Origin of the sequence: Kribbella sp. NPDC051586, assembly GCF_044453965.1 — a bacterium.
Classification (GTDB): domain Bacteria; phylum Actinomycetota; class Actinomycetes; order Propionibacteriales; family Kribbellaceae; genus Kribbella.
In genome coordinates this window covers 503962-729489 of sequence record NZ_JBITDF010000001.1, presented here as the reverse complement: position 1 = coordinate 729489, position 225528 = coordinate 503962, and the positions used below count along the sequence as shown (strand labels likewise).

Genomic DNA, 225528 nt, shown 5'->3' with positions numbered 1-225528 from the left:
TGCGGGATCTGGCCCAAGTGCAGGAGGAGCTATGAGCGAGAAACTGGACGGCGTGATCGTTGCGACCGCGCTGCCGTACGCCGAGGACGCGTCGGCGCCGGCGGGGTTGCGCCCGGACCTGGACAAGTACGCCGAGCACTGCCGCTGGCTGGTCGACAACGGCTGCCGCGGCGTCGGGCCGAACGGCTCACTCGGTGAGTACTCGTCACTGACCGACGACGAGCGCCGCGCCGTCGCGAGGACAGCGATCGAGGCGGTCGGCGATGACGGTGTCGTCGTGGTCGGAGTGCACGGGGTCGGCTCGCACCAGGCGCGGGCCTGGGCGGAGAAGGCGGCCGAGGACGGGGCGGACGGCGTGCTGTGCCTGCCGCCGACGATGTACCGGGCGAATCGCGGTGAGGTGATCAACCACTTCACCGAGGTAGCGAAGGCCGGCCTGCCGGTGATGGTCTACAACAACCCGCTCGACACCAAGGTCGACCTGACCCCGGACCTGCTCGCCGAGATCGCCGGCATCGAGAACGTCGTCGCGGTGAAGGAGTTCTCCGGTGACGTCCGCCGGATCCTGGAGATCCGTGAACTCGCGCCGGACCTGGCCGTGATCGCGGGCGCCGACGACCTCACGCTCGAGGCGCTGCTGATGGGCGCGACCGGCTGGTTCGCCGGCTTCCCGAACGTGTTCCCGAAGGAATCGGTCCGGTTGTACGACCTGGCCCTGGAGGGCAAGCTGGAAGAGGCCCGCGCGTTGTACGAGCCGCTCGTCGCCGCGTTCCGGTGGGATTCGCGGACCGAGTTCGTCCAGGCGATCAAGTACGGCATGGACTACGTCGGACGGTTCGGTGGACCGTGCCGGCCGCCGCGCGGACCGCTGGTCCCCGAGCACGTCGCGCAACTGGAGCAGGACATGAAGAAAGCTGTGGAATCCCTCCGATGAGGTCGGTCCGGACGATCACCGCGATCGACTCGCACACCGAGGGGATGCCGACCCGCGTCGTCACCGGCGGGGTCGGCGTCGTCCCGGGTGCGACGATGGCCGAGAAGCGCGAGTACTTCATCAAGCACCTGGACGACCTGCGGTTGTTCCTGATGAACGAGCCGCGCGGTCACGCCGCCATGAGCGGTGCGATCCTGCAGCCGCCGACCCGCTCCGACGCGGACTGGGGCGTGCTGTACATCGAGGTCTCCGGCCTGCTGCCGATGTGCGGTCACGGCACGATCGGTGTGGCGACCGTGCTGGTCGAGTCCGGCATGGTCGAGGTGACCGAGCCGGTGACCAAGGTCCGGCTGGACACGCCGGCCGGGCTCGTGGTCGTCGACGTTGCCGTGAGCAACGGTCGGGCGGAGCACGTGACGTTGCGGAACGTCGCGTCGTACTCGCACGCATTGGATGCTTCGGTCGACGTGCCCGGGCTGGGGAAGGTCACGTACGACCTGGCGTACGGCGGGAACTTCTACGCGATCCTGCCGCTGGAGCAGCTCGGGATCCCGTTCGACCGGGCCGTGAAGGACCGCATCCTTCAGGCAGGCCTGGACATCATGGACGCGATCAACGCCACGGACCGTCCGGTGCATCCACTTGACCCGGGCATCAACGGCTGCAAGCACGTCCAGTTCACCGCACCGGGTGAGGACGGCGCGGATTCCCGCAACGCGATGGCGATCCATCCGGGCTGGTTCGACCGGTCGCCTTGCGGCACAGGGACGTCGGCGCGCATGGCCCAGCTCCACGCCCGCGGCGAGCTCGCGCTCGACACCGACTTCGTCAATGAGTCCTTCATCGGCACCCGCTTCACGGGCCGTCTGATCGAGGAAGCCGCCGTCGGCCCGTACCAAGCAGTCATCCCGACCGTGACGGGTCGAGCCTGGATCACCGGCACCGCCAACTACCTGCTGGACCCGGATGACCCGTTCCCGACCGGCTTCGTCCTCTAGACCGTCGGCCAGATCGAAGCGAGCTCGACGACGGTGAGCTCCTCGACCGAGCAGTCGGCTCCGGAGGCGGTCAGCGTCAGCTCGTAGTGACCGGGCTGCACGCACGCCGTCAGCGAGGCCTCTCCGCCATTGGCGAACACCTCAACGGAGGTCGTGTCCACGACGATGTCGAGCTTGCTGACCGAGGTGATCGTGGGCTGCTCGGCCGCGAGTATGGCGATGCTGTCTGATGTCACGTTGATGCGGGTGCCGCAGATGTCGAGGGTCAGCTTGGCGTCCGGGGCGACGGTGACGTCGCAGGTGATGCGGAGCAAGGGCCAGGCCGTGCCGATCTGCCACGGGCTGCCCGGCGACAGCACTCGGGCGGGCCAGCTGTTCCGGGTCCGTTCCAGGCTCTGCAGTTCGGGCACGGGCGTGCGACGCATCCGCAGGCCGTCGGCGGTGCGGTGCAGCGACAGGTCGCAGGGGAGGCTCACTTGTTGGTTGAACGGCATGTTCGGGTAGCGGCCGCCGCGCATCCAGGCGACCTGGACCCGGCGGAGACCGGGACCGGCCGCCCAGCTCTGGGTTGCGTAGAAGTGCGGCCCGCCGTCGACCTGCATCTGTGAGGTCTCCTCGACGAAAGTCCGACCGTCGAAGCTGCCGATCGAGTACCGGCCGTCGCCGCGCACCAGCACCCATCGCGACTCGTCCGTATCGGCCACTGCGAGCTCGAAGAAGTCCGGACACTCGAAGCTGTCCGAGATCGAGCTGTCCAGCGACTCCCAGTGCAGCAGGTCGTCCGAGCGCAGCAACTGGTACCGGTCGTCGCCGTACAGCACCATCACCCACTGCGAACGCCGGTGATCGCGGAACACCATCGGGTCGCGCTCGGGCAGATCCACGATCGGGTTGCCGGCATAGTGCGTCCAGGTCCGGCCGCGATCCAGGCTGTAGGAGACGCACTGCGACCGGTTGTCGTTACGCGACCAGAACGCGACCATCGGCGGGCCGCCGCCGGATTCGCCGAGGCCGGAGGTGTTGTCGACGTCGATGACGCAGCTGCCTGACTGCACGCCGGTGCCGAGAGACTCCTCGAAGAACGCCGGGGCAAGCTCGGTCCAGTGGATCAGATCGTTGCTGACGGCATGGATCCAGCACTTGTTCCAGCGCTGGGCGAACAGGTGGTACTCGCCGTCATGGAAGACCAGTCCGTTGAGGTCGTTGAGCCAGCCCTCCTCGCGCTCGACCGGGTTCAGCCGGTGCATAGCCCATTGCCGGGCGGTGAAGTGGAGCTGCGGGCGCAGAGCTTCCCGATACAGCGGGGGTTTCGCCGTCACGACAGTTGGCGACGAGCTCAGGACGATGTCACTCATCCGGACGTAGCCCCACTCGCCGTCGGCTTCGTCGACGATCTCCAGGCGCGCCTCCTGGCCGAGCCAGTCGGTCAGGTCGAAGGACGCCGCATGTGGGAGCTCCGTCGCCCGGCCTGTCTCGCTACGGACCACTTGGCCGTTCACGACGACGTTCAAGCAGGTCTTGTACTCGTAGTCGCCGCCGCTGATCCGGAAGTTCAGGTACGGCCGGGAGATGACGAACGGCACGGTGAAGTCGCCGACGACGACATCGGCTGACGAATCAGTCACGGTTCTCGCTCAGCGGTGGAGCTTGGACTGCCAGTCCGTGGGGACGTTGCCGCCGGGAACCGATTGGGCTTCCGGGCGGGAGATCGGCGGGGTCAGGTCGGGGCCGTTGTAGTACTCGGACTCGCCGTAGTGCCAGAACCAGTCCTCGCCCGGCTCGAAGCTGCGGACGATGGGATGGCCGGTGTCGGCCGCGTGGTGGGAGGCGTGCTGAGCGGGGGAGGAGTCGCAGCAGCCGATGTGACCGCACTGGGCGCACCGGCGGAGGTGGAACCACCAGCCGTCGGCCTGCAGGCACTCGACGCAGCCGGTGCCGCTCGGAGGGACAGTACTGTCGATGCCCGGGATTCCAGAACTCTCCGTCATACCGCACATCCTCGCCGCTCCCCGTCCCCCTCACAAGCAACGTCCTACTCGGGCCAGGGGGAGTTCTTGATGACGTCGACGAAGTCGGTGTGGTGGAAGCCGGGCAGGAAGTGTTCGAGGACGTCGGACTTGACGTTGCCGAACGTCGTCGCCGGCCGGTCCTGGATTCCCTCGGTGAAGGCCTCGAGGATCCGGCTCTTGAAGTCCGGACGTGGGTGCGCAGAAGTAACGGCGGCACGCTGCGAGTCGGTGATGGTGTCGTACCCGATGCCGAGGACATCGAGTTCGACGCCGCGGGTCACGAGCGCGATCTCGGCCGCCAGATGGAGCGGGATCTCCGGCGTGGTGTGCAGCGCGATCGCGGTCCAGACCCGGTCGGCGCTCTCGCCTGTGACGCCGTGCTGGTGGAGGAACCGCCTGGCCTCGTCGGCGCCGTCGATCTCGAAGCGCTGGTCGACACGGCGGTAGCGCTCGGTCAGGCCGAGGTCGTGGAACATCGCCCCGACGTACAGCAGTTCGGCGTCGAACTCGAGGTCCTGGCCGCGGAGGGCGCCGAACAGGAACACCCGGCGGGAGTGGTCGAACAGCAACGGCGACGCTACGTCGCGGACCAGTTCGGTGGCCTCGCGGGCGAGCGTGCTGTCGGGGATCCGGACCCCGGCGATCTCTTCGGTCATGTGTCCTGCCTTTCTGGGCTAGGACTCCAGGTTCGCGGTAGCGGCTACGCTGTTGCCATGTCCCTATCGACAGATGAACCACAGATTCGGACACGCCGGGTCGCCTTCGTGGTGTACGACGGGGTGACGCTCCTCGACGTGAGTGGGCCGCTCGAAGTGCTGCATCAAGCCAACCGTGACGCCCGGCGCTACGAGACGGTCCTGGTCTCGGCCTCAGGTGGTCAGGTGACGACGGCGTCGGGCGTGGTGCTGGCAGGGGTCCTCACCGCGGCGGAGGCCGGCTCGGTGGACACGGTTGTGGTGGCGGGAGCCGATCAGCTTGTCGACGGTGTTCCGGATGAGCTCCTGCAGGTGACGGAGGCGGTCGCGGCGCAGGCCGGCCGCGTGGCGTCGGTGTGCAGCGGGGCGTTCGTGCTCGCGGCTCTCGGGTTCCTGGACGGACGGCAGGCGACGACGCACTGGCGGCACGCGGCCGCGATGGCGCGGAAGTACCCCAAGGTGAACGTCGAGCCCGACGCGCTGCACATCACCGACGGCCGCTACCTGACTTCAGCAGGCATCAGCGCCGGCATCGACCTTGCGCTGGCGCTCGTCGAGTTCGACTACGGCGCCGAGCTGGCGCGGACAACTGCCCGCGAGCTGGTGGTCTTCCTGCAACGGCCCGGCGGGCAGTCCCAGTTCTCGACTGCGTTGGACACGCCGCCGGCGCGCAGCGATCCGCTGCGCGTGGTGACGGAGGCCGTCGTCGCGGATCCGGCCGGCGACCACGCCCTGCCGAACCTGGCGGCATCCGCGGCCGTCAGCCCGCGGCACCTGACCCGCTTGTTCCGCAGCGAGTTCCACACCACACCAGGCCGTTGGGTCGAGCGAGTGCGACTCGACCGGGCTCAGCAGTTACTGCTCGACGGCCACAGCATCACGAAAGCGGCCCGCCTCAGCGGACTCGGCAGCGACGAGACCCTGCGCCGCGCCTTCGCCAAGCACCTCAGCACCACGCCGACGGAGTACCTCCGTCGCTTCCGGACGACCTGAACAAGACCGTCAGTGTGAGACGAGTCGGACGGGCTGCCCGGGTCTCACCTGCGCGCAGGCGTCCAGGTCCGCGTCGGCGACGTAGGCGATGACGGGGTAGCCGCCGGTGACGGGGTGGTCGGCCAGGAAGATGACCGGGGTGCCGGACGGTGGGATCTGGATCGCGCCGCGGGCCATGCCTTCGCTGGACAGTTCGTCGGTGCGGGCGCGCTCCAGGGGTGAGCCGTCGAGGCGTACGCCGACGCGGTTGCTGTTGCTGCTGACGTGGTACGTCTGCGACCTCAACGCGGACCAGCCGGCGTCGGTGAACCAGTCCCGCCGGGGGCCGGGGGTCACCCGAAGCACGACCTCACCGCCGGCCGGATGTGCCACGGGAGCCAGGTCGACGCCGGGCATCGGTTCGACGGAGCGTCCGACGGGCAGCGTCTGGTTGGCGGTCAAAGGAGCAGGCCCTAGGCCGGACAGCAGGTCGGTCGAGCGCGAGCCGAGGACCGGCGGTACGTCGATCCCGCCGCGGACGGCGACGTACGTGCGCAGACCGGTAGACGGCGTACCGAGGCGAAGCAGCTCACCGGATCGGACGGCGGCGGGCGCGTTCAAAGGCACGCCGGTGCACGGGGCGCCGGTGATCGCGACCACCAGGTCGGCGTCGGCGTGCAGCGCCAGACCGCCGAAGGTCACCTCGAGCGCGGCCGCGCCGGGGAGATTGCCGACCAAGCGGTTGGCCAGCTCGTAGGCGGTCCGGTCGCAGGCCCCCGACGCCGGTACGCCGAGTGCCGCCTGGCCCGCTCGACCCCGGTCCTGGATTGTTGCCAACGGCCCCGGTTCGAGAATGGTCAGGCTGGTCATCCACGATCCGCGTCGACGAACCGGACCCGACGGCCCGGATGGAACAGCGCGGCAGGGTCGCGCTCCTGGTCGAAGATCTTCGCGGTCGTCCGGCCGATCAACTGCCAGCCGCCGGGGGACTCGCGCGGGTAGACGCCGCTGAATTCGCCGGCCACCGCGACCGCGCCCGTCGGGACCTTCGTCCGCGGTGATGACCGGCGAGGGATGTTCCAGTCGCCGGTGGAGGTCAGGTAGCCGAATCCAGGGGCGAAGCCGCAGAAGGCGACCGTCCACTCGTCGGCGGTGTGCCGGGCGATCACGTCGTCCTCACTGCAGCCGAGAAGATCGGCGACGTCGCCCAGGTCGGACCCGTCGTAGATGACCGGGATCTCGATGAGGTCGCCGGTTGTCCGGCGGTCCTGGGTGGGCGTCAGCTCGTGCAGGGTCCGCGACAAGGTGGCGAGGTCGCCGGTTGTGGTGACCAGCACGGTCCGCGCGGCCGGGACGATGTCGACGACGTCGGCAGGGGGATCCGCGGTCAGCGCCGCGTAGTACCCGAGCACCTGGTCGAGGTCGTCGAGCTCGACCAGCAGCGCTCGGTCGCCCGCCGGGAGAAGTCGCATCAGCCGGTGAACGGGCGCAGGGTGACGCCCGCTCCCTCCAACGCGCCACGCACGCGCCGAGCGATGTCGACGGCACCAGGGGTGTCACCGTGAACGCAGATAGACGTCGGGTCGACCACCAGCGAGCCACCAGAGCTGTCCTGGATGGGCTGCCCGGTCGCCATCGCCGTGCACCGGGCCGCGATCTCGTCCGCGTCATGCAGCACGGACCCAGCCTCGCGCCGGGAAACCAGCGTCCCCTCAGGGGTGTACGCGCGGTCCGCAAAGGCCTCGTGTACTGCGGTCAGACCGGCCTCGGCGGCGAGCCGCAACCACGCCGAGCCCGGAAGGCCGAGCACGGGAAGAGTCTTGTCGTACTCCGCGACCGCCTCGACCACCGCGGTCGCCTGCTCCACGTGGTGGCCGATCGTGTTGTACAGCGCGCCGTGCGGCTTCACGTACCGCACCCGGTCGCCCGCGATCCGGGCGAACGCGCCCAGCGCACCGAGCTGGTACACCACCTCGTCGCGCAGCGCGGCCGGCTCGATGTCGAGGAACCTCCGCCCGAAGCCGGGCTTGTCGGCGTACCCGACATGGGCCCCGATCGCGACGCCACGCTCGACCGCCTCGGCGGTCACCCGACGCATGATCGACGGATCGCCGGCGTGGAAGCCGCAGGCCACGTTCGCGCTCGTCACCACCTCGAGCAAGGCCGAGTCGTCACCCATCGACCAGGAACCGAAACCTTCGCCCATGTCCGCGTTGAGGTCCATGCGCCACCTCCCGCGACCGAGCCTAGAGATTGTTCAACAATCCTGCAAGAGGCTTGTTCTACTTTTCCTCGTCCTTGCTGTGCGGGATGATGCGGAGATGAACACGGGTGGGGCCGGGACCGAACGTCAGGCGTGGCTGCGGACCGTCGCCGCGGACGTCGCGCGACTGGATCGGAGCAGCTCCGCGGAGCGCGCCGCCGACATCCTTCGCCGCAGTATCACCGAAGGTGCGTTGCCGCCCGGCGCCCAACTCTCCGAGATCGAGCTGACCGAGGTCCTGGAGGTCAGCCGGAACACGCTGCGCGAGGCCTTCCGGCTGCTGACCCACGAAGGGCTGCTGGTCTACAAGCTGCATCGTGGGGTGTTCGTCCCCGAGTTGGACGAGCAGGACGTGATCGACCTCTACCGTCTCCGGCGGGTCCTCGAGGTGGACGTCGTCCGCGGACTCGCGGACCGCGACCCGGAGCTGCCGGCGAGCCGCCTCGAGCCGTTGCAGGACGACGTCGAGGCAGCCGAGGCCGCTGCCCGCGCGGATCGCTGGCCGGTCGTCGGTACGGCGAACATGCGCTTCCACGAGCACCTGATCGGTCTGGCCGACAGCTCCCGGATGGACGCGATGACCGGCCGTCTGCTCGCGGAGCTGCGGCTCCTTTTCCATGTGATCGCGACCCCGCAAGAGCTGCACGAGCCGTACATCGAGCGGAACCGCAGGCTGTTCGAGCTGCTCGAGGCCCGCAAGTACGACGAGGCAGCCGCCGACCTGCACGAGTACCTGCTGCACTCCGAGCAGGCCATCCTCGCCGCATTCCGGTCCCGCTAGCCGATACGGGCTTGCGCGCGCCCGTCAGTACCTGAGTTGATGGGAGGGCGTGTGGGTGGTCCAGCGCACACGCCCCTGACACCGTCAGCTGCAAAGGGGAGCTCACTCATGTCCGATGACGCCCGGACCGAAGAAACGCCGAAGTCGTACCGCCCCATCGACGCCAAGGGCTTCCGGGACTTCATCTCGCGTGGCTGGGGGCCGGTGGACCGCTCGGTGTCGGTGCCGGAAGGGCTCGCCGAGGCGGCCGCCGAGCACCGGCGGAAGCTCGCGGCGGCGCTGCCGGGACGGCGGATCGCGCTCGCGGCCGGCCGGGCGCCGGTCCGGTCGAACGACACCGACTACCAGTTCCGCGCCGACAGCGACTTCGTCTGGCTGACCGGTTGCCAGGCCGAGGGTGCCGTACTGGTGATCTCCGGCGACGGCGACGCGACGCTGTACCTGCGCGAGACGGCAGGCCCGGACGAGGCGGACTTCTTCGCGAACGCCCGCGACGGTGAGCTGTGGATCGGCCCGGTGCCGGGCCTGAAGGACTGGTCGGACGCGCTGCAGATCGCCTGCCGCCCGCTCGAGGAGCTGCCCGCGGCGGTGCGTGGCGCGGTCCCGTTCATGCTGTCGGTGCCCGGCGTCGAGCCGATGCTGGACGCTTTGGTACGGACCTCGCCGACCGACGGCAACGCGCTGCGACAGACCCTCGCCGAGCTGCGCCGGATCAAGGACGACTGGGAGCTCGACCAGCTGCGGGACGCGGTCGCGGCCAGCGTGCTCGCGTTCGGCGACGTGGCCAGTGAGCTGCCGGAGGCGATCCGCGGCGGCGGTGAGCGCTGGCTGCAGGGCACCTTCGACCGGCGCGCGCGGACCGCGGGCAACGGCGTCGGATACGCGTCGATCGTTGCTGCTGGCAAGCATGCGCCGGTGCTGCACTGGGTCCGCAACGACGGCCCGGTGAACGAGGGCGACGTGATCCTGCTGGACGCGGGCGTCGAGACGCGCACGCTGTACACCGCTGACGTGACGCGGACGTTCCCGGCCACCGGTGAGTACACCGCGGCGCAGCGGCAGGTGCACGACCTGGTGCACAAGGCGCAGCTCGCGTCGCTCGAGGCGGTCAAGGTCGGAGCGCCGTACCGCGCCTTCCAGTACGAGGCGCTGCGGGTGCTGGCAGAGGGGCTGCGGGACTGGGGCCTGCTCGAGGCGTCGATCGACGAGCTGCTCGGCCCGGACGGTCAGCAGCACCGCCGGTACATCGTCTGCGGGACCGGGCACTACATCGGCCTCGACGTACACGACTGCGACGCGTCCCGGCCGGAGGCGTACTTCGCCGGCACCATCGAGGCCGGTATGGCGCTCGCGGTCGAGCCGGGCCTGTACTTCCACCCGAACGACGAGACGGTACCGCCGGAGCTGCGCGGTATCGGCATCCGGATCGAGGACAACGTCGTCGTCCACTCCGACCGGCTGGAGATCCTCACCGAGGACCTCCCGATCACCACCGACGGCCTGGAGCAGTGGACCCGCTCACACCTGAAGTAATCAAGCGATCGCTCAAAATTAAGCGTCACCACCAGTAACACCGGACCGCTCAGCACGATGTACAGAGCGGGGGAGGGTCGAACTCGGCCGGGCGCGTGGCTAGTGGGGGGCCGCGTTCCACGTGCCCGGCCGAGGCGGCCCCGACTGGGGCCAGGGGGGACCCAGCATCCCCGGGTACGGGGAGTAGTCATCATGAATCTACGGGTGCGAGTAGTCCACTACGGCATTCGGCACTGGTACGCCGACATCGACGACGCCGACGATCCGCAGCCCGACGACCCGTTCTGGTTCGTCGACAACTGCCGGACCCAGGCGCAGGCGCTGGAGACCGCCTGCACCGAGCTCCGGTTGATGGCGGGCCGGCTGGTCCGAGGGGACCAGCTCGACCGCGTCCTCGAAGTCACGGGCGTACCGGTCTGAGCTTCACCCGACTGGTGGCACGGCCGCGCAGCTGCTGCCGCGCCTGGGTACGTCGCGCGCGATCAGGTAGTCGTCGATCGTGGTCTGCATGCACGGGCTCGAGTTGTAGCTCCCGTGTCCCCAGCCCTCGTACGTCAGCAGCACGCCGGCTCGGCCGAGCTGACGCTGGACGCTCTGCGCCATGCTGTAGGGCGTAGCAGGGTCATGGATCGCGTTGGCGAGCAGCACCGGCGTCTTGAGCCCACGGACCTTCAGCACGTGCTGCGGGTTGTTCGCGTTCGGTGCACCGAGACAGATCGACACTGCCATCAGCTGACCGGGGTAGCGCATGTCCTGGTTGTTGCGCGCGAGCCGCTGCAGGTGCGCGGCGTACGCGCGGTAGTCCTTCACCGGAAGGTTCCAGTCCTGACAGAACACCGCCAGCGGGTACTGCGCGAGCCCAGTCGGGGCGGCGGCAGCTGACGGGGTCTCCAGGTCCTTCAACGTCTGGGCCAGTGCCCTCCACTGCGGGTCGTAGAGCAGTTTGAACACCTGGAAGCTCAACTTGAACGGATCACTCGACCGCGCCAGCAGTCCGGCCCACAGCGCGCGGATGTCCTGCCCGTGCAGTGCGCAACTCGTCGCGGCGTCGCACCACTTCACGAACTCGTCGAACGAGTCCTGCGCCGCGGCTGCCTGGTCGTCCAGGAAGGTCTTCGTAGTAGGTGAGCCATGGTCGATCACGCTCTCCACCACCATCGCGCGGACCCGGTTCGGGTACGTCTCGGCGTACTGCGCACCGAGCAGCGTCCCGTACGAGCTGCCGTGGAACGAGATCCTGGACTCCCCGAGCGCCCGGCGTATGGCGTCGACGTCGCGCACCGTTTGCCAGGTGTCGATGTGGTCGTAGAGCGGACCGGTGTGCTCGCGGCAGTCCGTGGCGAGCTGCCTGTTGTAGCTGATCGTCGCGGTGAACTCGGTCGTGCTCTTGATGATCGGGGACGGCTGCTTGGCGAGCAGAGCGGCCGAGCACTGCACCGGATTGCTGCGGGCCACGCCGCGCGGGTCGAAGCTGACGATGTCGAAGCGGTCCTGCAGATCTGTGCTGAACCGGCTGATCCCTGTCTTGATGCGGTCGACGCCGGAGTCGCCGGGCCCACCCGGCCCGAACACCAGGACGCCGATCCGGTCGCCCTTCGCGGTCCGGCGGGCGATCGCCAGGTCGAAGGTCGGCCCACTCGGGTTCCGCCAATCGACGGGCAGCTGGAGCGTCGCACACTGCGAGCCCTTCACCACCGCGGGATCGTCGTCACCTTCTGGTTTGCAATCGGCCCAGCGCACCAGGCTGGGACCAGCGGAGGCGGTCGTCGTCAGCCCGGCGGTCGCGACGCCGAGTACTACAGCGCCGGCCAGGGCGCGTCGGATGAACTTCATGCCGACGATCCTTCGGCAATCGCTTGCTGCCGTCATCAGGGACGAACCCCGCGTGACCCCCATCGCGGCATGGGGGCTCACTGGGGTCCGGGCCGGCCGGATTGACGTTGGCGGGCGCACCGCCGTACCGTCCAGACCGTCACTCAATTCAACAGCCGCATGAACCCGTGCGGGAGAGACCCGGGCCTGAACCGGGCGCCGTAGGAGCAACTCTCCCCAAGAATCTCTCAGGCACCTTCACCGCACGGGCGAGGCACCTCTGGAAGGCATCTGCCTGACAGAGCGGGGAGGACACCAACGGTCAACGGCGACCGGAAGGAACCTCCGCACGATGGCGATCAGCGTCTTCGACCTGTTCAGTATCGGGATCGGCCCGTCGAGCTCCCACACCGTGGGACCGATGCGCGCCGCCCGCACCTTCGCACTCGGCCTCGCCGACGACGGCCTGCTCGCCGCGACGACGACCGTCGAGGCCCAGCTCTTCGGTTCGCTCGGGGCGACCGGCCACGGTCACGGCAGCAACAAGGCAGTCCTGCTCGGCCTCGAGGGCGCCGACCCCGAGACGGTCGTCACGCACTCGGTCGACGCCCGGGTCGAGACGATCCGCGAGCGCGGCCGGATCGTGCTGGCCGGCGGCCGCGAGATCGCGTTCGACGAGAACACCGACCTGGTCATGCACCGCCGCAAGGCTCTCCCGTACCACCCGAACGGAATGGTCTTCGTGGCCCGCGACGAGACCGGCGCCGTACTGCGCGAGCGCACCTACTACTCGGTCGGCGGCGGATTCGTCGTCGACGAGAACGCCGCCGCGGGCGACCGGATCGTGCCGGACACGACCCCGCTCAAGTACCCCTTCACCACCGGCGCGGAGCTGCTCGACCGGTGCCGCGAGTCGCAGCTGTCGATCAGCGAGGTGATGCTCGCGAACGAGCTGGCCTGGCGGACCGAGGACGAGATCCGCGATGGCCTGCTGCACATCTGGCAGGTGATGCAGGACTGCGTCCGCGAGGGCTGTGAGACCGAAGGCATCCTCCCGGGCGGCCTCAAGGTGCCGCGCCGGGCGCACGCACTGCACACGAAGCTGACCCAAGATCCGTGGTCGGTGGATCCGCTCAAGGTGATGGACTGGGTCAACCTGTTCGCGCTCGCGGTGAACGAGCAGAACGCCTCCGGCGGCCGGATCGTCACCGCGCCGACGAACGGTGCCGCGGGCATCATTCCCGCCGTGCTCCACTACTACCGCCGCTTCGTGCCCGGTTCGACCGAGGACGGCGCCGTCCGGTTCCTGCTGGCCGCCGGCGCGATCGGCGTGCTCTACAAGGAGAACGCGTCGATCTCCGGCGCCGAGGTCGGCTGCCAGGGCGAGGTCGGGTCCGCCTGCTCGATGGCCGCCGCCGGGCTGTGCGAGGTCCTCGGCGGTACGCCGCAACAGGTCGAGAACGCTGCCGAGATCGCGATGGAGCACAACCTCGGGCTGACCTGCGACCCGGTCGGCGGGCTGGTGCAGATCCCGTGCATCGAGCGGAACGCGATGGCCTCGGTGAAGGCGATCAACGCGGCCCGGATGGCGATGCACGGCGACGGCGTCCACGTCGTCACCCTCGACAAGGTCATCAAGACCATGCGCGAGACCGGTGCCGACATGAAGATCAAGTACAAGGAGACGTCCCGCGGCGGCCTCGCCGTCAACGTCATCGAGTGCTGATCACCAGGCGACGGTGCCGTGCAGGCTCAGGTACTCCGCGGTCGGCCCGGTCTGATCGATCTGCGCCAGCCGCGCGATGATCTCCGCGCCTTCCTCGACGGTCTGGTATCCGCTGTGGCCGTTGAAGTCGGTCGAGGTGTAGCCCGGGTCGACGGTGTTGATCCGCAGGTTCGGCAACTGGTGAGCGTACTGCACCGTCAGCATGTTGAGCGCTGCCTTCGAGGAGCCGTACGCCGGGGCGGGCACCCAGACGGGCACGTTGGTCGCGACGTCCGGATCCACGGCGGTGGCGATCGAGCCGAGGCCGCTGGAGACGTTCACGATCACCGGGTTGTCACTGCGCTCCAGCAACGGCAGGAACCGGCGGATCATCCGCACCGGCCCGTACACGTTCAGGTCGAACACCTCGTGAAAGTCGTCGGCGGTCAGATCCCGGATCTCCTTGTGCGGTCCGGGGATGCCGGCGTTGTTGATCAGCACGTCGAGGGAATCCAGCTGTTCCGCGGCCGCGTCGACCGACTCGTCGCTGGTCACGTCCAACGGCAGGTACTGCGCTCCGAGATCGGCGGCCGCCTGCTTGCCGCGCTGCGGGTCGCGGGCGCCGAGATAGACAGTGTGTCCGGCCGCGATGAGCTGCCGGGCGGTTTCGTAGCCGAGGCCTCTGTTCGCCCCGGTGATGAGTGTCGTGGTCATGAGTCGAGCCTCTCGCCGGCGGTCCGGGCGAGGTAGTACCCACCATGTCCTAAGGAATGGCAGTACCAGGCTGATGTGGAGCGGGCGCGGAATACTGGGGACATGGGTGAGCTCGGCAGGACGCTGCACGCCTGGCGCGACCGGGTGACACCGGAGCAGGCCGGACTGCCGGGCGGCGGCAGGCGGCGGGCGCCGGGGTTGCGGCGCGAGGAACTGGCCCAGCTGGCCGGGTTGTCGGTCGACTACATCGTCCGGCTCGAGCAGGGGCGATCGGACTCGCCGTCCGCGCAGGTGCTGACCGCGCTGGCGCGGGCGCTCCGGCTGTCCGATGCCGAGCGCAACCATCTGTTCGGGCTCGCCGGCGAGGTCGCGCCGTCGCCCGGGCGCATCTCGGCGTACATCCCGCCCGGGGTGCAGCGGATCGTGGATCAGCTGGACGGCGCACCACTGTGCGTGTGCGATGCCGCGTGGACGATGATCACCTGGAACTCGCTGTTCGCTGCCGTGATCGGCGATCCGTCCGAGTGGAGTGGCCGGTGGCGGAACATCGTCTACCGGCATTTCGTGGCGCCGGGCGATCGCGTCGTACAGACAGCGGAACAGCAGCGGGATTTCCGGATCGCGATGGTGACGGATCTGCGGGCGTCGCTCGCGCGGTACCCGCACGACGCCGGCCTGCGGGCGCTGATCGACGAGCTCCGTGCTCGGGACGACGACTTCGCGCAACTGTGGGCCGATCCCGTCGTCGGCTTCCATCGGTCCGAGCGGAAGACCATCCGGCATCCGGAGGTCGGCGAGTTCACCATCGACTGCGACGTCCTCGCGGTCCCGGGCAGCGATCTGCGCATCGTCGTGTACACCGCCGCACCGAACACCGAGGCCGCCGAGAAGCTCCGGCTGCTGTCGGTCATCGGTCTGCAGGCCCTGACCTGAGCAATCAGCTAACGCACTGCATTCCTACGGTCGCGTAGCCGGTCCGGAATTACTGGAATATGAAGTTCTTTCGTGGAATTTCTTCCAAGGGCTGTTTGAATCGACTCTTCGACCGATAATCTGCGGGCCTTGTGAAGCCAATCTCTGCCACGGCATCCCGCCGCCCGCCCTGGCAGAACCCGCGGCATCGTCGGCAGGCCGTTGCCGGCCTCGTCGTCCTGCTGCTCGGCTGCCTTGTGCTCGTCCTGCTCGGGATCTGGGGTCGCGGTCCGGAGCCGGCCAGCCCGGTCGCGGGTCTGCAGCCAGGTCAGCCGACCCAGAACGTACCGGCGATTCCGCGTACGGCGACCCCGACGCCGGGTGCGACGCCCACCGTCCTGCCGACGCAGTTGCCGACAGCAACCACGCCTGGCGGGATCCAGGTCTCGACCGGTCACCCGACGGCGCCGTACTCCACGCTCGCCCCGGCCACGCCGGTCCCGCAGATCGCCGAGACGACCGGGCCGACGACATCGGTGACCCGGCGGCCGCCGACCGTGCCGCCAACCGTGCCGCCGACCGCGCCACCCACCGCACCGACCACCGTGCCGAGCCACCGCCCGACCACCACTCCGAGCGGCCACCCGACAAAGTCCACCCCGACCGAGCCGCCGCCGACCAGCACCACCCCCACCAGCCCGCCCACCACTCCGGACGACCCGGACCACCCGGGTGGCGGCGGATTGGTCGGCCTGCTCGGCTCCCTGCTGGACAAGCTGGGGCTGTAGGTCAGTAGGCCTCGACCTCGGTGGTGTCGGCGTTGCCGCCGGCCGTGGGTCGGAGGTTGACCTGCCAGCCCTGGTTGCGGCCGAAGGTCTGGTCGAACTTCTTGAAGGCGCAGTCCGACCGGAACTTGCGCTGGTCCGGGTCCCAGCTCGAGCCGCTCTTGAAGTAGAGGTGGTAGGCCCCGCCGATCTTGTTCACGGTCGTGGTCCTGGTCGCCTGGATGTAGACCATCACCTGCGGGCTGCTGGGTGGCCGGCCGTCGGTGACGATCGAGACCGCGACGTCCTTCGCCGTGCCGTTGGTGATCTTGAGCTGCCCCGATCCGGTCGGGCCGCGTCGTACCAGGACTTCGCCGCTGTCCGGGCGCACCTGCTCAGGCGCAGGGCCAGGGTTGGGCAGCGTCTTGCCGAACGTCAGCTTGAGGCGCTGCTGCATGACGAGTGCGGGACCGAGGTCGGCGCGCAGTTGACGCTGGACGTTCTGTGAGGTGTACGCGACTCCGCCGCACCGCGCGTCGTCCTCGGTCTCCTCCGCCAGCCCCGACAGTTGCGTTGCCGCCACGCCGATCCGTACCAGCAGCAAATCGTGTACGGCGCTCAGCCGCGGGGTGACCTTGAGCGCGGCCAGTCGCACCGAGATCGTGTTCAGCGATTCCGCCAGCGTGGTCATGGCGTCGCTCAGTCCCTCGGCGGTGCGGACGCGAGCCAGCCGCTGCGCCGGGCCGGCCAGCACCTGGTCGATCCGGGTCAGCTCGGCCTGGTACGCCGCCGTACCCAACGGGCCTGCGACCGGAACCGATGATGCCGGCGCCGGCGCAGCACTACTCGAAGCCGATGCCGTCGCACTCGGCGAACTCTCCGGATTGCCCCCACAACCCGCGAGCAAACACACCCCGGCACATAGCGCAGCCCAGCGCCTCATTCCCCTACCCCCAGGTCGCCCCTCACCCCTCAAGCTGCAAGGGTACCCGTCAGTCCCTAGGTGCGGGCCGGACGAACGGGAATGCCAGGGTGCTGCGGATGTTCTGGCCGGTGAGCATCATCATCACCCGGTCGACGCCGATCCCCAGACCGCCGGTCGGCGGCATCGCGTACTCGAGCGCGGACAGGAAGTCCTCGTCCAGCGACATCGCCTCGGGGTCGCCCGCGGCGGCCTTCAGCGACTGCTCGGTCAGGCGGCGGCGTTGCTCGACCGGGTCGACCAGCTCGGAGTACGCCGTACCGATCTCGGCGCCGAAGGCGACCAGGTCCCAGCGCTCCGCGAGCCGCGGGTCGGCGCGGTGGTTGCGGGTCAGCGGCGAGGTCTCCAGCGGAAAGTCGGTGTAGAACGTCGGGAAGGCGGTGTTCGGCTCGACCAGCTCGTCGTACAGCTCCAGCACCAGCTCGCCGGCCGACATCTCGAACGTCGTGTGCAGGCGGTGCTCCGCGCAGATCTCGCGCAGTCGCTCGACCGGCGTGTTCGAGTCGAGGTCCACGCCGGCCGCCCGGCCGACGGCGTCGTGGACGGTGACGACGGGCCATTCGCCGGAGACGTCGATCTCGCCGTCGGCCCGGCGTACCACCGGCTTGCCGAAGACCGCGGTCGCGGCCTCGACCAGCAGCTCGCGGGTGAGCTCACGCATCACCTGGTAGTCGGCGTACGGCTGGTAGGCCTCGACCGAGGTGAACTCCGGGTTGTGGGTCGCGTCCGCGCCCTCGTTGCGGAAGTTCCGGTTCAGCTCGAAGATCTTGCCCATCCCGCCGACGCTGAGCCGCTTCAGGAACAGCTCCGGCGCGATCCGCAGGAACAGCTCGGTGTCGTAGGCGTTGATGTGGGTGGCGAACGGCCGCGCGTTCGCTCCGCCGTGCACCGCCTGCAGCATCGGCGTCTCCACCTCGATGAAGCCGCGCGCCTCGAAACCGTTGCGCAGGGCCCGTACGGCGGCGCTGCGCTGCTGCATCATCCGCAGCGAGTCCGGGTTCATCACCATGTCGATGTGCCGCTGCCGTACCCGCGCCTCGGGGTCGGTGAACCCCTTCCGCTTGTCCGGCAACGGATGCAGGCACTTCGCCGCCATCACCCACGACGTCGCCGCGATCGACAGCTCACCACGCCGGCTCGTCACCACCTCGCCGGTCACGCTGACGTGATCACCGATGTCGACCAGTCGCCGCCACTGCTCCAGCGGAACGTCGCCGCACGCCTCGGCCGTGAACATCACCTGCAGCTCGATCGCCCCGTCCTGCAGTTGCGCGAACGCGAGGCCGCCGTGGTCGCGCATCCGCATCACCCGGCCGGTCACGGACACCAGGTGGTCGGTGTGATGATCCGGCGGCAGATTCGGATACAGCTCCCGCACGCGCTCCAGCGTCTCGGTCCGGGGCACACTCACCGGGTACGGATCGATGCCCGCGGCAACGAGCTCGAGCAGCTTGGCCCGCCGGATCTGCTCCTGCTCGGTGAGCTTGCGCTCCGGCAACGCCGGCCGCAGCAGCTCGTTCTCCTGCTCGCGTACGGCGGTCGCGAACGCGCGTCCGTCCGCCGCCATGATCGCGTGCCGCTCGGCCGCCTCGACACTGTCGACCCGGGTCCACGGCCGCGGCGCGGGCAGGAAGCCCTCCGCGGTACCGGCAGCGAGCACGACCTGGGCGAGCGAGGCGCCCCGCGAATAGCACATCAGCCGCGGCGACCAGCGGGGCAGGTACTTCTCGTTCGACTGGTAGAGGCTCTCCAGTTGCCAGAAGCGCGAGGCGCCGGTGAGCAGCGCGTTCGTCAGGCGCAGTACCGGGCCGGCGCCGACCCGCTCGGCGTCGCTGAAGATCTCCCGGAACATCGCGAAGTTCAGCGAGATCCGGTGGATGCCGAGGTCGCGGGACGCCTCGATCAGCGAGGTCACCATGAACTCCATCAACCCGTTCGCGGACTCCGGGTCGCGCCGCATCAGGTCCAGCGACACACCTCGGACGCCCCACGGGACGAACGACAGCAGCCCGCGTACGACGCCTTCGGTGTCCCGCGCGATGACCATCACGCACCGCGCGTCGGCCGGATCGCCGAGCCGCCCGAGGGCCATCGAGAACCCGCGCTCGGTCCGCGCGCCCCGCCACCTCTCGGCCAGGTGCACGTACTGCGCCAAGGTCTCCGGCGACAGGTCCCCGGCCCGCACGACTTCCGCGTGGTACCCGGCCCGCTGGACGCGCGTCACCGCCTGCCGGACCGGGCGCATCGTCCGGCCCTCGAGCGTGAAGTCCGCGACGTCGATGATCGCCTCGTCGCCCATCGACAACGCGCGAAGGCCCGCGTCGACATACGCCTGCGCGGCCTCCTCGCTCGCCGACAGGACAGCGGGGGACCAGCCGTACCTCCGCGCTTCGGCGAGCCAGCGATGGATCGCGGCCGGCCAGGCGAGCGGATCGCCGAGCGGATCACCGCTGGCCAGACTGACGCCGTTCACCACCCGGTACGCGATCGCGGCCTCGTTGTCCGGCGAGAACACGACCGCCTTGTCGCGGCGGGTGGCGAAGTACCCGAGGGAGTCCCGCTCGCCGTGCAGCAGCAGGAGCCGCCGTACGCCGAGCTCCTCGGCCTGGGTCAGGTACCGGACGCGTTGGACCGAGCGGAGGAAGATCCAGAACGCGATCACCAGTGACGCCGCCGAGATCGCGCCGACCGCCAGGCCGATCCAGCCGTGTCCTTCGTGGCCGCCGAGCTTGCTGCGGGACTGGCCGAGGGCGGCGATGATCGCCCAGCCGATCTTCTGTCGCTGACCGCTCAGCGTCCGCGGGAAGATCTGAGTGAGGGTGACGCTGACCGCGATCGAGATCAGCATGCCGAACACCAGCGCGCCGACCGCGAGCCGGCGGGTGCCAGGAGCGAGGCGGGCCGGGAAGGCGCCGCGGATCTTCCACAACAGCACGATCAGGGCGGCGACGACGACCCACTGGATGATGGCCCATTCGAGATCTTGCACGGTGGTCCGGTCGAGGTCGGACAGCCACTCCGTGCCGCCCGGACTGCTCAGCCGGACCGTGCTGAACGCGATGTACGCGGTCAGGCCGAGGAGCCACAGCGCTTCGAAGACCCACAGCACCCAGAGGAGCGCGGCGCGCTTGCCGCGGAGTAACGCGCTGCCAACCACTGCGAGGTAGACGGCGGAGAAGAACGTGTGACCCGCCGGGATGCCGACGAAATCGAACGCCATGTCGACGTGCTTGACGAAGATCGGGGCCCCGATGTGCAGCGGGATGGCAAGGAACGACCACACCGAGGCGAGCACAACGACGCGGCCGACCCAGACCGCGGAACGGTGCTGCCACACCGGTGTCACTGCTGATTGTTCCGACCGCACCAGCCGATCATCCCATTAGTTCCGTGAGACTTCGGTCGACCTAGCACTACCCCGACCGTACCCCTGACGCCACAGCCAATACTTTGGTTGTCATGCCACGCTGACGAGGATGGTCGCCGTCCCGTACCGCCTGGTGCGCAACCTGTTGGTTGCCGCCGCCGCGCTCTACTGCAGCCTGCTGCTCGAGGCAGCCGCCGGGTTCCCACTGGACGTCCGCACCTCGTTCCTGAGCGAGCTCGGTGCGCGGGACCAGTCGACCAGCCTGTATGCGCGGGCGATGGACCTGTCGAGCAGTGCATTGACGCTGCTGGCCGTCCTGCTCGCCCGGCACGCCCGAGAGTTTTCGGGGTTGCTGGTCAGCGCCGCGGTCTTCGCCTTCGGGACGATGTTCGACTCGTTCTCGCCGATGGACGTCGTACCGGTCCTGCACGAGGCGACTTCGACGGTCGCAGGCGTCGGCTCTATCGGTATGGCTGTCTGCACGCTCATCGTGCTGCGTCGTTGCGGCTGGACCAGCAAGTTCCTCGCGGCTCTCGCCGGTGGAGTGCTGATCACGCAGGTCTGGCTCGGATGCGTCGTCGCGTACGAGACGCTGAGTGGTGCGGAGGTGGCGGCGCCCGGCATCCTCCAGCGGGCGTCCACGCTCTTGTTCTGCTTATTGCTGGGGACTTTGCTACCTGGTCTGAGGCAAGCTTTGTCTCGATGACAGTGATCTGGATCGTGGTCCCCGGCCTGGCCGAGACTCCGGAGGAGTTCGCCCGGGTCGTCGAGCTGTTGCCGGACGAGGACGTCCGTGTCATCGATCCGTGGCGTACGCCGATCACGTCGGACGTCGACGCGCTCCGCGCGGCTGCCGACGTACCGCCGGACGCGGAGATCGGACTGATCGGGCACTCGATCGGCGGACTCGCCGTACTGCGCTGGGCGCTGACCCGGCCGCTCGAGGTGACCCGGCTGGTGCTCGTGGACACGAGTCTGACCTCGGAGACCGGTTGGCGCCCGTTCTACCCAGGAAGGCGTGGCGATCGGGCGGTCCGGACGCTGGCGCGGTCCCTCGGGCGAGTCGGCCTGCCGAGTGTCATCGGTACGGCGCTGCGGCGATTGAGCGTCCGCGTCGGCAGCAGGTCGAACCACGACCTGTTGTCGAAGGCAACCGCGAGGTCCAGGTACGGCGCGGACACGTCGTGGCTGCTGTTCTGGGACGAACTCGCGGGCAGCTGGGAGCTGGCCGCCGAAGTGTCCAAGCTGATCGCCGGGCCGGTCGGCGCGCTCGCTCCGACCGTGTTGCTGGTCGCGACCGGCGGCAGCTCCCGCTTCACCGCGACCCGCTGGCTCGCGGGTCAGCGCCGGCTGGCCGACGTACTCGGCGGGACGGTCGAGGTGCTGCCGGACTCCGCGCACCTCGTCCATCTGGATCGCCCGGACGCGATCGCCGCCGCCGTCCTGCGGTAAATCCCTTCCGCGGCGCGGGGTGGGTGCCTTACGCTCATTCTACTGAAACAGTCGTGGCAGTGATGATCCGTAGTGGATGTGCACAATGAGCGATCAGATGCGGGTGAGCCGAAGTCTGCGGTGGCGCTGGTTCCTGGATGACGTGCAGGAACACGGGCGCTTGATCTGGCGGCTGTACGCCGACCGCATGTACACGTGGGGCCGGCGATGATCGTCATCACCTGCTCGGTGTGTGACCGGCGCATGCTGCTGCCGATGACGATGGTGAACGGCCTGGACCGCCGGATCGACCTGGCGGGTCAGGTGCTGTACGAGCTCACCTACACGTGCTGGTGCGGTGCACCCGGAGCGAAAGTGGTGAAGGGACCTAGGTAGTGCTGGTCATGGCCGGCGTGGGGAGCTTGCGCTGCCACACCTCGTCCAGCGCCATCCGCATCGCACCGGTCACCACCGCGTCCTCAGCCAGCGCGGACAGCTCCAGCTTCGGGTGGTTGAGCGTCAGCAGTCGGAGCTGGTCGGAAATCGCGTCCAGCAGCACCGCGCCGGCGCGGGCGACACCGCCGCCGATGACCACAGCCGTCGGGTCGAGGACGAGGATGGACGGAGCCAGGGCGCGGGCGAACGCGCGGGCGACCTGCTGCACGACTGCTTGAGCTACTGGATCCCGCTCGGCCGCAGCGGCGAACACGTCCGCGGTGTCCAGCTGGTCGCCGCCCAGCTCGGCCAGGCGCGACTCCGGGTGGTCCAGCGCAGCCTGACGGCCCAGTGCGGCGATCGCCTCCGAGCCGACTGCGCGCTCCAGCGGTCCACGGCTGTCCTCCGGGTTGATCACGTCATCGGGACCAGTGGCGATGAAGCCGATCTCACCGGCCGCTCCGGTGCCGCGGTGCAACCGACCGTCGATGACGATGCCCGCGCCCAGTCGCTCGCCCCACTGGACCGCCAGGAGTGTGCCGGTACCTCCGCGGGCCGCGGCGATCGCCAGTGCGGCGAGGTTGGCGTCGTTGTCCAGCATGACCGGGCAGTCGAGCAGACCGCGGACGTGCTTGATCAGGTCGATCGCCGACCAGCCCGGCACGCTGGGGACCAGCTGGACCCGGCCGGTGTGCTCGTCGACGATGCCGGGGCTCGCTGCGACAGCGGCGGCGACGTCCTCGGCCGGCACCTCGGCCTCCGCGAGCGCCTCCACGATCACCTCACCGATCACGCCGAGCAGCTCTTGAGCGGTCCAGCCGGGGCCGGAGCGGCGTACCAGGGACAGCTTGCGGCCGGCCAGGTCCGAGACGCCGACCGTGACGCGGTGCGGGCCGACATCCAGGCCGAGGACCGGCGCGGCGCGGCCGCGGAGCGACACGCGGATCGCCGGGCGGCCGAGTGACCGATCCGCGGAGTCGGGGCCGTGCTGCTGCAGCCAGCCGGCGTCGAGCAGCTCGTCGACGGCCTGCGCGACGGTCGGTCTGGCCAGACCGGTGCGTTCGACCAGCTCAGCGACGCGCAACGGTGCCGGCGCGGATCGTCGGACCGCATCCAGGACCGAGGCGACATTGATCCGCCGCAGCATCGTCGTACCGCCGCCGCCGACCGTTCCCTTGCTCATGTCCGACCCCTTGCCTGCCACTCGCACAGTATAGAGAGCGAGCGTTCGTAAATACTGTCCAATTGCCGCGCCGGATGGCGGATGCCGATGCGTGAGTCGACAACTATCACCCAACTGGTGTCAGATGTTCCAGCACACGCATCGCTGCCCGGAATCGGGTCAGCATCCGGCCTCAGCCCTGCAGCGCGGTCCGGGCGAAACTGCTCAGTGCCTCCCGGTCCGGTTGCTGGGTCTTGCTCATCAGACTCGCCACGTGCTTCTCCACCGTTCGTGGCGAGATGTGCAACCGGGACGCGATCGACTTGTTCCCGATCCGGTCCACCAGCAGCTGGCAGACCTCGTACTCACGGGTGGTGATCCCGAGTTGTCGCAGATGCGCCGGCACCTGGTCCGACCCGTTCCGGCGCTGTGACACGGTTGCGCCGAGCTGCCGCATCAGACCGCGACAAGCACTCGCCACGGCCGGGATGCCCGCGGTGTGGAAGTAGTCCTCGGCCAGCCGCAGCCACGCGACCGGATCACCCCAGCCGTCTGCGTAGGCAGGCTCGGCAACCAGGCGCAGACCGAGGTGCCGCGCCAGCGGGAACAGCAACGCGGTCTCCGTCGCCTCCTGCACCTTGGCGTTGGCCGCTTCGGCCTGACCGTCCCGGCCGAGCAGTACGGCCTCTGCGAGCTGGACGAACTGCTTGTTCCATCGCATGCCGCTCGCAGCGGTCGCGGTGACCGCCTCGAAGTGGGCCCAGCCGTTGCGTCCGGACAGGACGCCGAGCAGCAGGCCCAGCCCGTTCTTGCCGGTCAGGTGCAGGGTGGTCGGGTTCTGCGCGTCGTACGCGAGCGCCTGCGCCAGGTCGGAGTCGGCCAGCTCGCGGTTCTCCTCCAGCAGCGCGCAGAACGCCCTGGCCAGTCCGTACGAGTACGGCAATTCGTACGACGCTCGCTCGCCGCCCCAGTTCGCGACCTCGGCCAGCGTTGCCTCCATCGCGGCCCGGCGCCCCTGGTGCGCCTCCAGGATCGCCTTGATCGCCAGGAAGTAGGTCGCGGCCCGCCCCATCCGCAGCCGCCGGGTGACCTCCAGACACTCGGCGATGATCTCGGCTGCCCGGGCGTATTCGGACCGCAGGATCGCCTGCTGGCCGAGGATGCCGTCCACCTCGTACATCAACGGGATGGCGCCGATCCGCAGCGCCTGCTGCCGGGCCCGCTCCAGCTCGAGGATGCTGCCGTTCGCGAGGCAGATGGTGCCCGCCTGGAAGAAGTGCGAGCCGACCCGCTGGTAGGTCATCCCGTGGTCCTCGGCGATCTGCCGGGCCCGATGGAAGTAGTCGATCGACCGGTCGAGGTCGTGCTCGCGGGCCAGGATCCCCAGCAGTTGCAGGGCTTCGCAGGCCACCTCGGGCAGCTCGGCGCGTTCGGCCGCCGCGGCCGCGCGGGTGGCCAGCTCGGTCGCGTTCTTGAGCCGGCCGGGGCTCGTGCGGGCCAGCTCGAGGTTGGCCGCGATCGCGTCGACCGGGGCGAGGTCGGCGTCCCCGGCGTCGCTGCCGAGCAGGGACCGGGCGGTCGTGACGTGGGCCAGCCCGGCCGACCAGCGACCGGCCATCATCTCGGTGTTCGCGAGCTGGACGTGCAGCGCGGCCACCTTGCGGCTGTCGAGGTTGCGGTCGGCCAGCTCGTCGACGGTCGCGGCGTGCGCGGCGATGTGCTCGAAGCGGCCGGTCGCGCTCAGCGCGAGCAGCAGCGAGCCGAGGACGTCGGCCCGGTGGCCGATATCGGGATCGGCGACGAGCAGGGTGTTCGCGCGCTCGAGCAGATTGGCCGCCGACCCCGTCGAGCCGTCGTCGAACGACCGCCGCCCGGCGAGCGCGAACAGCCGCCCCGCACGGATGCTGTCGCCGCCGGTGTCGGCGAGCTCCGCGACCATCGGGCACCACTCGCCCGGCAGACCCGGATGCAGCTCCTCGACCGCGTCGGCGCAGCGACTGGCCAGCGCCGAGCGTTCGGTCGGCGTCAGGCCGGCGAGCAGCGATTCGGCGGTCAGCGGATGCCGGAACGCGTACCAGTCCGGCGCCGGCTCGTCCGGACCGACGAGCTGGGCGGCCACACCGGCCCGGAGTGTGGCCAGCAGCAACCGTTCGTCCGTCCCGGTCGCCTTGCGTACGACGCTCAGCGGGAACCGGTGCCCGATCACCGCCGCCAGCACGAGGATGTCCCGCGACTGCGGCCCGAGCTGCGCGGTCCGGCTGCTGATACTGCGCACCACTGCGGGCGGGACGTTCGTGTGCAGGTCGTCGACCACCTGCACGCTGCCGTCCGGCCCGGACACCAGTTGTCCGCTGCGGTTCGCCTCCTGCAGCAGTTCCTCGACGATGAAAGGAACTCCGGCGCTGTCGTTCCACAGCTGGTCGGACAGCTGTTCGGGCACGCCGTCGACCGGAACCTCCAGGCAACCCGCGGCGAGCTCGGCGACCTCACTCCGCCGTAGCGGTTGCAGCTCGATCAGTTCGGCGGTACCTCGTTGCGCCGACAACCGGGCCAGTTCGTACGCCTCGCACATCTCGGACCGCATCGTCGCCACGAGCGCGATCGGCTGGTTGTCCAGGTTGTCGAGCAGGTACTCGATCACGGCCAGCGTCTCCGGGTCGGAGCCGTGCAGGTCCTCGAGGACGAGTAGGCAGCCGCGGTCCCGGCCGACCAGCGTCAGCAGTCGCAGCACTGCCTCCCCGAGTACGACCGGTGACGCAGCGGTGTCGTGGGCGGTGCCGTCGTCCCAGTCCGGAACGAGCCGGCCGAGCACCTGCTGGTACGGCCCGAGGCCTTCGGTCGTGGGCATCTCGCCGCGCCGGATCAACGACAGCAGCGCCTCGGTGAACGGGCGGAAGGCAACCATCGTGCCGATCGCCCCGACCCGTCCGCGTAGCGTCGTCATGCCTGCGTCGAGGGCTTGGGCGGTGGCGGTCGCGGCCAGCCGGCTCTTTCCGATGCCGGGCTCGCCGACCAGGAAGATCGCACCCCCATGACCGCCGTGACCGCCGTGGGCGCCGGCCAGCAGGCGGTGAAGGCTTTCGATCTCCCGGGCTCTGCCGACCACGGTAGGCGAACGGGTCTGCATGATTGCCAACTGTAACGACGAATTGCTGTTGCCGCAGACAGGTCGACCGAGGGCCGGTTGGACCCGGCCCTCGGTCAAACGTTCGCTGCTGTCCGCGGGCAGCTCGTCGGACCTAGATCGTCCCGAACGGGAGGCCGTCGGGGACCATGACGGCGGCCGCTGCCGCGCTCAGGCCGACGACCCCGACGAGGGCCATCGCCCGGGCGCCGACCTTGTGCCGCATGGGCAACGTGATCGGACCGAGCGGATCGGTGTGTTCCGGGACAGTTGACTGGGCGTCGGCCGTGGTCTTGGGCTGAACATCGTGGTGCTGGGCGGTCATGCTGTTTCCCCTTGTCACTGTGTGGGCTCTGGTGCTGTGCCACACCTCGACCCGGTGGTTGGTTCGAGCAACAGCACGGACGGAACCCGTTCGGGGAACGCAAGGCGGAGCACTCCGTACCCGATCCCTGCCAGACCGGTCAGCAGGCCTGGAGACGGTACGGCTCGTGGTGTCCCACACTGCGGTCCGTACTGCTGTACTGCCGCGAGCACCAGCCCCGCACGACGTCGTCGCGCGGCCTCTGCAGCTGGGTACTCGCGTCCGGCGAGCCACATCAGTGACTCCACCGCGCCGAGCTCGCCGTGGCACAGACTCAGGTCGGCGAGCACCGGGCGTTCTGTTGCGGACCTCAGGTAGCTGTCGAGGTCCGCGGGTACTCCGGCCGCCGCCCGGGCCAGCGCGGTCCCGGCGTCGCCCGAGCACCAGCCGTGGCCGACAGGCGTGTTCCGCCGGTCGAGGTCGGCTGCTGTCCGGGCGGCATCCAGGTACCTGTCGCCAGGTACGCCGTACTGTCCGAGCGACCATGCGATTCCCTGGTAGCCGCGAGCGAAGCCGTGATCCGCTGCTACTCGGCCACGGAGTCCGCTCTCGACTCTGGCCACCAGGTGATTCGCGTATCGGTCGGCCAGCCGGTCGGCGGCCGGAAGTCCTGTTATTGCTTGCATCGCGGCCAGTCCGCCGGCCGCGCCTTCGACGTACGACGGGAACTCGGTGGGGTCCGGCACGAGCTGCTCGGTGAGGTCGAGCGAGGCTGCCAGCCAGCTGGTCAGCTCGGCGTCGCCGAGGAGGGTGCGCAGCCGGTCCAGGCCGTAGCTGATGCCGCCGAGCCCGTGGAAGCCCGGTCCGACGAGTTGAGCCGACTCGAGGTCACCGGCCAGCGCTTCGAGCAGCTGCGGGATCGGACGGATCGCGTCGCGGGCCAGCTCGTAGTACTTGCCGGCTCCGGTGAGTGCGCCGACCTGTGCGAGGAACAGTGCCGTACCGGTGTAGCCGTTGGACAGGCCGGCGCCCATGGAACGCACAGCCCAGTGGTGGTCGTCGAGCAGTTCGAGACCGAGCCAGTTGGCCGCGCCGCCGGTTTCGCCGATCACCTGCGCGACGATCTCGTCGGCGATGTCGGTGGCCGCCGCGAGGAGCTGATCGGGATCTGCTTCGGTCGGACCCAGATGTTGCCTGGTCCTCGTACTGACGTGCTTGATCGGCTCCGGACGGGTGGCGAGGGACGCGGAGATCAGCCAGGTCTGCCGATGTTCGTCCACGTCACCGAGGCTTGCGATCTTCGCCTCTACCGCCGCAAGGCCCGTCAGTGCGAGAACATCGGCGATCCGGGTGCCGTCCGACGCCCACACGTCCCGGCTGTCCGGGCGAGCGGTGAACAGCGGTACGTCACCTGCCCACAGATCGGCGAGCTCGTGCGGGACGATCGCGTGCAACGACTCGTCCGCATCCCACAGCAGGTCGAGCAGCTGACTCCGGCCGGCCGCGTCGCGCAGTGCGTCCGGGTGGGTCGACTCGTCGAGCAGACTCTTGTACAGAGCCGTGCTGCGCGGCACGAACCGGAGCTCGTCGGAGTCGCACCGCGCCAGCAACCCGTCCGGTCCGAGGAACTCTTCGCGGTGCCGGGCAATCGCCTCATACGCGGCCCGGAACCCTGTGAGCAGAGCGATCTCGTGCTCGCGTGGCTCGATCATCGCCCCGTCCAGCATCGGGCGGTTCGCGGCGCTCGTCGTCTGTCCGGGACGACGGACCAGATGCATCGAGTCCAGCCCCGCGTCGGCCCAGTCGACCACGCTCATCGGAGCATTCGACTCGTCGTCACCGCCAAGGCCGGACACGTCCGCGACGCCGTACTCACCCGACACGAGCAGCGGAAGCAGCGCGGTGCGGTAGACCGAGCCGAGCAGCGAGCTGTACGCCGGATCGTGGCTCAACGCGGTCACCGGCAGATGACTCGGGTGGAACAGCGTCTCGACGTCCACCAGCACCGGCTGGTCGCCGGCGGCGATCAGGTTCTCGAAGTGCATGTCGGTGCCGTCGAGCACGTACAGGAGGGCGAGCAGAGCGCCTTGCCGGTGGTAGAACCGCCGTACGCCGCCGAAGTCGTCGCACGGCTCGTGGACGACGTACTCCAGCCAGCCGTAGCCGTCGCGGGTGAGCAGGCGGACCGTGCGGATGGCCAGTGCGGTCTTGTCGTTGAGCCAGTCCACGAAGGCGTTGAAGTGCCGGTGGAGCTCCAGCGGACGCGGCTTGTAGACCAGCCGGCGTCCGTCGGCGAAGGTGAGGATCGCGGTGCACCGACCGCCCCGGTGCGGATCGCCGCCGGGGTCGATCGCGGTCAGCGAACCGGGATCACGTCCGCCCAGCAACCCGGCGACGAGTGACTCACGGTCCTCGGCGAGTCGTGCCAGCAGCTCGAGGTGACCCTCGACGCCCTGACGGCACGACTCGCCCAGGACCCGGGCCAGCACCGGGTACGTGGCCAGGAACTCCGCCAGCTCGCTCCCTCCCACGAGCCGGTGGGTGAAGTCCAGGAACCTCGCGGCAGGGGTGTCGCCGGCCAGTTCGCCGCGGTCGCGGGCCCGCGCGAGCTCCAGGACCAGCGTGCGGGCGGCCAGCTTCACCAGGCGGAGTCCCAGCCGCTGCAGGAACTGCTCGGCGAGCACGCCGCTGTGCCCGGCCGCGGCCAGGTCCCGGCGGGCCGAGTCGAGCAGAGGGTGCAGGCAACACATGAGCGCCTGCCGCCAGTCCGTGCCGGACCCATCCGCCGTCGTGGCCGCTCCACCTGACGTGTAGCCGCCAATGACACCGGTCCCTGCAGGGTCTCGACCGGCGGCAGGCGCGCTCGGGGGGAGAGACGTACTGCGCTCCACGTACTCGGCCCAGGCCGGCGCGGAGTGTGTCAACTCGTGCGGCTGCACGCCGGCCGACCACCAGGTGTCACGCTGGCTGATCCGGGCCTTTCCGGCGGTCGCTGAGTTGAGCACGGGCTCAGGCTGCCATCGGGGACAGTGCCCGGGCATGGGTACTCAGCCCCCATATTCTTGGCCGTTCCGCGGCTCGGTAGCTGAGTGTCGACCGGTGTCTGCCGCGGGGTAACGACTGGGGGTTGACGACCCCGCGGCAGCGGACCGGGCCGGCCGGCCCTTGGTGGAAGGCCGGCGGCACGGCGGGAACGATGCCTGTGCCGGACCAGGCTCGGCAAGAGCTCCGAACCCCCATTTTCGGGTCGCGTCCGGGCCGCCGAGGATGGGGGCACACTGGCCGGAACTTGGGTGCGGAATCCCCATGCGTGAACCCGGCCCGCACTGTCACCGTGGGCGCGTGCTCACTGTCGCTCCCGGACTACCTGTCTCAGCTCACTCTGTGCTGGACGTCGTACCGCAGCTGCCCGGTCAGTCGGCTGCGGCCGCGCTCCGGGAAACGGCAGAGGTGGCACTGGCTGCCGACGACCTCGGATACCGCCGCTTCTGGCTGGGAGAGCAGCATGGTGTCCGAGGCGTCGGCGGGGCAGCACCGGCCGTACTCGCGGCGGTGCTCGCCGCGCGGACCGACCGGATCCGCTTGGGCGCCGGCGGGGTTCTGCTGACCAACCATCAGCCGCTGGTCGTGGCGGAGCAGTTCGCCGCACTGGCAGCGGCGTACCCGAGTCGTATCGACCTGGGCGTGGAGGAGCAACGCAGCGTTGCACCCAGTACTGCGGCTGCTCTCGCCGGTGGTGCACGCGCCTCGTTCCCGCAGCGACTGGACGAGCTGTGCGGGTTCTTGCGCGATGGAACGCCCGGCCGGGTGCCGGTAGGCGACGTACGCCTGTCACTGGCCGGACTGCCGCCACCTGTCTTCGTAGTAGCTGATCACCCGGGTACTGCGGTGACTGCCGCCGTACGTGGACTACCTCTCTTTGTGGCGCACCACTGCGCGGCTGCGGTGACATCTGCTGCGGTGGACGCATACCGCAAGCACTTCGAGCCGACCGGACCGAAGGTAGGGCCGTACCTGGCTGTCACGGTCGGAGTGGTGGCAGCTGACTCCGAGGAACAGGCAGTGGTCCGGTTCGCGGAGTACGTGCGCGTGAAGACCCGGCTGGCCTCAGCGGGACCGCGTGTCACGTCCGCCGAGCTGATGGCGCTGCTGGACCCGCCGTTGACCGGACGCGAGCGTGGGCGCGCTGAGCGGCTGATGGACGACCAGGGGTACATCGTCGGCTCCCGGGCGACGGTTGCTGCCGAGCTGGGCGCACTGGTCGCGAGTACGACGGCCGACGAGGTCATGCTCGTCCCACTGGCCTTCGACGGACTGATCCGCTCGGCCATCCTCCGCACCGTCGCCGCCGGCCTGACCCGCATCGTCCGGACGGTCCCCAGCCGCACCCCACCCCTCATAGCCACGGCCTAGTCTGGGTACGGCGAACCCAGACGAGAGGCGGGCTCATGTCAACGGAGCGGGAAGTCGTCGAGGCGTGTCCGACCGAGCTGTTCGTCGGAGGCAAGTGGGTGGCGGCCGAGGGCGGCAAGACCCTCCCCGTCGAGGACCCGGCCACCGGTACGACGCTCTGCGAGGTGGCGGATGCCAGCCCGGCCGACGGCAAGACAGCGCTTGACGCAGCGGTCGCCGCGCAGGCGGAGTGGGCCGCTACGCCGCCACGTGAGCGTGGCGAGATCCTGCGCCGTACCTATGAGCTGATGACCGAGCGGGCCGACGACCTCGCGCTGCTGATGACGCTCGAGATGGGCAAGCCGGTCGCCGAGTCCAAGGGCGAGATCGCCTACGCGGCCGAGTTCTTCCGCTGGTTCGCCGAGGAGGCGGTCCGGATCGAGGGCGGGTACCAGATCGCCCCGAACGGTTCGGGCCGGTTCCTGCTGATGCGTCAGCCGGTCGGGCCGTGCCTGCTGATCACGCCGTGGAACTTCCCGGCAGCGATGGGTGCCCGCAAGATCGGCCCCGCGGTCGCCGCCGGCTGCACGATGGTGATCAAGCCGGCCTCGCAGACACCGCTGTCGATGCTCAAGCTGGCCGAGCTGATGACCGAGGCCGGTCTCCCGGCCGGCGTGCTGAACGTGATCACCACCCACGACTCGGGCGGCGTGATGGAGCCGCTGATCCGCGACGGCCGGGCGCGGAAGCTGTCGTTCACCGGCTCGACCCCGGTCGGCCGCAAGCTGATCGAGCAGGCCGCGGACCAGGTGCTGCGGACGAGCATGGAGCTCGGCGGGAACGCGCCGCTGCTGGTGTTCGAGGACGCCGACCTGGACAAGGCGGTCGAGGGCGCGATGCTCGCGAAGATGCGCAACGGCGGCGAGGCCTGCACGTCGGCCAACCGGATCTACGTGCACTCGTCGGTGATGGAAGAGTTCGCGACTCGCCTGACCGAGCGGATGGCGGCGCTGAAGGTCGGCCGGGGGACCGAGGACGGCGTCAACGTCGGTCCGCTGATCGACGCCAAGCAGCGCGACAAGGTCCGCGACCTGGTCGCGGACGCGATCGCCCAGGGCGCCCGGCCGCTGACCGGCGGCGAAGTTGCTGAGGGCAACGGATACTTCTTCCAGCCGACGGTGCTGGCCGACGTACCGGCGACGGCCCGGCTGCAGAAGGAGGAGATCTTCGGGCCGGTCGCGCCGCTGACCGCGTTCGAGACCGAGGACGAGGCCGTGCGGATGGCGAACGACACGGAGTTCGGCCTGGTCTCCTACCTGTTCACCAAGGACCTCGGCCGGGCGCTGCGGGTCTCCGAGCGCCTCGAGGCCGGGATGATCGGCCTCAACCAGGGCATCGTCTCCAACCCGGCGGCCCCCTTCGGCGGCGTCAAACAGTCCGGCCTCGGCCGCGAAGGCGGCACCGTAGGCATCGACGAGTACCTGGAACTCAAGTACGTCGCCGTCAACATCGACTAGACAGAAGGATCGAGGGCCGGCTTCTAGCTGACCAGCTGGGTCACCGTGACCAGGTGGTAGCCGCGGGCGCGGAGCTCTCGCACGATCGGACCTACGGCCTGGGCGGTGTACGGCGCGTTGTCGCCGCCGTGCATGTGGAGGACAACGATTGAACCGTTCTGCACGTGGTCGAGGACCTGCCTGATGACGGGCTGGGGTGACTTGGCGAAGCCGTCCGCGCCCGGTACGTCCAGTCCGACGGCGGTGACACCGGCCGGCGCCAGCTCGCGCAAGGCGGTGGTGTCGTAGCACCCACCTGGGAACCGGAACCACCTGGTGGCGTGCGGATCCAGCTGGTCGAGCTGCGTGATCGCATGCCGTACGTCGTTCAACATGTCCTGCTTGGGGACAGTGCCCAGCGTGTAGCAATGCTTGGTGAAACCCCGGTGGTCGTAGGTGTGCGTCCCCAGCTCGAACAACGGATCCTTCGCGAGCTGCCGGGTGATGTCGGGGTACTGCTCCATCCACATCCCGGTGAGGAACATGGTCGCCGGCACGTGCATCGCCCGCAGTTCGTCGATCAGCGCCTTGTTGTAGTACGACTTGACCTTCCCGGAGACCAGCCGCTTGCGCATCAACGCAGTCAGGTCCGCGTCGAACGTCAAGGCGATCTGCTTCTTGTCCCGCGGCCCGTGGTCGAGCACCGGCATCAGGGTCGCCCGGGTGGACGCACCTGGCCTGGCCTGGACCGGCGCCATGGTCGGCCGGATCGCCTTCGCAGTACGCACGGGTGCTGACGGAGCCCGGGTCTGGGGCGCTCCGATCGGCTTGGTGTTGCTACAAGCAACAAGAGTCAACAGCAGGACACCGACCGCAGCGTGCTTCCCCCAGTTCACGATGGTCCAGTATGCCTACCGCCAGGGTCGCTGGTCCCAGTCGGTGCGAGTCATTGCCCAGACCTGTACGTCGTGTACTCCGTGGTGCACGAACGCCTGGCGCAGCGTCCCCTCATGGAGCATGCCCAGCCGCTTCGCGGTTGCGATGCTCCGGGCGTTGTCCGCAGTGCAGCGCCACTCCACCCGGTTCAGCCCGCGTACGCCGATGGCCCAGTCGATCATCCGCTGAGCGGCTCGCGTGACCAGTCCGCGGCCCTCGGCCTCCGGTGCGACCCAGGCGCCCAGCTCGGTGATCCCCAGGTCGGTGTCGAAGCCGCGGAACTGCATCCCGCCGACCAGCTCACCGTCCAGCCAGATCCCGTACATCCGGCCCTCGTCGGCCGCCTGCAGGTGCGCATACCTGGCCAGATAGTTCCGTGCCCGCTCCAGGTCGGTGACGACCTCGACCCACGGCGCGTACGGCGCGAGCGCGTCGCGGGCCTTGTCCACGTGAGCAAGGAACTCCGCCGCCTGCCAAGGTTCGAGCGACCGCAACTCACCAGACTCGGTCAGCCGGACAGCAAAGCGCATCCGCTCACTCTACGGTCAGCGTCAGCCTCTGGATCCCCCAGTTGTCGGCGTCTGAGCCAGGCGGGAACCACACGTCGACGATGTCGTCCTTGATCCAGCTGCCGATGTCGGCCGCGTAGCAGTGGCCGTAGCCGGGGACGTAGAGCCGCGTGCCCCACGGGATGATGCGGGCGTCCACGGCGCAGATCCCGGTGCCGGCGTTGTAGCCGAGCGCCGTCTGGGCCACGTCGTTGTACGCCGAGACTCGGTAGTTCAGCGTGGTCCCGGCCGGCATCCGGTACGCCTCCAGCCGGTTGGACGAGTTGAGCCGGTACGACGTACTGATCTGGCCGATCGACGACCCCGACGTGTCCTCGGCCGACATCGCGTACACCTGGTAGTGCGCGCCGTCGCACGGGCTCGCGTCCGTGACCTGCAGTGTCGGCTGACCCCAGTCGCTGATCCACTGCAGCGCCTGCCCGTTCCGGAACGCGCGGTAGGCCTTCGCGCCGGCCACCCGGTTGAAGGTGAATGTGACCCGCCCGTCCACCCCGAGACCACCGTCGATCCCGCTCGGCGCCGGCAGCCGAGTGCTGACGTCGTACGGCGGTGCGGTGGTCCCGTTGCCGTGACCGCCGGAGACCGGACGATCCGGAATCGGTCCGGTGTAGAAGTGCTGACAGACCGGCAATGCGGCCGATGCGGTGGCCGGAGCCACCAGCAGGGACGTAAGGCTCAGCAGGACAACGGCGAAAGAGCGCATAGCAACAAGACCTCCGAGGTGGGGCGGGACCAGGGGGTTTCACCCTCAAGTAGCGGTCCCGCCACACCTTTAGTCAAGGTCTCGACGTAAGTCAGTTCAGCAGGTCGTTCGCCGATCGCAGCACCGGTACGCCGACCCACTCGGGCGCCTTCGCGCCGGTGACGTGGAACGTGTGGCTCTCGCCCGCCGACAGCGTCACCAGACCCGAGTCCACCCGCGCCGCCGGGTCCAGCCGGTCCGGGAAGAAGGCCAGGTCCTTGGCCAGCGCGGTCGCCGTGACGGTGATGTCGTACCCGTCGGGGTTCGAGGTCACCTCGGTGGTGAAGGCGTCGGCGGCCAGCTGCAGCGAGGTGTCCTCGACGAAGTACCAGTACGCCGTGGTGTCGCCGCGGACCTCGAGGTACTCCGCCGCCGGGGTGGACGCGACGGCAACCGACTCGGGCAGGCCGTTGAGCACCGCCGACCGCGCCGGCACCTCGAGCGAGAACGTCTCGCGCGCCAGCACCTCACCTTCGCGTGCGGTGGACCGCCGGGTCACCGTCACCTCGGTGGTCCAGGTCTCGTCGGTGTCGTTGTGTGCGGCAACGACCAGCCCGTCCTCGCGCGGCTGCACGGTCAGCAGCCGGTCGGCGTACACCCGCTTCAGCGCGTACCACAGCGGCTTGCGGATCCCGTGGCCGTCGACGGCCGCCCAGGAGACCACCGGCCAGTTGTCGTTCAGCTGCCACACGACCGCACCGGTGTTCAACGGGAACAGCGACCGGAAGTGTTCGATGCCATAGGCAACGGCCCGCGCCTGGTTCAGCTGCGTGGTCCAGTGCCAGTCGTCGATGTCCTTCCAGGCCGGCAGGTGTTCGCCCAGCCCGCGCTCGAGCTTGAGGTTTCCCTCGAACGCCTTCTGATGCACCAGCATCTGCGAACCGTAGGGATCCAGCGGCGCGTCGTGCACCACCGACGTCAGCGTCGACCAGGCCGGCGGTCCCTGGAAGCCGAACTCCGACACGAACCGCGGCTTGTACTCGCGGTACGTCGTGTAGTCCACTTGGTTCCACACGTCCCAGATGTGCATGGTCCCGTGCCGCTCGTCGTTCGGGTGGATGAACTGGTCGAACGAGTACGGGCTACCGGCGGAGTACGGCGTCCGCGGGTCGAGCTCGGCGACGATCTTGGGCAGCAGTTCGAGGTAGTACCCGGCGCCCCACGGCCGTCCGGCCAGCGGGACCCGCCAGCTCCACTCGACGTACCCCCAGATGTTCTCGTTGTTGCCGTTCCACACGGCGAGGCTGGCGTGCTTGCTCAGCCGGGTGACGGCCTCGCGGGCCTCGGCCTCGACCTCGCTCCGGAGCGGCTCGTCCTCGGAGTACGCCGCACACGCGAACAGGAAGTCCTGCCAGACCAGGATCCCCAGCTCGTCGCAGACGTCGTAGAAGTCCTCGCTCTCGTAGATCCCGCCGCCCCACACCCGCAGCAGGTTCATGCCGGCGTCGACCGAGTCCTGGATGCTGGTCCGGTACGTGTCCGCGTTCAGCCGGGTGACGAACGCGTCGTCCGGGATCCAGTTCGCGCCGCGGATGTAGATCGGCTTGCCGTTGACGGAGATGACGAACGGCGTGCCGTCGTTGTCCGGGGCAACGTTCACGGTGATGTCGCGGAAACCGACCCGCCCGGTCCAGGTGTCGTCGGCCAGCGTCACGACCACGTCGTACAACGGCTGCTCGCCGTGCCCGCGCGGCCACCAAAGGTCCACCGCGGCGACCCTGTTGGTGAGGACGACGGTGTCGGTGCCGGGCTTGACGCTCGCGGACTGCGTCGTACCGCCGACCTCCGCGGTGACCGTGGCGTACTCGGCGGCCGTGTCGGTCCAGACCAGCGAGACATAAGTGTTCAGAACACCGTCGGCGCCCGCGAGCGGTCGGACCGAGTCGATCCGTACGCCGGACCAGGACTCGATCCGGATCGGCCGCCAGATGCCCGCGGTCGCGACGTCGGGTCCCCAGTCCCAGCCGAAGTTCGAGGCCATCTTGCGCAGCTCGTTGTACGGGTGCAGGTTGGTGTGCGGCCAGCTGCCGACCTTCGCCCGCTCCGCCTCGGCCGCCGTCACCGGGCCCTCGAAGTCGATCACCAGCTCGTTGTCGCCGGCAACCAGTACGCCGGTGATGTCGAACCGGTACGAGCGGTGCTGGTTCGCGGTGCGGCCCAGCTCCTGGCCGTTCAGCGTGACGGTCGCGACGGTGTCGAGGCCCGCGGCCACCAGCTCCTGCCGGTCGTTGCCATCGGCAACCCAGCTGAACGTGGTCCGGTAGCTCCAGCTGGTCCGGCCGATCCAGTGCAGCTTCGACTCGTTGTCGCCGTCGAACGGGTCCGGGATCTCGCCGGCCGCGAGCAGGTCGGTGTGCACCTCACCCGGCACCGTCGCGGCGATCGCGCGGCCGGTCAGGCCATCCGGCGCGGGACCTTCGACGGCGTGAACGGTCCAGGCGGCACCGCCGTCGGTGGTGAGATCAAGGGTCTTCAGCGATGTCACAGTCGGGCTCCAGAAAGGTGAACCGGTTTAGTGAAGCCGCTCCTCACCACAGTGCGAGGAGCGGCGGATGTCAGTCGTCCAAGACGTAGCGTCGCCACAGCTCGGCGAGCGCGCGATGTCCGGCCGGGCTCGGGTGCACGCCGTCACCGGCGAGCGTCGCCGGGCCTACGGACGCGGCTTGCTTGGCCAGCTCGATGTCGGTCGGCACCAGAATCGCGCCGTACTCGACGGCCAGCTTCCGGACCACCTCGAGTTTCGGATCCAGGTCCTCCCGCCATTCGTCCTGCCCTTCCTTGACGGGCAGCAGGAACGGCTCCATCAGGACCACGGGACAGTTCAGCGGGTCGAGCAGCGACCGGTACGACGCCTCGAAAGACTCGGCCGTCGTCGGATCGTCCTCGTCGTACCGACGCCAGGTGTCGTTGATCCCGATCAGGATCGAGACCAGCGACGGGTCGTGGGCCAGCACATCGGTGGCCCACCGGCCGGCCAGGTCGGCCGCCCGGTTGCCACTGATGCCGGCGTTGACGATCTTCGGCCGGCGTTCGCCGAGGTCGTCGTACAGGTTGCGGACGTAGCCGCCGCCCAACCCGTCGGGGTCGGTACGGCGGCCGCAGTCGGTGACCGAGTCCCCGGCGAACACGACGGTCCGCCGGGGATCGAGAAAGATGCTGGTCATAGCGTTGCTGAGGTCACGTCCCAGTCGTCGGGCAGGATCGGCGCGACCTCGACCGTGCTGTTCACGTCGACGAACGCGCCGGTGTCGATCGAGTCGGTGATGGAGGCCATCACGTCGACGATGTGGAACGCCAGCGCCCCGGTCGCCCGGTGCGGCCGGTCGGCCCGGATCGCCCGCGCCATCTCCAGCACGCCGGTGCCCCGCTGGGCGACCGCCTTGGTGTCGGCGACGGTCTCCCAGTCGTCGGCGCCACGGCGACGGATCTTGATCTCCCCGTCGAACCCGTTCGGGTCCGGTACGGCGAGGGTCGCGTCCGAGCCGGTGATCTCGACGAACCCGGCCCGCGACAGCGGCGAGTCGAAGCTGAAGATGCTCTGCGACGACTGACCCGACTCGAACTTCGCGATCGCGCTGACGTGCGTCGGCACGGTCACCTCGAAGTCGGTCCCCGCCAGCGGACCGGAGCCGATCGTGCGCTTCTCCTTCGACTTCGACCCGATCCCCGCGACCGCGGCGACCGGACCGAACAGCTGGACCAGCGTGGTGAGGTAGTACGGGCCGATGTCCCACAGCGGGCCCGCACCTTCCTGGAACAGGAACGCCGGGTTCGGGTGCCAGGACTCCGGACCGGGGGACTGCATCAGGGTGAGCGCGGTCAACGGCGTACCGATGTCACCGCGCTCGATGATGCGACGGGACTCCTGCAGACCCGGACCCAGGATGGTGTCGGGTGCGCAGCCCAGCCGCACGCCCGCGTCCTGCGCCGTGGCCAGCAGTTTGAGCCCGCTGTCCTGGTCCAGCGAGAACGGCTTCTCGCTCCAGACATGCTTGCCTGCGGCAACCGCTGCCAGCGCCACCTCGACATGCGCGATCGGGATGGTCAGGTTGACCACGATCTCGACGTCCGGGTGCCCCAGCACAGCCTCGGGGCCACCGTGCGCCTCGATGCCGTACTCCTCGGCCTTCGCCTTCGCCGCCTCCGGCCGGAGGTCGCCGATGGCGAGCACCTTCAGATCCGGGAAGCTCTGCATGCTCTTGATGTAGGCGTCGGAGATGACCCCGGCGCCGATCACACCTACTCCGACAGCTGTCATGCAGGCGCACCCTCTCCGGTGAGGAACGTGTAGCTGCCCTCGACCGCGTCGAAGATCTCGCCGGTGAAGTCGTCCAGCTCGACCACGCGGAGCGCGTTCGGAGCGGCGGCCAGGATGTCCCGGACCGCGATGACGCCGTCGCCGACCGCGACCTGGGCCTTGTTGTCGAGCGTCCCGTCACCGTCCTTGACGTGGATCGCCTTCACCCGGTCGCCGAACTTGCCGAGCAGCGCCGGTACGTCGGCACCGCCGACGGCGGCCCAGTACGTGTCCACCTCGAGGATCACGGCGTCGGACAGGTTGTCGACCAGGATCTCCAGCCCGTGCACACCGCCGATCTTCGACTCGAGCTCGAACTGGTGGTTGTGGTAGCCGACCGTGATGCCGTGGTCGGCGGCCTCGATCGCGGCCTTGTTCAGCCCGTCCGCGATGACCTTGATGTCGTCGGCGTTCTGCCAGCGAGCCGGGTCGGTGTGCGGGTCGATGACCGTGCTGATGCCGAGCCGCTTCGCCGCGGCGTAGATCGGGCCGGCCTCGTCACGCAGCAGGCCGGCGTGGGTGGTGGGGGCCGATAGTCCGTGCTTGGGCAGCGCGTCGGCCAGACGGTCCGCGAAGGCGGTCACACCGAAGGGCTCGACCTTGGTGTAGCCGATCTCCGCGATGCGTGCCAGGGTGCCGTCGAAGTCCTCTTCGAGCTTGCCCCGCACGGTGTACAACTGGAGGGACAGGTGGTCCACTGCGACCATGGTTTCTCCTTGTCGGCGGCGCGTCACCCGCTGCCCTGGGTTTACGCCGACTGATAAGCCGAACCGGTTAAGTAACGACGGCAACCGTATCCCACCGGGCCCCGGCGGCACCACCCTCCGCCCAACGACTGGGCGGTCACGAGCGCTCCGCGTCGGCGGCGCCGAGATTTCTCTCGGATTCCCGAGTTTGATCAAACGGTCACTTTGTGTGCTCAAGTGATGACAGGGCGTGGAACCAGGCGCACACTGAAGGATTCCGGACCGACCGTCAGCGGTCCGGCCGCCCGTGAGGAGTGAATCGTTGTGTCCCGTGTGACCATCAAGGAGATCGCCCGGCGCTGTGGCGTCTCCCAAGGCGCCGTGTCGTATGCCCTGAACAACCAGCCCGGGGTGTCGGAGGCCACCCGGGCGCGGGTGCTGCAGGTCGCCGCGGAACTGGAGTGGGTGCCCAACCGGGCCGCCCGGCAGTTGTCCGCCGCGCGCAGCGAGACGTTCGGGCTCGTCCTCGCGAGGACGGCGCAGACCCTGATCGAGGAGCCGTACTTCATGGGCTTCGTCGGCGGGATCGAGTCGGTCCTCGCGGAGAAGTCGTACGCGTTGGCGCTGCAGGTCGTGGGCGATCTGGACGAGGAGCTGGCGACGTACCGGAAATGGGCCGCCGAGCGCCGGGTCGACGGGGTCATCGTGGTCGACCTCCGGGTCGCCGATCCCCGCCTCCCGGTACTGCGGAAGCTCGGTCTGCCGGCCGTTCTGGTCGGAGACCCGGCGCTCGCGGACGGCATGCCGTGCGTCTGGACGGACGGTGCGGCGGCGATGAACGCGGCCCTCGATCACGTCGCCTCGCTCGGCCATCGGGTCATCGCTCGGGTCGCCGGACCGCCGGAGTACGGCGACGTCTGGATCCGCGACCAGGCGTTCGAGCTGGCCGCGCGCCGGCTGTCGGTCGAGACCCGTCTGCACCACACCGACTACTCCGCGACCGAGGGCGCCGCGGCAACCCGTGAGCTCCTCACGCAGGCCTCGCGTCCCACCGCGATCATCTATGACAACGACCTGATGGCGGTCGCAGGACTAGCTGCCATCCAGGGCCTCGGCCTCCGCGTTCCGCACGACCTCACACTCGTGGCCTGGGACGACTCGGCCTTGTGCCGGATCACCCACCCCACGCTCACGGCGCTCAGCCACAACATCGTCGGCTACGGCGCGGAAGTGACGCAGCGCCTGCTGGCGTTGCTGTCCGGCGCCCAACCCCAGGCCCACCTGTACTCCACGCCGTTGCTGATCATCCGGGAGAGCTCGGCGCCGCCGCCCCACCACACCGCCATTTGAGTGGTTAACCCTCCGAAGTGCCCGTTCGCCGCCCGCATGCGGTGGACTAACGGTCCATTTGAGAGGTTCACCATTCAAATGGACGCGGTGACGGTGACGGGCACCCCGTTGACGGCTGAGGTACCGGCCACGGCGTCGGTCAGTCCGGCGTCGGTCACGTCGTTCGCGCTGGGCCCCTGCACCTGGTTGGCGATGGTCAGGCGGGCACCCGGGCGGTTGTGGCCGAAGCCGTGCGGGAGGCTGACCACGCCGGGCATGATGTCGTTGCTGGAGGCAACTTCCACCGAGATGGACCCGGCCGCGGAGGTGACGGTGACGAGCTGGCCGTCGGTGAGCGCCCGCTCGGCCAGGTCGCCGGGATTCATCAGGAGCTGGTGGCGGGGCCTGCCCTTCACCAACCGCGCCGAGTTGTGCATCCAGGAGTTGTTGTTGCGCAGGTGGCGCCGGCCGATCAGGAGCAGCCGGCCGTCGAGGTCGTTCAGCGAGTCGAGGCGGGGCAGGTCGTCCAGGATCATCCGCTGGGCCAGATCGATCCGTTTCGACTTGTGATGCAGAGCGCCTGGCAGCGCGGGCTGCAGCGGCCCGAGATCGACGCCGCCCGACGACTTCCGGAGCTTCGCCACCGACAGCCGGTACGGCCCGATCCGCAGACCGGTATCTACGATCCGCCGGGGTGACAGTCGTAGTCGTGCAGTCACCTGGACCCGTCGACGGCTCCACGGAGTACGCCGTACCAGGGCCAATCCCAGGTCGCGGAAGATCTCCCAGTCGTGCCGGGCATCGGCCGGCTTGGGCAGTACTGCGTCGTTCCAGCGGGCCGTGTTGCGGACGGCGAGCTGGTGGAAGATCACGTCGTAGTGATCCCGCTCGAGCGGCGGTGCCGGCGGCAGGATCACATCCGCGTGGCGAGTGGTCTCGTTGATGTACGGATCGACCGCGACCATGAACTCCAGCGACCCGAGCGCCTCGTCCAGCTTGCGGCCGTTCGGCGTCGAGAGCACCGGGTTGCCGGCCACGGTCACCATCGCCCGGATCTGTCCGTCGCCCGGCGTCAGGATCTCCTCGGCCATCGTCGACACCGGCAGCTCGCCACCGAACTCCGGCAGGCCGCGCACGCGGCTCTTCCACACGCCGATATGCCCGCGGCCCAGCCCGAGCAACGCGTTCACGGCCGGCCGGGGGAACATCGTGCCGCCCGGCCGATCGAGGTTCCCGGTGATGATGTTCAGCACCTGGATCGCCCACTGGCAGACCGCGCCGAACTGCTGCGTCGACACCCCGACCCGCCCGTAACAGGCTGCCCGGTCGGCCTCGGCGAACTCGCGGGCGACCCGCCTGATCACGTCAGCCGGGATGCCGGTGATTCCCGCCGCCCGCTCCGGCGTCCACGCCTCCACCAGGGCCTCGACCGTCGTCAGCCCGTCGACGTACTCCGCCGGGCGCGCCGCACCCTGGGCGATCACCTCGTGGATCAACGCGAGCAGGAACGCGGCGTCCGTCCCGGGCCGCACGAAGTGGTGCTCGTCGGCGACCGCGGCCGTCTCGGTCCGCCGCGGATCGATGACGACGACCTTCCCGCCGCGCTTGCGCACGTCCTTCAGCCGCCGCCCGAACCCGGGCGCCGTCATCATGCTGCCGTTCGACGCCAGCGGGTTCGCGCCGAGCATCAACAGGTACGACGTGCGGTCGATGTCGGGCACCGCGACCATCAGCTGGTGCCCGTAGAGCAGGTACGACGCGAGCATGTGCGGCAGCTGATCGATCGACGTCGCGCTGAACTTGTTCCGGGTCCGCAGCTGCCGGACCATCGTCGGCATGTGCGTGAGCGCACCCAGGCTGTGCACATTCGGGTTGCCGAGGTACAGGCCGACGGCGTTGCGCCCGTGCTGCTTCTGGATCCCGGTCAGCTTGTCGACGACGAGCTCGTACGCCGCATCCCAGCCGATCTCCTGCCAGCCGTCGGGTGTCCGTCGGACCGGCGTGGTCAACCGGTCCGGGTCCTCCTGGAGATCGCGGAGCGCGACCGCCTTCGGGCAGATGTGACCGCGGGACAGCGGGTCCGATTCGTCGCCGCGGATGTCGGTGACGCGGCCGTCCTCGACGGTCACGAGCACGCCGCAGATCGCTTCACACAGGTTGCACGAGGTCCGCCGTACGGTCATCCACTCAAACTACCCTCGGGTAGGAAGACCCGCCATCAGTCGAAGCCGGCCTCGTCGAGCCGTCCGAGAATCGCGTCGACCGTCTCGCCGACCGACAGGTCGGAGTTGTCCAGCCACAGCCCCCGCCGCGGACTGAACGCGTGCAGCTCGTAGTCGAGCTCGTCGACCAGATGATGCGCCCCGCCGAGCCGGCCGGAGATGACCTCGGGCCGAGGTGTCAGCACGACCAGGTACCGCGGGCGGGTCCGGATACCGTCCAGGAACTCGCGCAGCAACTCGCCGATCACGACGTCCTGGAGAACGACGGTGAAACCCGCTTTCGCGTACTCGTCGGCGGCCAGGCAGGCGAGCCGGTAGCGGAGCTGGAGCTGGCGCTGCGCCTCGAGCACGTCGTCGGCCATCGAGGCCTGTCCGCTGACGATCATCCGGCGAAAAACGTCCCCCCGAAGATGCACGCCGTACTGGAATCTCTCGGCCAGCATCTGGGACACCGACGACTTCCCCGCCGCCATGATTCCACTGACGACGATCACCCCCTCGGACTCCATGCGGTGATCGTGCCACGTGGCGCAAGGTTTTGAACCGGTCGCGGCGATTCTTCTCCGAAAACCCCAGTTTTGTCAGGGGTTCTCGGCCATCAGCGACTCGATTTGGTGGCGCATCAGCTGCCGCAGCCGGGCCGGCGTGGTGCGTTCGGGCTGGATCGCCGCGTGCAGTGCGAGGCCGTCGAGCAGAGCATGGAGTATCTCGACCTCGCGGCGCAGATCGAGACCGTCCTTGAGTACGCCGGCGTCGGCGAGCGAGCGCAGCAGCGTCTCGCACAGTTGGCGCAGTTCGTTGTGCACCTTGTCGAGGAGCTCCTGCAGTGCGCCGGCGCCGGATTCGGCCCGGGCCTGCGCCATGAACGCGAGCCAGACGTCGAACTCGGCACGGCGCTCCGCGTCGATCGGGAGCACCTCGTCGAGATACCGCAGCACGATGGTCTGGGCGTTCCCTTTGGGCTCGATCGCTCCGACCCGGTCGGTCACCCGGCGGGACACCAGGTCCATCGCGAAGCTGAGCAGACCGTCCTGGTCCGGGAAGTAGTAGCGGACCGCGCCGGCGGACCAGCCCGCCTCGGCGGCGATGGTGCGGACCGAGGCGGCCCGGATCCCGTCCCGGCGGACCACCCGCCACAGCGCCTCGGCGATCTCCTCGCGGCGGGCGGTGTGGTCGACGATCTTCGGCATAGGGTCCTTTTTAGCACAGGTGTGTTAGTGTCGTTTTACAACACAGTCGTGCTGAAAAATCTCGGGAGGGTGAACGACGTGCTGGTCGCTGTGATCGCCGCGTGTGAGATCGGGTTCTGGGTGCTGCTGGCCGCAGGCCTGGTCACGCGGTACCTGCTCAAGCTGCCGAAGGCCGGGATGGTCCTGCTGGCCGGCGTACCGCTCGTCGATGTCGTGATGCTGGCCGCGAGCGTGATCGACATCCATCGCGGTGCCGAGCCGGCGTTCAAGCACTCGCTGGCCGCGATCTTCATCGGCGTCAGCGTCGGCTTCGGTCATCAGACGCTGCGGTGGGCGGACAAGTGGGCCGCGCACTACCTCGGCGGTGCGCCGCGTCCGGTGAAGCCGCCGAAGCGTGGTCCCGAGCGGGCTCGCCGCGAGCGGGCCGGCTGGTTCCGGCACCTGCTCGCGTACGTCGTCGGTGTCGGCATCATGATCGGGCTCGGTCTGCTGTCCGGTCGCGGGTACGACGCGGTGCTCGCGCCGGCCGGGACGTGGACGCTCGTGCTGGTGATCGACGCGATCGTGTCGTTCAGCTACTCGTTCGACCGCGAGCGCGAGAAGCAGTCGGTCTGACGTCCCCGGTCCGGTCGGTTACTCGTCGTACATTTCGTCCATGACGACGGTTGGGCGGGTCTGGGCTGCGGTCACTGCGGCGGTGGTGGTGTGCGGGATCGTCATCCAGCTCTTCGTGACGGCGAGTGGCAGCGAGGGTTTCTTCCCGGACAACCCGGAGCGGGTGTTCAACGTGTTCGCGTACTTCACCATTCAGTCGAACCTGCTGCTCGGCGGGACGGCGCTGGTGCTGGCGCTCCAACCGGACCGGTCGGGCGGCGCGCTGTTCAAGACCCTGCGACTGAACGGCGTGCTGTGCATCGCCGTGACCGGGATTGTCTACCACGCTGTGCTCGCAGGGTCGGACGAGCCGCACGGCTGGGCGTGGGTGGCGAACTTCCTCCTGCACACCATGGCGCCGCTGATCGGCGTACTCGGATGGTTCGGGTTCGGGCCGCGCGGGCTCACCGACTGGCGGATCACCGGCTGGTCGATCGTCTACCCGCTGCTGTGGCTGGTGTTCACGCTGATCCGGGGCGCGTTCGTCGGGTTCTACCCGTACCCGTTCGTGGACGTCGACGAGCACGGATACGGGCGCGTTTTGCTGAACTGTCTGCTGGTGGCGGTACTGTTCCTGGCTCTGGCGGCGGGGGCGACCACCCTCGATCGCCGCTTGCACCGGAAGACAACCGTCGAAAGGTAGACCCGTGCTGGTGACCTCGCGCTCGTATGCCGAGTACGAAGCGATGTTCGACCTGAAGGAACTCCCGGACTCCATCCTCGACTGCTGCGCCGGCGGCGCGAGCTTCACCGCCGAGGCCGCCGAGCGCGGCGTCGACGCGATCGCCGCCGACCCGGCGTACGAGCTGGAGACGCCCGAGCTCGTCGACAGCGTCCGGCGGAGCCTGCCGGCGACGTCGGGAATCGTGGACGAGCACCAGGGGAGCTTCGTCTGGCATTGGTACGGATCGCCGGAGCGGAAGGATCAGTACCGGATCGAGGCGGCCGACCGCTTCCTGCAGGACGTGATGGCCGCACCGGAGCGGTACGTGGCCGCCGGTCTGCCGGACCTGCCCTTCGGCGACCGCCGGTTCGAGCTGGTGCTCTGCTCGCACCTGCTGTTCACCTGGTCGGACAAGTACGACCGGGACTGGCACGAGGCGGCGCTGCGCGAGCTGATCCGGGTCAGCAACTCCGAGGTCCGGATCTTTCCTTTGGTGCAGCAGGGTGCCGGTGATCCGATCCCGTGGCTGCCTGAGCTGCTCGACTCGCTCGAGGGCGTGACCACCCAGATCCGCAAGGTCCCCTACGAGTTCCAGGTCGGGGCCGACCAGATGCTGGTCATCACTCGCAACTGATACTCACAACTCACACTGGCAACTGAGACTGGCGCCGCGGATCTGGTGCTTCCCGCTCATCGCGATCACGGATGAGTTTGCGCCTACCCGCCACGATGAGCGGGAAGCGGTCCAGGGGTGCCGTGCAGGTGGCGGGAGGACGGTCTGCCACCGACCTGCCCGGCTGCCGGAATCAGCGGAGGTACTTGCCGCAGACGGGCCACGGGGAGGCGCCGCGCTGCGCGTAGAGCTTCTTCGCGCGCATCAGCTGCTCGGCCGCGGAGGCCTTCGCCGGGTTGCCGGAGCCACCTACGCTGCGCCAGGTCTGCAGGTCGAACTGGAACAGTCCGTAGTAGCCGGCCGCGTTGACGGCGCGGGGGTTGCCGCTGGACTCGCAGTTCGCGACCTTGGCCCAGGCGCCGCTCAGGTTCGCCTTGCCGCTGGACGCCTTCGGGCGGTCCTCGGACCGGCTCGAGCGGACGTCGCGGTCGGACTTCTTGGTCGTGGACTTCTTGGTCTCGGACTTCTTCACGACCCGCGGCGCCGGGGCGGACTTCTTCGCGCCGTCCAGGGTCAGGGTCTGCCCGATCAGGATGAGGTTCGGGTCCTTCAGGTTGTTGATCCGGGCCAGTTCGTGCCAGTCGGCGCCGTTGGCCTGGGCGATCTCGGAGAGGGTGTCGCCGGCTTTGACCTGGTAGTCGGTCGCGAACGCCGCGCCGGCGCCGGCGGCGGTGATGCCGGCTCCCAGACCGGCGATGGAGAGGGTTCGAGCCACCCGGCGAGTACTTCGCCGGGCGCGCGCATGTCGGGCCTTGGACATCAGGAAGCGCTCCTTGTGAGCTCGGGCATGGTGGGGCACACCAGGCCCTCGTGCAGGGGGAGGGGCAATCGGACACATCCCACAGCAGGTCACAGGACAGCGTCCGAATGGTCACGCCACGGTAACGACGCGACCTGAGTCATCCTGAGCGAGGTTCGGCCGAAACGCAAGTGCAGATGGCGATCTGCCCCGAACTTTTTCCAGGTCCTGACGTACCGAAACCCCAACAACAGAACGGTTTCCGTGCCGACACGCCGATCGGCGGGAACGCGGAACCGATCGGTTTATCACCGCCTGAAATACCGCTCCGGGACCAGTTCCACGGTCAGTTTCCGGACCGTTTCCCGGATGTCGTCCGGCCACGCATCCCAAACCTCACGGGCCCACTTGAGCAGGGCCGACTCAACGTCGTCCACCCCGCCGGCGGTGAGCACGTCGTACGCCGTGAGCTCGCCGACCCGGTCCGGCGGGACAAGCCGCGGCCAGTCGTCGTACGAGTTCGCCATGATGCCGTGGGCTGTCCGCACGTCGATGGTGCCGGAGCCGCGCTCCAAGTACATGTAGAGGCCGTTGAGCGCGAATACCGGGCCGATCCGCGGGGCGTCCGGGTTGACGTGCTGGGCGCCGTACGCGTCGATCCGGAGTTGGTGGAGATACCCGAGGCGGACCGCGTTCTCGACCTCGAAGCCGAGCAGTTCGCCGGCGGCCTCCGCGCACTCGGCCGTGGCGTTGTACTTCGGGGTGGCGGGCCACTCCGACCGCGGAAGTACGGCGCGGCAACCGGGACAAACCGTTGATTCATGCGTGCCATCGGACGAGTTCACTCGTTGATGGAAGCACGGGCACCGCCGTCCGGCAGCTCGCCGCTCGAAATGGCACAGCCGGCGGGGCGCGGTGGCCGGCGGATGAGGCGACGGATGTGATGGGGGCAGTAGGGGTGATCCGAGTGGCTCTCGGCCATCGCGGCACGTTGGTGCGTGGTGCACTGGCCGCGGTGCTGGCAAGGGAGAACGACCTGGACGTGGTGGCCGAGCTCGACCGCTCGGAGGACGTTCTCCAGGTGGCCGGGCGGCGCCCGGACGTCTTCCTGCTCGATCCACAGCTGCCCGGCCGGATCCGGATCGAGGAGCTCTGCCGCAAGCTCGCCGGTCGCGGCGTGCTGGTGCTGATCGACCACGACGCGATCGCGGCCACCAGCCTGGCGCTGGTCAAGCAGGCGCCTCGCATCGGGCTGATCGCGACCGACGCGACGACCGACCAGTTGGTGCAAGCGGTGCGTGATGTTGCGAAGGGTCTGCCGGTCGTCGACGTACGGCTCGCTGTCGCCGCGCTGAAGGCGGGCGACAATCCGCTCACCGATCGCGAGTGCGAAGTGCTGCGCCAAGTCACCACCGGAGCGACCGCGCAGGAGGTCGCACGCACCCTCAGCCTGAGCGCCGGCACGGTGCGGAACTATCTGTCCCGGATCCTCGCCAAGACCGGCTCCCGCAGCCGGATCGAGGCGATCCGCAAAGCTCAGGACGCGGGCTGGATCTGAGACGCCTTCTGATTGGCTGGCGTCCAGCTGCCGTGCAGGTCGCGGTAGAGGCGGGACGTGCGCATCAGGCCGGCGTGGGTGCCGACCGCGGCCTTGTTGCCGTCGAGGACGAGGATGCGGCGGGCGCGGAGGGCGGAGCTGATTCGGTGGGCGATGACGATCAGCGTCCCGTTGCGCTTGGCAAACGCCTCTTCGGCCTGCCGCTCGGCCTCCGGGTCGAGGAAACAGGTCGCCTCGTCGAGGACGACGAGCGGAGCCGGTGACAGGTACGCACGGACCAGCGCGATCAGCTGCTTCTCGCCGGCGGACAGCTCACCGGGTTTCACTTCATCCAGGCGCTCGATCAGTTGCGTGGCGCCGATTGCCTTCACCGCCTGGGCGACCTGCTCGCTGGTTGCATCAGGCAACAAGTAGGTGAGGTTGTCGTGCACGGTCCCGCTGAAGACGTACGCCTCCTGTGGGATCAGCACCCTGGTCTGCGCCAGCCGCTCAGTCGTCACGTCTGTCGGTGGCACGCCGCCGAGCAGCAGGCGGCCGCTCGTCGGGGTGAGCATGCCGCAGACCAGCCCGGCCAGCGTGGACTTGCCGATGCCGCTCGGTCCGACCACGGCGAGGTGCTCGCCTTCGGGGATGGTCAGCTCGAGCTTGTCGAGGACCGGTTCGGCGTTCGGCCCGTACGCGAAGGTCAGCCCGCGCAGCCGGATCTGGTACCCCGACAGTTCGTCGACCGGTCGCGGCTGCGGCGCCGGAGTCGACGTGTCGAGGATCCGGCCGAGCGTGATCACGTACCGCAGGCCGCTGTCGCCGAGCGCGTTCATCACCGTGTTCAGAGCGGGCTGCAATCCGATCAGCACGTACGTGAGCCCACCCAGCAACGTGCCTGTGCTGACGCCGCGCCCGACCAGCCAGGGCCCGGTCGCGAGCAGGATCAACAGCGGCAGCCATCCGCCGACCGCGAAACACAGCGTCCGCAGGGCCGCCACCTTCGCGAGCGCTCGCTCGGCCGCTGCGTGTGCCTCGATCGGTTGGCCGACCAGCCACTCGGCGTACTCCTCGGTCCCGGCGGCGGTGACGTCGCGCACCCCGCCGAACACCATGCCCGCCGAGGCTGCGAGCTCCTCGTCAGCTGTCAACGATGCGCGGACCCGATCCGCTGCCATCCCCAGCACCGCAAGCGACAGCGCGAATCCCACCAGGAACGGCGGTACGACGAACGCTGCGACGAGCGGTGCCAGCGACAGCAGCCCGGTCAGTACGCCGAACAGCGTGACCGCGAAACTTCGCAGTACCAGGACCAGGCCGGCGAACGTGTCGCGGACGATCTCCACCTGCCTGTTCAGTCGCGCGACCGCGCCGTCGTCCCCCGAGCGGAGTGCGCCGCCGACTACACGGCGTACCAGATCGTCGCGGAGCGGCTCGACCAGCTCACCGAGCCGCCCGTACACCTGCCGCGCCCCGGCCGCACCGAGACCGGCCGTCACGACCAGTCCACCCAGCCAGGCGAGTCCCTGCCACGCGTGCCCGGCCAGGAAGCTGTCCGTCGCGCGCGCCACCGCGATCCCGTACACCGCAGTCGGCAGAATCTCCGGAACCGACCAAGCGATCAACTTGCCCGTGGCCCGCTTCCGCAGCGCAGCAGCGCCGTACGACAGCTCTCGCTTCATCCGAACACGGCTCGGTACGACGTGTTGTGCCAGAGGTCGGCGTGTGGGGCGATGGCTCGGATCTGGCCGTGGTCGAGCCAGATGACCAGGTCGGCGCGGGCGGCGGTGGCGGGGCGATGGGTGACGATCAGGCGGGTGCGGTGGTGCCGGTCCTCGGTCAGGGTGCGGGTGATCTGGCGCTCGGTGGCCGTGTCGAGGCTCGATGTGGCGTCGTCGAGCACCAGCAGGCGACGGGCGGACCAGGCGCGGGCCAGGCCGAGGCGCTGGCGTTCACCGCCGGACATAGGTGCCTTACGCAACGAAGTGAGGTAGCCGTCGGGCAGTCGGCTGACGAAGTCGTGGGCGTGGGTGGCGCGGGCCGCGGCCAGCGCGCGGACCGGGCTGACCGCATGCGGATCGATCGCCTCGCCGACGGTCCGTCCGACCAGTTGCGGGCGCTCGAAGGCGCACCCGACCGCGCTGCGAAGCTCGTGCCGGCTGATGGCCTGCAGCGGTACGCCGTCCAGCGACACCTGCCCGGTCGACGGGTCCCGCAGCCGCGCCGCAACCGCCGCGAGGACGGACTTGCCTGCGCCGCTCGGGCCGACGACCGCGACCGTGAGGCCGCCCGGGAGGTCGAGATTCACGTTGTCCAGCAGGACATTCCCGTCGGCGATCACACTGACACCGTCGAAGCTGAGCTGCCCCGGTCCGGGCGGGACAGTCAGCGTGCCGTGGGCGACGGTGTCGATCGCGATCACCTCCGCGGACCGGCGGACGCCGGCCTTCGCGCGGGCGAGCTCACCGAGGACACCGGTCAGGTTGCCTAGGCCGGCGCCGAGGACGGCGTACTGCGACGCGGCGAACAGCTCGCCGGCGGTGATGTTGCCGGAGACGAGTTGCAGGCCGCCGACCGCGAGTACGGCGACGAGGACGAGCGGGCCGACGACCGCGGCCTGGGCGCCGGAGCGGGCCAGGATCCGCCAGGTCACCACGCCGTTGCGGTGGAGCTCGGGAAGGAGGCCGAGGATGCGGCGCTCCTCGCGCTCCATCGAACCGGCGGCGGTGATCGTGCGGATGCCGGTGAGCGACTCGGACAGCAGAGCGGCGATGCGTCCCTGGGTCTCCTGGTAGTTGAGGCTGACGTCGGCGGTCCGCTTGGCGAACGTCCACAGGACCAGGATCACGAGCAGGACGCCGCCGAAGAAGGCGGCGGCGAGCCACGGGTCGATCATCGCTAGGAGCACGAGACTGCCTAGTGGGGGCGCGATCGCGGCGATGGCCGTGACCGCGGCCGGACCAGCCTGGGCGGCGTCGGTCGCGTTCGCCGAGACCCGGGTGACGAGGTCACCGGTCTCGAAATCGCGCGTCCCGGCAGGGCCGCCGCGGACGACGTGCCGGACCAGGCGATGGCGCAGCCACGCGGTGGTCTCGGCGACACAGGCCGCGCCGGCGAACGCGTCGACGATGCTCGCCGCGATCCCCAGCGCGATCAGCGCGGCCGCGGCGACCAGCCAGCGGGTGCAGCCGGTGCCGGCCACGATCGCGTCGACCGAACGGCCGAGGACGGTCGGCAGCGCGAGCGTCACCCCGCTGCCGATCAACGCGTTCAGCCCGATCAGCGGCAACCAGCCGCGACCACGTTGCGCCACCTCCTTGAAGGTGATCATTGGTCGAGGCCTGTCTCGGTGGCGAGGAACGCGAGCATGTCGGCGGCCAGGTTGATGCCGCCGGTGGTGTGGCCCGCGTCCGGCTCGAATCTCAGCAGGACGGGGCGTTGGCTTGCGGTCGCGTGCTGGAGCGCCGCGCACATCTTCCTAGCGTGCAGGGGATCGACGCGGGTGTCGTTCCCGAAGGCGGTCAGCAAGACGGCCGGGTACTTCACGCCGTCGGCGACGCGGTGGTACGGCGAGTAGCTCAGCAAGTTCCCGAAGTCGGCGGGGTCCTTGGCGGTGCCGTATTCCGCGGTCCAGCGGTCGCCGAGACCTGAGAGCTCGTAGCGGGTCATGTCGGTCAGCGGCGCGGACGAGACCGCGGCGGTGAAGAGCTCGGGCCGTTGGGTGAGCGCGGCCGCGACCAGGAGACCGCCGTTGGACTCACCGCAGATGGCGAGTTGGTCGGCCGTGGTCCAGCCTTCGGCGATCAGGTGCTCGGCCGCGGCGATGAAGTCGTCGATGGTCTGCTGCTTCGTTGCGTCGCGGTGTGCGGCGTCGCCGCGGATGGTCGCGGTCACGAAGGCGCCGCCGGCTTCGACCCAGGCGAGCGCGAAGGCGGAGTAGGTCGGGGTGAGCGATTGCCCGAAGCCGCCGTATCCGTAGAGGATCGTCGGTCCACCCGGCCTGCCGATCACGTGCAGCTCGAGCTCGGTGCCGTCGGGCGCCGGGTAGCTCAGCCGCTGCGTTTCTGCTGCCCGCCTGGTGCTCGCACCCGTTGTTTTGCCGGTGTCTGCGTCGTAGCAGTACACCGTCGGCGGGGTGACGCTGTCCGTGTAGGTGAACCAGGCCCGGTTCTGGTGGGCGCTCAGGGAGCCGACCGATCCGAAGCCTGGCAGGTCGATCGCGCCTTGTCGGTCGCCGGTCTCACGGTCGTGGATGCTGATCTGGTCGGCCGTGCTGACCAGGACGACGTCGTCGAGGATCGCGAGCCCGGTGAGGGTTCCGTCCGGCCGGAGGTAATCGCGCCAGACCGTCGGCTCATCGGGGTCGCCGATGCAGATCCGGCCGGCGGTGACGACGTACAAGCGGTTGTCAGGGCCGACCGACATGATCGTGGTGGTGTCCTGCGGGATGTGCGCGGGAGACTCGTCCGTCGACAGGTCGGCGAACCACAGGTCGTCCGATGTACAGATGGTCAGCCAGCGGCCGTCGGCGCTGAGCTCCAGCCCGTACGACGCCTCGCGGTCGAGGATCGTGATGTCGTCAGGGTCGCCCAGGTGATGGCGTCGCACCTGACGCAAGCGCACGTAGTAGAACGCGTCACCGTCCGGGAGCCAGGCGACGGGGGAGTAGCGGCAGCCGTCGAGCGGGCCGTCGATCAGCTCGCCCGTGGACACGTCGAGGACGCTGAGAGTCGAGCGCTCGTCGCCGCCGCGGGAGACCTGGAACGCGAGCTTGGTGCCGTCCGGTGACGGCTGCCAGGCGTCGAGCGTGGTCAGTCCGGTCGGGTCGAGCCGCTTCGGGTCGATCAGCGGAGTCTCGTCGACGAACAGTACGGCGTGCTGACCGGCTTCGCGCCGCAGCGTGAAACAGCGGCCACCGCGCCAGACCGGGGTGGAGACGCTGCTGACCTCGGACAGCTGTCGCACTCGGTTCTTCCAGCGGAACCGGCTTGTCAGCGTGCCGGCGTACGTCAGCCATAGGTCGTCCTGATCCTGTGACCATTGTCTGGTCGCCGCAGCCGAGGAGTCCTCGAGCCAGCGGTACGGATCCGCGACGGTACGACCGTGCACCTGCTCCACGAGCGACAGGCGCTCGGCGCATGGATAAGACTGCACGGAATCGATCACCTCACTCTCTTCTTCCGTCCCCCACCAACACAACGAGCGCTCGGTCGCTGAGCTACAAGAAGCCGTCCGGCGACCGAGGCGAGTCGGTCACCGGCCGTCGGAGCCGTGCCCTGATGAGGCCCTGGAATGCAGGTCGGCCCTGGGTGGGATTGCCGCCCACCCAGGGCCTCACTACCTGGCAATACAGGTGCCGTATCAGTGGCAGAGCAGCAGGCTCAGGTTGCTCGGGGTCTGCGAAGCGCAGCCCAGCACGGTCAGCGTGGAGCCGCCGTGGTGGTGGCCGTGGTGGCCGTAACCCGGGGTCTCCAGACCCTGAAGGTCGAGAAGTGCCATGTGTTTACACCTCCTTCGGTGTAGATCGTCGGGACACGGACTCGGACCACTGGGGAGGTCCGAGGAACGGGAGGGCGACCGGCGCATCGTGCAGCGCCGCACCCAGGGCCAGCAGTACGCCGGCCGATCCGGTCGCCAGGTCCATCGAGAGACGGAGCAGCTGGTTGCCCGGGTATGCGAGGCCGCCTTCGAACGGCATCGCGTGCCAGCCGAGACCGTGCACCAGGTCGTCGATCGTCGCCTGCTCCTCGCCGAGTGCCGCGGCGGTGAGAAGCAGGCCGGCGCGACCCATGAACAGGCCGGGCTGGACGTAGTAATCGCAGTGCGTGACTCGCTTCAGCTCCTGGAGCGTCGCAGCGAGCTCTTCGGACGGCCGGTGGCGCAGGTAGCGCTCGAGGACCAGAGCAACGCCGGCCGAGCCCTCTTCGAGGTACGGCAGCGTCCGCCAGCCCTGGTTGACCTGGCGCATCCCGTCGTCGGTGAGGACGGTCCGCTTGAGGTCCTGCCGGATCGCGATCTCGGCGAGGTCGAGCAGACCGGTGTCGCCGAGCTGCTCGAACGCGTTGAGGAACAGCAGCGCGGGGCCGGCGGATCCGTACATGAGCCCGGCGCGTGCGTGCTGGCCGCCGCTGATCTCCGGCACGTCGGTCTGGAGCCGATCGGCGACCAGGTCGAGCACGCGCACAGCCTTCGCGCGGAGCGTCGGCTCGGTGTCGAAGTGCAGGAGGCTCAGACCGATGCCGGCCAGACCGGAGTGCAGTCCGAGCTCGCGGGAGGTCCAGTCGTCGGCGAGCGTACGGTCGACGAGGTCGAGTGCGTCCTGCTGATAGCCGAGGTCGTCGAGCACCTGCGCTACGCCGTGCAGACCGTCGTACAGGCCCGGTCCGGCCGCGGTGTCGACGGCGCGCTGGCGCAGCCATTCGTCGTACTGCGGGAAGCGGGAGCCGGTCTTGCTCAGCGCGTACAGCACGCCGGCCGCACCGGTAGCGAGGTCGATGCCGCCACCGTCGCGGAACTGCGCGATGTCGCCGGGGAACAGCCGGTCGGTGCGTTCGGGCGTCGCGCCGGCGACGATGGACTTGGTGAGTGCGTCGCGAACCTCGGTCCACTCGGCCTCGCCCGGCAGCGCCAGGTCGACCATCTCCGGGTCGTGGGACTTGCCGGGCCCGACGATCGTCCGTACGGCGTCGTCGAGGGTGGCCCTCGGCACCGGGAACGTCTCAGCGATCATGTCGGCGAGCTGGAACGCCTTGCCGGGATGCAGATTGAGCAGGATTGTTGCCTGCGGTGCGTAAACGCCGAGCGCGATGCAGGCGAGCGCGTACCGGTCGACGTCGACGCCTTGCCGGTCCTGCGGAGCGGCGTACCCGGGATGGGCGAGCGTCGAGCGGGCCTGGTCCTCGGCCTTGGTCGCGACCTCGAAGTCGATCAGCGTCAGCTTGCCGTCGGCGTCGAGCAGCAGGTTGTCCGGGTGCAGGTCGCAGAACACGACGCCGCGATCGTGCAGCTGACCGACGGCCTCGCCGACCTTCGCGATCATCGCGGTCGCCCACTCGGCGTACTCCGCGCGGTCGGCCTCGGTTGCATCCGGGTGCGTCAGCGGATACCGCCGCACCAGCTCGCGCTGCAGCGACACCGAGTCGATGTGCTCCTGCACGAGGAAGTGGTGCTCGCCTAGTTGCAGGTAGTCGTGCAGGGTCGGCACGGCATCGAGGCCGTCGAGCTGCTCGAGGATGTCGCGCTCGTGGGCGATCCGCGCGACCGCGTCCCGTCCGGCCATGTCGAGACCGGCGTACGGGCGGCCCTCCTTGAGGACGACGCGGTCACCAGTCTCGTTGTGATGGCCGACGTACACGCCGCCGCCGTTGGAGAACTGGATGACGCCGTCGATCGTGTACGCGAGGTCGTTGGTGGTGACCGCGTTGCGGGCGTCGAGATGCGGCTGCAGGAAGTCCGGCAGACCGATCCACGGCGGCGTCACGAAGGTCGGGCCGCGGTGGTCCGGCACAAGGTTGCCCTGGGCATCTTCGATGGCGAGGACGCGCTCACCGGTCGGGGACAGGCAGTGCCGGCTCACGAAGGCGCCGTACCGGACGAAGAGCGGACCTTCGGCGTAGCGCAGATCGCTCAGGATATAAGGGCCTTCGACGCCGGCCAGAATCTCGTTGAGCTCCTTGAGCACGAGCTCCAGCTGCGCGTCGTCGGTCGGGTAGATCGTCACCAGCTTGCCGCTCGACCCGCGGGGAGCAGCCTTGGAGTTGACCATCACCAGGACGGCTTCGTTGCGCAGGAACTTGAACGCGATGCCGCGCGGGACGCAGTACTCCCACACCGCCTCGAGCGTCCGCTCCACATCCTGCAACCGCGCCGAGACGTGGATCTTCCAGCCCTGCTGGGGCAGGTGGAGCCCGTCGGGTGCGTAGTGCATCCACTGCTCACCCGGAACATGCCGCCACCCGTCCGGCACCGCCCGCCCGGCGATGGCGAAATCCGGATGCTGAGCACCGCGATTGGCCGGCGTCTCGTAGAACCGCCGATCCGCAAGGCAGTAGAACTCGTAACTCTCATGCATGACTGTCCGACCCCCTTTCGCGGCGCCCCGCCATATCTTGGGTGGCTTCGCCAGGGTCGGCGTAGTGCACGATGTCATCACTCTCGTATGAAGAATCCACACACTACAAGTGAGTAACTAAACACTCTTCGTTACCGGACTGCGCACGCTGAGCGCGGATGCGCCCGTAACAACATGTCAATCCGTCCCGAACCCATCACGGCCCGTAACTTCGTTCCGCATGTGTCGTGCCGGATGAACGTGGGTGGATCCCTCACACCGGATAGGTGTGGACCTCGGTGGCCTTCAACGTGGCTTGGAGGGGCTGGCCGGGGGTCAGGTGGAGGTCGGCCACGGCTGCCGGGGTTATGTCGGCCAGGAGGTCGGCGGGACCGGCGGGAGAAGCGTTGAGGCGGACTCTGACTGTGTGGGCGTGTTGTTCTATGCCGGTTACTACTGCTGGCCAGGTGTTGCGGGGGCTGCCGGAGGGTGCGGTGGTGTAGAGGCTGACGGCGGCGGGTGGGAAGGCCACGTGGACGGGCCCGGTGGCCGGCTCGGCGAGGGTGATGGTGCCGCCGTCGGTGAGGGTGACAGTGGTGCCGGTGGCGGTGCCGCGGTAGAGGTTCAGGCCTACCAGCTGGGCTACGTAGTTGGTGCGGGGGCGGTGGGCTACCTCGGTGGGTTTGCCTTCTTGGACTACTTGACCGTTCTCGATGATGACCAGGCGGTCGGCCAGGACCATGGCGTCGAGGGGGTCGTGGGTGACCAGCAGGGTGCGGCCTTCGAAGCGACGGAGGTGTTGGCCTAGTTCGGCTCTGACGTGGAGGGTGGTGCCGGCGTCGAGGGCGGCGAGTGGCTCGTCGAGTAGTAACAGTTGGGGGTCGGTGGCCAGGGCGCGGGCGAGAGCTACGCGTTGGGCTTGGCCGCCGGACAAGGCGCGTGGTCGCGTACGGGCGTACTCCGACAACCCAACTGTGTCGAGCCAACGGGCTGCCTCTGTGCGGGCGGTCTGCTTCTCGACGCCGCGGGCTCGCAGGCCGAACGCTACGTTCTCCAGGCAGCTGAGGTGGTTGAACAGCAGGTAGTCCTGGAACACCACGCCGATCGGCCGCCGATCGGGTGTGCGGAACGTACGTGGCGGCTCGTCCCAGACAGAGGAGTCCAGTGCGATGCGTCCGCCGTTCAGAGCGAGCAGACCGGCGATCGCACGGAGCGCGGTGGTCTTGCCGGCGCCGTTAGGGCCGAGGAGCGCGACGACCTCACCTGGCTGGACGGTCAGGTCAAGGGACAGCTCGAACGAACCACGGCGCACCTGCAGGTCGGCGTACAGAGTCATTGCAGCCCACTGATCCAGCGCTCGCGCAGGGACGCCAGTACGACGACTGAGACGAGCAGCAGCACCAGACTCAGTACGACGGCCACATCCGGGTCAGTCTCCAACGCCAGGTAGACAGCCAGCGGCATAGTCGTCGTACGGCCGGGGAAATTGCCCGCGAACGTGATGGTCGCACCGAACTCGCCCAGTGCGCGCGCCCAGCACAGCACCGTCCCCGCAACGATCCCCGGCGCGATCGAGGGCAGGGTCACTCGCCGGAACGTCGTCCATCGGCCCGCACCGAGTGTTGCGGCTGCCTCCTCGTACCGCGGGTCAGCCGCGCGCAGTGCGCCTTCCACGGAGATCACCAGGAACGGCATGGCCACGAACGCCTCCGCCACGATCACGCCGGCCGTTGTGAACGGCAAAGAGACCCCGAACCACGCATCGAGGTATTGACCGATGAGACCGCGTCGCCCCAGCACCAGCAGCAGCGCAACCCCGCCGACCACAGGCGGCAGCACCAAAGGCACTGTCACGAAGGCACGGATCAAGCTCCGCCCCGGCAGGCCGCCTCGCGCCAGCAACCAGGCCAACGGAACGCCCAGCACCAGACACAACGCGGTAGCGGACGTAGCGCAGACCAGAGACAGCTTCAGCGCCTGCCACACGTCCGCGCTGTGCAGCTTGGCGGGGAGCGTCGACCACGGTGCTTTGGCAAGCAGGCCGATCAGTGGGACGAGCAGGAACGCCAGTCCGATCAGAGCAGGCAGCAGGAGTACAAGGGGCAGTCGCCCGCTCGTACTCCTGCCACGACGACTCACGGTGCGGAGAAGCCGGCCGCGGTCAGGGCTGCCTTGCCCTTGTCTGACAGAACGTAGTCGGCGAACGCCTTCGCGCCGTCCGCGTTCGGAGCTTTGGTGAGCGTGGCGATCGGGTACTCGTTGACCGCCTTGCTCGCCTCAGGGAACTCGATGCCCTCGACCTTGTCCTTGGCGGACAGTACGTCGGTCTTGTAGACCAGCGCGGCGTCGACCTCGCCGAGACCGACCTTGGTCAGCGCGGCCTTCACGTCCTGCTCGAGGCTGTCCGGCTGCGCGGTGATCCCGGTTGCCTTGAACACCTTGTCGGCGGCCGCGCCACACGGCACCTGGACGGCGCAGAGGGCGATCTTCTTGTTCTTGTCCGCGAAGTCCTGCAGCCCGGTGATCTTGCCCGGGTTCCCCTTCGGTACGGCGATCTCGAGCGTGTTGCTGACGAAGTTCGTCGGCGTGCCCTTGTCCTTCACGTCGTCCATGTTCTTCGGCGCCGCCGAGGCGAACACGTCCGCGGGTGCACCCTCGTTGATCTGCTTGGCGAGCGCGGAGCTGCCGGCGAAGTTGAAGGTCACCTTCGTGCCGGGGTGCGCGGCCTCGAAGTCCTTGCCCAGCTGGGTGAACGTCCCGGTGAGCGAGGCGGCCGCGAAGACGGTGATGGTGCCGGACAGGGCCGCTGTGCTGCTGCTCGAGTTGCTCGAGTTGCTCGAAGGCGAGGACGACGCAACCGGGCTGTCGTCGCCGCAGCCGGCCATGGTGAGGGCGGCGACTGTGGCGAGGGCGGCGAGCGCGGTACGGCGGAACATCAGGCCTCCGGGATTTCGACGACGACATGAGTGGATTTGATCGACGCGACGGCTAAAACACCGGGCTCCAGCCCGAGCTCGTCGGCGGCCTCACGACTCATCAGCGACACGACGCGGAACGGCCCGGCCTGCATCTCGACCTGGGCCATCACGCCGTCCTTCAGCACGCGGGTGACGATCCCCCGCATCCGGTTGCGCGCCGAGGCGGCGGTTGTGTGGCCGGGCTCCGGGGAGTCGGCCAGCTCCTGGGCGAACGCGGCGAGCGCTTGCCCGTCGACGGCCATCCGGCCGTTCTCCTGCTTCGACGGCAACCGGCCCTGATCGATCCAGCGCCGAACCGTGTCGTCGCTGACCCCCAGAAGCGCAGCCGCCTCACTCACCCGCAAGTTCGGCACGGCACACAGCATACCGCCGCATCTGCGGATTGATGCCAGGTTTTCCACAGTTACGAACCGATGACGGATCGCGGTTGGCAATCCGCATAAGTTAAGGACATGAGCACATCGGGGATGCAGGAGTACCTGGACGGGCCGCACAAGGCGGCGCGGGACGTTGTGCGGGCCAGGTTGGCTGCGCACGGTGAGATGGCGGATCTGGCGGTGCGGCTGCCGCGGGACGAGTACCGGGACAAGGTGCTCGAGTTGTTGCTGGAGTCGGCTGCGGACGGGCTGCCTGCACGTGGGTATCCGAAGGAGTACGGCGGCGAGGGCGATCTCGGCGGGTTCATCGCGGGGTTCGAGACGCTGGCGTTCGGTGACCTGTCGCTGATGGTGAAGGCGGGTGTGCAGTTCGGGCTGTTCGCCGGCGCGATCCTGCATCTCGGGACGGAGAGGCATCACGAGCGCTACCTGGCGGATGCGGTCAGCGGGCGGTTGCTCGGCTGCTTCGCGATGACAGAGACCGGTCACGGGTCGAATGTGCAGGCGCTCGGCACGACAGCGACGTATGACGAAGCAACGGGAGAGTTCGTCGTCCACACACCGACGAAGGAGGCTCGGAAGGACTACATAGGTAACGCGGCGCGGCATGGGCGGATGGCGGCGGTGTTCGCTCAGCTTGTCGTCGGTGGTGAGAGTCACGGCGTGCACTGCCTGTTGGTGCCGATCCGGGCCGCGGACGGTACGGCGCTGCCGGGCGTGACGCTGTCCGACTGCGGACCCAAGCTCGGGCTGAACGGCGTCGACAACGGGCGGATCGTGTTCGACCAGGTCCGGGTGCCGCGCGACGCGCTGCTGGACCGCTATGCCCAAGTCGATGCTGACGGCAACTACACGAGCGCGATCGAGAACCCGGACCGACGTTTCTTCACCATGCTCGGCACCCTGGTGCAGGGCCGGGTTTCCGTCGGCGGCGCGGCGATCAACGCGAGCAAGGTGGCGCTGACGATCGCGATCAGGTACGGCGCTCAGCGGCGGCAGTTCGGTGCGCCGGGCAGCGCCGAGGAAGCGGTGCTGCTCGACTACCGGATGCACCAGCGGCGATTGCTGCCGCTGCTCGCCCGGACCTATGCGTTGCACTTCGCACAGGCCGAGCTGGTCGACGAGTTCGCGCGGGTGTTCAACGACGACCGCGACGAGCACGACCGGCGGGCGTTGGAGGCGCAGGCGGCCGGGACGAAGGCGCTCGGGACGTGGCATGCGACCGAGACGATCCAGATGTGCCGCGAGGCGTGTGGCGGCGCCGGCTACCTGGCGGAGAACAGGTTGGCCACGTTGAAGGCGGACACCGACGTGTTCACGACGTTCGAGGGCGACAACACCGTCCTGCTGCAGCTGGTGGCGAAGGGTTTGCTGACGGACTACCGGGAGTCGTTCGGCAAGCTCGACCCACTTGGTACGGCGCGGTTCATCGCGGCGCAAGCGGTGGAGATCGCGGTCGAGAAGGCCGCACTGCGAGCCGTGATCGAGCGGCTGCGAGACGTCGTACCCAATCGGAATGACGCAGCGGATCCGGACGCGGGGTTGCGTGACGATGCGTACCACTCGGGCCTGCTGCGGTTCCGGGAGGAGCACATGTTGTCGGGGGTGGCGCGGCGGTTGAAGGCCGGGATCGACGCGGGCGACGAGCCGTTCGAGGTGTTCAACCGGTGCCAGGACCACGTCATCGCGGCCGGGCGGGCGCATGTGGATCGCGTCGTCCTGGAGGCGTTCCAGGCCGCGGTGCAGCAGGCGCCCGAGGAGATCCGGCCGCGGCTGCAGGATCTCTACGACCTGCATGCGCTGGCCACGATCGAGGCGGAGCGCGCGTGGTATCTGGAGCACGGGCGCCTGTCGCCGGGCCGGTCGAAGGCGATCACCGCGCTGGTCAACGAGTTGTGCGCGGTTGTCCGGCCGGTGGCGGTGGAGTTGGTCGACGCGTTCGGAGTACCGGGCTCGGCAGTGGAGGTGCCGATGGTTGTACCGTCACAGCATGAGTGAGTCGATCGAACCCGCGTCGGCTGCCGAAGCCGCCCGCGAACTCGCCCGGGTACTGCTTGAGCAAGCCGACGCTCTGGACCTGCACGACCTGCGGGCCACCGGCGCGATCGAGAACGTCCGGGTCCAGGCCCGGGCGCTCGCGGACGCCGTCCACGAACGAGGCTGGGGCGACATCTTCCTCGGGATCGACTCGTACGACCCCGACGAGCTGGACGACCTGCCGCTGGGGCCGGACGACTTCGACGATCCCGCGGACTACCGGGAGATCGTCGAGGGCGGCGGTCTCGACGACCTGGAGGAGCTCGGCGAGCCGCTGATGCCGGAGAACGGTGTCCGGCTCAGCTACCAGGCGCGGTACGACTACGTGGTGACCGACCCGGAGGCCTTCGTGCAGTACGTGCGGAGCCGCGCGGACGAGGCGCAGAACGACGAAGTGATCGACGACATCGAGGACGCGCAATCGGCGTTCGAGCTGCTCTGCTACCTGGACGGGCTGGGCTCGAAGGAGTACGAGTCGTTCGGGCTGATCCCGGGTGGCGGGGAGGAGTCGCACAAGGTCGTCGAGTTCTCCCTCTGGGACCTCGACCCGACCCGGCGCGACGACACCTACCCGTACTAAGCCCTACAGACAGACCCCGGAAACAGAGCTTCCCCGCTGTACTGGTCCCCAGCAGCACCAGTACGGCGAGGAAGTCTCCACAAAGAAACGCCGACCGTGCCGGACGTTGGTCGCCACCTCACTGGCGACCAACGCCCGACCGGCACGGCCGGCGTCCTGCTGTTGCCCCGAGAGGGCAAGTGGCCCGAAGGAGGGTGGGCCCGAAGCTCATTCCGTGGCCGGCAGGGGAGGTACAGTCCGGTCACGGACGGGAGCTCGTCGGAGGCCACCTGGACCCGTTGCCGGCGACCCGTCCGTCGCCGACAAGAGAACGTTGTCATGGGGCGCCGCTACCGGGAATCATCCGGTTCAAACATTTGCATTGCCTTTGAAGTAGACAACGCTCAGTAAAACTTTCCTCACTTTCCGTACAGCTGTTGCCTTCTGCAACAACTAACCACTCGTCAAGACCCGCACTCGCGCACCTGCGTGAGCAAGGGTCGCCGCAGCCCGTGCGCCGTCGACCTCGACCCGGTGCAGTGATCAGGCAAGTTCGAGCGACGGGCGGGCCGGGACCTCGCCGTACGTCGTGGTGCGCTGCCGGGCCGGGCGCCCGGCAGCGGTCGCCATCGCGGTGAGCTCGGCGATCGACTTGCGACTGCCGTGCTTGGAGCCGGCCATCCGGCTGATGGTCTCCTCCATCAACGTGCCGCCGATGTCGTTGACGCCGCCGTTCAGTACGTCGACGCAGCCGTCGACGCCGAGCTTCACCCACGAGCACTGGATGTTGTCGATCCGCCCGTGCAGCATGATCCGCGCCATCGCGTGCACCGCGCGGTTCTCGTCGTACGTCGGGCCCGGGCGGGCGACCCCGGCCAGGTAGATCGGCGAGTTCTGGTGGATGAACGGCAGCAGGACGAACTCGGTGAACCCGCCGGTCTGGTCCTGCACGGCGGCGATCGTGCGCAGGTGCTGGACCCAGTGGTGTGGCGCGTCGACGTGGCCGTACATCATCGTCGAGCTCGACGGCAGTCCGACCTTGTGTGCGGTACTGATCACCTCGATCCAGCTTGCCGTAGGCAACTTTCCCTTGGTGAGGATCCAGCGGACGTCGTCGTCGAGGATCTCGGCCGCGGTACCGGGGACGCTGTCCAGGCCGGCCTCCTTGACCGAGATCAGGAACTCCTCGATCGACAGGCCGGTGCGGACCGAGCCGTTCACGATCTCCATCGGCGAGTACGCGTGGACGTGCATCTCCGGCACCCGGTCCTTGACCGCGCGGACGAGGTCGGCGTACGCCGTGCCGGGGAGGTCGGGGTGGATACCGCCCTGCATACAGACCTCGGTGGCGCCGATCACCCAGGCTTCCTCGGCGCGCTGACCGACCTCGTCCATCGACAGCGAGTAGGCGTCGGCGTCGGTGCGCCGCTGCGCGAACGCGCAGAACCGGCAGCCGGTGTAGCAGACGTTGGTGAAGTTGATGTTCCGGTTCACGACGTACGTGACATCGTCCCCGACCGTTGCCTTGCGCAACTCATCCGCGATCCGCGCAAGCTGGTCCAGCGCCGGCCCGGTCGCAGTCATCAGGGTCAAAGCCTGGGCATCCGAGAGGCCGGCCGGGTCGCGCTCGGCGGCGGCGAGGGCTTCCTTCACATCTCCTTCGATGCGTTCAGGTGCGGACCTGCCGGCGACCTGCTCGCGCAGTACGTCCCAGTCGCCGTACGCCGCGTCGAAGTCGGAGCGGGTCTCGGTACGACGGCCCTCGGTGTCGATCGCGGTGTGCAGATCGGTCCGGCCGACGCTGTCCCAGCCGCCGTCGGGCTCCTGCCACGGGAGGCCGGCGGGCTTGGCGTCCTCGTTGGCCAGACCGGTCGCCGGATCGACCAGAGCCTCGACGTGCGAGATCAACCTCGGGTCGAGCCACGGCTCGCGCAGGTACTCCGGGTGCGCTGTGAGCCGTTCACGCAGTTCGAACCCCGCGTCCGCCGTCACCTTCGCCAGGTCGTCGATCTGAGGCCACGGGCGCTCCGGGTTCACATGGTCGGGCGTCAGCGGCGACACCCCGCCGAAGTCGTCCACTCCGGCGTCGAGCAGCGCGCGGCACTCGGCGAGGTCGACCAGGTTCGGCGGCGCCTGCACCCGGACCCGCGGCCCGAGCACGACCCGCGTGACCGCGATCGCGGCCAGCCACTCGTCCAGCGGTACGTCGGCGTCGTTGCGCATCGCGGTGTCCGGCTTCACCCGGAACCCCTGGATGATGACCTCCTGGATCCCGTTGTACTGCCGGGCAACCCGGCGCAGCGCGAAGATCGAGTCGGCCCGCTCGGGCAACGTCTCGCCGATCCCGATCAGCAGCCCGGTCGTGAACGGCACGTTCGACCGCCCGGCGTCCTCCAGCACCCGCAGCCGAATCGCGGGGTCCTTGTCCGGCGACCCGAAGTGCGGCTGGCCCTTCTCCTCGAACAGCCGCCGCGAGGTGGTCTCCAGCATCATGCCCATGCTCGGCGCGACCGGCTTCAACCGCTGCAGGTCCTGCCACGACATGACGCCCGGGTTCAGGTGGGGCAGCAGGCCCGTCTCCTCGAGGACGCGGATCGCCATCGCCCGTACGTAGTCGAGCGTGCTGTCGTACCCGGCCTCCTCCAGCCACTGCCGCGCCGCATCCCACCGCTCCTCGGGCGCATCGCCCAGCGTGAACAGCGCCTCCTTGCACCCCAGCGCCGCGCCTTGCCGCGCGATCTCCAGCACCTCGTCCGGCGAGAGGTACGGCGCGTGCACGCGACCCGGCGTGGTGGCGAACGTGCAGTAGTGACAGCGATCCCGGCACAGTCGCGTCAGCGGTATGAAGACCTTCTTCGAGTACGTGATGATGCCCGGGCGGCCGGCGTCGACCAGACCCTGGTCGCGGACGCGGGCGGCGGTCGCCATCAGGGCGGTCAGCGCGTCGCCGCTCGCGGCGAGCAGCACCTCCACCTCCGCCGGGTCGAGGGTCTTGCCGTCGTCCGCGCGCTTGAGCGCGCGCCGCATCGCGGTACTCAGATCGTTGGCCACGACATCCGAGCCTAAATCGGGAAAACCGGTCGATCTCGCGATTCCGGGCACCAAAAACAATCCGTACAGACGTCCTGATAGTTTGCTGTTCGTGCAGGTCAGGAGGGTTGCGGACGGTCGGCGACGGCGCGGTGAGCAGCGGCGGAGCGAGCTGCTGCGGGCAACGCTGGCCGTGATCGAACGCGACGGAGTCGCAGGTGTGAGCCACCGTGCGGTGGCTGCCTCGGCCGATGTCTCGGTCGCCTCGATCACCTACCACTTCCCGACGCTGGACGATCTCCTCGTCGCGGCACTCCGCTCAGCCGCCGAGGACCTGGCCGTCGAGCTACATGGTCGGGGCAGCGAGCTGGGTGCTCGCCCGGCCGATGAACTGGCGCGCTTGATCGAGCACAGCGTCGTACGGCGGCGTGGCCGGACGCTGGCGCTCTACGAGCTGTACTTGTACGCCGCGCGCCGGGCGGATCTCCGTGAGTCGGCCGGGGCGTGGTTGGAGCCGTTGACGGAGATAGCCCGGACGTTCATTGCGGATCCGCAGAAGGCGCGGCTACTCGTCGCAGCTCTGGATGGGTTGCTGATGCAGGCACTGATAGGTGCACGTGAGATCGACCGGCAGGATGTCGCTGCACTGATCGACGTGCTGAGGTAGCGCACGGGCTACCTGTGGCCGGGTGCGCAGGCCAGAGCCCGCCCCGGTCGCAGCAGGTTGGCTGGACGCATGCTGAGGTTGTCTGTCGGGGCGCTGCGCACCAGGTGGCAGTTGTTCGCCGGTGCGGTGGTCGCTGTTGCGCTCGGGGTCGGACTGGTGCAGTCCGGGCTGCAGATGCTGGCTGCGACGGATCATCCCGTGCTGCCGGCAGGACTGTCGGCGTACCAGCGTGCGCAGGTGCGGGAGGGGTACGTCGGTGCCGCGACGCTGCTGGGGATGTCGGTGATGCTGGCCGTGTTCCTGAGTGTGTTCATCGTGAGTACGACGTTCGGATTCATGACGGTGCAGCGGCGTCGGGAGTTCGGCTTGCTGCGCCTGGTGGGGGTGCAGCGGGGGTATCTGTGCCTGATGGTGGTGATTGAGGCCGGACTGCTCGGACTGGTGGGCAGTGTGGTCGGGGTGCCTCTCGGTCTGGTCGCTACCTGGGCGCAGTCATGGCTGCTGGTGCGGCTGGGGATGCTGCCGAGCTGGTTCGAGGCGCCGTGGGATCCGGGCGCGGTGTGGGCGGCGATGGTCGTCGGCGTGGGTACGGCCCTGGCCGGAGTACTAGCTGCGGCCTGGCGGGCTTCGCGGATCAGTGCGCTCGAGGCGGTCGTGGAGGGGTCGGCCGCGCGGCGGGTGATGACGGGCTGGCGGTGGTTCTGGGGACTGTCGGCCGCGTTCGGCACGGTGCTGATGGTGATCGTGGCCCAGGCGGCGCGGGATCTCGTTGCCGGGTTGATGATCGGTTTGGTCGTGATGATCAGCGGGTCCGTCGCGCTGAGCCAGCTGAGCCCGGTCGTCGTACCGCTGGTCGCTCGCGTCCCCGCAGTCGTTGTCCGGGGCAACTTGATCGCCGACCTCGCCCGGGCCGGCGTCTTGCACGCGGTACGCCGGAGTGCGGCGACCGCGGCGCCGTTGATCGTGCTCGTCGGGCTGGTCGTCGGACTGTGGGGGACGTTCGGCTCGTTGGCGAAGGCGGTCGGGGTCGAGCAGGAGCGGCTGATGACCGCGGATGTCGTGGTTGATCACGCCGTCGCGCCGGGTCCGGGGATCGTCGCTGCATCGGCGCAGACCGTCGTACCGATCACTGTCACGCGCGGGAAGAACACGGTGTACTCGGAGGCGATCGGGATCGATCCGGCGGCCTACCAGCAGACGCACAAGCTGCGGCCGCGGAAAGGATCGCTGGATCGGCTGACCGGGCGGACGATCGCGATCGGACCGGGGATGGCGGTGGAGGGCTACCAGCTCGGGTCGGTCCTGAAGGTTGCGCTTGGCAACAGACGGATCGCGGTCACGGTCGTCGCGGTCATGCCGGAGACGCTCGACGTCAGCGAGAACTTCTTCATCCCGCGAAGTCTCCTGCCGGCGGGTGGGCGGACCGAGACGCTGGTCCGGCTCGCGCCTGGTACGACCATGGATGGGCAGACGGTCGAGGAATGGGCTGCGGCGCGTGGTGATGTGCAGCAGCGGAGCAACTCGGGTCTGTTCGCTGCGTTGATGGGGCTCGCGGGCATTTTCACCGCCGTCGCGGTCGTCAACGCGGTGGTGATGTCGACGGCTGATCGGCGGCGCGAGTTCCGGCTCGGGCGAATGGCAGGGTTGACGCGTGGGCAGGTTGTCGCTGTTGCCGTGGTGGAGTCCGCGACGGTTGTCGTGGTCGGCGTACTGCTTGGGGCTCTCGTTGCCGCGGCCGCGCTGGCCGGGATCGCCGCGGGGCCTTACGGCCTCGCGGCGCTGGCGATTCCGTGGCGGCTGCTCGGGCTGCTCTTCGCGTCGGCGCTCGTCGTGGTCGGGACGGCGGCCGCGCTCACCGCTTGGCGTGCGTCGTCTCGCCGGCCCGGCACATGCTGAGCATCAGGACGTGGTGGAACGGGCGGATCAGGTTGTAGTAGAACCGCCCCGCCGGGCGCAGGTACTGCACCAGGGTCACCACTTTGAACGTGGCCGGCCGCTCGTTGTCGGTGAAGAACGCGAGGTAGCCGATGAGGTGGTTGTCGGAGATCTTCAGCAGTAGGTAGTGGTCCTCTTCGCCGCGTACGACGGTGAAGAACGCGTCCTTCTCGCCCGGGGTGAAGCTCACCGTCTCGGGGCGCATCCGGCGCGAATCCGGCACGGTCGCCGTCTCGAGGCGCAGTACGAGCGCGACCGCAATCCGGATCGCGAACAGTCCCTTGATCCACAAGGGACTGTGGCTGAGCGCGCCGGCGACGAACTCCCGCAGTGTCACGTCGCCACGCGCCGTCTTCACGTCGACCTCGTCCATGTCGGGCATCAGGTCGTCGAGCTCATGCAGGGTGATCGGCATCGTTCGCTCCCTCTAATCGATCAGGCGGAGAGTGAGGTTGTAGATCTCGCGCACATCAGTGCGTCCGATCGGCGGCAACACCTGCTCGGCCCCGATCAGGATCAGATACAGCAGTTGCGCGAACCGGTCCGGATCGATGTCCGCGCCCAGCCCGCGACACAGCTCCTTCAGGTACGCCGTCCGCGCCTCGTCCACCCGCTGCTGCGCCGCCCGCACGTCGGGATCCTGCAAGGCCCACGCCCGCACAGCGATCTCCAACGCCGCACTGTCCGGATCAGCCAGCACCAGCCGCAGCAGATGCTCCAGCTTCGCCCGCGGCTTCGCGACCTCCGCGTCGATGGTGTCGATCAACCGGGTCGTGTTCAGCGCCTCGAAGTACTCCATCAGCGCCGTCTTGAACCCGCCGGCACTCCCGAAGTGGTGGTAGTACGACCCCTTCGTCACCCCGAGCTGATCGGTCAACCGCTCGATCGTAATCGCCGGCGCCCCCTCGGTCGCCAGCAACTCAAGCCCCGCCTCCAACCACTCAGTCCGCGTCACCATACCCAAAAACATACCATACGGTTTGGTATGGTCAGCCCATCCACCGCTCCGCCCATCCGCCGCTCCGCCCGTCCCGCTCCGCTCAGCCGCGGCCGCTGCCGGTAGGCGGCGTTCGGCCGGCGAGTCGTGAGTTCTGGTTGCTGGCGGGAGCCGCGATTCACGACTCGGCGGCACAGGTGCGAGCCATCTGCCACGACTCGCTGGCCGGGCGAGCCATGCCAGAGACAGCGTCAGCCCGACCCGACCCGGTCCGCGCGGCTGTCCCGCCGTCCACCGCCCCCACTCCGCCGCTCCCTACTCCGCCGCTTCCGCTCAGCCGTTCCCGCTCGGCTCCGCTCAGCCGCGGCCGCTGCCGGTCCGCGGCGTTCGGCCGGCGAGTCGTGAGTTCTGGCTGCTGGCGGGAGCCGCGATTCACGACTCGGCGGCACAGGTGCGAGCCATCTGCCACGACTCGCTGGCCGGGCGAGTGCGCCAGGAGAGCCGAGGCATGTGCCTGCACTCAGCTGCCAGAGACGGCGTTAACCCGACCCGACCGACCCGGTCCGCGCGGCTGGCGCGAGTGCGGCTCCGCTCCGTCGCTCCCGCTCCGCCGCTGCCGGTCCGCCGCTGCCGGTCCGCGGCGTTCGGCCGGTGAGTCGTGAGTTCTGGTTGCTGGCGGGAGCCGCGATTCACGACTCGGCGGCACAGGCGCGAGCCATCTGCCACGACTCGCTGGCCGGGCGAGTGCGCCAGGAGAGCCGAGGCATCTGCCTGCACTCAGCTGCCAGAGACGGCGTTAGCCCGACCCCGACCCCGACCCCGACCCCGACCCGACCGACCCGACCCGACCGACCCGACCCGACCGACCCGACCCGACCCGATCGACCCGACCCGATCGACCCGACCCGACCGACCCGGTCCGCGCGGCTGGCGCGGGGGCGGGGCCGCGATTGTCGGTGCTGGGTCGGTTGCTGGCTGGTTTGCGAGGGTCTGCGTGGTTGCGGGGTGGCCGAGCTGCTGGTCGTCCGTGCAGGGTTCAGCTGCGGCGGGTTCGCGCGGTTTGTGGGTGGGTGGAGGTGGGGTGTGGTTGTCGGCGGGGGTGCCGGTTGGGTCGGTGCGGGTCTGGGGGTTGGTGTGGGTTGGGGCTGTGGATGTGGTGGCGGGATGGATGCCGGCCGGGCTGGCGAAGGTTCGCGCGGTTGGGGTGGGTGCGAGGGTTGGGGTTGTCGGTGCGGGGTTGGTTGTCTGCTGCGCGTCCGGGCGTCCGGGCGTCCGGGCGTCCGGGCGTCCGGCGGCCGGGCGTCTGCGTGTCTGCGTGGGTGTGAGCCGGCGGGGTCGGTGCCGGGGTCAGGTGTCGGTTGGGCTGACGGGGGTGTGGGTGTGGGGCGGCGGTGGTGGTGGTGTCGGTTGCCGGCTGGGCTTCGTGAGTTGGGGTGGGCGCGAGGGTTCGGTTGCTGGTGGTGCAGGTTTCGCTTGTGTGGTTCGCAGGTCGCGGTTTGGGGTCAGGTGTGGTGGAGCGGGATCTCCTCGTCGTGCAGGTAGAGCGACGTGATGTGGGCGTGGCCTCGGCGGGTGGTGAGGGTGCGGGTGGTGGTGTTGAAGGTGCCGAACGCGTTGCCGGTGGACCAGAAGATCTGATGCGTGTCGGGGAGGCGGGGAGCGAAGCGCATGGTGCCGGTCTGGGCGTTGTAGTCGAAGCCGGTGAGGGCGATGACGGCGCCCCAGCTGGCCATGGCCCGGGCGTAGTGGTGGCCGCATTCGGCTTCGTCGTACGGGTTGCGGCGTTCGCCGTCGTACCGCCGACGGATGTTGGCGATGACCTGTAGACCCTCGTCGACCAGGCCCTCGGTGATCAGGCCGACGGCGAGGATGTGTTCGAAGCCCGTCATCACCTCGGTGAAGTACGGGAACGGTCGCTCGGGCCGGTTGCCCCGTGGATAGCTGCACATCAGTACAGCGGACTCGTCGTCGCCGAGGACGTAACTCCGCATGTGGTTGAAATGCCCCGCGAACCCATCGAGCCCGTTGTGCAGAAGAATGCTGCGCAGCGTCGTGGCCACATGGTCCTCGTCGAGCAGCGTGCCCAGTTGTGTCAGCCGAGCGAGGTGTTGCCCGACCAACTGGTCGACAAGGCACCCGTCGCCCAGCTGCAGCACTGGATCCGTCGGAACCTCGGCACCCATCGTCTCGCGCAGCCCGGCGGCCACCTCGTCGACGGACGCCGGCGGGCGGATCTCGTGCCGGTAGTACTCGCCGTTGAACAGCTGCTCGTCCATCCACGTGCTGCCCTGGGCGAACAGCTTCCGGCACTCAACAGCCAGGTCATCGCCGAGGTACGCCGCCATCTCCTCGCACGCCCGCAGCGCCGCCAGGTACCACGACTGCATCTGCGGATTCGGCCCGTAGTACTCGACGTCCATCGTGTTGTGCTGGCAGCCCTCCATCACCCCGTCGCGGTCGGCGTCCCACCCGCCGGGGATCCAGCAGAACTCGAGCGCCCGCCGCGCAGCAGGCCACAACGAGCGGAGCATCTCGTCGTCACCGCTCAGTCGCCAGTCGCGGTACAGCTTCACCAAACACCCGAGCTGGCCGTCCGCGGCCGCGACTCTCCAGTCACGGGCGCTCGACGACAAGGGCAGACCCACACGGAAACTCATCAACCCGGCATCGTCGGTCGCATGTGCGAACTCGACCTCACGCAACGACCGCGCGATCTCGCCGAAGAGGAACGGTGTCGCCTGCTCGTAGTTCCACACATGCGTGCAGTTCCCGAAACAACTGCCGACATGATCCGAGCAGCCTTCCCAGCCGAAGAACCGCCCGTCCGGCGTACGGAAGACCGTCTGCGTCCGCAGCGTGCTCAAGTTGAACAGCGCTGCTTCTCGGACTTCCAAAGGCAGATCACTCGACACGAAGTCATTGACGAAGGCAACGGTCTCACGCTCCAACGCGTCGAGCTGAGGTGCGAACCGGCACAGGGCGGTCCAGGCATCGTCGTGCAGCGTCGTGTAGTAGTTGCCGACGAGGTCGGGCTTCTCCCAGGCGCGCCGGTTCGGGAAGTGCCAGGCGAGAACGAAGGTGAAGCGTGAAGTGGCGCCGGCGGCGATCGTACGACGGTCCGCCACGGACGCGACCGGGGTCGCGGATTCGCTGACGCGTTCGTCAAGGCGCCCGTCCGCGGTGAAGTCGTCCCAGAAGTCCAGCAGACTGTCGCCCCAGGTCCGATCAGCCCATCCAGTACGGCGAGTCACATCGAACCCGTCCAGTACGGCGAGCGCGATCGACCCGAACTGCTCCGCGGCCGGATCCACCCCACGACTGCGCAACAGCACGCCGCGCGCGGATTCCCCGTCCGCAGCCGTGTTGTAGTTGCCCGCAGCAACATCACTCGTCCCGTCCCGGCCGATGAAGTTCTCCAGTGCACCGGCCAGCGACACCTCCATCGACGAAGAGCTTCGGTTCGTGACGACGAAGCGCAGCACCGCCACCGGCCACGAGCTCGCCTCGACATCGGTAGGAATCAAAGGATTGAAGGCCTCCAGCGCAACATCCACCGGTACGTCGTCGTCGTGGAGCTCGAGTCGCGCAAACGGATAGGTGGTCGCGAAGGTCGCCTCCCGGAACCGAGGCAGACCGTGATTCTGCGCGCCGCTCCCATGCGCCCCCTCGTATTCACTCAAGTCCAGCGGACCCTCGACGGCGCGAGCAGAAACAGCGCCGTCTGGCGACTCGGTGCGAAGAGCGAAGAACGCCGTACCCGGGCGGAAGCCCTTCGCCGGCCGGTTCACGATCTCCCAGTCGCGGAGGTTGCCGCGGCCGCCGAGGCTGACCGTGCCGGTGCCGATGCCGCCGAGCGGCAGGGCGATCCGACGGAGGTTGCGTCCGGTGTACGTGCGCAGGATGGGCCACATACTTACCGACCCTAAACGCGAAGACCCGCCGGAGAAATCGATCTCCGGCGGGTCGGGTAGACCAATCAGGCGTCGGCGACGGTGAGCGCCTCGGCCTCGACCTCGGAATGGTTGGTGGGCACCCGCAGGTGCGACAGCGGCTTCCAGCCGGTGGCGAGAACGCCGACCGCGAGCAGCACGGCGAAGGCGCCGACGTAGAACGGCAGCTGGATGTTGAACTCCTCGCCGAGCTTCCCGGCCAGCCACGGGGCGACGGCACCGCCCGAGAAGCGGACGAAGGAGTACGCCGCGGACGCAGTACCGCGCTCGACCGGGGCGGCCGACATGACAGCCTCGGTGATCAGCGTGTTGTTGATGCCCAGGAAGAGACCGGCCACGACCACGCCGATCGCCAGCACCGCCTTGTGGTGGGCGAAGAGACCCATGACCGCGAGGTCTGCGCTGAAGAGCAGCAGCACAGTCATCGCGACCGGCAGCGTGCCGAACCGGCGCTGCAGCCGCGGCGCCACGAACACCGACGTGAACGCGAGGCACAGGCCCCAGCCGAAGAAAATCAGCCCGATCTGCCGCGCCGACATCGCCAACGGGAACGGGGTGAACGCGAGCAGCGTGAAGAAGCCGAAGTTGTACAGCAGCGCGGTGATCGCCACCGTCGCCAGCGACCGGTGCCGCAGTGCCTTCAGCGGCTCGACGATCGACGTACGGCGGGCTTCCGGCGGCGATGCGGGCAGCAGGAACGCGGTCGCGGCGAGCGCGATCGTCATCAGCACGGCGACGCCGAAGAACGGGCCGCGCCAGGAGATCGTGCCGAGCTCACCGCCGACCAGCGGACCGGCCGCGATGCCGACGCCGAGGGCGGCCTCGTACAGGATGATCGCCTCGGCGACCGAGCCGGCGGCCGAGTTCACGATCGTGGCGAGCGCGGTCGCGATGAACAGCGCGTTGCCGAGGCCCCAACCGGCCCGGAAGGCGACGATCATGCCGATGCTGTTGGACATGCCGGCCAGTGCGCTGAACACGACGATGATGGCCAGGCCGATCAGCAGGGTGCGCTTCGCGCCGATCCGGCTCGAGACGGCGCCGGTGATCAGCATCGCGACGCCGATGACTGCCATATAGCTGGTGAACAGCAGCGAGACCTGGGACGGGCTCGCGTGCAACTGCTCGGCGATCGGCTTGAGGATCGGGTCCACCAGGCCGATGCCCATGAAGGCGATCACGCAGGCGAACGCGACCGCCCAGACGGACTTGGGCTGCTTCAGGAACGATGACTTGCTCACCGGGGCGTGTCCTCCAAAGGCTCGAGGGTGAGGAGTTTGCGAATGATGGTGACCGCGGCCTCGAGGGTGGTGAGGTCGGTCGCGGGGAGCTGGCCCAACTGCGACGCCAGCGCGACGCCGGCCTGGTGGCGGGCGCTGCGCAGCTCGGCGAGGCCCGCGTCGGTGAGGCTGATCAGACTGGCGCGGGAGTCGGCCGGGTCCTGGGCGCGGTTCACCCAGCCCTGCTCCTCCAGCCGCTGCACGAGGTTGGACATCGTCGGCTGCGAGCAGCGATCGGCCTTGGCCAGCTCACTGATCCGGGCCTGGCCGAGCTCGTCGAGCCGCCCGAGCACGCGCATCGCGGCGTGCGGCAGCGTGTTCACGTTCCGGGTGGCGAGCCGGGACAGCCGCGTCGACGCGACCACCATGTCTTCGCCGAGCCGAGTCAGGTCTGTTGCGATCACAGCTCCAAATATACATAGGAATGCTATGTATCTCTACCGAAGTGAACCAGATCACTTGTGCCGGCGGCACTGCAACTTCCTGCAATCCGACGGAAAATCGGTCATGACCGGTAGTGATCGACCGGTGACTTGGCTACCGTCGTGACCCGTTGGCCTTGGACCGAACGAGGGGAGTCGCGATGAACGAGAACGTGAAGGCGGTACACGGGGTTGGTGCCGCCCGCGCGGTGAAGTCCGTCCAGGGAGTTGGTGCCGCCCGGGCCGTGAAGTCCGTCCACGGTGTCGGTGCCGCTCGCGCGGTGAAGTCCGTCCACGGTGTTGGTGCCGCCCGGGCTGTCAGGTAGTCGAATCGGTGGGGCCCGGTGGTCGCGTTCGCGACTGCCGGGCCTGCTGACGACCTATATGGAACGCATTCAGGACAAGCGGGCTCAGCAGACCTTCGATCGTTTCGCGCAGCTGTCGGCCGACGCCGGCATCACGCGGATCGGCGACGTGACCGGCCTTGACATCGTCGGGGTCCCGGTCGCTCTGGGGTTCCGCCCGTCGGCCCGCTCCTTGGTGATCGCGATCGGCAAGGGGACGACGCCGGCCGCGGCCCGCGTCGGCGCGCTGATGGAAAGCCTCGAGTGCTGGTACGCCGAGTACGTCGAGCCCGACCTGCTCGACACGCCGTACACGGAGCTGATCGGAGCCGCCGTCGACCCGGAGGCTCTGCCGCCGGCCGTCGACTGCCCGCAGGGTCTCGACCTTCGTAGTCGTCGTACCAGTTGGCTTCGCGGCTTCGGTGCGCTCAGCGGACAGCCGGTGTGGACGCCGTATGAGGTGACCTCGCTGGACTATCGCTCGAAGAGCCTGACGCCGCCGTGGCTGGCGCGCACGTCGAACGGGCTTGCCTCCGGCGCGACCCGGGCTGCGGCAGCGCTGCACGGACTATGTGAGGTGATCGAGCGCGATGCCGAGTGGCGGTGGCGACACAGTGCGGACAGCCGCCGGATCGATCTCGGCACGGTCGACGACGCCGACTGTGTCTTCCTGCTGGAGGCAGCCGACCGGGCCGGCATCAGAGTGGCTGCATGGGATGTGACGAGCGCCGTTGGGGTTCCCTGCGTCGGCGCTGTGACGATGGCGCACCCCGAAGCGGGTGTGTGGGGAGGCGGCGGAGTACACGACGGCTTCTCCTGCCATCCCAGTCCGCAGCGAGCATTCGCGGCGGCGGTCCTCGAGGCGCTGCAGAAACGGCTGACCTACATCTCAGGTAGCCGGGACGATCTCGGCCGGACCGAGATGGCGCACGCGGCGTCGCCGGACCTCGCCGCTGCTGTCTGGGCAGAGACCGATGCCGAGAACCCGACAGTCGCCTGGCCGTCCAGCGTGTCGGACGATGACCCCGAGCGGCTGTTTCCCCAGCTGTGCGTGACGATTCAGGATCGTCTCGGCCAAGAGCCGGTCGTCGTCCCGCTCGCCGAGGGCGAGTCCGTACCCAGCGTGGTGAAGGTCATTGTGCCGGGACTCCACGGCCCGTTCGGGATGTGTGCGCCGCCGAGACTTCTGGCCGATTTCGATGAGTGAGCCCGACACGACGACAACGCTCGGCAGTCGCCGATCGCGCGACTTCCGGTCTCTGTGGTTCGGCGAGTCGGTCAGCCTGCTCGGCGATCAGGTGGCCACCCTGGCGCTGCCGACCGCGGCCATCATCAGCCTCGGCGCCTCCGCGACCCAGGTCGGCGGCCTGAACGCGGTCGGCACCGTCGCCTACCCCGTGCTCGGTCTGTTCGCCGGGGCGCTGATGGACCGGGTCCGTCGCAAGCCGGTGATGATCGCGGCCAACGCCGTACGGATGACGTGCTTCGTCGTCCTGGTCGTCTGCGCGGCGGCCGGATGGGTGTCGTTGCCCTTGCTGTACGTCGTCGCGGCGGTCGTCGGGACGGCGACGATCTTCTTCGACATCGCCTACCAGACCTACCTGCCGTCGTTGCTCATCGGCGACGATCTCGCCCGTGGCAACGTCCGGCTCGAACTGTCGAACTCGGTCTCCCGGCTGGCCGGACCGTCCGTGGGCGGCCTGCTGCTGCAGTTCGGCGGGATCGCGGCCGCCTTCGGTGCGAACGCCGCGTCCTTCGCAGCCTCGATGGCCGGGATCGCCTCGATCCGTACGCCGGAACCTCAGCCGGAGCGCCCGGAACGGCGTACCCATCTGGTCGCGGACATCGCGGCCGGGATCCGCCTGGTCTGGGGTAACCCGATCCTGCGTTCGCTGACGACATCCGCCGCCCTGCGCAACCTCGGGATCAACGCGAACCGCACAGTACTGATCGTCTTCATGTACCGAAGCCTCGACCTGTCGGCGGGCGCCGTCGGTGTCGTGTTCACCGTCGGCGCGGTCGGTGCGATCACCGGCGCCGCGACCACCACCTGGCTGCTCCGCCGCATCGGCGTCGGCCACACCCTCTTGCTGACCGGCCTGGAGGGCATGATCTGGCTGCTGGCGCCCCTCAGTCTGCTGGGCGGCGCTCCGTTGTGGTTGATGGGTCTGATGTTCGTCTCCTCGATGTGGCTGCCGGTCTGGAACGCGACGGTGATCACGCTGCGGCAGCGGATCACCCCGGCCGCGTTCCTCGGTCGCGTCCAGGCGACGGCGCGCACGATCAATCTCAGCACCATCCCTGTCGGGGCCCTGCTGGGCGGCATCTCGGTCGACGCCTTGGCGCCGCTGGGCGAGCGGCGCGGTCCGATCGTTGCCCTGACCCTCTGCTCTGCTGTCGCGGCGCTGTCCCTGAGCCAGTTGTGCCGGCGCCGGATCCGCACCATTCGCGACTTGCCGGAAGGCCCCTCGGCTGCTCCTGCACAGCATCAGGAGGAGACATGAGAGTTGCTGTGTTTGCCGGGCCCACCATCTCCGCTGCCGACGTCACGGCCGCGGCAGTCGTCGAGCACCGGCCGCCCGCGGCCGCAGGCGATGTCGTCCGGGCAGTGGACGAGGGCTTCGGTGCCCTGCTCATCATCGACGGCTACTTCCACAGCGTTCCGAGCGTGCAGCACAAGGAACTGCTCTACGCCCTCGGCGAGGGCGTCGCGGTGTTCGGCTCGTCGAGCATGGGTGCGCTGCGCGCAGCGGAGCTCCTCGGGACGCCGATGGTCGGTATCGGCGCGATCTACCAGGGCTACCGTGACGGCGTCTTCACCGATGACGACGAGGTCGCCGTCGCGCATGCCGCCGAGGAGCACGGCTTTCGGTCGATCTCCGTTCCGATGGTCACGATCCGGCACGGTCTGCGCGACGCCGTCCGGAACGGCGTCCTCGAATCCGGGCTCGCCGATCGGCTGGTGGCCCTGTCCAAGGCGCGTTTCTATGCCGATCGCCACTGGGCGCACGTTTACCGCGATGTCGAACGCTGCGGCCTCCCGTCGTCCGAAGCCCAGGCGCTACGGACGTACGTCGAGAGCACCGGTCCCGATCCGAAGCGGGCAGACGCCGTCGAGGCGCTGGGCGTCGTCCGGGACTGGATCGCGGCGGCCAGCCCGGCGCCGCCGGCGATCTCGTTCGAACCGACCAACGCTTGGGACAACTTCCGCGCCGAGGAATCCGCCGACCACTGAGGGGGCCCACATGTCCGCCATCGACGTCGCCAAAACGCTCGCAGATCTTGCCGTCCGGCAGGCGGCCGAGTTCGTCCGTGCCGACGCCGGCTACGCAAGCCGCCGGCAGGAGGGCGGGCTGTTGTTCGAGCGCCGACTCGATCCGGTCTCGCTGATGCCGCTGTCGCTGAGCGCGGGCGAGGACGCCGCCGTACGCACTGCGGCGAGGGACGTCCTGGGCGTGCTCGACACCGCTGCCGATCTCTACAGGCAGGACGCCGCGGTGCGCGCGCACTTCCCGGCGTACCGGGCGGCGGAAGCGCTGCTGCTCGCCGATCCCGGTATCCGTCCGACCGCAGGGGTCTTCCGCCTCGACGGCGTGCTGACCGAGGCGGGCGACTTCAAGATGATCGAGGCCAGCACCGGCGGGCCGGGCGGCGTCATCAAGGTCGGCGCAGAGCTCCGGCTCTGGGCCGAGTCGATCGCGTCCCTTCTCGACATGGAGGCGCCGTCGTACGGCGATCAGCCGTTCGGCGCCGACCACCTGATGTTCCTCCGCTTCCTGATCGGCGCGCACCGTGAGCAGTTCGGCACCGCACCGGAGGGCGCGGCCGTCGTCGGCCTGGGTGGGGAGTTCGCCAACGAGGTCGCGTTGATGGTCGACGGGTTCGAGCGGCTCGGCGTACCGGCCAGGGAACTCGACGCGACCCAGTTACGCCGCCGCACCACCGGCCGCGGCATGCTCGCCGGGGACTTCGAGGTCTCAGTGACCTACAACAAGCTCGACCAGGTCAAGCTGATCAACCACCCCCCGGCCCGGCCGTACCTCGATGCCATGGTTCGCGGCGAGATCTGCATGCTGCCGAATCTGCTCGCGCACTGCGTACTCGACGACAAGAGCATGCTGGCCTTCCTCACCGATCCCGCGAACTCCGATCTGTTCGGCACCCGGCAACAGGACACCATTGCCAAGCACATCCCGTGGACCCGGGTCGTCGAGGCGGGGCGTACGACGGATCCGGACGGCCGGGTGATCGACCTGGCCGAGTTCGTCGTCGCGCACCGCGAGCGGCTGGTCCTCAAACCGAACGACCGCACCCGCGGCGAAGGGGTCGTGATCGGCGGCGAGACGTCGCCGCAGGCATGGTCGGCCGCGGTCGCGCAGGCTGCCGGCGGCGGGCACGTCGTCCAGGAGTTCGTACCACTGCCGGAAGTGGATGTACCGGTCGTCGACGGGACCTCGGTCGAGTTCCGCCGGCTCAAGCACGGGCTCGACGCCTTCGTCTTCGGCGGCGAGTTCGCCGGCTACATGTGCCGTGCCTCGGTCGACACCATCATCAACGTGGGCGGGCGCGGCCTGATGCTCCCGGTGGCCGTCGAGGACCAGCAGTGACCGCCCGGGACGACGTCTGGTTCCTCGACCGCTTCTCCCAGAGCTGGGAGAACCTCGCACTGTGCGCCGCGCTGGCCGAGCGCGGTCTGCGTGGGCGCATCGTCGACTGGGACGACCTGGCGATGTCAGGTGGGCTCGCCGGTGCGGTCCGCGACGGACAGCCGGTTGCCGCGCCGCGGGTCGCCGTGGTCAAGTCCCGGGTCATCACCCGCCGCTCGGCGGGTGACCTGGCGCTCATCTACGACGAACTCGAGGCACTCGAGGAGGCCGGGACCCGGATCAGCAACCCGGTGGCCGCGATCCGGCGCTGCCGCAACAAGCTGCGGCAGGCGGCGCTCCTGGCCAGGGCAGGTCTGCCTGTCCCGGAAACACGATCTGTCAGCAGCCAGGACGACATCCAGGCCTGCATGAAGGACTGGGGCGAGGTGGTGCTCAAGCCGATCTGGGGACATGCCTCGCTGGATGTCGTTCGGATGCGCCCGGGCGGGCGTGGGATCGAGGAGGGCACGGTGCTGGGGATCCGCGAGGAGATCGCCTCATGGCATCTCCTCGAACACCACAAGACGTTGTGCGCCCAGCCGTTCGTCCCCAATCCCGCGCGTGATCTGCGGGTCGTGGTGATCGGGTCGACCATCGCCGCCGCCGACTACCACGTCAGCACCTCGCCCGACGGTGCCGTCCGGCATTTCCTGTATCCGTTGAAGGTCGAGCGGGCGCCGATCTCACCGGGGCTCGAGGAGATCGTCCTCGGTGCGGTGGTGGCTCTCGGCCTCGACTCGGCGGTGATCGACCTGGTCGAGTCGCCGTCGGGACCGGTGATCATCGAGGTCAACGAGGGTCTCACGGTCTGGCGTACGGTCGAGGGCACCGAGCACGACCGCACTCCGCACGGCTTCACAGCCCTGGTCACCGATCAGTTGGAGGCACTCGCCGCGACCACTGCCTCGAGCAGTGTCCCGGCACCGAAGCGGATCGGATCCGAGACCGGCAGGCCGGACGCAGTCTCGATGCGGTCGACCTCGTGACGGGCCGATGCAGGGTCGAGCCGGCTCGTGTCCAAAGCGATGCCGACGACCCGCGGTGCGCGCTGGGAGCACCAGGTCGCGGCCTGCTCGTGGATGGCAACCAGGTCCGCCAAGGGCGGAAGGGATGCCCCCGGTACTCCGGCGATCTCGGTGGCCCGGGCCCGGTGACACAGGATGAGTGCGTCCGGGTCGGCGCCGTGCAGCAGAGCCAGGGTGCCGTTCGAGTACAGGGGGTGGGTGAGCGCGCCCTGCCCTTCGACGAACACGAGGTCCGCGGCGTGGGCGGCGCTCGAGGTCTCCTCGCAGGCGACGCTCGGCACGAAGTCCGCGACCAGATGGTCCGCCGGAAAGCCGCGGTCCACCAGAAAGAGGCCGGTCTGTCCGGTGGCGACGACGATCGAGGACAGCCCACGCGCCTTCGCGCTTCGATCGAGCTCCAGCGAGGTCGTCATCTTGCCGACGGACGCATCGGAGCCGACGGTCAGCGTCACCCATCCGGCTCCGTCTCGTCGCCGGGTGGGCACGACCTCGAAGTCGTCCCGTGACGGGCGCCGCAGGTCGCGGACGGACCTACCGTGGAAGGCCGCCGCCTTGGCGATCTCGGCGTCCGCGCCCAGTGCGTAGTGCAGGCCCGAGACGACATCGAGACCGCTGGCCAGAGCCGTGAGGACGTCGCGTCGCAGCTCGTCGGGGACCGAGGTACGCAGGAGCGAGATGCCGATCAGCAAGGTGTCCGGGGCGTGTTCGAGGGCTGCCTCGACGTCGGCGACGACGGGCATGTGTGCCATCCGGTCGTCGCCGGTGACGTCGGCGACCGTCCGGCCCGCGTTGGTGGAATCGATGACCGCGACGACCTCGTCCCCGCGGTAGCGCAGCGCCGCCTGGGCGAGTTTGGGTCCGTGGGCGCTGAAGACCCTTTCGGCGTGAATCGCGATGCGCATGTGATCTGCTCGCCTTCCGTCCGGCCGATTTCCGAGGACACGATCACTTACCGACAGGAGAGGTATCACAATGCCGTTCAGTGTGCATTCGTCCGTCCGGGATCTGCCACTTCCTGCAAAACAAGCGATCGCGGCGCAAACGGGTCTGCTCGAATCCGCGGCGTGGTTCAGCTATTGCGAACAGGCGTCCCACGGAAGTCTGCGGTACATGTGCGTTTCCGGCCCGGCCGGCGAATTCGTGGCGCTGGCGCCCTACCACGTCTTCGACGACTCGCCGGCGTTCGCCTTACGACGACCGGAGCTACTGCTCGGTGACGGTTCGGTCGGGACGGAGTTGTATCCGGCGATCGTCGGTGTGCTCGACGGTGTGCACTTCCCGGTGATCGGGCCCGGCGGTCCATCGGACACAGCGTTCCGGGCAGCGGCCGAAGCGCTACGTGAGATCGCGCGGCAGGACGAGGTCAGGACGCTGTCGATGCCGTTCCTGGACAGTGCGGAGTCGGCGACGATCGCCGCAGGTGTTCTTGGAGCTGATCCCGTTCCGCTGACGACGGCAGGAGTCTGTGTCCTGGATGCGAATTGGTCCGACTTCGACGGATACCTCGCGAGTCTGCACCGTGATCGCCGGTCGGCAGCGCGGGCGGAGATCCGGCGGTTCGAGGGGAGCGGCAGCCGGGTGATCGTGACCCACGGCACGGGTGGGCTGGACGAGGCGACCGCCGAGCTGCAAGCGGGGCTGCAGGCTCGGCACGGCACCCGCAGCGGCGCCGAGGTTCTGCTGCGTGGCTACGACCTGTTGCGAAGTACCGTCGACGACGCGGTGCTCACCTTTCGCGGCGAGCTGGACGGTGCGGTGACGGGGATCGTGGTGTGCCTGCGCGATCGCGAGACTCTGTACGTCCGCGCCGTGGGTGTACCGCAAGGCGACCCGAACTTCACCTACTTCAACCTGTTCTTCTACGCACCGATTCGGTGGGGGATTGCGAACGGTATCAGCCGGTTCGTGTTCGGGACCGGCACTTATCTGGCCAAGCGGATCCGCGGCTGCAGGGTCGAACCGAAGTACGGCGTAGTCGCCTGGCCCGAAAGAGAACCGCATCGAGGATTGGCCCGGCACCGCGCAGTCGAGGTCGAGGAGGAACTCAGAAAGGCAGGATTCGCCGGGGATCGGAGCGAACGAAGCGCGTGAGCTGTGGGGGCGGTGCATACTGGGAGGGGGACAATATGCCGATCGGAAAACCTGAGGGAGCTTTGCGGCTCGATGCCGAGACGGCGATCATCCTGCGCGAGGCCTTCCACAAGATCGAGGCGCTGTACCGCAGCGATCACCACGGGCTGTACGACTATGTCCGTGGCGTTGCGTGCAAGCTCGCTCGCGTCGACACGTTCTACGTCGGATTCCTGCAAGGGTCGAACCGGGTGCGCTATCCGTACGGCTACGACGGCGGCAAGTTCGACGATCCGGCGACGCACACCTACGGACCGAACGGTCAGACGGCCTGGTTGCTCAAGCATCGCCAGACCTACCGCTTCGCCTACGACAACGGCGCCGTGCTCAACGCCGGCGTGCCGTGCGGTGACACCAGCAAGCAGTCGGCCGACGCCGTGACCGTGCCGCTCTTCCGGCACGCCGGCCAGTTGCACGGCATGATCTCGATGCAGAGCTACCAGCCGGACAGCTACGACGACAACGCGGTTCGGGCGTTCGAGTGGCTCGCCGAGATGGTCGCCCGGGTGCTGAACCGCGAGGTCGAGGACCGCGACGCGTTGCGCCTGCTCCCGGCCGGCGCCGACACCCCCGACGCACTCACCTCCGATCACGTCATGGAGTACCTCTCGAACCGGATCGCCTCGTTGCGTACGACGGCGGCCGAGGCGCTCGAAGCCGGCGAGATGGCCGAAGCCGTCAGGGTCCACCTGGAAGGCCTGATCCGGTCGGCCGAGCAGACCCAGTCGGAACTGATCGAGATGATGCTCGACGTCGACGAAGGACCGGAGCGCCGCTTCACCGCCCTCACCCGCGCGCAGCAGGGTGTGGCGTTACTGCTGGTCGAGGGTTACGACAACGATCAGCTCGCCACCGAGCTCGGGATCAGCCTCAACACGGTGAAGTCGCACCTCAGCACGATCCTGCGCAAGTACGAGATGGACAGCCGGGTCCAGGTCGCCGACGACGTACGGCGGTATCTGGCCCGCTAGGCCGCGGTGAGGGTGTGGCCGGGGATCGCGGCGATCAGTTGCTTGGTGTACTCCTCGCGCGGGGACCGGAAGATGGTGTCCGGGTCCCCGGACTCGACGACCTGTCCCGCACTCATCACGTAGACGTGGTGGGACACCAGGCGTACGACGGCCAGGTCATGACTGATGAACAGGTACGAGAGTCCTAGCTCGTCCTGCAGTGAGACCATCAGGTCCAGGATCTGCTCCTGGACAAGAACGTCCAGTGCGCTGACGGCCTCGTCCATGACCACCAGCTCCGGGTTCAACGCGAGAGCGCGGGCGATGGCGACGCGTTGCCGCTGACCGCCCGAGAGTTCGTGTGGGTAGCGGTCGGCGAAGGAGGCCGGCAGGGCGACCTGGTCCAGCAGTCCGGTCACCGCCTTCCGGCGGGCCGCGGCGTCGCCGATCTTGTGGACGCGCAAGGGCTCGGCCACGACCTGTCCGATGGTGTACCGCGGGTCGAGCGAACCGTACGGGTTCTGGAACACCGGCTGGACGGAGCGGCGGAACGCCATCAGCTCTTTGCCTCGCAGAGCCGAGACGTCGGTGCCGCGGTAGCGAACGGTGCCGCCGTCGGCGTCCTCGAGCCGCAGCGCGAGACGCGCGGTCGTGGATTTGCCGGAGCCGGACTCGCCGACGATCGCGACGGTCTGTCCACGCGGGATGACCAGGTCGACGTTGTCGACGGCAAGGAACGGGTCGGTGCGGCCACGGATGCGGTACTTCTTGACGGCGCCCGTCATCTCCAACAGGTTCTCCCGCGCTGCCTCGTCGGCGGCAGGACGTACCGAAGCGACCTTCGCACTGGCCATGCCCGGCGCAGCGGCGAGCAGCCGGCGGGTGTACTCGTGCTGCGGATCGGCGATGAGCTCGGTCGCCGGACCGGTCTCGACGATCTCGCCGCGATACATGACCGCGACCCGATCGGCGCGCTCCGCGGCCAGTGCGAGGTCGTGGGTGATCAGCAGTACGGCGGCGCCGAGCTCGGAAGCGAGCTGTCCCATCTGGTCCAGGACGAGGCGTTGCACGGTCACGTCGAGCGCAGAGGTGGGCTCGTCGGCCAGCAGTACTTCGGGCCGGCACGCGAGCGCCATGGCGATCAGCACCCGCTGCCGCATGCCGCCGGAGAACTCGTGCGGGTACTGGTTGAAGCGCGCCTGCGCATCACTGATGCCCGCCTCACCGAGCAGTCGGACGGCTTCGGTGCGAGCGGCCTGTCCTTTGGCCAAGCCGTGTACCTCGAGCGCCTCGACGATCTGTGCGCCGACCTTCATCACCGGGTTCAGGTTCGTCATCGGGTCCTGTGGGACCAGACCGATGCGGTTGCCCCGAATGCCGGTCATGCGCTTCTCGCTCGCGGCGGTGAGGTCAAGATCGTCGAGCATGATCGTGCCGCTCGAGATCCGGCCGTTGTCGGCCAGCAACCGATTCACACACGCGACCAGGGTGGACTTGCCGGAGCCCGACTCGCCGACGATCGCGAGTGTCTCACCAGCGGCGACGTCGAGGCTGACGTTGCGGACGGCTTCCACCTCGCCGCGCGAGGTGGTGAAGGTGACCGACAGTTCGCGGACCTTCAGGACCAGCTCGCGAGCCGGTGCGGGGGTGGTGGTCATCGTTCCTCACTCGCGGTCGCGGAGTCGTGATCCATCAGCTGAACAGCGCCGTCCAGCAGGCAGGCGCTGATCTCGGCGCCGGAAGCCAGGCGGTCCGTTGGGACGACCGATCCCACCGGGCCGAGGGTGCCGTGCAGACGCATGGCGCCACCGGCGATCACCACCGGACGCTCGAGCCCGACAGCGAAGAAGGTGCCGGTGAACCCGCCGTGGTGGAGCAACGTCAGCGGCCCTTGGCCGGTCATGGTCCGCATCCGCCGGAATCCGATCGCCTGCTCAGGCTGAACGGCCGTCGGTCGTGCGAACCGCTCCAGTACTTCGCGGCCGACCAGCTCGCCACTTCGTAGTGCGGCGCCCAGCAGCAGGAGATCGTCGACCGTACCGAAGAGACCGGCGTGCCCGGCGACGCCGCCAAGCGCATGGGCAGCGTTGCCGTCGTTGACCTCGCCGCGAAGGCTCCGGTGGCGCCAGCCCTCGAAGTCCTCCGTGGTGAATGGAACCGCGTACGGCCGGCCAGTAGCGATCATCTGGAACTCGTAGGCATCGCTGTCCGCACTGGTGACAGCTTGCTCGGCGGGGATCGGACCGTAGGAGGCGTTGAGGGAGAGCGGCTCGGCGATCAACTTCTGGAAGGCGTCGGCCTGGCTCAGCGTCGTGATGCGTTCGATGATGTGGCCGACCAGGATCAGCCCGAGGTCGGAGTACGTCCAGGTGGTGCCCGGCGCAGTGGCGAGAGGAATTGTCTGCGCATGGTGCAGGGCATCGTCGCGGTCGCCAGGTTCGCAGTACAGCGGCCACCAAGGTTGTAGTCCGGCTGTGTGGGTCAGCAATTGTTCGACGGTGGCATCGCCGATGAAGTGCGGCAGATACCGCTTGGCCGGTGCCTCGAGGTCCAGCCGGCCCTCGGCGACCAAGCACATGGCGAGCGTGGTCGTCGAGGCAACCTTTGTGACCGAGGCAAGGTCCAAGGCCAGTTGGCGAGTCATCGGGACACCGGCGGTGCCGGGACCCGGAAGGACCGCCCAGCCTCCGGCTTCAACGTGGCTCTGCGAGCCGATCCGTACTCCGATGATCGCGCCGGCCGGCCGGTGGCGCTCGTCGCCGAGCCCGAGCAGCCGGTCGACGATGTCGCCGAGTGCGGTCATCAACGGCCTCCGGACCTGGGGTCGAGGGCGGCGCGGAGGCTGTCCCCGAGGAGGTTGAGGCCGATGACTGCGACGATCAGTGCGATGCCAGGGAACAGCAGCATCCACGGCGCGACGCTGGACAGCGTCTGCGCGTCGTAGACCATGCCACCCAGCGACGCGGCCGGAGGCGGCGTACCGAAGCCGAGGAAGCTCAGCGATGCCTCGGTCAGGATCGCCCACGACAGCGACAAGGTGACCTGCACGACCAGGATGCCGCGCATGTTGGGCAGCACGTGCTCGAACAGGGTCGAGAACCGGCTGCGACCGATCGCGGTCGAGGCCAGCACGTAGTCGGCGGTGCGCAGCGTCAGCACCGGACCGCGAGCCACGCGCGCGAAGATCGGCAGGTAGACGATGGCGATCGAGATGCTGACCGTCACCCAGCTGCGCTTCAGCGTCGCGGCCAGCGCGAGCGCCAGCAGCAGCGACGGGAAGGCGAACAGCACGTTGGTGACGACACCGACGATGCGGTCGACGATCCCTTGGTAGTAGCCGCCGAGCACACCGAGGACGGTCCCGGAGATCGCCGCCGCGGCCACCGAGACGATTGCTATCCGCAACGAGTTCGCCAGGCCGGATGCGACCCGCGAGAAGATGTCACGACCGAACTGGTCGGTGCCGAACCAATGCGCCGAGCTGGGAGACTTGAGCGAGTCCGCGACGTTCTGGTGCGCGGGGTCGTACGGCGTGAGGCCGAACAGCGAGAGCAGTGCGACGACGAGAACGAGCAGCATCAGGATCACCCCGACGATGCCTGCCGGCGTTCGGAAGGCGGCGAGCCAGCCGCGCCTGCGCCGTGTGGCGTCGATCGGGACGTCAGGAACGTTGTTCAGCTCGGTCGCGGCGCTCACCGGACGCGCGCCTTCGGATCGACGAGGCGGTAGACCAGGTCGGTGAGCAGATTCACCAGGACGAACATCGTGGCGATGATCAGCACGGTGCTCTGCACGACGGCGTACTCCTTCTGGGTGAGGCCGAGCAGAACCTGCCGGCCGATCCCCGGGATGGCGAAGATCTGCTCGGCCACCAGCGCGCCCCCCAGCAGGAAGCCGAACTGCAGGCCGGTCATCGTCACCACCGGAATCAGGGCGTTGCGCAGAATGTGCCTGATCTGCAGTCGTCGTTCGGGCACACCTTTGGCCCGGGCCGTGCGGACGTAGTCCTCCGCGCGGATGGACAGGATCGCTGTGCGCGTGGTCTGCAGGACGGGCGGAGCGAGACTGATTCCGAGCACGAGGACAGGCAGGATCATCTGTTCCAGGTTGAGGCCCGGCGCCTGGACGAGCGTACGGAACCCCTCGCCGTTGGGGTACCAACCGAAGGTGTTCGCCAACCAGCTGGCCAGGACGGTGGCCAGCAGGAACGACGGAACGGACAACGCCAGCAGACTGCCCAGCTGGGTGACGTTGTCCCGTGGCTTGCCGGGACGGCTGGCAGCCACCACCCCCAGCGGCACCCCCAGGAGGAGGCCGACCAGGATCGAGAGGATCGCCAGTTCGAGGGTGTTCGGCAACGCTTGGGCGGTCAGCTGCGCCACGCTCACGTGCGAGGTGGTGGAGACGCCCAGGTTGCCGGTCAGGACCCCGCGCAGCCAGTCGAAGTACTGGACCGGCAGTGACTTGTCGAGGCCGTAGAACGCCTCGAGGGACCGGACCTGCTCGGGTGACAGTTCACCGGCGGCAGTGCCGTACGACGCGGTGATCTGGTTGCCGGGCACAACCCGCAGGAGCACGAAGGTCAGAACGGACACGCCCACCAGCGTCAGTACGGCCTCGCCGACCCGTCGGGTGATGGGATGGCGTGCCAGGGCACGGAGGTGTTTCATCAGGACAGCGAGGCCTTCCAGAGCGTCGAGAGGCTGGCGTCGCTGCGCGCCTCGAAGTTCTGGACCTTGGTGTTGACCGCGATGAATTCCTTCGGCGTGAACAGCCACACCCAGGCCGCGTTGTTCACGAGCTGCTCGGACAGCTGCTTGTAGATCGCCTGCCGCTTGTTCGTGTCGGTGGTCGCGATGCCTTCGGCGAACAACTTGTCGAGGTCGGGCGAGCCGTAGCCGGCGACCTTGTTGTAGCTGCCGGTCGACGTGAAGTACCGGGCGTACATGGTGTTCGGGTCGGCGCTGCCGCCGTTCTGCGCGATGGCGGCCTCGAAGTCGCCCGCGAGCCACTTCTGCACGTAGGTGTTCGAGTCCAGCGTCTGCACGTTGACCTTGATGCCGATCTTGCCGAGCTGCGCCTGGACGTTCTGTGCCTCGTTCACCGCGGTGGAGTACAGGCCCTGCGAGGTCATCAGGTTCAGGGCGAATCCGCCGGGCTTGCCCGCCTTGGCCAGGTAGTCCTTCGCCTTCGCGAGATCCTGCGTCGCGCAGGGCTGGGCGTTGGGGTCGGACTTGAACTCGGGGGAGGTGATCGGGCCGGTGATGTCGCCCGCACCGAGCGCGGCGGAGTCGACCACTTCCTTGCGGGAGATCGCACACTGGATCGCCAGCCGGGCGTTCACGTTGGTCAGTGCCGGGGACGTCGCCCGGAGCTGCAGCACGTGGTACTGCAGCGAGGAGACGGTGTCGACCTTGACCTTGTCCGACGTCGCGGTCTTGGCCGTCACGGGGTTGTCGAAGACCGCCACGTCGACCGATCCGGTCTTCAGCGCGGAGACCATCGACTGGTCGTCGGGGATGATGCGGAACTCCAGCTTGGCCGCGCCCGGCTTGCCACCGAAGAAGTCCGGGTTGCGCTGCAGGCTGATCGACTCGTTCGGCGTCCGCTTGACGAACTCGTACGGGCCGGAGCCGACAGGCTTGGTTTCCAGGTTGCCGACCGCGACGTCCGACGGGACGATGCCCGCGTTCACCCCGGTCAGGCCGACGGGGAACGACGCGTCCGGCTTCTTCAGCTTCACCACGACCGTCTGCGGGTCCGGCGCGGTGACGCTCGCGACCGAGGCGAAGTACGACCTCGAGCTGGCCTTGGAATCGGGGTCCATGATCTTGTCGAAGGTGTACTTCACATCGGTCGAGTCGAGCGCGGAGCCGTTGGTGAACTTCAGGCCCTTCTTCAGGGCGAAGGTGTAGGTCATCCCGTCCGCGGAGATCTTCGGGAGCTCCGCGAGGCCGGCGATCGGATTGTGGTCCGCGTCGGTGTCCAGCAGCGTCGAGTAGATCTGCGAGAGCACCTGGATCGACTGTTCGGAGGTGCTGGTCCACGGGACCATCTGGGTCGGATCCGCGGTGATGCCGAAGACCAGCGCGGCGTCGGTGCCGGCCGAACCGGAGCCCGAGGGGGTGCTGCCTGAGCACCCTGCGACCAGCAGGGTGGCGGTGGCAACCGCGGCGCCGGCACTGAACGCGCGACCGCCGGTGCGGCTGACCTTGAACACGGGGGCCTCCTTGGCATCGGGTGGGGTGCTGTTGCGATCGAACGCCCGGGCGACGGCGCCGTGTCGACCCTAGGTCAAAATATTCCCTAATTGATATCCGGTCGGTAAATATTCTTACCCGACTCGAACTCTACGTGCCGATCACCTCACTACCGGTATACCGGTAGTAGTGCGGAAGCGGCTCAGGGGGATCGGACCGCGGTGGAGGATGTGGGGGATGTCGGCCCAGGGGTAGAGCGGCTCGGTGGCGTTGAGGTTGCGGAGCCGGTGGAGGGCCTGCTCGGACGGGGTGGCGAGCGCGGCGGCGGCCTCGGCGGAGTACGGGATGTAGTCCTCGGGCGGTTGCGGGCGCATTTCGGGGTCGTGCCGCTTGAGCAGGATGCAGGTGACGGCCGGATCGAGGAGCTCGGCGTCGAGGGTCCAGTAGTCGATCACGACCGGGCCGATCCGGCCGGACTCCTGCATGGCCTCGAAGATCGGGGCGGGGTGGACCGGTGACAGGAAGACCACGTCGCCCCAGGTGCAGTCCAGCGGATAGACCGGAGTGTTGATGCGGTCCGGGCGAGCGGCGTACTTCGCGGCATGGCGCTCGTACAGATCGGGGTGGTGCACGCGCAGCTGGTTGAGGGGGAGGATGTCGTCACCACGGGTGTCGCCGGCGGCCTTGTAGAGAAGAATCGTCATACAAGAAAGCCTCCGCACACGAGAACCGTGTCGGAGGCTGCCTTTAGATTATAGGGGATTCCGGTGGTCAAAGCGATCCTTGGAAGTGCGGGCGCGTTCGTCGTACTGCGGGCCTTCGTCCGCTTCGTGCGGGAAGGCCGCGGTACGCCGGCCCCGGTCGCGCCGACCGAGGAGCTCGTGGTCGGCGGCGACTACCGCTTCGTCCGCAACCCGATGTACGTCGGCGTGGTCACCGCGATCCTCGGCCAGGCGCTGGTCTTCCTCGACTGGCGGGTCCTCGTGTACGGCCTGGTCGCGTGGGCCATGATGGCGTCCTTCGTCCACTTCTACGAGGAGCCTGTGCTGCGGGAACGCTACGGGCGTCAGTACGAGGACTACTGTCGCGTCGTACCGCCCTGGCTGCCTCGTCTACGCCGAGCCGCGTGACCTGCAACTTTGCCCAGTTGCGGCGCATCGAGCTGAGCAACAACATCCTCGAAGAGGCGGTAACCATGAATCGTTCGGTCCTCGCAGCCTGTGCCGCCCTGGGGATGGCGGCCGCGGCCGTCGTTCCGGGTCAGGCGGTAGCTTCCGGCCGGTCGGCGAGCGCTGCGTGCGTTGTGAAAGTCGGCTCGGTCACCGCGGGCGGCGACGTACTGCGGAAGTTGGTCTGGGCGACCTCGCCGCTGACCGTGACCAACCAGGACGGCAGCTCGGGGGACCTCAACGTCTTCCCGGATGGTCAGGTCCGGCTCAGCGGTTCGATGGTGGTCAGCCCCGACGCACCTGAGGGGTACGGCGGATCGGTGACCGGCTGGCAGATCATGGGCAGCTCGATGTACAACACGGGCTACGACCTCTTCGGATCCGGTGCGGTGGATCCCACGACGGTCCACCACGCCTTGGTCGGCGGCGGGTGGGGTGACTTCACGGCCTTCGACACGACCCGCGCCTACTCGACGGCCGGCGGCGGGAGCGAGACGCGCCATCAGTACGCCCTCCGGTCCGACGGTGTGCTGTTCCGTTGGGAGGCCGGCCGGGCCGGTGAATGGTCGAACAAGCAGTCGGCGCCCGGGTTCTCCTCGGTGAAGTCGATGGCGTTGATCAGTCAGACCACGACGTACGAAACCTTCCTGGCCAACACCCGCGGCGGCGCGCTCTACACGATCCGGGTGCCGCTCAGTCCGCCGCTGAAGCCGATCGTCAAGAAGGTCCGTGCCTCCACCTGGCAGGCCTTCGACTCGCTCGTCACCGGGCAGTGCGGTCAGTACGGCGTGGTTCTGCTCGGCATCGACAAGGACACCCGTTCGGCCTACCTGTACGCCGTTGGTCACGCCAATGGGACCGCCACGGTGATCCAGGGGCTCGGCAAGGTGCCGGCCACGTTCGCGGACCCGGTGTACTTCCGCAGCTCCCTCATCCCGGGCTCGGAGCCGCAGCCGTTCGGCGAGTAGATATTCTGCAGGTCTGCAAAGTTGCAGGGTTAATAGTTTGCAGTGAGTGCAAGAATCAGCCTAGCCTGTTCTGGTGACGGCTGAGGGTGGGTTGCGGGAGCGCAAGAAGCTGCAGACGCGGGCGGCGTTGGCCGATGCCGCGCTGCGGCTGGCGCTGGAGAAGGGGCCGGATCACGTCACGGTCGAGGAGATCGCCGAGGCGGCCGACGTCTCGGTGCGGACCTTCTTCAACTACTTCCCGCACAAGGAGCACGCGATCCTCGGGCGCAACCCCGAGCACCTCGAGCGGGCGCTGGAGCGGATGCGGACCGCGCCCGCCGAGGAGTCCCCGCTGACCACGATGTGGTACGTCGTCCAGGACGTCCTGCGCGACCTGGAGAGCGACGGCCAGCTGTCCCGCCGGGGCGAGCTGATCATGAGCTCCCCGGCCCTGCTGTACCAGCTGATGCTGTCGAGCATCGACGACGAGCGGCAACTCACCGCCGCCCTGTCGGAGCGGATGGGCGAGCCGGCCGGCTCCACCCGCCCGGCGCTGATCGTCAGCGCCGCCGGCGCCGCCTGCCGGGTGGCGATGGAGCTGCACAAGGCCGCTCCCGGCCGGCCGGTCGGCGAGCTCGTCCGCGAAGGCTTCCAACTACTTGCCCAAGGCATTGATACCGCCTTCGGGCCGATCGACGAGAAAGGTCACTCATGACGACGACGTCTTCATCCACGCCGGAGCCGGCGGCGGGTGAGGCCACCGCCACCGTCGCACTCACCCCGCGACAGACCGTGCAGGCGATGTCCGGTCTGATGATGGGGCTGTTCGTGGCCATCCTGGCCGGCACCATCGTGTCGACGGCGCTGCCGCGGATCATCCACGACCTGGGTGCGAGCCAGTCCTCGTACACCTGGGTCGTGACGCTGGAGTTGCTGACGATGACGGCCACGGTGCCGTTGTGGGGCAAGCTGGCCGACCTCTACAACAACAAGCTGCTCGTCCAGCTGTCGCTGAGCTTCTTCGTGGTCGGCTCGCTGGTCGCCGGCTTCGCGCCGAACATCGAAGTACTGCTCGGCAGCCGGGTCCTGCAGGGGCTCGGCGGCGGTGGTCTGACCGCACTGGTGCAGATCGTGATGGCGGCGATCATCCCGCCGCGTGAGCTCGGCAGGTACTCCGGCATCTTCGGCGCGATCTTCGCGTCGGCGACCGTCGGCGGACCGCTGCTCGGTGGCTTCCTGGTCGACTCGCCGCTCGGCTGGCGGGCCTGCTTCCTGGTCGGCGTGCCGTTCGTGCTGGCGGCGATCGTGCTGCTGCAGCGCACGTTGAAGCTGCCGACCGTACGCCGGGAAGTGAAGATCGACTGGTGGGGCGCGGTGCTGATCATGGGCGGCGTGAGCACGCTGCTGGTCTGGTCCTCGTTCGCCGGCAACAAGTTCGAGTGGGTCTCCGGCTGGAGCTTCGGGCTGGTCGGCACGGCGCTGGTCGTGCTGGTGGCCGCGGTGCTGGTCGAGCGCCGGCACCCCGAGCCGATCATCCCGATGGATCTGTTCCGCAACCGCACCGTGACGCTGTCCATCATCGCCAGCGCGCTGGTCGGTGTGTCGATGTTCGGCGGCTCGGTGTTCCTGGCGCAGTACTTCCAGATCGCGCAGGGCTACTCGCCGACCAAGGCGGGTCTGATGAGCCTGCCGCTGATCATCGGCATGATGGTCGCCTCCACGATCGCCGGCGGGCTGATCACGAAGTACGGCAAGTGGAAGATCTTCCTGGTCGTGGGCAGCGTGCTGCTGCCGATCGGCCTGGCGCTGTTCGGCACGATCGACGCGCAGACGTCGAAGTACATGCTGTGGGCGTTCATGCTCGTGCTCGGTGTCGGCATCGGCCTGGTCATGCAGAACCTGGTCCTCGCCGCGCAGAACGACGTACCGGCCCGGGAGCTGGGCGCCGCCACCTCGGCGGTCAGCTTCTTCCGCAGCATGGGCGGCACCATCGGCGTCAGCGTCCTCGGCGCGATCCTGGCCAACAAGGTCACCGAGACGCTCAACCCCGGCGGCGCCTCGTCCGGCGGCGGCAGCGCGGTCCCGAACATCAAGGACCTCCCCGAGCAGGTCCGCACCGTAGTAGAGAACGCCTACGGCGACGCCACGGCCGACCTCTTCATGATGTCGGTCCCCTTCGCCGTCCTCGCGCTGGTCGCCGTCCTGTTCATCAAGGAGAAGGCGCTACTCACCACATCCGGAGCCGAGCGCCGCGCTGCTGAGGAGCCTGACATCCTGGACGCATGATCGTCGCATTCAGCATCAGCCCGTCGGCCGGTGACGAGACCGGGGGTGTGAGCGAGGCGGTGGCCGAGGCCGTCCGCATCGTCCGCGCCTCCGGTCTTCCCAACGAGACCAACGCCATGTTCACCAACCTCGAGGGCGAGTGGGACGAGGTGATGGCTGTTGTGAAGCAGGCCGTCGACGCGGTCGCCGCCGTCTCGCCCCGCGTGAGTTTGGTGCTGAAGGCTGACATCCGGCCCGGGTACACGGGCCAGCTGACGGCGAAGGTGGAGCGGATCGAGCAGGCTTTGGCGGACTGAGCACGCGACAGCTCTTCTCGGAAGAAATTGAAGGAAAGACCAAAGAAGAGAAAGAGATTCAGAGTGGTGACCGGCTCCGGCTGAGCCGCAGGTCGCCTGCGTCATCCAGAACCCCGCCGGGTCGTGGCGAACGGCTCCGACCCCGTACGCCCAGTCGTGGATCACGGCAGATTTTCCGAACCACATTCCACGACTCGGCGGACGCACTCCGAGCCAGTTGCCACGACTCGGCGAACGGGCGGAGTTCGCTGTCGGGTCTGGGAGGTTGGGGCACCCAGACCGTGCCTACCGATCTGGATGGGACCAACCGATCGGTGAGAGTCGCGGATCTACCGAGCAGTCACACCTCCACCCACCAGATTCCCCCGCCGGGCACGAGCCCGGTCTGACCAGCGTGATCGCCGGTCGCGGAAGCCGGCCACCGCTCCGAAACCTTCGGCGGACCGCCCGAGCGAGCCACCACCCATACATGTTCTTCTTTTGTGGTTTTAGTTCTTGTGGGTGTTGCTTGGCGGGTTCAGGGTGTTGAGGACGTTGGTGTAGCGGTTTTCGCGTTCGGCGTGGCGGAGGAAGCGGACCCGGTCGACCAGGATCTCGTCGGCGTCGGGCTGCTGCTCGAGGATGGTCATCGTCTCGTCCAGGTACTCCTGCAGGGGCATTGCGCGGTCGTCGTCTTCCTGGTTCATCAGGGTGGTCTGGACGGCGGGCGGGACGACCTCGATGACCTGGATGCCGGTGTCGGCGAGCTGGATGCGCAGGCTCTGCGTATAGCTGTGGATCGCGGCCTTCGTCGCGCTGTACGTCGGGGTAACCGTCAGCGGCACCGAGGCGAGACCGGAGGAGACGGTCAGGATCGCCGGATCGTGCTGCGTCAGCAGGTACGGCGTGAACGTGGCGATCGCCCGGATCGTGCCGAGCAGGTTGATCTCGATGGTCTGCTCCGCGGTCGGCAGGTGACCGGGGTCGCGGAGGTCCTCGACCTGCATGATGCCCGCCATCGTGACGAGCACGTTGACGTCGTGGCTGCTGGTGACCTTCTCGAACGCGGCCGTGATCGAGGCCGGGTCGGCGACGTCGAGGTAGATGCCTTCGATCCCGTCCTCGGCGGCGATCGTGTCCAGCAGTTCCTGGCGGCGGCCGCTGATGATCACGGTGTTGCCGAGGTCGCGGAACCGGCGGGCGAGCTCGAGGCCGATACCCGACGTACCGCCGGTCATGAAGATCGTGTTCCCTGTGGTTTTCATGTCTCCAGCCTGCGGCCGGATGCCGTCGGCAACCAGGCTGCACTCAACCACTGCTCGGCAAGCAGTGGATAACGCCGGATGCCGTGGACACTGGAGTCATGGAGTACGCCGACCTGTCCGACTTCCTGCGCAAACGCCGGGAGGCCCTGCAACCCGAAGACGTGGGCATGCCCCGCGGGCGCAGGCGCCGTACCCCCGGTCTGCGCCGCGAGGAGGTCGCCGCGCTGGCGTCGATGTCGACCGACTACTACAGCCGGCTCGAGGGCGGACGCGGCCCGCAGCCGTCGGTCGAGATGCTCGGCGCGATCGCCCGCGCGCTCCGGCTGACGCTCGAGGAGCGCGACCACCTGTTCCTGCTGGCCGGTCACGGTACGCCGCCGCGCACGACGCGGGCGTGCCACGTCGATCCAGGCATGCTGCGGATCCTGGACCGGTTGCACGACACCCCCGCGATGCTGCTGAACTGGTGCGGCGAGGTCCTCGCGCAGACGCCGGCGCACGTCGCCTTCGCCGGAGAGCTGACCAACTTCCAGGGCATGGAGCGCAGCGAGGTCTATCGCTGGTTCGTGCATCCGGAGACCCGGGCGCTGTACGCGGAGCCCGAGCTCACCACCCACAGCAAGCTGCTGGTCTCGATGCTGCGCACGACCGCGACCATCGACGGGCCGAAGTCGTACTCCGCCTCGCTGGTGAAGGCGCTGCAGAAGCTGAGCCCGGAGTTCGCGGCGATCTGGAACGCGCACGAGGTCGTCGTCGCGCACAGCCAGACCAAGCGGTTCCACCATCCGGCGGTCGGCGACCTCGAGCTGTACTGCGAGCTGATCGACAACCGGGACCAGCAGCAGACGCTGATCGTGTTCACCGCGGAGCCGGGCAGTGAGAGCGCGGAGAAGCTGCAGTTGCTGGGCGTTCTGGGAAGTCAGGCGATGAACTCTGGACAGGGCTTTGATCGGGAGTTAATTTAAGTCCTGAAATTTCATAAGGTTCTGACGGAAAGGTCCGCCCCCATGCTTTCCGATCGATTTCGCCTGCCCAGATTCCGGTTGTTCGCAGCCCTGCTCGCCCTGGTGCTGCTGGTCACCGGGCTCACCTCCACCGCGGTCGCCAAAGTCGAAGCGACCTTCAACGTGCTCGCGTTCTACAGCGGCACCTACGACGCCGCCCACATCGACTTCGAGAAGGAAGCCAATCAGCGCTTCCCGCAGTTCGGCGCCCAGAACGGGTTCTCGTACACCGCGACCAACAACTGGGACCAGCTCAACAACCTGAGCGCGTCGCAGTACCAGGTCGTCATGTTCCTCGACGACTCGCCGCACAGCGACGCTCAGCGCAACGGATTCAAGAACTACATGGACCATGGCGGCGCGTTCTTCGGCTTCCACGTGTCGGCGTACAACGACGCGAGCGGCGGCTGGCCGTGGTTCAACAACACGCTGCTCGGCACCGGCCGGTTCGAGTCGAACACCTGGGGACCCAGCGCGGTCACCCTGAGGACCGAGAATCGCTCGCACCCGTCGCTGGTGAACACGGGTGCGACGTTCCGCTCGTCGGTGAGCGAGTGGTACAGCTGGCAGAACGACCTGCGGAACAACCCCGACATCCAGGTTCTCGCCTCGATCGACCCGGCGAGCTTCCCGGTCGGCAACCAGCAGGGCAACATCTGGACCTCGGGCTACTACCCGATCATCTGGACCAACAAGAACTACAAGATGATCTACGCGAACTTCGGCCACAACGCGATGAACTACGAGACCAACACCCGGCTGTCGTCCACGTTCGACAGCCCCGCGCAGAACCAGTTCATGATGGACGCGCTGAAGTGGCTGGGCGGTGGCGGTACGACGCCGCCGGTCGACCAGCCGTCGCCGACCGCGTGGTACCAGCTCGCCAACAAGGCCAACGGAAAGTGCGTCGACGCCCGCGCGGCCGGGGTCGCCAACGGCACGGTGATCCAGCAGTACACCTGCAACGGCACGCAGGCGCAGCAGTTCCAGTTCCAGCCGACGTCCGGGGGCTTCACGCGGGTCAACAACCACAACGACGCCACCAAGGTGATCGACGTGACCGGAGTGTCCGCCGCCGACAACGCCGGCCTGCAGTTGTGGACGTACAGCAACGGAAACAACCAGCAGTGGCAGGCCGTGTCCGAAGGCAGCGGCTACTTCCACTTCGTCAGCCGCTTCAGCAACAAGTGCCTGACGGTCCCCGGCGGCTCCACCGCCGACAGCACCCAACTAGTCCAACTCACCTGCAACTCCAGCACCGCGCAGTCCTTCAAGCTGACATGACCTCTGGTTAGATTGCCGCGCATGAGAATCCTGCGTGTGGCCGCTTTGGCGGCAGGAGGTTTGTTGTTGATGTCGTCCCAGGTAATTCCCGCCCAGGCGCACGGCGGGCCGTCGTACCGTTGGGAGCTGACGCCGACCGGGAGTACGGCGCAGTTCCGCGGGCTTGCGGCGGTCAGCAAGGATGTCGCCTGGGTGGGTGGGACCGCGGGGACGGTACTGCGAACCGTCGACGGCGGCAGGCACTGGCAGAACGTCAGCCCGGAGGGTGCGGAGGCGCTGCAGTTCCGCGACGTCGAGGCGTTCGACGCGAAGCGTGCCGTCGCGTTGTCCATCGGGCCCGGTGAGGAGTCCCGGGTCTACCGCACCGCCGACGGCGGCAAGACCTGGACCGAGACGTTCCGGAACACCGACGTGAACGCGTTCTACGACTGCTTCGCCTTCAACGACGACAAGCACGGGCTGGCGATGAGCGACCCGGTGGACGGGAAGTTCCGGATCGCGGCGACGTCGGACGGCGGCAAGTCGTGGAAGGTGCAGTCGAACGCGGGGATGCCGGCGGCGCTCACCGGCGAGTTCGCGTTCGCGGCGAGCGGGACCTGCCTCGTCGCCGGGCCTGGTCGGAGCGCGTGGTTCGCGACCGGCGGCGGCGACCGGCCGCGGGTGTTCCGGACGAACGACGGCGGTCGGAACTGGAAGGTCTCGGACTCGCCGATGGCCAGTGGTCCGGCGGCCGGGATCTTCAGCCTCGCCTTCCGGAACCCGCTGTTCGGCGTCGCGGTCGGCGGTGACTTCGAGAAGCCGACCGAGGCGGTGAAGGCGGCGTCGGTGACGTACGACGGCGGTCGCACCTGGAAGCTCGTGCCCGCGGACAAGGCGCCGAAGGGGTACCGCAGCGGGTCGCACTTCGTCCCGTGGTCGCCGTTCACGGTCGTCGCGGTCGGACCGTCCGGGAGCGACGTGAGCTTCGACGGCGGACGCAGCTGGAAGCAGTTCTACGACGGCAGCTTCGACAGCGTCGAGTGCGCCGGCCACGGCTCCCACGCCGGCTGCTGGGCCTCTGGGGCGAACGGCGCTGTCGGCCGCCTCGTGCACTGACATTCAGACCGGCGACACTCGCTCGTTGTGCGAATGTCGCCGGTTTCCCGGAAGGATGGGTGCATGCGTAAATTACTAACGGTCTTGGTGGGGTTCCTGATGGTGGTGCCGACCGTTGCCGCCGCGAAGCCTGACACCGGACGGCCCCCGCGGCCGTTGACGGTGATGACGTACAACATCCATCACGGCGCGGGGATCGACGGAGTGCTCGATCTCGAGCGGATCGCCGTACTGATCGAGAAGTCCGGGGCCGATGTGATCGGGCTCCAGGAGGTCGACCGGCACTGGGACGTGCGGAGCAACTGGGTGGACCAGCCGGCCTGGTTCGCCAAGCGGCTCAACATGCACTACGCGTACGCCGCCAACCTCGACCTTCCGCCGGTCAACCCGGGCGAGCCGCGCCGCCAGTACGGGACCGCGATCCTGTCGAAGTACCCGATCAAGGACTTCACCAACACGCTTCTGCCGCTCTACCCGACCGGTGAGCAGCGCGGTCTCGCGGTGGCGAAGATCAAGGTCCGTGGGGCCGACCTACGGTTCGCGAACACGCACCTGACCAGCAACAACAACGCCGAGCGGCTGGAGCAGGCGCAGAAGGTGGTCGAGCTGCTGAGCGGTTCGAGTACGCCGACCCTGCTCGTCGGCGACCTGAACGCGACGCCGGACGCGCCGGAGATCAAGACCCTGACCGCCGTGTACGGCGACACCTGGGCCGAGGTCGGCGACGGACCGGGCTACACCATCGAGGCCGGCAACCCGACCAAGCGGATCGACTTCCAGTTGCACAGTGCGGGGTTGAGCCCGGTCAAGGCCGCTGTGCCGGTGACTCCGGCCTCGGACCACCTCCCGGTGGTCGCCACGTTCGCCCTCCGCTGAACACCTGACGCGTCACCTGAACGCCCTCCGGCTCCGGCCGGAGGGCGTTTTCGCGCGCCCACCTGGGACTTCGCGGAATTACAAGCTTGTAGTTTGTCAAGTCGACACACGGGTGAAACAAAGTTACTTGTGTGAAAGCTGTTCCCATTGGGGCTGTAGGCAACTAGTGTCACGTATGTGGTCCAGGAGGACCAAAAGTTCACGAACCCTGGGGAAGGGGTTCGTGACCGGCGGAAGGAACGATCCCGATGCGGACGCCCCCCAGGGCCACGTCCGGCAGGCGGGTCGGGAGCACTGGGAAGACCGGTCGGGCAGGCAAAGCCCTGCTGTCCGGGGTGCTCGCGATCTGCTTGGCCGGCTCGATGGCGATGCCTACGCTCCCGGCCGAGGCTGCCAAGCCGAAGCCGCCGGTGATCCCGTCCAAGGCCGCGGTCGAGCGGGCCAAGCAGGCCGCCGCCTCGAAGGCCGGCCAGGTCGCCGCCATCGAGCGGCAACTCGCCGCGGCGAACGCGAGGCTCGAGCAGCTCGGCATCCAGTCCGGCATCGCCGACGAGGCCTACAACGGTGCCGTCTACCGGCTGCAGCAGGCCCAGGCCGAGGCGACCGCCGCCGCGGCCCGTGCGAAGGAGGCCGAGCAGACGCTCGCCGTCCAGCGGCAGCAGATCGGCCGCTTCGCCGCCGCGTCGTACCAAGGTGGTGGCGACGTCGCGAAGATCGCGCCGCTGTTCACCGCGAACGGTCCGCAGGATCTGCTCGACTCCGCCGGCGCCGCGCGCTCGGTATCGGCCGCGATGCAGGGCTCGTACCTGCGCTTCTCGGCGACCCAGGTGATGACCAACCTCTTCAAGGTGCAGGCCGATCAGGCGGTCGTGAAGGTGAAGAAGGCGGCCGACGAGGCCGCCAAGGCGAAGAAGGCGGCCGAGGCCGCGGAGGCGGCACAGTCCGCGGCCGTGACCGCGATCGGGGTGCAGCGCACGCAGTCGATCGCCCAGCTCGCCGTACTCCAGAACACTTCGGTGAAGGTTGCCGCCCAGCGGCAGCGGGGACTCGAGGAGCTTGCGCGACAACGGGCCGCCGCTCTCGCCGCGAGGAAGGCCGCCGAGCTGAAGCGCCGGATCGCCGCCCGCGAGGCCGCGGAGCGCCGTGCCGAGGCGGCCGAGCGGGCCCGCGAGGAGAAGGAAGCGCGGGAAGAGGCGAAGAAGAACCACGGCAAGAAGCCGCCGAAGCACAAGCCGTCCTCGCCGGGGCGCAACGACGACAACGACAACGGCGGCGGGCACAGCTCGGGCGGAGACGCGCACGACGCGATCAGCTTCGCGCTGAAGCAGCTCGGCGACATGTACCTGTGGGGCGCCACCGGGCCGTCGCGGTGGGACTGCTCGGGCCTGGTGATGGGCGCCTGGGAGCGGGCCGGGGTCCAGCTGCCGCACTACAGCGCCGCGCAGTACGAGCAGATCCAGCACATCGACGAGGACGACCTGCGGCCCGGCGACCTGATCTTCTGGGCCACCAACCCGAACGACCCGGCGACCATCCACCACGTCGCGATGTACATCGGCAACGGGCAGATGATCCACGCGCCGAGGACCGGGAAGCCGGTGCAGATCGCCAGCGTCTACTACTGGATCCCGCCGAACTTCTTCGGGCGTCCCTGACCTGCTTGTCTAGACCAGCCGGTGTCCGCCGTCGGCGTGTAGAACGGTGCCGGTGATGAATCCATTGCGTAGCAGGGCGATGATGGCGGCCGCGATGTCCTGGGTCCGGCCGATCCGGCCGACCGGGAGGCGCGCCGCCATCGCGGCCAAGGTGGCGGGCGCCGCGTCACCGGCGACGTCCTGCCAGATCGGGGTGTCGACCCAGCCGGGGGACACCACGTTGACCCGGATCGGCGCGAGCTCGACCGCGAGCGCCGCGGCGAGCGACGCCAGCGCGCCGTTGAGTGCCGCGAGCAACGATGCGCGTGGTCCGGGGCGGTACGCCGCGATACCCGAGGTGAACACGATCGAGCCCTCCGGTTCGAGCGCCGACGCGCCGTGCTTGGCGAGCAGCAACGGCCCGAGCAACTTGGAGTCGACCGCGGATCGCGCCGCGTCCACGTCGTACTTGCTGATCGGCTGGTAGGCGCCGCCGACGTCCGCGGCGGTGGTGACGATGTGGTTCACCTTGCCCGTGGTGGCGAAGAGCCGCTCGATGTCCGACTCGATTCCGAGGTCCATGGCAACGGTCTGTACGCCGAGCTCCCGGCGTACCGCTTCGAGCTTGTCGGGTGAGCGACCGGCGATCGTGACTTCGCTGCCTTGGGCAACGAGCTCCGCGGCGAGAGCGTGGCCCATGCCGGAGCTGCCGCCGACGATCACTACGTGTTCCTGCACTGAATCTCCTTCGGTGGTTGATGTTTCGAGCCAACCACCGCCGGTGTCAGTCCACCACGACCTGCTGCCTAACGATCGTTAGGCCGGGACTAACGACCATTGCCCGGAGCACTGGGTTGCGCGAGTCGATGCGCCAGACGGCGGCGTACCGGGCGATCAGCGGACGGCCTTCGATCGGTCGCCAGACGACGTCCGCGGTCGCGGCGCGACGGGATCCCAGACTGATGGCCGACCGGCGGACGAGCAGCGCCGAGCGGACTTGCGAGTGGCTCATGCTGATGTCGCTGAGCCGTACGCCGGGGCCGATGGCCCGGAGCGCGTCGTCGTGGAACTCCGGCGCCGCGGCCCGGGGGATCCAGATCAGCTCGAGGCCGGCCAGGTCGTCCAGCGTGAGCTCGGGCCGCGCGGCGAGCGGGTGGGTGGCGGTCAGCAGTACGCCGAGCTCCTCGTCCGCGAGATGTTCGGAAGTGATTGCCGGAGGCAACGTCAGTGGGGTGCGGACCAGGCCGAGGTCGATCTCGCCGGCAGTGAGCATCCGGAGCTGATCGGTGGTCGTGCCGGCCTCGAGGGTGACGGTGCTGTTCGGGAAGCGTTCGGTGGCGAGCTGTTCGAGCGCGGCGGGGAGCCGGCCGGGGACGCCGTTCAGCAGCCCGAGCCGGAGGACCGGTTCGTCCAGGCCGGCGGCCCGGCGCGTGTCCTTCAGCGCCAGGCCGGCCGCCTGGATCGTCTCCCGTGCGCGAGCCAGGAACACCTGGCCGGCCGGGGTGAGTTCGACGCCGCGGCTGTGGCGGATCAGCAGGGTGGCGCCGACCTCGCGTTCGAGCTGCTTGATCTGCTGGCTCAGGGTCGGGGTGGAGATGTACAGGCGTTCGGCGGCCCTGCCGAAATGCAGTTCCTCCGCGACGCCGACGAAGTACCGCATCTGCCGCAGCTCCACCCGTTGATTCTAGAGCGCTCAGGGGACGGCGATGAGTCTCCCGAGGTTGGCGCGGGCGTCGAGGGTCTCGTGGATGCGGGCGACGTCGGTGAGCGGGTGGGTGGCGTGGACGACCGGGCGGAGCTCACCGGACTGCCAGCGGCGGGTGACCTCGGCGATGTCGGCGCGGGCCTCGTCGGGGCGGGCCTGCTGCCAGCCGTAGAGGGAGACGCCGGTGAGGGTCCGCAGTTGCAGGCCGAGCACCGGTACGGCGGGGACCTCGGTGGTGATGGCGCCGTACGAGACCATCGTGCCGAGGGGTTTCACCAGGTCGAGGCCTTGGGTGAAGACCGTGCCACCGACGGCGTCGAGGACCGTGTCGACGCCGTCCGGGGCGAGGGCACTCACCTTCGCCGGCCACTCGGGGTCGGTCAGGTCGACGGGCTCGGCGCCCAGTTCCCGGATGAAGTCGAGCTTCTCCGGGCTGGACGCCGTACCGATGATCGTCTTGGGGTCGTAGAAGCGGGCGAGCTGGGTCGCGAGGTGTCCGATCGTGCCGGCGGCGGACTGGATCAGGACGGTGCCGCCGGCGGGGATGCGCCCGGACTCGAGCACGCGGAGGGCGAGCGGGGCGGTCAGCGACATCATCGTGGCCTCGCCCGGATCGGCGTCGTCGGGAATCGTGGCGAGGAAGCCGGCGTCTGCGACCGCGTAGTCGGCGAAGGCGTCCACGGTCAATGCCGAGACGCGCTGGCCGACGGCCACGCCGGGCGGGGTGTCAGGACCGAGCTTGACGATGCGGCCGACGACGTCGCCGGTGAGGGTGCCGGGGAGCGGGCGGTCCCAGGGCGAGCCGCCGCGGCGGAGTACGCCGTCGATCGCGTTCGCGCCGATCGCCTCGGCCTGGATCAGGACCTGGCCGGTGGCGGGTTCGGGTACGGCGACCTCCTCGAGCCGGAGGACTTCGGGGCCGCCATGGCGGTGGAAGCGCACTGCGCGCATTGTGGGATCTCCATATCGTGGGTTCAATAAATAATGGGTCATTCCCACGATAACGCCAGGCCCGAGGCTTGCCAATAGAGTTGGGGGGTGAAGAAGGCGCCGACGCATCGGCTGGCCGACCGGGTGCTGTGGGCGCTGGGTCGGGCGAGCCAGCAGTCCCAGCGGCTGGTCCGGCAGCACATGACGCAGGCCGGTGTCCGGACGCAGCACTACCACGTGCTGGCCAGCCTCGCCGACGACGGCGAGGCCGCTCAGGCGACCCTTGCCGACCGCATCGGCTTCGATCGCAGCGACCTGGTGACGCTGCTCGACGAGCTCGAGGAGCTGAAGTTCCTGGCCCGGCGGGTCGACCCCGCCGACCGGCGCCGCAAGATCGTGGCCATCACCCCGGCCGGCGAGAAGCAGCTGGACTCGATGGACCAACTCATCTACGCCGCCGAGGCGGACCTCCTGGAGCCCTTGACGGCAACGGAGCGCAAGACCCTGCTGGCGCTCCTGCGCCGGCTGTCAGCCGATCAGTGACCTTCGGTCTTCAGACGCTCGAAGGAAGCGGTGATCTCGGCCTCGGCGTCGGTGCGGCCGACCCAGGTGGCGCCTTCGACCGACTTGCCGGGCTCGAGGTCCTTGTAGACCTCGAAGAAGTGCTGGATCTCCAGCCGGTCGAACTCCGGCACGTGGTGGATGTCGCGCAGGTGCTCCTGACGCGGGTCACCGGCGGGGACGCAGAGCACCTTGTCGTCCGGGCCCTTCTCGTCGGTCATCCGGAACATGCCGATCGCCCGGGCCTTGATCAGGCAGCCGGGGAAGGTCGGCTCGGTGAGCAGGACGAGCGCGTCCAGCGGGTCGCCGTCCTGACCGAGGGTGTCCTCGATGAACCCGTAGTCGGACGGATACTGGGTGGCCGTGAACAGGGTCCGGTCCAGCCGGAGCCGCCCGGTCTTGTGGTCCAGCTCGTACTTGTTACGGGTGCCCTTGGGGATCTCGATGAAGACGTCGAACTCCATACGGCAGATACTGTCACGGTTCCGACCGACCGAATGACAGGAGCAGCCCGGTGGCACGACCTGCCCGTGCGGCATTCGTCACGCTACTCACCACGGCGCTGTGCACGAGCATGTGCGCCGGCCTGGTGAGCAGCGCACGCGCCGTACCCGGATCCGTCCGGACCACCCAGCAGGCACCGGCCGTCCTGGCTCCGGCGACGACCGAAGGGGTCGCGCCGACGACGGCCGGCGTCGGCAAGGCGCTCGCCGCCATCCTCAAGGACCCGTCGCTCGGCCCGCACCACGGTGTCTACGTGTACGACGCCTCGCGCGGCAAGGCGGTGTTCTCGGTCGGAGCGGCCACGCCGTACACACCGGCCTCGACGCTGAAGCTCCTGACCACCGTTTCGGCGCTGTCGACCCTCGGGCCGGACCACACGTTCGCCACGAAGGTCGTGAGCGCCGGCAAGGGCTCGATCGTCCTGGTCGGTGGTGGTGACCCGCTGCTCGCTGTGAAGCAGGCGCCGGACTACCCGGCTCGTGCGACTCTCCAGACGCTCGCTGCGAGTACTGCGAAGGCCTTGAAGGCGCAGAGCGTCACCCGGGTCACCCTCGGGTACGACGCCTCGCTGTTCACCGGTCCGGCGGTCAACGCGAACTGGGAAGCCAACTACGTCCCCGAGGGGATCGCCGCGCCGACCACGGCACTGTGGGTCAACGAGGGCCGGCTCTCGCCGGGAATGGCGAAGCGGTCGACCTCGCCGGCTCAGGCAGCCGCCACCTCGTTCTCGAAGCTGCTGGGCACCTATGGGATCACTGTGGCCCCGACCGTCAAGGCTGCGACGGCTCAGGCGAAGGTCGCCCCGCTGGCGCAGGTGAAGTCGCCGACGCTCGGGCAGATCGTCGAGTACATCAACCAGCACAGCGACAACGACGGCGCCGAGGTGCTGCTGCGGCAGGTCGGCATCGCGACGGGCAATGGCGGCTCGTACGTCGGCGGCGTCAAGGGCGTGCGCGCCACGCTCACCAAACTGGGCCTGGACGTCAGCAAGGCCCGTATCTACGACGGCAGCGGTCTGACCCGGGCTAACAAGGTCCCGCTCGACCTGCTCGCCGGTGCGGTCCGGGTGGCGATCTCCAAGGACCACCCAGAGCTGCGGCATCTCCTCTCCGGACTTCCGGTCGCCGGCTTCAACGGCAGCCTCCGGGAGCGTTTCACCACCGCGGGGACCAGTCCGGGGACCGGACTGGTCCATGCGAAGACCGGGACGCTCACCGGTGTCCACAGCCTGGCCGGGTACGCCCGCGACCGCTCCGGCACGCTGCTGGTGTTCGCGGTCGCGAGCGACAGCGTCCCGGTCCCGAAGACCCTGGATGCCCGCGCTGCGCTGGACCGGACCACCGCCGCCTTGGCCAACTGCGGCTGCTGACCAAGCGGCTGACCAGCAGCGCATGTTGGGACATAGCACTAGGGTCGTTGTATGAGTACGGCTGAAGGCGGGACCGCGACCGAGATGGTCGACTGGCAGCTGGCTACCGGTGTGGCGCGGAAGTTGCTGCGCCCGGGTCCGGCGGTCAGCCGTGCGGAGGCGGACCAGGTGGTTGCCGAGCTGCGGCAGTTCGCGGCCGAGTCCGAGGGGCACGTGCGCGAGTTCACCGGGCTGCAGGCCACGTCGGCCACGGCGCCGGTGGTGATCGTGGACCGGCCCGGCTGGGTGCAGGCGAACGCGGACGGCTTCCGGACCGTGCTGCAGCCGCTGGCGGACAAGCTGCGCGAGAAGGCGGACCGGACTCCCGGTCTGTCCTCGGCGGTCGGCTCACGGGTGACGGGGATCGAGGCCGGCGCGCTGCTCGCGTTCCTGTCGTCCCGGGTGCTCGGTCAGTTCGACCCGTTCTACCCGGCGCAGCCGGACCCGGACAGGCCCAATCTGACCGGTCGGCTGTTGCTCGTGGCGCCGAACGTGATGCACGTGGAGTCCGAGCTCGGCGTCGTACCGCGTGACTTCCGCCTGTGGGTCTGTCTGCACGAGGAGACGCACCGGGTGCAGTTCACCGCCGTTCCGTGGCTGCGGGATCACCTGCGGTCGGAGATCGCCCTGTTCCTCGACCAGGCCGAGCTGGACGCGTCGGCGTACGCGGCGATGTTCCGCGAGGCCGTGCAGCGGCTGGGTCGGTCTGTGCGTGGTGAGGCCGAGCTGAGCCTGGTGGACCTGATGCAGTCGCCGGAGCAGCGTGCGGTGCTGGACCGGCTGACCGCGGTCATGTCGTTGCTGGAGGGCCACGCGGACTTCGTGATGGACGGGGTCGGGCCGTCGGTCATCCCGACGGTGGAGAACATCCGGTCCAAGTTCACGTCGCGGCGGCAGAGCGGCAACCCGGTGGACCAGCTGCTGAAGCGGCTGCTCGGCCTGGACGCGAAGCTGCGGCAGTACAAGGACGGCGCCGCCTTCGTCCGTCGGGTGGTCGACCAGGTCGGCATGGAGGGCTTCAACCGGGTCTGGACCGGCCCGAACACGCTGCCGACCAAGACCGAGATCGCGAACCCCGATGCCTGGGTCACCCGACTCCACGGCTGAGCCGGCCGGGTCGGCTCAGTCGGCTCAGTCGGCCGAGTCGGCTGTGCAGGAGCTGGTCGAGCGCAGGAAGGGAAAGCTGCATCCGGCCATCGCCCGCGCCCGGGAGGCAGTGCGGGCGACGCTGGCCGAACTACCGCAGGGCACGACCGTCCTGGTCGCCTGCTCAGGCGGCACGGACTCGCTCGCCCTGGCCGCCGCTACCGCCTTCGAGGCGCCCAAGCTCGGTCTGCGCGCCGGAGCGGTCGTCGTCGACCACGGTCTGCAGGCTGATTCGAGTCATGTCGCGGAGACGGCCGCGGAGCAGTGCCGGACGCTCGGGCTCGACCCGGTCCAGGTCCGACCGGTGGAGGTCGGCACGGAGGGCGGTCCGGAGGGCGCGGCTCGCACAGCCCGGTACGACGCTCTGCGTGATGCGGCCGACGAGCTGGGAGCAGACGTAGTGCTGCTGGCCCACACCCGTGACGACCAGGCGGAGACGGTCCTGCTTGGTCTTGGGCGTGGGTCCGGGGGTCGATCGCTGGCTGGGATGGCTCCCGCGGTCGGTCGGCTGCGGAGGCCGTTCTTGGAGGTACCACGAGCTACTACGGCGGCAGCGTGCATCGCGTCTGGGCTCCGGCCGTGGCACGACCCGCACAACGACGACCCGCAGTACACGCGGGTCCGGGTCCGGCATGAGGTGCTGCCGGTCCTCGAGGAGGCGCTGGGACCGGGTGTGGTCGAGGCGCTGGCCCGTACGGCGGGACTGCTCCGGGCGGACGCGGATGCGCTCGACCTGCTCGCTGCGGACGTCGCCGAGAGCGCATTGGGTCGTGCCGAGGGCGAGGTGCGCGCGGAGATCGGCGTACTCACCGACGAGCCCGCCGCGATCCGGACCCGGGTGCTGCGCCAGGCCGCACTGGAGGCCGGCTGCCGGGCCACCGACCTGACGGCCGGACACATTGCGTCCGTCGAGGCATTGGTCACCGACTGGCGCGGCCAGCGGTGGATCGACCTGCCCCAGGGCATTCGCGCGATCCGCAAGGGCGGATTCATCATCCTCGGTCCGGATGTGACAGGCTGAGGGCCGTGGACGCGGCGGACATCGAGAAGGACCTGACCAAGATCCATTACACCGAGGACGAGATCCTCGCGAAGCTGCGGGAGCTGGCAGCGCGGATCGAGGCCGACTACGAGGGCAAGGACCTGCTGCTGGTCGGTGTCCTGCGTGGCGCGGTGATGGTGATGGCCGACCTGGCCAGGTCGTTCAGCCGGCACGTGGAGATGGACTGGATGGCCATCTCGTCGTACGGCTCGGGGACCAAGTCGTCGGGCGTGGTGCGGATCCAGAAGGACCTGGACACCGACATCACCAACCGGCACGTGCTGATCGTCGAGGACATCATCGACACCGGGCTCACGCTGAGCTGGCTGGTCAGCAACCTGGAGTCACGGAAACCCGCCTCGCTGGAGCTGTGCACGGCCTTCGTGAAGCCGGACGCCGCGAAGATGCGGGTCCCGGTCAAGTACGTCGGCCTGGAGCTGCCGGACGAGTTCGTGGTCGGTTACGGCCTGGACTACGCGGAAAAGTACCGGAACCTGCGCTGCGTGGCGACGCTGGCCCCGCACGTCTACTCCTGACCGGCTCCCACAAGGCAGACTTGGTGACGGCCTGTACAACGGGTCGTACTGTCCTTTGGTGACCCTCGTGCTGTGTTGTCTTGTGCGACACGAGACACTTGGACTGGTATTACCGTCACAAGCCCGCCATACCCGGGCCTGCCGAGCTAGGAGGGACGGGGCCTAGGCCCCGATCATGGACGTGAAGCGCATCTTCCGCGGACCCCTGTTCTGGATCGTCGTCGCCTTCCTGGGCGTACTGGTGATCGGGCAGCTCCTGACCGGCTCGACCGGATACAAGACCGAGGCGACCGGCCAGGTCGTGCAGCTGATCCAGCAGGCCAAGTCGTCGAGCGACAAGACGATCAAGTCGGTGACGCTGATCGATCCGGACCAGGAGATCCGGGTCGAGAAGACCGACGGCACCAAGCTCCGGGCACACTGGGTCGACGGCCAGGCCGAGACGCTCGGCACCGACCTGCAGAGCCTGTTCCAGGACGGCAAGATCGAGCGGTACGACGTCGAGAACCCGAAGCCGAGCTTCATCGGCCAGGTGTTCTCCACGCTGATCCCGTTCCTGCTGATCGCGGTGGTGTTCATCTTCCTGATGAACTCGATGCAGGGCGGCGGCTCGCGAGTCATGAGCTTCGCCAAGTCGAAGGCCAAGCTGATCACCAAGGACACCCCGAAGACGACGTTCGCCGATGTGGCCGGCGTCGACGAGGCGGTCGAGGAGCTCGGCGAGATCAAGGAGTTCCTGCAGGAGCCGGGCAAGTTCCAGGCGGTCGGGGCGAAGATCCCGAAGGGCGTCCTGCTCTACGGTCCGCCAGGCACCGGCAAGACCCTGCTGGCCCGTGCGGTCGCCGGTGAGGCCGGTGTGCCGTTCTACTCGATCTCCGGCTCGGACTTCGTCGAGATGTTCGTCGGTGTCGGCGCCTCCCGGGTCCGGGACCTGTTCGAGCAGGCCAAGACCAACTCCCCGGCGATCGTGTTCATCGACGAGATCGACGCCGTCGGCCGGCACCGTGGTGCTGGCCTCGGCGGTGGCCACGACGAGCGCGAGCAGACGCTGAACCAGCTCCTGGTCGAGATGGACGGCTTCGACATCCGCGGTGGTGTGATCCTGATCGCGGCCACCAACCGGCCCGATGTGCTCGACCCGGCACTGTTGCGGCCCGGCCGCTTCGACCGGCAGATCGCCGTCGACGCGCCCGACCTGCCCGGCCGGGAGAAGATTCTGAAGGTGCACTCGCGCGGCAAGCCGATGGCGCAGGACGTGGACCTGACCGCGGTGGCCCGCCGGACGCCGGGTATGACCGGCGCCGACCTGGCCAACGTGCTGAACGAGGCGGCCCTGCTGACCGCCCGGTCGAACGCGCAGCTGATCGACAACCGGGGGCTGGACGAGGCCATCGACCGGGTCATCGCCGGCCCGCAGCGCCGCAGCCGGCTGATGTCGGACAAGGAGAAGGTGCTCACCGCGTACCACGAGGGTGGACACGCGCTGGTCGCCGCGGCGCTGCCGCACTCCGACCCGGTGCAGAAGGTGACGATCCTGCCGCGTGGCCGCGCGCTCGGCTACACGATGGTGATGCCGGACGAGGACAAGTACTCGACCACCCGGTCGGAGATGCTCGACAAGCTGGCCTACATGCTCGGTGGCCGCGCCGCCGAGGAGATGGTCTTCCACGACCCGACCACCGGCGCGAGCAACGACATCGAGAAGGCGTCGGCGCTGGCCCGGGCGATGGTCACGCAGTACGGCATGACCGAGCGGCTCGGCGCGATCAAGTTCGGCCAGGACGGCAGCGAGCCGTTCCTGGGCCGCGACTTCGGCAGCCAGCGGAACTACTCCGAGGAGATCGCGGCCGCGGTCGACGAAGAGGTCGGCAAGCTGATCCTGAACGCGCACCAGGAAGCCTTCGACATCCTGGTCGACAACCGCGCGGTCCTGGACCATCTGGTCGAGGAGCTGCTCGAGAAGGAGACGCTGGACAAGCACCAGATCGCCCGGATCTTCGAGCCGGTGATCATGCGGGAGCGTCGGCCGGCCTGGACCGGCTCGTCCACCCGGGTGCCGTCGGACCAGCCGCCGGTGATGCCGACCGGCAGCAACGGCTCGACCCGCGCCGAGCAGAACGGCTCGCTGCACGACGTGCTGCCGGGCGGCTCGGTCGGTCCGGACGAGGCGATCCGGCCGACGGACTACGGCAGCGGACCCACCCCGCCGAACAAGCAGTAACCAGCACGACGCCGCCACCCATCGGGTGGCGGCGTCGCTGTTTGCGGCGCCGAAATTACAGTGGCCGGATGACCTCACCGAAATTCGACCACGCGCGGGCCGAACGGGCCGTGCGCGAGCTGCTGTTCGCGATCGGGGAGGACCCGGACCGCGAGGGGCTGCGGGACACACCGGCCCGGGTGGCCCGCTCGTACGCCGAGATCGCGGCCGGGCTCGGTCAGAACGCCGAGGACGTGCTGACGACCACGTTCGCGCTCGAGCACGACGAGATGGTGCTGGTGAAGGACATCGAGGTCTGGAGCCTGTGTGAGCACCACCTGGTCCCGTTCACCGGCGTCGCGCACGTCGGGTACATCCCGAGCCGCGACGGCCGGATCACCGGCCTGTCGAAGCTGGCCCGACTGGTCGACGTGTACGCGAAAAGGCCGCAGATCCAGGAACGGCTGACCACCCAGATCGCCGAATCGCTGGTCGAGATCCTCGAGCCGCGCGGCGTGATCGTGGTGATCGAGTGCGAACACCTGTGCATGACCATGCGCGGTGTCCGGAAACCGGGCGCGAAGACCATCACTTCCGCGGTGCGCGGCCAACTGCGCAATCCCGTCACCCGCGCGGAGGCGATGAGCCTGATCGTCGGCTGAGCCGTAGCCCCGTGCGCCCTGCCTTCGTTGAAGTTTGAGAGTCCGGCACTATGGACATTCTGTCGCTGAGCGTTTACTTTCCGTAGTGGCACTCGGCCAACGGGGATCAGGTGCCGGTGTGAGGAGGACAGGATGTCGGGGCGTTTTCGGGTCGGCGCCGCATTGGCCGGAGTCGTCGTCCTGACGACCGCCGGGCTGGTTGCGGCGAACTGGGCCACCGCCGACACGCGGAGCAGGACCGGGCAGCCCACCTCGCCCGCCAAGAAGTCCGCCGGGAAGACCACCGAGGATCCGCTCGTCGCGGAGACCCTGGACTCGCAGCTCGGGTCCGACTCGGGCGTGGTCGGCAGCTACTACGACGACACCGGCAAGCTCATCGTGGCCGTGTCCGACCTCGCGACGGCGCAGCTGGTCCGTCAGATCGGCGCGATCCCGCGCCTGGTCCGGTTCACCGCCCACCAGCTCAACGCCGTACAGGGCGAGCTGAACAAGCTGGCCGTCACGTCGAGCGCCGGCAAGGTCCGGTCCTGGTACGTCGATCCCGTCTCGGGCACCGTCGTCGTATCGGTGCCGAAGGGCGCGCACGACTCGATCACCAACCGGTTCCTGTCCCGCGCCGTCGCGAACGGCGAGCGGGTGACGGTCCGCCAGGTGACGGGGACGATCCGGACGACCGCGGACGACTTCAGCCTGCGCGGCGGCGTGCAGGTGGACAAGAACACCGGGTACGTCTGCTCGCTCGGCTTCAACGCCCGGACCCGCAAGGGCACGCGGATCTTCCTGACCGCGGGGCACTGCACGGCGGGCAAGCCGTCGTTCAGCCGGAACGGGTACATCCTCGGCAACACCTACACCTCGAGCTTCCCGGGGAACGACTTCGGCTCGGTCGGCGTGATCGAGGGCTGGGACCAGCAGGGGTACGTCGAGGGCTGGGGTGCCGGCAACGTCGCGGTCAAGGGGCTCGCGGACGCCACGGTCGGATCGACGCTGTGCAAGTCGGGCAAGAGCACCGGGTGGACCTGCGGACGGATCGTCGCGCGCAACGTCACGGTCAACTACGGCAGCAACCGCATCGTCCGTGGGCTGTTCCAGCACACCGCCTGCGTCGAGGCAGGTGACTCCGGCGGCGCGAACATGACCGGGAACTACGCCCAGGGGATCACCAGCGGCGCGGCCCTGATCAACGGCCAGTGCCTGGAGAAGTCCGGCCGGACCAACGAGTCCTACGCCCAGCCGATCGCCGAGGCGCTCCAGTCGACGCAGTCCCGCCTGATCCTCGCCAACTGAGGATCGAGCACCGCCGCTCCACTCCCGCCGCCGGCGAAATGTGCGGCTGGTTGCTGGAGTGGGGGATAGGCCTACTACGGTGTGTGGGTGGGAAACGGATCGCGGGTTCACGTGGACGGGCTGCCGGTGGTGGACCGGTGTCTCGTCATGGGTGTGGTGAACGTGACGCCGGACTCGTTCTCGGACGGCGGTGAGTGGTTCGAGCCGTCCGCGGCGATCAAGCACGGGCGCGAGCTGCTCGCCGAAGGCGCCGATCTGCTCGACGTCGGCGGGGAGTCGACCCGGCCGGGCGCAGTACGGCCGTCGCCCGAAGAGGAGATCCGCCGGGTCCTGCCGGTGATCGAGACCCTCGCGGCCGAGGGCGCGATCATCTCCGTCGACACGATGCGGGCCGGGGTCGCGGAGCTGATGCTCGATGCCGGCGCCACGATGATCAACGACGTGTCCGGCGGCCAGGCCGATCCGGACATGCTCCCGCTGGTCGCGGAGCGCCGGACGCCGTACCTGTGCATGCATTGGCGCGGGCATTCGATCGACATGCAGAACCGGGCCGCGTACGACGACGTGGTGGCCGAGGTCATCGCCGAACTGGGCGAACGGCTCGAGGTGCTGCGCCAGGCCGGTATCGATCTGCACCGGGTCGCGCTCGACCCCGGGCTCGGTTTCGCGAAGAACGCGAACCACAACTGGGAGATCCTGCGCCGGTTGCGGGAATTCGCCGTACTGGAAAGACCGTTGCTGATCGGTGCGTCCCGGAAGACGTTCCTCGGTAGGCTGCTCGCCGACGAGCAGACCGGCGAACCCAGACCGGCCGTACGACGAGACGACGCGAGCGTGGCTGTTACCGCCCTGGCCGCCGCAGCGGGAGCCTGGTGTGTCCGGGCGCACGCGGTGGCGCCGAACGCGGACGCGGTCCGGGTGGCGAAGAGATGGGGAACGGTATGACGGACGGACCGCGGCAGGGCACCGGCGGCGACGGTGCACGCGGTGCGACTGTCGAGGACGTCGTACTGAACGCCAACACGGCGTTCTACAACGCGTTCGAGGCCGGCGACCTGGATCTGATGGCGGCCGTCTGGCTGCCGGAGCCGGATCCGGTCTGCATCCACCCCGGCAACGCGGCGATCTCCGGGTACGCCGAGATGATGCGCGCCTGGGCGATGATCTTCGCGAACACGCCGTACATCCAGTTCTTCCTCACCGACGTGCAGGTGCGGGTGGATGAAGACGTGGCCTACGTCACGTGTACGGAGAATGTCCTGTCGTCGGGCGAGGGTGCCCCCGAGGACGGCTTCGCGGGTGGCAAAGCACTCGCCACGAACGTTTTCCGCCGAACTTCTTCCGGCTGGCGGTTGTGGATCCACCATGCCTCCCCGGTACTGTCGTCGTCTGGGGGCCGACAGGAGGAGGCGGAATGAGCGGTCCCGTGACGATTCCGCCTGATGTGATCGAGATCCGGGGCATCCGCGGTTTCGGGCGCCACGGGGTGTTCGACCACGAGCGGGCCGACGGACAGGAGTTCGTCGTGGACGTCCGGCTGGAGCTGGACACCCGGACCGCCGCGGCCTCCGACGACCTGGCCGACACCGTGAACTACGGGGCGGTGGCCGAGCAGGTGCACCGGGCCATCGAGACCGACCCCGTGGATCTGATCGAGACCCTCGCCCAGCGCATCGCCGATCTCTGTCTCGCCGACAAGCGGGTGACAGCGACGGCGGTCACCATCCACAAACCCTCGGCGCCGATCTCGGTGCCGTTCGACGACGTTGTCCTGACCGTGCAGCGCAGAGCCGGAGAATCCTCGTGACTGAGACCCCTAGTCCACACGTCATCGACGCGGACACCCTGAGCGGTGGCCTCAAGCCGATCCGCCAGGTGATCCTGTCGCTCGGCAGCAATCTCGGCGACCGTGAGGCGAATCTGCAGGGCGCGGTCGACGCACTGCGGGACACCCCGGACGTCGTCGTTGTCGACGTCTCGCCGGTCTACGAGACCCAGCCGATCGGCGGCCCGGACGAGTCCGGCCCGTACCTGAACATCGTCCTGCTCGCGGACTCGACACTGGCCGTCGATCTGCTGCTGGAGCGCGCGCAGGCGATCGAGCAGGCCTTCGGCCGGGAGCGCAGCGTGCCGGGCGCGCCGCGGACCCTCGACGTCGACCTGATCACCTACGGGACGAAGACGATCGAGACCGAGGAGCTGACGCTGCCGCACCCGCGGGCGCACGAGCGCGCGTTCGTGCTGGCGCCTTGGCTCGACATCGAGCGGGACGCGGTCCTGCCGGGCCGCGGCCCGGTCTCGGAGCTGCTGGCCAAGGTCGGGACCGATGGCGTGACCAAGCTCGACATCGAGCTGCAGTAGTGGTGTCCGGCGGTACCGAGCCGGGCCAGGCGCCCGGGGGCGACAAGCCGGAGCCGCCGCGCCCGGGCTCGGTGCGGCCGACATCACGACGGCTGCTGATCGCGATCGCCGTACTCGGGGTCGCGATCGGCGTCACGATGGTGAAGGCGATCGAGTCCGGCGGCGGGGTCGCGCCGGCGGTGTCGTGGCTGACGCTGATCGCCTGGGGGTTCCTGGCCGCGCTGCTGTTCGCCGCCGCCCGCAACACCAACCAGCGCATCCAGGTACGCCGCGAGCGGATGGAACCGTCCCGCGCTGTGTTCCTGTTGATGATCGGGAAGGCGAGCGCGTTCGTCGGCGCGTTGTGCGCCGGTGTTTACGCAGGGTTCGCGTTAAGCTTCCTGCAGGCGATGGGCTCTTCCGGCCCTCGTAACCGTGTGATCATGGCCGGTGCGGCGGCGGTGGTCTCTGTGCTGGTCGTCACGGCCGGATTGTTGCTCGAACGCGCGTGTCGCATTCCCGAGGACCCCGACGAGACCCCCTAACATGTCGGTCCATGGGGTCAAGGGGTAGCCGCCGTCGAACCAGGACCACAGTTCTCACCGTTGCCAACGCATCTCTGATCGTTGTCTGCCTGGGCGTGAGTGTCGCGCTGTTCTCGCAGAATGCCTGGATCCTCCGGGCTGCAGCAGCCGGTGCCGCACTGGTCGCGATCGCCGGCGCTGTCCTGTTCCGTCATCAGTTGCTGGTCGAGCGGCTGGCCCATTCCGACGAGCGCGCTCAGGTCGCGCAGGAGTACTCGCGGATCACCAGCGCGCGGGTGGTCGAGAACGCGGAGTTCGTCGACCTGATGCAGCGCCGGCTGGACAAGATCGACCAGCGCCTCGACAAGATCGACGAGGAGGTCGCCACGGTCGTTGCCGCCGGCGACAAGCACTCCCAGGCCGACGCGCCGACCGTCGTAGACCTGAAGCTGCGAGGCCTGGCCGCGTCCTGAGCCGAGGCCCATACTTCGGTAATGGGGCTGGATGCGAACTACCCGGCTGTGACGATGAACGATCCGAACGGACACGTCACGGTCTACAACGAGGACCATCTGCCGATCGGGCAACTGGGTCCGACGCCGTACGAGTCGCCGTCGGTCAACGTGACGTGCCGGCGGAAGGCGTGGGAGGACCTGTACTGGTACCGCCTGCTGAATCCCGAGGGCTTCCCGTTCCCGGCCGAGGAGGCGTACGTGTCCGCGGAGGAGACGCATGAGCTGAACCCGGGTCAGCCATACCCCATCCCCGACTGCGCCTCCGGCTGCCCGATCAAGCTCGGCCAAGCCGCCGCGGTCGGCGCGCTGGCCATCGGCGGAGCCGCAGCAGCCGCCGCCTGGCGCCGCCGTAGGGCGCTGGGGACCGCCTGACGGACCCGCGGGGCCATTGGAGGGCGGTTCGACGTAGGTTCTGCGTGTGGATCTTGCGGAGTTGGTGAAGGTTGCTGAGGCTGCGGTTGAGCGTGGGCGGGTGGTGACGCAGTCGCGGGCGCCCGGGGAGTTGACGTCCAAGGGCGATCGGGACATGGCCTCCGAGGTGGACTTCGCCGTGGAGCGGGAGGTGCGGGCGTTCCTCGAGCGCGAGACCCCGGAGATCGGGGTGCTCGGCGAGGAGGAGGGCGGCGCGACCGACGGGACGCGCTGGGTGCTCGACCCCGTCGACGGGACGGTGAACTTCATCCACGGCGTACCGCTGTGGGCGATCTCGCTCGGCCTCATCCACGAAGGACGGGCCGTCGCCGGCGTGATCGACCACCCGGCTCTGGGTACGACGTACGTCGCCGCGGAGGGCCTCGGCGCCACCTGCAACGGGAAGGCGATCCGCGGCAGTGAGTGCACCGACCTCACCGAGGCGTTGGTTGCCGTGGGCGACTATGCCGTCGGGCCGAACGCCGACGCGGTGAACGCCGACCGCCTGGCCCTGACCCAGCGGCTGTACCCGCGCGTGCAGCGCCTGCGGATGATCGGTACGGCGGCGACCGCGCTCACCTGGACGGCGAACGGGTACTTCGACGCGCTGATCATGTTCTCCAACAAGCCCTGGGACACGATGGCCGGCGTGGCGATCTGCCGCGAGGCCGGTGTCACCGTCCTGGACCTGGACGGCACCGATCACGCCCCCGAGTCCCGCGGCGTCTTCGCCGTCGCGGACGGCATCCGCGAACCCCTGCAGGAACTGCTCGCAGCGAGAGGTTGACGGCATCCATGGCGACACTCGGAGTCATCGGCAGCGGGAACATCGGGTCCGTGGTGGCGTGGCTCGCCGTCGAGGCGGGCATCGAAGTGGTGATGGCGAACTCCCGCGGCCCGGAGAGCCTGGCGGACAAGGTCCGCGACCTCCGCGTCCGGGCAGGGACCGTCGACGAGGCCGCGCGAGCGGGCGACTGCGTCCTCGTCACCATTCCGCTCGGCCGGTACGCCGAACTCCCGGTGGAGCCGTTCGCGGGCAAGGTCGTGCTGGACACGATGAACTACTACCCGCACCGCGACGGCCGGATCGATCGGCTCGACCGCGAGGACGCGACGACCGCACAGCTGCTGCAGGAACACTTGCCCGAAGCCCACACCGTGAAGGCGTTCAACAACATCAGCGCCCGCAACATCGTCACCCTGGCGAGGCCCGCCGACGCCCCGGATCGCAGCGCGCTGCCGATCGCCGGTGACGACGCGGACGCGAAGGCCGCGGCGACCGTCCTGATCCAGACACTGGGGTTCGACGTGGTCGACGTCGGTCCGCTGAGCGAGAGCTGGCGGTTCGAGCCGGAGACGGCGGCCTACGTGACGCCGTACCTGTCGAAGGCGACCACAGCGAAGGAGCGGGCCGCCGGGCATGCCGATCCGGGCAAGCCGCTGCCGGTGGCCGCGCTCGTCCAGCTGATCGCGGGCGCGCACCGCCCGCCGGTGGCCGGGCGCGAGTTCTGACGCGCTACTTGTCGATGTCGCCGACGACGAAGAACATGCTGCCGAGGATCGCGATCATGTCCGGGATCATCGTGCCGGGCAGCAACGCGGGGAGCGCGGAGATGTTGTTGAAGCTGGCCGAGCGGAGCTTGAGCCGCCACGGCGTCTTGTCGCCGCGGGAGACCAGGTAGTAGCCGTTGATGCCCAGCGGGCTCTCGGTCCAGGCGTACGTCTGGCCCTCGGGCACCTTGAGGATCTTCGGCAGCCGGACGTTCACCGGGCCGGCCGGCAGTGCGGACAACTTGTCGAGGCACGCGTCGACCAGGTCGAGTGAGACCTTCACCTGCTCGAGCAGCACCGAGAAGCGGGCGAAGCAGTCACCCTCGGGGCGGGTGACGACGCGGAGTACGTCCTGCAGGTCGCCGTACGCCAGGTAGGGCTCGTCGCGGCGCAGGTCCGCGTCGACCCCGGAGGCGCGGGCGATCGGGCCGGAGACGCCGTACTGCACGACGAGCTCGGGAGCGAGCTTGCCGACGCCGACCGTCCGGGCCCGGAAGATCTCGTTGCCGAGGATGATCTCCTCGATGTCGGGCAGCCGCTTGCGGACCGCGGCGGAGGCGGCGGACGCGCGGCCGAGCCAGCCGTACGGCAGGTCCTCCTTGAGACCGCCGACCCGGTTGAACATGTAGTGCATCCGGCCGCCGGACAGCTCCTCCATCACCGCCTGGATCGTCTCTCGCTCGCGGAAGGCGTAGAACACCGGCGTGATCGCGCCGAGCTCCAGCGGGTACGAGCCGAGGAACATCAGGTGGTTCAGCACCCGGTTCAGCTCGGCGAGCAGGGTCCGCAGCCAGACCGCTCGGTCCGGCACCTCGAGTCCCATCATCCGCTCGACCGCGATGACGACGCCGAGCTCGTTCGCGAACGCCGACAGCCAGTCGTGCCGGTTCGCCAGCACGATGATCTGCCGGTAGTCGCGGACCTCGAACAGCTTCTCCGCGCCGCGGTGCATGTAGCCGATGATCGGCTCGCAGCTCACGATCCGCTCGCCGTCGAGCGTGAGCCGCAGCCGCAGTACACCGTGGGTCGCCGGGTGCTGCGGACCGATGTTGAGCACCATGTCGGTGGTCGGCAGGTCCGATCCGGCCCCACCACGCTCATAGGCAGGGTCGAATCCCGCAGCTCCGGCCCCGACTCCGACGACTCTTTCGGTGCTCATGCCCTCTATCGTGACAGGCTGGGGCTGTGGATGATCTCTTCGCACCCTCGGATGTCAGTTGGACGCCGGTCTCGCCCAAGCTGGCCACGCTGCGCCGGCTGAACGCGTCGATCGTGGCGGGACTGGTCGCGATCGCGGCGTTGCTGGCGCTCGGACTGACGCTGGGCTGGCTGTACGGCGTGCTCGCGGTGGTCGTGATCGCGCTGGCGCTGGCGTGGGCCTGGGTCCTGATCGGCCGGAACCAGCGGTCCTGGAAGTACGCCGAGCGCGAGGACGAGCTGCTGGTCACCCACGGGATCATGTTCCGCGAGCTGGTCGTCGTACCGTACGGCCGGATGCAGTTCGTCGACGTGACCGCCGGGCCGCTGGAGCGCGCGTACGGGATGGCCACCGTCGAGCTGCACACGGCCACGCCGGCCACCGACGCCAAGATCCCGGGGCTGCACCCCGACGAGGCCGGGCGGCTGCGTGACCGGCTGTCCGCCCTCGGCCAGGCGCAGGCGTGGGGCCTGTGACCGGACAGACTCAGGACACCGCCGAGGTCATCGGGCAGCGGCTCCACCCGCTGACCCCGTTCGTCAAGGGCTGGGGGTACTTCGTCGTCGCGGCCGTCGCACTGGTCAACAACGAGGGCCTGCGGCAGAACCTGACGTTCGCCGGCATCGGTCTGGCCGCGGTCCTCGTCGGAGGCATCCTGCTCGGCACACTGTCCTGGTGGTTCACCAAATGGCAGCTGACCGGCGACGCGATCCGCGTGGACAGCGGGTTCCTGTTCCGGCGGACCCGGATCATCCGGTTCGACCGGATCCAGGCGATCGACGTCGCGCAGCCGTTCGTGGCGCGCCTGTTCGGCATGGCCGAGCTGCGGATGGACGTCGCCGGCGGCGGCAAGAGCGACGGCAAGCTGAGCTACTTCAGGTACGACGAGGCGCAAGAGCTCCGTACGACGCTGCTGGTGCGCGCCAAGGGCCAGCAGGCCGCCGAGCAGCAGGAGAGCGAGCAGCAGGCCGAGGCGGAGGCTCCGCCGCTGCTGACGGTCCCGACCACCCGTCTGCTCGGTGCGACTCTGCTGTCGTCGACCGTCGTCGGTAGTGCCGGCGCACTGATCTGGTTGATCGTCGCGACCATGGTGCTGAACTTCCACATCGGTCTGTTCGCCGGTCTGCCGCTGCTGCTCGGTGTGGTGCAGCCGATCTGGAAGCAGGTCGTCGGCAACCACGGATTCACCCTGTCCGACACCAACCACGGCCTGCGGACCAAGCGCGGGCTGTTCGACGTACAGCGGCAGACGATCCCGCCGGGCCGCGTGCAGGGCCTGCTGATCACCGAGCCGCTGATCTGGCGGCTGATCGGCTGGTCCCGGGTCGAGCTGGACATCGCGGGCGTGGCCGGTCAGAAGGAGGACGGCGACAACGATCACGAGGGTGCACAGCTGCTACCGGTCGGAGAGCGGACCGAGGTGGCCTACGTGCTCTCCCGCGTGCTGCCCGGGTTCGACCTGGCCGGCATCCAGATGCATGTCGCGCCGGAGCAGGCGAAGTGGCTCCGTCCGATCGGCTGGCGCTACCTGACGTACGGCGTCGACGACCAGGTCATGGTCACGACGCGGGGCTGGGTGAGCCGCCGTACGTCGATCGTGCTGCACCACAAGACGCAGTCGGTGCGGATGGAGCAGGGCCCGCTGCAGCGCCGCCTGGGACTGGCCGACGTGCATGTGGACACACCACTCGGGCCGACCGACGCCATCGCGCTGCACCGCGACCAGGTCGAGGCTGCGGCGCTGGTGCAGGCTCAGTCGGACAGGGCGCGCGAAGCACGCCGTACGGTGTCCGCGCCGATCGCTGTCCAGACCCAGCCGAACCCACCGAGCCCGGACGGGTCCAGCAGCTCCGCGGCCTCACCTGCCGAGGACAGCTCGGACAGGTAGCGCATCGGCTCGGTCTGAGCCAGCTCGAGCGGCGGGCGGGTCGCGCTGAGGCCCAGGGCTCGCAGTGCGTCGCGTTGGCTCACGACTGTGCCGCCGAGCGAGTCCAGGGCGACGTGGGCAGTGATGTCGCAGGTGCCGTCGGGTGTGGGCTCGCACTCGCGGCCGGACCGGAAGCCCGTGAGGGTTCCGTACGGCGGCCTGGTCGACGTGGTGTGTCCGTAGTCGATGGCGATCGCGAGACTCCCGCCGGTCAGTCGATCCACGACGGTGGCCCAGGACTGATCACGCGGAGTGCCGATCTCAGCCCGATCTCCTGGGGCGCCGGGCCACCAGCGTTCGAGCCACGCCAGGTCGTTGCCTTTGACAATCGATCCTGGAGTCAGGTCGGCGAGCAGGTAATGCGGAATGCCTCCCTCGTCCCACTCGACCACTTCGCACGGGACGTTGTCGAGCCACTCGTTGGCGATCACCAAACCGCTCAGCCGCTCGGGGAGCTCGTCGTCCAGTTCGATGTCCAGGACGGTCAGACCCTCGGCCCGCAGTACCTTGCCCAGCTCGCCCGAGCCGGCGCCGATGTCGACGACCTGGTCCAGTTCGAGCAGGTGAGCGAGGCGGGCGACGGCCTGTCCGAAGCGGGGCGATGCGTGCACCGACGTACGGAAATGCGCGGACGGGCGCTCCCGCCGGTAGAAGCCGTCGGGGCCGTAGAGCGCTGTCTCCCACGCCTCCCGGAAGGTGGTCATGCTCCCAGCGCGACAGTCGCGAACCGACGCCATACGCCGTCGTCGAGTCCCTCGCGCCACAACCCGAGCTCGGTCAGCTGCACCGTCGGGGCGGGTGTCGCGGCCAGAGCCGCGTTTGCCTCGGCGACGACGGCCGGACCGCCCTGGGTGGACGACGAGATGGTCAGGTGCGGGTGTGCGTCGGGGAACTCACCGCCATACGGCGGGCACTCGGGGAAGGCCGCGAAGACGCGGTGGAGCAGTGACCGGACGGTGTCGAACGGCTCCGGCTTCAGCCAGGCAGTGCCGTTCGGGAACTGACCAGCCGTCGGGAAGCTGAGCTCGAAAGGTTCGATGGACGAGACAGCAGTCCGTAGGCGAGCGATGTCGGCGTCGCTGGGTTCGGCGACCCAGGGGACCAGCACAGTCACGTGCGGTGGGATCAGCTCTGTCAGTGGAACCTGTGGCCGAGCCGTCGACCGTGACACCGAACGCCAACGATCGGTGTACGCCGCCAGCTCGGGCACTGTGATCAGAATCGCGGTCAATCCGCTCCGTGCTGCCCACGCATCGCTCACCCGCACATGGTCTCATCACCTACTCTGGCAAGTAGATCGTCTGGTACCCCGCGCGGGACTGGAACGAGAAGAGAGTGAGTGATGGAACGGATCGGCTTGATCGGAGCCGGCCGGGCCGGGACCGCCGTGGGAGCAGCCTTGGCGGCAGCCGGGCATCGGTTGGTCGGAGTCACTGCGCGTTCGGACGCGTCCAGGGACCGCGCTGCGCGCCTTCTGCCCGCCGTGCCGGTGCTGACCGCCGACGAGGTCACCGCCGGCGCCGACGTCGTACTGGTCGCCGTACCGGACGACCTGATCCAGGACGTCGCGCAGACGCTGCCGTTGACCAGCGCGCAGTACGTCGTGCATCTGTCCGGAGCGCACGGACTGGCCCCGCTGTCCGGGCTGGCCGCGACACCTGTCGCGCTGCATCCCTCGATGACCTTTCCCGGCGGTCTGGTGCCGCTGGACAACGTCATGTTCACGGCGACCGCTCCCGACGCGGCCAGGCCCGTCGTAGAGCGGCTGGTGAAGTCGCTGGGGGCGCAGGTCCAGTGGGTGGCCGACGAGCAGCGAGCGCGGTACCACGCGGGTCTCGCGCACGGTGCCAACCACCTGACCACGTTGATCTCCCAGGCGGTCGGCGTACTGCGGGAGGCCGGCGTGGCGGATCCGGTGGCGACGCTGCAGCCGTTGCTGGCCGCAACCCTCGACAACACGCTGCGATCCGGTCATCATGCGCTCACCGGGCCGATCGCCCGCGGCGATGTCGACACGGTGGCAGCACATCTGACAGCACTACGGGTACTGCGGGACCGCACGGCGACGACGTACGCCGAGCTGGCCCGCGCGACGGTGGAGATGGCGGTGGCGGACGGGCGGCTGGACGCGGAGACAGCAGGTCGCTTCGCCGAAGTGCTGGACGGGCACCGGGCAGGGGTCCCAGGGCAGGATCGGACAGGGGAGACACCGGGATGAGACTCACCCAGACCAAGGCCGAACTGCGAGCGGCGGCCGCGATCCGGCCCCGGGCGGTCGTGATGACGATGGGCGCCCTGCACGAAGGGCATGCCGCGCTGCTGGCCGAGGCCCGCGAGCGGGTCGGACCGGACGGCAGCGTGGTGCTGACGATCTTCGTGAACCCGTTGCAGTTCGGGCCGTCGGAGGACTTCGACCGGTACCCGCGGACGCTGGCCAGCGACCTGGCGATCGCGAAGAACGAGGGCGTCGACCTGGTCTTCAACCCGTCGCGCGACGAGCTGTACCCGAACGAGCCGTCGATCACCGTCCACCCTGGCCCGTTGGCGGACGAGCTCGAGGGGGTGTTCCGCCCGGGCCACTTCTCCGGCGTACTGACCGTGGTGTCGAAGCTGCTGCACCTGACCGCACCGGATCTCGCGCTGTTCGGCGAGAAGGACTACCAGCAGCTGACGCTGATCCGCGAGATGGTGTGCGACCTGGACATGGACGTCGACATCGTGCCGGTGGCGACCGTGCGGGAGCCGGACGGTCTGGCGATGTCCTCACGCAACCGGTACCTGAGCGAGACCGAGCGTGACGAGGCGCTGGTGCTGTACCGCGCGCTGAGCGCCGGTGCGAAGGCGGGGATGAACGGGCCGGACGCGGTGATGACCGCGGCGCAGGCCGAGCTGGAGGCGGTTCCGTCGGTGAAGATCGACTACCTGGCTCTCCGCGCGCCTGATCTGGGTCCGGTGATCGGCCCCGGCGAGGCCCGCATGCTGATCGCGGCCAGGGTCGGCCTGACCCGTCTCATTGACAACATTTCCATCACCCTGCGATGAGATCGGTTGATACGGTCGCCGAATGACAGTGCTGATGCCGCGACTCCGTCGCGGCGGGTCATGGGGCTGTGACTCCCGGCCTTCCCTCGTCGCTCCGGTCGCTTCGCTCCCTGCGCTCCTCAGTCCAGGCCGGGAGGCCCCATGACCGCACCCGCAGTCCCGCAACGTTTGGCCGCCGCCGAGCCTGGCTGGACCGACTCCGTCGACGTGGTGGTGATCGGCTCGGGCGTTGCCGGGCTGTCCGCTGCGTTGAAGGCGCGTGAGCTGGGCTCCGTGCTCGTGGTGACCAAGGACGTTGTCGCGTCCGGCTCCACGCAGTGGGCGCAGGGCGGGATTGCCGCCGCGCTCGACCCGGAGGACTCGCCCGAGGAACACCTGCACGACACGCTGGTCGCGGGCGCCGGTCTCAGCGATCCGGAAGCTGTGCGAGTGCTGGTCACCGAGGGACCGGACGCCGTTCGCGACCTGATGGAGCTGGGTGCGCGGTTCGACACGCTGGCCGACGGGGAGATCTCGCTCGGCCGCGAGGGCGGGCACCACCGCAACCGCATCGCCCACGCCGGCGGCGACGCGACCGGCGCGGAGATCGAGCGGGCGCTGGTCGCCGCGGTCAAGCAGGCCAAGGACATCCGGCTCATCGAGCACGCTCTGGTCCTCGACCTGCTCACGGCCGAGGAGGGCGGGATCGCGGGCGTCACCCTGCACGTCATGGGTGAGGGACAGCTCGACGGTGTCGGCGCGATTCGCACCCGGGCCGTCGTCCTCGCCTCCGGCGGTCTCGGACAGTTGTACGCGGCAACCACCAACCCGAGCGTGTCGACCGGCGACGGCATGGCGCTGGCGTTGCGGGCCGGGGCGAAGGTGCGCGACCTGGAGTTCATCCAGTTCCACCCCACGGTGCTCTGGCTGGGCAAGAGCGCGAAGGGCCAGCAACCGTTGGTGTCCGAGGCGGTCCGCGGCGAGGGCGCGTTCCTGGTCGACCACACCGGCAAGCGGTTCATGCAGGGCCGGCACGAGCTCGCCGATCTCGCACCGCGCGACATCGTGGCGAAGGCGATCATGCGCCAGATGCTTGCCGCTGGCAAGGACCACGTCTACCTGGACGCCCGGCACTTCGGCGACGAGAAGTGGCGGGTCCGGTTCCCGACCATCCTGGCGTCCTGCCGCTCGCACGGTATCGACCCGGTACGCGAGCTGATCCCGGTCGCGCCGGCCTGCCACTACTCGTCCGGCGGCGTGTGGACCGACCTCGACGGTCAGACCTCGGTGCCCGGCCTGTACGCGTGCGGTGAGGTCGCCTGCACCGGCGTACACGGCGCCAACCGCCTCGCGTCGAACTCGTTGCTGGAGGGCCTCGTGTTCGCCCGCCGGATCGCCGCGCACCTCGCGCGCGGCCTGCCCGAGCAGCGCGAGCCGGTCGTCGACCCCCGTACGCCGGGCCTCGTCGACGCGGACGTCGTACCGGAGCTGCAGCAGGCGATGACCGTCGGCGCCGGGGTGATCCGGAGCGCGGCCGGTCTGTCCGAGGCGGGCGCGGCGATCGGCAAGCTGATCGAGCAGCCGGCCGGCGAGCCGGGTACGCCGGGATGGGAGGCGACCAACCTGGTCACGGTGGCGTCCGCGCTGCTGGCCGCCGCGACCGCCCGCGAAGAAAGCCGTGGCGCGCACTGGCGCGAGGACCACCCGGATCGCGATGATCTGCACTGGTCCGGCAGTCTGGACCTGACGCTGCCTGCTTTGGCCGAGCGCGCTGTGCCGCAGGCCACGTTCGTTCCCCACGTTTCCGAGGAGAATCATCGGCATGGATGAGACAGTCGACCGGCAGTGGGTCGTTGACCTCGTGCGGGCCACCATCGAGGAGGACCTGGCCGGGGGAGTCGACGTGACCACCACGTCCACAGTCGACCCGGACCAGATCTCGGTCGCCGAGCTGATCGCGCGGACCGACGGCGTGGTGGCCGGGCTGGAGATCGCGGAGCTGGTGCTGCGGCTGGTTGCCGCCCCGGACGAGCTCGAGATCGAGCACTCCGTTCGCGACGGCGCGTCCGTGCAGGCCGGCGCCGTACTGATGACCGTCCGCGGCAAGACCCGGCAACTGCTCACCGCGGAGCGCACCACGCTCAATCTGCTGTGCCATCTGAGTGGTGTCGCCACCCTGACCCGGCGCTGGGTGGACGCGGTCGCGGGCACCGGCGCGGTCATCCGCGACACCCGCAAGACGATGCCGCTGCTGCGCTCCCTGGAGAAGTACGCCGTCCGCTGCGGCGGCGGCAAGAACCACCGGATGGCGCTGTCCGATGCCGCCCTGATCAAGGACAACCACGTCATCGCGGCCGGCGGGGTCGCGGAGGCGTTCAGGTTGGTGCGCAAGGCGTACCCGGAGATCTCGATCGAGGTGGAGGTCGATTCGGTCGACGACGCGCTGATAGCGGTGGAGGCCGGCGCGGACCTGATCCTGCTGGACAACATGGACGTCCCGCTGCTGCGGGAAGCGGTCGAGAAGGTCGGCGGCCGGGCGCGGCTCGAGGCCTCGGGCGGACTGACGCTCGACAAGGCGCGGGCGGTTGCCGAGACCGGGGTCGACTTCCTCGCGGTCGGCGCGTTGACGCACTCGGCGCCGGTCCTCGATATCGCCCTGGATCTCAGGGAGTCCTGATGTTGCTGGCCGTCGCCGTCGAGAACACCAGGACGCTGGTCGGCCTGGTGTTCGAGGGCACGGTCAAGCGGCATTGGTGGGTGGGCACCGACCCACGGCGTACGGCGGACGAGTGGGCCGTGCTGCTGCAGGGCCTGCTCGCCGGTGAGTCGCCGGTGTCCGGGATCGCGGTCTGCTCCGCCGAGCCGCATGTGCTGCACGAGCTGCGGGACGTCGTCTCGCGCTACTACCAGGACGTGCCGAGCGTCGTGGTCGAGCCGGGCGTGAAGACCGGCCTGCCGGTGCTGGTCGACAACCCGCGTGAGGTCGGCACCGACCGGATCGCGAACGCGCTCGCCGCCGTGCACAGGTACGGCGCGCCCTGCCTGGTCGTCGATGTCGGTACGGCGATCACGATCGACGTGGTCAACCCGGCCGGCGCCTTCATCGGCGGAGTGATTGCCCCAGGCATCGAAACCGCGACCGACGCGCTCGGGTACGCCGCCGCGCAGCTGCGCCGGGTCGAGCTGGTCCGGCCGCGGTCGGTGGTCGCGAAGAACACCGTTGAGGCCCTGCAGTCCGGTGCGATCCACGGCTTCGCCGCGCTGGTCGACGGTCTGGTCGCCCGGATCCGGACCGAGCAGTCTCTGAACGCGGAGAGTCCCGTCGTCCTCACCGGCGCGCTGGCGCCGGTCCTGATCGGCCAGCTGACGACGCCGGTTCGCGACGAACCGTTGCTGACACTGCACGGTCTGTACCAGGCGTACGCCCGGAATCACAGCTGAGACTATTGACCTCTTGTGCCCTTGAGGTGATCTGGATCACGATGAATCCAGCTACTTTGGGGGGAAACCATGAGAGCTGTCTATCGGGTACTCGCAGGTCTGATCGCCATCGGCGTCGTGGTCCAGGCCATGGCCATCGCGGTCGGCTGGTTCACCGCGCTGAAGGACATGGACGACGGTCTGGTCATCGACAAGAACTACGACGGCAACTGGGGCCACAATCTCCACAGCATCGTCGGATCAACGGCCATCCCGTTGCTCGCCTTGCTGTTGCTGATCGTCTCGTTCTTCGCCCACGTCGAGCGTGGCGTGAGGTGGGCCTTGTACGTGTTCGGCCTCGTCGTGCTGCAGATCGCCTTCGCCTTCGCGGCGTTCATCGCGCCGGTGGTCGGCGCGCTGCACGGTGCGAACGCGTTGGCGCTGCTGGCGGTGGCCGGAATTGCCGCCCGTCGCGCCGCCGGTGCTCCCGCGGCGGCTGCCGCACCGGAGTCCACCGAGGCGCCGGCTTAGATGCCTTTGGCAACTGACAGGCGGCGGCCGTGACCCTGCGGCTGCCGCCTCGCCGGGTCCTGATCGGGCTGCTGGCGACGATCGTCGTGCTGACGCCGATCGTCTTCCTCTGGGCGCGCAGCCTGGTTCCGAACGACCTGTCGCCGATGTCGATGGGGTACGCCGACTACGGCGGCGGCCCGGTGCCGGAACATCTCCACCACGGCGAGGATGTCAGCCAGCTGATCGGCCCGCCGACGCAGAAGCCCGACGTGGTGGTGGATCTCGTCGCCCGTAAGGAGCGCTTCGACATCCCCGGCCGCGGCTCGATGGACGGCTTCACGCTGAACCACACCTCGCCCGGCCCGCGGATCGTCGCAAAACAAGGCGATCTGATCCAGGTCACGCTGCACAACGACAACGTGGCGGACGGGATCACGCTGCACTGGCACGGTGTCGACGTACCGAACGGCGAGGACGGTGTCGCGGGCGTCACCCAGGACGCGATCAAGCCCGGGCAGTCGTTCGTGTACCGCTTCATGGCGAAGGACGCCGGCACCTACTGGTACCACTCGCACCAGGTCTCGCACGAGCAGGTGCAGAAGGGGCTGTACGGCGTACTGATCGTCCGGCCGACGCCTGGCGACGTGATCGCCGCCGTGCACACCTACGACAAGGTCCGCACGGTCAACGGCGAGTACGGCGAACGCCGCGTGAAAGCACCGGGTCCGACGGCCCGCGTGCGGTTGATCAACACCGACAACGGACCGATGGCGGCCTGGGTCGACGGAGCGCCGTACAAGGTGGTCGCGGTCGACGGGACCGACGTGAACGCGCCGACCGAGGTGACTGGGAAGAGCGTGCTCGTCACGGCCGGCGGGCGGATCGACCTCGAGGTGCGCACGGACAAACCGGTGCGGATCGGGCTCGGCGGCGGCCCGACCACGCTGGTGATCGGCGACGGCGACGCGCCGACCGGGGCCCAGCCGACGGACCGGGTCGACCTGCTGACGTACGGCGCACCGAAGGCGATCGGGTTCGATCCGGCGAAGGCGACCCGGGTGTTCCAGTACGACATCGGCCGGCGGATCGGGTTCTTCGACGGGAAGCCCGGCCTGCGCTGGTGGACGATCAACGGTCATCAGTACCCGGACGTGCCGATGTTCGTGGTGAGCGAGGGCGACATCGTCCGGATGACGATCAAGAACACCTCGGGTCAGGTCCACCCGATGCACCTGCACGGCCACCACCTCGTCGTACTCAGCCGGAACGGGGTCAAGGCGACCGGGAGCCCGTGGTGGACGGACTCGCTCAACGTCGAGGACGAGGAGACCTACGAGGTGGCCTTCGTCGCGAACAACCCGGGCATCTGGATGGACCACTGCCACAACCTGCCGCACGCGGCGCAGGGCCTGGTCACCCACCTGATGTACACCGGCGTCAGCACGAAGTTCCACCTCGGCGGCGGACCGGACAATCAGCCCGAGTAGATCGGTCGGCCGACGGTGAGCGCCTTGCGGAGCCCGTCCGGCAGGCCGTTGAAGGCCGAGTCGGGCTGGGTGCCGGTGGCGTCCAGGGTCTTGGAGAAGAAGGCCCGCGCCGCGGCGGCCAGGGCGACGTCGAGTACGTCGTCGTCCGTCAGGCCGACCGCCTTCAGGGCGTCGACGTCGGCCTGCGTGACGGTGTCGGCCGCGAGCGCGACCTTTCGGGCGAAGGCCATCACAGCCTGGTCGACCGGGTCGTTCGGCGGCTCGTCGACCAGGGCCACCACCTCTTCGGAGGTGTAGAACTTGTCGGCGAGCACCTGGCCGTGGGCGAGGCAGCAGTAGCTCGACTTCAGCGCGGTCGCGGCGGCCAGCGTGGCCAGCTCGTAGCGGCGCAGGTCCATGGACTCCTTGATCGCGCCGTTCAGCTGCTTCCAGGCGTCGTACACGGCCTGGCGCGCGGCGAAGGTCTTGACGAAGTTGGGCACGTGTCCGGCCGGCGCCCGGTTCGCCTCGAAGAACTCCGGGTCCTTGGGTGTGTCGATGAACGCCATCGTGGTTCCCCCCTTTGTGGCTCCTCTCACGGTAGGAGCGTGATACCGATCCGGCAACGGCGCTGGGAATCGAGCACTCCGGACTGGGTATGGTTCACGGGTTCGGTCGTGACACCTGCGCTGTGAGGCAGCTGAGACGAGGTGGTTCGAGTGCGGCGCGTGCTTGCCGTGGCGCTGGCGGTGGTCGTGGGTGCGACCTCGCTGACCGCGTGTGCCTCGGACCCGGCGCCGACCGATGTCGCGGTCGCCTGGGCGCCCAAGGGCCGGGCGGCGGTGCTGGTGACCTGGAAGGACACGAGCCGGCCGAACCGGATCACCATCGAGGGTGTGCTCAGCGAGAGCCCGTCGTACGTGAAGTACATCCCGGCGGGTGACGCGAACCGCTGGGAGATCCCGACGTCGGCGTTCCCGCCGGACGGGAACTACAAGGTCGCGGTCGCGACCGGGACGTCCCAGGGCGGCGTGACCAGCAAGCTCGCCAAGTCGCCGGTGTTCGACACCGACGGGCCGGTGCAGCCGAGCGCGGCCGCGGTGGCTCCGCAGGGGCGCGGCGTGCTGATCCGGTGGTCGGTGCCGGTGGCGCCGCAGGACTTCACCCCGAACGACCCGCTCGACGTGAAGGGCAAGAAGACCCAGCGGTACGTGCCGATGATCGGGCGGACCGGCCAGATGCTGAAGGCGATCGGCCCGGCGACGACCTCGAACCGGCAGGTGATCAAGAGCATCAAGCCGCCGTACGTCTTCGAGCTCCGCACGCAGAACGAGTGGAGCACGCGGATCGGCGGGCAGGTGCTCGGTCTGACCAGCTCGATCAACGCCGCGGTCCCGCCGCTGGCGCAGTTCAGCGTGCCGATCCGGGTCCGCGGGCGGGTCGTCCTGCACCAGGTCGGGTGCGACCTCGAGACGCCGTGCACGAGTCAGCGAGCGACCCCGGCGGGTGTGCCGGTCGTGGTGCTGACACAGGTCACCCCGGGCGCCCGGTGGACTCCGGCGGCGCGCGGTGCGACGACGGCGGGTGGGTACTACGACGTCGGCGTACCGACCGGCGGGAGCAGGCCGTACAAGATCACCGTGCCGGTGTACTCGAAGGGCGGCATGATCACCGGGACGTCGACCAGCAAACCGGCGTACACGAAGAGTGTCGTCCGGGTCGCTTCGGCCGGGTTCGCGGGCGGGGACACGGCGAAGAAGGCCGGCTCGACGGTGACGATCTCGGCGACGGTCAAGCCGGCGATGAACACGATCGTGATGCTGCAGGCCTGGAACCGGCAGACCCGCACCTGGGCGAACCTCAAGGCGATGGCCATGCGCCAGGGGCAGACCGCGCTGGCGTTCAAGGCCGGGCAGCCGGGCGACTTCGTCTACCGGTTCGTCATCCCCGGCGCGATGATGTTCGGCCGCCCGATGCAGGGCATCACCACGGCCGGCTTGCAGCTACACGTCCGCTGACTCGGCGGGCTTCGGCGTCGACTCGGGCTCCGGTACCTCGTGCTGCTTCGACCGCTTGCGGACCTTGTGGACGACGTACAGCGCGAGCACGACGGCCGCGATCGCGACCAGCGCCCACAGCGACACCCGGCCGAAGATCTTGTCCGCGTTGTCGCCGACCTTGTAGGCGACGATGCCGATGGTGGCCGACCAGGCGATACCGCCGGCGGCGTTGGCGGCCAGGAAGCGCGGGTAGGGCATCCGCAGCATGCCGGCCATCGGGCCCGCGAAGATCCGCAGGAGTGCGACGAAGCGACCGAAGAACACCGTCCAGACGCCGTACTTGTGGAAGTACTTCTCGGCGCGGACGATCCGGTCCTCGGAGAAGTGGTGGAACCGCCGGCCGAGTCGCTCGAACAGCCGGCGACCCGCCTTGCGGCCGATGAAGTACCCGATCGAGTCGCCGATGATCGCGCCGGCGGCCGCCGCCAGGATCACGAACTCGATCCGCAGATGGTGCTGCGAGGCGAGCAACGCGGCCGCCACCAGGGTGGTCTCACCCGGCAGCGGCACGCCCATGCTCTCGACGCCGATGACGAGCCCGACCACCAGGTACGCGAGTACGGCCACTCCGGTCGGAATGGCGATCGCCTGCGCGAGCAACAGAGGTTCCCCCATGCCACCCATAGTGACATCGCCCGCCAACCGATTTGGTGACGGGGCAACTATCCCCGGGAGATTTCAGGGTTGTGACCGTTCTCCGACGGGATCGGCGGCGGAGTGGGGGCTGTTTCACCGGTGAACGCCTTGGTGACGTTCTGCAGTGCGCTGGTGACCTCGGACGGGATGACCCAGAACGTGTTGCCGGGGCCCTTGGCGAGCTCGGGCAGCATCTGCAGGTACTGGTAGGCCAGCAGCTTCGGGTCCGGGTCGTTGCGGTGGATCGCCTCGAACACGGTGTCGATCGCCTTCGCCTGGCCCTCGGCCCGCAGGATCGCGGCCTGCCGGTCGCCCTCGGCGGTCAGGATCCGCGACTGGCGCTGGCCCTCGGCGTTCAGGATCGCGGCCCGCTTCTCCCGCTCGGCCCGCATCTGCTTCTCCATCGACTCCTTGATCGAGGACGGCGGCTCGATCGCCTTCAGCTCGACGCGATTCACCCGGATGCCCCACTTGCCCGAGGCCTCGTCGAGCACTCCGCGCAGGATCGAGTTGATGTGCTCGCGCGAGGTCAGCGTCTTCTCCAGGTCCAGGCTGCCGATGACGTTGCGCAGGGTGGTGACGGTCAGCTGCTCGATCGCCTGGATGTAGTTGAAGATCTCGTACGCCGCCGCGCGCGGATCGGTGACCTGGAAGTACAGCACCGTGTCGATGTGGACGACCAGGTTGTCCTCGGTGATCACCGAGTTCGGCTGGAACGAGACCACCTGCTCGCGCAGGTCGATCAGCGGCCGGGGCCGGTCGACGAACGGGATCACGACGTTCAGGCCGGGCTCCAGCGTGCGCAGGTACCGGCCGAGGCGCTCGACGTTGCTCGCCCGGGCCTGCGGGACGATGCGGACGGTCCGCAGAACCAGCACGACCGCGAGCAGTGCGACGACGATTCCGATGATCAGTTCGGCCATGGCTCCTCCTGGGGATGGACGAGGGCGGTGGCCCCCTCGATGGCGAAGACGTCGACCCGGGTGCCCGCGGGGATGTGCAGGTGGGGGTCGTACGAACGGGCGCTCCACTCCTCGCCGCCGATCCGGACCCGGCCGGCGTCCCGGTCACACGGAGCGAGCACGACGGCCTCCCGTCCGATCAGGGCGGCCACCCCGGTGCGCAGGTGCGGGTGTCCGGTCAGGTGCCGTCGCGCCACCGGCCGGACCAGGACGGCGAGGCTGCCGGCGGTGACGGCGAAGGCGAGCACCTGGAAGCCGATGCCGAGTCCGAGCCCGGCGATCGCGCCCGCGGCGAGCGCGGCCAGGGCGAGCAGGAGCAGGTCGAAGGTCGCTGCCATCAACTCAGCCGTGCCGAGGACGGCGGCGACGATCACCCATAGGACCCAGGACTGCATGACAAGTACCTCTACTTCGAAGGTACTCCTGGATACGTCGTTGTGTAGCTAACGGTTCAGCTGTCTTCCGGCGCCTTCCCGATCGGGACGACGGCGTACAGCGAACTGATCTGGCGGGCCCCGGCCGGGTGGTCGCTCTGGGTGCGCTTCTTCTTGAACCGGTCGACCAGGTCGTTCAGCTCCTTGCCGAACAGGATCGCCTCTTCGTGGGTGAGCCACAGCCGGGACCGGCTGAGCGTGCTGACGTCGTCCCACAGGTCGTCGTCGGGCAGCTCCTGGAACTGCTCGAGCACGCCGGTCATCGCGGTCCGCATGATCGCGTGGCCGGCCAGTCGCCCGGCTCCGCCGGTGTCGGAGTCGATCCGCAGGCTCGCGGCCCGCGCCCGCCACGGCCGCTCCCGGCCGTCCGTGGACTCCTCGGCGCGCTCGATGATGCCCCACTTCTCCAGCGCCCGGAGGTGGTAGCTCATCGCCGACGGCGTCAGGCCGGCGAGCTCCGCACACTCGGTCGCGGTCAGCACCCTGCCGTTGTAGAGCTCGTCGATGACCCGCTGCCGGGCCGGGTGGGCCAGGGCGCGGATCGCCTGCGGATCGGTGATCACCACGGCGGGCTTCTGCTTGGCCACGACGTCAGCGTAGCGAAACCCTTGACGGATCGGAATATGAAGCAGTAACTTCACATCTATGAAGCAAACCCTTCAGACTTCGATCTGGTCGCACCGCGACATCCGGCTGGTTCTGCCGGCCCGTGCGCTGTCCTACGCGGGCGACTCGATCGCCCTGATCGCGTTGATGCTGCGGGTTTCCGACGGTCACGGCCCGGCCGCGGTCACCGCCCTCTTGCTCGCGTTCGCCGTACCGACGGTCGCGATGATCCCGTTCGCCGGGCGGATCGTGGACGGGTTCGACTCCCGCGCCGTCCTGGTCTGGTCGGGTTTGCTGCAGGTCGCCGCCGGTGTCGGCCTGGCCTTCGTGCACGACCTGGTCAACACGCTGGCCCTGGTCTGCGTACTGCAGGTCGGACAGGCCGTCGCCGGACCTGCGTGGGGAGCGCTGATCCCGCGGATCGTCGGCGAGAGCCTGGTCGGCCGGACCACCGGGACCAGCCAGGCGCTGATCGGGGTCGCGACGCTGGCCGGATCGGCGGCCGGTGGCGTCCTGGTCGGGGCGGCCGGCACCCGCGGTGCGCTGCTGGTCGACGCCGCGACGTTCCTGGTCCTGGTGCTGGTGGCGCGGCTGGTTCGGACCCGTCGTCGGCCGGAGGCGGCGAGCGGCGGTGAGCAGGGTGGCGTGATGGCCGGACTGCGGGCGATCTTCGGCGACGACATCCTGCGGATCCTGGTGCCGGCGCTGTGGCTGTTCGTGGTGGTCGGCGAGGCGGTCAACGTCGTCGAGGTCTTCCTGATCACCGGCGAACTCGGCCTCGGGCCGTCCCTGTACGGCGCGGCCGGCGCGGCCACCGGCCTCGGCGCGATCGCCGGCGCCTCGTACTGCGGCCGCCTGCGGGCCGACCTCGGCCGGACCTGGGCCGTTGTCGGCGGGATGGCCGCGATCGGCGGTTCCTGCGTCCTGATGGGCCTGGCCGGGAACTTCGTGACGCTGATGATCGGGGCGACCACGATCGGCGTGGGCAGCGGGATGCTGAACGCGGCGACCAGCGCGCTGGTGGTGACGAGGTCGGCCGAGCACCTCCGGGGCCGGGTGATCGCGGCCCTGAACGGAACGATCCGGTCGTTCAGCATTCTCGCCCTGCTGCTGGGCGGCGCGGCCGGTGCGTTGCTCGGCCCGCGCGGGACGTTCGTGACCTGCGGGATCGCCTGTGCGGTGGCCGCGGCGGCGGCCGGTGCGCTGGTGCTGCGGGTAAAGGATTCGGAGCTGGAGGCGGTCAGTCACTAGCCTTTAGCCATGACTGATACACACGTGGACCCGGTGAACCCCGACAACGGGCAGGACGACCTGCCCGAGCAGATGCGGGTTCGCCGGGAGAAGCGTGACCGCCTGCTGGCGGAAGGCGTCGCGCCGTACCCGATCTCGGTGCCGCGCACGCACCTGCTGAGGGACCTGCGGGCGAAGTACGACAGCCAGGACCTGGAGCCCGACACCCGGACCGGTGAGCAGGTCTCGGTGGTCGGCCGGGTGATCTTCCTGCGCAACACCGGCAAGCTGTGTTTCGTCCGGCTCCGGGAGGGCGACGGGACCGAGCTGCAGGTGATGCTCTCGCTGGCCGACCTGGGCGAGGAGGAGCTGGCCCGGTTCAAGCAACTCGTCGACATCGGCGACCTGCTGGCGGTGCAGGGCGAGGTGATCACCAGCCGCCGTGGTGAGCTGTCCGTGCAGGTGACCGGGTGGCAGATGGCGGCCAAGACGCTGCGCCCGCTGCCGAACGAGCACAAGCCGCTCAGCGAAGAGGCCAGGGTCCGGATGCGGTACGTCGACCTGATCGTCCGGCCGGAGGCCCGCGAGATGGTCCGCGCGAAGGCGGCTGTCCTGAAGGCGCTGCGCGCGACGTACGACGGGCACGGCTTCGTCGAGGTCGAGACGCCGGTGCTGCAGCTGACCAACGGCGGCGCCGCGGCGCGTCCGTTCAGCACGCACCTGAACGCGTTCGACCAGGAGATGAAGCTGCGGATCGCGCTCGAGCTCGATCTCAAGCGGGCCATGATCGGCGGCGTCGACCGGGTCTACGAGATCGGCCGAACGTTCCGCAACGAGGGGCTGGACTCCACCCACTCGGCGGAATTCTCGATGATCGAGGCCTATGAGGCCTACGGCGATTACGACTCGATGGCCGAACTCATCCAGGAGCTGATCCGGAACGCGGGCCGCGCGATCGGCCGTACGACGATCACTGCGCGCGACGGTTCGACCATCGACGTCGAGCAGCCGTTCCGGCACGCGACGCTTTTCGGGCTGCTGTCCGAAGCGGTCGGCGAGAGCGTCGACGTGACCACCGACCTGGCCACTCTGACCAAGTTGGCCGAGCAGCACGACGTCGAGCTGCAGCCGGGCCGGAATGTCGGAGAGATCGCCGTCGACTTGTTCGAGAAGCTGTGCGAGCACACCCTGATCCAGCCCACCTTTGTCCGCGACTATCCGGAGTCGGCGCGGCCGTTGGCGAAGCCGCACCGCGAAATTCCGGGGCTGGTCGAGGCCTGGGACCTGTTCGTGAACGGCGTCGAGCTCGGGGTCGCGTACTCGGAGCTGAACGACCCGGTGATCCAGCGGGATCGCTTGGTGACACAGTCGATGCAGGCCGCCGCCGGTGATCCGGAAGCGATGGAGCTGGACGAGGACTTCCTCCGCGCGATGGAATTCGGGATGCCGCCGGCCGGCGGGATGGGGATGGGCCTGGACCGGTTGGTGATGTTGCTCACCGGGACCGGTATCCGGGAGACGATTCTGTTCCCGTTGCTCCGGCCGGAGTGATTCCCGAATCCCTCGGCAGATCGTTGCATAGCACAACGGACTGCTTCCGCAAATCCGGGGTCGAATTTATTCCGGTCCAGCCGGTTACGGACCGGATGAATACTCAAAGTTACGATGGCTGCGCGGCGTCGATGAATGACATGACCCCGGTTTGTGGGGTACAAATCAGATGCAAACAATTCGGCAGGGGGATTGTGCCCGATGGCGGGCGCGGAAAGGTTGTCATCGATGGCGCAAAGGGTTCAGGTGGTTCTCGAGGACGATCTCGACGGCGGTAAGGCCGACGAGACCGTCACCTTCGGGCTGGACGGAACGACGTACGAGATCGACCTGTCCAAGAAGAACGCCGCAAAACTGCGCGATGCGCTGGCCGCATATGTCGGCTCCGGCCGCCGGGTCTCCGGCCGCCGTGGCGGCGTGGGCCGGGCGCGTGGCCGCGGCCGGTCGGCATCGGACTCCGCCGACATCCGGGCCTGGGCCAAGGAGAACGGCTACGAGGTCAGCGAGCGCGGCCGGATCTCCGCCGAGGTGCGCGCGGCGTACAACGAAGCCAAGTAATTCGCAGTTTGTCGCCGGTCCCGGCCCCCTATGGGTGCCGGGACCGTCCGCATTCCGGTTGTTTCACAGAGTGGGACACGGCGTGTCGGATCCGATGACTGACCTGACAGGTAGTCGGGGAAATTCGCTGGTGGCGAACACGCTGTCTGATCGGGTGCACACGGGAACACGCTGGAGATCCGAGCGGTTGTCCCCTTGTGATGCCGCCCGGGCAGCCGATGCAAGCGTGATCGGCTGTTCGCCGAGAGCGAGCCTGTCGGCGCCGGGGACTAGCATGCATGTACGGGGGTCGGCCAACACGGCACGTCCGACTCCTCTGAGGCAAGGAGCGCTTTGGCGATGTTTGAACGATTTACGGACCGCGCCCGTCGGGTAGTCGTCCTGGCTCAGGAAGAGGCCAGGATGCTCAGCCACAACTACATCGGGACCGAGCACATCCTGCTCGGCCTGATCCACGAGGGTGAAGGGGTCGCCGCCAAGGCTCTCGAGAGCCTGGGTATCTCGCTCGAGGCCGTTCGCTCCCAGGTCGAGGAGATCATCGGCCAGGGACAGCAGGCCCCGAGCGGGCACATCCCGTTCACCCCCCGCGCCAAGAAGGTGCTGGAGCTCTCCCTGCGCGAGGCCCTGCAGTTGGGCCACAACTACATCGGCACCGAGCACATCCTGCTCGGCCTCATCCGCGAGGGTGAGGGTGTCGCCGCGCAGGTCCTGGTCAAGCTCGGCGCGGACCTGAACAAGGTCCGTCAGCAGGTCATCCAGCTGCTGAGCGGTTACCAGGGCAAGGAGACGACCTCTGCCGGCGCGCCCACCGAGGGCGCCCCCAGCAGCTCCCTGGTGCTCGACCAGTTCGGCCGGAACTACACCCAGTCCGCTCGTGAGGCGAAGCTCGACCCGGTGATCGGGCGCGAGACCGAGATCGAGCGGGTCATGCAGGTGCTGTCCCGGCGGACCAAGAACAACCCTGTCCTGATCGGTGAGCCGGGCGTCGGCAAGACCGCCATCGTGGAAGGTCTGGCCCAACAGATCGTCCGTGGTGACGTCCCGGAGACGCTGAAGGACAAGCAGATCTACTCCCTCGACCTGGGCGCCCTGGTAGCCGGTTCGCGCTACCGCGGCGACTTCGAGGAACGCCTGAAGAAGGTGCTCAAGGAGATCCGCACCCGCGGCGACATCGTGCTGTTCATCGACGAGATCCACACCCTCGTCGGGGCCGGCGCGGCCGAGGGCGCGATCGACGCCGCGAGCATCCTGAAGCCGATGCTGGCCCGTGGTGAGCTGCAGACCATCGGCGCGACGACCCTCGACGAGTACCGCAAGTACGTCGAGAAGGACGCCGCGCTGGAGCGCCGGTTCCAGCCGATCCAGGTGGCCGAGCCCTCGATCGCGCACACGATCGAGATCCTCAAGGGCCTCCGCGACCGGTACGAGGCGCACCACCGGGTGACGATCACCGACGCCGCGCTGGTGAACGCCGCCCAGATGGCCGACCGCTACATCTCGGACCGGTTCCTGCCGGACAAGGCGATCGACCTGATCGACGAGGCCGGCGCCCGGTTGCGGATCCGCCGGATGACGGCTCCGCCGGACCTGCGCGAGTTCGACGAGAAGATCGCGACCGTTCGCCGGGAGAAGGAGTCGGCGATCGACGCGCAGGACTTCGAGCGCGCCGCGCGGCTGCGCGACGACGAGAAGAAGCTGATCAACGCGAAGGCCGAGCGGGAGAAGCAGTGGAAGGCCGGCGACATGGACGTGGTCGCCGAGGTCGACGAGGAGCTGATCGCCGAGGTGCTGAGCACCGCGACGGGCATCCCCGTGTTCAAGCTGACCGAGGAAGAGTCGTCCCGGCTGCTCGACATGGAGAAGGAGCTCCACAAGCGCTACATCGGCCAGGAGGACGCGGTCAAGGCGCTGTCCCGTTCGATCCGGCGTACCCGCGCCGGGCTGAAGGACCCGCGTCGCCCGAGTGGCTCGTTCATCTTCGCCGGCCCGTCCGGCGTCGGTAAGACCGAGCTGTCGAAGGCGCTGACCGAGTTCCTGTTCGGCGACGAGAACGCGCTGATCAGTCTCGACATGTCGGAGTACTCGGAGAAGCACACGGCCTCCCGGCTGTTCGGTTCGCCTCCCGGTTACGTCGGCTACGAAGAGGGTGGCCAGCTGACCGAGAAGGTCCGGCGCAAGCCGTTCTCCGTGGTGCTGTTCGACGAGGTGGAGAAGGCCCACCCGGACATCTTCAACTCGCTGCTGCAGATCCTGGACGAAGGTCGCCTGACCGACGCCCAGGGCCGCGTGGTCGACTTCAAGAACACCGTCATCATCATGACCACGAACCTGGGCACCAAGGACATCGCCAAGTCGGTGAGCCTCGGCTTCTCCCAGGCGAACGACGTGGGCGGCTCGTACGAGAAGATGAAGGCGAAGGTCACCGAGGAGCTCAAGCAGCACTTCCGGCCGGAGTTCCTGAACCGGGTCGACGAGATCGTGGTCTTCCACCAGCACACGATGGACGACATCGTCCGGATCGTGGACCTGATGGTGGCCCAGATCGAGCAGCGGCTGAAGGACAAGGACATGGGGATCGAGCTCACCCCGGCGGCGAAGAAGCTGGCCGCCGAGCGTGGCTTCGACCCGGTTCTGGGTGCCCGTCCGTTGCGCCGCGCGCTGCAGCGTGACATCGAGGACGTGCTGGCCGAGAAGATCCTGTTCGGGGAGCTGCGTCCCGGCCAGATCGTCCTGGTCGACGCGATCCCGGAGGGCAAGGTCAACGACGACGGCGTGACCGAGTTCTTCGCCTTCACCGGCGCCGAGAAGTCCTCGGCGTCCGACCTGGAGCTGACCGACCTGACCACCGGCGGCGGCACCGCTCCGGGTTCCGGAGTGCAGGACTCGTAACCCTCAACTGAACACGCACATCCGAGACGCTCGGCGGGCCCGCCCCGCCGAGCGTCTCGCACGTCTCGGCGCCTCGAGGCGCTTCGCCCCCGCCGTCGAGTCGTGAGTACTGGTCCCTCGCGCCCGCCGTCGAGTCGTGAGTACTGGTCCCTCGCGCCCGCCGTCGAGTCGTGAGTACTGGTCCTTCGCGGCAGCCGATTCTCACGACTCGGCGAGGGTGAGGCGCGCCGATCGCCACGATTCGGCGAGGGGCGGTTTGGTCTGTGCCGGAATTGGGGGGAGTTGGGGGAGTACTGCGGGGCGGTGGGGAGTACTGGGGGGACACGCCTGATTTGCGCGAATGCTACTGATTGGTCGTATCGTCCTGCGGAGCGTGACCACTTCGATACGGGAGCCGGTCGCGCCCGCCAACGGATCGATGGGAAGATCGCGCAACTGCTGATGAAGCAGTTACCTACCGCCTGTCTGTCGCGTTGTAACCCTGTGACCACGCTGTTCGGACCCGGACTGTCGGAAAGGGGGCCGGGGATGGAATCATCTCGTCGCATGGACGCTCCGCGTCTGCCCCTGACCCAGGAACCGGTCGCTGACACCGGTTCCTTTGGCGTGCGGCAGGCAGGCGGAGTGCTCGAGCGGGCCCAGCGGATCGCGGACACGCTGCGCGAGCAGGCCGAGCACGAGAACGACGTGGCCCGTGACGAGGCCGACCGGATCCGCGCCGAGAACGAGCGCCTGAAGGCCGAGGCCGAGGCCGCCGCCCGGAAGCTCCGCACCGACGCGATGACGGCCGCCCAGCGGGTCCTGAGCGACGCGGAGCGGGCCGCCGAGCACCTCCGTACCGACTCCGAGGCCGAGGCCGAGCGGGTCCGCTCAGAGGCCGAGGAGGCCGCCGACCGGCTGCGCGCCGAGTCCACCGCCGAAGCCGACCGGGTACGCCGCGAGGCTGCCGCCGCGGCCGACAAGCTGACCTCCGAGGCGACCGCTGAAGCCGACCGGGTCCGGTCGCAGGCGGCCGCCATCGCGGAGCGGCTGAAGACCGAGTCGGAGTCGGCCGCCGAGGAGCTCCGGGCCACCGTCGCCGAAGAGGTCGCGAAGCGCCGGTCGGACTCCGAGGCAGCGGCCGAGCAGTTGCAGATCGAGAGCCAGGCGACCGCCGACCAGCTGCGGGCCGAGTCGCAGGCCGCGGCGCAGCGCCGGATCGCGGCCGCCGAGAGCGAAGCCGCCCGGCTGAAGGAAGAGGCCGACGAGCTGCTCGACGATGCCAGGATGGCTCGCGAGTCGGCGCAGGCCACCGTCGAGCGGGCCGGCAAGGAAGCGCAGCAGCTGGTCTCCGATGCGGGTGAGCAGGCCGCGCTGGTGTCGCAGGCCGCCGTACGCAACGAAGCCGATCTGATCGCCCGGTCCGAGGCCGAGGCGAGCGACCTGCGGGCCGCGGTCGAGCGCGAGGTCGAGGCGGCCCGGGAGAAGTCCCGCCGCGAGATCGGCGAGGCGCACGCCGAGATCGAGCGCCTCCGCGGCGAGAACCGGACCGAGCTGGAGCGCCGGACCGCGGAGCTCGAGGAGACCGAGCGGGCCAAGCTGGCCGCGATCTCGCTGGAGATCGACAAGCTGCGGGCCGAGGCCGTCGCCGAGATCGCCGAGCGCAAGGCCGAGGCCGAAGCCGGCAACGAGCGGCTGATGGCCGACGCGAGGGCGCAGGCCAAGCTGGTCGTGGACTCGATCGAGGCCGACCGCCGGACCGCGTCGGCCGAGGCGCAGCGGATCGTCGAGGACGCCAACAGGGCCGCCGAGGCGGCGCTGGCCGAGGCCGAGAAGCAGACGCTGTGGAGCAAGAAGACCGTCGACGACCTGGTCGGCGCCGCGGAGTCCGAGGCGCAGTCGATCCGCGACCAGGCCGCCGTCGACGCGGCCGAGCTGCTCCGGCAGAAGCGGGCGCACCTGCGCCGCGTGGTCGGCCGCTCGACCAGTCGCCTCAAGCAGACCCAGGACGCGATCGCCAAGGAGAACGCCGAGCTGACCACGCTCGCGGAGACCACGCTGTACGCCGCCGGCGAGCAGGCGGAGGCGACACTGGCAGCCGCCAAGCAGGAGGCCGAGAAGGTCACCGCCCAGGCCCAGGCCCGCGCCGACCGGTTGAAGGGCACGGCCGCGAACGACGCCCGCGAGATCATCGAGCGGGCCAACCGGCGCGAGGCCGAGGCCGAGTCGGCGACCCAGCACCTGCGCGAGCGCGCGGCCAACGATCTGGCCGAGGCGCAACGCCAGTCGCACGAGCTGATCCGCAAGTCCCGCGCCGAAGCCCAGCAGATCGAGGCCCAGGCCCGCGACCATGCCGATACCCTGCGGGCACAGGCACGAAAACTTCTCGCCGACGCCGAGGCGAGGGTCGCGGCATTGAACCAGCGCCGTGATGAGATCACCAAGGAGCTCACCCAGCTTTCGGGTGTGATCGAGGCACTCGCTGTACCGGGGTTCCGCCCAGGTGGTGGAATGTCCTCCAGTGAGGGTTCCACGGGGGAATCAGGATGAGGACGTGACAGTCAGATCCTTGTCAGTGACAATGTGTGATCCACCCACCCATCGAAGTGAGCATCGGAAAACATGAGCAGTGAAAGCCCAACCCCGTTCCGTACCGTTCTGCGAGGCTACGAGCCTGCCCAGGTGGACCAGCACATCCGTGAGCTGACCACCTCGCTGACCGCGCTGCAGCAGCAGTCCGAGCAGCTGCAGCGTCATGTGCAGGAGCTGCAGTCCCGCACGGACGCGGCGGAAGCGGCCGTCATCTCCGCCCAGGAGGACTCCAAGGACCGCACGCCCACCTTCACCGAGTTCGGTGAGCGCGTCGCGAAGATCCTGTCGCTGGCCGACGACGAGGCCCGTGACCTGGTGACCCGCGCCCGCACCGACGCGGAGGCGATCGTCGCCGACGGTGAGGCGCACGCGAAGAAGGTCCGCAAGGAGGCCGAGCAGTACTCCCTGGACTGGAAGAGCGAGGTCGACGCCGAGGCCGCCCGGATCCTCGAGGAGGCCCGGACCCAGGCCGACGACATGCGTGACGAGGCCGAGCGCGACGCCACCGCGCGCCGCAGCGAGGCCCAGGCGCTGTACGAGCAGGAGCGCGCCAAGTCCGCCCAGGCCGCGGCCGCCTTCGAGACCACCCTGGCCGAGCGCCGGGGCAAGGTCGAGCAGGAGTTCGCCGCCCGGACCGCGCTGGCCGAGCAGCAGCTGGCCGCCGTCACCGACCGCGCCGCCCAGGTGCAGCGCGAGGCCGACCGGTCGCGTTCCGAGGCCGAGCGGTTGTCGCAGCAGCAGCTGGCCGACGCCAACCGGCAGGCCCAGGAGATCGTCGCCGCCGCGAAGGACAAGTCCGAGCGGATCCGCGCCGAGTCCGAGCGTGAGCTCGCGGCCGCGACCCAGCGTCGCGACAGCATCAACGCGCAGCTGACCAACGTCCGCCAGATGCTGGCGACGCTGTCCGGCAGCCCGGCGATGCCGCTCGACCTGCTGGCCGACGACGAAGAAGAAGCCGCAGGCAGCAAGAAGAACTGAAGCAGCACCTAAGAGGCCGGCTCGAGTCGTCGAGTCGGCCTCTTGCTATTCGGGTAGCTGGTAGCGAGCGCGGGCCAGCGGCTCAACGAGGCCGTCGGCAACTAATCCGTCCAGCGCGCGCTCGCGTTGCACGGCGTCCGGCCAGGAGGCGTCCAGCTTTGCCTTGGACACCGGCGCCGACGCGGCACGCAGTACGGCGAGGAGGCGGCCGCGGGCCTGGCGGTCGGTGCCCTCGTACGTCTGGCCGCGGCGGGGCGGGCCGTCGTACGGCGGACTGCCGGCGCGGACCCAGGCGCACTCCGAGCGGATCGGGCAGTCGGCGCATCGCGGCGTACGGGCGGTGCAGATGAGGGCGCCGAGCTCCATCGAGGCGACGGCCCAGCGGGCGGCGGTCCGCTCGTCGTGAGGTAGTGCGCTGCCGGCCAGGCGTTGGTCTGCAGCCGTGGGGGAGATGCTCGGCTGGGCGACACCGCTCAGGGCCCGCGCGAGGACGCGGCGGACGTTGGTGTCGACGACGGCATGACGTTGACCGAAGGCGAACGACGCGATCGCGGCGGCCGTGTACGTGCCCACGCCGGGCAGTGCGAGCAGTGCGGCGTGGTCGTCCGGCACCTCGCCGCCGTGGCGCTCCACAATCGCCTGAGCCGCCGCGTGCAGCCGGAGGGCGCGCCTGGGGTACCCGAGCCGGTCCCAGGCCCTTACAGCCTCACCAGGAGCCGCTGCGGCCAGGTCCACCGGCTTCGGCCACCGCTCCAACCAGCTCTGGTACGCCGGCAGCACCCGGTTCACCGGCGTCTGCTGCAGCATGAACTCGCTGACCATCACCGCCCAGGCCCCGGCATCCGGCTCCCGCCACGGAAGCGACCGCGCGTTGGCGTCGTACCAACGCAGCACAGGCTCATGGAGAGCGGCAGCCAACGGCGAGCCTGAGTGGTCCTGCATAGGGCCGATATTAGAGTGCGCTTCATGAGCAGCCTGCTCCGTCCGGTCGGGCACCTGCCCGCCAGCGTGTACTGGTTCCGCCGGGGACTGGTGCTCGCGGTCGTAGTTGTGCTGGTCTTCCTGGTCTCCCGGCTCTTCTCCGGCGACGGCGACGCACAGAACGCCGCCGCGACAGACCCGCAGCCGAACCCGTCCGGCGCCCCACCGGCCTCTGCCCCGAGTACCGGATCGAGCACCGGGCCGAGCTCGACGCCGACGAGAACGCCGACTCCGGAGCCGTCCAAGACCACGCCGCCCGCGGATCTGACCTGCAAGGGCTCCGACGTCCGCATCGATGCGCTGCCGGGCAACCGGAAGATCGTCTCCGGCTCGATGCTGAACTTCGTGGTCCAGCTGACCCCGGCCGGCGACCAGTGCAAGGCCACGATCAGCAACGACAAGCTGACCGTGACCGTCACGTCGGGCCAGGACCTGATCTGGAGCACCACCCAATGCAGCAAGGTGATCCAGACCGCCACGCTGGTCGTTGCCAAGGACAAGCAGGCCGCCGTCACGGTGCCCTGGAACGGGCACCGCTCCGGGCCTGGCTGCCTTCCGGGTCAACCGGTCGCCAAGCCCGGAACGTACGTCGTCAAAGCCGAGTACGACGGCCACCTGTCAAGCGCACAAGCCTTCCAGGTGGTGTAGGGATCAGCCGGCCTCGACCGGCTGCGTCGCGGTGTCCGGCTTCTTCTGCAGGTGGGACGGCGCCACGAACAACAGTGCGGCGACCAATCCGATCAGCAGTACCGCGGCCGGCAGGATCAGCGCCTGCGCCATCGAGTCACTGAACCCTTGCCGCACAGCCTCCGGCAGCTTGCCGGTGAACCCTTCGCCGGCCGACGCGCCACCCGGCATGGCCGGCAGGTTGTGCGCGAGCCGCGACTCCATCAGTACGGCGATGCTCGCACTGCCCAGCACCGCGCCGACCTGACGAGTCGTGTTGTAGACGCCCGCACCGGCACCGGCCTGGTGCATCGGCAGGTTCCGCGTCGCGGTCGTGCCGAGCGGCGCCCACATGAAGCCGTTGGCCACGCCAAGCAGTGCGATCGGCAGCAGCAGCTTCCAGATCGCGACGTCAGGCTCGATCACCTGGCTCATCCAGAACATCGACACCGAGCAGCACAGCAGCCCGAACCCGGCGATGAACCGCGGCGGCGTACGGTCGACCAGCCGGCCGACGAACGGCGCCAGCGCACCGGAGATGACCGCCATCGGCACCAGCAGCAGCGCGGCCCTGGTCGGCGAGAGCCCGCGGACCGCCTGTGCGTACAGCATCAGCGGGAACGCCATCGCGGTGATCGCGAACCCGACCGTGGTGATCGAAACGTTCGCCAGCGAGAAGTTGCGGTCCTTGAACAGGCTTAGCGGCAGCAACGGCTCGCCACGGTTGCGGGACTGCCAGAAGACGAAGATCGCCAGCACGACCAGGCCGGAGATGATCAGCGACCAGACCGAGATCGGGCCCTTGATCTGACCCCAGTCGTACTTCTGCCCCTCCTGGATGCCGAACACCAGCAGGAACAAGCCGACCGCGCTCAACACGACGCCGATCAGGTCGAACTTGTGCTTGTGCGTCGGCAGATCCGGCACGAGGCGCATCGCCAGCACGAAGCCGACCACGCCGACCGGCGCGTTGATGAAGAAGATCCACTGCCAGCCCAGGCCGTCGACGAGCACGCCGCCGAGGATCGGGCCGACCAGCGTCGCCACGCCGGCGGTCGCGCCCCACAGGCTCATCGCCCGCCCGCGCTGGTCCGGCGGGAAGATCCGGGTGATGACGGCCATCGTCTGCGGCGTCATCATCGAGGCGCCGAGGCCCTGGAACACCCGGGCCACGATCAGCAGCTCGATCGTGTTCGTGAGCCCGCACCAGACCGACGCGAGCGTGAACAACGCCAGCCCGGTCAGGTAGATCTTCTTCGGGCCGATCCGGTCGCCGAGGCGGCCGGTGATCAGCAGCGGTACGGCGTACGCGAGCAGGTAGGCGCTCGTCACCCAGACCACGGTGCCGACGTCCGACCCGAGGTCCTCGAGGATCGCGGGCGTCGCGACCGAGACGATGGTCGAGTCGACCAGGATCATGAAGAAGCCGAGCACCAACGCCCACAGTGCGGGCCATGGCCGCACCTCGGGCCTCACTGCGTCTTGTCCGGTTGCCATTCCAGGTCCTTGCTCTCGATACGTTCGATGATGGTGGTGAGCCAGTCGCGTTCGGCCGCGACCTGGGCTCGGACGTAGGTCCCGGCCAGCCAATACGGCTCCGGTACGTCCCGGGCCTTGGCGCTGGCCATCGCCTTGTCCACGTCGGCCAGCCAGAAGTCCATTTCCTCGATCCGGCGGCGGAACCGCAGTACGGCGTCCTCGGCGTCGAGGTTGTGCGCCTCGGCCAGGAACACCGGGAAGACCGGGTACTCGTAGACGAAGGTCTCGATACCGCTCTCGACCCGCCGGACCATCGCCTCGCGGCCGGCCGGGGTCAGTTCGTAGGTCGTCCGCTCCGGCCGGTTGCCGGCCCGTTCGGTGCCGATCGCCCGGACGTACTCCTGGCCGGCCAGCCGCTCGACGGTGTGGTAGAGCGAGCCGGGCCGGACCTTGACGATCCGGTGGTTGTGGCGGCTGACGAGCAGTTGGTACATCTCGTAGGCGTGCATCGGCTTCTCCTCGAGCAACGCCAGCACCGAGATCGCCAGCGGGGTGAGGTCGGCCATGATCCTCCAGATGGATTGTTCCGCGCCAAATGTTCCATGTGGAGTATTAGCCGATCCGCGGCCGAATGCAAGACGCCTCCGGTTCTTTCACGAACCGGAGGCGCCGAGTGACGGTCAGTCGTCAGACGTAGCGTTCCAGGATGCTGGACTCGGCCAGCCGGGACAGGCCCTCGCGGACCGTGCGGGCGCGGTTCTCGCCGACGCCCTCGACCGTCTGCAGGTCGTCGATGCTTGCCGCGAGCAACTTCTGGAGGTGGCCGAAGTGCTCGATCAGCCGGTCGATGACGGCGCCCGGCAGGCGCGGCACCTTGGCCAGCAGCCGGTAGCCGCGCGGCGTGACCGCGGCATCGAGCTGCTCGGCGCCACCGAGCTGCAGGGCGCGGGCGACCTGGCCGATGTCGAGCAGGTCCGTCGGGCTGACCGCGTCCAGCTCGAGCAGTACGTCGTCCGCCGTCTTGGGCCGGCGGCCCGTGGCCGGCGGGAGGTAGTCGCGGACGACCAGCTCGCGTTCGCCGGCGACGCCGGCGACGAGCTCGTTGAGCTGGAGGGTGAGCAGCCGGCCGTCGGTGCCGAGCTCCACGACGTACCCGTCGATCTCGGTGGCGATCCGGCGGACCATCTCCAGCCGCTGTGCGACGGCGGCGACGTCCCGGACCGTGACGAGGTCCTCGATCTCGAGCGCGGACAGCGTGCCGGAGACCTCGTCGAGGCGCAGCTTGTACCGCTCGAGGGTGGCCAGGGCCTGGTTCGCGCGGGACAGGATCGCGCCGGAGTCCTCGAGCACGTACCGCTGGTCGTCGACGTACAGCGCGATGATGTGCATCGACTGCGACACCGAGATCACCGGGAACCCGGTCTGGCGCGCGACCCGGTCGGCGGTCCGGTGCCGGGTGCCGGTCTCCTGGGTGACGATCGCCGGGTCCGGCATCAGGTGTACGGCGGCCTGGATCAGCCGGGTCGCTTCGCGGTCGAGGACGATCGCGCCGTCCATCTTGCTCAGCTCCCGCAACCCGGTCGCGGTGAACTCGACGCCGATCTCGAAGCCGCCGGTGGAGATCGCGTCGACCGCCTTGTCGTGACCGAGCACGATCAGTGCGCCGGTCCGTCCACGCAGGATCCGCTCCAGGCCTTCGCGTAGTTCGGTGCCGGGCGCGACCGCCGCGAGCGTCGCGCGCAGGCGGGCGCCGGTGCTGTTCTTGTCCGAGTTCGGTGCCACGGAACCTGAGTCTATGCGGTTACGCGGACGCAGTTGTCCCGATATCTGCCGCCGGCCCGGACGCACCCGGCGTGACACCGCCCGCAGGTGCGGTTGCGCGTGCACCCGCCCGTGCATCCGGACCGTGCAATGCCGGATTCCTGCGTACTTACGCGCAACCGGGGTACGACGCCTGTCGCGTCAGGGGCAGCGGATGACCTGACCGGCGTACGACAGACCGCCGCCGAATCCGAACAGCAGCACCGGCGCGCCGGACGGAATCTCGCGCTTCTCGACCAGCTTCGACAGGGCGATCGGGATGCTCGCGGCCGAGGTGTTGCCGGACTCCACGACGTCCTTGGCGACCACCGCGTTGACCGCGCCGAGCCGCTTCGCGAGCGGCTCGATGATGCGCAGGTTGGCCTGGTGCAGGACGACGCCGCCGAGGTCCTCCGGCTTCAGTCCGGCCTTCTCGCAGACCCGCTGGGCGATCTCGGGCAGTTGCGTGGTGGCCCAGCGGAAGACGCTCAGGCCGGCCTGCTCGAACGGGCCTTCGCGGCCCTCGATCCGGACCGCGTCCGACATCTCCGGCACCGAGCCCCACACCACCGGGCTGATCTCGGGCTCCTCGCTGGCGACCAGCACCGCGGCCCCGGCTCCGTCGCCGATCAGCACGCAGGTGGTGCGGTCGGTCCAGTCCGTCCAGTCGCTGAGCTTCTCCACACCGATCACCAGTGCCTTGCTCGCGGCGCCGGCGCGGATCGCCTGGTCCGCGGTCGCCATCGCGTAGGCGAAGCCCGAGCAGGCGGTGTTCAGGTCGATGGCCGCCGGGTTGCCGAGGCCGAGGCGGGCGGCCACCCGGGCCGCGATGTTCGGCGAGCGGTCGATGGCGGTGCAGGTCGCGACCACCACGTAGTCGATCTCGGACGAGTCGATGCCGGCGTTCGCGACGGCCTTGTCGGCGGCCCGCCAGGCCATCTCGTCGACGGATTCGTCGGGGGCCGCGATCCGGCGCTCCCGGATACCGACCCGGCTCTGGATCCACTCGTCGTTGGTCTCGACCATGGTGGCGAGCTCGTCGTTGGTGAGCACCCGTTCCGGCTGGTAGTGGCCGAGCGCGACAACTCTGGATCCGGTCATCAGGTGCTCCTGCGGTCATCCGGCGGTGCGCCGGGCGGGGGCCCGGGTGCATCGCTGAACCCGGCGGGGGCGCTCCCAGGGTACGTTCCCGACGTACCCGCTGTGCATCCCCGTCCCACTCAGCGCCACGCTTGTGGCCTGCGCCACACGGGGTCAGGCGAGGCCTGCCGCCATCAGTGCCGAGGGGAGGTCCGGGGCGGCGAAGGTACGCAAGCCGTACTTCTTCTGGATGTCCATCGGCTTGAGGTCCTTGCTCCGGTTGGGGATGTCGGCCGGGACGATCGCCTTGGTGAACCCGAGCCGGGCCGCCTCCGCGAGCCGCTTCTCCAGGCCGCCGACCCGCCGGACCTCGCCGGCCAGCCCGACCTCGCCGATCGCGATCAGCCCGGGGTGGATCGGTTTGTCCATCACCGAGGACGCGACCGCGATGGCGACGGACAGGTCCGCGACCGGCTCGGTGATCTTCACCCCGCCGACGGTCGCGACGTACACCTCCTGGTCGGTCAGCTTCAGCCCGGCCCGGTTCCCGAGCACGGCGAGAACCATCGCGACCCGCGACGACTCCAGCCCGGAGGTGGTCCGGCGCGGTTGCGGCGCCGCGGACGGGCCGACCAGCGCCTGCACCTCGGCCAGCAACGGGCGACGCCCCTCCATCATCACCGTCACGCACGTCCCGGCGACCGGCTCGGCGTGCTCGGAGACGAACAGGCCGGTCGGGTCGGTCACCTCGACGATGCCGGTGTCGACCATGTCGAAGCAGCCGACCTCGTCCGACGGGCCGAACCGGTTCTTCGTCGCGCGCACCATCCGGAACCCGGAATGCCGGTCGCCGTCGAACGCGAGCACGACGTCGACCAGATGCTCGAGCATCCGCGGACCTGCGATCGCGCCGTCCTTGGTCACGTGGCCGACGAGCACGACCGCGATGTGCCGCTCCTTCGCGAGCCGGACCAGCGCGCCGGTCACCTCGCGGACCTGGGTCACGCCGCCGGGTGCGCCGTCGACCTCCGGGTGCGCCATCGTCTGGACCGAGTCGATCACCAGGAACGACGGCTCGACCGCGTCGACCTGACCGACCACCGCGGACAGGTCGGTCTCCGCCGCGAGATACAGCTCGTCGACCAGTGCGTCGGTCCGTCCGGCCCGGAGCCGCACCTGGGCGGCCGACTCCTCACCCGACACGTAAAGGGTCCGCTGGCCGCCGCGGGCCGATTGCGCCGCGACCTCCAGCAGCAGCGTGGATTTGCCGACGCCGGGCTCACCCGCGAGCAGGATGACCGCGCCCGGCACGACGCCACCGCCGAGCACGCGGTCGAGCTCGCCGATGCCGGTCGGACGTGACTCGGCCTCGATCGCGGACACCTTGGCGATCGGCATCGCCGGCGATGTCACCGGGCCGGCGCTGATCCGCGCGGCCTTCGGCGCACCGACCTCGGCGACCGTCCCCCAGGCCTGGCACTCGCCGCACCGCCCGATCCAGCGCGCCGAGGTCCACCCGCACTCCGAGCACGCGTACGCGGGCTTGCCCTTCGCCTGAGTCGCCGCCTTAGCCATGGCACCAACCTATAGAGCACCTCCGACAAATCTCCGCAGCGACCGGAGGAGCCGCTTCAGCCGACCGACCGTGGGGGGTCGATCATCGGCAACGACCGGGAGTTGCGCGGGTTGCCGGGCGACTTCGAGGTACATCGTGAGGATCTGGCTCTCCGACGTACGGAGCATCGCGCTCTGCTCGAGCAGTTCGAGTCCGGCGCTCAGGTGACCGGCGACGACCTCCGCGGAGCCGAGGTGCTGCAGGCAGCGCGCGTGGCCTTCGCGTTCGTCGATCTCGGCGTAGAGGTGGCCGGCGTGCTCCCATCGGCCGACGGCCTCGTGCTGATTGTCCTGCATCCACGCAGCCACGCCCATCAGCTCGAGTGCATGTGCCTGACCGCTGAGATCGTGGGCGGCGATTGCGCGGGCGACGGCGGGTCGCAGTTGGTCCAGCGCGCCTTCGGCGTCCTGCTGGTACAGGTGTACGACGGCGAGGTTGACGGCGATCGCCACATCGGCCGCGAGGTCCGGGCCAGGTCGTTTGAGCCGCGCGTCATCCAGCCTGTCGCGTGCGTTCAGTACTGCCTCGTCGCGGTCGTTCCCGGCCGGTGAGCGGTCTGCGCGGGCCAGAGATAGCAACGCTCGCTCGACCTGCCGTCGGGTCGTCAGCGCGGCCGCAGTACGGCTGTGGGTCGCGATGTTGTCGGAGATGCCTAGCCGGGTGCTGGCCGTGTCCAGGTCGCCCAGCATCCGGTACGCCGTTGCCGCGCGCGCCGCAGCGAGCTCCGCGAGATCACGCCGGGCGCACACCTCGGCCGCAGCGCTCAGCAGGTCACTGAGCTGCAGTAGAGCATCCGGATCGGCACGGCGTACGTACCAGGGCTCGAGGGCGTCGCAGATGCGGGCGAAGTCGTCGATCGTGTCGACATGTGGCTTCTCAGCCATCAGCAGTTCGCGGAGCCACTCCTCGTTCATGGCGTACCACTCGGCGGCTGCCATCCCGCCGGCGTGGGAGCCGAGCGCGATCATCCACTGCTCAGCCTCCTCGGCGGTCGCGTGCAGTTCAGGAGCGCTGTCGCCGCTGTGCTGCCACGATCGCCGGATGGCCGGGCCGTACTGGATGACAGTGATCGCTCCGAGCAGCACCGTCACACCGAGGCCGATCCACTGCACCCAGCCGCCGCTGTCGAGGCTCTGGTTCAGCATCTCCGACGCGAGACCGGTGAGGAGCGCGGACGCCACGGTGCCGATGACGAAACGGAAGCCGCGCGTCTGGTACGGCGACTCCTCCTTGTCCGGCGGCTTCTCTTCCGCTTCGCTCATGGCCGGCTTCCCGTCGTCAGTCCGCGTACCACGGTCCGCCAGAACGACAGCATGAGGACGACTGGTACGACGGACGCGACGACAGCCGCAGCGGCAACCGGTCCGCTCGAGGCGGAGAACTGTCGCGCTTCACCCCACAGCACCAGCGACAACGGCGTCGTACCCGGGCCGCTGATCAGGAACCCGACGATGAAGTCGTTCCACACCAGTGCGAACTCCAGCACGGCAACAGCGATCAGTGCGGGACGGTACGTCCGCTGCACAGTCGCAAGTACTGCGCTCTGCCGCACTGGCCCCTGCAAGGCCTCGGACACCAACGCAGGTGGGGCAGACGCGAAGGCGGATCGCAACAGCAGCACAGCAAACGGGAGACCAGCAGCCGCATGCACCAGCGCCAGCGCGATCCGGGACCCGGCCAGTCCGGCAGCGTCGATCGCGTCCCGCAGCGGCGCGGCGTACATCTGCACGGGCGTCACCGCCAGAACTACGAACACAGCCATCACGGCTCGCCCGACGCGTACCGGTAGACCACCCCACGCGACCAGATAGGCAGTCGGTACTGCGATCACGAGCAGCACAGCCGTAGCGGCGCTGGCGATGATCAGTGTGGACAACAACGCTCGGAACAGCCCGACATTCGCCGCCGCGGCGAACGAGGAGAACCCGAGCCCCGACGCGGACCACCAACCGTGGACGCCGGCCTGCTCCGGCGAGTGCAGCGCGGTGATGACGAGGACCACCGCCGGGAAGATCCACACCAGCGTCACAGCGAACCCGATCAGCCAGCCGTACCGCCGCACCACTCTGCTCGGCTTCGGGCGTCCTAGCGACGGGTCCGGCCGCACTACGGTCACCGGCATCGCCCACCGACGGCGGCGAAGTCCGCGTACGCCGATGAGCCCTACGGCTGCAACGATCGCGAACAGTACGACGCCGAGCGCCGCCGTACGTCCGGTGTCGTCACCAGTGGTGGTCGCCCGCCACCAGTTCAGCCCGAGTACGTCGGCGGACTGCTGCATGGACCCTGGTACGACGATCAGCACCAGGTCGAAGACCCGCACTGCCGCGATCACCACTGTCAGCGTGACCACACCGGTGATCGGCCGCAGTAACGGGATCTCCAACGCACGCAGGCGCCGCCAGCCCCGCACGCCTTCGGCTGTGAGCGTCCTGGTCACGTCGTCCGGTATCGCGTCCAGTCCGGCGCGGAAGAGCGACACGACGTAGCCGAGCCAGGTCCAGCCGAACGCAGAGACCAGCACCAACCAGAACAGACCAGGACCGAGCCACACCGGACTCGACCCGAACAGCTTCGTCCAGACCGCCGTAACCGTCCCGCGCTCTGGCGTGGGGTCGAAGAGCAGCCGGAACGTCGCACCGGACACCAGCACCGACACCGCGAACGGAATCACCAGCGCCGGCTGCAGGAACGTCGTCACCGCGGGCAGCCGATAACTCAACAGCGCAAGGAAGAACCCGACCACCACGATCCCGAAGGCGACCAGCACCCACAGCAGACTGTTGCCCACAGCACGCAATGCGCCCGGGTCGGTCATCACCCCGAAGTTGGCGAACCCGAACCCGCCCGGCGTCCGGAACGCCGCCACCACGGTCACTCCGATCGGCACCAGCAGCAGACAGCTGAGCAGCAGGGCCGGCAAGCCCAGCAGGTACGGTCCGGCCGGCCGGCGTGGTTTGCCGGGGACGGGACGGCCGGTGATCTCGCGGCCGACGACCTCGAGGGACAAGCCGTTGGTCTGCAGCCCCATCAGCTCTCCTCCACCTTGCGCATCTCGTCCATCGCCTCGTCCACTGCCTGCGGTACGGCGGCAGCGCCGCGGCTGCCCACAGCGATCAGGAAGTCGGTCAGCACCCGCCACAGCCCGTTGATGTCGCCGAGCCGACCGAGCTGGTCGGACAGGTCGAAGTGCAACTGCTCACCCCGTTTCGTCAACTGCAGGGCAAGCCGGGTGAGCTCGGGGGTGTACCCGTTGACCCGTCCGTCGACCAGGAACCCGCCTTCCTTGATCCATGGGTCCGGAGCGGTCGGTGCGGACAACCGGCGTACCAGGTCGCGTGCGTCGTCGCCGCTGGGCTTCGGCAACACCATCACGTCGCCACCCACGACCACTGGTGCTGCAGCACCCGGAGCCATCGGCGGGAACGTGAACAGCCCGATGTCGTTGGGATCCGCGGCAAACGAACGGACGACCGGCTCGGCGAAGTCGGATGCCAGCACCATGGCTGCTCTGCGATGCCCGAACACCTCTATCAACGCATCCGGGAACTGCTGGACGAGTGACTCCTTCACTCCGCCCGCCAGCACTCCGGGCGCCGACCACATGGTCCCCAGCAACCGCAGCGCGGCACCGAATTCCGGCTGCTGCGACGGACGCGGATCGCTCGCTGTCGCCAGAGCGCTGTAGACATCGGGTGCTATGCCCAGCAGGACATTCTCCAGGAAGTCGGTGAGCACCCAGCCATCACCCGCGGCCAACGACAGCGGAGTGATGCCTGCCTGCGTCAGCGTCTGGTTCAGCGTCAGCCACTCCGACCACAGCCGGGGCGGTTGTACGCCGTCCTGCTCGAACACCGACGGCCGGTACCAGACCGCGGACTTGTGGGCAGTCTTGAAGGGCACGCCGTACGTCGTTGTGTCATGGGTCAGAAGCTCGTTCCAGAGCCGTACTCGTCCCAGTGGGGCGACGTCGTCGGGGATCGGGTCCAGGTCGTCGAGATGACGTGGGACCAGACCCGGCTGCGGCAGCATGACGATGTCGGGCCGCCGAGTGGAGCGTGCACCGAAGGCGGTGGAGATGTCGTCGCCGAGCGGCACGACCTCAACCGGATAGTCCAGCGTGCCCAGGCCGTCGAGGACCTTGTGGAACGCGCGCAACTCCTGCCCGCTCCAGCTGACGGCCACGCGGACCGCACGCCGAAGTCCCAGCACGTCACTCGAGCAGCCGGCAAGCAGGAGCGTTCCGGCGGCGCCGAGGAACGCTCTGCGGCTACTCGGCATCGTCAAATCCAGTGGTACGCGTCGTGCTGGTCGTGATGAGCAGCAACGCGACCGAGGCGAGATCGGGGTTGGGACGGATCGACAGGAGTGAACCCCACGTCGGCAGGCCGGCTGCGTCCTCCAGCACGATCGCCCGTGGATAGGCACCGAGTGCACGGGCCACACCGGCCAGCCGACGTCGACCCGGTGTGATCTCGTGTGGGTAGCGGTTCTGCACGTCTTCGAGCCCACAGCCGATCACCTTGACCAGGCTCTCGTCCCGGGCTGCCTGTTTGGTGACCGGATGCGTTGTGCGGTGCCCGTGCATCACATTGCCGAGGACGGTCAGGTGGGGGAGCAGTCCGCCTTCAGCCGGCACCAGCCGGACCGGTCCGCCCGCCAGCACGAGCGCGCCGGACGGCGGATCCTCCAGCCCGGTCAGGACGTCTGCCAGCCGACGGCGGTCCGCGGCCTGCGGTGCGACGACCGCACGCTGCTCACCTACGTCGATCCGGAGCCGCTCCGGCAGCCCCGGTACGCGTTCGAGCAGCAGACCGTCCATCCGTGGCTGGCGCCTCCCCAGAAAGCCCGTCGAGTGGTCCGTCAACCCTATGAGTACGGAGGTCACTCTGTAGACCACGGAGTGTCGCTAGAAGGTCTTGCTCCAGAGGTTGATCGCGTAGTCGACCTCGGACCCGACGTGCGAGGCGATGATCCGCTCGGCGTCCTGTGGCGTGAACTCGATCTTCACCACCGCCTCGAGGTCCGCTCGGCTCTCGAACCGCCAGCCCATCTCCAGCGGCGTCCGGCGCCAGCCGCGGTCGGTCCAGAACCGCTCCACCTCGGCCGGCTTGATCATCGGGTACGACTCGGTGAACCAGCGCCCGAACGTCGAGCGACTGCCGTCGTTGTCGATGACGAACGCGGTCCCGCCGTGGCGCATCACCCGGTCCAGCTCGGCCAGCCCAGGTTCACAGCCAGGTCCGAAGAAGTACGCCCAGCGCGCGTGCATCACGTCGATCGACGAGTCCGCCACCGGCAGGCGCTGCGCCGTACCTTGGCGTACTTCGACGTTGGGCAACGCGTGTGTGCGACGCCGAGCGGCGTCGGCCAGCGCGCCGTGCGGCTCCACGCCGATCACCCGGGTAGCTGTCGCGGCGAACGTCGGCAGATGGAATCCGGTGCCGCAGCCGATGTCGAGCACCGTGGCGCCGGTCCAGTCCCGGATCGCCCGCATGGCCGGCTCGATCACGCCGTCCGGGTCCACCGCCCGGTTCTCGATCTCGTACACCTTCGGGTGGTGCCAGATGTTGGGACTCGGGATCCCGCCCTCCGCGATGCTCACGACGCTCGAGCCTAATGCAGTTGAGCCGCCCTCCTGGCCCTGCGAAGCTGCGCTCCGTGCAGATGACCGCGTACGCCGGCCGCGACGGCCTCAGTGACATGCAGGAACTCGTCCAGCGAACCTGGAGCCCGGCGTCGCGTTTGCACCTCGGGGATGTCGCCTGGGAGCGCAGCGTGAACGCCCGCCGGTCGGCCGGCAATTGGCGTACGGCGGTCTGGCGCGACACCGACCGCGTCGTGGCCTGGGGATGGCTCGAGCAGCCCGGTCACCTTCTGATGACTGTCGACCCGGACCGCCCCGAGTTGGCCGCCACGGTCGTCGAGTGGTTCCGCTCGACCGCGGACGGGCCGAAGCTGGCCGCCGGCGTACTGGAGACCGAGAAGCACCTGCTGACCGCCCTGGAGTCGGCCGGCTTCCAGCATGACGTCGACGCGCCGTACTTCACCCACCACTGGATCTCGTTGGACGCGCTGGCCGAACCCGTCGTGCCAGAAGGGCTGACGCTGCGGCACGTGCGGCAGGACGAGGTGTCGAAGCGGGGTGCTGCGCACCGGGCGGCGTGGTCCGACTTGGGACCGTCAAAGGTGAGCGACGACGACATGGCCGAGGTGATGTCGACCTGGCCCTACCGACCCGAGCTGGACTGGGTGGTGGAGAACGAGGCCGGGGAGTTCGTCGCGTCGGCGCTGATCTGGCTGGACGAGCAGCACCAGGTCGGGTTGGTGGAGCCCGTCGGATGCGCCCCGGCGTACCGGCGGCGTGGACTCGGGGCGGCGGTCAACTTGGCCGCACTTCACGCCTTGCGGGAATCAGGTGGGACCAAGGCCGTGGTCTGTCCGCGTGGTGACGACGGGTACCCGCAGGCGCGGGCGCTCTACCAGAGCATCGGGTTCCGGCCGGGGTCACGCACGCTGCATCTCCTGCTTGGTTAGTGCGGCAAGCAGAGCGGCCGGGATGAGAAGAAGGCCGCAGAAGATCGCCAGCCAGTGGAAGCCGAGATAGGCGAGCACCGGGCCGGCAGCTGTGCCCGAAAGGGAAGCCAGGATGCCCATCGTGAGGTCGGACAGACCCTGCGCGGAGGTTCGGATGCCTTCTGGGACAGACCGGGACAGCAGGGTCGAGCCGGCGACCAGGCAGGCCGACCAACCGAGGCCCAGCGTGAACAGGGCGAGCCCGGTCAACGCATGCGCGTCGTCAGGTGCCACAGCTGCCAGTGTCATCGCCACCGCGAGGATGCCGAGGCCGATGCCGATCGTGGGGATGCGGCCGAGCCGGTCGGCCAGCCAGCCGGTCACCGGGGACAGGGCGTACATGCCGGCGACATGTCCGCTGATGACGAAGCCGACGATGGTCAGGGACGCGCCGTGGTGCCGCAGGTGTACTGACGTCATCGACATGACCCCGACCATCACCGCGTGCGCAGTGGCGATGGCCAGCAACCCCACCCGGGCATTCGGGATGGCGATCACCTGCCGGAACGTCACGGCCAGAGGCTGGCGCTCCACCCTCGTGGGTCTCGCTTGGCTTCGCATACCGACCCAGACAGTGGCCGCACTCAGTCCGAATGCCACGACCGAGAAGACGTACGGCCCGGCCAGGGCGAGGATGCCGAGTGACGATCCGATCGATCCGCCGACGCCGGTCAGGTTCGGGCCGACGATCACGCCGATCGTGGTGGCCCAGACAACCAGTCCGAGTGAACGGGCGATGCGGCTGGGCTCGGCCGCGTCGGTGGCGGCGTACCTCGACTGCAGGTTGGATGCGGAGCCGCTGCCGAAGAGGCAGCCGGCGGCCAGGAGCAGGGCCAGCGACCCGATCTGCGCAGCGAGGATCGTGAGCAGGGCGCCGACGAATGCGATCAGATAGCCGAGGCTCAGCGAGACCCGTCGGCCATGGGAGCGAGCCAGACCTGCCAGAGGTACGGCGAGGGCGGCGGCGCCCAGCGTGGTGGAGGTGGCTACCAGGCCGGCCAGCGACGTCGAGCCGGAGACGTTTTCCGCGAGCAGAGCAGCGACCGCGAACCCACTGGCCGTCGCTACTCCACCCAGTGCGTTGCTGGCGACCAGCACGCGCAATGTCGTCCGCTGTCGCTCGCTGGTCACGAGCAAACCCTCTCATGAACCTGACATAGAAGCTGCTTATAGGATCGTCCTGACATAAATCGACGCGCGCCTCCTTGGAGTCCGGATGTCCGACATCGCGATCGTCCCTGCCCCGCGAGAACTCACCGTCGACGAGGGCCGGTGGATCACCGCCGATCCGGTCGGCGACGCCGACCGGGACGTGGTCGGCAACCTCGACGCGAACGAGTACCGCATCGACATCAGCGCCGACGGGGCCCGGCTGACCGCCGGTTCCGAGGATGCGCTCCGGCACGCGGAGACGACGTACGGCCAGCTGGTCGAGGCCGCCGAGCCGGCCGAGGACGGCCAGGTCGCCGTACCGCTGGCCCGGATCGCCGACGCGCCGCGGTTCGCCTGGCGCGGGATGATGCTCGACGTCGCCCGGCACTTCATGCCGAAGGAGTTCGTCCTCAAGATCATCGACGTCCTCGCCCTGCACCGGCTGAACGTGCTGCACTTCCACCTCACCGACGACCAGGGCTGGCGGGTCGAGATCGAGGCGTACCCGAAGCTCACCGAGATCGGCGCCTGGCGGGCCGAGACGATGGTCGGCAAGATGTCGCGCGGCCAGCAGGAGTTCGAGTACGACGGGACGCGGCACGGCGGGTTCTACACCAAGGGCGACCTGCGCGAGATCGTCGCGTACGCCGCCGAGCGCGGGATCACCGTGGTGCCGGAGATCGACCTGCCCGGGCACATGCAGGCCGCGATCACGGCGTACCCGGAGCTGGGGAACCACCCGGACCAGCAGCTGACGGTCCGGCAGTACTGGGGCATCAGCGAGGACGTGCTGAACGTCAACGACGCGACGGTCGAGTTCGTGAGGACCGTGCTGCGGGAGGTGCTGGACATCTTCCCGAGCCCGTACATCCACCTCGGTGGCGACGAGTGCCCCTCGGTGCAGTGGGCCGAGTCGGAGGTGGCGCAGAAGCGGCAGGCCGAGCTGGGGCTGGACGAGCCCGGGCAGTTGCAGGGCTGGTTCACCGCGCAGGTCGCCGAGGTCCTCGCCGAGGAGGGGCGGCGGCTGGTCGGCTGGGACGAGATGGTCGAGACCGACTGCCCGAAGGACGCGGTCATCATGGCGTGGCGGAGCGCGCAGCGCGGCGAGGTCGCGGCGAAGGCCGGCCACGAGGTCGTGATGGCGCCGTGCGAGTCGGTGTACTTCGACTACTACCAGGGCGACCCGGCGACCGAGCCGCTGGCCATCGGCAACTTCATCCCGCTGGAGAAGGTGTACGACTTCGAGGTCGTGCCGCAGGCCTTGACCGACGAGGAGAAGGCGCTGATCGTCGGCACCCAGTGCCAGGTCTGGACCGAGTACATGCCCGATCCGCAGCAGGTCGGTTACATGCTGCTGCCGCGGCTGTCCGCGTTCGCCGAGCGCGCGTGGGGTTCGCCGAAGGTCTCGTACGACGAGTTCCTCGGCCGGCTCCGCCCGCACCTGACCCGGATCGAGAAGATCGGCGTGAACTACCGCCCACTCGACAGCTGAGCGGATAACAAAATCTCCGTTATCCCTGTGAGCAGGGGTAGACGACCCGCCTCCCTCTGACGAACGATGAACCGTCAGAGGGGTCGGGTCGGGAGCGGAGGGACCATGACCGTGGTAGGCCCGCTGGATGCGATGTTCCTTGGCGGCGAGACCCGGGAGCAGCCGATGCATGTCGGTGGGCTGATGTTGTTCGAGCTTCCGGAGGGCGCCGGCCGGGACAACGTGTTCCCGGAGAGTTCCCGCGACTTCGTCTCCCGGCTGTACCAGGAGATGGTCGCCGCGCCGTCGGTCAATCCCTTGTTCGAACGGCGGGTGCGGAACCGCGCGCAGGACATCGGCTACTGGTCCTGGGAGCGAGAGCCGGACATCGACCTCGAGTACCACGTCCGGCTGTCCGCGCTGCCGCGTCCCGGCCGGTACCGCGAACTGTTCGAGCTCACCAGCCGCCTGCACGGAACGCTGCTGGACCGGCACCGCCCGCTGTGGGAGATGCACCTGATCGAAGGCGTCGAGGGCCGTCGCTTCGCGCTCTACAGCAAGATCCACCACTCGATGATCGACGGCGTCACCGCGCTGCGCTGGATGCAGGACACCCTCACCACCGACGCCACTCGCACCGGCATGCCGCCCACCTACGCGCTGCCGCAGTCCCACGAGCCGGCGGAGTCGGGCGCCGGCTGGCTGCCGACCGTTGCGCGGATGCCGGTCGGCGCGGTGAGGACGTTCGCCGACCTGGCCGGTCTTCCGCTCGCCGGGCTGAAGGGGCTGGTGCGGTCGACGATGCCGTTCCAGGCGCCGAAGACGATCTTCAACCAGCCGGTGACCGGGGCCCGGCGGTTCGCGGCGCAGTCGTGGCCGATCGAGCGGCTGGACAAGGTCCGGGCGATCACCGGTGCGACGCTGAACGACGTACTGCTGGCGATGTGTTCAGGGGCCTTGCGCAACTATTTGCTCGAGCTGGACGCCCTGCCGGACAGGGCGTTGACGGCCATGGTCCCGGTTTCCCTGCGGGATCGCGATGGCGCGCCCGGCGGTGGCAACTCGCTCGCCACCTTGATCGCCGACCTTGCCACCGACCTGCCCGATCCCGAGCGCCGGATCCGCCGGATCATGTCCTCGACCACCCACGGCAAGGGGGTCCTGTCCGAGCTCAGCCCGTTGCAGAACCTGATCGTCGGCGCGCTCGGCTTCGGCGTCGCCGGCCCGGCCGCGGTCCTTCCCGGCGTGGCAGGCCGTACGACGCCGCCGTACAACGTGGTCATCTCGAACGTCCCGGGCCCGAGCGAGAGCCCGCTGTACTGGAACCGCTCGCGGCTGCTCGGGATGTACCCGGCGAGCATCGTGCTCAACGGCCAGGCGCTGAACATCAGCGTCACCAGCTACGACCACCAGCTCCACTTCGGCCTGATCGGCGACCGCCGGACCGTCCCGCACCTGCAGCGCATGCTCGGACACCTCGAGACCTCACTCGCCGACCTCGAGAACATCCACTAGCTGCCTGGACATCACAACTAGCCGGCGAGCAGGGCGTCGATCTGCGACATGGCCTGCTGCATGCCCACGTCCATCTGGATGCCGAGCAGCTGATCCATCTGTTCGCGGGTGTCGAACGAGGCGCGCAACTCCATCCGCGTGCCACCGCCGTGCTCCGTCAGCTCCAGATGCGCGGTGTACGGCGGGAGCGCGTCGTCGATGTCCCCGTCGGAATTCGCGAACGAGTCGACGAACTCGAGCGACTTCGGCGGATCCACAGCGATGAACTGCCACAGCCCGTGGAACTTCTCGCCGTCCGGGCCGGTCATGTAGTAGAACACCCGGCCGCCCGGCGTCAGGTCGTGATCGACCATCCTCGCCGGATGCGTCGGCGGCCCCCACCACTGCTCGAGCCTGCGCGGGTCCGCCCACAGCTCCCAGACCCGGTCGGTGGACGCCTCGAAGTCCGCCACCAGGGTCAGGGTCAACGCCTCGAAATCCTTGTCAACTCTGGTCACGCCCATGTCTTCCATCTCCTTCGTCTTCGGCCAGTAGGTCGGACATGCGCTCGATCCGTCCGCGCCAGGTCGCCTCGAGCTGGTCCAGCGCCTCCCGGGCCTGCCGTACGGCGTCGATCTCACTACGCACGAGCTGCTCCCTTCCGCGTCGTTCCTTGCTCACCAGGCCGGCCCGCTCCAGGACGGCGACGTGCTTCTGCACCGCGGCGAAGCTCATCGGATACACGTCGGCCAACCGGGACACCGACGCCGCCTCGCCCAGGCACCGCCGCACGATGTCGCGCCGCGTCGAATCCGCCAACGCGTGCAGCAACCGATCTGCCAGAACCTCATCTACAACCATTTGGTTGTACATTAGGCCGAAGAAAACCCCCGGTCAAGAGCAACCGGGGGCGAAGAGCTAAAGGCGGACGACGCCGCTCGGAGTGTCGAACACGGCCGCGTTGAGACCGGGCTGACCGTTCGGCCCGACCCAGGCGACGTCGAGGTCGTTCAGCAGGTGGTCGGCCGGGTGACCGATCCAGTCGGTGACGCGAACCGGGTCGCCGGCGATCTCGAGCGCGGTCAGCTTGATGCCCTTGCCGCCGACCGAGGGGTGCTCGTCCAGATCGTCCCAGTGGATGAAGAACGGCAGCTGCGGATCCGCGATCAGGCCCTTCACGCCGATCTGCCGCCAGGTCAGGTTCACCCCGTCGGGCCGGTGCCTGTTGCCGGGCACCGCCTGCCGGCCGAGGCGCTTCTCCATCCGCTCCATGTCGCGGACGGCCACCACCCAGCCCAGCCAGCCGCCGCCCAGCTCCTTGCGGGCGCGCACCGCCTGACCGAACGGGGCCTTGTCGGAGGCCGGGTGGTCGAGCACGTCGACCACCTCGATGTAGCGGTCGTTCTCCAACGGGAGGATGTGGTTCACCGTGCCGAAGCGCGGGTGCACACCACCGTCGACGAACTCGGCTCCGAGCAGCGTGGACAACCGCTCGACGGTCGCGCGGCACCCCTCGGGCCCGCACGCGTACGACAGATGATCCAGACGCATGCCAGACATTCTGTCCTCACCCACCGACAGTTGCGGCTCCGGGTGTGTCGTTAGGCTCTACAGCATGCATACGGTCGTCATCGGAGGCACCGGTCATATCGGCACCTACCTGGTCCCGGCGCTCGTCCGCCTGGGCCATCAGGTCACGGTGCTCAGTCGCGGCGAACGTACGCCGTACCAGTCGGACGGAGCCTGGCGGCGGGTCGAGCTGATCCAGGTGGACCGCGCGGCGGACGACGCTGCCGGGACGTTCGGGCAGCGGGTCGCCGAGCTGAGTCCGGACGTGGTGATCGACCTCATCTGCTTCACCGAGGACAGCGCGCGGCAGCTCGCCGACGCGGTGCAGGGGCGGATCCAGCACCTCCTGCACTGCGGCACGATCTGGGTCCACGGCCCGAGCGTGATCGTCCCGACCCGCGAGGACGCCCCGCGCAGGCCGTTCGGCGACTACGGCGTACAGAAGGCGGCGATCGAGGCCTACCTGCTCGGGAAGGCGCGCCGCGACGGACTTCCGGTCACGATCGTCCACCCCGGTCATATCTGCGGCCCCGGGTGGACGCCGGTCAATCCGGCCGGCAACTTCGATCTCGGCGTCTTCGACAAGCTTGCCCAAGGCTCCGATGTGCTGCTGCCGAACTTCGGCCTGGAGACGCTCAACCCGGTCCACGCCGCCGACGTGGCGGGCGTCTTCCTGGCCGCGATCGCGAACCGCTCCACCGCGCTCGGCGAGAGCTTCCACGCGGTCGCAAGCGACGCGGTGACTCTACGCGGGTACGCCGAGACCGTGGCCGGCTGGTTCGGTCAGGAGGCGCGGCTGACGTTCGCGTCCTGGGACGAGTGGCGCCGGACCGTCTCCGACCAGGACGCCGGGGCCACGCGAGACCACATCGAGCACAGCCCGAACTGCTCGATGGACAAGGCGGCGCGCCTGCTCGGCTTCCGGCCGCGCTACTCCGCGGTCGAGGCCGCCCTGGACGCGATCGGATGGCTCGTCGACAACGGCAAGATCACTACTTAGAGGCTGGGTGCGGCAGCAACGGCCGCGCCGCCTCCAGGTGCTGGCGGCACATGCCGGCGAGTACGTCGTACGCCTTGTGGCCCATCAGTGTCTGCAGCTCGACCTTGCTCGACTCGAAGACCGCCTCGACGCCGATGTGCGCCTCGGTGTTGCCGGTGCAGTACCAGTCGAGGTCGTGGCCGCCAGGGCCCCAGCCGCGACGGTCGTACTCGCCGATGCCGACCTCGGTGTACGTCGTGCCGTCGGGGCGCTCGACCTCGCGGAAGGTCCGCCGGATCGGCAGCTGCCAGCAGACGTCCGGCTTGGTCTCGACGAAATGGATGTCACGCTTCAGCGCCAGCCCGTGCAGCGCACAGCCCGCGCCGCCGGGGAAGCCCGGACGGTTCAGGAAGATGCATGCGCCGTCCCAGACCCGGGTCTTGCGCTCGCCCTCGTCGTCGGTCTCGACCCACCCGTTGGCCCGGCCTTCCTTACGGAACTGCCAGTCCTCCTTGCCGAGCTCCTTGACGTACCTCTTCACCCGCTTCTCGTCGTCGGCGTCGGAGAAGTGCGCGCCCAGGGTGCAGCAGCCGTCGTTGGGACGGCCCTTGTAGATCCCCTGGCAGCCACCGCCGAAGATGCAGGACCAGTTGGACGTCAGCCAGGTCAGGTCGCAACGGAAGACCTGGTCGGGGTCGTCGGGGTCGATGAACTCGACCCAGGCACGGGGGAAATCGAGAGAAACCTCAGGCACTCAGAAAGCGTACGCGCCTTCACGTCCCAAGCGTGAACCCCGACTCCCGACCCGCCGTTACTCCAGTAGTCCAGTAGCGTGGGGGGATGCGGCTCGGCGTACTCGACGTGGGATCAAACACCGTCCACCTGCTCGTGGTGGACGCACATCGCGGTGCCGCCCCGCTGCCGGCGTACTCGCACAAGACCGAGCTGCGGCTGGCCGAGCACCTCGACAAGGACGGGAAGATCGACCAGTCCGGGGCCGACGGGTTGATCGCTTTCACCAAGGAAGCCGTCGAGCTGGCCGAGGACAAGGGCTGCGAGTCGGTGCTCGCGTTCGCCACGTCCGCGCTGCGCGAGGCGCCGAACGGCGAGAAGGTGCTGGACCGGGTCCGCTCGGAGACCGGCGTGGACCTCGACGTGCTCAGCGGCGAGGACGAGGCCCGGCTGACGTTCCTCGCCGTACGGCGATGGTTCGGCTGGTCGTCCGGCCGCCTGGCGGTGTTCGACATCGGCGGCGGATCGCTGGAGATCGCGGCCGGGTCCGACGAGCAGCCGACCGTGGCGGTCTCGGTGCAGCTCGGCGCCGGCCGGTTGACCCGCGAGGACCTGATCGCGGACCCGCCGGACAAGGACCAGGTCCGCGCGCTGCGGCGGCGGATCCGGCTGGAGATGGCGGCGGTCGCAGGTCCGGTCCTGCGGGCCGGTAAGCCGCAGCGCTCCGTGGCCACCAGCAAGACGTTCCGGTCGCTGGCCCGGATCTCCGGAGCGGCCCCGTCGGCCGACGGACCGTACGTCCCGCGCACACTGAACCGCGACGACCTGAACGACTGGATCCCGAAGCTGACCAAGATGACGGCCGCCGAGCGGGCGGAGCTGCCCGGCGTATCGGCCGGACGGTCCTCGCAGTTGGTCGCCGGCGCGCTGGTCGCTGACGCCGTGATGGACCTGTTCGACCTGCCCGCGCTCGAGGTCTGCCCGTGGGCACTCCGCGAGGGCGTCATCTTGTCCCGGCTCGACCAGCTGCAACCCCGGTGAACCGATGAATTCCCGCACAACCGCGAAGATCGGTCTGTCCACCGCCTCGGTCTACCCCGAGTCGACCGCGAGCGGCTTCGAGCTCGCCGCCCGGCTCGGGTACGACGGCGTCGAGGTGATGATCGGGATCGATCCGCTGAGCACGCAGATCGACGCGATCCAGCGACTCGTCGACTACCACCAGCTCCCCGTGCTCGCACTGCACGCGCCGACGCTGCTGATCATGCAGCGGGTCTGGGGGACCGACCCGTGGAGCAAGCTCGAGCGCAGCGCCGAGGCCGCGAAGGAGCTCGGTGCGGACGTGGTCGTCGTACACCCTCCGTTCCGCTGGCAGCGGGACTACGCGCGCGGGTTCGTCGAGGGGATCGCGCGGCTCGAGGCCGAGACGGGCGTGACGCTCGCGGTCGAGAACATGTACCCGTGGCGCGCGCCCGGCAGGGACCTGCAGGCGTACGCGCCGAGCTGGGACCCGACCGAGCAGGAGTACGCGCACACCACCCTCGACCTGTCGCACGCCTCGACGGCCGAGCAGGACTGCGTCGAGCTCGCCGCGACGATGGGCAACAGCCTCACCCACGTCCACCTGACCGACGGGACGGGCTCGGCCAAGGACGAGCACCTGGTGCCGGGCCGCGGGACACAGCGCGCCGCCGACCTGCTGGGCGCCCTGGCGAACCAGGACTTCCGCGGCCACATCATCATCGAGATCAACACCCGCCGCGCGACCAGTCGCTCCGAGCGCGAGGTCGACCTCGTCGAGTCGCTGGACTTCACCCGCAAGCACTTCGTCCGGTCCACGTCCCGCCGTACATCGTTCGCGGTCACCCCGGAAGGTGAGATCTCGGAGCTGACTCCGTGACAGCTTCCCGACGTACGCCGGGACGCCGCCCCGGCGGACCGGACACCCGGGGAGAGATCCTGCAGGCGGCCCGGGAATCCTTTGCGGACAAGGGATTCGCGGCCACCTCGCTCCGTGCCGTCGCCCGGCAGGCCGGCGTCGACGCGGCGCTCGTGCACCACTACTTCGACAGCAAGGAAGAGCTGTTCATCGAGACGATGGCGATCCCGGTCGACCCTCGCCAGATCGCCGCGACCATCATCGGTGGTCCGCGCGCGGAGATCGGCCGGCGGATCGCGACGGCGTTCCTCGGGGTCTGGGAGTCGCCGGAGGGCCAGCAGCGGATGAAGGCGCTGTTCCGCAGCGTGGTCAGCAGCGACGAGGTGGCCCGGATGATGCGGGAAGGCATCAGCCAGATGATCATCCAGCCGGTATCGCAGATGCTCGACGTGCCGGACGCGCAGCTGCGGGTCGGCATGGTCGCCACCCAGCTGGTCGGGGTCGCGATCGTCCGCTACCTGGTCGGGCTCGAGCCGGTCGCGTCCATCGACGTCGAGACGCTGATCGATCGGGTGGCGCCCGTCCTCCAGCTGCACCTGACCGGCTGATGCAGATCCCCACGGACGGGGAGATCCGCGCGCTGCATCGGGCGTACGCACCGACCCGGGAGGCGTTCGAGATCGTCTTCGAGCACTGCCGGCTGGTCTGTTCGCTCACCGAGCAGTTCTTCGCCGGGCTCGATGTGGACACCGACCTGGTGCGGGCAGGTGCGCTACTGCACGACATCGGCGTCTATCGGCTCGAGTCGTCCGCGTACGTGCGGCACGGTGTGCTCGGGCACGAGTTGCTGGCGTCTATCGGTTTCCCGGTGGAGATCTGCCGGTTCGCCTCCTGCCACACCGGGGTCGGAATCACCCGGGACGACGTGCTGCGCCAGGCGTTGCCGATCCCGGTCTACGACTACCTGCCGCGGACGGCGGAGGAGGAGCTGGTCCTGTACGCGGACAAGTTCCACAGCAAGCGCACGCCGCCGGTGTTCCTGACCGGGGACACGTACGCCGCGGAGGTCGCGCGGTTCGGTCCGGACAAGGTGCTGAGGTTCGGCGCGCTGCGGGAGCGGTACGGCGATCCGCGGCTTGGCCCGTTGAGCGCCGCCACCGGGTACGCCGTCATCTGACTACTGGTGCAACGTGAGACCCGCACCGGTAACCGGAGACCTGCTATTGCAGGTCCCCGGTCGCCACAGCGGGTCTCCACAGACCACAACCCCGCGCTGGTAGCCGCACCCGGCGTACGGCGGGCACCGCACGATCAAGCCGCCCACACACGAGTCACAAGAGCCGGCTGTTGCCACGGATCGGCGTGCGCGCTAAATTCATCATATGATGAAAAACGCGGTGAGCTGCCGTGACGTTGTCGTCGTCCGCGGCGACCGGGAGGTGCTGCACGGGGTCGGGTTCGACCTGCGGGCCGGCACGGTGACCGGACTGCTCGGGCCGTCCGGCTGTGGCAAGACGACGCTGATCCGCGCGATCGTCGGTCTGCAGGCGCGGGTCACCGGTGACGTGTCCGTGCTCGGGCTGCCGGCTGGCGCGCCGAAGCTGCGCGGCCGGATCGGGTATGTGACCCAGGAGCCCAGTGTGTACGGCGATCTGACCGTCACGGAGAACCTCCGCTTCTTCGCCGCGGTCCTCGGGGTATCGTCCTCCGACGTGGAGCGGGTGGTCGAAGCCGTCGACCTGACGAGCCACGCCGATGCCCGCGTCGACCGGCTCTCCGGCGGCCAGCGGTCCCGCGCCTCCTTGGCGGCCGCGCTCCTCGGCAGCCCCGAGCTGCTGGTGCTGGACGAGCCGACGGTCGGCCTCGATCCCGTGCTGCGCCGCGACCTCTGGGAGCTGTTCCACAAGCTCGCCGACGACGGCGCGACGCTGCTGGTCTCGAGTCACGTGATGGACGAGGCCTCGCGCTGCGACCGGCTCCTGCTGATGCGCGACGGCGAGCTGCTGGCCGACGACACCCCCGACGACCTGCTCGCCGCTGCCGGTACGGCGGACATCGAGCAGGCGTTCCTCACCCTGATCGACCGGAAGGCTGGTGCGCGATGACTCCGCGGGTGACGTTCGCGGTTGCGGCCCGGGTGGTGGCCCAGCTGCGGCGGGACCACCGGACGGTGGCGATGCTGATCGTGCTGCCGGCCTTGCTGGTCAGCTTGATGTGGTGGATGTTCCACGACTCGCCCGGGACGTTCGACCGGATCGGGGGACCGTTGCTGGCGGTCTTCCCGGCGATCATCATGTTCGTCGTCACGTCGGTCGCGACGCTGCGGGAGCGGTCGAGCGGCACGCTCTCACGGCTGTTCACGATGCCGATGGCCAAGCTCGACTTCCTGCTCGGGTACGCGCTCGCGTTCGCGCTGATCGCCGTCGTACAAGCGCTCGTCGTGGTCTCGATCGCCTTGTATCTCCTGGATCTGAACATCCAGGGCGACGCCTGGCAGCTCGGCGTGGTCGCGGTCCTTGACGGCGTCCTCGGTGCGGCGCTGGGCCTGTTCGCGAGTGCCTTCGCGTCGACCGAGTTCCAGGCCGTCCAGATGATGCCGGCCGTGATGATCCCGCAGATCCTGTTGTGCGGACTGCTCGTCCCGCGCGAGGAGTTGCCCACGGTGCTGCGCGCGGTCAGCGACGTACTACCGTTGTCCTACGCGGTCGATGCCGTCATCGGCGTTGCTAAAGGCAACGGTCTCGCCAGTGGCGCCGGTGGCGACGCGCTGGTCGTGGTCGCGTTCGTCCTCGCGGCCCTCGGCCTCGGCGCCGCCACCCTCAAGCGCCGTACCGCCTGAAGTGAACGGAAGGAATGACCGAGCCGTGCCTGATCGTCCTGAGATTGTGTGCATCTGCGGCTCTGCCCGGTTCAGGGACGAGATGCTCGCGGCGAACCGCGACCTGACCGTCGCGGGTGCCATCGTCGTCGCGCCAGGCGTCTTCAGCCGCCCCGGGGATCGCGAGAAGATCACCGACGAGCAGAAGATCGCGCTCGGCACACTCCACCTGCGAAAGATCGACCTGGCCGACCGGGTTCTGGTCGTCAACCCCGGCGGGTATATCGGCGAGTCCACGACCCGGGAGATCGCGTACGCCCATGCCACCGGCAAGCCGGTCTCCTTCACCGATCCTGTCTGACCCCGCGAGCGCTTCGCGGCACGTCCCAGGTCACTCGCCGAACAGCCAGTCCGACTTCACCGGTGGGGCGAAGCGGAAGTAGGCCGGGTCGGCGAAGGTTCCGGTCACCTTGCCGTGGCCGGTGATCGACGTCTTCGCGCCGTTCGCGTGGCCGAAGGTGTAGACGTACGCCGACTTGGTGTCCTTGTCGATGCCGGCGACAACGGTTCCGTAGTTGCCGCACTGGCCGGCGACGAGCGTCTCGAAACCCTGCCAGGTCGCGGCGCGCACCTTGGTGACGACCGGCTTCATCGCGGTGTTCACCGGGATGTGGATGGTGTACAACGCGCCGCCGCGGGTGTTCGCGAGGAACGTGTCGTACGCCGCGGCCTTGCTGATCAGCGTCATCGACTTGACCGACGCGAAGCCCGGTGCCGAGCCGTACGCCTTCCAGGCGCCGGTGTCGCCGACGACCCACCGGAACAGCGTGCCGTCCGACCGCAGCGCGTACTCGTAGGTCCGTGGGTGGGTCGGGTCGTCATTGAACGTCGACGTCTCGTGGTCGACGAACGTGCTCCACCCGCCGCCGATCCGGGCCAGCTGCGACGACGTCACCTTGCCGGCCTTGTCGAGCTCGATCCAGTGCTGGTACATCGCATCCCCGAGTACGACGCGCCCGTACCGGGAGCTGCCGGTCGCGGTCGGTTCGTTGACGAACGACGCGCTCATCCGGACCGCGCCGTCGGCGTACAGATTCGGTACGACGCTCTTCACGCCGGCCGCCGGCGTCGTCGTCAGCCGCTGGAACGTCTGGTCGCCAGCGGCCGTCACCGACCCGAGGTTCAGCCCGCAGGCCGCGGTTGTCGTGGACGTCGCGGCCGGGCTCGCGGTCGCCGTCGTGGCGCCGGCGGCGACCATCCCGGCCGCCGCCGCCACCATCGTCAGGATCGTGTGCAGTCTCCTCATATCTCCCCCTCGGCAGTTCATCGTTGTGCGAAGGGTGAGACCGCGCCCGGATCCCTTTGGTTGATCACGATTCGAAGACTTTGACGACCTTTCCGTTCTTGTCGTACGCCGCGACCTTCGGGTGGTCGTTGATCTTGAACTTCGAGTTCGTGAACCAGGTGTAGGTGAACCAGCCGCCGTGACCGACCGGGACCTCGTACGCCGGGGCGGACCCGATCCGGAGCTTGACCGTGGTCGCGGCCGTCGACTTGACCCGGCCCCAGCCGGTCATTCCGTACGTCGAGCAGATCCCCTTGTCGCAACCCCCGCCGCCACCGCCCCCGGCATACATGTCCGCACGGACGGACCTGTCGGACGGATCCAGCACCGGGTCGCTGCCGCTGAGATTGGTCAGGGTGGTGAACGTCGCGCTCCGCTCCATCTCGGTCAGCGGTCCCTTGGCCGAGGAGAGTTCGCAGTCGACCACCTTGTGTCCGGACGGGGAGACCGCCACCAAGGCTGCCTTCCGGAGCGCCTTCGACTGATCCGATGCGACGACCCGCCAGTCGGTCACGTCGATCCACGCGATCACCGAGCAGTTCCGGAGCTTGTCCGCCATGCTCGCCGGCACCGGATCCTTCGCCGCGGCCGCAACCAGCGCAGCCGAGGGTCTGTCCCCGCCGGGCACTGTGCACTGCGCGTACTTCTCGCCGGTCTTGACCTGGTACATCATCAGGTGACCGGACCGGGCCTTCCCGTCCGTGGCGCCATCCAGCGGTCGCTTCTCGCCCGGGTTCTGCAGGCTGCAGCGGCGGGTGGCCTCGGCCTTGGTGATCCGCTGGTCGGCTCCTGCCTCGCCGCTCGGTACACCGGGCACCGGGCTGAACCCTGCGTTCTGCGTGTGCTCGTTCGCCACCGGCGGTTTGTCGTTCGCCGAGGTCAGGCCGGGCAGCACGGTCGCCGCGACCGCGATCGCGACCACACCGGCGACCGCCCCGCCCACGCCGAGGAGCTTGCGGCGACGACGCCCGCGCTGTCCACGTCGCAGTACCTGGGTGGTGTCGAAGGGATCCAGCGACTCCGACTCAGCGAGTCGGTGGAGTTCGGCGCTGACCTCTTGTACGTCTTCCATCTCGTCCTCCTTCACAGCGCCCGGCTTGTCCGCCGCCGGTCGATGGCTCGTCGGAGAGTGTCGAGACCACGTGCCGCTTGGCTTTTCACAGTGCCGGTCGAACAACCGAGGATCTCCGCGGTCTGCTCGACGGACAGGTCCTCGTAGTACCTCAGCACCACGCAGGCACGCTGCCGCGGCCCGAGCGATCGCAGAGCCTCGAGTACTTCGTCCCGGTCGGCATGGCCGGCCGCGAAGTCGTCGTGCCCGGCCCGATCCGGCACCTGGGCGATCGCCACTTCCCGCCGCCACGGCCGCCGCCCGCCGTCATGCGCGGCGTTGACCACCATCCGGCGGGCGTAAGCGAGCGGATTCCCCACCCGCCGCACCTTCGGCCAGGCAAGGTACAGCTTGTAGAGCGCGTCCTGAACGACGTCATCAGCCCGATGCCGATCCCCCACCACCAGAAACGCCGTCCGCCGCAAGGAAGCACCCGCCCCCTCCACGAACTCGACAAACTCCCGATCCCGCTCCGCCATCCGCCCTCCACTCTCCATCTCCCCCTCAAGACGGAACCCCAGAGCCTCCAGGTTGCACCCTTACCCGGTCCACCCCGAACACCGCCGCCGTGACAGGCACTGGCGAGAGGGGTACTGACAGGGTCTGGCAGGCGCCGAATGGCGACGTAGCGTGAAGCTATGGCCGCTAAGCACGACAAGGAAGACTGAATATGGAGTTCCGACCGCTGGGCCGTACCGGCGTCCAGGTGAGCCCACTATGCCTCGGCGCGATGATGTTCGGCCCCTGGGGCAACGACGATCGCGCCGACTCGACCCGCATCATCCACCGCGCGCTCGACGCCGGCATCAATTTCGTCGACACCGCCGATGTGTACTCCGCCGGCGCGTCCGAGGAAATCGTCGGCAAGGCACTCGACGGCCGGCGCGACGGGGTGTTCCTCGCCACCAAGTTCTTCATGCCGATGAGCCAGGACGACCCCAACATGCGCGGCGGTTCGCGCCGCTGGATCATCCAGGCGGTCGAGAACTCGCTGAGGCGGCTCGGCACCGACTACATCGACCTCTACCAGGTCCACCGCCCAAGCCCCGGCACCGACGTCGAGGAGACCCTCGGCGCCCTGTCCGATCTGGTACGCCAGGGCAAGGTTCGCTACATCGGCTCCTCCTCGTACTCCGGCTCCCAGATCGTCGGCGCGCAGTGGGCAGCCCGGGAGCGGAACCTGCAGCGATTCGTCACCGAGCAGCCGCCGTACTCGCTGCTCGTGCGCGGCATCGAGGAGGACGTTCTTCCGACCGTGCTCCGGTACGGCATGGGCACCCTCACCTACAGCCCTCTTGCGGGCGGCTGGCTCTCCGGCCGCTGGCGCAAAGACTCCGCCGGGGCTCCGACCTCGTCCGCACGCCCGCCGGCCCGGTTCGACATGTCCGCCCCGGCCAACCAGCGCAAGCTCGAGGTCGTCGAGGAGCTGGCGCTGCTCGCCGAGCAATCAGGTCTGACCCTCATCGAGCTGGCGGTCGCGTTCGTCATCAACCACCCCGGCGTCACCTCGGCCATCATCGGCCCGCGCACGATGGAGCAGCTCGAAGCGTTCCTTCCCGCCGCCGACGTCGTACTGACCCAGGACGTGCTCGACCGCATCGACGAGATCGTCGCGCCCGGCGTGACCGTCAACCCCGCGGACAACAGCTACGGCGACCACGAACTCCAGCCCGGCCAACGCCGCCGCTGACCGGCCTCACCAAGCGCTGCGGACCGGGACCCGAAAGCGTGACCCTGGCAAAGTTCGGAAGACCGATTCCCGAAGCCTGACGTTCCTAGTTGAAGGAGCACGAGCCGATGAGTACTTGGACTGCTGAGGAGTTGCAGGGTCTGGAGCGGATCAGCGAGATCCGTGTTGCCGGGCGGCGTCAGGACGGATCGCTGCGTACGCTCACCATCGTGTGGCATGTCGTCGTCGACGGAAGCCTCTACGTGCGCTCGGTGCGCGGTGCCGACGGCAGTTGGTACAAGGGCGTCATCCGTCACCACGAAGGCGCGATCTCCTGGGACGGCAAGACCCGCGAAGTCACCTACATCCCCGACGCGACCGTCGACGATCAGCTCGACGCGGCGTACTACACGAAGTACGGCAACGGCTCAGCCACCCGCGCGATCGTCAATGCCACAGCCCGACCCACCACCCTCCGCGTCGAACCCAGGTGATACGGGCCGACCACAGCTACCCGGACAGGTGCGAGACGTTGTGCCAGGCTGGGTCGGGTTCTGTGGTGAGGGTTACTTTGCCGTGGGGCCAGCCGGTGGTGGCGGCTTGGAGTTGGGCGTCGGCGGGGGTGGTGCCGTCGGTGTAGTAGTGCAGGATGCGGACGCCCGCGGACGTCTCGTGGGCGAGCAGGTTGCCCGAGCCGCCCAGCCGGTCGGTGAGGTGGTCCTCGAAGGCTCGCAGTTCGTCCAGCATCTCCGACTCGGGCAGGCCGTCTTCACGGACGACCGGGTAGTGGATCGACACGGCGACATGCGTATCCAGATGCGGCCGGCGGATCGAGCGCAGTGGGTACTCGGCGGTCGCGATCACCCGCTGCCCGTCGCGCGTGCCCTCGAGCATCTTCCAAGCCGGGCTGCCGTCCTCCAAGGTGTGCTCCGCGGCAAAGCCGGCCACCGCGGGCAGCAGCGAATCGATCGGTACGGCGTCCTCGGGCGGCGCCGGCAGCGTGTCGATCGCGCCGACCCACGTCTCCACCATCTCCTCGCCGAGCACCAGGTCGAGGATCAGGAACGTCACCCGCCGCTGCGCATCCACCGACAAGGAAGCGAAGACCGGATGATGTACGCCGACGTGCACCGACGCGGTGTCCGGCTCGATCGACACCACCGACTCGTCCGTCGCGACCGGAGGCAGGCCGTCGAACTGGATCGTCACCGCCGGCCCCGGCCGGCGCAGGTCGGCGTACTCCCAGGTCTGGTCGGACGGCGGGGCGGCGCGGAGCCACCGCCGGGCGACGGCGCGCTGGGCCGGGTTCCCGGCGGCGGTGACGATCAGGACGTGCGCCGCGTGCAGTCCGGGGCCCAGCTCCCACTCCAGGTCAGGGCTGATCCGGGCGATGCGCTCGTTCAGCTCCTCGTTCACGTCGGTCGGCTGCCGGCGGGCGACCGCGTCCGCGACGGCCGTGGCGCCGGAGGCGGACCACCAGGACCAGAACGCGCCGATCGGGTCGGCCTCCACGGCGTTGCGGCGGCGACGCTTGAAGATGGGCATGAGCGCATCCTCTAACAACCAGGGGTGCGACCATCGCGGCAGGGAGCGAACCAGTGGGCCCGGTGGTGTGGCCCCGGCCACACGATTCCGCAAAGCCTGGTTCAGGCGCGTAACCTGCTGACACCACTGGCAAATGGGTGGGTTGATGAGGAGGAACACGTAGTGCTTCGGCGAGTCCTGCTGGGCATGTCCCGCAGCCCCCAGATCAAGAAGGCCGTGTCGTCGCTGCCGGTGTCCAGCGGCATCGTGGCGCGGTTCGTCGCCGGTGAGACCGCTCCGGAGGCCGTGCTGGCCACCGAGAAGCTGGTCAGCAACGGGCTCAACGTCACCCTCGACCACCTCGGCGAGGACGTCACCGACCTGGCCGCCGCGCAGGCCACCGCCGACGCGTACCTCGACCTGCTGAAGAAGCTGGCCGCCGCCGGCCTGACCAAGAACGCCGAGGTCTCGGTCAAACTGTCCGCGGTCGGCCAGGCGCTGCCCGGTGACGGCGAGAAGATCGCCTTGGAGAACGCCCGGACCATCTGCCTCGCGGCGCGCAACGCCGGTACGACGGTGACGCTGGACATGGAGGACCACACCACCACCGACTCCACGCTCGGCATCCTGCGCGAGCTGCGCCAGGACTTCCCCGAGACCGGCGCGGTCCTGCAGGCGTATCTGCGCCGGACCGAGGCCGACTGCCGCGACCTCGCGCACGCGGGATCCCGCGTCCGCCTCTGCAAGGGCGCGTACAAGGAGCCGGAGTCGGTCGCGTTCCAGGAGAAGCGCCAGGTCGACAAGGCGTACGTCCGCGCGATGAAGGTCCTGATGAACGGCGCCGGCTACCCGATGATCGCCTCGCACGACCCGCGGCTGATCTCGATCGCCGGCGCCCTCGCGGACCGCGCGAACCGTCAGCCGGGCAGCTACGAGTACCAGATGCTCTTCGGCATCCGCCCCGAGGAGCAGCTCCGCCTGGCCGGCCTCGGCCACACCATGCGCATCTACATCCCGTACGGCGAGGACTGGTACGGCTACCTGGTCCGCCGCCTCGCCGAGCGCCCCGCCAACCTGCAGTTCTTCGCCCGCTCCTTGATCAGCAAGAAATAGGGCGGCCCGCTCAGCAGTAACCTGTGCGCATGAGTGCAAAGGTGGCCGTTCTCGGGGCCGGTGTGATGGGAGAGACGTTGCTGTCCGGGCTGATTCGGGCCGGGCGGCGACCGGAGGACCTCCTGATCACCGAGCGCCGGGAGGAGCGCGCCGCCGAGCTTCGGGAGCGGTACGGCGTGGATGTCGTCTCCAATCTCGACGCGGCGAAGCAGGCAGAGACGCTGGTCCTGGTGGTGAAGCCGCAGGACATGCCCGATCTGCTCGCGGAGATCGCCCCGGCGGTCCAGCCGACCCAGACGGTGGTTTCGCTGGCCGCCGGCATCACGACCAAGTTCGTCGAGTCCCGCCTGCCCGAAGGCGTCGCCGTCGTACGCGTCATGCCGAACACGCCCGCCCTGGTCGACGAGGGCATGGCCGCGATCTCCCGCGGCGCGCACTGCGACGAGAGCCATCTCGAGCTGGCCGAGAGTCTGCTGGCCGCGACCGGTCGTGTGGTCCGGGTGCCGGAGAAGCAGCAGGACGCGGTCACCGCGATCTCCGGCTCGGGTCCGGCGTACATCTTCTTCGTGGTCGAGTCGATGATCGAGGCCGGCGTCCACATGGGGCTCCCGCGCGGTACGGCGACCGACCTCGTCGTGCAGACCGTGGTCGGCTCGGCGAAGCTGCTCCGCGAGACCGGCGAGCACCCGACGGTACTGCGGGAGCGCGTGACGTCCCCGGGCGGTACGACGGCTGCCGCGGTACGCGAGCTGGAGGACCACAAGGTCCGTGCGGCGTTCCTGTCCGCGATCGAGGCCGCACGCAACCGTTCCCGCGACCTCGCCGCAGAATAGGCCGCAGAACAGCCGCCGAATAACACCTCTCGCTCTGCTGGCGTTATGGTTGTGCGCCGCAGTTCCTTCCTTGTTCAAGGGTTGAGTCGCTATGGTCCCGCCCATGGGTAATGGTTCGGTCGAGCCGGACACCGCGCCCCCTCAGCAGCAGCACGAGGTCGCGCCGCAAGCTGACGTGCCCCAGTTGCCGTGGCGCATGCCGCTGGATCCGGCGCCGTGGTGGGCCTGGGCGCTGTTCGTGCTGCCGTTCGTCGCCGTCCCGGCCTTGAACTCCTGGCTGTGGATGGGCGCCCGCGACATGCTCGCGGTCGCTCTGCTGACGATCATCGGCGCGTCCGTCGTCCGCGTCGCCGGCGGCGTGGTCCTCTACCGGGTCGAGCTGACCGGGACGGCGCTGAAGGCCCGCACCAGCATGCTGATCCGCAGCCTGGCCTGGCAGGACGTCGACGCGATCGAGATCGGCGACGACAACGTCGTGCTCACCCGCGGCCAGGACGAGAACGAGATCAACGGCATCCCCAAGGACCGCACCGCCGAGGTCGGCGCAGTCATGGAAGCGATCCGTCAGCAGGCGGCCGACACCCCGGTACGCCGCCACCGCCCGCGGCCCGGCATCGGCGCCCTGCTCGTCCTGCTGTACCTCGTGCTGTCGATCGGCGCCTTCCTGCTCCGTTGGCACATCGTCATCTGACGGTCCACGGCCCCTCGCCGGCGATCCGCTCGACGGTGATCCGGACCACCACGCCGGTGTCCCAGATCCCTTCGCCGAACGGGAACTCCGGCAGGCCGAGGTACCGCTGGGTCTCCCGGTCCATCAGCGCCTTGTAATCCTCGGGGACGCCGGGCCCGTGGATCTTCGCGGTGCCTCGCACAACCAGGTACTGCGTGATCCCGCGCGCGCTGACCTGGTCGTCCTGGATCAGCAGCGTCACCCGCGGATCCCGGAACAGGTTGCGGGTCTTGCGGTGCGGCGCCTGGAGACCGACGAGGATGTCGTCGCCGTCGCGCTCGGCCCACACGAGCGAGGCCTGTGGCGACCCGTCGGGGTCGATGGTGATGATCGTGACGTCCTTCGGCTGCTCGAAGAGCCGGTGTGCGCTGGCCGGGAGAATGCTCATGACACAGAACGCTAGGCAGCCCCGTGGGAACCTGTGGGTACCCTGATCGCTGTGTACGGTGTGGAACCCGGCGACGTCTTCCTGGCCGACTGCCCCGCGCGGTTGGCCGTCGAGGTGATCGCGGACAAGTGGGCCGTCGTCGTCCTGTGGGGACTGAACGACCATCCGCGACGGCACTCCGAGCTGGTCGACCTGATCGGCGGCATCTCGAAGAAGGTGCTGACCCAGACCCTGCGCCGCCTGCAGACGAACGGCCTGGTCACCCGCACCGACCACGGCGGCGTCCCGCCTCGTGTCGAGTACGACCTGACCGACCTCGGCCGCACGCTGATGGGCCCGATCCGCCTGCTCACAGAGTGGGCGGAAGAGAACGGCGAAGCAGTCCTCGAGGCCCAGGAAGCCTCGCCCGCCTCCTAGAGACCGCATCACCTAGAGGCAGGATGGCCGCATGGACTTCTCTTTGTGGCCCGCAGCCTCCCGGCGCTGGCAGGACGTGCTCGAAGGAGCGGAGTACGCCGAGCGCACCGGTTGGCACGGGGTCTGGATAGCTGATCACTTCATGCAGAACGGCGACGACCTGACTGTTCCGGTCAACGAGTGTCTCGCCCTGATCGCCGGCATCGTCGCCCGCACCTCGCGGGTGCGGGTCGGCTCGATGGTGCTCGGCAATACGTACCGGCACCCGGCGGTGGTCGCGAACGCGGCCGCGACGATCGACCAGATGGCGAACGGGCGGTTCGTGCTCGGCATCGGCGCCGGGTGGCAGGTCAACGAGCACGACGTGTACGGGATCGAGCTGCCGGCGATCGGCCCGCGCCTCAAGCGGTTCGAGGAAGCCTGTCAGGTGATCAAGGGGCTGCTGACGCAGGACCGGACGACGTTCGACGGCACGTACTACCAGCTGCACGACGCACCCTGCGAACCGAAGCCGGCCAACCTGCCGATCCTGATCGGCGCCTCGGGGGAGAAGGTTGCCCTTGGCATCGTTGCCAGGTACGCGGACGAGTGGAACCACTGGGGCCGGCCGGAGCTGGCGGCGCAGAAGGGCGCGGTGTTCGCCCGGCACTGTGAGCGGGCGCAGCGGGACCCCGAGACGGTGCGGCGGTCCGCGCAGACGTTCCTCGAGGTCGTGCAGCCGGGAGATTCTGCGGCCGCGGAGCGGAAGACGCGGCTGGAAAGCAACAGCGCGCACGTGATCATGGGATCGGCGCAGGAGGTGCTCGACGTGGTCGCGCAGTACCCCGAGGCGGGCATCGACGAGCTGCTGGTGCCGGATGCGTTCCTCGGCGACGGCAACCGGCGCTTCGACGCCCTGGAGCGACTCCGCGAAGAGGTGCTAGCGAAGGTCTAGTGTCGCGACCACGGGCCAGTGGTCGCTGGGAACGCGGCCGTCCGGGAGGTAGTGCGAGACGGCCGCGTCGGTCACCGTCCACGTCGATGTGACGAGGATGTGGTCGATGCGGTCGTCGTCCACGGCGCCGGTGAAGTTGTGCCAGCTGCCGCCCGCCTCGAGCGGTACGGCGAGGGACAGGCCGGCGTCGACGAGGGACTTGACCGGCGGCGAGTCGGGGGTGGCATTGAGGTCACCCATCACGATCCACGGCAGCGATCCGCTGATCCAGCGGGCGATCAGCCGCGACGACTGCAGTTGCGCGACCTCGCCGGCGTGGTCGTAGTGCGTGTTGACGACGCCGACCGTCGTGCCGTTGCGGTGCCGCAGCCAGACCAGTGTCGCGATCCGGGTCAGGTCGGCGTCCCAGCCGATCGATCCCGGCGTGCCCGGGTCGTCGGACAGCCAGCGGGTCTCGTACCGCTCGATCCGCCAGTCGCCGGGCCGGACCAGGACGACGGAGTGCTCGCCCGCACTCATCCCGTCGTCCCGGCCGGCGCCGACGATCTCGTACTTCGGGAACCGCCAGCGCAGGTACTCGAGCTGGTCGGGCAGCACTTCCTGCAGCCCGACCACGTCCGCGTCCAGGTGCTCGATCGCCGCCACGGCCGCTTTCCGCCGTACCGGCCAGGCGTTGTCGCCGTCCGGTGCGGAGGAGTTGCGGATGTTGAACGTGGCGACGCGAATCCCTGGGCGGATCTTCATGGGGTCGATCCTGCCAAACCCATCGCCCGGGTCGCCGCTCGGAGTCGGGGAGAGCTCGCTTCGAGCGCGCGATCCCGGCCTTGCGCGAGCAGCTGATCGATCGCGACGGGGTCGGTCGTCAGCCGCGCGTACTCCTTCTGCAGCGGGTCGAGCACCGCGAGGACGGCGTCCGCGACGTCCTGCTTGAGCGCGCCGTACGACGCGTACGACTTCGCCAGTTCGACCGGGTCGCCGTCGGTGCACGCGGCCAGGATGTCGAGCAGGTTGGTCACCCCCGGCTTGTTCGCCTCGTCGTGCCGGACCTCGTTCTCGGAGTCCGTCACGGCGCGCATGATCTGCCGGCGGATCACGTCCGGCGGGTCGAGCAGCCGGATCGTGCCGATCGCGTCGTCGGCGGCGGACTTGCTCATCTTCGCGGCCGGGTTGGCCAGGTCCTTGACCCGGGTCGCCAGCGCCGCCTTGTTCAGCTGCGGTACGACGAACGTCTCGCCGTACTCGCGGTTGAACCGGATCGCGATGTCCCGCGCCAGCTCGACGTGCTGGTCCTGGTCGCCGCCGACCGGGACCCGCTCCGCGCCGTACAGCAGGATGTCCGCGGCCATCAGGCACGGGTACGTGAACAGCGACGCCCGCGTCATCGGGCGATTGCCCTTCTCCTTGTACTGGATCATCCGGGACAGCTCCCCGACGTACGACGTGCACTCGAGCAGGTACGCGAGCTGGGCGTGCGTGGGTACGTCGGACTGGATGAAGACGGTGCCTTCGGGGACGCCGGCCGCGAGCATCAGCGTCGCGAACTCGCGGGTCAGCGCGGCGAGTCTTCGAGGGTCGTGCTTGGTCGTCATCGCGTGCAGGTTTGCGACGAAGTAGAAGCCGTCCGGGTCGGTGAACCGGCGCAGCGCGCCGAGGTGGTTGCCGAGCGTCAGCCGGCCGGACGGGGTGATGCCGGAAAGCGAGGTCATGATCGTGCCCTTTCGGTGAATGGGCCCCACCGAGGGCAACGAAAAAGGCCGCCTCGGAGAGGCGGCCTTGGTGGCTGCGTGCGAACACGCCGGGTGGACCGCCCTAGGCGGCCCACCACAGCTGCAAGTTTGTGTTCACGGTCAGAGCGTACCTCATCGGGCCGTCAGCGACTGAACGATCAGTTCGTTCCGGGCGTCCTGGCCCAGGGGCACCGACGGATGTACGCCGTCGCGCAGGTAGTTCAGCAGCCGGTACGGCTTGACCCAGAGCCACTCGGCCCAGCGGATGATCCGCAGGTTCGTGTACTTCTCCTGGGCGTCGTACATCTGCATGTTGAGCCAGGAGCTGTTGCGCTGGTCGGCGAGCTGCATCGTCGCGTCGACGCTCTTGCGCACGGCCTGGATGTTGACCCAGTACACCGTCCGGTTCCGGCCGGCGATGCTCATCGCGCGGTCGAGCTGGGCGGCGAACTTCGGCGGGTCGAAGATGTCGTTGGATCCGCTCGCCATCAGGATCCGCCGCGGCAGGCCGTACGCCGTCGCCCACTGCTGCAGCGCGTCGACGGCACCGGAGGTCGGCCGGCTGGACCAGTTGTTCACGGCCATCTGGCTGCCGTCGCGCCCCAGCAGCCGGGTCGCGAGCGACTTCCCGTCCTGGACCGAGATGCTGTCGCCGAACATGTAGACGCCGTCGGTCTCGAGAACGCGATGGATCTGCGTCGTGGTGGAGATGGCCCGGGTGCCGTTGGCCCAGGAGCCGAGGACGCCGGACCCGTACGGACCGGTCGTCGTGGCAGCCGTGGCAGATGTGGACGCCGTCGTGGCGGATGCGGTCTGGGTGGAGACGACCACGGTGGCGGCAGCAGCCGCTCCGACCGTGAAGATCTGCCGCCGATTGGGTTTCAGTTGCCTCACGGAAAGTACTGTGCGGGTTCGACGGTCACCCCCGCAAGTCTGAATCTCACTGTCTGCAGTCAATTCTGCAGGAAGTTGCAAAATCCTGTAACGCTTTGCAGTCCGGAGCCGATGAATCGACTGTTGGACCACCGACGGGACGGCGCGACCTGGGAGGGGTGTTGCGCCGCCCCGTCGCTCTTGTTCACGCGCCCGTGGCCAGTTCCTCGATCAGCGGGCCGGCCACCGCCATCAGTTCCTCCGGCGACGCGTCCAATCCGTCCAGCCGGACCAGGTGGCGACCGATCACCAGGCCCAACGTCAGCGCTCCGATCACTCCGGACCGCAGTACTGCGTCGTCCCCGGGCAACTGCGCCGCCACCTGTCGCTGCTGCGAGGTCATCGCCGCGCGCACCTCCTCGGCGGCTTCCGGATGGCTGAACATCGCCCGCAGCGCGGCGAGCGCGGCCGCCGGCTCGTCGGTCAGCTTCTCGGCCAGGGCGGCGGTGAGTTGCCCGGCGATCTGCTCCGGAGAGCCTTCGATCGGGCCGTCCGCGGGGATCGCGGCTGCCTGCGCGAACAGCTTCTCCTTGGAACCGAAGTACCGCATCACCAGCCCGGGATCGCTGCCTGCCGCCGTGGCGATCGCCCGGATCGTCGTCCGGTCGAAGCCGTGCTCGCCGAACAGCTGCCGCGCGGCGGTCAGGATCCGCGTCTCGGTCCGCTGCCGCTGTTCCACCCTGGTCGCCATGGAATTCAGTCTACGCATGTTGACTCAGTGCCGTGATCGGATCTACCTTTCAGTCAACACATGTAGACCGAATCGAGGACGTTGCGATGATCCAGGCGATCGTGCTGGCCTTCCTGGCCGGGCTGATGGGCTTCAACGGCATTCCGCACTTCGTGCAAGGCATCACCGGGCGTGAGTTCCCGAACCTGACCGGCAACTCGGCCACCAACAACGCGGTCGGCGGCCTGTCCGCGTTCGCGATCGCCGGCGCACTGCTCGCCCTGGCGCACGTGGCCGATCATGTCTGGGCCGCGCTGGTCGCCGGGGCTGCCGGTGCCGTGGTGATGACCGTCTTCCACGCCCGGCGGGGCGCTTACTGGATGAGTGCAAGGTTCGGGAAGCCACTTCCGAACGCGTGACGGTTAAGGTCGAGGGCATGAGCGGTGAGGCGTTGCTGGTCTTCGACGACGGATTGACGGCGTACGACTTCGGCCGTGGGCACCCGATGAGTCCGATCCGGGTGGAGTTGACGATCAAGCTCGCGCGGGCGCTCGGCGTACTGGACGAGCTCAAGGTCGTGCCCGCGCCGACAGCGGACGATGCGCTGCTCGAGACCGTGCACACCCAGGAGTACGTCGCCGCGGTGAAGCGCGCGGGGGAGCATCCCGACGACGTGGATCCGGTGCACGGCCTCGGCACCTCGGACACGTACTGCTTCCCGCGGATGCACGAGGTCTCGGCGCGGATCGTCGGCGCCTCGGTCGAGGCCGCCCGCGCGGTCTGGGCGGGCGACGTACTGCACGCCGCGAACATCGCCGGCGGTCTGCATCACGCAATGCCCAATCAGGCCAGCGGTTTCTGCGTGTACAACGACCCGGCGATCGCGATCCAGTGGCTGCTCGACCACGGCGCCGAGCGGGTCGCGTACGTCGACGTGGACGTGCACCACGGGGACGGCGTGCAGACCGTGTTCTACGACGATCCGCGGGTCCTCACCGTCAGTCTGCACGAGTCGCCGACCACTCTGTTCCCGGGCACCGGGAGTGCGGGGGAGACCGGTGGACCGAACGCCGAAGGTACGGCGGTCAACGTCGCGTTGCCGCCCGGGACGGGAGACGCGGGCTGGTTGCGGGCCTTCCACGCCGTCGTACCGGATGTGGTGAAGGCGTTCCGGCCTCAGGTGCTGGTCACGCAGCACGGATGCGACTCGCATGTCGAGGATCCGCTGGCGCACCTGACGAAGACGATCGACGGCCAGCGGGCCGCGTACGCCGCTCTGCACGACCTGGCGCACGAGCTCGCGGACGGCAAGTGGATCGCCACCGGCGGCGGCGGGTACGCGATCATCGACGTCGTGCCGCGGGCCTGGACGCACCTGCTGGCGATCGTCGCGGGCGATCCGATCGACCCGCTGACGCCGGTGCCGGAGGGGTGGCGCGAGGAGGTTCGGACGCGGTTCGGCCGGGTCGCGCCGATGCGGATGACCGACGGCCGGGACGCGACCTACGCCGACTGGTCGACCGGCTACAACCCCAGCACCTGGCTCGACCGCGCAATCAAGGCGACACGCGACGCGAGCTTCCCTTTGTTAGGTCTCGATTCAACATATTAAGCCGCACCGAGTCACACGAGTCCCCCTCTTTCCCATTCGTACCAACAGCCACTACGCTCTTTGTATGCACGGACGGAGGTGCCGGAGGGGAAGCCGGCGCACGATCCGTGCTGGAAGTGCGGTGCGCAATGGCATCAAAGAAGTCCGGTGGTGAGCAGCCGCTCGCCGAGGTGAAGTTCCTGACCGTGGCGGAAGTCGCCACGGCCATGCGCGTGTCCAAGATGACTGTGTACCGGTTGGTGCACTCCGGTGAGCTGCCCGCGGTGCGGGTGGGTCGTTCGTTCCGGGTGTCGGAGGACGCCGTGCACGACTACCTCAAAGGCGCCTTCTTCCAGGCCGGATAACAACGAGAGTCGAAGGGGCCGGATCCGTCCACGGACCGGCCCCTTCGGCACGTCTACGGCCGGAAGAGTGCCCGCAGCGCCTTCGCGGCCTGCTCGACGGCCTCGTCCGGCAGGTCCGCCCAGAGCTCGTGGTGCGCGGCCGAGCTCGCCTTCACCGCCTGCTCGGCAAGGCTGATGCCCTCCGGCGTCAACCGGATCTGCGTCCCACGCCCGTCGTCCGGATCCGGCTCGCGGACGACCAGGCCCCGGCGTACCAGCTGATTCGTCACGTTGCTGGTGCCGCCGGACGACAGCAGCAGGCTCCGGCTCAGGTCCGACGGCTTCTGCCGGTACGGCGTACCGCCGCGGCGCAGCGAGACGATCACGTCGAACTCCGCCGTGGTCAGGCCGAGGTCGCGCAGCACCCGCCTGGTCGACTCGTTCAGCTCGCTCGCCAGCACCATGATCCGCTTCGCCAGCTCGCTGGTCGGGTTCAGCACCTCGGGCAGCTCCTGCTGCCACGAGGCGATCAGTTGGTCCACCGGATCGTCGATCACGGTTGACAGTCTAGATCCCTTTAGTGATAGCTTTTAAGAAAGCTTTCAAGTGAGGGAGATCTGAATGAGGCTGTTGCTCAAGGGCGGGACGGTGGTCGACACCTACCCGGAGGTCGTCGTCCGGCGGGACACCGACGTACTGATCGAGGACGGGCGGATCGCGGCCGTCGGGGCCGGTCTGGAGGTGGACGCGGAGGTGGTCGACGCGACCGACCGGATCGTGCTGCCGGGGTTCGTCGACACGCACCGGCACCTGTGGCAGACCGCCTTGCGCGGCGTCACGGTCGACGACGACCTCGGCACGTACTTCGAGCGGGTGCTGGGCGCGTACGGCTCCAAGTTCCGCGCCGAAGATGTTGCGGCAGGCAACCTTGTCGGTGCGCTGGAGTGCCTGGACGCAGGGATCACGACGGTCCAGGACTACTCGCACGTGCAGCGGTCGCCCGAGCACGCCGACGCGGCCCTGGATGCCTTGGAGCGTAGCGGGATCCGGGCCGTCTTCGGCTATGGTCCTTCGCCACTGGCCGGCAGTGCTGTTGACGCGGCGGAGATGCGGCGGATCATGGCGCGCCGGTCCGAGCGCCTCGGTCTCGCCGTCGCGGCGATCGGTCCGTCGTTCGTGCCGTTCGAGACGGTGCAGGCGGACTGGGAGCTCGCGGACTCGCTGGGAGTGCCCGTTGTGGTGCACATCAGCAGCAGTTCGCAGACGCCGGATCCGATCACGCGACTACGCGACGCCGGCCTCGCCCGGCCGAACACCCTGTACGTGCACGGCAACAACCTGCCGGACTCCGAGTTCAAGGTCATCGCCGAGACCGGCGCGGCCGTCGCGGTCACGCCGACGGTCGAGGCGCGGATGGAGATGGGACAGCCGCTGGCCGGCCGGCTCCGCGCGGCCGGGGTCGACTTCAGCCTCGGCATCGATGTCGTGACCACGTCCGGCGGTGACATGTTCCGGGCGATGCACGAGGTGCTTGCCCTTGGCTACACGTCGTTCTCGGCCGCGGACGTGCTGCAGCTGGCCACCGTCGGTGGTGCTCGCGCGCTCGGGCTGGCGGATGTCGGATCGCTTGCTGTCGGCAACAAGGCCGACGTGGTCCTGGTGCGCGGTACGGACATCAACCTGGCCGGCGGGCTGCACGATCCGGTCGCGACGGTGGTCACGGCAGCGCACCCGGGCAACGTGGACACGGTCCTCGTCGGCGGTACGCCGGTCAAGCGCGACGGTCAATTGGTCAGCACGTCACTGTCCGGCGCCCTCGGCGCGCTGGCCGAGTCGACGGCGTACCTCACCGCTTGAGAAGTGCGCGGATCGCAGTACTGATCTCGTCCGGCGCTTCCTCTGCCATGAAGTGGCCGGCCGTCGTGGTCTGGTGGTGGAGGTCGGTCGCCCAGGCCTTCCAGCGGGCGGCCGCGTCGAAGCCGAGCGCGGCACCCCAGTCCTGCTGGATCACCGCGACCGGCATCCGCAGCTTGTTGCCCTGAGCAAGGTCTTCCTCGTCGTGCGTCACGTCGATCGTCGCCGAGGCCCGGTAGTCCGCGACGATCGACGGCACCGCCAGCCGCGAAGCCGACAGGTAGACGGATCGGACCCCGGGCGGGATCGCCGCGGGATCGTTCGCCCACAGATCCAGGAAATGCCCGAAGAACTCGTCGGACGCCGCCGCGATCATCCGCTCCGGCAACCCGGTGGGCTGCGCCATCAAATAGAGATGGAACCCCACCGCCGCGCTCGTACCGTGCATCACTTCCCACATGTCGAGCGTCGGCAACACGTCCAAGCACATCAGGTGACCGACCACCTCCGGATGATCGAGCCCGGCCCGGAATGCAACTAACGCCCCCCGGTCATGCCCCACCAGCGCGAACCTCGAATGCCCGAGCTCGCGGGCCATCGCGACGATGTCCGCCGCCATGGTCCGCTTCGAGTAGTCACCCTCCGATTTGTCGCTGTCGCCGTACCCCCGAAGGTCCGGGCAGATCACGGTGTGGTCAGCTGCCAGCTGATCGGCGACATGCCGCCACATCAGGTGCGTCTGCGGGAACCCGTGGAGCAGCACGACCGGCGTACCGGAGCCGGCGACGGCAACGTTCAAGGTGACGCCGTTCGCGTGGACCTGTTGATAGTCGAATACGTTCACGCCGACAGCCTGGTGGATGCCGATGAGCGTTCGATGAGCGCGCTACGGTGGCCGGGTGGAGTTCGGCGTGCTTGGGCCGGTGGTGGCCTGGGACGGGGAACCGGTTGATTTGAAGGGGCCTCGGCATCGGGCGGTGCTGGCTCGGTTGATCGTCGCCCGGGGACGCGTCGTACCGGTAGGCGTTCTGGTGGACGACTTGTGGATGGATCCGCCGGCCGGTGCGTTGAGTGCGGTGCGGACGTTTGTCGCCGCGCTCCGGCGGGCGATCGAGCCGGATCGGGCGCCGCGGACGCCAGCGCGGTTGCTCGTGACGTCGGGGCCCGGCTATGCGTTGCGGACCGAGGCTGTCGATGCGTTGCGGTTCGAGGCGGCCGTGCAGGCGTCGCTGTCGCCGGGCGAGTTGTTGCCGGAGCTGCTGGCCGGCTTGGCGTTGTGGCGCGGTCCGGCGTACGCGGAGTTTGCCGACGAGAGATGGGCGCTGGCCGAGCGGACGCGGTTGACCGAGCTGCGGTTGCGGGCGGTGGAGCGGGTCGGGGAGGCGCGCCTCGCGTTGGGGCTAGCGGCGGAGGCAGTGCCGGAGTTGGACGCGCATGTGACCGAGCATCCGTGGCGTGAGGATGCGTGGCGCCTGCTGGCGTTGGCGCTGTACCGGAGCGACCGGCAGGGCGACGCTCTCGCCGTACTGCGTCGCGCTCGGGAGACTCTGGCCGGTCAGCTCGGTGTGGATCCTGGTCCGGCGCTCACGCGGTTGGAGAGCGACATCCTCAACCAGGCAGCGCATCTCTCGCCGGCCGGGAGCGTCTGGGCGGACACAACCGCGGCGTACGACCGGGTGGTCGGTGGGACGCGCGCTCGGATCGAGTCGACGGTCGGCCTGCTGCGCAACCTCGCGGTCACCGGTGGCGGCGGGCTGGAGGCCGCACGCGGACACCGTCTCGCTGCCGTCACGGCCGCCGAGGAGCTGGGTGACCCCGACCTGACGGCACGAGTCATCGGCGCGTACGACGTACCCGCCATCTGGACGCGCTCCGACGACGAGGCGCAGGCCGCGGCGATCGTGGCTGCCGCCGAACGGGTCCTGCCGACGCAGGATCATCCGAGCATCCGGGCTCGGCTGCTCGCGACCATCGCGCTCGAGTCGCGTGGATCGCGTTCGCCGCGACCTCGCGATGCGGCGCTCGAGGCGGAGCGACTCGCACGCGGTCTGGATGATCCCGCGCTGCTGGCGTTCGCGCTGAACGGCGTGTTCATGCAGACCTGCCACCGAGCCGGTCTCGCCATCGAACGCGACGCCATCGGCGCCGAGCTCGTCGTCCTCTCCCAACGCCACAACCTGTTTACTTACGAGGTTCTCGGTCACCTGATCCGGCTCCAGTCCGCCTGCGCGCGGGCCGATCACACGGCCGCCGACGAACACGCCGCGGCCGCCGACGCATTGGCCGGCCGCCACGAGCTGCCGCTCGTCGCCGTCTTCACCCGCTGGTACGCCGCTCTCTGCGACGACACCCCTTCGTCCTACCGCGCAGCTGCCGCCCTGCTGGAAGGTGCCGGGATGCCTGGCCTGAGTGCGGGCCTTCTCCCGTTGGCGCTGGCCGCCCACGCGATCCGCCACGACGAGGCGATCCCTCAGGCCGACTACGGCCCGCACACCCCGTGGGTCAGGGGATCGCTGGACCCGCCACCCGGGCTGCTGCTCGAGGCGTACTGGGCGCTGACCGCCCACGCGGCCCGGCAGGCGGGTGACGCCAAGCTGTTGTCGAAAGCGCAGATCGCGCTGGCACCTGCTGCTGACGAGCACGCGGCCGGCAGCGGTCTACTCACGCTCGGCCCGATCTCGGCGTACCTGGGCTAGAGATCGTCCGGAGAGCCGCTCTCGGACTTGCGGTCGGCCTGCTGCCGCAGCTCGTGGTGCGACTGGTGCGCGGTCGTCCGGTACGCCTCGTCGTACGCCGCGAGCGCGCCGGCCACGCCTGACCCGCGCCCGCGGCGCTTCGCCCACGACGCGAACCAGGTCAGCCCCGCGAGCACCACGACGAGCCCGCCGAGAAACACCACGTACGCCATTCCTCCACCGTACTGCGCCATTCCCAGCCGGCTGCCAGGTTCCTTCCAGGACCGTCGCAGGCCGCGCCACCAGGATGGAACCACCAACCTGAAGGAGGCCCCCGATGCCGATCCGAATCGTCAAAACAGTTGCCGTAGGCACCATCGCGACCCTCGGCCTGGCCGCCGTCGCCTTCACCCCCGCTGCCTACGCGAGCACATCCACCCGCACCGCCACCCCACACCTGGCCGTGCTCACCAAACCGGTTGTCCCGGTCGTGGTCCGCAAGGCCGCCTAGAGGTCGAGACGCCAGTCGTTGCAGCGCATCCAGTGTCCCTTCGGGTACTCGAAATCGCGCTCACCGAGCAGCGTGAAACCAGCCTTCCGGCACAACGCATTGGACGCCCCGTTCGCCACGCCCGGGTAGGCGTGCAGCGTCCGATGCGTGCCGGCCGCAGCCGCAACCTTCGCTATCTCGTTCACCGCCACCGTGGCCAGTCCTCGCCCCTGGAACTCGGGCAGGATCGCCCACCCTGTCTCCCAAACGGTCTCGGTGCTCTCGCTGTGCTCCCAGTAGCCGACCGACCCGGCCCGCTCGCCGTCCGCGGTGACGATCACGAACATCTGGCCGGCGAAGTCGTTCTCGACGTACTTCCGGTGCCGGTCTCGCAGCTTGTCCGGCGTCTCCGGGCCGCCCAGGTAGGCCGTCATCTCCGACGTATTGCACCGCTCGAGCAGCGAGAAATCCTGCTCACTCCAAGGATCCAGCGTCACCATGTGGGCAGTACATCAGGCCCCACCGACATCATCAGGCCGGGCGGCGAGCGCGGAGGGCCAGGGCGTGGGGGATGTCGGGGCCGGTGGGCTCCTCGAAGTGTTCGGCGGTCAGGCCGGATTTGATGACGGCGTTCAGATACTCGGCGAGGGGGACGTGGCGCATGCCGATCCGGCGGCGGATGCCTTCCGCGCTCCACCACGGCGACTCGTCGTGCCAGCCGGACTGGCGGTACGTCGGGTAGGCGGTCCGCCGGCCGTCCTCCTCGTACAAGACATGCGGTCCGTTGAAACAGGGATGTACGCCGTACGCGACCAGCACCCCGCCGGGGCGCAGCACGCGAGCCGCCTCGAGCAGGACCGCGCCGAAGTCGTCCACGTCGGTCGAGATCCACATCGTGATCGCGGTGTCGAAGGACGCGTCCGCGAACGGGAGGGCGGCGGCGTCCCCGTGCACCAGCGGACCGTCCGTACGGGCCCGGGCCCGCTCCAACTGGTCGATCGAGTAGTCCAGGCCGACCGGGGTGCGCCCGCTCGCGCGGATCGTCTCGAAGTTGCGCCCGGTGCCGCAGCCGATGTCCAGGCACGGGCCGGAACCAGTCCCGAGCAGCTCCAGAATCCCGGGCTGATGCGTCTCCGCGCCGACCACGAACCGCTCGTCGTACCACTCCGCCAGACCGTCGTACCGAGCCCGCATCCAAGCCTCCCCAGGTCACGTCAAGTTTAGTGGAGGAGCCTGCTTTAGGTCGGGGGAGTGACCTACAGGTAAGCTTTGCCGACGTTCTCTTTGAGTTTGGATGGTCAGACGTGGGTTCCGTAATCAAGAAGCGCCGTAAGCGTATGGCGAAGAAGAAGCACCGCAAGCTGCTGAAGAAGACGCGGGTGCAGCGCCGCAAGCTCGGCAAGTAGCCGGCAGGTACTGTTCCGCCGCGCCCGGTCCGGCTGGGGGTAGCTCGTGGCACAGGTAGTGATGGTGACCGGCGTCTCGCGAGACGCCGGTGCTCGCTGTGCCCGGAGGCTGGCCGACGATCCGTCGATCGGCACCGTGCTCGGCGTCGATGTGGTCCCGCCACGGGCCGAGCTCGGCCGGGTCCGGTTCGTCCGGGCCGACATCCGCAACCCGGTGATCGCCAAGGTGATCGCGGCCGAGGGCGTCGACACGGTCGTCCACACGGGCGTCGTGGCGACCCCGGGCAGCGCCGGCGGCCGGTCGTCGATGAAAGAGATCAACGTCATCGGCACCATGCAGCTGCTCGCCGCCTGCCAGAAGGCATCGGGCGTGGCCAAGCTGGTGGTGAAGTCCTCCACCACGGTGTACGGCGCGGGTCCGCGGGATCCGGCCATGTTCACCGAGGAGATGGCGCCGCGGGCGATCCACCACCACGGGCTGAGCAAGGACGCGGTCGAGGTCGAGGGGTACGTGCGCGGCTTCGCCCGGCGCCGCCCCGACGTCTGCGTCACCACCCTCCGGATGGCGAACTGGATCGGCCCCAAGACCGTTTCGCCGATGACCCGGTACTTCGCGCTGCCGATCGTGCCCACCGTCTTCGGGTACGACGCACGCCTGCAGTTCCTGCACGAGGACGACGGCGTCGAGGCGATCCTGCGCGCGACCGTCGACGATCTTCCCGGGACGTTCAACCTGGCCGGCGACGGCATGCTCTCGCTGTCCCAGGCGATCCGCCGGCTCGGCCGGCCCACGCTGCGGTTGCCGTCGTTCACCGCGTCCAGCACGGCCGCCGCCGTCCGGCGGGCCCGGCTCGCGGACTTCTCGCCGGACCAGATCACCTTCCTGACGTACGGCCGGGGGGTTGACACGACCCGGATGCGGACCGAGTTCGGGTTCGAGCCGAAGTACACGACCGCCGAGGCGTTCGACGACTTCCGGACCTCGCTCGGCGTCGGCGCGATGACGCGGGCGTCCGGCCTGCTCAGCGCGGGGCTGGGAGCGCTGCGTGGCTGACGCGGACGTGATCCCGATCGGCTCCGGCGGCCGCCCCGGCCGGGGCAGCGGACGCCGTACGACGCCGTCCGCCGCCGCTCGCGCCCTCGCGGGCCGGGGCAATCGCACCAAGAAGAACAGTCGGGCCAAAGTCGGTGGCGAAGACGTCGGCGCGGCGAGCGAGACTCCCGTCGAGTCGGTCGGCGCCGTGCCGGACGTCGACGGACCCGAGCTGCCCGAGTTCGATTTCGGGCGGCTCGAGCGGGCCGTGCGGGAGCTGTTCGGTGCGGACGGCGAGCGCCGGGTCGCCGAGTGGCTGGCGTTCCTGCGCCGGCGGCTGAGCGGGGACTACGAGCTCGACGAGTTCGGTTACGACTCCGACCTGACCGACCAGGTGCTGCTGCCGATGCTGCGCCCGATGGTGGAGAAGTGGTTCCGCGTCGAGGTCCGCGGCATCGAGAACATCCCGGTCGACGGCAGCGCCCTGATCGTCGCGAACCACTCCGGCACGATGCCGATCGACGGACTGGTCACCCAGGTCGTCGTCGCGGACCACACCGGCCGGCCGCTGCGCACGCTGGCGGCGGACCTGGTGTTCCAGACCCCGTTCGTCGGCGAGCTCTCCCGCAAGGGCGGCGCCACGCTGGCGAACAACGACGACGCCGAGAGGCTGCTCCGCCAGGGGAACCTGGTCGGCGTCTGGCCGGAGGGGTTCAAGGGCCTGGGCAAGCCGTTCGCCGAGCGGTACAAGCTGCAGCGGTTCGGCCGGGGCGGGTTCGTCAGCGCCGCGATGCGGACCGGCGTACCAATCGTTCCGTGCTCGATCGTCGGCGCCGAGGAGATCTATCCGCTGGTCGGCAACATCGCGTCGCTGGCGCGGCTGCTCGGCGTCCCGTACATCCCGATCACGCCGTTCTTCCCGCTGCTCGGGCCGCTCGGCCTGATCCCGCTGCCGTCCAAGTGGCTGATCGAGTTCGGTGAGCCGATCCGCACCGACGACTTCGCCGACGGCGCCCCCGACGACCCGATGCTGGTCTTCAACGTCACCGACCAGGTCCGCGAAACCATCCAGCAGACGCTCTACACCCTGCTGATGCAACGCCGCAGCGTCTTCTTCTGACCGGACCACGAAGAAGCCCGGCACACCACCATCGGTGTGCCGGGCTTCTCTGTCCGAGTCCTACTTCCAGGGCGGAAGCAGGGTCTGGATGATCCCTGGGAGATCGATCAGCGGAGTTGTCGGGAACGGCCACGGCCAGGACGGCGTGGTCGGGGTCAGCGAAGGCAGCACGGTGGGCGTCGCAATCGGCGAGTTTGACGACGACGGCCGAGGTGGCGTCTTCAGGATCGTCGGCGGCGGAGCCGTGGACTCGACGATCGTGGTGTTGGGAATCTGGGTCTGCGACGTGCTCGGCTGGAGCGTGGTCGAGGCACCGGGCGTCGGGATGGTCGAGGACGCCTTGGTGCTCGTCCCCGGCTTGCCCGGATTGCTCGGCTCGGTACCGGGTGTGGTCCGATTCGGCTTGCTGGTGGTGGTGCCGCCGCCGGTGTTGGCCGACTTCGGCGCCGCGCACTTCGGGCACGCTGCCGAGGTGTGCTGCGCCAGCTGCTCGATCGTCGCCAGCGCCTCCACCCCGGACTTCAGCGACTCCGGCGGGAGTTTCGGCGCGAGCCCCACAAGAGCCTGGCGGGCGCTGGTGATGAAGGCCGTGATCGCGCTGATCGAACTCTCGTCGCCGTCCTGCTGGTACGACGCGACCAATCGGGACACGCCCTTGCGGGACTGTGCCGAGAAGTCGTCCAGAGTCGCGTTGATCGTGTTCACCGATCCGCCGTTGTCGGCGAGCTGGCGAACTTCGGACAGTCGGGTCATCGCGTGCTCGAGGTCGCGCCGGCCGCGAGAGTCGTCGCCGACGCTCACATTGGTCGACACGTTCTCGATGCTGCGCTTCATTCCGTACAACGTGTCGCCGGGCATCGCCTGCTGAGCGGCGGCGGCAGAACCGATGCCACCCCCGAGCAGGACGAGCGCGGCGGTACTGGCCACCAGCCGGATCCTCCGGCCCTGGCGACGGCGGATATCTGTCACGGACGCGCCAACGTCCTCGCGACCCGGCGGGTCGTCCGAGCTGTCCGGTGCGCTGCGCACCATCGTCGGAGTCGCAGTGGTCGCCGCGCGCGCCGCCGCCTGCTCCAGCAGACGGTGCCGCAACTCGGCACTGAACTCCGGTCGCGGTGCAACTGCGCCGGCGGTCCTCAGCCGTCCGACCAGCTCCACAGCTTCCAGCAACTCGGGGTCTTCGCTAAGTCGCGCGGAGTGACGGGGCCCGTGATCGACGGCGTGCGCGAATGACTCCGCGCGCGCTCGAGCCCTGTGTAGGTCACTCATGAGTTCTCGTTCTCCTCAATGGCCAGTCGGGGTCACCGACAGGTCCTCATCAGGCAAACGAGGAAACTCCCTGACGGGTTACGAAAGACATTCGTTGTCATCCGCCTCATCTCAAGTCCTTGGGGATAACCTTCGCCAAGTGCCTCACGGCCCTCAGTTGCAGTTGCTTGACGGCGCCCTCCGACTTCTCGAGCGCCTTGGCCGTTTCAGCGATCGACAGGCCGGCGAAGAACCGCATCGTCAGGCAGTCGCGCTGCTCGTCGGGCAGACCCGCGACCGCGTCCCGGAGGACCTCCGCGGTGGCGGCGGCGAGCACATCGATCTCCGGACCCTCGGTCTGCCGGTCGTGGGTCTCGATCTCGTCGGTGACCACCTCGAGCCGGACCCGGCCGGACTTGTAGTGGTCGGTGATCAGGTTCCTGGCGATGGTCACCAGCCAGGCCCCGAAGTCCCGGCCCTGCCAGCGGAACGAGTCCAGCGCGCGCAGCGCCCGGACGAAGGTCTCGCTGGTCAGGTCCTCGGCGAGTGCCGACGAGGACACCCGCGCATAGATGTAGCGATAGACAGTGAGCGAGTACTCGTCGTACAGCTCACCGAAGGCACCGACGTCCCCGGCCTGGGCGCGATCGACGAGCTCTGCACGTCTCATCCCGTCCGGGCTTGGCTCCGGCGTGGTCAAGTTTTCTCCCCGTTCAACTGACACGTCTTCTGACACATCCGCGAATGGCCACCTGGCTGGGACAGGACAGAGCGTTACTGCTCGAACGCATACTGTCAACAGCCTGAGGCGTGCCGCCTTCCGTCCGGTCCGTTTGTCACGAATGCGCCAGCGGACTGCGTCCGTAGGTCGGAGCAGCCTGCTGTCGGGGAGGTGGTGCATCGCGCATGAGGTTCCCCGGCGCGGACGGTTTCTGCAGTGTGAGGTTCGACAGAACCGCGCCCACGAAGTCACCTGTATATCGGTGGTCACGCTCTGCTGCAACCGTTCTGAGCAAGCCGGTTGAAAGTCGGTGGCCCCCGGGGCCGTGACAGACTCACCTGGTGAACGTGAATTTCGCGGACATTCTTCGTGACACAGCGCAACGGCACGGCGAGCGTCCCGCGCTGGTCGACGGGGATCGGCGGCTGACCTGGAGCGAGCTCGACAGCGCCGTCGACCGGACCGCACAGGGGTTCGCCGCGGCCGGTCTCGTGCCCGGGTACCGAGTCCTGCTCCTGGTTGCCAACAGCATCGAGTTCGTCACGTCCTACCTGGGCATTCTCCGCGCCGGGCTGGTCGCCGTGCCGCTGAACACCGGGCTCACCAAGCCCGAGATCGCGACCGTCACGGCGCACTCCGGGGCCCGCCTCGCGGTCGCCGGAGCGGAGCTCGCGGACCGGGTCGAGGGCGTCCGGACGGTGGCGCCGGGCCAGCTCGAAGGTGACGCTCCGTTACCGCCGCCGATGGATCCGGAGGCCCTCGCGGTCCTGCTGTACACGTCCGGAACCAGTGGAGATCCGCGCGCCGCGATGCTCACCCATCGGGCCCTCGCGGCCAATGTGCAGAACCTCACCGAGCTCGGCGAGGACCGGATGGGCCCCGAGGACGTGGTTCTCGGGGTGCTGCCGATGTTCCACGCGTTCGGTCTGAACGCCGTCCTGGGCTGGGCCGTCGCGACCGGCGCGTCGCTGATCGTCGAGCAGCGGTTCGACCCGGAGCAGGCCCTCGACCTCGTCGGCAAGTACGGCGTGACGCGCCTGCCGCTCGCCCCGCCCGCGCTGCACACCTTGCTGAGCCGGTCGGATCTGCGTGACACCCTCCGGTCGGTCAAGGTGGTGCTGACCGGCGCGTCCACCCTGGACCGCGCGCTCGCCGAGCGCTTCGAGCAGGCCAGCGGCCTGCGCGTGCACCAGGGCTACGGCCTGACCGAGGCGTCTCCGGGCGTCACCACGACCCTGGGCGAGACCGAGCCGAAGCCGGGCTCGGTCGGCCGCCCGCTGCCGAACGTCGAGGTCCGGATCGCCGACGAGCAGGGCGAGGACGTCGAGGGCGACGACCCCGGCGAGATCCTGATCCGCGGCGGCAACCTGTTCTCCGGTTACTGGCCGGACGGCGTGGACGGCCCGGACGCCGAAGGCTGGTACCGGACCGGCGACGTCGGGTTCCTCGACGCGGACGGCGACCTGTTCCTGGTCGACCGGCTGCGCGAGCTGATCATCGTGTCCGGGTTCAACGTCTTCCCGAGCGAGGTGGAGGACGTCCTGGTCGCGGCTCCTGGCGTACGCGAGGCAGCCGTCATCGGGACGCCGTCCGAGGAGACCGGCGAAGCTGTCAAGGCGTTCGTCGTGCCGTTGCCGGGCGCCACGATCGACATCTCGGCGGTGCGGGAGTACGCCGAGGGCCGGCTGGCACGGTTCAAATGCCCCGTCGAGATCGAGGTTGTGGACCAGTTGCCCCACTCGGTCACCGGCAAGGTCGCCAAGGGCCGGCTGCGGGAGGCGGGACGATGAGCCGCGTCACGATGTACGGCAAGCCCGGCTGTCATCTGTGCGATGACGCCCGGGAGATCATCCGGACGGTCTGCGGCGAACTCGGCGTGGAGTGGACCGAGGTCGACATCACCCAGGATGACCAACTGTTCACGCAGTACGGCGAACAGATCCCGGTGACCTTCGTCGACGGCAAGCAGCACGACTTCTGGCGGGTGGACCCGGCGAGGCTCAGGAAGGCCTTGACAAGGTAGGGCGTGTCTTGCAGGTCACTCCCGCCGATTTTGTTCTCACGTTCACAAGCTCCTAGAGTAAGAGCTGCCGCCGGCCGTCAGACCGCGGTGAACCAACCGCTCCCAGGAGAATTGTGACGCGTGCCAGCAGCCGTCGCCCCGGCCCGCCGACGAGAACCGAACGCGGCATCCCCGAGGCGACTGTCGCGCGCTTGCCGGTCTATCTGCGAGCCCTGACCGCGCTCTCGGACAGCGGCATCGCGACCGCGTCGAGCGAGGATCTGGCGACCGCGGCCGGCGTGAACTCCGCCAAGCTCCGCAAGGACCTGTCCTACCTGGGGTCGTACGGGACCCGCGGCGTCGGGTACGACGTGGAGTACCTCCGCTACCAGATCGCCCGCGAGATCGGCGTCACCCAGGACTGGGCCGTGGTCATCGTCGGGATCGGAAACCTGGGCCACGCGCTGGCGAACTACTCCGGCTTCGGCACCCGCGGGTTCCGCATCGTCGCCCTGCTCGACGCCGACCCGAAGCTGGTCGGCGAGCGGATCGGCGACATGGAGGTCCGCGACTTCGCCGAGCTCGAGGACATCGTCGAGCGGGACCGGGTCTCGATCGGCGTCATCACCACGCCCGCCGGCCCGGCCCAGGAGGTCTGCGACCGGCTGGTCGCCGCCGGCGTGACCAGCATCCTGAACTTCGCGCCGGTCGTGCTGTCCGTGCCCGACGGCGTCGACATCCGCAAGGTGGACCTCTCGATCGAGTTGCAGATCCTGGCGTACCACGAACAACGAAAGTCCGGAGAGGCGGCGCTCCCCCAGGTGCCCGAACTACCAGCGATGAACGGTCTGACCGATCTCCCCAGTGTTGGAGGAGGTGTCGGCGCGTGAGCTACCTCGTCGTCGGCATCAGTCACCGTTCCGCCGACATCAATGTCCTCGAGCGGGTGGCGCTCGACGCGGACGCGGCGACCAAGCTGGCCCTGGCCGTGAAGCACACCCCGGCCGTTGCCGAGTCCGCAGTGATTGCCACCTGCAACCGGACCGAGGTCTACGCGACCGTCGACCGGTTCCACGCGGGGATGGACGAGGTCACCGCGATCCTGTCCGACGTCACCGGCGTACCGCTGCTGGATCTGGCCGAGCACCTCTACGTGCACTTCGAGGAGGGTTCGGTCGCGCACCTGTTCCAGGTCGCGGTCGGGCTGGACTCGATGGTCGTCGGCGAGAGCCAGATCCTCGGCCAGGTGAAGGAGACGCTGCGCGTCGGCCAGGACCTGGAGACGATCGGCACGGACCTGAATGCCCTGTTCCAGCAGGCGTTGCGGGTCGGCAAGCGGGCGCGCACCGAGACCGGCATCGACTCCGCCGGGCGCTCGGTCGTCTCGGCCGGGCTGGACGCGGTCGGCGGGTTCGACGGTCGCCGCGCGCTGATCGTCGGCGCCGGTTCGATGGCCTCGCTGGCCGCACAGACCTTGATCAACGGTGGCGCGAAGAGCGTGACCATTGCCAACCGCAACTACGACCGCGCGGTCGCGCTCACCGATCGCATCGGCGGTACGGCGATCCCGCTGGCCGACGTACCGGACGCGTTGCGCGACGCCGACCTGGTCGTGTCGTGCACCGGCGCCCGCGGCGTCGTACTGACCGAAGAGGCGATCCGCAACGCGACGGACGGGCGGCCGCTCGGCGTGCTCGACGTCGCGCTGCCGCGGGACGTCGCGCCCGAGGCGGCCCGCATTCCCGGTGTCACGCTGGTCACCCTCGCAGACCTGGCCGGTACGGCGGGCGGCAGCGAGGCCGACATCGACGAGGTACGCCGGATCGTCGGCGAGGAGACCGGCGCGTTCGAGGCGACTCGGCGGGCCGCGTCGGTGGCGCCGACCGTGGTCGCGCTGCGGACGATGGCGACCGAGCTGGTCGACTCCGAGCTGGCCCGGCTCGAGCGCCGGCTGCCCGGCCTCGACGAGCAGCAGCGGCACGAGGTCGCGCGGACCATCCGCCGCGTCGTCGACAAGTTGCTGCACAACCCGACGGTCCGGGTGAAGGAGCTCGGCGGCGACCCCGGCGGACCGACGTACGCCGACGCGCTGCGGGAGCTGTTCGCGCTCGACCAGGCAACGGTCGACGCAGTGACAGCGGCCAAGTCTCCGGGGGAGACGAGCAAGACACCGGCCGACAGCCGGCACGCTGGAGGTGAGCAGGCATGATCCGGCTCGGGACCCGTCGCTCCGCGCTCGCGACCGCGCAGTCGACCCTCGTCGCGGACCAGTTGCGCGCGCTCGGCCACGAGGTCGAGCTCGTGCTGATCACGACCACCGGCGACGTGAACCGTGCCCCGGTCGAGCAGATCGGCGGCACCGGCATCTTCGTCAGCGCGCTGCGCGACGCCCTGCTCGCCGACGAGATCGACATCGCGGTGCACTCGCTGAAGGACCTGCCGACCGCGCCGGTCGACGGCCTGACGCTCGGCGCCATCCCGCTCCGCGAGGACCCGCGCGACGTACTGGTTGCCCGCGACGGACTGACGCTCGGCGAGCTGCCGCGCGGCTCTGTCATCGGCACCGGTGCCGCACGTCGCGTCGCGCAGATCGACGCGCTCGGCCTCGGCGTCGAGTGCACCGGAGTTCGCGGCAACGTGGACACCCGGATCGCGCTCGTCACCGACGGCAAGGTGGACGCCGTGGTGGTGGCGAGGGCAGGAGTGTCCCGGCTGGGGCGGCTGGACGAGGTCACCGAGACGCTCGACCCGATCCAGATGCTGCCCGCGCCGGGCCAAGGCGCGCTGGCCATCGAGTGCCGGTCGGACAACACCGAGGTGCTGGCCGCGCTGGCGCCGCTGGAGGATCCGGCCACGCGCGTGGCAGTGACGGCGGAGCGGCAGTTGCTGGCCACGCTCGAGGCGGGGTGCACGGCTCCGGTCGGCGCGCTCGCCGAGGTGGTCGAGGGCGAGGACGGCCCGGAGCTCTGGCTGCGCGGCGCGCTCGGCCAGGAGGACGGCGTACGACGCCTCTCCGCGAACGGGTCGGTCGACGACCCGATAGCTGTCGGCAAGGCACTGGCGCACGAACTGCTGGAGCAGACATGACACCGGCACAGGGCACTACGACGGCGGCCCACAAGACGGCCCACAAGACGAGCAGGAAAACGACGAGGGCGAAGGCAGACGTGAGCGCGAAGACAGCGGCCACCGCGGCACCTCAGAAGGCTGCGACCAGTACCGTCAAGCAGACCAGACCACTCGGCCACGTGACGTTCGTCGGCGTCGGCCCCGGTGACCCCGCACTGCTGACGCTGGCCGGCCGTGACGTGCTCGCCAACGCCGACGCGGTCGTTGTCGAGGGCCCCGAACACGACGCGTTCCTGACCTACTGCAAGCCGGGCGTCGAGGTGATCGACGGCTCGGGCGCCGAGGGCAGCCGGGCGCTGCGGATCGCGGCCCGGGCGCGGCTCGTGGTGAAGACGGCCAAGACCGCCGCGAACGTCGTACGCCTGCTGAGCGGCGACCCGTTCACCTTCTCCAGCGGCGCCGAGGAGGCCGCCGCGTGCAAGAAGGCGGGCATCGGGTTCAACGTCGTTCCAGGTGTGAGCGAGGTGAGCGCGGTCCCGACGTACGCCGGCATCCCGCTGACGATGAAGGGCGACCGCGAGGTCACCGTCGTCGACCTGGCCGAGAACAAGCTCGACCTGACCCGCCTGCAGCCGAAGCAGACGCTCGTCCTGCTGAACGCGACGGAGACGCTGAAGGAGACCGCCGCGGCACTGGTCGAGGCCGGCTTCGACGCGTCGACCCCGGTCGCGGCGACGGTCGGTGGGACGACGACCGCGCAGACGAGCGTCGTCGGCACGCTGGAGACGATCGTCGCCGATCTGCGCGCGGCGAAGGTGACCGGCGAGGCCGTCATCGTCGTCGGCAGTGTGGTCGAGCAGCGCGAGGCGCTGTCCTGGTTCGAGACCAAGCCGCTGTTCGGCTGGCGGATCCTGGTGCCGCGGACCAAGGACCAGGCCGGCCCGCTGATGGACCGCCTGCGTCGGTACGGCGCGATGCCGGAAGAGGTGCCGACCATCTCGGTCGAGCCGCCGCGCAACCCGCAGCAGATGGACAAGGCGATCCGCGGTCTGGTCGAGGGACGCTACGAATGGGTCGCGTTCACCTCGGTCAACGCGGTGAAGGCGGTCCGAGAGAAGTTCGACGAGTACGGGCTGGACGCGCGGGCGTTCTCCGGGCTGAAGATCGCGGCGGTCGGCGACAAGACCGCCGAGGCGATCGGTGCCTGGGGCATCCGTCCGGACCTGGTCCCGTCCGGTGAGCAGTCCGCCGCCGGGCTGGTCGAGGACTGGCCGCCGTTCGACGAGGTGCTCGACCCGATCAACCGGGTCTTCCTGCCGCGCGCGGACATCGCCACCGAGACACTCGTTGCCGGGCTCACCGATCTCGGCTGGGAGGTCGACGACGTCACGGCGTACCGGACCGTCCGGGCCGCGCCGCCGCCCGCGCCGACCCGCGAGGCGATCAAGTCCGGCAAGTTCGACGCGGTCGTGTTCACCTCGTCCTCGACCGTGCGCAACCTGGTCGGCATCGCCGGCAAGCCGCACGCGTCGACGGTGATCGCGGTGATCGGCCCGGCCACGCTGAAGACCGCCGAGGAGCACGGCCTGCGCGTCGACGCGATGGCCGAGTCGCCGTCGGTCGAGGAGCTGGCCGACGCCCTCGCCCGGTTCGGTGCGGATCGGCGTGACACCATGGTGGAGGCCGGTGAGCCGGTCACCCGTCCGTCAGAGCGTCGCTCGGGTTCTCGTCGAAAGAGCTGATCTGGTGCCTGGATTCCCGGAGGTAAGGCCGCGGCGGCTTCGGTCGTCGGCGGCGGTGCGTCGACTGGTCGCGGAGACCACGCTCGAGCCTCGGCAGCTGATCCTGCCGATGTTCATCCGGGAAGACGCCCGCGAGCCGATCGCGATCAGGTCGATGCCCGGGGTCGTCCAGCACACCCGGGACACGGCGCGGAAGGCTGTTGCCGAGGCTGCGTCTCTTGGTCTCGGCGGGGTGATGCTGTTCGGCGTACCTTCGGTGAAGGACCCCGTTGGCTCTGGTGCCCTGGATCCGGCTGGGATTCTGAACGTCGCGATCGCTGATGCTGTTGCTGAAGCGGGTGACTCGCTGCTGGTGATGTCGGACCTTTGCCTGGACGAGTTCACGTCGCACGGGCATTGCGGCGTACTCGATGCTGCCGGCCGGGTGGACAACGACGCCACGCTGTCGATCTACGCCGAGATGGGTGTTGCCCAGGCTTCGGCGGGTGCGCATGTCGTCGGTCCGTCCGGGATGATGGACGGCCAGGTCGGCGCGGTCCGTACGGCGCTGGACGCGGCCGGCTTCATCGATACCGTGATCCTGGCGTACGCCGTGAAGTACGCGTCGGCGTTCTTCGGCCCGTTCCGCGAGGCCGTCGACTCGTCGCTGACCGGCGACCGGAAGACGTACCAGCAGGACAACGCCAACTCCCGCGACGCGATCCGCGAGGTCGACCTCGACATCGCCGAAGGCGCCGACATCGTCATGGTCAAGCCGGCCCTGGCCTACCTGGACATCATCCGCCAGGTCCGCGACCACGTGAACGTACCCGTCGCCGCATACAACATCTCCGGCGAGTACGCGATGGTCGAAGCCGCAGCCGCCAACGGCTGGATCGACCGCGAAGCCGCCATCGTCGAAACCCTGACCTCAATCCGCCGGGCCGGCGCCGACACAATCCTCACCTACTGGGCCACCGAAGCCGTCCACCTCCTCAACCACAGGTAGTCTCGCGCGCTCCGCAGTCGCGCCGTCGGTCGCGATAAATCCGGCGACGTCGACGGTTGCCTGCGCCATGCTGGTCATCCATGGATGAGGTCAGCGTCGTCGTCGCCCACTCCGAGCGCGCGACCTTGCGGGTCGGGGACGTGTTTCTGAAGGTGGACGCCGACCGGGCGCGTATCGATCGCGAGGTCGAGGCGATGGCCTTGGCGCCGGTGCCGACCCCGAAGGTGCTGTGGCGGGAGCCGCCGGTGCTCGCGATCTCCGCGGTCCCGGGGACAGTGCTCGATCGGCTCGGCCGGCCCTCGACCGCGTCCTCAGCTGCGTGGGCCGCGGCGGGCGCCGCCGTACGGAAGTTGCACGACGCGCCTGTACCGCCCTGGCCCGGTCGAGGCGGCCAGAGCCTCGACGAGCTGACGGCAGACCTCGACAGCGAGTGCGAGCGGCTCGTGGCAGACGGCGTCCTGCCCGCCGACTTGGTCGCCCGCAACCGCCAGGTCGCCGAGGCCGCGCTCCGCCCCTGGACTCCGGTGTTCACCCATGGCGACCTGCACATTGCTCACGTATTCGTCGACGACGACAAGCTCACGGGCATCATCGACTGGTCCGAGGCCGGCCAAGGGGATGCCCTGCGCGACCTCGCAACCATGACACTCGGACACAGGGAGCGCCTCGCCGACGTCGTAGCCGGCTACGGCACCGACGTCGACCTCGACGTGATCCGCGCATGGTGGTCCTTGCGAACCTTGCTAGGCGTCCGCTGGCTGATCGAGCACGGCTACGACCCGTTCACCCCAGGCGGCGAAGTGGACGTACTAAAAGCCTCCATGTGATCCCGCCCGCTTCGGGCGGCACCCGGTGGTCACCTACTGGTCACCCGAAGACTGCGCTGAAGATCTTCGGGTTGCCGTGGTGAGGTGATCGGGCGAGGACCTCGTCGAGTGGGATGGCTCTTGCGGCCAGGGCGATGAGGTCTTCGGGGTCGGCGGTGAGCGTTGTGGTGGGGCGGGCGTCGGGGTCGAGGGTTACCCGCGGGCCGGTCTTGTCGATCCGGAGGGTGAGGAACAGGCCCGCGGCTTGGATGCCTAGCTCGACGGGGCGCGTTGCGCGCTTGTCGTGGAGCAGCGCGGGGAGAGCGACAGCCAGCCAACGCGGGTGGAACATGTCAGCTTCGCGGCGGCCGGTGGCCATCAGCGGAGCGCTCCAGCGGACGAGAGACTCGACAGGCTCGCGGAGTTGGGCGCCCCACGGCGTCAGTGAGTAGACGACGCCGCGGGTCCGGCCAGGTCGGCGCTCGATGATGCCGGTGCTTTCCAAGCTGCGAAGGCGATCGGCCAGCAAGTTGGTCGCGATCCCGTCCAGCGATGCCGCGAGTTCGCCGTACCGCTGTGGGCCCGGGAGAAGCTCGCGGACGATCAGCAGGCTCCAGCGGTCGCCGATCGCGTCCAGCGCGCGGGCCAGGCCACAGAACTGTTGATACGACCGGCTCGGAGCTCGCTTGACTTCCTCCATAGCGCTTGATTTTATCAAGCACCATGGAGGTGGTGAAGTGACGATTGCGGCGATCGACGCCCTGCGAGCGGCCGGGGAGCGGGGTGACGCGGACGCGGTCGGCGAACTGCTCGCGCCGGACGTCGTCTTCCACTCACCGCTGACAGCGCGGATCAGCTTCGAGGGCAGGGACGAGGTCGTCGCACTGCATCGCGACATCTTCGCCGTCCTGGAGGACATCCAGACCAGCGACCCGCTCGAGTACGGCGACCAGCGAGCGTTCGTCTTCCGCGCGCGCGTCCGCGGTCTCGAGCTTGAGGCGATGAACCTCGCACGCTGCAACGATCAGGGAAAGATCGCCGAACTGACGGTCTTCATCCGCCCGCTCCCGGCCCTCGCCGCCCTCTTCACCCTCCTCCCACCCCGCGTCGCCACCAGACGCCGAGGCCCAGTTGTCGGCACCCTGGTAGGCCTCCTCGCCGCACCCCTAGCCTTTGCCTTCCGCACAGCAGACCGCCTCGCCCCCCACTTCCTGGGCCTGCCTGAAACCGGCTCCACCCGCGACTGAGCAACTGCCAGCACCAATTGTCCAAGGGAGACTTCTTTGCCGCTCAGCTCTCGACGTCGCCTCGCGGACTCGGCTCTGTTGGCGGCGGCACGCCGTGGTGTAGTGCTCGATTGCAGCGACACGCCAGGACTGCGAGGCGACATTGCTGCCGGCGACATTCGAGCGGTGGTGGTTGATCGGGCCGATGAGGTGAGCAGGTTCGGGCTTCGCATCCGCAATGGTCGGATCACTGGTCAGTTGGATCTCAGTGCTTGCCGGCTCGATTTCCCGATCCATTTCGAGGACTGCGAATTCGTGGAGTCCGTTCTGCTCGAGGGCAGTGTCATCCACTCGTTGGCGATTGTCGGAACCTCGTCGCCGGATGAGGCACCGCCGAGGTCATCGGTCCCCGGAATACTGGGCAACGGGATGCGCGTCGAGCGGGACGTCGTACTGTCGCGCACCTTGATCACCGGGGCGCATTGGACAACCTCGTCCCTGAGCCGGACCGCGGCGGTCTGGCTGACGGAAGCTGAGATCGCTGGCCGCCTGATCGCCGTAGACACAACGATCGACACGACAGCGGATCGTGCGATCCAGGCCGACAGGTGTCAGGTCACCGGCGACATCCGGCTTGTGCAAGGCTTCCGCGCCAACGGCGAGATCAGGTTCATCGCGTCCCAACTCGGCGGTTCTCTGGATCTCGCCGGCTGCGAGCTGGTTCCTCGCAACGGACGAGCCATCGACATGGCGGAGGCAACTGTCGGAGGCAGTCTGTTCATCACCGACAGCCCTCGGCATCGGCCTGTGATCCGCGGCCGCCTGGAGATGGGGCGCGCCTCGGTCAACGGCAGGGTCCTCATTCGGAAGGCAAGCCTGGAAGCCCCGGAGCCTGGCGTCGGCAGGCATCTGTACAACGCCAAGGATCCAGCGCAGCGCTTGGCCTTGCTGGCACAGGGCGCGACGATTCGTGGCGAGCTCACCATGAGCGACGGGACGTCGATGGTCGGTGGAGCGACCTTTGCCGGTGCGACCATCGACGGCGGGCTGCTGATCGACGGAACCTCGATCCAGAACGGGTTCGACGTCGCGTTGGATCTCACTCACGCGCATATAGGTACGACGGTCTCTGCCGTCCAGGCTGATATTCAGGGCACTGTCGATCTCGACGGCGCCGAGGTGGCTGGGCCTCTCGATCTGCGAACCGCAGCACTGAGCAGACCGGCGCATCGCTACTGCTTGACGGCCGTCAGAGCCGTGATCCACGGTGACATCCGACTGGTCGAGGCCACGATCGGAGACTCCTATCCGGCGGTGACCCCTGGTGCCTGCGGCGGACTGACCTTCCGAGGTGCCGAGATTCGCGGCATGTTCGACGCTGAACGGGCGCAGATCCTGAGCCCCGGCGATGCCTCGATCAACCTTCATCAAGCACAGATAGCAGGCAACATCCGACTGTGCGGCGGGTTTCGATCGGTAGGCGTTGTGATGCTGAACCGGGCCCAGGTCGAGGGGCGGCTGCACTGCGAAGACGCCAGCTTCGAGTGGCAGCGACGAGAGAACGGAGATCCGCGATCGACCAGACTCAACGAGCGGGAGTCTGCCTTCGAGGCGATCTCGAGCACCGTCCGCGGCGGCATCGGCCTTGGTTGGAGCATCGAAGGCGCGGTCGACTTCAGCGACGCGCACACGTCGTACCTTGCAGATAGGCCTGAACGGGACTGGCCCGCGCGACGGAGTTACCTGACCGGCTTCACGTACGAGCGTTGGGCGGAAACGTCCATGCACGGCTCCGGAGAATGGGGTTGGAAGACCCGTAGGCGATGGCTTCGGCACTGTGATCCCGCCGAGAGCGGCGACCTGGGCGACCCTGGGCCGTGGGAACAGGCCGCCCGCACCCTGAAGCGCCACGGCGATTCTGAGGGGTCCGAGCAGATCCTCATGGCGTACCTGCGGACCAACCGGCAGCGGCGCGCAGGATGGGCGAGGTTTCGCCTGGTTCGTGGTTGGGACCGAGTCGTCAACGACTGGTTCCGTGGATACGGCTACCGGCCGCTTCGAGCTCTCATCCCACTCGTGCTGCTGGTGGTCGCCGTCGCCGTTCCCTTGCTGCCCGCCAGTTCGAACCGGGTGATGCGCACAGCAGACCCGTCGGGCGTCGTCTATAGCCCGCAGGGTGAACTGAGTCAGATCGAGTCCGGTCGGACGCCGCAGAACGCCTGCGGCAAAGGCAAGGTGCGCTGCTTCAACCCTTGGCTGTACGCCGTGGACACCGTCGTACCGATCGTCGACCTGAAGCAACGCAGCACCTGGGCCCCGAGCACCGACGCCGGCGGAGGCTGGATGCTCGCCTGGGTCAACCTGGCCACCCTTATCGGCTGGGCAATCTCCAGCCTTCTCGTCGTCGGTCTTGCCCGAGCAGGAAGCCGAGCCCTCAACTGACCACTGTGCCGATGACTCGCCTGTAGCGGACTTGAGTTGCTCAGCTGTCGGCAGCAAGCCCGTGTCCTCAGGCGGCAGGTTCGTTGTCGGTCCACGGGTCGACCGGCGCGGGATGTGTTGCGCTGGTCGTCTTGGGTGCGGATGGCACGCGGCGGAGTTCGGAGGGGGTGTGGGTGGCGGCCAGGTTGATCAGTTGCTGTTCGGCGAACTCGAGGTCTCCGGCTGGCAAGGTCGCGGGGACCTGGTCCAGGACGGAGACGATCACCGCAGCCTGAGCGGGGCTGACCCGCCAGGTCCCAGGCGCAGCAGGCGTTGCGTCCTCGATCTCCTCGGCGGCCTGCGCGCCGTCAGCTGCATCGGAGTTGGCATCGATGAGCGGGGAGGCGGTAGCCGGGTTGGTGAAGGGCATGCTGGGGTCGGGAAGGGCGGTAGTCGTCGCGGCGTACTTCGTGAGGTGGGTGGCGAGGCGGACCTGGCGGCGGGCTTCGGTGGCGTCGGTGCGGTACCGCAGGGTCAGCAAACGGGCGGTGTCTCCGGCGCCGAGCTCCGTCGCGTAGCCGGACAGCTTCTCGCTGTCGCTCATCGACCGGACGGGTCGTTCGCCGAGGAGCTCCATGCCGACAACTCCAGGCACCCTCACCGACAGTTCTCCAGCCTCAGAACCCCTTATTTCCAAGGGATTCTGAGCAAACGAGTTGCTTGTCAAAGGCGGGTCAGGTCGGAGGCTACGAAGACGGCGTGTTGGCCTGTGCAGGCGGTGACTTCGGCGCGGGACGTGTTGACGAAACCTCCTCCGACGGACACCTCGTCGCCGATCTGAGCGACTGGTACTCCGGCCCGGTCGGTCAGCGTCCATTTCTCCATCATGCGCCGACGTACTTGCGGCTAGTGCTGGATCGTGTAGTCGGATTGGGTGAAGCCGGATTTCAGGGTTCGGGTCGCGTTGTGGGTCAGGGCTACGTCCGCGTCCAGGGGGCCGAAGAGGGGGATGCCGGTGCCCAGGAGGATGGGGGCTGTGGTGATGGTGAGTTCGTTGAGGAGGCCGGCGGCCAGGAAGGTCTGGATGGTTCGGGCGCCGTCGGTGTAGATGCGTTGGGCGCCTCGGTCGGTGAGGGTTTCGACGAGGGCGTCGAGGGTGCGGTGGACGAGGATGCGGTCGTCGGTGTTCGGGTCGAGGGTCCGGCTGAGGACCTCGACCTGTTTGCCTTCGTAGGGCCACAGGTCGTACGTCAGCGCGAGCTCGTAGGTGTTGCGGCCGAGGACGACGGTGTCGATCGAGGACATGAACTCGGCGTACCCGGTCTCGCCGGCGTGTTCGGCTCGGTCTGTGAGCCAGTCGATGGAGCCGTCGGCGCGGGCGATGTAGCCGTCGAGGCTGGTGGCGATGAAGGCAGCGGCATGGAAGCTCACACCGGATATTTTCCCACGGCGGCTTCAGCGGTGACCTGCGGCGGCGGGATGATGACCGTCCGAGTACGGCCGGAAGGGAACCGATGGCGAACCAGCAGCAGCTTGTCGATCTGTTCGGGGCGAACAGCGTCACCTGCCTCGATGCCGAGGATCGGGAGCTGTTCGCGTCGGCCGGGATCGTCGCCGACGAACTCTTCGACGTCGGCCTGCCGGATCGGGTAGCTGGTGTCTTCGTGCTCGAGGCGGCGGCCGAGCCAGGCGCGTTCGACGGAGTGCAGGCCAAGGTCGACGGTGTCGAGGTCACCCTCGTCACGTTGGGCGCGCCGCATCCCGAGTCCGCGCTCCGCTACTACCTCAACCCGCTCGACGGCCAGGTGCTGCTCGCGCACCTCGACGGCGAAGTACCCCAGGTCGAGGCCGTGAACGACTCGCTGGGTTCGTTCGTCGACTACCTCTACCGCATCGGTCGCTTCAAGGCTTTCCGTCGCGACGCGAACGCGGACCAGCAGGCCGACTACAAGGACCTGCTGGTCGCGTACCTCTGCACGCGCGACCCCCACGCGTACGCGCGGCCGGACAGCTGGTGGCCGCTCGCAGTCGAGCGCCTCTAGTAGCCGGACACCTCCGGCCAGCTCAGCTCAACACCTTCGGCGACAAGACGGGACTGGTACTCCGCGAGCAGGGCCGGCGTATTGCGGACCGCGCGCGGCGTCGTACTGCGATCGAGGCAGAAGGCAGCGAGTGCGCCGGCGGATTCGCCGATGTTCCACTCGACCGGGTGGAGCCGGTAGCAGCCGTTGGTGATGTGGGTCGTGCCGAGATTCTTGTTGGCAGGCAGGAGATTCTCGACGCGCTGTGGGATGAGCGCGCCGAGCGGGATCCGGAACGGGCTGCTGGCGACGTCGATGTAGTTGTCGCCGCCGGTCGACGGATGCAGGTCGATGCGGTACATGCCGATGCCAACGGTGTCGTCGTACTCGACCGCGCCCCGGTCGCCGCGCACCGCGACCGAGAGGTCCTGCTCGACGACGGTGTACTCCGCCTTGATGCGCCGCGATTCCCGGATGTACGGCGCCTGCGCCAGCCCGTCCGCGGAACCGAGCAGATCCCCGCGCAACCGCAGCCCGGGGAAGCCGCTGCCGCCGTCAGGGCGAGGCGCCTCGGTCTGCAGCCAGTAGAAGACGGACTGCGACAGCTCACGCGCCGCGGCCAGATGCTTCGAAGCGTCCGGTACGTCGATGACCGGTCCCTCGAAGTAGTCGATCATCGGCCAGTTCACGAGGCAGATGTCGCTCTCGTACGCGCCCGGGACGAAGTGCCTGCGCGCAGCGATCCGGCGGAACGTCCACAGGTTGGTGTCGCCGCCGGTCAGCCGCTGGTCGGCGACCACTGCGAGCGGATCGTCATCCGGGTTCGGCGTGAAGGAACGGCGCGAGGTCTCCAGGGTCCGCGGGTTCGGCGCGGTCCAGGACAGCAGCCGGTCGCCCCAGAACGAGGGCTGGTAGTTGCGCCAGAACGCGTAGTTGGCCGGCTTGTCGCCGACCTGGTCGCCGTCGACGTGATCGACCGCGAAGCAGTACGAGACCGCCTGCATGTTCATCGGCTGCGCTTCCGCGGGTGCGCTCGGCTCGCCGGTCTCGGCCTGCGACTCGAAGCCGGTCACGTACTCCGTCCCGGTGAGCGGCAGCAGCTCCCCGGTCTCGGTCGCGTCGAGGATGTACGTCGCTGTGACGGTCACCTGCTCGTCGGACTCGCGGTGCTGCACGGTCACCGCGGTGACGCGATCGCCGTCGGTCTCGGCGGCGACCGGACGGTACGGCTGCAGGACGCGGAGTCGGCGGCTCGCTCGGTACGGCGCGAGCATGGCTTCCAGTACTGCGAGTGCGACGCGCGGCTCGTGGCAGAGCTTGGAGACGTACCCGGCGCCCGGGTTGAACTGCGGTGTCGCGCGGGAGGCGGCGGTCAGCGGGTAATGGCGCCGGTAGTACTCGCGGATGCCGTCGCGGAGTGCACGGTACGACGCAGTGACGCCGAACTGCTCGACCCAGCTGTGCTCGTCCGGCGGGACGGCCTGGCTGGTCAACTGCCCGCCGAGCCAGTCGAACTCCTCGATCAGGACGACCGAGCGACCGGCCCGCAGCGCAGCCAGCGCCGCCGCGACGCCGCCGAGCCCGCCGCCGACCACAAGTACCTCTGTATGCATTCAGACACCTTTGGGTGGAGTGAGAGTGGTTCCTTCGGTCAGTTCGCACGGGAGCAGGACCTGCTGCGAGGTCGCGGTGCCGCTCAGGATCGCCTCGAGCAGCTCGACCGCCCGCAACCCCATCGCCCGCCGCGGCACGTGAAACCCGCTGAAGTCCACGTCGCTCGCCACCGGCCGAGTCGAGTCACCAAGCGCGACCACCGACAGATCCCCAGGTACGTCGATCCCGCGCGCGGTCGCCGCACTCGACAAGGCGACGGCATCCGCCCGCTCCTCCACGAACACAGCCGAAATCCGCCGCTCGACCAGCACCTCAAGCACCTCCCCGACCCACGGCGCGGAGCTGCTGGTCGGGAGGACGAGGGACTTGGGGCCGGTGACCTGGTGGAAGCCTTGGAGGCGGTCGGCTGAGGACTCGGGGATGGGGCCGGGGCCTGTTGCCGGGCCTACGTAGGCGAGGTGGCGGTGGCCGAGCCTGAGGGCCTGCTCGGCCAGGAGGCGGGTGGCGGTGGTGTAGTCGGCGCCTACGTAGGGGACAGGGGCGCCGGCGTCGTCGCGGCGGCCTACGGAGACGAAGGGGTAGTCCTCGGCGATCAGACGGGCGAGCTCGTCGGACGGGACGTCCCGGCCGAGGAGCAGGCAGCCGTCGGCGATGCGGAGGCGGTTGTTCTCGTGGAAGATCCGGCGGTGGCCTTCCGCGACCGGCGCGCTGGTGAACAGCAGCAGGTCCCACCCGAGCCGCTCGGCGCAGTCCTCGATGCCGGCCAGGAACGGGTGGTAGAAGTCCCCGCTCGCGCTCGGGAAGACCGATTCGTACGTGAACACGCCGAGGATCTGGTTGCGCTGCTTGAGCATCCGCCGGGCCAGCGGATCCGCCTGGTACCCGGTCTCCCGGATCACCTTGAGCACCCGGTCCCGGGTTTCGGCCGGGATCCGGGCGGTCGCGTCACTGCGATTGTTCAGCACCAGTGAGACCGTCGTCTGGCTGACGTTCGCCAGCCGCGCGATGTCGCGCTGGGTCAGCCGGGTCGCCTTCTGTGGCATCGCCCGACAGTAGCCCGACGACGATCCGCCGTCAAGAAAATGACAGTGATAATTCGAATTACTAGGACATTCGCAACCTGAGTACCTGACCCCCGGGAATACGCCCGGTGAGGTAGACCCGCAGACCGTCCGGCGTGAGGCTGCCGCCGAGGTAGGTGTACCGCTCGCCCGGATCCATCGCCACCCGGGCGGAGCCCGTCCCGGGTCCGAACTCGATCCGGTCCGAGCCGACGGTGTAGCTGCCCGTACCGGCCACGAGCTGGTAGTTGCCCGAGGCATCCAACTCCTCGACTCCGGCCAGCGTCCCACCGGGCCGGAAGCAGAGCTCGATCGCGTACGCCGTCTCGTCGCCGGCGAAGTCGAAGACGAGATCGAAGCCGTCCGAAACCTCCGCGACAGCGATCTCCGTCTGCAGGACCCGGTACTGCTTAGGCCGATGGCCGAAGTCCATCGACGCGTAGAAGCGCCCGTCAGGGGTGAGGGCATACCGGCCGTCCGCGCGACGGTACCGCTTCGGAAGCGGCAGGTGGTACGGGACCTTCACCTCCGACGACAGCTTGAACGTCTTCCCCGACACCTGCAGACCGTCGCTGCGGAAGTGCCCGGTGCTGAAGAACTGCGGCGAAAGCCGGACCGAGTCCAGGATCGCCGCCCCGTTGCGAAGCTTGAAGAATGTCGGGTTGGTGGACAACCCCGACGAGATCACCGGAATGTCGTGGAAGTCGGTCCCGCCGAACACGGTCGCGGTCCGCGCGCCGCGACGTACCCGCGCCGACGCCTGCGACGGGAAGTGTTCGACGAAGTCGGTCGGCACCGGTCGGGCGGCGGGGAGGGAGGCCGCGAGCTCAGGTCGCTCGAGTACGTCGGCCAGGAAGTCGCCGAGCTCGCCTGTCCCGCGGGATTCGATGCTCTTGGCAACAGTCGTGAAGCGGCCGTCGCCGGTGTGCAGCGCGAGCTCGCGGAACTGGGTCAGGTACCACCAGACCTCGCGCAGGCCCTTCTGGTCCTGGCGCCGGGAGGCGGTCGTGTCCACCTCGCCGTTCGGCTCGAGGAAGAACAGGGTTGCCTCGAGGTTCCGCCGTACGTAATCCACCAGCGCGGGCTTGTCGCGCAGCCAGGCGATCGTCAGCAGGCTCGGGTTCGTCACCTCGGCGGCGTACGTCGAGCTGCGTTCGCTGTAGATCCCGTCCGGGGTCGCGTCGATGCCCTCGTCGAGCCAGTCGTCGATCCGCGCCGCGTACCGCCGGTCCGGGAACAGATGGTGCGTCCGGGCGAGCGCCGCCGATACCTCCCACCGGTGGTTCGGCGTGTGTACGCCGCCGGCCGCAAGAGCAGGTCCCGCCTTGCGAATCACCGAGGCAAGCGTCGAACGAAACGACGACGTCTCGGCGGAGTCGTCCGCGTCGAGCAGCGCGTAGAGCATGCACACGTCCTGGATCGCGAACGAGCTGTCCGGCGGCGAGTGCAGGTTCCCGACGTCGTACAGACCGTCCTCGTGCTGCCGCGCCGCGAGCTGATCGACCAGCCATCCCAGCGGCCCGAGCAGGGCGGCGTCATGGTGGTACGACGACCTGCCCCACACGTAGCCGGAGATCAGCCGCCTGGCCTTTCGCGCGACGGTGCGGATGCTGTCGCCGGCGTTCTGGTAGTTCGCGAGCACCAGCGGGATCTGGGTCTGGTTGGCGCTGGTCAGCAGGGTCAGGAAGTCCTCGTCCACAGCTGCAACCTCAGCACGAGCCGCGGTCGGATGCAGTGCGCCGAGCGCAACTGTGGTCAGCGAACCGGTGAGGAAGGTACGTCGCAACATCGGCGTCTCCAGGGCGGTAAGCGGTTGCCAAATGTTCAGAACTGTCGCCGCCGAACTTTGTCCTGTCAATAGCTCGCACATCGACCGGATCCCGGGCCCCTCCCGCATCGACGAACCCTTGCGGGAACCGGTTTCTTGTACTAGTTTGACCGGCCAAGGCAAGCGCTTTCCGACGTGTCGGGCCGGAGGCCGACGGCGGATGGACGAGAGAGGTGACCATGAGCGCGCTGGGCGAACTAGGCAGCCTCCGGGGGAAGAAAACGGCAGGTCAGAAGAAGGACAATCTGGCCGGCTACCTCTTCCTCGCGCCCTGGTTGCTGGGGCTTTTCCTCATCACGATCGGGCCGATGCTGGCCTCGCTGTACCTGTCCTTCACGGACTACAACCTGATCCAGGCTCCGAAGTGGATCGGCCTGGACAACTTCACCCGGATGCTGTCCGACGAGCGGCTGCACAACTCGCTCCGGGTGACTTTCACGTACGTGTTCGTCTCGGTGCCGCTGCAGCTGGCGATCGCCCTGCTGCTGGCCGTCGTACTCGACCGTGGTGTCCGTGGGATGGCGTTCTACCGATCGGTCTTCTACCTGCCGTCGCTGCTCGGCTCGAGTGTCGCGATCGCGATCCTCTGGCGGCAGGTGTTCGGCACGACCGGCCTGCTCAACCAGGTGCTCGACGTGGTCGGCATCCACGGCAAGGGCTGGATCTCCGACCCGAGTACTGCGCTGGGCACACTCGTCGTACTGAACGTCTGGACGTTCGGCTCGCCGATGGTGATCTTCCTGGCCGGCCTCAGACAGATCCCGTCGATGTACTACGAGGCGGCGTCGGTCGACGGAGCCGGAGTACTGCGCCGGTTCTTCAGCATCACGCTTCCGCTGCTGACGCCGATCATCTTCTTCAACCTGGTGCTGCAGATCATCCACGCGTTCCAGTCGTTCACCCAGGCGTTCGTCGTCTCCGGGGGCAGCGGCGGGCCGTCGGACTCGACGATGTTCTTCACGCTGTACCTCTACGACCGGGGCTTCGGGAATTTCGACATGGGCTACGCGTCGGCGATGGCGTGGTTCCTGCTCGTGATCATCGGGGTCTTCACCGCGGCGAACTTCTTCGCCTCGAAGTACTGGGTGTTCTATGACGACTGAAACGCTCCGCACGACAGTCACCGCCGGTCGCACCGGTGTCGTCACCTGGGCCCGCGTCCGGCCGGTGGTGATCCACGTCGTCCTCGCGGTGTCGGCCCTGGTGATGCTCTACCCGGTGATCTGGATGGTGGTCAGCTCACTGCGGCCGGGCAACGAGATCTTCCGCGATCCCGGCATCCTGGTGAAGGACCTGCGGATCGAGAACTACCGGGTCGGCTGGAACGCGCTGACCGAGCCGTTCACCCGCTACCTGCTCAACTCGGCGGTGGTGGTGCTCGGCGCGATCTTCGGCAACCTGGTGTCCTGCTCGATGGCGGCGTACGCGTTCGCGCGGCTGGAGTTCGTGGGCAAGAAGTTCTGGTTCGCGGTCATGCTGCTGAGCATCATGCTGCCGATCCACGTGGTGATCGTGCCGCAGTACATCCTGTTCTCGCATCTGGGCTGGATCAACACGTTCCTCCCGCTGATCGTGCCGAAACTCCTGGCCACCGACGCGTTCTTCGTGTTCTTGATGGTGCAGTTCATCCGCGGCATCCCGCGCGAGCTGGACGAGGCCGCCCGGATCGACGGCTGCGGCCGGGCCAGCATCTTCCTGCGGGTGATCCTGCCGCTGATGGTGCCGGCGCTCGCCACCACGACGATCTTCACGTTCATCTGGACCTGGAACGACTTCTTCAGCCAGCTGATCTACCTGACCGACCCGCACATGTACACCGTCCCGGTCGCGTTGCGGGGCTTCATCGACTCGACCTCCAGCAGCTCCTGGGGATCGATGTTCGCGATGTCGGTCGTCTCCCTCGTCCCGGTCTTCCTCGCCTTCCTGTTCGGCCAGCGGTTCCTGATCAAGGGCATCGCGACCACCGGCATCAAGTAACCCCCTGAAAGGTGCACATCATGAGGCTGCACATCCCACGCGTGGCAACGGCCCTGGCCCTGGCCACCACGTTGCTGGCGGCAAGCGCCTGCGGCGGCGACTCCGGCGGTCCGGGCGGGTCGTCGGACGATGCCGGCGGCAAGGTCACGCTCCGATTCACCTGGTGGGGCTCGGACACCCGGACCAAGCTCACCCAGCAGGTGATCGACGCGTACCAGAAGGACCATCCGAACGTCACGATCAAGGGCGAGTTCGGCGAGTGGTCCGGTTACTGGGACAAGCTCGCCACCACGGTCGCGGCCAACGACGCCCCGGACATCATCCAGATGGACGAGAAGTACCTGCGTGAGTACGCCGACCGCGGCGCGCTGCTCGACCTGAAGAAGGCCGAGGGTCTGGACACCGGCAAGTTCGAGCCGGACACCTTGAGTGCGGGCGAGTTCGACGGTGGGCTGTACGGGCTGAACGCCGGCATCAACTCGTTCGCCGTGGTGGTGAACCCGGCCGCCTTCAAGACCGCCGGCGTAGCGATCCCGGACGACACCACCTGGACGTGGGACGACTTCGCGCGGATCGCCGCGGAGATCACCACCAAGACCGGCGGAAAGATCACCGGGACCGGCACGCTGGGCAGCAACGAGGCCGGCCTGAACCTCTGGGCCCGGCAGAACGGCGAGTCCCTGTGGACCAAGGACGGCAAGCTCGGCGTCTCGCCGGAGAAGACCACCGACTTCTTCAAGTACATCCTGAAGCTGCGGGACCAGAAGGCGATACCGTCGGCCGAGGCCGTCTCGCAGGACATGAACGCGGCGCTCGACCAGTCCGCGTTCGCGACCGGAAAGCTCGCGATGAGCTTCATCTGGAGCAACCAGCTGCTCGCCTTCAGCCAGGCGTCCGGCCAGCAGCTGAAGCTGCTGCGGATCCCGAGCACCGACGGCAAGGCCGCCGACAACGGCTCGTACTACAAGGGGTCGATGTTCTGGTCGATCTCGGCGCGGTCGAAGCACCAGAAGGAGGCCTCGGACTTCGTCAACTACCTGGCGAACAGCCCCGCCGCCGGCAACGTCCTGCTGGCCGAGCGCGGCGTACCGCCGAACACCGAGATCCGGACCGCGGTGACGCCGAAGCTGAAGCCGGCCGACGCGGCGTCCGCGATGTTCATCCAGGACATCGGCAAGGAGCTCGGCGACCCGTCGCCGGCGCCGCCGGTCGGTGGCGGTCAGGTGGAGAAGATCATCCAGCGCTACACGACCGAGGTACTGTTCGGCCGGCAGGCGCCGGACGCGGCTGCCAAGGCGTTCCTGGACGAGGTCAACGGGGAGCTCAAATAGTGTTGCTAATGGCAACTGATTGCCGATGACGGGGCCGCGTGTGGCCGTGGCGGGAGTCCACGGTCACGGCGCCTCCCATGTTCGCAACGTGTCCCGGCTGGCGGCGGCCGGCCGGGCCGAACTGGTGGCGGTCGCCGATCCGCGGCCCACCGAAGGAGTACTGGCGTTCGACAGCCTCGACGAGTTGCTCGCGGCAACCGAAGTCGACGTGGTGATCATCAGTACGCCGATCCAGACCCACGTCCCACTCGCCACGGCCGCGATGCGCGCGGGTGCCGACGTACTGCTGGAGAAGCCGCCGACGGCGTCGCTGGCCGAGTTCGAGGAACTGTCTGCCGTGGTTGCGGAGACGGGGCGCGCCTGTCAGGTCGGCTTCCAGGCGCAGGCCTCCGAGGCGACGCTCAAGCTCGCGGAGCTGATGGCCACCGGGCAGCTCGGTGAGATCCGCGGGATCAGCGCGGTCGGCAAGTGGGTGCGGACCGCGAAGTACTTCCGGCGGGCGCGCTGGGCCGGGAAGCGGCGGCTCGACGGCGTCGATGTCGTCGACGGTGCGATCACGAACCCGCTGGCGCACGCGGCCGCGGCGGCGCTGCTGCTGGACGGGTCGACCGGCGTGGCCGACGTACGGTCGGTCGAGACCGAGCTGTACCGCGCGAACCCGATCGAGTCCGACGACACCTCGACGGTTCGAGTCGTGACTGCCCGCGGTACGACGATCCTGATCGCGGTGACGCTGTGCGCGGACGAGCACCTCGAGCCGTCGGTGATCGTGCACGGGTCGGAGGGCGACGCCGTACTGCGGTACGCCTCGGACCGGATCGGGGAGACGCAGTACGGGCGCGCGGACCTGTTGGAGAACCTGCTCGCGCACCGTGCGGACCCCGGCGTACCGCTGTATGTGCCGCTGGCCGCGACCGGTGGGTTCACGCGCGTGGTGGAGGCAGTGCGGACGGCGGCTGATCCGGTGCAGATCCCGGACGAGCTGGTGCGCTGGGAAGGCGAAGGACTTGAGCGCCGGCCGATCGTTCTCGATGTGGAGAAGTGGATCGACCGAGCCTCGGACGAGCTGGCGCTGTTCGGCGAGCTCGGGGCGCCATGGACGGACCAAGCGAAACGGGAGAGCTGATGACGCAGCACCTCGGCTGCAACCACGCTGTCAACGAATCGATCCAGGTCACCGCGGGCGGTGGCGAGCTGTTCACGTATGTCTACAACGCGGACGATCCGCAGTACGAGTCGCCGCGGCCGTACTTCCACCCGATGCGGACGCTGACCGGCGATCTGGTCAGCGTGTACCGGCCGTGGGACCACCTGTGGCACAAGGGCATGTCGTGGTCGTTGCCGCACTTCGGGCACGACAACTTCTGGGGCGGACCGACGTACACGAAGGAGAACGGGTACAAGCCGCTCGGCAACAACGGGTCGCAGGACCATGACCGGGTCGACGCACTGGACGTGTCCGACGACGAGGTCCGGTTCGCGCACCACCTGTCCTGGCACACGCAGGGCGGCAAGCACATCGTCGACGAGACGCGCACGATCACCACCCGGCTCGCCGACGACGGCTGGGTGCTGGTCTACGAGACCGCGATGACCAACGTGTCCGGCGAGAACATCCAGATCGGCAGCCCGACCACGGCCGGCCGCCCGAACGCCGGGTACGGCGGCCTGTTCTGGCGCGGCCCGCGCGCGTTCACCAACGGCACCATCCTCGCCCCGCAGGGCAAGGGCCGCGACGAACTGCGTGGTCAGCGCGCACCGTGGATGGGCTTCACCGCCCGCCAGGACGAGACCGACACGGCGTCGACGATCATCGTCGCCGACGCCGCCGACAACGTCCGCCACCCACCGGAATGGTTCGTCCGCTCGGAGGACTTCGCCGCCGTCTGCCCGGCCCCGTTCTTCTCCGAGGAGCTCCCCTTCCCCGCCGGCGACACCCTCCACCTCCGCTACGCCGTACTGGTAGCCGATGGCCTCTCCGACGACGACCGTGCGTCCGGCCTCGCCGCACAGGCGACGAAGGCGCTGTCCACGAGCTGAGCGCCGGATCTCCAGGCCATCACAATCGGTCCGTCGGCCTTCGCGACCGCCTGGCGGGCCTGGCGAGCCATGATTGTGATGGCCTGGCGATCCCCACCTTCAGCTCGGCAGCGCCAAGGTGAAGTTGGTGCTGCCTGGGGTGGAGGTGAGGGTGAGGGTGCCGTGGTGGGCGTGGGTGATGGATTGGGCCAGGGAGAGGCCGAGGCCGGTGCCGCCGGTGGTGCTGGTGCGGGCGGTGTCGGCTCGGGTGAAGCGCTGGAAGACGTTCGGGAGTAGGTCCGCGGGGATGCCGGGGCCGTCGTCGTGGATGGTGAGTACGGCGGAGTTGCCGGCGAGCTTGGCCGCGACGGTGACCGTGGTGCCGGCCGGAGTGTGACGGCGGGCGTTGGTGAGCAGGTTGGTGACGACCTGGTGGAGGCGCTGCTCGTCGCCGATGACGACGATCGGGTCGGGTGGCAGGGCCAGTTCCCAATGGTGGCTGGGGGCAACGATCTGGGCATCGGTGACCGAGTCGCGGGCGAGCCGGGACAGATCCACCGGGCGACGGTCGAGCGGGCGACCGGCGTCCAGGCGGGCGAGCAGCAGGAGGTCCTCGACCAACGACGCCATGCGGGTGGTCTCGACCATGACCTTTCCCATGGCGTGCCCGTAGAGCTCGGGATCGCGTTGGCGGAGGCTGAGCTGCGCGTAGCCGTGGATCGTGGTGAGCGGCGTACGGAGCTCGTGGGATGCATCGGCGACGAACTGCCGGACCTGCTGCTCGCTGCGGTGCCGTGCGTCGAGGGCGTTCTCCATATGACCGAGCAGCGTGTTGAGAGCGACCGCCACCTGGCCGACCTCCGTACGTTCGTCGGTCAGCTGATCCGGTACGCGTGCGGTCACCCCGATCTCCCCGGTGTCGAGCGGCAGACCGGCCACCTCGCGAGCGGTCTGCGCGACCCGGCGCAGGGGCCGCAGCTGACGCCGTACGACGAACACGCCGACACCGCCCGCGGTCAGTACGCCGATGCCGCCGAAGAGCACCTCCCAGCCGATCAGGCTGTTGATCGTGTTCTGGATGTCCTTCGTCGGGAGGCCGACGATCACGGTGACCGAGTCGACGCCGGCCGCGTGCACCCGATACTCGCCGAGGTCGGGGAGATCGACCGTACTGCTCTCACCGGCCGACAGGTGGTCGAGGGCGCCCATCGCCTGGTCGGACAGTTCGGTGAGCTTGCCCTCGGCGGTGATCACAGTGCCGGCCGTGGTGGAGCCCTGGATGTACGCCGTCACGGTTCCGGCGTCCTGCCCGTGCGGCGCATCCGGCGGCGGGCCGCCGTTCTTCCATGAGTTGATCGCGCGGCCCTGCGCCGCGGCCACCTTCCCGTCCAGCTGGCTGGTCAGGTACGAGCTGATCGCGGCGGTCGTCAGCGCGCTGATCACGAGACTCACCACCGCGACCAGCACCACCATCGCCGCCGCGACCCGCACACTCAACGACCGCGCCGCAACCCTCATGCGTCCAGCATGTGCGGCCGTCCCTCGGACCGGCTCCACGTTTGCTGGCATCTTGCTGTGAACTCAGAGCAGCCTTTCGGCCGCCGCGCGCAGCCCCTCGAGCTCCGCGGCGGCCCATCCTTCGGTCCGCGACTCGGTACCCCGGAACCGCGGCTTGTCGACGATGTGGAAGCGCAGGTTGAAGATGCTCCCGACAACCTGGAGGTACGGGATGACCGCCTCGTCCTCGGCCGTGACGGCGCCGTACCCCGCCTTGAACGCCTCCCAGTGCGGCGTCGTCGCGACACCCGCGAAATCCGCCGCCAACGGACCGACCGCCGCGAGGTCGAAATCGAGCAGCAGAAGTCCCTGCTTGGTCAACAAGACATTGTCCAAGGTGACGTCGCCGTGGCAGGTTCCTGCCTTTGAGTACTGCGCGAGGTTGTTCCGTACTGCATCCGCAAGAGACCGGAGCAGGTTTTCCTCCGAGTTGTCCACAGCGAGAATCTGCTCGACCGGTTCATCGAGCCGATGTGCGACATCGGCCGGCCGGCGCGAGTACGGCGAGGTGTAGTTGCCGGCGGCATTGTGGAATGCGGCGAGCCGGGCACCGAAGGCGGAGTACAACTCGTCGGTGAACGGCCGCTCCGGCTTACGCCCCTCGACGTACGTCGAGAGGGTGAACGCGCGGGATCCCTCCGGCGTCTCGAGCAGCCCGACGGTGTCGTCGTCGAGCAGCGGGACCACCGACGGGACCAGTACGCCGGCGGCCTGCAGATGGGCCGAAAGCCCTGTCTCCCAACGGATTTCGTCCGGGTGGCGACCGTCGTACCGGTAGAGCTTGAGGACGTACCGCGCGTCGTCGGTGGCGACCTCGTACACGTCGTTCACCAGCGAGCGGAGCAGGACGGCGCCGGTGAAGCCGAGCCCGTAGCGCGCGGCCAGGTGTTCGGCCAGCGCGTCGGGGTCGGGGAGGGAGCGCAACGTCGGGACCATGGATGCGAGGATATGAGTCGTTTGGATGACAGAGGTTGTGGGGAGGTTCGAGACGTTTCCGGATTCGCCTCCCCTTCCGGGGCCGGAAACCGGTAGCCTCGTGCAGCGCGCTATATGGGGGCCGCCGTACCACCCACCCGACGAACTGCCGGAGAGCCCAAACCGGTCAGGAGTGCACGTCTTGCAGGAGAACACCAGCAGCACCAGTACTGGCGAACTGGTCAACGTACCCCTTACCGGTGCGGACAAAGTCGCCTACGCCTTTTACGCGACCGCGGCTGCCGCGGCGCTGGTCGGCCAGGTCTGGGCCGGCGTGACCCACATCCCCTGGCCGAGCGACGGCTTCTCGCCGTTGCTCAAGATCATCCTCGTCACGCCCGCGGTCGCGGTGCTCGAGCTCGGTGGCGTCGCCACCGCGGCCCTTGCCGACCTGCGCCGGCGTAAGGGTGAGCAGGCCTATGCCTATCGCGCGATGTCGTTCTTCGCGGCGCTCGTCGCGGTCGTGTTCAACGTGGTCGGCCACTGGCGGCCGGAGGAGCGGTTCCTCGCCTTCGGCTTCGGCGGCCTGTCCGCGTTCGCCTACGTGCTCTGGCTGATCCACAGCTCGGCCCGTCGTCGTGACGCACTGCGCCGCGCCGGCCAGATGCGCGAGACCGGTCCCGTGTACGGCGTCGTGCAGTGGGCCCGCGAACCGCGGGTCACCTGGCTGGCTCGCTCGCTGGCGATCGAGCACGGCTACGGGCTGTACGAGAGCCTTCGTGCGGCCCAGCACCAGATCCGCAACCGGAGTCGTCGCGAGGCGATCGCCGGCACTGTCGCGGAGTACATCCGGTCCGAGCACCAGGACGAGCGGCTGGCGAAGATCGCCGAGACGACGTACGACCCGGACCGGCTGGCCGGGATGCTCGAGGAGCGGATCAACTACGAGGTCATCACCAACAAGTTGACCAAGGCAATCTCGCCGCCGCCGGAGCCTGAAGAAGCTCCGGCCGTGCCGGCCGCCGTCTGGGTGCTCGAGGGCGGGCAGCCACGGCGGGTGGACA

The 225528-nt window shown here is 68.8% G+C and carries 220 protein-coding genes, 1 pseudogene and 1 riboswitch (2 of these 222 cut by a window edge); of the genes and pseudogenes, 120 read left to right on the top strand and 101 right to left on the bottom strand.

What is annotated here, in order from left to right; all coding sequences use genetic code 11:
• The 3 genes in view from ACIA58_RS03630 to ACIA58_RS03620 are tightly spaced (each overlapping or abutting the next) and all read left to right on the top strand, a layout consistent with a single transcriptional unit that may run on beyond the window.
• On the top strand, window positions 1-35 hold the 3' end of the coding sequence (locus ACIA58_RS03630) for an FAD-dependent oxidoreductase (RefSeq protein WP_396402025.1). The gene continues 1771 nt to the left of window position 1, outside the view; only the last 35 of its 1806 coding nucleotides appear in the window; the start codon falls outside the window, past its left edge; its stop codon occupies window positions 33-35.
• Window positions 32-934: a dihydrodipicolinate synthase family protein gene (locus ACIA58_RS03625; RefSeq protein ID WP_396402024.1), complete on the top strand. Its 903-nt coding sequence runs from the start codon at window positions 32-34 to the stop codon at window positions 932-934. Before ACIA58_RS03630 ends, ACIA58_RS03625 begins: the two co-directional genes overlap by 4 nt.
• Window positions 931-1932: a proline racemase family protein gene (locus ACIA58_RS03620; RefSeq protein ID WP_396402023.1), complete on the top strand. Its 1002-nt coding sequence runs from the start codon at window positions 931-933 to the stop codon at window positions 1930-1932. The genes ACIA58_RS03625 and ACIA58_RS03620 overlap by 4 nt, the downstream gene beginning before the upstream one ends.
• Here ACIA58_RS03620 and ACIA58_RS03615 read toward each other — a convergent pair.
• The 3 genes from ACIA58_RS03615 to ACIA58_RS03605 are packed head-to-tail and all read right to left on the bottom strand — an operon-like array spanning window position 1929 to window position 4597.
• The gene (locus ACIA58_RS03615) at window positions 1929-3557 is read right to left on the bottom strand and encodes a GH32 C-terminal domain-containing protein (RefSeq protein WP_396402022.1); all 1629 of its coding nucleotides are present in this window, start codon (window positions 3555-3557) and stop codon (window positions 1929-1931) included. The genes ACIA58_RS03620 and ACIA58_RS03615 overlap by 4 nt on opposite strands.
• A gap of 9 nt (window positions 3558-3566) precedes the next feature.
• Entirely contained in the window at window positions 3567-3920 is a 354-nt protein-coding gene (locus ACIA58_RS03610; RefSeq protein WP_396402021.1) for a UBP-type zinc finger domain-containing protein, read from the bottom strand.
• A gap of 44 nt (window positions 3921-3964) precedes the next feature.
• Window positions 3965-4597 (bottom strand): HD domain-containing protein, encoded by a 633-nt coding sequence (locus ACIA58_RS03605; RefSeq protein WP_396402020.1) that lies wholly within the window; start codon window positions 4595-4597, stop codon window positions 3965-3967.
• Between the two features lie 57 nt (window positions 4598-4654).
• Here ACIA58_RS03605 and ACIA58_RS03600 point away from each other — a divergent pair, with 57 nt between their 5' ends.
• Window positions 4655-5629, top strand: coding sequence for a GlxA family transcriptional regulator (locus ACIA58_RS03600; protein ID WP_396402019.1), 975 nt, complete (start codon window positions 4655-4657; stop codon window positions 5627-5629).
• 9 nt (window positions 5630-5638) lie between these two features.
• On the opposite strand, the gene ACIA58_RS03595 is transcribed toward ACIA58_RS03600, so the two are convergent.
• The 3 genes from ACIA58_RS03595 to ACIA58_RS03585 are packed head-to-tail and all read right to left on the bottom strand — an operon-like array spanning window position 5639 to window position 7832.
• Complete coding sequence (locus tag ACIA58_RS03595) at window positions 5639-6478, bottom strand: biotin-dependent carboxyltransferase family protein (RefSeq protein WP_396402017.1); 840 nt, start codon at window positions 6476-6478, stop codon at window positions 5639-5641.
• Entirely contained in the window at window positions 6475-7080 is a 606-nt protein-coding gene (locus ACIA58_RS03590; RefSeq protein ID WP_396402016.1) for an allophanate hydrolase subunit 1, read from the bottom strand. The genes ACIA58_RS03595 and ACIA58_RS03590 overlap by 4 nt, the downstream gene beginning before the upstream one ends.
• Window positions 7080-7832, bottom strand: coding sequence for a LamB/YcsF family protein (locus tag ACIA58_RS03585; RefSeq protein WP_396402015.1), 753 nt, complete (start codon window positions 7830-7832; stop codon window positions 7080-7082). The genes ACIA58_RS03590 and ACIA58_RS03585 overlap by 1 nt, the downstream gene beginning before the upstream one ends.
• Window positions 7833-7929: 97 nt before the next feature.
• Here ACIA58_RS03585 and ACIA58_RS03580 point away from each other — a divergent pair, with 97 nt between their 5' ends.
• The 3 genes from ACIA58_RS03580 to ACIA58_RS03570 all read left to right on the top strand — a co-directional run bounded on the left by ACIA58_RS03580 (window position 7930) and on the right by ACIA58_RS03570 (window position 10605).
• The gene (locus ACIA58_RS03580) at window positions 7930-8652 is read left to right on the top strand and encodes a GntR family transcriptional regulator (RefSeq protein ID WP_396402014.1); all 723 of its coding nucleotides are present in this window, start codon (window positions 7930-7932) and stop codon (window positions 8650-8652) included.
• A gap of 108 nt (window positions 8653-8760) precedes the next feature.
• The gene (locus ACIA58_RS03575) at window positions 8761-10185 is read left to right on the top strand and encodes an aminopeptidase P family protein (protein ID WP_396402013.1); all 1425 of its coding nucleotides are present in this window, start codon (window positions 8761-8763) and stop codon (window positions 10183-10185) included.
• Window positions 10186-10377: 192 nt separating this feature from the next.
• Entirely contained in the window at window positions 10378-10605 is a 228-nt protein-coding gene (locus tag ACIA58_RS03570) for a hypothetical protein (protein WP_396402012.1), read from the top strand.
• Between the two features lie 3 nt (window positions 10606-10608).
• Here ACIA58_RS03570 and ACIA58_RS03565 read toward each other — a convergent pair whose 3' ends face one another.
• Window positions 10609-12018, bottom strand: coding sequence for an alpha/beta fold hydrolase (locus tag ACIA58_RS03565; protein ID WP_396402011.1), 1410 nt, complete (start codon window positions 12016-12018; stop codon window positions 10609-10611).
• 160 nt (window positions 12019-12178) lie between these two features.
• Window positions 12179-12271: riboswitch (glycine riboswitch) on the top strand.
• A 78-nt stretch (window positions 12272-12349) separates the two neighbouring features.
• On the opposite strand from ACIA58_RS03565, the gene ACIA58_RS03560 reads away from it, so the two are divergent.
• Window positions 12350-13723, top strand: a complete 1374-nt coding sequence (locus ACIA58_RS03560) for an L-serine ammonia-lyase (RefSeq protein WP_396402010.1) — start codon at window positions 12350-12352, stop codon at window positions 13721-13723.
• On the opposite strand, the gene ACIA58_RS03555 is transcribed toward ACIA58_RS03560, so the two are convergent.
• Window positions 13724-14416: an SDR family NAD(P)-dependent oxidoreductase gene (locus tag ACIA58_RS03555; protein ID WP_396402009.1), complete on the bottom strand. Its 693-nt coding sequence runs from the start codon at window positions 14414-14416 to the stop codon at window positions 13724-13726.
• Between the two features lie 102 nt (window positions 14417-14518).
• Between ACIA58_RS03555 and ACIA58_RS03550 the strand changes: the two genes are divergently transcribed.
• Window positions 14519-15349, top strand: a complete 831-nt coding sequence (locus ACIA58_RS03550) for a helix-turn-helix transcriptional regulator (protein ID WP_396402008.1) — start codon at window positions 14519-14521, stop codon at window positions 15347-15349.
• Between the two features lie 131 nt (window positions 15350-15480).
• Window positions 15481-16116, top strand: coding sequence for a hypothetical protein (locus ACIA58_RS03545; protein ID WP_396402007.1), 636 nt, complete (start codon window positions 15481-15483; stop codon window positions 16114-16116).
• Between the two features lies 1 nt (window position 16117).
• Here ACIA58_RS03545 and ACIA58_RS03540 read toward each other — a convergent pair whose 3' ends face one another.
• Both ACIA58_RS03540 and lysX read right to left on the bottom strand, forming a co-directional pair.
• Window positions 16118-16891 carry a hypothetical protein gene (locus ACIA58_RS03540; RefSeq protein ID WP_396402006.1) on the bottom strand — a complete coding sequence of 258 codons (774 nt, stop codon included), beginning with the start codon at window positions 16889-16891 and terminating at the stop codon, window positions 16118-16120.
• Window positions 16892-17084: 193 nt separating this feature from the next.
• Complete coding sequence (gene lysX / locus ACIA58_RS03535; RefSeq protein ID WP_396402005.1) at window positions 17085-20411, bottom strand: bifunctional lysylphosphatidylglycerol synthetase/lysine--tRNA ligase LysX; 3327 nt, start codon at window positions 20409-20411, stop codon at window positions 17085-17087.
• Between the two features lie 139 nt (window positions 20412-20550).
• Here lysX and ACIA58_RS03530 point away from each other — a divergent pair, with 139 nt between their 5' ends.
• The 4 genes from ACIA58_RS03530 to ACIA58_RS03515 all read left to right on the top strand — a co-directional run bounded on the left by ACIA58_RS03530 (window position 20551) and on the right by ACIA58_RS03515 (window position 22268).
• The gene (locus ACIA58_RS03530) at window positions 20551-21147 is read left to right on the top strand and encodes a DUF998 domain-containing protein (RefSeq protein ID WP_396402004.1); all 597 of its coding nucleotides are present in this window, start codon (window positions 20551-20553) and stop codon (window positions 21145-21147) included.
• Complete coding sequence (locus ACIA58_RS03525) at window positions 21144-21893, top strand: alpha/beta fold hydrolase (protein WP_396402003.1); 750 nt, start codon at window positions 21144-21146, stop codon at window positions 21891-21893. The genes ACIA58_RS03530 and ACIA58_RS03525 overlap by 4 nt, the downstream gene beginning before the upstream one ends.
• A gap of 85 nt (window positions 21894-21978) precedes the next feature.
• Entirely contained in the window at window positions 21979-22104 is a 126-nt protein-coding gene (locus tag ACIA58_RS03520; protein WP_396402002.1) for a hypothetical protein, read from the top strand.
• Window positions 22101-22268, top strand: coding sequence for a hypothetical protein (locus ACIA58_RS03515; RefSeq protein ID WP_396402001.1), 168 nt, complete (start codon window positions 22101-22103; stop codon window positions 22266-22268). The genes ACIA58_RS03520 and ACIA58_RS03515 overlap by 4 nt, the downstream gene beginning before the upstream one ends.
• On the opposite strand, the gene ACIA58_RS03510 is transcribed toward ACIA58_RS03515, so the two are convergent.
• The 4 genes from ACIA58_RS03510 to ACIA58_RS03495 all read right to left on the bottom strand — a co-directional run bounded on the left by ACIA58_RS03510 (window position 22261) and on the right by ACIA58_RS03495 (window position 29902).
• Window positions 22261-23490 (bottom strand): ROK family protein, encoded by a 1230-nt coding sequence (locus ACIA58_RS03510; RefSeq protein ID WP_396402000.1) that lies wholly within the window; start codon window positions 23488-23490, stop codon window positions 22261-22263. The genes ACIA58_RS03515 and ACIA58_RS03510 overlap by 8 nt on opposite strands.
• Before the next feature lie 172 nt (window positions 23491-23662).
• Window positions 23663-26596, bottom strand: a complete 2934-nt coding sequence (locus ACIA58_RS03505; protein ID WP_396401999.1) for a helix-turn-helix transcriptional regulator — start codon at window positions 26594-26596, stop codon at window positions 23663-23665.
• Between the two features lie 112 nt (window positions 26597-26708).
• Window positions 26709-26918, bottom strand: a complete 210-nt coding sequence (locus tag ACIA58_RS03500) for a hypothetical protein (RefSeq protein WP_396401998.1) — start codon at window positions 26916-26918, stop codon at window positions 26709-26711.
• A 14-nt stretch (window positions 26919-26932) separates the two neighbouring features.
• On the bottom strand, window positions 26933-29902 hold the full coding sequence (locus tag ACIA58_RS03495; protein WP_396401997.1) for a type 2 lanthipeptide synthetase LanM family protein: 2970 nt from the start codon (window positions 29900-29902) through the stop codon (window positions 26933-26935).
• A 337-nt stretch (window positions 29903-30239) separates the two neighbouring features.
• On the opposite strand from ACIA58_RS03495, the gene ACIA58_RS03490 reads away from it, so the two are divergent.
• Both ACIA58_RS03490 and ACIA58_RS03485 read left to right on the top strand, forming a co-directional pair.
• Complete coding sequence (locus tag ACIA58_RS03490; protein WP_396401996.1) at window positions 30240-31310, top strand: MsnO8 family LLM class oxidoreductase; 1071 nt, start codon at window positions 30240-30242, stop codon at window positions 31308-31310.
• Between the two features lie 35 nt (window positions 31311-31345).
• On the top strand, window positions 31346-32806 hold the full coding sequence (locus ACIA58_RS03485; protein WP_396401995.1) for an NAD-dependent succinate-semialdehyde dehydrogenase: 1461 nt from the start codon (window positions 31346-31348) through the stop codon (window positions 32804-32806).
• A gap of 23 nt (window positions 32807-32829) precedes the next feature.
• Here ACIA58_RS03485 and ACIA58_RS03480 read toward each other — a convergent pair whose 3' ends face one another.
• The 7 genes from ACIA58_RS03480 to ACIA58_RS03450 form a co-directional block, all read right to left on the bottom strand.
• Window positions 32830-33681: a polysaccharide deacetylase family protein gene (locus ACIA58_RS03480; protein ID WP_396401994.1), complete on the bottom strand. Its 852-nt coding sequence runs from the start codon at window positions 33679-33681 to the stop codon at window positions 32830-32832.
• Window positions 33682-33696: 15 nt separating this feature from the next.
• Window positions 33697-34251, bottom strand: a complete 555-nt coding sequence (locus ACIA58_RS03475; RefSeq protein WP_396401993.1) for a GNAT family N-acetyltransferase — start codon at window positions 34249-34251, stop codon at window positions 33697-33699.
• 4 nt (window positions 34252-34255) lie between these two features.
• A complete protein-coding gene (locus ACIA58_RS03470) occupies window positions 34256-34993 on the bottom strand; it encodes a 3D domain-containing protein (RefSeq protein WP_396401992.1) in 738 nt (245 codons plus the stop codon).
• Between the two features lie 91 nt (window positions 34994-35084).
• Window positions 35085-37517: a glycoside hydrolase family 2 protein gene (locus ACIA58_RS03465; protein ID WP_396401991.1), complete on the bottom strand. Its 2433-nt coding sequence runs from the start codon at window positions 37515-37517 to the stop codon at window positions 35085-35087.
• Window positions 37518-37587: 70 nt separating this feature from the next.
• Window positions 37588-38196, bottom strand: coding sequence for an SGNH/GDSL hydrolase family protein (locus ACIA58_RS03460; protein ID WP_396401990.1), 609 nt, complete (start codon window positions 38194-38196; stop codon window positions 37588-37590).
• The gene (locus tag ACIA58_RS03455; RefSeq protein ID WP_396401989.1) at window positions 38193-39290 is read right to left on the bottom strand and encodes a Gfo/Idh/MocA family protein; all 1098 of its coding nucleotides are present in this window, start codon (window positions 39288-39290) and stop codon (window positions 38193-38195) included. Before ACIA58_RS03455 ends, ACIA58_RS03460 begins: the two co-directional genes overlap by 4 nt.
• On the bottom strand, window positions 39287-40036 hold the full coding sequence (locus ACIA58_RS03450; protein WP_396401988.1) for a sugar phosphate isomerase/epimerase family protein: 750 nt from the start codon (window positions 40034-40036) through the stop codon (window positions 39287-39289). The genes ACIA58_RS03455 and ACIA58_RS03450 overlap by 4 nt, the downstream gene beginning before the upstream one ends.
• A 303-nt stretch (window positions 40037-40339) precedes the next feature.
• Between ACIA58_RS03450 and ACIA58_RS03445 the strand changes: the two genes are divergently transcribed.
• Entirely contained in the window at window positions 40340-41365 is a 1026-nt protein-coding gene (locus tag ACIA58_RS03445; protein ID WP_396401987.1) for a LacI family DNA-binding transcriptional regulator, read from the top strand.
• Window positions 41366-41439: 74 nt separating this feature from the next.
• On the opposite strand, the gene ACIA58_RS03440 is transcribed toward ACIA58_RS03445, so the two are convergent.
• The 3 genes from ACIA58_RS03440 to ACIA58_RS03430 form a co-directional block, all read right to left on the bottom strand.
• Entirely contained in the window at window positions 41440-43527 is a 2088-nt protein-coding gene (locus ACIA58_RS03440) for a molybdopterin-dependent oxidoreductase (RefSeq protein WP_396401986.1), read from the bottom strand.
• Between the two features lie 35 nt (window positions 43528-43562).
• Complete coding sequence (locus ACIA58_RS03435) at window positions 43563-44075, bottom strand: AAA family ATPase (RefSeq protein WP_396401985.1); 513 nt, start codon at window positions 44073-44075, stop codon at window positions 43563-43565.
• Between the two features lie 72 nt (window positions 44076-44147).
• Window positions 44148-44756: a TetR/AcrR family transcriptional regulator gene (locus ACIA58_RS03430; RefSeq protein ID WP_396401984.1), complete on the bottom strand. Its 609-nt coding sequence runs from the start codon at window positions 44754-44756 to the stop codon at window positions 44148-44150.
• Between the two features lie 48 nt (window positions 44757-44804).
• Between ACIA58_RS03430 and ACIA58_RS03425 the strand changes: the two genes are divergently transcribed.
• Genes ACIA58_RS03425 through ACIA58_RS03415 form a run of 3 tightly spaced genes read left to right on the top strand, consistent with a single transcriptional unit; the run spans window position 44805 to window position 46708 of the window.
• Entirely contained in the window at window positions 44805-45371 is a 567-nt protein-coding gene (locus ACIA58_RS03425; RefSeq protein WP_396401983.1) for a 2TM domain-containing protein, read from the top strand.
• Window positions 45372-45411: 40 nt separating this feature from the next.
• Window positions 45412-46053: a Pr6Pr family membrane protein gene (locus ACIA58_RS03420; RefSeq protein WP_396401982.1), complete on the top strand. Its 642-nt coding sequence runs from the start codon at window positions 45412-45414 to the stop codon at window positions 46051-46053.
• A gap of 10 nt (window positions 46054-46063) precedes the next feature.
• Entirely contained in the window at window positions 46064-46708 is a 645-nt protein-coding gene (locus ACIA58_RS03415; protein WP_396401981.1) for a class I SAM-dependent methyltransferase, read from the top strand.
• 172 nt (window positions 46709-46880) lie between these two features.
• On the opposite strand, the gene ACIA58_RS03410 is transcribed toward ACIA58_RS03415, so the two are convergent.
• Together ACIA58_RS03410 and ACIA58_RS03405 are read right to left on the bottom strand one after the other, a co-directional pair.
• Entirely contained in the window at window positions 46881-47507 is a 627-nt protein-coding gene (locus tag ACIA58_RS03410; RefSeq protein WP_396401980.1) for a transglycosylase family protein, read from the bottom strand.
• A 287-nt stretch (window positions 47508-47794) separates the two neighbouring features.
• Window positions 47795-48331, bottom strand: coding sequence for a DUF5946 family protein (locus ACIA58_RS03405; RefSeq protein ID WP_396401979.1), 537 nt, complete (start codon window positions 48329-48331; stop codon window positions 47795-47797).
• A gap of 113 nt (window positions 48332-48444) precedes the next feature.
• Here ACIA58_RS03405 and ACIA58_RS03400 point away from each other — a divergent pair, with 113 nt between their 5' ends.
• Window positions 48445-49044, top strand: a complete 600-nt coding sequence (locus ACIA58_RS03400; protein WP_396401978.1) for a DNA-binding response regulator — start codon at window positions 48445-48447, stop codon at window positions 49042-49044.
• On the opposite strand, the gene ACIA58_RS03395 is transcribed toward ACIA58_RS03400, so the two are convergent.
• The 9 genes from ACIA58_RS03395 to ACIA58_RS03355 form a co-directional block, all read right to left on the bottom strand.
• Window positions 49023-50708, bottom strand: coding sequence for an ABC transporter ATP-binding protein (locus tag ACIA58_RS03395; protein ID WP_396401977.1), 1686 nt, complete (start codon window positions 50706-50708; stop codon window positions 49023-49025). The genes ACIA58_RS03400 and ACIA58_RS03395 overlap by 22 nt on opposite strands.
• Window positions 50705-52357, bottom strand: a complete 1653-nt coding sequence (locus tag ACIA58_RS03390; protein WP_396401976.1) for an ABC transporter ATP-binding protein — start codon at window positions 52355-52357, stop codon at window positions 50705-50707. Before ACIA58_RS03390 ends, ACIA58_RS03395 begins: the two co-directional genes overlap by 4 nt.
• Complete coding sequence (locus tag ACIA58_RS03385) at window positions 52354-54192, bottom strand: prolyl oligopeptidase family serine peptidase (protein WP_396401975.1); 1839 nt, start codon at window positions 54190-54192, stop codon at window positions 52354-52356. Before ACIA58_RS03385 ends, ACIA58_RS03390 begins: the two co-directional genes overlap by 4 nt.
• Before the next feature lie 195 nt (window positions 54193-54387).
• On the bottom strand, window positions 54388-54525 hold the full coding sequence (locus ACIA58_RS03380; protein WP_184839847.1) for a SapB/AmfS family lanthipeptide: 138 nt from the start codon (window positions 54523-54525) through the stop codon (window positions 54388-54390).
• A gap of 4 nt (window positions 54526-54529) precedes the next feature.
• Window positions 54530-57097, bottom strand: a complete 2568-nt coding sequence (lanKC, locus tag ACIA58_RS03375) for a class III lanthionine synthetase LanKC (protein ID WP_396401974.1) — start codon at window positions 57095-57097, stop codon at window positions 54530-54532.
• 253 nt (window positions 57098-57350) lie between these two features.
• Window positions 57351-58412 (bottom strand): ABC transporter ATP-binding protein, encoded by a 1062-nt coding sequence (locus ACIA58_RS03370; protein ID WP_396401973.1) that lies wholly within the window; start codon window positions 58410-58412, stop codon window positions 57351-57353.
• The gene (gene modB / locus ACIA58_RS03365) at window positions 58409-59215 is read right to left on the bottom strand and encodes a molybdate ABC transporter permease subunit (RefSeq protein ID WP_396401972.1); all 807 of its coding nucleotides are present in this window, start codon (window positions 59213-59215) and stop codon (window positions 58409-58411) included. The genes ACIA58_RS03370 and modB overlap by 4 nt, the downstream gene beginning before the upstream one ends.
• Window positions 59212-60012: a molybdate ABC transporter substrate-binding protein gene (gene modA / locus ACIA58_RS03360; protein ID WP_396401971.1), complete on the bottom strand. Its 801-nt coding sequence runs from the start codon at window positions 60010-60012 to the stop codon at window positions 59212-59214. The genes modB and modA overlap by 4 nt, the downstream gene beginning before the upstream one ends.
• Complete coding sequence (locus ACIA58_RS03355; RefSeq protein ID WP_396401970.1) at window positions 60012-60407, bottom strand: molybdopterin-binding protein; 396 nt, start codon at window positions 60405-60407, stop codon at window positions 60012-60014. Before ACIA58_RS03355 ends, modA begins: the two co-directional genes overlap by 1 nt.
• A 99-nt stretch (window positions 60408-60506) precedes the next feature.
• Here ACIA58_RS03355 and ACIA58_RS03350 point away from each other — a divergent pair, with 99 nt between their 5' ends.
• Window positions 60507-62429, top strand: coding sequence for an acyl-CoA dehydrogenase (locus ACIA58_RS03350; protein WP_396401969.1), 1923 nt, complete (start codon window positions 60507-60509; stop codon window positions 62427-62429).
• Entirely contained in the window at window positions 62422-63048 is a 627-nt protein-coding gene (locus ACIA58_RS03345) for a hypothetical protein (RefSeq protein ID WP_396401968.1), read from the top strand. The genes ACIA58_RS03350 and ACIA58_RS03345 overlap by 8 nt, the downstream gene beginning before the upstream one ends.
• A 522-nt stretch (window positions 63049-63570) precedes the next feature.
• On the opposite strand, the gene ACIA58_RS03340 is transcribed toward ACIA58_RS03345, so the two are convergent.
• Window positions 63571-66054 (bottom strand): bifunctional FO biosynthesis protein CofGH, encoded by a 2484-nt coding sequence (locus tag ACIA58_RS03340; protein WP_396403302.1) that lies wholly within the window; start codon window positions 66052-66054, stop codon window positions 63571-63573.
• A gap of 115 nt (window positions 66055-66169) precedes the next feature.
• Here ACIA58_RS03340 and ACIA58_RS03335 point away from each other — a divergent pair, with 115 nt between their 5' ends.
• On the top strand, window positions 66170-66724 hold the full coding sequence (locus ACIA58_RS03335) for a TetR/AcrR family transcriptional regulator (RefSeq protein ID WP_396401967.1): 555 nt from the start codon (window positions 66170-66172) through the stop codon (window positions 66722-66724).
• A gap of 69 nt (window positions 66725-66793) precedes the next feature.
• Complete coding sequence (locus ACIA58_RS03330; RefSeq protein ID WP_396401966.1) at window positions 66794-68620, top strand: ABC transporter permease; 1827 nt, start codon at window positions 66794-66796, stop codon at window positions 68618-68620.
• Here the strand turns inward: ACIA58_RS03330 and ACIA58_RS03325 are convergent.
• From ACIA58_RS03325 to ACIA58_RS03305, 5 genes are all read right to left on the bottom strand, one after another.
• The gene (locus ACIA58_RS03325) at window positions 68577-69074 is read right to left on the bottom strand and encodes a DUF2867 domain-containing protein (protein ID WP_396401965.1); all 498 of its coding nucleotides are present in this window, start codon (window positions 69072-69074) and stop codon (window positions 68577-68579) included. The two genes, ACIA58_RS03330 and ACIA58_RS03325, sit on opposite strands and share 44 nt — an antisense overlap.
• A 12-nt stretch (window positions 69075-69086) precedes the next feature.
• Window positions 69087-69617 carry a TetR/AcrR family transcriptional regulator gene (locus tag ACIA58_RS03320; RefSeq protein ID WP_396401964.1) on the bottom strand — a complete coding sequence of 177 codons (531 nt, stop codon included), beginning with the start codon at window positions 69615-69617 and terminating at the stop codon, window positions 69087-69089.
• A gap of 1481 nt (window positions 69618-71098) precedes the next feature.
• Window positions 71099-73507 carry a GH116 family glycosyl-hydrolase gene (locus ACIA58_RS03315; RefSeq protein ID WP_396401963.1) on the bottom strand — a complete coding sequence of 803 codons (2409 nt, stop codon included), beginning with the start codon at window positions 73505-73507 and terminating at the stop codon, window positions 71099-71101.
• A 65-nt stretch (window positions 73508-73572) separates the two neighbouring features.
• On the bottom strand, window positions 73573-74787 hold the full coding sequence (locus ACIA58_RS03310; RefSeq protein ID WP_396401962.1) for an MFS transporter: 1215 nt from the start codon (window positions 74785-74787) through the stop codon (window positions 73573-73575).
• The gene (locus ACIA58_RS03305; RefSeq protein ID WP_396401961.1) at window positions 74784-75230 is read right to left on the bottom strand and encodes a MarR family winged helix-turn-helix transcriptional regulator; all 447 of its coding nucleotides are present in this window, start codon (window positions 75228-75230) and stop codon (window positions 74784-74786) included. The genes ACIA58_RS03310 and ACIA58_RS03305 overlap by 4 nt, the downstream gene beginning before the upstream one ends.
• Before the next feature lie 402 nt (window positions 75231-75632).
• Between ACIA58_RS03305 and ACIA58_RS03300 the strand changes: the two genes are divergently transcribed.
• The 5 genes from ACIA58_RS03300 to ACIA58_RS03280 are packed head-to-tail and all read left to right on the top strand — an operon-like array spanning window position 75633 to window position 81224.
• The gene (locus ACIA58_RS03300; RefSeq protein ID WP_396401960.1) at window positions 75633-76799 is read left to right on the top strand and encodes a YcaO-like family protein; all 1167 of its coding nucleotides are present in this window, start codon (window positions 75633-75635) and stop codon (window positions 76797-76799) included.
• Complete coding sequence (locus ACIA58_RS03295; protein ID WP_396401959.1) at window positions 76792-78096, top strand: MFS transporter; 1305 nt, start codon at window positions 76792-76794, stop codon at window positions 78094-78096. The genes ACIA58_RS03300 and ACIA58_RS03295 overlap by 8 nt, the downstream gene beginning before the upstream one ends.
• Complete coding sequence (locus ACIA58_RS03290; RefSeq protein ID WP_396401958.1) at window positions 78093-78827, top strand: TfuA-like protein; 735 nt, start codon at window positions 78093-78095, stop codon at window positions 78825-78827. Before ACIA58_RS03295 ends, ACIA58_RS03290 begins: the two co-directional genes overlap by 4 nt.
• A gap of 10 nt (window positions 78828-78837) precedes the next feature.
• Window positions 78838-80199 carry a hypothetical protein gene (locus ACIA58_RS03285; RefSeq protein WP_396401957.1) on the top strand — a complete coding sequence of 454 codons (1362 nt, stop codon included), beginning with the start codon at window positions 78838-78840 and terminating at the stop codon, window positions 80197-80199.
• A complete protein-coding gene (locus tag ACIA58_RS03280) occupies window positions 80196-81224 on the top strand; it encodes a RimK family alpha-L-glutamate ligase (RefSeq protein WP_396401956.1) in 1029 nt (342 codons plus the stop codon). Before ACIA58_RS03285 ends, ACIA58_RS03280 begins: the two co-directional genes overlap by 4 nt.
• Here the strand turns inward: ACIA58_RS03280 and ACIA58_RS03275 are convergent.
• Complete coding sequence (locus ACIA58_RS03275; protein WP_396401955.1) at window positions 81113-82165, bottom strand: DUF1611 domain-containing protein; 1053 nt, start codon at window positions 82163-82165, stop codon at window positions 81113-81115. The two genes, ACIA58_RS03280 and ACIA58_RS03275, sit on opposite strands and share 112 nt — an antisense overlap.
• A gap of 208 nt (window positions 82166-82373) precedes the next feature.
• Between ACIA58_RS03275 and ACIA58_RS03270 the strand changes: the two genes are divergently transcribed.
• Window positions 82374-83354, top strand: a complete 981-nt coding sequence (locus tag ACIA58_RS03270) for a GNAT family N-acetyltransferase (protein WP_396401954.1) — start codon at window positions 82374-82376, stop codon at window positions 83352-83354.
• A gap of 35 nt (window positions 83355-83389) precedes the next feature.
• Window positions 83390-84364, top strand: coding sequence for a LuxR C-terminal-related transcriptional regulator (locus tag ACIA58_RS03265; RefSeq protein WP_396401953.1), 975 nt, complete (start codon window positions 83390-83392; stop codon window positions 84362-84364).
• Here the strand turns inward: ACIA58_RS03265 and ACIA58_RS03260 are convergent.
• From ACIA58_RS03260 to ACIA58_RS03235, 6 genes are all read right to left on the bottom strand, one after another.
• Complete coding sequence (locus ACIA58_RS03260) at window positions 84361-86001, bottom strand: dipeptide ABC transporter ATP-binding protein (protein ID WP_396401952.1); 1641 nt, start codon at window positions 85999-86001, stop codon at window positions 84361-84363. The two genes, ACIA58_RS03265 and ACIA58_RS03260, sit on opposite strands and share 4 nt — an antisense overlap.
• Window positions 85998-87146 carry a serine hydrolase domain-containing protein gene (locus ACIA58_RS03255; RefSeq protein ID WP_396401951.1) on the bottom strand — a complete coding sequence of 383 codons (1149 nt, stop codon included), beginning with the start codon at window positions 87144-87146 and terminating at the stop codon, window positions 85998-86000. The genes ACIA58_RS03260 and ACIA58_RS03255 overlap by 4 nt, the downstream gene beginning before the upstream one ends.
• The gene (locus ACIA58_RS03250) at window positions 87146-88039 is read right to left on the bottom strand and encodes an ABC transporter permease (protein WP_396401950.1); all 894 of its coding nucleotides are present in this window, start codon (window positions 88037-88039) and stop codon (window positions 87146-87148) included. Before ACIA58_RS03250 ends, ACIA58_RS03255 begins: the two co-directional genes overlap by 1 nt.
• On the bottom strand, window positions 88036-89013 hold the full coding sequence (locus ACIA58_RS03245; protein ID WP_396401949.1) for an ABC transporter permease: 978 nt from the start codon (window positions 89011-89013) through the stop codon (window positions 88036-88038). The genes ACIA58_RS03250 and ACIA58_RS03245 overlap by 4 nt, the downstream gene beginning before the upstream one ends.
• Window positions 89013-90563 (bottom strand): ABC transporter substrate-binding protein, encoded by a 1551-nt coding sequence (locus ACIA58_RS03240; RefSeq protein ID WP_396401948.1) that lies wholly within the window; start codon window positions 90561-90563, stop codon window positions 89013-89015. Before ACIA58_RS03240 ends, ACIA58_RS03245 begins: the two co-directional genes overlap by 1 nt.
• A gap of 141 nt (window positions 90564-90704) precedes the next feature.
• Complete coding sequence (locus ACIA58_RS03235) at window positions 90705-91247, bottom strand: hypothetical protein (RefSeq protein WP_396401947.1); 543 nt, start codon at window positions 91245-91247, stop codon at window positions 90705-90707.
• 63 nt (window positions 91248-91310) lie between these two features.
• On the opposite strand from ACIA58_RS03235, the gene ACIA58_RS03230 reads away from it, so the two are divergent.
• From ACIA58_RS03230 to ACIA58_RS03210, 5 genes are all read left to right on the top strand, one after another.
• Window positions 91311-91673, top strand: coding sequence for a methyltransferase family protein (locus tag ACIA58_RS03230; RefSeq protein ID WP_396401946.1), 363 nt, complete (start codon window positions 91311-91313; stop codon window positions 91671-91673).
• Window positions 91670-92680 carry a hypothetical protein gene (locus ACIA58_RS03225; protein WP_396401945.1) on the top strand — a complete coding sequence of 337 codons (1011 nt, stop codon included), beginning with the start codon at window positions 91670-91672 and terminating at the stop codon, window positions 92678-92680. Before ACIA58_RS03230 ends, ACIA58_RS03225 begins: the two co-directional genes overlap by 4 nt.
• 73 nt (window positions 92681-92753) lie before the next feature.
• Window positions 92754-93374, top strand: a complete 621-nt coding sequence (locus tag ACIA58_RS03220; RefSeq protein ID WP_396401944.1) for a TetR family transcriptional regulator — start codon at window positions 92754-92756, stop codon at window positions 93372-93374.
• The gene (locus ACIA58_RS03215) at window positions 93371-94945 is read left to right on the top strand and encodes an MDR family MFS transporter (protein WP_396401943.1); all 1575 of its coding nucleotides are present in this window, start codon (window positions 93371-93373) and stop codon (window positions 94943-94945) included. Before ACIA58_RS03220 ends, ACIA58_RS03215 begins: the two co-directional genes overlap by 4 nt.
• Window positions 94942-95241: an MTH1187 family thiamine-binding protein gene (locus ACIA58_RS03210; RefSeq protein WP_396401942.1), complete on the top strand. Its 300-nt coding sequence runs from the start codon at window positions 94942-94944 to the stop codon at window positions 95239-95241. Before ACIA58_RS03215 ends, ACIA58_RS03210 begins: the two co-directional genes overlap by 4 nt.
• Before the next feature lie 488 nt (window positions 95242-95729).
• Here the strand turns inward: ACIA58_RS03210 and ACIA58_RS03205 are convergent, their stop codons facing one another.
• Window positions 95730-96485 carry an SDR family oxidoreductase gene (locus ACIA58_RS03205; protein ID WP_396401941.1) on the bottom strand — a complete coding sequence of 252 codons (756 nt, stop codon included), beginning with the start codon at window positions 96483-96485 and terminating at the stop codon, window positions 95730-95732.
• A 98-nt stretch (window positions 96486-96583) separates the two neighbouring features.
• Between ACIA58_RS03205 and ACIA58_RS03200 the strand changes: the two genes are divergently transcribed.
• From ACIA58_RS03200 to ACIA58_RS03180, 5 genes are all read left to right on the top strand, one after another.
• Window positions 96584-97450 carry a helix-turn-helix transcriptional regulator gene (locus ACIA58_RS03200; protein WP_396401940.1) on the top strand — a complete coding sequence of 289 codons (867 nt, stop codon included), beginning with the start codon at window positions 96584-96586 and terminating at the stop codon, window positions 97448-97450.
• A gap of 42 nt (window positions 97451-97492) precedes the next feature.
• A complete protein-coding gene (locus ACIA58_RS03195; protein WP_396401939.1) occupies window positions 97493-98773 on the top strand; it encodes a ThuA domain-containing protein in 1281 nt (426 codons plus the stop codon).
• Window positions 98774-98794: 21 nt separating this feature from the next.
• A complete protein-coding gene (locus ACIA58_RS03190; protein WP_396401938.1) occupies window positions 98795-99868 on the top strand; it encodes a WD40/YVTN/BNR-like repeat-containing protein in 1074 nt (357 codons plus the stop codon).
• Between the two features lie 63 nt (window positions 99869-99931).
• Window positions 99932-100744: an endonuclease/exonuclease/phosphatase family protein gene (locus ACIA58_RS03185; protein WP_396401937.1), complete on the top strand. Its 813-nt coding sequence runs from the start codon at window positions 99932-99934 to the stop codon at window positions 100742-100744.
• 248 nt (window positions 100745-100992) lie between these two features.
• On the top strand, window positions 100993-102399 hold the full coding sequence (locus ACIA58_RS03180) for an NlpC/P60 family protein (protein WP_396401936.1): 1407 nt from the start codon (window positions 100993-100995) through the stop codon (window positions 102397-102399).
• A 9-nt stretch (window positions 102400-102408) separates the two neighbouring features.
• Here the strand turns inward: ACIA58_RS03180 and ACIA58_RS03175 are convergent, their stop codons facing one another.
• From ACIA58_RS03175 to ACIA58_RS03165, 3 genes are read right to left on the bottom strand one after another with little or no spacing between them, the layout of a single operon-like run.
• Complete coding sequence (locus ACIA58_RS03175) at window positions 102409-103116, bottom strand: SDR family oxidoreductase (RefSeq protein ID WP_396401935.1); 708 nt, start codon at window positions 103114-103116, stop codon at window positions 102409-102411.
• Window positions 103117-103162: 46 nt separating this feature from the next.
• Window positions 103163-104053, bottom strand: a complete 891-nt coding sequence (locus tag ACIA58_RS03170; protein ID WP_396401934.1) for a LysR family transcriptional regulator — start codon at window positions 104051-104053, stop codon at window positions 103163-103165.
• Window positions 104054-104071: 18 nt separating this feature from the next.
• The gene (locus ACIA58_RS03165; RefSeq protein WP_396401933.1) at window positions 104072-105034 is read right to left on the bottom strand and encodes a zinc-binding alcohol dehydrogenase family protein; all 963 of its coding nucleotides are present in this window, start codon (window positions 105032-105034) and stop codon (window positions 104072-104074) included.
• Between the two features lie 87 nt (window positions 105035-105121).
• On the opposite strand from ACIA58_RS03165, the gene ACIA58_RS03160 reads away from it, so the two are divergent.
• Window positions 105122-105556 carry a MarR family winged helix-turn-helix transcriptional regulator gene (locus ACIA58_RS03160; RefSeq protein ID WP_396401932.1) on the top strand — a complete coding sequence of 145 codons (435 nt, stop codon included), beginning with the start codon at window positions 105122-105124 and terminating at the stop codon, window positions 105554-105556.
• On the opposite strand, the gene ACIA58_RS03155 is transcribed toward ACIA58_RS03160, so the two are convergent.
• The gene (locus ACIA58_RS03155) at window positions 105550-106038 is read right to left on the bottom strand and encodes an inorganic diphosphatase (protein WP_350866722.1); all 489 of its coding nucleotides are present in this window, start codon (window positions 106036-106038) and stop codon (window positions 105550-105552) included. The two genes, ACIA58_RS03160 and ACIA58_RS03155, sit on opposite strands and share 7 nt — an antisense overlap.
• Window positions 106039-106088: 50 nt before the next feature.
• Here ACIA58_RS03155 and dacB point away from each other — a divergent pair, with 50 nt between their 5' ends.
• The 16 genes from dacB to ACIA58_RS03075 all read left to right on the top strand — a co-directional run bounded on the left by dacB (window position 106089) and on the right by ACIA58_RS03075 (window position 119661).
• On the top strand, window positions 106089-107447 hold the full coding sequence (gene dacB / locus ACIA58_RS03150; RefSeq protein WP_396401931.1) for a D-alanyl-D-alanine carboxypeptidase/D-alanyl-D-alanine-endopeptidase: 1359 nt from the start codon (window positions 106089-106091) through the stop codon (window positions 107445-107447).
• 51 nt (window positions 107448-107498) lie between these two features.
• Window positions 107499-108593, top strand: a complete 1095-nt coding sequence (locus tag ACIA58_RS03145; RefSeq protein ID WP_396401930.1) for a zinc-dependent metalloprotease — start codon at window positions 107499-107501, stop codon at window positions 108591-108593.
• Window positions 108565-109653, top strand: coding sequence for a tRNA lysidine(34) synthetase TilS (gene tilS, locus ACIA58_RS03140; protein ID WP_396401929.1), 1089 nt, complete (start codon window positions 108565-108567; stop codon window positions 109651-109653). Before ACIA58_RS03145 ends, tilS begins: the two co-directional genes overlap by 29 nt.
• Window positions 109654-109658: 5 nt before the next feature.
• On the top strand, window positions 109659-110210 hold the full coding sequence (gene hpt / locus ACIA58_RS03135) for a hypoxanthine phosphoribosyltransferase (RefSeq protein ID WP_396401928.1): 552 nt from the start codon (window positions 109659-109661) through the stop codon (window positions 110208-110210).
• Between the two features lie 175 nt (window positions 110211-110385).
• Window positions 110386-112431: an ATP-dependent zinc metalloprotease FtsH gene (gene ftsH / locus ACIA58_RS03130; RefSeq protein WP_396401927.1), complete on the top strand. Its 2046-nt coding sequence runs from the start codon at window positions 110386-110388 to the stop codon at window positions 112429-112431.
• Window positions 112432-112499: 68 nt separating this feature from the next.
• Window positions 112500-113072 carry a GTP cyclohydrolase I FolE gene (gene folE, locus ACIA58_RS03125; protein ID WP_396401926.1) on the top strand — a complete coding sequence of 191 codons (573 nt, stop codon included), beginning with the start codon at window positions 112500-112502 and terminating at the stop codon, window positions 113070-113072.
• Window positions 113073-113204: 132 nt separating this feature from the next.
• On the top strand, window positions 113205-114359 hold the full coding sequence (locus ACIA58_RS03120) for a S1 family peptidase (RefSeq protein ID WP_396401925.1): 1155 nt from the start codon (window positions 113205-113207) through the stop codon (window positions 114357-114359).
• A gap of 147 nt (window positions 114360-114506) precedes the next feature.
• Window positions 114507-115304 carry a dihydropteroate synthase gene (folP, locus tag ACIA58_RS03115; protein WP_396403301.1) on the top strand — a complete coding sequence of 266 codons (798 nt, stop codon included), beginning with the start codon at window positions 114507-114509 and terminating at the stop codon, window positions 115302-115304.
• Window positions 115301-115777: a nuclear transport factor 2 family protein gene (locus tag ACIA58_RS03110; protein WP_233714907.1), complete on the top strand. Its 477-nt coding sequence runs from the start codon at window positions 115301-115303 to the stop codon at window positions 115775-115777. The genes folP and ACIA58_RS03110 overlap by 4 nt, the downstream gene beginning before the upstream one ends.
• Window positions 115774-116166, top strand: a complete 393-nt coding sequence (gene folB, locus ACIA58_RS03105) for a dihydroneopterin aldolase (RefSeq protein WP_396401924.1) — start codon at window positions 115774-115776, stop codon at window positions 116164-116166. Before ACIA58_RS03110 ends, folB begins: the two co-directional genes overlap by 4 nt.
• Entirely contained in the window at window positions 116163-116720 is a 558-nt protein-coding gene (gene folK, locus ACIA58_RS03100; protein WP_396401923.1) for a 2-amino-4-hydroxy-6-hydroxymethyldihydropteridine diphosphokinase, read from the top strand. Before folB ends, folK begins: the two co-directional genes overlap by 4 nt.
• 2 nt (window positions 116721-116722) lie before the next feature.
• Window positions 116723-117244 (top strand): DUF3180 domain-containing protein, encoded by a 522-nt coding sequence (locus ACIA58_RS03095; protein WP_396401922.1) that lies wholly within the window; start codon window positions 116723-116725, stop codon window positions 117242-117244.
• Window positions 117245-117339: 95 nt separating this feature from the next.
• A complete protein-coding gene (locus ACIA58_RS03090) occupies window positions 117340-117696 on the top strand; it encodes a hypothetical protein (protein ID WP_396401921.1) in 357 nt (118 codons plus the stop codon).
• 21 nt (window positions 117697-117717) lie between these two features.
• Entirely contained in the window at window positions 117718-118110 is a 393-nt protein-coding gene (locus tag ACIA58_RS03085) for a hypothetical protein (protein WP_396401920.1), read from the top strand.
• Window positions 118111-118156: 46 nt separating this feature from the next.
• Window positions 118157-118936: an inositol monophosphatase family protein gene (locus ACIA58_RS03080; protein WP_396401919.1), complete on the top strand. Its 780-nt coding sequence runs from the start codon at window positions 118157-118159 to the stop codon at window positions 118934-118936.
• Between the two features lie 8 nt (window positions 118937-118944).
• Complete coding sequence (locus ACIA58_RS03075) at window positions 118945-119661, top strand: NADPH-dependent F420 reductase (protein ID WP_396401918.1); 717 nt, start codon at window positions 118945-118947, stop codon at window positions 119659-119661.
• Between the two features lie 4 nt (window positions 119662-119665).
• On the opposite strand, the gene ACIA58_RS03070 is transcribed toward ACIA58_RS03075, so the two are convergent.
• Window positions 119666-120859: an NADH-quinone oxidoreductase subunit D gene (locus ACIA58_RS03070; protein WP_396401917.1), complete on the bottom strand. Its 1194-nt coding sequence runs from the start codon at window positions 120857-120859 to the stop codon at window positions 119666-119668.
• Window positions 120860-120885: 26 nt separating this feature from the next.
• Here ACIA58_RS03070 and ACIA58_RS03065 point away from each other — a divergent pair, with 26 nt between their 5' ends.
• On the top strand, window positions 120886-121374 hold the full coding sequence (locus tag ACIA58_RS03065) for a PH domain-containing protein (RefSeq protein WP_396401916.1): 489 nt from the start codon (window positions 120886-120888) through the stop codon (window positions 121372-121374).
• Complete coding sequence (locus ACIA58_RS03060; RefSeq protein WP_396401915.1) at window positions 121371-122786, top strand: PH domain-containing protein; 1416 nt, start codon at window positions 121371-121373, stop codon at window positions 122784-122786. The genes ACIA58_RS03065 and ACIA58_RS03060 overlap by 4 nt, the downstream gene beginning before the upstream one ends.
• A 101-nt stretch (window positions 122787-122887) precedes the next feature.
• Here ACIA58_RS03060 and ACIA58_RS03055 read toward each other — a convergent pair.
• Together ACIA58_RS03055 and ACIA58_RS03050 are read right to left on the bottom strand one after the other, a co-directional pair.
• Window positions 122888-123529, bottom strand: a pseudogene (locus tag ACIA58_RS03055) (SAM-dependent methyltransferase); the annotation flags it as partial.
• Window positions 123526-124086, bottom strand: a complete 561-nt coding sequence (locus tag ACIA58_RS03050) for a 2'-5' RNA ligase family protein (RefSeq protein WP_396401914.1) — start codon at window positions 124084-124086, stop codon at window positions 123526-123528. The pseudogene ACIA58_RS03055 and the gene ACIA58_RS03050, both read right to left, overlap by 4 nt.
• A gap of 81 nt (window positions 124087-124167) precedes the next feature.
• On the opposite strand from ACIA58_RS03050, the gene ACIA58_RS03045 reads away from it, so the two are divergent.
• The 7 genes from ACIA58_RS03045 to ACIA58_RS03015 all read left to right on the top strand — a co-directional run bounded on the left by ACIA58_RS03045 (window position 124168) and on the right by ACIA58_RS03015 (window position 131266).
• On the top strand, window positions 124168-125043 hold the full coding sequence (locus ACIA58_RS03045; RefSeq protein WP_396401913.1) for a Rossmann-like and DUF2520 domain-containing protein: 876 nt from the start codon (window positions 124168-124170) through the stop codon (window positions 125041-125043).
• A complete protein-coding gene (gene panC, locus ACIA58_RS03040) occupies window positions 125040-125867 on the top strand; it encodes a pantoate--beta-alanine ligase (RefSeq protein ID WP_396401912.1) in 828 nt (275 codons plus the stop codon). Before ACIA58_RS03045 ends, panC begins: the two co-directional genes overlap by 4 nt.
• Before the next feature lie 141 nt (window positions 125868-126008).
• Window positions 126009-127676 carry an L-aspartate oxidase gene (locus tag ACIA58_RS03035; RefSeq protein WP_396401911.1) on the top strand — a complete coding sequence of 556 codons (1668 nt, stop codon included), beginning with the start codon at window positions 126009-126011 and terminating at the stop codon, window positions 127674-127676.
• Window positions 127669-128523 (top strand): carboxylating nicotinate-nucleotide diphosphorylase, encoded by an 855-nt coding sequence (nadC, locus tag ACIA58_RS03030; protein WP_396401910.1) that lies wholly within the window; start codon window positions 127669-127671, stop codon window positions 128521-128523. The genes ACIA58_RS03035 and nadC overlap by 8 nt, the downstream gene beginning before the upstream one ends.
• On the top strand, window positions 128523-129287 hold the full coding sequence (locus ACIA58_RS03025) for a type III pantothenate kinase (protein ID WP_396401909.1): 765 nt from the start codon (window positions 128523-128525) through the stop codon (window positions 129285-129287). The genes nadC and ACIA58_RS03025 overlap by 1 nt, the downstream gene beginning before the upstream one ends.
• A gap of 69 nt (window positions 129288-129356) precedes the next feature.
• Complete coding sequence (locus ACIA58_RS03020; protein WP_396401908.1) at window positions 129357-129797, top strand: hypothetical protein; 441 nt, start codon at window positions 129357-129359, stop codon at window positions 129795-129797.
• A gap of 29 nt (window positions 129798-129826) precedes the next feature.
• Window positions 129827-131266, top strand: coding sequence for a multicopper oxidase family protein (locus ACIA58_RS03015; RefSeq protein ID WP_396401907.1), 1440 nt, complete (start codon window positions 129827-129829; stop codon window positions 131264-131266).
• Here ACIA58_RS03015 and ACIA58_RS03010 read toward each other — a convergent pair.
• Entirely contained in the window at window positions 131254-131814 is a 561-nt protein-coding gene (locus tag ACIA58_RS03010) for a carboxymuconolactone decarboxylase family protein (RefSeq protein ID WP_396401906.1), read from the bottom strand. The two genes, ACIA58_RS03015 and ACIA58_RS03010, sit on opposite strands and share 13 nt — an antisense overlap.
• Before the next feature lie 150 nt (window positions 131815-131964).
• Here ACIA58_RS03010 and ACIA58_RS03005 point away from each other — a divergent pair, with 150 nt between their 5' ends.
• Window positions 131965-133263, top strand: a complete 1299-nt coding sequence (locus ACIA58_RS03005; protein ID WP_396401905.1) for a hypothetical protein — start codon at window positions 131965-131967, stop codon at window positions 133261-133263.
• On the opposite strand, the gene ACIA58_RS03000 is transcribed toward ACIA58_RS03005, so the two are convergent.
• The 4 genes from ACIA58_RS03000 to ACIA58_RS02985 are packed head-to-tail and all read right to left on the bottom strand — an operon-like array spanning window position 133249 to window position 135924.
• Window positions 133249-133920, bottom strand: coding sequence for a DedA family protein (locus ACIA58_RS03000; protein WP_396401904.1), 672 nt, complete (start codon window positions 133918-133920; stop codon window positions 133249-133251). The two genes, ACIA58_RS03005 and ACIA58_RS03000, sit on opposite strands and share 15 nt — an antisense overlap.
• Window positions 133921-133967: 47 nt before the next feature.
• A complete protein-coding gene (locus ACIA58_RS02995; protein ID WP_396401903.1) occupies window positions 133968-134864 on the bottom strand; it encodes an SPFH domain-containing protein in 897 nt (298 codons plus the stop codon).
• Complete coding sequence (locus ACIA58_RS02990) at window positions 134852-135298, bottom strand: NfeD family protein (protein WP_396401902.1); 447 nt, start codon at window positions 135296-135298, stop codon at window positions 134852-134854. The genes ACIA58_RS02995 and ACIA58_RS02990 overlap by 13 nt, the downstream gene beginning before the upstream one ends.
• 56 nt (window positions 135299-135354) lie before the next feature.
• Window positions 135355-135924: an ArsR/SmtB family transcription factor gene (locus tag ACIA58_RS02985; RefSeq protein WP_396401901.1), complete on the bottom strand. Its 570-nt coding sequence runs from the start codon at window positions 135922-135924 to the stop codon at window positions 135355-135357.
• Between the two features lie 58 nt (window positions 135925-135982).
• On the opposite strand from ACIA58_RS02985, the gene ACIA58_RS02980 reads away from it, so the two are divergent.
• From ACIA58_RS02980 to ACIA58_RS02955, 6 genes are all read left to right on the top strand, one after another.
• A complete protein-coding gene (locus ACIA58_RS02980; RefSeq protein WP_396401900.1) occupies window positions 135983-137194 on the top strand; it encodes an MFS transporter in 1212 nt (403 codons plus the stop codon).
• A gap of 9 nt (window positions 137195-137203) precedes the next feature.
• Window positions 137204-138724 (top strand): lysine--tRNA ligase, encoded by a 1521-nt coding sequence (gene lysS / locus ACIA58_RS02975; protein WP_396401899.1) that lies wholly within the window; start codon window positions 137204-137206, stop codon window positions 138722-138724.
• 228 nt (window positions 138725-138952) lie between these two features.
• A complete protein-coding gene (locus ACIA58_RS02970; protein WP_396401898.1) occupies window positions 138953-139282 on the top strand; it encodes an Lsr2 family protein in 330 nt (109 codons plus the stop codon).
• A 339-nt stretch (window positions 139283-139621) separates the two neighbouring features.
• Entirely contained in the window at window positions 139622-142171 is a 2550-nt protein-coding gene (locus ACIA58_RS02965; RefSeq protein WP_396401897.1) for an ATP-dependent Clp protease ATP-binding subunit, read from the top strand.
• Window positions 142172-142717: 546 nt separating this feature from the next.
• Window positions 142718-144700 (top strand): kinetoplast-associated-like protein, encoded by a 1983-nt coding sequence (locus ACIA58_RS02960; RefSeq protein ID WP_396401896.1) that lies wholly within the window; start codon window positions 142718-142720, stop codon window positions 144698-144700.
• A 72-nt stretch (window positions 144701-144772) separates the two neighbouring features.
• Window positions 144773-145720: a DivIVA domain-containing protein gene (locus ACIA58_RS02955; protein WP_329003832.1), complete on the top strand. Its 948-nt coding sequence runs from the start codon at window positions 144773-144775 to the stop codon at window positions 145718-145720.
• Between the two features lie 45 nt (window positions 145721-145765).
• On the opposite strand, the gene ACIA58_RS02950 is transcribed toward ACIA58_RS02955, so the two are convergent.
• Window positions 145766-146662: an A/G-specific adenine glycosylase gene (locus ACIA58_RS02950; protein ID WP_396401895.1), complete on the bottom strand. Its 897-nt coding sequence runs from the start codon at window positions 146660-146662 to the stop codon at window positions 145766-145768.
• Between the two features lie 24 nt (window positions 146663-146686).
• On the opposite strand from ACIA58_RS02950, the gene ACIA58_RS02945 reads away from it, so the two are divergent.
• Window positions 146687-147349 carry a hypothetical protein gene (locus ACIA58_RS02945; RefSeq protein WP_396401894.1) on the top strand — a complete coding sequence of 221 codons (663 nt, stop codon included), beginning with the start codon at window positions 146687-146689 and terminating at the stop codon, window positions 147347-147349.
• Between the two features lie 3 nt (window positions 147350-147352).
• Here the strand turns inward: ACIA58_RS02945 and ACIA58_RS02940 are convergent, their stop codons facing one another.
• The 10 genes from ACIA58_RS02940 to ACIA58_RS02895 all read right to left on the bottom strand — a co-directional run bounded on the left by ACIA58_RS02940 (window position 147353) and on the right by ACIA58_RS02895 (window position 158946).
• Complete coding sequence (locus ACIA58_RS02940; RefSeq protein ID WP_396401893.1) at window positions 147353-148864, bottom strand: DHA2 family efflux MFS transporter permease subunit; 1512 nt, start codon at window positions 148862-148864, stop codon at window positions 147353-147355.
• Complete coding sequence (locus ACIA58_RS02935; protein ID WP_396401892.1) at window positions 148840-149412, bottom strand: PadR family transcriptional regulator; 573 nt, start codon at window positions 149410-149412, stop codon at window positions 148840-148842. The genes ACIA58_RS02940 and ACIA58_RS02935 overlap by 25 nt, the downstream gene beginning before the upstream one ends.
• Before the next feature lie 121 nt (window positions 149413-149533).
• Window positions 149534-150628, bottom strand: a complete 1095-nt coding sequence (gene disA, locus ACIA58_RS02930; protein ID WP_396401890.1) for a DNA integrity scanning diadenylate cyclase DisA — start codon at window positions 150626-150628, stop codon at window positions 149534-149536.
• A gap of 180 nt (window positions 150629-150808) precedes the next feature.
• Complete coding sequence (locus ACIA58_RS02925; RefSeq protein WP_396401889.1) at window positions 150809-151747, bottom strand: beta-ketoacyl-ACP synthase III; 939 nt, start codon at window positions 151745-151747, stop codon at window positions 150809-150811.
• Window positions 151748-151900: 153 nt separating this feature from the next.
• Window positions 151901-153301 (bottom strand): DNA repair protein RadA, encoded by a 1401-nt coding sequence (gene radA, locus ACIA58_RS02920; protein WP_396401888.1) that lies wholly within the window; start codon window positions 153299-153301, stop codon window positions 151901-151903.
• A gap of 9 nt (window positions 153302-153310) precedes the next feature.
• Window positions 153311-154603: a hypothetical protein gene (locus ACIA58_RS02915; protein WP_396401887.1), complete on the bottom strand. Its 1293-nt coding sequence runs from the start codon at window positions 154601-154603 to the stop codon at window positions 153311-153313.
• A complete protein-coding gene (locus ACIA58_RS02910) occupies window positions 154600-156372 on the bottom strand; it encodes an ABC transporter permease subunit (RefSeq protein WP_396401886.1) in 1773 nt (590 codons plus the stop codon). Before ACIA58_RS02910 ends, ACIA58_RS02915 begins: the two co-directional genes overlap by 4 nt.
• The gene (locus tag ACIA58_RS02905) at window positions 156372-157622 is read right to left on the bottom strand and encodes an ABC transporter substrate-binding protein (protein WP_396401885.1); all 1251 of its coding nucleotides are present in this window, start codon (window positions 157620-157622) and stop codon (window positions 156372-156374) included. Before ACIA58_RS02905 ends, ACIA58_RS02910 begins: the two co-directional genes overlap by 1 nt.
• Entirely contained in the window at window positions 157612-158163 is a 552-nt protein-coding gene (locus ACIA58_RS02900; protein ID WP_396401884.1) for a hypothetical protein, read from the bottom strand. The genes ACIA58_RS02905 and ACIA58_RS02900 overlap by 11 nt, the downstream gene beginning before the upstream one ends.
• Window positions 158164-158250: 87 nt before the next feature.
• Window positions 158251-158946, bottom strand: a complete 696-nt coding sequence (locus ACIA58_RS02895) for a class I SAM-dependent methyltransferase (RefSeq protein ID WP_396401883.1) — start codon at window positions 158944-158946, stop codon at window positions 158251-158253.
• Between the two features lie 62 nt (window positions 158947-159008).
• Between ACIA58_RS02895 and ACIA58_RS02890 the strand changes: the two genes are divergently transcribed.
• Window positions 159009-159878, top strand: coding sequence for a GNAT family N-acetyltransferase (locus tag ACIA58_RS02890; RefSeq protein ID WP_396403300.1), 870 nt, complete (start codon window positions 159009-159011; stop codon window positions 159876-159878).
• Here ACIA58_RS02890 and ACIA58_RS02885 read toward each other — a convergent pair.
• Window positions 159849-161048: an MFS transporter gene (locus ACIA58_RS02885; RefSeq protein ID WP_396401882.1), complete on the bottom strand. Its 1200-nt coding sequence runs from the start codon at window positions 161046-161048 to the stop codon at window positions 159849-159851. The genes ACIA58_RS02890 and ACIA58_RS02885 overlap by 30 nt on opposite strands.
• Window positions 161049-161133: 85 nt before the next feature.
• Here ACIA58_RS02885 and ACIA58_RS02880 point away from each other — a divergent pair, with 85 nt between their 5' ends.
• Both ACIA58_RS02880 and ACIA58_RS02875 read left to right on the top strand, forming a co-directional pair.
• The gene (locus ACIA58_RS02880) at window positions 161134-162561 is read left to right on the top strand and encodes a beta-N-acetylhexosaminidase (RefSeq protein ID WP_396401881.1); all 1428 of its coding nucleotides are present in this window, start codon (window positions 161134-161136) and stop codon (window positions 162559-162561) included.
• Window positions 162562-162666: 105 nt separating this feature from the next.
• Entirely contained in the window at window positions 162667-164055 is a 1389-nt protein-coding gene (locus ACIA58_RS02875) for a wax ester/triacylglycerol synthase family O-acyltransferase (protein ID WP_396401880.1), read from the top strand.
• 17 nt (window positions 164056-164072) lie between these two features.
• On the opposite strand, the gene ACIA58_RS02870 is transcribed toward ACIA58_RS02875, so the two are convergent.
• From ACIA58_RS02870 to ACIA58_RS02860, 3 genes are read right to left on the bottom strand one after another with little or no spacing between them, the layout of a single operon-like run.
• A complete protein-coding gene (locus tag ACIA58_RS02870; protein ID WP_396401879.1) occupies window positions 164073-164558 on the bottom strand; it encodes an SRPBCC domain-containing protein in 486 nt (161 codons plus the stop codon).
• Window positions 164539-164895, bottom strand: coding sequence for an ArsR/SmtB family transcription factor (locus tag ACIA58_RS02865; RefSeq protein ID WP_396401878.1), 357 nt, complete (start codon window positions 164893-164895; stop codon window positions 164539-164541). The genes ACIA58_RS02870 and ACIA58_RS02865 overlap by 20 nt, the downstream gene beginning before the upstream one ends.
• 57 nt (window positions 164896-164952) lie before the next feature.
• Window positions 164953-165585 carry a VOC family protein gene (locus ACIA58_RS02860; RefSeq protein ID WP_396401877.1) on the bottom strand — a complete coding sequence of 211 codons (633 nt, stop codon included), beginning with the start codon at window positions 165583-165585 and terminating at the stop codon, window positions 164953-164955.
• A 64-nt stretch (window positions 165586-165649) separates the two neighbouring features.
• Here ACIA58_RS02860 and ACIA58_RS02855 point away from each other — a divergent pair, with 64 nt between their 5' ends.
• Window positions 165650-166603, top strand: a complete 954-nt coding sequence (locus ACIA58_RS02855) for an NAD-dependent epimerase/dehydratase family protein (RefSeq protein WP_396401876.1) — start codon at window positions 165650-165652, stop codon at window positions 166601-166603.
• On the opposite strand, the gene ACIA58_RS02850 is transcribed toward ACIA58_RS02855, so the two are convergent.
• Complete coding sequence (locus ACIA58_RS02850) at window positions 166596-167336, bottom strand: hypothetical protein (protein WP_396401875.1); 741 nt, start codon at window positions 167334-167336, stop codon at window positions 166596-166598. The genes ACIA58_RS02855 and ACIA58_RS02850 overlap by 8 nt on opposite strands.
• 86 nt (window positions 167337-167422) lie before the next feature.
• Between ACIA58_RS02850 and ACIA58_RS02845 the strand changes: the two genes are divergently transcribed.
• The 7 genes from ACIA58_RS02845 (at window position 167423) to ACIA58_RS02815 (ending at window position 172372) form a co-directional block, all read left to right on the top strand.
• Window positions 167423-168355: a Ppx/GppA family phosphatase gene (locus tag ACIA58_RS02845; protein ID WP_396401874.1), complete on the top strand. Its 933-nt coding sequence runs from the start codon at window positions 167423-167425 to the stop codon at window positions 168353-168355.
• 4 nt (window positions 168356-168359) lie between these two features.
• Window positions 168360-169214, top strand: a complete 855-nt coding sequence (locus ACIA58_RS02840) for a sugar phosphate isomerase/epimerase family protein (protein ID WP_396401873.1) — start codon at window positions 168360-168362, stop codon at window positions 169212-169214.
• Entirely contained in the window at window positions 169211-169801 is a 591-nt protein-coding gene (locus tag ACIA58_RS02835; RefSeq protein WP_396401872.1) for a TetR family transcriptional regulator, read from the top strand. Before ACIA58_RS02840 ends, ACIA58_RS02835 begins: the two co-directional genes overlap by 4 nt.
• Window positions 169801-170370, top strand: a complete 570-nt coding sequence (locus tag ACIA58_RS02830) for an HDIG domain-containing metalloprotein (protein WP_396401871.1) — start codon at window positions 169801-169803, stop codon at window positions 170368-170370. The genes ACIA58_RS02835 and ACIA58_RS02830 overlap by 1 nt, the downstream gene beginning before the upstream one ends.
• 205 nt (window positions 170371-170575) lie before the next feature.
• On the top strand, window positions 170576-171298 hold the full coding sequence (locus tag ACIA58_RS02825; protein WP_396401870.1) for an ABC transporter ATP-binding protein: 723 nt from the start codon (window positions 170576-170578) through the stop codon (window positions 171296-171298).
• Window positions 171295-172032, top strand: a complete 738-nt coding sequence (locus ACIA58_RS02820) for an ABC transporter permease (protein WP_396401869.1) — start codon at window positions 171295-171297, stop codon at window positions 172030-172032. Before ACIA58_RS02825 ends, ACIA58_RS02820 begins: the two co-directional genes overlap by 4 nt.
• Before the next feature lie 25 nt (window positions 172033-172057).
• Complete coding sequence (locus ACIA58_RS02815) at window positions 172058-172372, top strand: hypothetical protein (protein WP_396401868.1); 315 nt, start codon at window positions 172058-172060, stop codon at window positions 172370-172372.
• A 30-nt stretch (window positions 172373-172402) separates the two neighbouring features.
• On the opposite strand, the gene ACIA58_RS02810 is transcribed toward ACIA58_RS02815, so the two are convergent.
• The 3 genes from ACIA58_RS02810 to ACIA58_RS02800 all read right to left on the bottom strand — a co-directional run bounded on the left by ACIA58_RS02810 (window position 172403) and on the right by ACIA58_RS02800 (window position 174946).
• Entirely contained in the window at window positions 172403-173317 is a 915-nt protein-coding gene (locus ACIA58_RS02810; RefSeq protein ID WP_396401867.1) for a hypothetical protein, read from the bottom strand.
• Between the two features lie 64 nt (window positions 173318-173381).
• Window positions 173382-174428 carry a hypothetical protein gene (locus ACIA58_RS02805; protein WP_396401866.1) on the bottom strand — a complete coding sequence of 349 codons (1047 nt, stop codon included), beginning with the start codon at window positions 174426-174428 and terminating at the stop codon, window positions 173382-173384.
• 11 nt (window positions 174429-174439) lie between these two features.
• A complete protein-coding gene (locus tag ACIA58_RS02800; RefSeq protein WP_396401865.1) occupies window positions 174440-174946 on the bottom strand; it encodes a SigE family RNA polymerase sigma factor in 507 nt (168 codons plus the stop codon).
• 191 nt (window positions 174947-175137) lie between these two features.
• Between ACIA58_RS02800 and ACIA58_RS02795 the strand changes: the two genes are divergently transcribed.
• Together ACIA58_RS02795 and ACIA58_RS02790 are read left to right on the top strand one after the other, a co-directional pair.
• Window positions 175138-176157 carry an aldo/keto reductase gene (locus ACIA58_RS02795; protein WP_396401864.1) on the top strand — a complete coding sequence of 340 codons (1020 nt, stop codon included), beginning with the start codon at window positions 175138-175140 and terminating at the stop codon, window positions 176155-176157.
• 107 nt (window positions 176158-176264) lie between these two features.
• Window positions 176265-176630 carry a DUF2255 family protein gene (locus ACIA58_RS02790; protein ID WP_396401863.1) on the top strand — a complete coding sequence of 122 codons (366 nt, stop codon included), beginning with the start codon at window positions 176265-176267 and terminating at the stop codon, window positions 176628-176630.
• Window positions 176631-176646: 16 nt separating this feature from the next.
• Here the strand turns inward: ACIA58_RS02790 and ACIA58_RS02785 are convergent, their stop codons facing one another.
• Window positions 176647-177681, bottom strand: a complete 1035-nt coding sequence (locus ACIA58_RS02785; RefSeq protein ID WP_396401862.1) for a DUF695 domain-containing protein — start codon at window positions 177679-177681, stop codon at window positions 176647-176649.
• Window positions 177682-177843: 162 nt separating this feature from the next.
• Between ACIA58_RS02785 and ACIA58_RS02780 the strand changes: the two genes are divergently transcribed.
• The 3 genes from ACIA58_RS02780 (at window position 177844) to ACIA58_RS02770 (ending at window position 180297) form a co-directional block, all read left to right on the top strand.
• Complete coding sequence (locus ACIA58_RS02780; RefSeq protein ID WP_396401861.1) at window positions 177844-178773, top strand: proline dehydrogenase family protein; 930 nt, start codon at window positions 177844-177846, stop codon at window positions 178771-178773.
• Window positions 178774-178802: 29 nt separating this feature from the next.
• Entirely contained in the window at window positions 178803-179606 is an 804-nt protein-coding gene (gene proC / locus ACIA58_RS02775) for a pyrroline-5-carboxylate reductase (RefSeq protein ID WP_396401860.1), read from the top strand.
• Window positions 179607-179709: 103 nt separating this feature from the next.
• Entirely contained in the window at window positions 179710-180297 is a 588-nt protein-coding gene (locus ACIA58_RS02770) for a hypothetical protein (RefSeq protein WP_396401859.1), read from the top strand.
• Here the strand turns inward: ACIA58_RS02770 and ACIA58_RS02765 are convergent.
• Window positions 180290-180724 (bottom strand): TIGR03618 family F420-dependent PPOX class oxidoreductase, encoded by a 435-nt coding sequence (locus tag ACIA58_RS02765; protein ID WP_396401858.1) that lies wholly within the window; start codon window positions 180722-180724, stop codon window positions 180290-180292. The genes ACIA58_RS02770 and ACIA58_RS02765 overlap by 8 nt on opposite strands.
• A gap of 51 nt (window positions 180725-180775) precedes the next feature.
• Between ACIA58_RS02765 and ACIA58_RS02760 the strand changes: the two genes are divergently transcribed.
• Both ACIA58_RS02760 and ACIA58_RS02755 read left to right on the top strand, forming a co-directional pair.
• Complete coding sequence (locus ACIA58_RS02760; RefSeq protein ID WP_396401857.1) at window positions 180776-181141, top strand: winged helix-turn-helix transcriptional regulator; 366 nt, start codon at window positions 180776-180778, stop codon at window positions 181139-181141.
• Between the two features lie 31 nt (window positions 181142-181172).
• Entirely contained in the window at window positions 181173-182075 is a 903-nt protein-coding gene (locus ACIA58_RS02755; protein ID WP_396401856.1) for an LLM class flavin-dependent oxidoreductase, read from the top strand.
• Here the strand turns inward: ACIA58_RS02755 and ACIA58_RS02750 are convergent.
• From ACIA58_RS02750 to ACIA58_RS02735, 4 genes are all read right to left on the bottom strand, one after another.
• Window positions 182061-182819, bottom strand: coding sequence for an endonuclease/exonuclease/phosphatase family protein (locus ACIA58_RS02750; RefSeq protein WP_396401855.1), 759 nt, complete (start codon window positions 182817-182819; stop codon window positions 182061-182063). The genes ACIA58_RS02755 and ACIA58_RS02750 overlap by 15 nt on opposite strands.
• Window positions 182816-183781 carry a tryptophan--tRNA ligase gene (trpS, locus tag ACIA58_RS02745; protein WP_396401854.1) on the bottom strand — a complete coding sequence of 322 codons (966 nt, stop codon included), beginning with the start codon at window positions 183779-183781 and terminating at the stop codon, window positions 182816-182818. Before trpS ends, ACIA58_RS02750 begins: the two co-directional genes overlap by 4 nt.
• Window positions 183782-183934: 153 nt before the next feature.
• Entirely contained in the window at window positions 183935-184696 is a 762-nt protein-coding gene (locus tag ACIA58_RS02740) for a hypothetical protein (RefSeq protein WP_396401853.1), read from the bottom strand.
• A 184-nt stretch (window positions 184697-184880) separates the two neighbouring features.
• Entirely contained in the window at window positions 184881-185426 is a 546-nt protein-coding gene (locus ACIA58_RS02735) for a TetR/AcrR family transcriptional regulator (protein ID WP_396401852.1), read from the bottom strand.
• An 86-nt stretch (window positions 185427-185512) separates the two neighbouring features.
• Between ACIA58_RS02735 and ACIA58_RS02730 the strand changes: the two genes are divergently transcribed.
• From ACIA58_RS02730 to ACIA58_RS02720, 3 genes are all read left to right on the top strand, one after another.
• Window positions 185513-185824, top strand: coding sequence for a hypothetical protein (locus ACIA58_RS02730; RefSeq protein ID WP_396401851.1), 312 nt, complete (start codon window positions 185513-185515; stop codon window positions 185822-185824).
• Between the two features lie 17 nt (window positions 185825-185841).
• Window positions 185842-187017, top strand: a complete 1176-nt coding sequence (locus ACIA58_RS02725; protein WP_396401850.1) for an acetoin utilization protein AcuC — start codon at window positions 185842-185844, stop codon at window positions 187015-187017.
• A gap of 128 nt (window positions 187018-187145) precedes the next feature.
• Window positions 187146-187361: a helix-turn-helix domain-containing protein gene (locus ACIA58_RS02720; RefSeq protein WP_012923942.1), complete on the top strand. Its 216-nt coding sequence runs from the start codon at window positions 187146-187148 to the stop codon at window positions 187359-187361.
• 53 nt (window positions 187362-187414) lie between these two features.
• Here ACIA58_RS02720 and ACIA58_RS02715 read toward each other — a convergent pair whose 3' ends face one another.
• Window positions 187415-187897 (bottom strand): MarR family winged helix-turn-helix transcriptional regulator, encoded by a 483-nt coding sequence (locus ACIA58_RS02715; RefSeq protein ID WP_396401849.1) that lies wholly within the window; start codon window positions 187895-187897, stop codon window positions 187415-187417.
• A 64-nt stretch (window positions 187898-187961) separates the two neighbouring features.
• On the opposite strand from ACIA58_RS02715, the gene ACIA58_RS02710 reads away from it, so the two are divergent.
• A complete protein-coding gene (locus ACIA58_RS02710; protein ID WP_396401848.1) occupies window positions 187962-189197 on the top strand; it encodes an amidohydrolase family protein in 1236 nt (411 codons plus the stop codon).
• Here the strand turns inward: ACIA58_RS02710 and ACIA58_RS02705 are convergent.
• Window positions 189187-190038, bottom strand: a complete 852-nt coding sequence (locus ACIA58_RS02705; protein WP_396401847.1) for an alpha/beta fold hydrolase — start codon at window positions 190036-190038, stop codon at window positions 189187-189189. The genes ACIA58_RS02710 and ACIA58_RS02705 overlap by 11 nt on opposite strands.
• 55 nt (window positions 190039-190093) lie before the next feature.
• Here ACIA58_RS02705 and ACIA58_RS02700 point away from each other — a divergent pair, with 55 nt between their 5' ends.
• On the top strand, window positions 190094-191890 hold the full coding sequence (locus tag ACIA58_RS02700; protein ID WP_396401846.1) for a BTAD domain-containing putative transcriptional regulator: 1797 nt from the start codon (window positions 190094-190096) through the stop codon (window positions 191888-191890).
• Here ACIA58_RS02700 and ACIA58_RS02695 read toward each other — a convergent pair.
• Window positions 191887-192102 carry a hypothetical protein gene (locus ACIA58_RS02695; protein WP_396401845.1) on the bottom strand — a complete coding sequence of 72 codons (216 nt, stop codon included), beginning with the start codon at window positions 192100-192102 and terminating at the stop codon, window positions 191887-191889. The two genes, ACIA58_RS02700 and ACIA58_RS02695, sit on opposite strands and share 4 nt — an antisense overlap.
• Window positions 192103-192206: 104 nt before the next feature.
• Between ACIA58_RS02695 and ACIA58_RS02690 the strand changes: the two genes are divergently transcribed.
• The gene (locus ACIA58_RS02690; RefSeq protein ID WP_396401844.1) at window positions 192207-192380 is read left to right on the top strand and encodes a hypothetical protein; all 174 of its coding nucleotides are present in this window, start codon (window positions 192207-192209) and stop codon (window positions 192378-192380) included.
• On the opposite strand, the gene ACIA58_RS02685 is transcribed toward ACIA58_RS02690, so the two are convergent.
• Both ACIA58_RS02685 and ACIA58_RS02680 read right to left on the bottom strand, forming a co-directional pair.
• Window positions 192377-192859, bottom strand: a complete 483-nt coding sequence (locus ACIA58_RS02685; RefSeq protein ID WP_396401843.1) for a GNAT family N-acetyltransferase — start codon at window positions 192857-192859, stop codon at window positions 192377-192379. The two genes, ACIA58_RS02690 and ACIA58_RS02685, sit on opposite strands and share 4 nt — an antisense overlap.
• 31 nt (window positions 192860-192890) lie before the next feature.
• Entirely contained in the window at window positions 192891-193553 is a 663-nt protein-coding gene (locus tag ACIA58_RS02680; protein WP_396401842.1) for a class I SAM-dependent methyltransferase, read from the bottom strand.
• A gap of 110 nt (window positions 193554-193663) precedes the next feature.
• On the opposite strand from ACIA58_RS02680, the gene ACIA58_RS02675 reads away from it, so the two are divergent.
• From ACIA58_RS02675 to ACIA58_RS02665, 3 genes are all read left to right on the top strand, one after another.
• On the top strand, window positions 193664-193765 hold the full coding sequence (locus tag ACIA58_RS02675; protein ID WP_008356322.1) for a 30S ribosomal protein bS22: 102 nt from the start codon (window positions 193664-193666) through the stop codon (window positions 193763-193765).
• 61 nt (window positions 193766-193826) lie between these two features.
• Entirely contained in the window at window positions 193827-194819 is a 993-nt protein-coding gene (locus ACIA58_RS02670) for an NAD-dependent epimerase/dehydratase family protein (RefSeq protein WP_396403299.1), read from the top strand.
• Window positions 194812-195918, top strand: a complete 1107-nt coding sequence (locus ACIA58_RS02665) for a lysophospholipid acyltransferase family protein (protein WP_396401841.1) — start codon at window positions 194812-194814, stop codon at window positions 195916-195918. The genes ACIA58_RS02670 and ACIA58_RS02665 overlap by 8 nt, the downstream gene beginning before the upstream one ends.
• Window positions 195919-195978: 60 nt before the next feature.
• Here the strand turns inward: ACIA58_RS02665 and ACIA58_RS02660 are convergent, their stop codons facing one another.
• Both ACIA58_RS02660 and ACIA58_RS02655 read right to left on the bottom strand, forming a co-directional pair.
• Window positions 195979-197088, bottom strand: coding sequence for a DUF5667 domain-containing protein (locus tag ACIA58_RS02660; RefSeq protein ID WP_396401840.1), 1110 nt, complete (start codon window positions 197086-197088; stop codon window positions 195979-195981).
• Between the two features lie 205 nt (window positions 197089-197293).
• Window positions 197294-197836, bottom strand: a complete 543-nt coding sequence (locus tag ACIA58_RS02655; protein WP_130384882.1) for a sigma-70 family RNA polymerase sigma factor — start codon at window positions 197834-197836, stop codon at window positions 197294-197296.
• Window positions 197837-198228: 392 nt separating this feature from the next.
• On the opposite strand from ACIA58_RS02655, the gene ACIA58_RS02650 reads away from it, so the two are divergent.
• From ACIA58_RS02650 to ACIA58_RS02615, 8 genes are all read left to right on the top strand, one after another.
• A complete protein-coding gene (locus tag ACIA58_RS02650) occupies window positions 198229-199677 on the top strand; it encodes a class I adenylate-forming enzyme family protein (RefSeq protein ID WP_396401839.1) in 1449 nt (482 codons plus the stop codon).
• Window positions 199674-199910: a glutaredoxin family protein gene (locus ACIA58_RS02645; RefSeq protein WP_396401838.1), complete on the top strand. Its 237-nt coding sequence runs from the start codon at window positions 199674-199676 to the stop codon at window positions 199908-199910. The genes ACIA58_RS02650 and ACIA58_RS02645 overlap by 4 nt, the downstream gene beginning before the upstream one ends.
• Window positions 199911-200023: 113 nt before the next feature.
• The gene (locus tag ACIA58_RS02640) at window positions 200024-200779 is read left to right on the top strand and encodes a redox-sensing transcriptional repressor Rex (protein ID WP_329003775.1); all 756 of its coding nucleotides are present in this window, start codon (window positions 200024-200026) and stop codon (window positions 200777-200779) included.
• Window positions 200776-202098 carry a glutamyl-tRNA reductase gene (locus tag ACIA58_RS02635; protein ID WP_396401837.1) on the top strand — a complete coding sequence of 441 codons (1323 nt, stop codon included), beginning with the start codon at window positions 200776-200778 and terminating at the stop codon, window positions 202096-202098. The genes ACIA58_RS02640 and ACIA58_RS02635 overlap by 4 nt, the downstream gene beginning before the upstream one ends.
• Window positions 202095-202976 carry a hydroxymethylbilane synthase gene (hemC, locus tag ACIA58_RS02630; RefSeq protein WP_396401836.1) on the top strand — a complete coding sequence of 294 codons (882 nt, stop codon included), beginning with the start codon at window positions 202095-202097 and terminating at the stop codon, window positions 202974-202976. Before ACIA58_RS02635 ends, hemC begins: the two co-directional genes overlap by 4 nt.
• A complete protein-coding gene (locus tag ACIA58_RS02625) occupies window positions 202973-204700 on the top strand; it encodes a uroporphyrinogen-III synthase (protein WP_396401835.1) in 1728 nt (575 codons plus the stop codon). Before hemC ends, ACIA58_RS02625 begins: the two co-directional genes overlap by 4 nt.
• Before the next feature lie 4 nt (window positions 204701-204704).
• Entirely contained in the window at window positions 204705-205688 is a 984-nt protein-coding gene (gene hemB, locus ACIA58_RS02620; RefSeq protein ID WP_396401834.1) for a porphobilinogen synthase, read from the top strand.
• An 80-nt stretch (window positions 205689-205768) separates the two neighbouring features.
• Window positions 205769-206515 carry a phosphotransferase family protein gene (locus ACIA58_RS02615; protein ID WP_396401833.1) on the top strand — a complete coding sequence of 249 codons (747 nt, stop codon included), beginning with the start codon at window positions 205769-205771 and terminating at the stop codon, window positions 206513-206515.
• 40 nt (window positions 206516-206555) lie between these two features.
• On the opposite strand, the gene ACIA58_RS02610 is transcribed toward ACIA58_RS02615, so the two are convergent.
• The gene (locus ACIA58_RS02610) at window positions 206556-207194 is read right to left on the bottom strand and encodes a winged helix-turn-helix transcriptional regulator (RefSeq protein WP_396401832.1); all 639 of its coding nucleotides are present in this window, start codon (window positions 207192-207194) and stop codon (window positions 206556-206558) included.
• A 37-nt stretch (window positions 207195-207231) separates the two neighbouring features.
• Here ACIA58_RS02610 and ACIA58_RS02605 point away from each other — a divergent pair, with 37 nt between their 5' ends.
• Both ACIA58_RS02605 and ACIA58_RS02600 read left to right on the top strand, forming a co-directional pair.
• A complete protein-coding gene (locus ACIA58_RS02605; protein WP_396401831.1) occupies window positions 207232-207741 on the top strand; it encodes a nuclear transport factor 2 family protein in 510 nt (169 codons plus the stop codon).
• Window positions 207742-208149: 408 nt separating this feature from the next.
• Complete coding sequence (locus tag ACIA58_RS02600; RefSeq protein WP_396401830.1) at window positions 208150-210162, top strand: hypothetical protein; 2013 nt, start codon at window positions 208150-208152, stop codon at window positions 210160-210162.
• A gap of 67 nt (window positions 210163-210229) precedes the next feature.
• On the opposite strand, the gene ACIA58_RS02595 is transcribed toward ACIA58_RS02600, so the two are convergent.
• A complete protein-coding gene (locus ACIA58_RS02595; protein WP_396401829.1) occupies window positions 210230-210802 on the bottom strand; it encodes a hypothetical protein in 573 nt (190 codons plus the stop codon).
• Between the two features lie 245 nt (window positions 210803-211047).
• Complete coding sequence (locus tag ACIA58_RS02590; protein WP_396401828.1) at window positions 211048-211572, bottom strand: dihydrofolate reductase family protein; 525 nt, start codon at window positions 211570-211572, stop codon at window positions 211048-211050.
• A gap of 83 nt (window positions 211573-211655) precedes the next feature.
• Between ACIA58_RS02590 and ACIA58_RS02585 the strand changes: the two genes are divergently transcribed.
• A complete protein-coding gene (locus tag ACIA58_RS02585) occupies window positions 211656-212183 on the top strand; it encodes an SUKH-4 family immunity protein (RefSeq protein WP_396401827.1) in 528 nt (175 codons plus the stop codon).
• On the opposite strand, the gene ACIA58_RS02580 is transcribed toward ACIA58_RS02585, so the two are convergent.
• The 3 genes from ACIA58_RS02580 to ACIA58_RS02570 all read right to left on the bottom strand — a co-directional run bounded on the left by ACIA58_RS02580 (window position 212180) and on the right by ACIA58_RS02570 (window position 216626).
• The gene (locus tag ACIA58_RS02580) at window positions 212180-213775 is read right to left on the bottom strand and encodes an FAD-dependent oxidoreductase (RefSeq protein ID WP_396401826.1); all 1596 of its coding nucleotides are present in this window, start codon (window positions 213773-213775) and stop codon (window positions 212180-212182) included. The genes ACIA58_RS02585 and ACIA58_RS02580 overlap by 4 nt on opposite strands.
• Window positions 213776-214819, bottom strand: a complete 1044-nt coding sequence (locus ACIA58_RS02575) for a LacI family DNA-binding transcriptional regulator (RefSeq protein WP_396401825.1) — start codon at window positions 214817-214819, stop codon at window positions 213776-213778.
• 61 nt (window positions 214820-214880) lie between these two features.
• Window positions 214881-216626, bottom strand: coding sequence for a hypothetical protein (locus ACIA58_RS02570; RefSeq protein WP_396401824.1), 1746 nt, complete (start codon window positions 216624-216626; stop codon window positions 214881-214883).
• Window positions 216627-216844: 218 nt separating this feature from the next.
• Between ACIA58_RS02570 and ACIA58_RS02565 the strand changes: the two genes are divergently transcribed.
• Genes ACIA58_RS02565 through ACIA58_RS02545 form a run of 5 tightly spaced genes read left to right on the top strand, consistent with a single transcriptional unit; the run spans window position 216845 to window position 222013 of the window.
• The gene (locus ACIA58_RS02565; RefSeq protein WP_396401823.1) at window positions 216845-217768 is read left to right on the top strand and encodes a carbohydrate ABC transporter permease; all 924 of its coding nucleotides are present in this window, start codon (window positions 216845-216847) and stop codon (window positions 217766-217768) included.
• Window positions 217758-218642 carry a carbohydrate ABC transporter permease gene (locus tag ACIA58_RS02560; RefSeq protein ID WP_396401822.1) on the top strand — a complete coding sequence of 295 codons (885 nt, stop codon included), beginning with the start codon at window positions 217758-217760 and terminating at the stop codon, window positions 218640-218642. Before ACIA58_RS02565 ends, ACIA58_RS02560 begins: the two co-directional genes overlap by 11 nt.
• A gap of 20 nt (window positions 218643-218662) precedes the next feature.
• A complete protein-coding gene (locus ACIA58_RS02555) occupies window positions 218663-219973 on the top strand; it encodes an ABC transporter substrate-binding protein (protein WP_396401821.1) in 1311 nt (436 codons plus the stop codon).
• A 25-nt stretch (window positions 219974-219998) separates the two neighbouring features.
• Window positions 219999-221099, top strand: coding sequence for a Gfo/Idh/MocA family protein (locus ACIA58_RS02550; protein WP_396401820.1), 1101 nt, complete (start codon window positions 219999-220001; stop codon window positions 221097-221099).
• Entirely contained in the window at window positions 221099-222013 is a 915-nt protein-coding gene (locus ACIA58_RS02545; protein ID WP_396401819.1) for a PmoA family protein, read from the top strand. Before ACIA58_RS02550 ends, ACIA58_RS02545 begins: the two co-directional genes overlap by 1 nt.
• A gap of 99 nt (window positions 222014-222112) precedes the next feature.
• Here the strand turns inward: ACIA58_RS02545 and ACIA58_RS02540 are convergent, their stop codons facing one another.
• Together ACIA58_RS02540 and ACIA58_RS02535 are read right to left on the bottom strand one after the other, a co-directional pair.
• Window positions 222113-223510, bottom strand: a complete 1398-nt coding sequence (locus tag ACIA58_RS02540) for an ATP-binding protein (RefSeq protein ID WP_396401818.1) — start codon at window positions 223508-223510, stop codon at window positions 222113-222115.
• 63 nt (window positions 223511-223573) lie between these two features.
• The gene (locus ACIA58_RS02535) at window positions 223574-224485 is read right to left on the bottom strand and encodes a phosphotransferase enzyme family protein (RefSeq protein ID WP_396401817.1); all 912 of its coding nucleotides are present in this window, start codon (window positions 224483-224485) and stop codon (window positions 223574-223576) included.
• 181 nt (window positions 224486-224666) lie between these two features.
• Here ACIA58_RS02535 and ACIA58_RS02530 point away from each other — a divergent pair, with 181 nt between their 5' ends.
• Window positions 224667-225528: the 5' portion of a hypothetical protein gene (locus ACIA58_RS02530; RefSeq protein ID WP_396401816.1), read on the top strand. Its footprint extends 536 nt past the window's final position; only the first 862 of its 1398 coding nucleotides appear in the window; it begins with the start codon at window positions 224667-224669; the stop codon falls past the right edge of the window.

Bases quoted from the DNA above. Each gene is read 5' to 3' on its own strand.
- ACIA58_RS03295 (WP_396401959.1), top strand. From the start codon at position 76,792: ATGAGTGAGCCCGACACGACGACAACGCTCGGCAGTCGCCGATCGCGC.
- ACIA58_RS02955 (WP_329003832.1), top strand. From the start codon at position 144,773: ATGAGCAGTGAAAGCCCAACCCCGTTCCGTACCGTTCTGCGAGGCTAC.
- ACIA58_RS03235 (WP_396401947.1), bottom strand. From the start codon at position 91,247: ATGACGATTCTTCTCTACAAGGCCGCCGGCGACACCCGTGGTGACGAC.
- ACIA58_RS03515 (WP_396402001.1), top strand. From the start codon at position 22,101: ATGATCGTCATCACCTGCTCGGTGTGTGACCGGCGCATGCTGCTGCCG.
- ACIA58_RS02575 (WP_396401825.1), bottom strand. From the start codon at position 214,819: ATGCCACAGAAGGCGACCCGGCTGACCCAGCGCGACATCGCGCGGCTG.
- ACIA58_RS03325 (WP_396401965.1), bottom strand. From the start codon at position 69,074: ATGCCGATCACCCTGCATGAGCTCGACGACCTGATGCCCGACATGGAC.
- ACIA58_RS03180 (WP_396401936.1), top strand. From the start codon at position 100,993: ATGCGGACGCCCCCCAGGGCCACGTCCGGCAGGCGGGTCGGGAGCACT.
- ACIA58_RS02870 (WP_396401879.1), bottom strand. From the start codon at position 164,558: ATGGGCGTGACCAGAGTTGACAAGGATTTCGAGGCGTTGACCCTGACC.
- ACIA58_RS02960 (WP_396401896.1), top strand. From the start codon at position 142,718: ATGGACGCTCCGCGTCTGCCCCTGACCCAGGAACCGGTCGCTGACACC.
- ACIA58_RS03265 (WP_396401953.1), top strand. From the start codon at position 83,390: ATGCCGATCGGAAAACCTGAGGGAGCTTTGCGGCTCGATGCCGAGACG.
- ACIA58_RS02655 (WP_130384882.1), bottom strand. From the start codon at position 197,836: ATGAGACGTGCAGAGCTCGTCGATCGCGCCCAGGCCGGGGACGTCGGT.
- ftsH (WP_396401927.1), top strand. From the start codon at position 110,386: ATGGACGTGAAGCGCATCTTCCGCGGACCCCTGTTCTGGATCGTCGTC.
- folB (WP_396401924.1), top strand. From the start codon at position 115,774: ATGAGCGGTCCCGTGACGATTCCGCCTGATGTGATCGAGATCCGGGGC.
- ACIA58_RS02965 (WP_396401897.1), top strand. From the start codon at position 139,622: ATGTTTGAACGATTTACGGACCGCGCCCGTCGGGTAGTCGTCCTGGCT.
- ACIA58_RS03010 (WP_396401906.1), bottom strand. From the start codon at position 131,814: ATGGCGTTCATCGACACACCCAAGGACCCGGAGTTCTTCGAGGCGAAC.
- ACIA58_RS02825 (WP_396401870.1), top strand. From the start codon at position 170,576: ATGATGAAAAACGCGGTGAGCTGCCGTGACGTTGTCGTCGTCCGCGGC.
- ACIA58_RS02555 (WP_396401821.1), top strand. From the start codon at position 218,663: ATGAGGCTGCACATCCCACGCGTGGCAACGGCCCTGGCCCTGGCCACC.
- ACIA58_RS03520 (WP_396402002.1), top strand. From the start codon at position 21,979: ATGAGCGATCAGATGCGGGTGAGCCGAAGTCTGCGGTGGCGCTGGTTC.
- ACIA58_RS03345 (WP_396401968.1), top strand. From the start codon at position 62,422: ATGAGTGAGTCGATCGAACCCGCGTCGGCTGCCGAAGCCGCCCGCGAA.
- ACIA58_RS03430 (WP_396401984.1), bottom strand. From the start codon at position 44,756: ATGCCGAAGATCGTCGACCACACCGCCCGCCGCGAGGAGATCGCCGAG.
- hemC (WP_396401836.1), top strand. From the start codon at position 202,095: ATGATCCGGCTCGGGACCCGTCGCTCCGCGCTCGCGACCGCGCAGTCG.
- ACIA58_RS03475 (WP_396401993.1), bottom strand. From the start codon at position 34,251: ATGCGCTTTGCTGTCCGGCTGACCGAGTCTGGTGAGTTGCGGTCGCTC.
- ACIA58_RS02545 (WP_396401819.1), top strand. From the start codon at position 221,099: ATGACGCAGCACCTCGGCTGCAACCACGCTGTCAACGAATCGATCCAG.
- nadC (WP_396401910.1), top strand. From the start codon at position 127,669: ATGGATGAGACAGTCGACCGGCAGTGGGTCGTTGACCTCGTGCGGGCC.
- ACIA58_RS03185 (WP_396401937.1), top strand. From the start codon at position 99,932: ATGCGTAAATTACTAACGGTCTTGGTGGGGTTCCTGATGGTGGTGCCG.
- ACIA58_RS02770 (WP_396401859.1), top strand. From the start codon at position 179,710: ATGGGTAATGGTTCGGTCGAGCCGGACACCGCGCCCCCTCAGCAGCAG.
- ACIA58_RS02680 (WP_396401842.1), bottom strand. From the start codon at position 193,553: ATGCGGGCTCGGTACGACGGTCTGGCGGAGTGGTACGACGAGCGGTTC.
- ACIA58_RS03395 (WP_396401977.1), bottom strand. From the start codon at position 50,708: ATGAAGCGAGAGCTGTCGTACGGCGCTGCTGCGCTGCGGAAGCGGGCC.
- ACIA58_RS02695 (WP_396401845.1), bottom strand. From the start codon at position 192,102: ATGGCGTACGTGGTGTTTCTCGGCGGGCTCGTCGTGGTGCTCGCGGGG.
- ACIA58_RS02755 (WP_396401856.1), top strand. From the start codon at position 181,173: ATGGACTTCTCTTTGTGGCCCGCAGCCTCCCGGCGCTGGCAGGACGTG.
- ACIA58_RS03485 (WP_396401995.1), top strand. From the start codon at position 31,346: ATGTCAACGGAGCGGGAAGTCGTCGAGGCGTGTCCGACCGAGCTGTTC.
- ACIA58_RS03585 (WP_396402015.1), bottom strand. From the start codon at position 7,832: ATGGACCTCAACGCGGACATGGGCGAAGGTTTCGGTTCCTGGTCGATG.
- ACIA58_RS02785 (WP_396401862.1), bottom strand. From the start codon at position 177,681: ATGCCCATCTTCAAGCGTCGCCGCCGCAACGCCGTGGAGGCCGACCCG.
- ACIA58_RS03570 (WP_396402012.1), top strand. From the start codon at position 10,378: ATGAATCTACGGGTGCGAGTAGTCCACTACGGCATTCGGCACTGGTAC.
- ACIA58_RS03455 (WP_396401989.1), bottom strand. From the start codon at position 39,290: ATGACAGCTGTCGGAGTAGGTGTGATCGGCGCCGGGGTCATCTCCGAC.
- ACIA58_RS02805 (WP_396401866.1), bottom strand. From the start codon at position 174,428: ATGGAAGACGTACAAGAGGTCAGCGCCGAACTCCACCGACTCGCTGAG.
- ACIA58_RS03440 (WP_396401986.1), bottom strand. From the start codon at position 43,527: ATGACCGTACGGCGGACCTCGTGCAACCTGTGTGAAGCGATCTGCGGC.
- lysS (WP_396401899.1), top strand. From the start codon at position 137,204: ATGACTGATACACACGTGGACCCGGTGAACCCCGACAACGGGCAGGAC.
- ACIA58_RS02795 (WP_396401864.1), top strand. From the start codon at position 175,138: ATGGAGTTCCGACCGCTGGGCCGTACCGGCGTCCAGGTGAGCCCACTA.
- ACIA58_RS03155 (WP_350866722.1), bottom strand. From the start codon at position 106,038: ATGGAGTTCGACGTCTTCATCGAGATCCCCAAGGGCACCCGTAACAAG.
- ACIA58_RS02820 (WP_396401869.1), top strand. From the start codon at position 171,295: ATGACTCCGCGGGTGACGTTCGCGGTTGCGGCCCGGGTGGTGGCCCAG.
- ACIA58_RS02915 (WP_396401887.1), bottom strand. From the start codon at position 154,603: ATGAGCGAAGCGGAAGAGAAGCCGCCGGACAAGGAGGAGTCGCCGTAC.
- ACIA58_RS03315 (WP_396401963.1), bottom strand. From the start codon at position 73,507: ATGTGGCCCATCCTGCGCACGTACACCGGACGCAACCTCCGTCGGATC.
- ACIA58_RS03320 (WP_396401964.1), bottom strand. From the start codon at position 69,617: ATGGTGACGCGGACTGAGTGGTTGGAGGCGGGGCTTGAGTTGCTGGCG.
- ACIA58_RS02875 (WP_396401880.1), top strand. From the start codon at position 162,667: ATGACCGTGGTAGGCCCGCTGGATGCGATGTTCCTTGGCGGCGAGACC.
- ACIA58_RS03270 (WP_396401954.1), top strand. From the start codon at position 82,374: ATGTGCGTTTCCGGCCCGGCCGGCGAATTCGTGGCGCTGGCGCCCTAC.
- ACIA58_RS02685 (WP_396401843.1), bottom strand. From the start codon at position 192,859: ATGGTGACGCTGGATCCTTGGAGTGAGCAGGATTTCTCGCTGCTCGAG.
- ACIA58_RS03530 (WP_396402004.1), top strand. From the start codon at position 20,551: ATGGTCGCCGTCCCGTACCGCCTGGTGCGCAACCTGTTGGTTGCCGCC.
- ACIA58_RS02790 (WP_396401863.1), top strand. From the start codon at position 176,265: ATGAGTACTTGGACTGCTGAGGAGTTGCAGGGTCTGGAGCGGATCAGC.
- folP (WP_396403301.1), top strand. From the start codon at position 114,507: ATGGGTGTGGTGAACGTGACGCCGGACTCGTTCTCGGACGGCGGTGAG.
- ACIA58_RS03350 (WP_396401969.1), top strand. From the start codon at position 60,507: ATGAGCACATCGGGGATGCAGGAGTACCTGGACGGGCCGCACAAGGCG.
- ACIA58_RS03625 (WP_396402024.1), top strand. From the start codon at position 32: ATGAGCGAGAAACTGGACGGCGTGATCGTTGCGACCGCGCTGCCGTAC.
- ACIA58_RS03605 (WP_396402020.1), bottom strand. From the start codon at position 4,597: ATGACCGAAGAGATCGCCGGGGTCCGGATCCCCGACAGCACGCTCGCC.
- ACIA58_RS03195 (WP_396401939.1), top strand. From the start codon at position 97,493: ATGCTTTCCGATCGATTTCGCCTGCCCAGATTCCGGTTGTTCGCAGCC.
- ACIA58_RS03275 (WP_396401955.1), bottom strand. From the start codon at position 82,165: ATGCGCATCGCGATTCACGCCGAAAGGGTCTTCAGCGCCCACGGACCC.
- lanKC (WP_396401974.1), bottom strand. From the start codon at position 57,097: ATGCATGAGAGTTACGAGTTCTACTGCCTTGCGGATCGGCGGTTCTAC.
- trpS (WP_396401854.1), bottom strand. From the start codon at position 183,781: ATGACCTCGCTTTCCGGCATCACCCCGTCCGGCCGGCTGACGCTCGGC.
- ACIA58_RS02860 (WP_396401877.1), bottom strand. From the start codon at position 165,585: ATGCGTCTGGATCATCTGTCGTACGCGTGCGGGCCCGAGGGGTGCCGC.
- ACIA58_RS02950 (WP_396401895.1), bottom strand. From the start codon at position 146,662: ATGCAGGACCACTCAGGCTCGCCGTTGGCTGCCGCTCTCCATGAGCCT.
- ACIA58_RS02855 (WP_396401876.1), top strand. From the start codon at position 165,650: ATGCATACGGTCGTCATCGGAGGCACCGGTCATATCGGCACCTACCTG.
- ACIA58_RS03500 (WP_396401998.1), bottom strand. From the start codon at position 26,918: ATGACCGCCCAGCACCACGATGTTCAGCCCAAGACCACGGCCGACGCC.
- ACIA58_RS03600 (WP_396402019.1), top strand. From the start codon at position 4,655: ATGTCCCTATCGACAGATGAACCACAGATTCGGACACGCCGGGTCGCC.
- ACIA58_RS03285 (WP_396401957.1), top strand. From the start codon at position 78,838: ATGTCCGCCATCGACGTCGCCAAAACGCTCGCAGATCTTGCCGTCCGG.
- ACIA58_RS02995 (WP_396401903.1), bottom strand. From the start codon at position 134,864: ATGGCCGAACTGATCATCGGAATCGTCGTCGCACTGCTCGCGGTCGTG.
- ACIA58_RS02890 (WP_396403300.1), top strand. From the start codon at position 159,009: ATGACCGCGTACGCCGGCCGCGACGGCCTCAGTGACATGCAGGAACTC.
- ACIA58_RS03470 (WP_396401992.1), bottom strand. From the start codon at position 34,993: ATGCGCTCTTTCGCCGTTGTCCTGCTGAGCCTTACGTCCCTGCTGGTG.
- ACIA58_RS02600 (WP_396401830.1), top strand. From the start codon at position 208,150: ATGCGCGTCGAGCGGGACGTCGTACTGTCGCGCACCTTGATCACCGGG.
- ACIA58_RS02925 (WP_396401889.1), bottom strand. From the start codon at position 151,747: ATGACCGGATCCAGAGTTGTCGCGCTCGGCCACTACCAGCCGGAACGG.
- folE (WP_396401926.1), top strand. From the start codon at position 112,500: ATGACCTCACCGAAATTCGACCACGCGCGGGCCGAACGGGCCGTGCGC.
- ACIA58_RS03390 (WP_396401976.1), bottom strand. From the start codon at position 52,357: ATGATCACCTTCAAGGAGGTGGCGCAACGTGGTCGCGGCTGGTTGCCG.
- ACIA58_RS02810 (WP_396401867.1), bottom strand. From the start codon at position 173,317: ATGAGGAGACTGCACACGATCCTGACGATGGTGGCGGCGGCGGCCGGG.
- ACIA58_RS02830 (WP_396401871.1), top strand. From the start codon at position 169,801: ATGCAGATCCCCACGGACGGGGAGATCCGCGCGCTGCATCGGGCGTAC.
- ACIA58_RS03110 (WP_233714907.1), top strand. From the start codon at position 115,301: ATGACGGACGGACCGCGGCAGGGCACCGGCGGCGACGGTGCACGCGGT.
- ACIA58_RS03000 (WP_396401904.1), bottom strand. From the start codon at position 133,920: ATGGGGGAACCTCTGTTGCTCGCGCAGGCGATCGCCATTCCGACCGGA.
- ACIA58_RS03560 (WP_396402010.1), top strand. From the start codon at position 12,350: ATGGCGATCAGCGTCTTCGACCTGTTCAGTATCGGGATCGGCCCGTCG.
- ACIA58_RS03505 (WP_396401999.1), bottom strand. From the start codon at position 26,596: ATGCAGACCCGTTCGCCTACCGTGGTCGGCAGAGCCCGGGAGATCGAA.
- ACIA58_RS02750 (WP_396401855.1), bottom strand. From the start codon at position 182,819: ATGAAGATCCGCCCAGGGATTCGCGTCGCCACGTTCAACATCCGCAAC.
- ACIA58_RS03300 (WP_396401960.1), top strand. From the start codon at position 75,633: ATGGAACGCATTCAGGACAAGCGGGCTCAGCAGACCTTCGATCGTTTC.
- ACIA58_RS03420 (WP_396401982.1), top strand. From the start codon at position 45,412: ATGACGACGGTTGGGCGGGTCTGGGCTGCGGTCACTGCGGCGGTGGTG.
- ACIA58_RS02905 (WP_396401885.1), bottom strand. From the start codon at position 157,622: ATGCCGAGTAGCCGCAGAGCGTTCCTCGGCGCCGCCGGAACGCTCCTG.
- ACIA58_RS03245 (WP_396401949.1), bottom strand. From the start codon at position 89,013: ATGAAACACCTCCGTGCCCTGGCACGCCATCCCATCACCCGACGGGTC.
- ACIA58_RS03290 (WP_396401958.1), top strand. From the start codon at position 78,093: ATGAGAGTTGCTGTGTTTGCCGGGCCCACCATCTCCGCTGCCGACGTC.
- ACIA58_RS02540 (WP_396401818.1), bottom strand. From the start codon at position 223,510: ATGAGGGTTGCGGCGCGGTCGTTGAGTGTGCGGGTCGCGGCGGCGATG.
- ACIA58_RS02800 (WP_396401865.1), bottom strand. From the start codon at position 174,946: ATGGCGGAGCGGGATCGGGAGTTTGTCGAGTTCGTGGAGGGGGCGGGT.
- ACIA58_RS02940 (WP_396401893.1), bottom strand. From the start codon at position 148,864: ATGGCAACCGGACAAGACGCAGTGAGGCCCGAGGTGCGGCCATGGCCC.
- ACIA58_RS02560 (WP_396401822.1), top strand. From the start codon at position 217,758: ATGACGACTGAAACGCTCCGCACGACAGTCACCGCCGGTCGCACCGGT.
- ACIA58_RS02670 (WP_396403299.1), top strand. From the start codon at position 193,827: ATGGTGACCGGCGTCTCGCGAGACGCCGGTGCTCGCTGTGCCCGGAGG.
- modA (WP_396401971.1), bottom strand. From the start codon at position 60,012: ATGTTCCGCCGTACCGCGCTCGCCGCCCTCGCCACAGTCGCCGCCCTC.
- ACIA58_RS03380 (WP_184839847.1), bottom strand. From the start codon at position 54,525: ATGGCACTTCTCGACCTTCAGGGTCTGGAGACCCCGGGTTACGGCCAC.
- ACIA58_RS03565 (WP_396402011.1), bottom strand. From the start codon at position 12,018: ATGAAGTTCATCCGACGCGCCCTGGCCGGCGCTGTAGTACTCGGCGTC.
- ACIA58_RS03200 (WP_396401940.1), top strand. From the start codon at position 96,584: ATGGAGTACGCCGACCTGTCCGACTTCCTGCGCAAACGCCGGGAGGCC.
- ACIA58_RS02565 (WP_396401823.1), top strand. From the start codon at position 216,845: ATGAGCGCGCTGGGCGAACTAGGCAGCCTCCGGGGGAAGAAAACGGCA.
- ACIA58_RS02970 (WP_396401898.1), top strand. From the start codon at position 138,953: ATGGCGCAAAGGGTTCAGGTGGTTCTCGAGGACGATCTCGACGGCGGT.
- ACIA58_RS03340 (WP_396403302.1), bottom strand. From the start codon at position 66,054: ATGCGGCGCGCGCTCAAGCGCGCGGACGACGGCAAGACCCTCGACCCG.
- ACIA58_RS03085 (WP_396401920.1), top strand. From the start codon at position 117,718: ATGGGGCTGGATGCGAACTACCCGGCTGTGACGATGAACGATCCGAAC.
- ACIA58_RS02550 (WP_396401820.1), top strand. From the start codon at position 219,999: ATGACGGGGCCGCGTGTGGCCGTGGCGGGAGTCCACGGTCACGGCGCC.
- ACIA58_RS02840 (WP_396401873.1), top strand. From the start codon at position 168,360: ATGAATTCCCGCACAACCGCGAAGATCGGTCTGTCCACCGCCTCGGTC.
- ACIA58_RS03555 (WP_396402009.1), bottom strand. From the start codon at position 14,416: ATGACCACGACACTCATCACCGGGGCGAACAGAGGCCTCGGCTACGAA.
- ACIA58_RS02710 (WP_396401848.1), top strand. From the start codon at position 187,962: ATGAGGCTGTTGCTCAAGGGCGGGACGGTGGTCGACACCTACCCGGAG.
- ACIA58_RS03510 (WP_396402000.1), bottom strand. From the start codon at position 23,490: ATGAGCAAGGGAACGGTCGGCGGCGGCGGTACGACGATGCTGCGGCGG.
- ACIA58_RS03550 (WP_396402008.1), top strand. From the start codon at position 14,519: ATGGGTGAGCTCGGCAGGACGCTGCACGCCTGGCGCGACCGGGTGACA.
- ACIA58_RS03410 (WP_396401980.1), bottom strand. From the start codon at position 47,507: ATGTCCAAGGCCCGACATGCGCGCGCCCGGCGAAGTACTCGCCGGGTG.
- panC (WP_396401912.1), top strand. From the start codon at position 125,040: ATGAGACTCACCCAGACCAAGGCCGAACTGCGAGCGGCGGCCGCGATC.
- ACIA58_RS03070 (WP_396401917.1), bottom strand. From the start codon at position 120,859: ATGAGCACCGAAAGAGTCGTCGGAGTCGGGGCCGGAGCTGCGGGATTC.
- ACIA58_RS03255 (WP_396401951.1), bottom strand. From the start codon at position 87,146: ATGACCGCACTCGGCGACATCGTCGACCGGCTGCTCGGGCTCGGCGAC.
- tilS (WP_396401929.1), top strand. From the start codon at position 108,565: ATGCCTGGGTCACCCGACTCCACGGCTGAGCCGGCCGGGTCGGCTCAG.
- ACIA58_RS03450 (WP_396401988.1), bottom strand. From the start codon at position 40,036: ATGGTCGCAGTGGACCACCTGTCCCTCCAGTTGTACACCGTGCGGGGC.
- proC (WP_396401860.1), top strand. From the start codon at position 178,803: ATGAGTGCAAAGGTGGCCGTTCTCGGGGCCGGTGTGATGGGAGAGACG.
- ACIA58_RS03460 (WP_396401990.1), bottom strand. From the start codon at position 38,196: ATGACCAGCATCTTTCTCGATCCCCGGCGGACCGTCGTGTTCGCCGGG.
- ACIA58_RS03610 (WP_396402021.1), bottom strand. From the start codon at position 3,920: ATGACGGAGAGTTCTGGAATCCCGGGCATCGACAGTACTGTCCCTCCG.
- ACIA58_RS02980 (WP_396401900.1), top strand. From the start codon at position 135,983: ATGAAGCAAACCCTTCAGACTTCGATCTGGTCGCACCGCGACATCCGG.
- ACIA58_RS03215 (WP_396401943.1), top strand. From the start codon at position 93,371: ATGACGACGACGTCTTCATCCACGCCGGAGCCGGCGGCGGGTGAGGCC.
- ACIA58_RS03165 (WP_396401933.1), bottom strand. From the start codon at position 105,034: ATGCGCGCAGTGCGCTTCCACCGCCATGGCGGCCCCGAAGTCCTCCGG.
- ACIA58_RS03020 (WP_396401908.1), top strand. From the start codon at position 129,357: ATGAGAGCTGTCTATCGGGTACTCGCAGGTCTGATCGCCATCGGCGTC.
- ACIA58_RS03330 (WP_396401966.1), top strand. From the start codon at position 66,794: ATGCTGAGGTTGTCTGTCGGGGCGCTGCGCACCAGGTGGCAGTTGTTC.
- ACIA58_RS02580 (WP_396401826.1), bottom strand. From the start codon at position 213,775: ATGCATACAGAGGTACTTGTGGTCGGCGGCGGGCTCGGCGGCGTCGCG.
- ACIA58_RS03435 (WP_396401985.1), bottom strand. From the start codon at position 44,075: ATGGAGTCCGAGGGGGTGATCGTCGTCAGTGGAATCATGGCGGCGGGG.
- ACIA58_RS02990 (WP_396401902.1), bottom strand. From the start codon at position 135,298: ATGCAGTCCTGGGTCCTATGGGTGATCGTCGCCGCCGTCCTCGGCACG.
- ACIA58_RS03190 (WP_396401938.1), top strand. From the start codon at position 98,795: ATGAGAATCCTGCGTGTGGCCGCTTTGGCGGCAGGAGGTTTGTTGTTG.
- ACIA58_RS03075 (WP_396401918.1), top strand. From the start codon at position 118,945: ATGGCGACACTCGGAGTCATCGGCAGCGGGAACATCGGGTCCGTGGTG.
- radA (WP_396401888.1), bottom strand. From the start codon at position 153,301: ATGGCTAAGGCGGCGACTCAGGCGAAGGGCAAGCCCGCGTACGCGTGC.
- ACIA58_RS02845 (WP_396401874.1), top strand. From the start codon at position 167,423: ATGCGGCTCGGCGTACTCGACGTGGGATCAAACACCGTCCACCTGCTC.
- ACIA58_RS03580 (WP_396402014.1), top strand. From the start codon at position 7,930: ATGAACACGGGTGGGGCCGGGACCGAACGTCAGGCGTGGCTGCGGACC.
- ACIA58_RS02910 (WP_396401886.1), bottom strand. From the start codon at position 156,372: ATGGGGCTGCAGACCAACGGCTTGTCCCTCGAGGTCGTCGGCCGCGAG.
- ACIA58_RS02615 (WP_396401833.1), top strand. From the start codon at position 205,769: ATGGATGAGGTCAGCGTCGTCGTCGCCCACTCCGAGCGCGCGACCTTG.
- ACIA58_RS03210 (WP_396401942.1), top strand. From the start codon at position 94,942: ATGATCGTCGCATTCAGCATCAGCCCGTCGGCCGGTGACGAGACCGGG.
- ACIA58_RS02735 (WP_396401852.1), bottom strand. From the start codon at position 185,426: ATGGCGACCAGGGTGGAACAGCGGCAGCGGACCGAGACGCGGATCCTG.
- ACIA58_RS02945 (WP_396401894.1), top strand. From the start codon at position 146,687: ATGAGCAGCCTGCTCCGTCCGGTCGGGCACCTGCCCGCCAGCGTGTAC.
- ACIA58_RS02585 (WP_396401827.1), top strand. From the start codon at position 211,656: ATGGCGAACCAGCAGCAGCTTGTCGATCTGTTCGGGGCGAACAGCGTC.
- ACIA58_RS02935 (WP_396401892.1), bottom strand. From the start codon at position 149,412: ATGGCCGACCTCACCCCGCTGGCGATCTCGGTGCTGGCGTTGCTCGAG.
- ACIA58_RS03595 (WP_396402017.1), bottom strand. From the start codon at position 6,478: ATGACCAGCCTGACCATTCTCGAACCGGGGCCGTTGGCAACAATCCAG.
- ACIA58_RS03205 (WP_396401941.1), bottom strand. From the start codon at position 96,485: ATGAAAACCACAGGGAACACGATCTTCATGACCGGCGGTACGTCGGGT.
- ACIA58_RS03575 (WP_396402013.1), top strand. From the start codon at position 8,761: ATGTCCGATGACGCCCGGACCGAAGAAACGCCGAAGTCGTACCGCCCC.
- ACIA58_RS02625 (WP_396401835.1), top strand. From the start codon at position 202,973: ATGACACCGGCACAGGGCACTACGACGGCGGCCCACAAGACGGCCCAC.
- ACIA58_RS02730 (WP_396401851.1), top strand. From the start codon at position 185,513: ATGATCCAGGCGATCGTGCTGGCCTTCCTGGCCGGGCTGATGGGCTTC.
- ACIA58_RS02645 (WP_396401838.1), top strand. From the start codon at position 199,674: ATGAGCCGCGTCACGATGTACGGCAAGCCCGGCTGTCATCTGTGCGAT.
- ACIA58_RS03620 (WP_396402023.1), top strand. From the start codon at position 931: ATGAGGTCGGTCCGGACGATCACCGCGATCGACTCGCACACCGAGGGG.
- ACIA58_RS02865 (WP_396401878.1), bottom strand. From the start codon at position 164,895: ATGGTTGTAGATGAGGTTCTGGCAGATCGGTTGCTGCACGCGTTGGCG.
- ACIA58_RS02900 (WP_396401884.1), bottom strand. From the start codon at position 158,163: ATGGACGGTCTGCTGCTCGAACGCGTACCGGGGCTGCCGGAGCGGCTC.
- ACIA58_RS02570 (WP_396401824.1), bottom strand. From the start codon at position 216,626: ATGTTGCGACGTACCTTCCTCACCGGTTCGCTGACCACAGTTGCGCTC.
- ACIA58_RS02535 (WP_396401817.1), bottom strand. From the start codon at position 224,485: ATGGTCCCGACGTTGCGCTCCCTCCCCGACCCCGACGCGCTGGCCGAA.
- ACIA58_RS03025 (WP_396401909.1), top strand. From the start codon at position 128,523: ATGTTGCTGGCCGTCGCCGTCGAGAACACCAGGACGCTGGTCGGCCTG.
- ACIA58_RS02690 (WP_396401844.1), top strand. From the start codon at position 192,207: ATGCCGATCCGAATCGTCAAAACAGTTGCCGTAGGCACCATCGCGACC.
- ACIA58_RS03525 (WP_396402003.1), top strand. From the start codon at position 21,144: ATGACAGTGATCTGGATCGTGGTCCCCGGCCTGGCCGAGACTCCGGAG.
- ACIA58_RS02880 (WP_396401881.1), top strand. From the start codon at position 161,134: ATGTCCGACATCGCGATCGTCCCTGCCCCGCGAGAACTCACCGTCGAC.
- ACIA58_RS03145 (WP_396401930.1), top strand. From the start codon at position 107,499: ATGAGTACGGCTGAAGGCGGGACCGCGACCGAGATGGTCGACTGGCAG.
- ACIA58_RS02725 (WP_396401850.1), top strand. From the start codon at position 185,842: ATGAGCGGTGAGGCGTTGCTGGTCTTCGACGACGGATTGACGGCGTAC.
- ACIA58_RS03035 (WP_396401911.1), top strand. From the start codon at position 126,009: ATGACCGCACCCGCAGTCCCGCAACGTTTGGCCGCCGCCGAGCCTGGC.
- ACIA58_RS03045 (WP_396401913.1), top strand. From the start codon at position 124,168: ATGGAACGGATCGGCTTGATCGGAGCCGGCCGGGCCGGGACCGCCGTG.
- ACIA58_RS02720 (WP_012923942.1), top strand. From the start codon at position 187,146: ATGGCATCAAAGAAGTCCGGTGGTGAGCAGCCGCTCGCCGAGGTGAAG.
- ACIA58_RS03120 (WP_396401925.1), top strand. From the start codon at position 113,205: ATGTCGGGGCGTTTTCGGGTCGGCGCCGCATTGGCCGGAGTCGTCGTC.
- ACIA58_RS02765 (WP_396401858.1), bottom strand. From the start codon at position 180,724: ATGAGCATTCTCCCGGCCAGCGCACACCGGCTCTTCGAGCAGCCGAAG.
- ACIA58_RS03370 (WP_396401973.1), bottom strand. From the start codon at position 58,412: ATGACTCTGTACGCCGACCTGCAGGTGCGCCGTGGTTCGTTCGAGCTG.
- ACIA58_RS03590 (WP_396402016.1), bottom strand. From the start codon at position 7,080: ATGCGACTTCTCCCGGCGGGCGACCGAGCGCTGCTGGTCGAGCTCGAC.
- ACIA58_RS03260 (WP_396401952.1), bottom strand. From the start codon at position 86,001: ATGACCACCACCCCCGCACCGGCTCGCGAGCTGGTCCTGAAGGTCCGC.
- ACIA58_RS02610 (WP_396401832.1), bottom strand. From the start codon at position 207,194: ATGGAGGAAGTCAAGCGAGCTCCGAGCCGGTCGTATCAACAGTTCTGT.